The sequence below is a fragment of the Arthrobacter alpinus genome (genome assembly GCF_001445575.1).
In the GTDB taxonomy this organism is placed as follows: domain Bacteria; phylum Actinomycetota; class Actinomycetes; order Actinomycetales; family Micrococcaceae; genus Specibacter; species Specibacter alpinus_C.
In genome coordinates this window covers 4,146,372-4,322,479 of sequence record NZ_CP013200.1, presented here as the reverse complement: position 1 = coordinate 4,322,479, position 176,108 = coordinate 4,146,372, and the positions used below count along the sequence as shown (strand labels likewise).

Here is a 176,108-nt window from a genome sequence, read left to right as displayed (position 1 = left end):
AAACCGCCCGTACCCCAAACCGACACAGGTGATCAGGTAGAGAATACTAAGGCGATCGAGAGAATTATGGTTAAGGAACTCGGCAAAATGCCCCGTAACTTCGGGAGAAGGGGGGCCTGCCATGTGAAGGACACTAGCTGTCCGTGAGCGTGTGTGGGCCGCAGAGACCAGGGGGAAGCGACTGTTTACTAAAAACACAGGTCCATGCGAAGTCGCAACGATGTATATGGACTGACTCCTGCCCGGTGCTGGAAGGTTAAGAGGACCGGTTAGCTCAACTTGTTGAGCGAAGCTGAGAATTTAAGCCCCAGTAAACGGCGGTGGTAACTATAACCATCCTAAGGTAGCGAAATTCCTTGTCGGGTAAGTTCCGACCTGCACGAATGGAGTAACGACTTCCCCGCTGTCTCAACCATAAACTCGGCGAAATTGCAGTACGAGTAAAGATGCTCGTTACGCGCAGCAGGACGGAAAGACCCCGAGACCTTTACTATAGTTTGGTATTGGTGTTCGGAGTGGCTTGTGTAGGATAGGTGGGAGACTGTGAAGCGACAACGCTAGTTGTTGTGGAGTCATCGTTGAAATACCACTCTGGTCACTTTGGACATCTAACTTCGGCCCGTAATCCGGGTCAGGGACAGTGCCTGATGGGTAGTTTAACTGGGGCGGTTGCCTCCTAAAAAGTAACGGAGGCGCCCAAAGGTTCCCTCAGCCTGGTTGGCAATCAGGTTTCGAGTGTAAGTGCACAAGGGAGCTTGACTGTGAGAGGGGACACCTCGAGCAGGGACGAAAGTCGGGACTAGTGATCCGGCGGCACATTGTGGAATGGCCGTCGCTCAACGGATAAAAGGTACCTCGGGGATAACAGGCTGATCTTGCCCAAGAGTCCATATCGACGGCATGGTTTGGCACCTCGATGTCGGCTCGTCGCATCCTGGGGCTGGAGTAGGTCCCAAGGGTTGGGCTGTTCGCCCATTAAAGCGGTACGCGAGCTGGGTTTAGAACGTCGTGAGACAGTTCGGTCCCTATCCGCTGCGCGCGCAGGAAATTTGAGAAGGTCTGTCCTTAGTACGAGAGGACCGGGACGGACGAACCTCTGGTGTGTCAGTTGTACTGCCAAGTGCATCGCTGATTAGCTACGTTCGGATGGGATAACCGCTGAAAGCATCTAAGCGGGAAGCCCGCTTCAAGATGAGATTTCCATACACCTAAACGTGTGAGAGGCCCCCAGCAGACCACTGGGTTGATAGGCCGGATGTGGAAGCGAGGACTAAAGACTCGTGAAGCTGACCGGTACTAATAGGCCGATAACTTACACCACACACACTCTTATATGACATGAGTATGCTCGCGTTCACTATGTGGTTCCCAACAAAACCCATCAAGGATTTGTTAAGTTGAAACCAAAAAAAACAGGTTCCTTTACTGTGACTCTACCCACCAGTTCCTGTGAAAAGAGAAACACGAAGAGCCTGTATAATAAAATACTGTTGCTCCAAGAGCACCCAACAAGCCACCCAACCAGGAAACTGGAACTGGGGAACGAGTTACGGTGGTCATAGCGTGGGGGAAACGCCCGGTCCCATTCCGAACCCGGAAGCTAAGACCCACAGCGCCGATGGTACTGCATTCGTGAGGATGTGGGAGAGTAGGACACCGCCGGACAACACGTAAAAAAAAGGGTCGAGGCCCCACACCAACACTGGTGTGGGGCCTCCCCACATTTAACACCACAACCACAACACCCCCAACACCACTATTCAAGGCCACCCCCACCCAAGGTGGCCACCACTATTTAAAGCCGCTCTGCTCACCCCAGCAGCAGCTACCCCACCACCGGCACCGCCTGTGCCGAAGCAGACCCGGGTGATGGCTCTTTCGAGCAACACCGTTGATGGCCACCCCGCCTAGGTGGCCATTGCTGTTTAAAGTCCGTGGTGGAGGCCGTGCTGTCATGGGTGCTAAGGAGCGTCGTACTTCTTGGTTGTCTGTGGGTTCAAGCTACACAAGCAACAGGGTGGCCGGCCAGGACGCTCGGGGCGGATCTGTGGAGTACAGCGGCGTGGAATCCGTAGTTCTGTTCATACCAGGATGTTCCTCTGCTGGAGGTACTGCGATGAGTGGGCGGCAAGAATCGGCCCAGTGACCAGTGACCAGTGACCAGTGGGTAGAGGGTAGTGGGTAGTTGGCAGGTATCGGGCCTCATGGTGTGTGGAGTGAGGGTGGAATTCCTCTTTAGGGGTGGATGATTTTCTCCGTGTGGCATGCCACCTCATTCTTTAGTGGATGTTTTCTTTAGTGGAAGTCAGCAATGCCGGCCGGCTAGGTGATGGTTATTCAGGTGCTGGGGTTGCTTGTTGCCATGGCTTGATCGTTCTCTGGTTCGTTCCTGGTGCGGGGGAGTGCGGGCGTGTTGGTTCTCGTCGCTAGGTGTGTGGGTCTTGGTGGTGGTGGGTTGAAAGCGGCGGTACTGCGGGGTTTAAAGGGGTGGCTGTGCCGTGGCTATGACGGGGCCGCTGGCGTTGGTGGTGGGGGTGCCCGTCCTGGATTTGCGTGGGGGCGAGTATCTGTGTATTGTTACTATCTGTTGCTTGCGCAAGGTTGAGCCGCTTCGAAAGAAGCAAAGTTTCATAGTCTCCCATCTCGCAGGTATCCAACCTAAATAATTCATTGATTTTGATGACTCTTTTGAGTTCTAAATAATGATGAGAAATAAGGGTTTATGGAATTCATGGAGTGACCAGCCGCACATGGTGCGGAGTGGACAAAATGAATACAAATGAAATAAAGTATGGATATCGCAACGATGAAAACTAATGATGAAATATTGATTAGTAAGTACTCGAATGCAGTTGTTGTTTGAGAACTCAATAGTGTGCCAAGTTTTATTGATACCAATTTATTTATATTGAATTGGTTATTTGGTTGTGTGTTGCCGCCCCTGTGGTGATGCATGATCGTTTAGCTGGTTTCGAATTTAGTGCATGCTTTCATTACCTTTTTCCGGTGTGATTGTGTGTGTCTGTTTAGTTATTAACGGAGAGTTTGATCCTGGCTCAGGATGAACGCTGGCGGCGTGCTTAACACATGCAAGTCGAACGATGAACCCGCTTGCGGGGGATTAGTGGCGAACGGGTGAGTAACACGTGAGTAACCTGCCCTTAACTCTGGGATAAGCCTTGGAAACGGGGTCTAATACTGGATATTGACTTTACCTCGCATGGGGTTTAGTTGAAAGATTTATTGGTTTTGGATGGACTCGCGGCCTATCAGCTTGTTGGTGAGGTAATGGCTCACCAAGGCGACGACGGGTAGCCGGCCTGAGAGGGTGACCGGCCACACTGGGACTGAGACACGGCCCAGACTCCTACGGGAGGCAGCAGTGGGGAATATTGCACAATGGGCGAAAGCCTGATGCAGCGACGCCGCGTGAGGGATGACGGCCTTCGGGTTGTAAACCTCTTTCAGTAGGGAACAAGGCCACACGTTGTGTGGTTGAGGGTACTTGCAGAAGAAGCGCCGGCTAACTACGTGCCAGCAGCCGCGGTAATACGTAGGGCGCAAGCGTTATCCGGAATTATTGGGCGTAAAGAGCTCGTAGGCGGTTTGTCGCGTCTGCCGTGAAAGTCCGGGGCTCAACTCCGGATCTGCGGTGGGTACGGGCAGACTAGAGTGATGTAGGGGAGACTGGAATTCCTGGTGTAGCGGTGAAATGCGCAGATATCAGGAGGAACACCGATGGCGAAGGCAGGTCTCTGGGCATTAACTGACGCTGAGGAGCGAAAGCATGGGGAGCGAACAGGATTAGATACCCTGGTAGTCCATGCCGTAAACGTTGGGCACTAGTGTGGGGGACATTCCACGTTTTCCGCGCCGTAGCTAACGCATTAAGTGCCCCGCTGGGGAGTACGGCCGCAAGGCTAAAACTCAAGGAATTGACGGGGGCCCGCACAAGCGGCGGAGCATGCGGATTAATTCGATGCAACGCGAAGAACCTTACCAAGGCTTGACATGAACTGGAAATACCTGGAAACAGGTGCCCCGCTTGCGGTCGGTTTACAGGTGGTGCATGGTTGTCGTCAGCTCGTGTCGTGAGATGTTGGGTTAAGTCCCGCAACGAGCGCAACCCTCGTTCTATGTTGCCAGCACGTAATGGTGGGGACTCATAGGAGACTGCCGGGGTCAACTCGGAGGAAGGTGAGGACGACGTCAAATCATCATGCCCCTTATGTCTTGGGCTTCACGCATGCTACAATGGCCGGTACAATGGGTTGCGATACTGTGAGGTGGAGCTAATCCCAAAAAGCCGGTCTCAGTTCGGATTGGGGTCTGCAACTCGACCCCATGAAGTCGGAGTCGCTAGTAATCGCAGATCAGCAACGCTGCGGTGAATACGTTCCCGGGCCTTGTACACACCGCCCGTCAAGTCACGAAAGTTGGTAACACCCGAAGCCGGTGGCCTAACCCCCTTGTGGGGAGGAGCTGTCGAAGGTGGGACTGGCGATTGGGACTAAGTCGTAACAAGGTAGCCGTACCGGAAGGTGCGGCTGGATCACCTCCTTTCTAAGGAGCACCAAACGCCGCGATCGGCTCCGCATGGAGACGTATTGGTGGTGTGAGGAGTAAAGACTCATTGCCAGAACGCATGTTTCTGGGTGAGTTGCTCAAGGGTGGAATATCAATAAAATAGGTGCCTGCTGGTACATGGCGATCTGAATCGAGTACACCGTCCCTTTGGGTGGGAGGAAAAGTCATCAAGGGTTGTTGTGTTGTGGTGGGTGGTGTTTGGCACACTGTTGGGTCCTGGAACAACAACGTTCCTTCCTTCGGTTGGAGTTGTGTTGTGCCTGGTTTCCTGCACATGACGGACTTACTGACGAAAGACACTTTGGTGTTTGTTGGTGGGGATGTGTGTGGTGGGGTTGTTGTTTGAGAACTACATAGTGAACGCGAGCATCTTTTATAAGAAAGCAATTTCTTTGAGAAAATGAATGAACCTGGATCTGATGCTGCACCTTTTGGGTGTGGTTGATGTTTTCATGGTTCTTCGATAATCAAGATACATAATCATGATGCAGGGCCTCTTTGTGGGTGTTGTGTTGTGTTTGACCCGCTTGTGTGTGGTCAAGTTTTTAAGGGCACACGGTGAATGCCTTGGCATTAGGAGCCGAAGAAGGACGTAGGAATCTGCGATAAGCCTCGGGGAGTTGATAACCAAACTTTGATCCGAGGGTGTCCGAATGGGGGAACCCCGCTACCCGGTGTAAGTCGAGGTGGTGACCTGCACCTGAATATATAGGGTGTGTGGAGGGAACGTGGGGAAGTGAAACATCTCAGTACCCACAGGAAGAGAAAACAATAGTGATTCCGTTAGTAGTGGCGAGCGAACGCGGATCAGGCTAAACCGTGTCATGTGTGATAGCCGGCGGGCGTTGCATGGTGCGGGGTTGTGGGACTTACCGTTCTGATTCTGCCGGATCAGTGAGGGGAATGGTGCATGTATAGGTGAACGGTTTTGAATGGCCGACCGTAGAGGGTGAGAGTCCCGTAACTGAAATGCAGTGCACTCCCTGGAAAGTATCCAAGTAGCACGGGGCCCGAGAAATCCCGTGTGAATCTGTCAGGACCACCTGATAAGCCTAAATACTACCTAATGACCGATAGCGGACAAGTACCGTGAGGGAAAGGTGAAAAGTACCCGGGAGGGGAGTGAAATAGTACCTGAAACCGTGTGCTTACAATCCGTCAGAGCAAGCGTGCACCTTTGGGTGTAGTTGTTCTTGTGATGGCGTGCCTTTTGAAGAATGAGCCTGCGAGTTAGTGTTACGTCGCGAGGTTAACCCGTGTGGGGAAGCCGTAGCGAAAGCGAGTCTGAATAGGGCGAGTTTAGTGGCGTGATCTAGACCCGAAGCGAAGTGATCTACCCATGGCCAGGTTGAAGCGCGTGTAAGAGCGCGTGGAGGACCGAACCCACTTCAGTTGAAAATGGAGGGGATGAGCTGTGGGTAGGGGTGAAAGGCCAATCAAACTTCGTGATAGCTGGTTCTCCCCGAAATGCATTTAGGTGCAGCGTTGCGTGTTTCTTACTGGAGGTAGAGCTACTGGATGGCTAATGGGCCCTACAAGGTACTGACGTCAGCCAAACTCCGAATGCCGGTAAGTCAGAGCGTAGCAGTGAGACTGTGGGGGATAAGCTTCATAGTCGAGAGGGAAACAGCCCAGACCACCAACTAAGGCCCCTAAGCGTGTGCTAAGTGGGAAAGGATGTGGGATTGCTTAGACAACCAGGAGGTTGGCTTAGAAGCAGCCATCCTTAAAAGAGTGCGTAATAGCTCACTGGTCAAGTGATTCCGCGCCGACAATGTAGCGGGGCTCAAGTACACCGCCGAAGTTGTGGATTTCAAACATTGCCCTAGCCAGTAGGTTCGTCCTTTGGTTCAGGGGTTTGGAGTGGTAGGGGAGCGTCGTGTAGGCATTGAAGTCGCAGTGTGAACTAGCGGTGGAGCCTACACGAGTGAGAATGCAGGCATGAGTAGCGAAAGACGGGTGAGAAACCCGTCCGCCGAATGATCAAGGGTTCCAGGGTCAAGCTAATCTGCCCTGGGTAAGTCGGGACCTAAGGCGAGGCCGACAGGCGTAGTCGATGGACAACGGGTTGATATTCCCGTACCGGTGAAGAACCGCCCCTATTGAACCAATAATACTAACCACCCAAACCACCATTGAGTGTCCTTCGGGACCAGGGTGTGTGGGGAGCGTGGGACCTGAGTTGGGGATGTAAACGTATTAACAGGTGTGACGCAGGAAGGTAGCCGAGCCGGGCGATGGTAGTCCCGGTCTAAGGACGTAGGAAACACGATAGGCAAATCCGTTGTGTTGTCTTCAATGACGATTCTGAGATCTGATGGGACCCCCGCATGGGGAATTCGGTGATCCTATGCTGCCTAGAAAAGCATCGACGTGAGGTTCAAACCGCCCGTACCCCAAACCGACACAGGTGATCAGGTAGAGAATACTAAGGCGATCGAGAGAATTATGGTTAAGGACTCGGCAAAATGCCCCCGTAACTTCGGGAGAAGGGGGGCCTGCCATGTGAAGGACACTAGCTGTCCGTGAGCGTGTGTGGGCCGCAGAGACCAGGGGAAGCGACTGTTTACTAAAACACAGGTCCATGCGAAGTCGCAAGACGATGTATATGGACTGACTCCTGCCCGGTGCTGGAAGGTTAAGAGGACCGGTTAGCTCAACTTGTTGAGCGAAGCTGAGAATTTAAGCCCCAGTAAACGGCGGTGGTAACTATAACCATCCTAAGGTAGCGAAATTCCTTGTCGGGTAAGTTCCGACCTGCACGAATGGAGTAACGACTTCCCCGCTGTCTCAACCATAAACTCGGCGAAATTGCAGTACGAGTAAAGATGCTCGTTACGCGCAGCAGGACGGAAAGACCCCGAGACCTTTACTATAGTTTGGTATTGGTGTTCGGAGTGGCTTGTGTAGGATAGGTGGGAGACTGTGAAGCGACAACGCTAGTTGTTGTGGAGTCATCGTTGAAATACCACTCTGGTCACTTTGGACATCTAACTTCGGCCCGTAATCCGGGTCAGGGACAGTGCCTGATGGGTAGTTTAACTGGGGCGGTTGCCTCCTAAAAAGTAACGGAGGCGCCCAAAGGTTCCCTCAGCCTGGTTGGCAATCAGGTTTCGAGTGTAAGTGCACAAGGGAGCTTGACTGTGAGAGGGACACCTCGAGCAGGGACGAAAGTCGGGACTAGTGATCCGGCGGCACATTGTGGAATGGCCGTCGCTCAACGGATAAAAGGTACCTCGGGATAACAGGCTGATCTTGCCCAAGAGTCCATATCGACGGCATGGTTTGGCACCTCGATGTCGGCTCGTCGCATCCTGGGGCTGGAGTAGGTCCCAAGGGTTGGGCTGTTCGCCCATTAAAGCGGTACGCGAGCTGGGTTTAGAACGTCGTGAGACAGTTCGGTCCCTATCCGCTGCGCGCGCAGGAAATTTGAGAAGGTCTGTCCTTAGTACGAGAGGACCGGGACGGACGAACCTCTGGTGTGTCAGTTGTACTGCCAAGTGCATCGCTGATTAGCTACGTTCGGATGGGATAACCGCTGAAAGCATCTAAGCGGGAAGCCCGCTTCAAGATGAGATTTCCATACACCTAAACGTGTGAGAGGCCCCCAGCAGACCACTGGGTTGATAGGCCGGATGTGGAAGCGAGGACTAAAGACTCGTGAAGCTGACCGGTACTAATAGGCCGATAACTTACACCACACACACTCTTATATGACATGAGTATGCTCGCGTTCACTATGTGGTTCCCAACCAACAAACCCATCAAGGATTTGTTAAGTTGAAACCAAAAAAAACAGGTTCCTTTACTGTGACTCTACCCACCAGTTCCTGGTGAAAAGAGAAACACGAAGAGCCTGTATAATAAAATACTGTTGCTCCAAGAGCACCCAACAAGCCACCCAACCAGGAAACTGGAACTGGGGAACGAGTTACGGTGGTCATAGCGTGGGGGAAACGCCCGGTCCCATTCCGAACCCGGAAGCTAAGACCCACAGCGCCGATGGTACTGCATTCGTGAGGATGTGGGAGAGTAGGACACCGCCGGACAACACGTAAAAAAGGGTCGAGGCCCCACACCAACACTGGTGTGGGGCCTCCCCACATTTAACACCACAACCACAACACCCCCAACACCACTATTCAAGGCCACCCCCACCCAAGGTGGCCACCACTATTTAAAGGGCTCTCCGCGGTTCGTGGTGAATTCCATTGTTGTCATGGATGATTCACCGCTGTTCGGGCGGCGCTCCTGAGCATAATACGAGTTGTGTAGTTGGTGCTATTGACGAAGCCACGCCCGGTCCTCTTGATGTGTTTGATGCTGGTGTTGTTGGCTTCGACTTTTCCTGTAGTGGCACCGGTGACGATGAGGACCTCGATCTCTTTCCACCAGCGGCAGATGGTCCGCCACAGCCTGGTCGTCTCGGGCTGCTTTGATTCCTTCACCAGCCGCTCGAGGTCTTCCTTGGCTAGTTCGGCGTCTTCCAAGGAGCCGGTACGCAGCAGTGTCCGCACTTGTTCCTTCACATCCCACGCTGCCTTGAGTTTCCCGGTCGGATCGTCGGTGGCGAAGACTTTCTCCAACCGGGCCCGGGCCTGATCGGAAAGTGAATCGCCGGCGCGTAGGAGCAGCATCCGGTGCGCCCACGCCGGATCCACAGCCCGGCCACGACGACCCCGCACCTGATGGGAGAGTTGCTGGCGGACCTCGGTCAGGGCCTGATTCGCCAGCTGGATCAAGTGGAAATGGTCAACAGAAACGGCGGTTCGGGGTAGCCACATCCTCAAGGCTTTGCGGAATGCTGCTGAGGGATCAATGGCGACGACTTGAACTCCGAGCCGCCACTCCAGGGGGCGTTTGATCAGCCATGCTCCGACTCCTGTGTGGTCACGGCCGTCAACAACGCCAAGGATCTGGCTCGTATCTAGGTCAACAATCGTGGTCATCCACGGTTCAATCCGCTGCCATAGCTTAGTTTCCGGGTCCTTGAAGAAACGGACGGACCGGAAACGGTGTTCATCGATCCCCAGCATCCGCGGGCGCAGCAGATCCACGCTGGGAAGCTTCGTTGCAGCCAAGTTCAGCGCCTTTTGCACCAACCACCAGGAGACGCCGTGAGCGGTGGCGGTTTCCGTTGCGGCGCGGCCAGAGTCAATGACTGCTCGCACGAGAGCGCTACGGAGCCGGCTCGTAGTACGTGACCTGGCCGGGACCTCTATCGTGGCTTCAAAGAACGTTTTGCGCGGGCACAATGACTCGTCGCAAAACAGCCGGCGCTTGGCCCAGACAACTTCCACCGGACCAGCCACAGGGATATCGCGGACGCGTTGTTGCCGGCCGGAATGGCGACGGGTGCTGATGACGCCGCATCCTGGGCACCCGGATTCAACGGTGCTTTCAATATGGATCCTGCGTTGGCCAAAACTCAGCGTCTGGGTTTCTAGGACACGGTAGTCGTCCAGATTGAATATCGTGGTGGCAGCATCAGGGTGCACCAAAGTAAGCTCATTCAAGGCTCGTAGTCCTGTCATCGATGAATGCGTCAGAACATCCATCACAACAGGGCTACGAGCCACCTTTGTTCAAGGACACGAAACCAGAATTCACCACGAACCACGGAGAGCCATTTAAAGCCGCTCTGCTCACCCCAGCAGCAGCTACCCCACCACCGGCACCGCAGTACTCCTACGCACTACCAACTCGGTAGGAAACTCTTCTGCCACCGGCTGGTACGCCACAGCGGCGTCCTGAGAGGACTGATCCAGCCGGGCCAAGATGCGGCGCGCAGCGAGGGCCCCCTGTTCACGAGGTTTCTGATCAAAGGTAGTAAGCCCAAAGACTTCGCCTAGCTCGTGCCCGTCAATGCCAATCACCGACAATTCTTCCGGAACCCGCAGGCCAAAGTCTCTGGCGGCGAGGATGGTGCCGATGGCCATTTCGTCGGAAGCAGCGAAGACTGCAGTGGGCCGCAACAGACCATCAGCCAGCAGGGCGCGGGCGGTGACGTAAGCGCCCTGGACGGTAAAGTCGGACCTCCGCTGCCAGGCCTCCGAAGTAGGCAGCTGAGCCTGCTCCATGGCCATCTGATATCCGCTTCGCCTTGTCCCGGGCAATTTGAAGTCAGAGTCATACTCATGATCGCCGCCAATATGCGCGATCCGGGTGTGGCCGAGCCCGATCAGGTGATCGGTAGCCCGTTTGGCCAATTCAAAGTCATTGACGCGAAGGCTGTCGGCACCAGGCAGCGGCCCACCGATCCCCAACACGGGGCGGTGAATCGCCAACAGCTGGCTTACCTCAGACTCGGTGAGCTCCAGCGAAACGGCGATAACGGCGTCGAGCCTCTTTCGCAGGAGGAAATCGGTCAAGATGGTGGCGCGGTGACTCTCATTTTGGCTGGTGGTGTAGAGCGTGAGATCGTAACCGGCCTCGAGCAGGACCGCGGCGGCGCCGTCGATCACCGAAGAATAGAACCAGCGGTTGACGCCGGGAACTACGATCCCAATGTTGTGATTACGGCCAGAGGCCAGACTGGAGGCGGCGTACGACAACACGAAGCCTAGCTCCGCGGCCGCGTCCTGGGCCAGTTTGCGGCTCTTTGCAGAGACGCTCCCTTTGCCGCCCAAAGCGCGCGACACCGTGGCGATCGACAGCCCGGAAAGTTCCGCAACCTCTTTGATGCCCGCCACTTTTTTGCCCCTCAGTCCTTGCGTCACAGTTCTAGCCAAATAGCCTCGGACGATTCTAGTTCAGCGTTGTCGCCGAGGTTAGGTAGGGACCGCGCGATGACGGTTCCAGCGGGCAATCGCAGGGGTTCATTGCCGGTGTTGATGAGCACCAAGGTGGATCCGTTCAGGAACGCCAGGGAGTCCTCCGAGCAGTATTCTTCAGCCCATTGCAGCGATCCTGTGCCCAGCTGGAGTTCACGCCGCAGCGCTAGCGCCTTGCGGTACAAGGACAAGTGCGACGCCGGATCGTTGGCTTGAGAATCACGGGCGTAACTTGACCAGTCCAAGGGTTGGGGGAGCCACGGTGCAGCCGGGGTAGCGCCGTCTATTTTGGTGCCAGCAGCGCCTGTGCCAGCGCCGTCACTGAAGCCGGCAGCGGGGCTGCCAGCCACCCAGGGGAGCGGCACTCGACAGCCGTCGCGACCAATCCGTTCGCCGCCGGTGCGGGCAAAGGTGGGATCTTGGCGCGCGTCATTCGGCAGCGTGGTGTGGTCCGGGAGGCCCAGTTCTTCGCCTTGGTAGAGGTAGCATGCGCCGGGCAGCGCCAGCATGAACAACGACGCCGCAGCCGCACGTTGGCGGCCCAGAGCGGCGTTGGGCTGTTCGTCATTGGCGCCAACGCCATCGCCGTCGCGAGGGCTACCGCCGTCGTACCCGAAGCGGGTGGCGTGCCGGACCACATCGTGATTAGAGAGCACCCACGTGCTGGGGGCACCGACGGCATCAAAAGCCCGCAGGGATTCTTCGACCACGTTGCGCAAGGCGGGAGCGGAGAACCCGGTGGCCAGGTAGGGGAAGTTGAAGGCTTGGTGCATTTGGTCCGGGCGTACCCAATCGGCCATGCGTTCCAGCGGATCCACGTTCGCCTCGGCGCACAGGATTCGCTCCGGGCCGTACTCGGCGAGGACTTCGCGCCAGCGGCGGTAGATGTCGTGCAGGGCAGGCTGGCCGAACATGGGAGCCAGATGTCCGGGGAAACCCTCGGAGCTGCCGCCCCAGGCAGTGCCGCCCCAATCGGGCAGGCCGGCGGCTTTGACAAGGGCGTGGGCTACGTCCACGCGGAAGCCGTGCACGCCGCGATCGAGCCAGAATCGCAAGGTTTGCTCGAATTCTGCGTGGACAGCGGGGTTGTCCCAGTTGAAGTCGGGCTGCGTGGAATCGAACAGGTGCAAGAACCACTGACCGGCGTCACCATTGGCCTCAGTGATGCGTGTCCAGGCGGGGCCACCAAAGTGCGACTGCCAGTTGTTCGGCGGCAAGGCGCCGTCAGGTCCCTTGCCATCGCGGAAGATGAACACGTCCCGCTCGTTGCTGCCGGGGGCACCCGCGAGTGCCGTTTGGAAGAGCTGATGCTGATCGGAGCAGTGGTTGGGGACCAGATCGATAATGACGCGCAAGTTCAGCCCCGTGGCTGTTTCCACCATGTGGTCGAAGTCCGCCAGCGTGCCAAAGAGCGGATCCACCTGGCGGTAGTCAGAAACGTCGTAGCCGGCGTCGCGCTGCGGGGAGCGGAAGAACGGTGAGAGCCACACGGCGTCCACGCCCAACTGTGCGAGCTGACCCAACTCGAGCGTGATGCCTGCCAAGTCTCCAACGCCGTCGCCGTTGCTGTCGCGGAAGGACCGCGGGTAGATCTGGTAAATCACGGAGTCGGCAGACCAATGCTGTGCACCCTGGGGCGCTGCCGCATGGATCGGCGTCAGGGCGCCAGCAAGCGAGGCAGTGGCGGGCGTGGAGACCGTAGAAGGCGCTGAGGCAGAGGCAGAGGCAGCGGGCACAAGGGCGGCCGGCGCAAGGGTGGCCGAGGAGGCGCGGAGTTCCGATGAGGTGACAGACATGGGTACAACCTTAGAGAGTCGGAGGCAAAATGTAAACGTTCTCAAAACTGTTGCCAAATGCTGTGAAGTGGTTCGAGTTGAGCCAAAAAGACTGGAAAGACGTGAGCTGGCGGGTTGTCTCCAGTATCTCAAGGTCCCCTGGAATGGAGGGAATTTTCGGATCAGCTGAAAAATTGGCGGAACAGGACTTTCATTTTGGAACCGCTTTCATGTATGTTTGAGATTGCTTACGCTTTGTGAGGTAGGCCACTTATGTGATTTTTGCCCGGATGCTCCTCCACTGAGGCGCTGGGCTCAAGAAAGGGACACCAATGAAGTTGCCAAATACCAGTGCCACCCCCGTCAGTCGTCGCGTCTTTGCCGTTGGCGCGTTGTCGGCAGTGGGCGCACTCGCGCTCAGTGCCTGCGGCGGCGATACCAAGCCCACCACCTCCGCATCGCCCACCACCTCGGATTTGGCGGCTGGCGGAGCCACCACCATCACCATGTGGGTTGACGCTGAGCGCTCACCGGCGCTGAAGGACATTGCAGCGAAGTTCAAGGCCGATACCGGCATTGAAGTAAAGCTCGTCATCAAGGACTTCGCCGCAGTGCGCGATGACTTCATCACCCAGGTTCCCACCGGCAAGGGCCCGGATTTGATTGTTGGCCCGCATGACTGGGTAGGCAAGTTCGTCCAGAACGGTGTGATCGCACCGGTTGAGCTCGGTGATAAGACCTCCGCGTTCTCCAAGACCTCCATCAAGGCCATGACCTTCAACGGCTCCACTTACGGTGTCCCGTACTCAGTAGAAAACATTGCTTTGCTGCGCAACACGGACTTGCTGCCGGCCGCAGTCACCACCTTCGACGAGGTCATCGCCGCAGGTAAGGGTGTTGTCGATTCCGGCAAGGCCCAGTACGCGTTCCTGGTGGGTCTGGATCCCAAGCAGGGCGATCCCTATCACCTCTACCCGCTACAGACCTCCATGGGTTCGGCCGTCTTCGGCCTGGACGCAGACGGCGGCTACGATCCCAAGCAGCTCATCCTAGGTGAGCCGGCCGGCGTCGAATTTGCCAAGAAGCTCGTGGAATGGGGAGATACCGGTTCCAAGGTACTCAACTCCAACATCACCGGCGACATTGCCAAGGAAGAGTTCAAGAACGGCAAGAGCCCGTACTTCCTCACCGGCCCGTGGAATGTCCCGGATCTGCAGAAGGCTGGCATCAAGGTCGCCGTTGACCCGCTGCCCACCGCAGGAGACAAACCCGCGCAGCCGTTCGTCGGCGTCAACGGCTTCTTCATCAGCGCCAAGAGCGCCAATGCCCTGGCCACCACCGAGTTCGTCACCAACTACCTGACCACAGAGGCCGCCCAGGACTCCATGTTCACGGCTGGCGGGCGTCCTCCGGCGTTGACCGCGTCCTTCGAAAAGGCTTCCTCGGATCCCATCGTTGCGGCCTTCGGCAAGATTGGCGACAACGGCGTGCCCATGCCCGCAATCCCCGAAATGGATGCCGTCTGGAACGACTGGGGCGCTACCGAGTTGGACATGATCAAGGGCAAGGGCGATCCGGCAACTGACTGGCCCAAGATGGCTGAGACCATCAAGTCCAAGATCGGCGCGTAAGCGCACGTTCGAGCAAGATCTGCACCGCCAGTAGTACCTGTAAGACCAGTAAGTAGAGGTGCGTGGTGCCCGGCCACACGGCTGGGCGCCACGCACCGTATCGTCGCCTGTGAAGCACTGCAAGAGGATAGCCACGTGATGCGAGTTCCAGAATCAACCAACGACGCCGGACCCGTACCACGGGTGAAAAGCGGCACCAATTCTCCCGATGGCCCTGCAACGAAGAATGGCTCAGGGAAGCCGGGCCTACCCAAGCGCAGCCACGGCGTGGAATCGCTGAAGTCCACCATGGTCAAGGTGGTGCTGTTGGGTCTGGTCGATGCCTTTGCGGTGTTCGTGATGATCACGCTGTTCCTGAGTGAGTCCTGGACCATTTTGGTCATCGCCGCCGTAGTCACGCTGCTGATCAACTGGATTTACCTGCGCAAGGGCGGACTGCCCGCCAAGTACTTGGCGCCGGGCGTGTTCTTCTTGGTGGTTTTCCAAGTGTTTGTGGTGCTGTATTCCGGCTACATCGCTTTCACCAACTACGGCGACGGGCATAACAGCACCAAAGCCGATGCCATCTCAGCCATCCAAATCACGGCGCAAAAGCGCGTGCCGGATTCCCCCTCATTTAAGACATCTGTGCTGAAACAAAACGATGAGCTGTTCCTGCTCTTCACCAACCCTGACGGCACCGTCACCATGGGCTCCTCCACCCGGCCACTCTCAACTGTCACCGACGCAACGCTCGATGGCACCGGCAAGGCCGTGTCCGTTCCCGGCTATGACACCTTGAACTTCGCCCAAATCGTGGCCAACCAGAATGACATCCTGAGCATCTCCGTCCCCGTGTCCGAGGATGCCGCCCAAGGCAGCCTGCGCACCGCCGACGGCAGCACGGCTTACGCGTTCAAACCCAGCATGGTCTTCGACAAAGCCACCGACACCTTCACCGACGTCGAAACCGGCACCACCTTTACTGACAACGGCGAAGGCGCCTTCGCCTCCGCGGACGGCGAACGGCTGGCCACCGGTTGGAAGATCAACGTTGGCTTCGACAACTTTGTCCGGGCCTTCACCGATCCCAATCTGCGGGCACCGCTGCTGAACGTGATCGCCTGGACGTTCATGTTCGCCATCGCCTCCGTGATCCTGACCTTCGGCTTGGGCTTGTTCCTGGCCATCACCTTCAACAGGGATGATCTGCGCGGCAAGAAGATCTACCGGGTGCTGATGATCTTGCCGTACGCGTTCCCGGCATTCCTCTCCGGCCTGGTGTGGTCCGGTATCCTCAACCCGCAATTCGGCTGGCTAAACCAAACGTTGCTAGGCGGGGCAGAGATCGGCTGGCTCACGGACCCCATCCTGGCCAAGATCAGCGTCCTGGTGGTGAACCTCTGGCTAGGCTTCCCGTATATGTTCCTGGTCTGCACCGGCGCCTTGCAATCGTTGCCCGCCGAGCTGGATGAGGCTGCACGCATGGACGGTGCCGGCGCGTGGCGAGTGTTCCGCTCCATCAAATTGCCGCTGCTGCTGGTCTCGATTGCACCGTTGTTGATTGCCTCCTTCGCGTTCAACTTCAACAACTTCAACGTCATCTACATGCTGACAGGTGGCGGACCCCGCTTCGAGGACACCACCCGCGACATCGGCTCCACAGACATCCTGATCACGCTCGTGTACAAGGTGGCGTTCGGGCAGGGAACGGGCCGTGATTACGGCTTGGCCAGCGCCTTGGCCATTGTCATCTTCATCATTGTGGCCACTGTTTCCGCCGTGAGCTTCAAGCAGACCAAAGCACTTGAGGAAGTGAACCGATGAGCACCACCACCGTTCCCGTTCGGCCCACACCAGAGACCCCCACCGAGCTCTTTGCCGTCAAGCGCCGACCCTTCGGCGTCTGGTTCAAGGACAAGGGCTGGCGCCATCTGGTGGGCGTAGTGGTTACCCTCTTCGCCATCTTCCCGCTGCTCTACGTCCTCTCGGCAGCTTTGAACTCCAACGGTACGCTGGCCGGCACCAAGGGTCTGTTCACCAAGATCGACTTCGTCAACTTCATCAATCTGTTCAATGATCCGGCCCGTCCCTTTGGCCGCTGGTTCATCAACACCCTGGTCATTGGCGTGGTGACCTCGGCAGCCACCGTATTCCTGGGCGCCATGGCCGCTTACGCGTTCTCACGTATGCGCTTCAAAGGCCGCCGCATGGGCCTACTTTCGCTGCTCCTGCTGCAGATGTTCCCCCAACTATTGGCCGTCGTCGCAATTTTCTTGTTGCTCAGCGGCATCTCCGACGTCATCCCGGCGTTGGGTCTGGGCAGCCAGCTGGGCCTGATCATGGTCTACCTGGGCGGTGCGCTGGGCGTGAACACCTACCTCATGTACGGCTTCTTCAACACGATTCCGCAGGAGCTCGATGAGGCTGCCAAGATCGACGGCGCCTCCCATGTGCAGATCTTCTTCGGCATCATTTTGCGGCTGGTCACCCCCATCCTGGCCGTGGTGGCGCTACTGTCCTTCATCAGCATCTCTAGCGAGTTCGTGATCGCCTCCGTGGTGCTGACCGATCCGGACTCCCAGACGCTCGCCGTCGGCCTCTATTCCTTCGTGGCTGACACCCGTTCGAAGAACTGGGGCATCTTCTCCGCGGGCGCAGTCTTGGCCGCCGTGCCTGTCATGGCGCTGTTCTTGTTCCTGCAGCGGTACATTGTGAGTGGTTTGGTTCAAGGTGGAGTAAAGGGGTAAACATGGCAGGCAATCAACCGCACCACGATGGTTCGGCTCTCTATCTGGGAAGTTCGACGCCGGAACTTGGCGAACGTGTGACCCTGCGGCTGCGCGTCCCTCAGGACTGGGGGACGGCCTCGCGTGTGTGGGTCCGTAGTGTGCAGGACGCCGAGCCGCGCTATGACGAAGCCACCGTGGTGGGGGAGTCAGCCGGTTGGGTGTGGTGGGAAGCCACCATGTTGCATGTGAATCCCGTGGCCCTGTACCGCTTTGTCATTGAGACGGCGGCCAGCGAGGACGACGGTCCCAGCTATTCGTTCCTGAACAATGCGGGCCTGCACAACCGGGACACCTCCGATTACAACGATTTCCGGGTGACCACCGCCAAGGCTGCTCCGGCGTGGTCGCACGATGCCGTCATGTACCAGGTGTTCCCGGACCGCTTTGCCCGCTCCGCCGCGGCGGATGGGCGGGCCACTCCGGAGTGGGGCGTGGCCTGCGATTGGGACACCCCCGTGCAGGGCAGTGGTCCCGATGTGGCCCGGCAGTTCTATGGGGGCGATCTGGATGGCGTTACCGAAAAACTTGATGAGCTGGCGGCTCTGGGTGCGGACATCGTCTACCTGACACCGTTCTTCCCCGCACGTTCCAATCACCGCTATGACGCCTCAACGTTCATGGAAGTGGATCCGCTGCTCGGCGGGGATGCGGCGCTCATCCGGCTGGTCGAGGCAGCGCACGCCCGCGGCATGAAGGTCATGGGGGATCTGACTTCCAACCACACCGGCGATGCCCACGAATGGTTCCAGCGCGCTGCGGCCGACCCGAACAGTGTGGAAGCCGGCTTCTACTACTTCAACGAGGACCGCACCGAGTACGAGTCTTGGTGGGGCGTGCCGTCGCTGCCCAAGCTGAACTGGGCCTCTGAGGCTTTGCGCGAAGCCTTCGTCACCGGTGAAGATTCCGTGGTGGCGCACTGGCTCAAACCCCCGTTTAATCTGGATGGCTGGCGCATTGACGTGGGTAATATGACTGGCCGCTTGGGCGCCCAGAACATCAACAAGGAAGTAGCCGCGCTCATCCAGGATCGCATCCTGGAGATCAACCCCAACGCGCTGCTCCTGGGCGAGGAAACCTCCGATGCCGGCGCCGATGTGGACGGTTTCGGCTGGCAGGGCGCCATGACGTACTCCAACTTCACCCGCCCCTTGTGGCAGTGGCTGGGCAACCCGGCCGCGCGCGTGGACTTTTTCGGCACCCCGCTGGCTGGCCCGCCCAAGGTGACGGCCGACGTCGTGCTTGAGACCTATAAGGACCTTTCCAGCGCGTTTTCCTGGCCCGTGCGCAAGGCGACCATGAACGCACTGAACACCCATGACACGGCACGGGCTGCGAGCGTCATGATTGAGGGCGGGCCGCTGGTTGCCGCCGCGCTGTCCATGCTGGTGCCGGGGATCGCGGTGGTTTTTGCCGGCGATGAGTTTGGTATGGAGGGGTGGAATGGCGAGGATTCGCGCACGCCCATGCCGTGGGAATCGCCGTCGCGTGTGGTCACGGATCTGCGTTCTGCCTACGCCGCGCTGACGGAGTTGCGGCACACCAGCCCGGCGGTGGCTGACGGCGGGATGCGGTGGTTGATGGCCGACGGCGATGTGCTGGCTTTTGTGCGCGAGTCGCCGGAGGAGTCGTTGCTGGTTTTGGCCACGCGCGCGCCAGCGTTGTTCCCGGTGGCTGAGTTGGGGCTCTCCGCTGTGGACGCGCAGGCCTTGACTTTGGCGCCGGCGTTCGCCACGGCCGAGTTCGGTGCCACCGAAGAGAAGTTGCAGCTCGATGGCCCGGGGCTTTTGTGTGGCGACTGGCCGGAGTCACGGCTCCTGCCTGAGAGGCTGCGGATATGAGTAGGGAAAAGGAGCCGATGGCGGCTGGCTTCATGTCTGAGCTGCTGAAGTTCTTGCGGGAGGACCAGGTCAGTGTTGCCGACGCGGATCTGACGACCTTTGCCATTGACCAAGGGCCTGTCACCGACTACCAGCTACCGTTGGCGGTGGTGTGGGCGGAATCGGTCGCTGACGTGCAGTCAGTTGTGCGTGCGGCCGCTGCATTCGGCGTTCCATTGGTGACCAGGGGAGCCGGTACCGGGGTGTCGGGCGGGGCACACGCCACTGCCGGGTGCGTGGTGCTGAACCTGACGCGCATGAACCAGATCCTGGAGATCAACCCAGCCGATGAGATTGCCCGCGTTGAACCCGGCGTCATCAACGGTGACCTCAACACAGCCGTGGCAGTTCATGGGCTGATGTTTGCCCCGGATCCGGCCAGTTTCAAGATTTCCACGATTGGCGGGAACATCGCCACGAACGCTGGTGGGCTGCGCTGCGCCAAGTACGGAGTCACACGCGATGCTGTGTTGGCCCTTGATGTGGTTTTGGCCGACGGTTCCTTGATTCATACCGGTCACCGGACGTTCAAGGGAGTTGCCGGTTACGACCTCACCAGTCTTTTTGTTGGATCGGAGGGCACTCTGGGCATTGTCGTGGGCGCCACCGTGCGACTGAAGTACCTGCCCACTATTGTGCGTACCCTCGCCGTATTCTTCCCCTCCGTGCAGCAGGCCGCAGCCGGCGTGCTGGCTCTCGGCGCGGCCCGTGTGCAGCCCTGCATCCTGGAACTACTGGACGGGCCCTCGCTTACGGAACTGGACCGCCGTAATGGCAGCAATCTCGCGTTAAGAGGACGGCGCTGCTGCTGATCCAATTCGACGGATTGGCGGCCGAGGCGGAAGAGGCGGTGGCCGCCGTCGAACTTGAAAAGATTGGCGGCACTGTCAGCAGGGAAGACCCGCAGGAGGCGCAATGGCTGGTGGAGCTGCGCCGCAACAACCGGGGGTTGGACGTGGACGCCGAGAATCGGGTGGGTGAGGATGTGGCCGTGCCGCGCTCGCAGCTGGTGCATTACATTACGGCGCTGGAGGAGATGGCGGTGCGGCACGGTGTGGACCTGGCGGTCATCGCGCATGCCGGCGACGGCAATCTGCACCCCACATTCTCTGTGCCTACCTTTGAGCCGACCGGCATTGCCGCACTGAATGCGGCGCTGGATGAGTCCATCGACAAGGCGCTTGAGCTGGGCGGCACCATCACTGGCGAACACGGGATTGGGCAGTACAAGCTGCGCTGGCTGGGGCTGGAACAGTCCGAGCAGGTGCTGGATCTGCAGCGCTCCATCAAGGCGCTATTTGACCCGCAGGGCATCCTCAACCCGGGGAAGGCCATCCCCGCCCGTCCGTAGGACGCTCCCTCATCTTTTGGGGTGTTTTGGGCAACCCTCCATCAGCGATTGGGGATTTTCCGGACGCTCTGTCGGCGGGCGCGCATGCCGCGCAAACGATCTTTGCGGCAGGCATGCCGGTTCATTCAGATGCGCTGTACTTGCTGCCCAGACGTTCAATGATGCTCTGGCCGAGGACCACGTCATGGGGAATTGCCGGCAGCACGGCGGGGCTGATTTCCACACCATTTTGGGCCAGGATGTTCTGAATGTAGTTCCAATAAGCTGTGACTGCGCCGGTGGCGGTCTGATCTCCGTACGGTTCATCGGGGCCCACCACAACTCGTGCCGTCGACTCAATCTCTTCCTGACTAGCCTCTGCCCATGGCTGGCTGGAGTTCCAGCCGCGATCGTCCAACAGCAAGACCGACTGCCCGTCGTGGAGCTCAGCCTGAAACAGCACCGAGACTGAAACCTGTTCAGACTGGGCGCCCTCGTGGACATCGGCGATGCTCACAAACCTGGAAATAGCTGCCATGCGGCGACTCCTAACGTTGCATGCGAACGGGCGTTTCGGGAAAGTGCCCAATCGATGAGGGAGGGTTTCGGGAAAACGCCCAAAAGGTGAGGGAGGGTTGGCCAAAACACCCCAATCGGTGAGGGAGGGTCGGTGGGGCTAGTCTTCGAAAGCGGTTTCGGGGAGCACGCCGCTTTCTAGCATTTTGATGGTTGCGGTGTCGGTGCTGAGCATGATGGCGTCTTCGTCGCGGCGGAAGCGCAGAATGTCGTCCACGTAGGACTGCACTGCCTCGGCCAGCGGAACGTTGCGTTCCTCATCCTGGGAGCGGAACCAGCGATGCTCCAGGACCTCGTGCACCACCTCGGCCGGTTCCAGCTTCCCGCCGAGCTCGCGCGGGATGGAGCGGACGATGGGTTCGAAGATGGAGCTGACCCATTCGTGCGCGCTGATCTCCTCATCCTTGGCAGGGGTGACGTCGTTGCGGAAGGAGTCCATGTCGTTGAGCAGGCGCCGGGCCTGGTTCTCCTGAGCGTCAATGCCTGTCAGTCGCAGCAGCCTGCGCTGGTGGTGTCCGGCGTCGACCACCTTGGGCTGGAGCTGGATGGTGGCGCCGTCGGGGGTGGTCTTGATGGCGTATTCCTCAACATCGAAGCCGAGCTCGTTCAGGCGACGGATGCGGGCACCGACTCGCCAGCGGTCCTCCAGCTCGAACGATTCCTTCTCGGTCAGCTCGGCCCACAGGCGGCGGTAGCTTTCCATGATGAGTTCGCTGGTGGCCACGGGGTCCACTTTTTCCTCAATGAGTCCGCCTTCAAGCAGATCCATGAGTTCCCCGGCAATGTTGACGCGGGCGATCTCAAGATCGTATTCGCGTTGGCCCGTGGACAGGTCCGGGTAGAGTTCACCGGTTTCGGCGTCCACCAAGTAGGCGGCGAAGGCGCCCGCGTCACGGCGGAACAAGGTGTTGGAGAGGGAAACATCTCCCCAGTAAAAGCCCACCAGGTGCAGCCGCACCAGCAGCAGTGCCTGGGCGTCAATGAGACGCGTCAGGGTGTCGCGGCGCAGCTTCTGGGAGAACAGGGCCCGGTACGGGAGGGAGAACTTCAGGTGCCGGGTGACCAGTACCGGGTCCAGCGGTTCGCCGTTGGGTGTGGTGCGGCCGCTGATAACGGCGACCGGCTCTACGCAGGGCACATCGAGCCGGGCCAGCTTGCGCAGCATGTGGTATTCGTGGCGGGCCACGTGTTCGGAGGTTTCCTTGATGGCAATGACCGAACCGTCCAGGTGCGCAAAGCGGACCACGTGACGGGATATACCGCGGGGGAGCGCGGCCAGGTTCTCGGACGGCCATTCCTCCAGGCGGATGTGCCAGGGCAGGTCCAGCAGTCCGGGATCGGCGGCCGCCGCGGTGATGTTCAGCGACCCCATGACCGGTGCCGGAGGTGCGCTCATGCGCGGCAGCTTGCCGCGCTGGTCAAAGTCGGTGGGCTCGTGGTTCCACTTGGCGCCTGGATGTTCAGTCATGGTTCAAATTCTCTCTTAAAAGGTGAAGCGCGGCTGCCTGCTGGAAAGTCCAACAGGCAGCCGCGCTCTAAATACCAAAACGCGATCCCGCGCAGCCGGGCATCAAGCCCGGAAGTTTGGGCCCGCTCGCGCAGGCAACGAACCCAAGCGTCTGGTCCCACATGCGCAAAACTATCCGGAAGTGTTGGGCCCACGCGTCTGAGAAGTGAACCCAAGTGTTGGGCCCACGCGCCCGAGCAATGAACCCAAGCGTCTGGGCCCACAGCTCCGAGGGACCCAACTTTTAGATCGCTAGCGATCCAAAAGTTGGGAGGAGCTGGGGACTAGTCGCGCGAGATGGCCTTGTCGCCCAGGCGCGAGCCGGAGGTTGCGTCGAAGAGGTGCACGTGGCCAACCTGCGGGCGGACGTGGATGGTGTCGCCCTTCATCGGTGGGCGGCGTCCGTCGACACGGACAACCATGTCGCGCTCTGCGCCGTCGATGATGGCGTGGCCGTAAACGTAAGCGTCGGCACCCAATTCTTCGACGACGTCGGCCTCTACTGCCAGGCCTTCGCCGGCGCCAACAACCTCGAGGTCTTCGGGACGGACACCGACGGTGACGGTGTTGCCTGCGGCTTCACCGAGGACGGCGGAAGGTACGGGGTAAATTGATCCACCGAACTTCACACCGCCATCGACAACGGGCAGTTCCAGCAGGTTCATGGCGGGGGAGCCAATGAAGCCTGCAACGAACACGTTCTGCGGGGCATCGTAGAGGTTGCGCGGGGTGTCAACCTGCATGAGGAGGCCGTCCTTGAGGACTGCAACGCGGTCACCCATGGTCATGGCCTCAACCTGGTCGTGTGTCACGTAAACCGTGGTGACGCCCAGGCGGCGGGTCAGGGATGCAATCTGCGTACGAGTCTGTACACGCAGCTTGGCATCCAAGTTGGAGAGGGGCTCATCCATGAGGAACACCTGCGGGTTACGCACGATGGCGCGGCCCATGGCAACACGCTGACGCTGACCACCGGAGAGTGCCTTCGGCTTGCGGTCCAGGTATGCCTCGAGGTCGAGGAGCTTGGCGGCTTCCAGGACACGCTTGGCGCGCTCTTCCTTGGAGATGCCGGCGATCTTCAGGGCGAAGCCCATGTTGTCGGCAACCGACATGTGCGGGTACAGCGCGTAGTTCTGGAAGACCATGGCGATGTCGCGGTCCTTCGGCGGAACGTCAGTGACGTCGCGGTCGCCGATCAGGATGCGGCCGGCGTTGACATCTTCCAGGCCGGCGAGCATGCGCAAGGAGGTGGACTTACCGCAACCGGAAGGTCCAACTAGAACGAGGAATTCGCCATCGGCGATGTCAATGTTGAGCTTGTCAACAGCGGGCTTCGTGGTGCCCGGGTAGATGCGTGTCGCGTTGTCAAAAGTTACTGTAGCCACAGTAATAAGTCCCTTCATCGGCAGGTACGTGCCGAACGATCCTCAAGTGAATGGTTGGTGTATCAGCGGTCCACGCATTGCCTAGGCAGCGAACGGACCGACATATGAAGTATGACACATTCCGAGCATGGTCAAGGTCACATTACGGGGACAGGTTCGTGGTACGGGCCGCCAGCAGCAGCTCCAGTACCTGCGGCAGCTCATCGGGGCCGCCAATGCGGAATTCGGCGGCCGTAACGCCCGGCCCCACCTTGATGCCGAGATCGCCCGGGCGCAGCGCGGCAAAGGCGTGTTCGTCCGTGACGTCATCCCCGGCAAAGAGCGTGGCCGTGGCGCCGGTGAGCTCGCGCAGCAGGGTCAGGCTCTGGCCCTTGTTGGCCTTGACGGCCGAAATTTCCAGCACCATTTTTCCCGTGCTCACGTGCAGCGCGGGATTCTCGTTGAGCTCGTCCATGACGAGTTCGACGGCGGCCCGTGCGTCTTGCTCTTCGGCCAGCCGGTAGTGAAGTACGACGCCGGCTGGCTTGTTCTCCACAACCGTCCCCTTTATAAGGGAGGTGACTCGGGTGACGGCGGCGCGGGCCAGTTCCAGCGCGGCCGCCTGTTCCGCTGTCAGTTCCAAGGGCGGGGAGTCTGGTCCGAGCCAGGTTTCGGCACCGTGGCTGCCCACTAAGAGTGTCGGTTCCGGAGGGGCGGCGACCAGCCGCAAACTGGCCAGGGCCCGCCCTGAGACGAGGGCCGTCGTCGTACGTGGCAGGGATGCCAAGGCAGCCAAGGATGCTGCCGAGCGGGGGAGCGGGCGGGCATCTTGGGCATGATCCACCAAAGGTGACATGGTGCCGTCGAAGTCCAGTGCTACGAGCAGGTGAGGTGTGGCGGCAGCGTGCAGGATCGCCGCGTGAAGAGCTGCTGGTAGCTCAGCTGTCATCGCGGACGGCCTTTTGCGCCAGGGTGGACAGGAAGTCCTCGCTCCAGCGCTGGACGTCGTGATCGAGGATTTGCCGGCGCATGGCACGCATGCGGCGGGCGGATTCGGCCTTGGGCAAGTTGATGGCGCGCAGGATGACAGCCTTGAGGCCGTCAATGTCGTGCGGATTGATGAGGAGCGCTTGCTTGAGCTGATCGGCGGCGCCGGTGAACTCGCTCAGGACCAAGGCGCCGGTGTTATCGCCCCGGGCCGCAACATATTCCTTGGCGACCAGGTTCATGCCGTCGCGCAGAGCGGTGACCAGCATGACGTCCGCTGCGAGGTAGAGGGCAACCATCTCTTCCACGGGGTAGCTGTGGTGAAGGTAGCGCACGGCGGTGTTTTGAATGGTGTCGTGCTGGCCGTTGATGCGCCCAACCATGCCCTCCACATCCTCGCGGAGCTGCTTGTAGGTTTCCACGCGCTCGCGGCTGGGGCTGGCCACCTGAATGAGGGCGGCGTCTTCAACCGTGACCACGCCGTCTTCGAGCAGTTCGCCGTAGGCCTTTAGGCGGTGCGTGATGCCCTTGGTGTAATCGAGCCGGTCTACACCCAGCAGCAAGGTGGTGGGGTTGCCGAGTTCTTCGCGAATCTGCTGGGAGCGGGCAATGACGTCGGGGCGCCGCGCCAGGGTTTGGATTTGGTTGACGTCGATGGAGATGGGGAACGGTTCGGCGCGGGCAATGTGGGTGATCTTCCCGGAGGCGTCCTTGACGTGGACCTGCTTGGCCTTGACTCCGGCGCCGAGGAAGCGGCGGGCGGAGCGCAGGAAGTTGGCGGAATCATTGGGGCGCTGGAAACCAATGAGGTCAGCGCCCAGCAGGCCCTCCAGGATGGGTTTGCGCCAGGGCATTTGGGCGAAGATTTCCGGGGAGGGGAAGGGGATGTGGTTGAAGAAGCCGATGCGGAGGTCCGGGCGCAATTCGCGCAGGTATTGAGGGACCAGCTGCAGCTGGTAGTCCTGAACCCACACGGTGGCGTTGTGGGCGGCGGCGTCAGCTGCGGCGTGGGCGAACCGCTTGTTGATCAGCTGATAGGAATCCCACCAGGTTCGGTGGAACTCGGGGGTGGCAATGACATCGTGGTAGAGCGGCCACAGGGTGGAGTTGGAGAAACCCTCGTAGTACAGCTCGACTTCCTCGGCCGTGAGGGCAACGGGGAACAGGTCCATGTTGTCGTGGTGGAAAGGCTCTAGGGTTTCATCGGCGGCACCATGCCAGCCCACCCAGGCTCCCTCGCGGGCGGCCATGACGGGAGCCAATGCGGTGACGAGCCCGCCAGGAGAACGCCGCCAGCCGTCGTCGGACCCTTCGTTAATGACGCGGTCAACCGGCAGACGGTTGGAGACGACAATGAAGTCTGAATTGCCAGTAGGTGTGGTGGCCTTGGCAGAGGATTTGTGAGGCACGTGCAGCTCCCTTTGCTAGAACTCGGGTTGATGCCAGCTTATCTGGTGGGCGTGCGCGTCGTCATAGTGAGTCTCTTTGGGGGAGGAGAGTCATCATTCGGACTTCTCCAAGGTTCGTCTCCTAAGATTAGCCATAACCGGCCGTACCACGGCTTTTTTCATGCCCAAAGAACTTGAGGAATTATGAGCTCTAAAAACGAACCGCGGTTAAGTAAGGCAGAGCGCACGTCACAGGCGCGCGAGCAGGCGAAGGTTATTCGCGATGCTCAGCTGAAGAAGGAAAAGCGCAATGGCTGGCTGATCCGTGGCGGTGTTTTGCTTGCAGCTGTGGCGGTCATCGTCATTATTGCTCTGATTGTTATTAACACGCAGAAGTCCAATGAGCCTGTGGCGGAGACCGGTCCGGTGCCGACGAACATGAACGCCTACGGTGGCATCACTTTGGGCAAGGACGGTGCGGTGGTGAAGCCGACCACCACCGAGACCACTGTTGACATCAACACGGTTCCGGCGCTTCCCACGGAGAAGATTGAGAAGGCTACCGATCTGGACAAGATCGGCATCAAGGCAAGCGCTGCCGGCCAGCCCGTGCAGACCGTGATCTACTTCGATTTCCTGTGCCCGTTCTGCAACCAGTTCGAGACCAAATACGGTGCGAAGCTGAAGGCTCTTGCCAGCGAAAAAAAGGTTACCGTTGAGTACCGCTCACTGGGCTTCCTGGACCGCCTCTCCGGTGGAACCAACTACTCCTCACGTGCGGGCGCAGCGGCAGCGTGTGTTGCCGAGGTTTCCCCGGATAAGTACCAGGCCTACCTGGACAAGCTCTTCGCGGAGCAGCCTGCAGAGAACAGCAAGGGGCTGAACAACGCCACACTGGTGAAGTACGCGACTGAAGTTGGCGTGGGCGACATCGCCAGCTGCGTTGACAACAAGACGTACCGCCCGTACCAGGCGCACACCACGTTGCTGGCCTCGGCCCACAGCGTGGCCTCGACGCCCACGGTATTCATGGATGGCGAGCAGTGGGTTTCCACTGAATCGTTCGACGACTTCTCAGCACGCATCTTGGCGGCTAAGAAGTAAGTCTCTGTCTGCTCGCTCGCGGGCCGCGCTCGCAGTTGCTGGCGTTTGTACGACGGCGTGAAACCGGCTTTCCCGGGTGGCTTTGCTACCTGGGGGAGCCGGTTTTTTGTTTTCTGTGCTCCTGCGGTAACCTTGTGAAGCGCTTGATTGCGTTTGCCTCCTTAGCTCAGCTGGCCAGAGCACCGCTCTTGTAAAGCGGGGGTCATCAGTTCGAATCTGATAGGGGGCCCAAAAAGCCCGGATTTACAGGGATTTTGGAAGTGAGAATGGCCCCGAAAGGGGCCATTTTCAACTTAACTCATTAAAAACTCATTAAATTGACGCTTCTTTTTGCTGTTGAGGGTCCGCTGATTACCGCTGTTTGCCGACAGTCGTCGAAGATTTTGAGCCTCAGCGCGGCAAAACGAATCATCCCATGGCGTCCGAGTCGGAGGCTTCGGACTGCCCCGCTTGAAGCGGCTTCTTCGCTTCGATGGCCAGGGGGGAGCCGAAGCCGTCGAGAACAGCGCGCGTATCCAAAGCGTCTTTATATTCCTCGATGTAGTGCTCTTGGGTCATAGCGATCTTTGAATGCCCAAGCTGATACGCAGCAGCTTCCGCGCCCATCGTTCTGGCAATGACGGTTGCGTTTGACTTCCTCAGTGTCCTGAATGTCACCCAGTCGTAGCTGATGGAATTTGCGGCCTTGCGCCAGACTTTGCCGACGTTGTTTGCATCGCAGAGCGTTCCTGTGGATGACGGGAAGACAAGATTCAGTGGATTTGGTGAACTGGTGCTTTCCTGATGCTTGATCCTCTCGCGAAGTTCGAGGACGAGATAAGCCGGGAGAGTCAGACGGCGGACGCCGTGTCTGGATTTCGGATGGTCTTGGATCCGAACACCGCCGCTGGAGGTTCTAATAACTGTGGCATTGATCGACACTGTGGGCGGCTCCGAGTCGAGGTCGATGTCCTCCCAGTGAAGCGCGAGGAGTTCGCCTGGGCGCAGCCCTGTGCCAACGAGGAAATCCGCGATTTCATGGAGATCTTGCATGCGAGGTCGGCCGAGGGCAGGTGCCCGCTCCCACGCAATTAGCTTTCTGCGTAGGTCACCATATTGCGTCATATCGAGCGCCTTGGGTTTTGCTGTTGAGTTCTTGGGGATTGAAACGCCGACCACCGGATTGACCTGCACTGCGTCGTGGCGGAGTGCCACCTTGAACATCCACGACAGCACGGCACCACACGATCTGGCGGTGGAGGAGCCTACATCTGTGACCAGTGTCCGGATGAAATGGTCGACTACGCCAGAGGTAACTTCGCTGATACGAACCGAGCCGAGGGCAGGCTTAATGTATTTTTTGACGCAATACGAGTATTTGTCTTTCGTCCGATCCGCTTTGTCGGAGGCTTCCATTTCAACCAGAAAAACCTCAATGAGTTTGTTGATCCGGTCAGTTGCTGTGACTAATCCATAGCGAGGAGTCTGACGTTCCTTCAACTTGATTTGGATGTTGCGCCGGGCATCCGCGGAAGAAGTACCACGTGCTTCAACCAGCCGCAGCACACCATCCATATCGCGATAATAGGCGCGGGCGCGCCAAGAATGGGGTGTCATCCGCTTTGTCTGAATAACACCCCAATTTCCCAAAGGGATGGGCAATCTGGCCATGATGATGCCGTCGATCCCGCAGAGCTTACGGATCCGACCGGAGCGAGAGCCAAGCTTCAAAGTCTTCCTTGCTGACGCGCAGGTGACGACCGATCCGGTAGGCATGCGGACCGATGCCCTTCGCGCGCCACTGGTAGAAGGTCTGCAGTGGGATTTGCAATTCGCTGCAGATCTCCGTGGGGGAGAGCCACTGAGTGGTGTCGGAATCGATGTGACGGCTGTTCTGGGTGGAGATGCTCATGTCGGTACCTTGCCTTCAATCTTGCCGGCGGCTGAGTGCCGGAAGGATGGATTCGATACCTAACCATGGCTGGAAATGACTTTTACTACGTGACCGCAATCTTTGCGAGGTCTCCCCGGCTCACAGCCAGGGTGAAAAGAATTGGCGCGCCTGTGCCATTTCGGCTGCAATTGCGGGTGGGTCCACGGCAAATATTTGCCGGGAATCGACGGTAGGTGATCTAGTAACGCGGATGATGCCGGCGTCTGACAGGATGCTGAGTTCCCTGATTAACGTGGCTTGATTTGTGGACAGCGCGATAGCGAGGTCTTCGGCGGTTGCAGGCCCGAGGCTCGCCAACATATGGACGATTCGGCCACGCCTCAGATTCATCAAAATTGAAGGTTCCATGGAAACGCTCCCCGGCAGCGCACACGTCGCGCGCAGATTGGATCTGTCTAACGAAAAATCTACTCTCACTTAACCATGGTGTAAATGTGACTAAACGACATGACCGAGATAAATGGATGCGTGGTCAAAGGGCATCCTGGCTGCAGTGGCAAGAAGGTGGAACCCGCGAATGAGCATCCTCAATTCGAGGCCTTTGTGAAGGCTGCATCCATCATGCGCGTGAATCGGCACTGGACAAGAAGCCCAAGTGAGTAAGCGTCGTTTCTTGGCGCGCTCTGTGATGCGATGACTGAAGTTTGCTTCCATCCTGATCTTGAATGTGTCCTGGACCCCGCGGCGCTGGCCGCTTTTGCTACGGCGGCTGAAATTCAGGGATGTGTGCCGGGGGCCGGTGCCAGTGCTGAATTGGTGCTCGTGTCAGAGGTAGGCAAGAGGATTTAACGATCCCTTGCAGGGCTGGACGCTGCAGACAATACTGGAGGTGACAAAACGGTGCGGCCGATTTCTATTGGCCAGCCGGTCCCGCCATCGTGAGGAGTCCGTCTTGAACGCTGGGCGCGACGGCAATGTATCCGAGCTACCAACACCTCAGGTGGTCATGGGTAAGCGCATCAACCTGCTCTTGGACGCCGCCGCAGAGAAGCGCGGTTCTGCAGTGCTTTTTCCTGAGATCAAGGCCGAACTAGCGGCACGCGGCGTGGGCATGTCGCGTGCCCGATGGTTTTACATGAAGGATGGCACCGGGCCCCTGGTTAAGGATGCGACGGTCTTGACGGCCATTTGTGGCATGTTCGATGTTGATCCGTCATATCTGCTCGATTTGGATTCCAACGAACTTCCCGAGAATATCCAGGCCCGGCTTGAATTCGTCAAAGCGCTGCGGGTTGCCCGGATCCAGGCCTTCGCCGCACGTACGTTGGATGACGTTACACCGGAAACCTTGAACGCGATCGCAGAGTTTTTGAATCATGGCATCCCCGCACCTGATGACCGAACTACGGCTTTGGAGTCGTCAAATACTGAAGATGGGCCTCGAAAAGAACCTTAATGCGATCGGGGTTGACGAAGTATCTTGGTGCGCGGCCGTGCCGGCGCCCTGGTTCGACATCGGCACCTACGATTCCGGCGTCTTCCAGGAGTACTAAGTGCTTGGCGATGCTGGCATCACTGGCGTCCACATTGGCGACAATTTCCCCACGGGGCTCCGGGCCGTGCTCAAGCAAATAGAGAATGATCTCATTGCGCGTTCGGTTGCCGAATGTGGTCATGGCAATCTCAGCCTCGGGTGACCAATCCCTGACTTTTGGATGAGTGTTTCTTGCCATGTCTTCATTCTGCCCCATAGTTGTCAACAGTGTAAGACTGACCCCTTGACAATATTATTTTGATACTTGCACAATAGAAATATTACATTTTAAAGAGGGTTGTCCGCGATTGTTGACCACGCCCAACCCGCTGGGTCCGGCTCCCGCCGGCACGATCTTGTCGCCGCCAAAGGCGCCCGCAAGGTTCTCCAAGCAGCGCCCAACGGCGTCGCACTTGATAGTCCAGCAATCCACAAAGCGGTGATCATCATGGGTCTCAGGACCAGCGAAACTTTTGAAACATTTGGCACCATCACGGCGGATCCGGCCTTCACCCGTCCCCCTGATTACAACATTCCCGTCGATCAGCTGATGAGGGCCGTCGAAGGCGTTCGGCCCTACGTGAAGATTCACTTGGGCAGGTTTGGTCTCAGTAGCGATGTTGACGATGTGCTGCAGGATATTAGGTTCGCCGCCTGGCGAGGGACAATTCGCGGGAGCTACCAGGCAGTTCCGGGGGTGAAGTTTGATGCGTGGGTGCAGGGGATCGCTTGCAACCTGTGTGCTCATCACTCACGGCGGAGTATTGCTAAGTCCGCGCTGTCGCTGGATGGGCAGTTTGGGTCCACCATCAACAGGGTCATGGACATGCAGGTGTCGAGCGTTGAGGAGCAGTCCATCAACCGCCTCTGGGCTTTGGAGATTCTCCAACTCGTCAAGACACATGTGCCCGAACACGTTTGGGACCTGGCCGTGAGCAGCCTGTCTGAATGGAAGGACCAGCCCGCTGCGGAGGTGACCATGGACGCGTCGTCTCGGACGCGCTGGCACGCCATATTCGTGGTGCGCCAGATGGCACTTACCGTAAGCCACGCACTGGACGTTGAACCGCATCAGATTGACGATCTGGCGGCTCTGCGATGTGCCACCGTTGCTGTCCTGCCGACGCCGCTGTTCCGGCTCATCGCCAGCGACGTAGTCATGCCGGCGGTGCTCAAGCAGGCCCGTGCTGCCGCAGTTTCACAGGTCGCGGAAAAGTCTGGTGTGAGCGTGCGATACGTCAAGGTTCAAGTCGGATTGGTACGCGACCTTATCCTGGCGGCGGAGGAAGTACTTCGGGCTGGCACCTCGGTGGAAGGCTCGGTCATTGAAAAGCGGCTGAGTCTTATGCCTTCCGCAGTTTCCGCCGCCTGAGCAGTAGTGCAGCGATGAGGTGGACGCATGAACACGAGATGGCTGACATCCAGGGGCAGGCCAAGCCGACGACGAGCTTGGCTGCTCTTGCTAGCCACAGTTCTGGCTGTGGCCGGAATCGCAGTGGTGTTATCTCTCAGAACCCCAGCAGTGGCGCCTGAAGGAAATAGTCAGGCTCCGCCGAGTCCGCCCGCGATCTCACCGTCATCTGCTGCGCCGACTGCCGCGGTGTCACCGGCTACAAGTTCGCCGCCAAACCCGCAGCTCGTTTCTGTCGATGAACCTGTCACGCTGGACTTCCGTCATCTGGCCACCACAGCGGCTGCCACCATTTACACGTGGGATACGCGCAAGGACACCTATTCGGAAACCTACGGAAGGATACGAGCCTGGTGGCATGTGCTTCCCGACGGCTCGAATCCCTTGACCGTTTTTGCCGACCAGTTCGAGGCCACAGGGACCAACGCGGCAGCATATGCGTCTCTCACCGGTGCGCATGGTTATCGTACGGCCAAGGTAGAGACGAACACGTGCGACGAGCAACTGGCACAATTTGTCCAATTTCCCGCGCCATGGGAAGGACTGCATGTCTGTACGGTGACCTTGGCTGTGACGGAGCATGCAACCTCGGGTACGAACAGCTACACGGCGCCCATTAGCGTTGTCGTGAACTGTCCGCCTGCTGTGACTGCCCCAGCCAATCGCTGTGAAATGGTGGCGTTCTACGCGTCCCCCGACAGAATCGTCTACTGATGCCAGCCCCGGCGCTCCTCTTGGGGCTGGTCAAGAAACGTGCAGCGCTGCGACTAATCGGCGCGGCAGGTAGCGCGTTGGTGTTGTGCTGTGTCATGGGATTTTGCGGCTCAATCGCATTGGTGGCCTTCGCATCCCAAAGATCGACGGCGGCGTGCACTGTTGCTGCCGTTGGTCCGGGTGTGGCTGTATCCATTCCGGTGCCGGATCAAGCGCCGACCAAACTGAGCGAATCCCAAACGAAGGTAGCAAAGACCTACATTGCTGTCGGCCGAGCGAGGGGCGTGCCAAACGGCGGCATTGTGATTGCGTTGATGATGGGGTTCCAAGAATCGGGGATGCAGATGTTGGCCAACGCTTCAGTGCCCGAGTCCCTGAATTTTCCCCACGACGGCGTCGGCAGCGACCATGATTCCGTTGGCAGTGCTCAGCAGCGCCCGTCCGCGGGGTGGGGGAGTGTGGAGGAGCTCATGCAACCGGCCTACAACGCCGAAGCCTTCTATGGTGGGCCTCAGGGGCCCAACCGTGGATCACCGCGGGGTCTCTTGGATATACCGGGATGGCAGGGGCTGGATAAAGGCGCAGCTGCCCAAGCGGTCCAGGGATCTGCGTTTCCGGAGCGGTATGCCAAGTGGCAGCCTGAAGCTGAAGCAATCTTGGAGGGGCTTGGGGCATCAACTGCGCCGGTTGCTTGCAATCCCGACACAACTGACGTCTCCCAGCCCGCGATACCCTCTGATTTGAGTCTGCTCAGGCGTGAAATCCTCGCCTACGCCCAGGAAGGAGTCGGTGGCGCGTATGTCTGGGGCGGAACAGCATTTAAAGCATGGGACTGCTCCGGGTACGTCCAATGGGTGTACGGGAAAGCCGGAATTCAGCTGCCCCGGACGGAACAGTGGACAGCGGGAACGCCCACCACCGACCCTCAGCCGGGTGACTTGGTTGTGCAGAATCCAGATGGCCCGAATCACTGGGGCCACGTAGGCATCTATGCTGGCAACGGGATGATGTACAGCGCACTTAACCCGGCTGCGGGCACACTTCTGCATCCCGTGTCGTGGAACAGTACGTCGACGTACTTTCGGGTCATCCCATGATTAACCGGTCAGACCTAGGGGGTACAGAGCGTGGAATTATGGCGGTCTATGGGATTGGCGCTAGTCAGTCAGGCCATCTGTTAAGGCTGCGCCAAGAGTCGAAACGGGGCCAGCGCAACTGGCAAAGGGATCGGCAACAACTGTACGAGGATCTCCCGTACGAAGACCAGCGATAGCAGTGGAGAGATGTTCCGATGTGAGCTTTCCGGCTTCCTTGAGGAAACGCGCAAAGAGGAACGTCCGCCTTGTGGCAGCGGCAAGTTCCTGCCCCGGAACCAGGGCCGGGTCGTTGAAGAGTGGCGAAGATTCGATCGACGGTAGACCATTGAGAGCGGAGATGAGGGACTCTACTGCTTCCGCATCGGTTGCAAGCCGCCGCAGCAGCGGCGTAGTGAATTTCCACATCGGCTCACGGGAGACTTCAAGCCTACGTAGATGAAAGACGCGTTCGATTAGCAGTGGGAGGTGTTCAGCCGGCGTGCTCATGAAAGTCAAAACAATGGCTTCCAGCCATGTGAACGGCTCAGAGTCGGGTTGTGCGGAACTGGACTGGCCAAACCACTGGATCAGCAGGTGAAGGCGACGTTGAGCTACGTTACTGTGCGGATAAAGGACATCATGAGCGGCTCGGGCCACTGAGCCATCCCCGAATTCGCCTAGTCCATCGGAATGCATGTGATCGCTCGAACCGTCGTTCGTTGTTTCAGCCTGGCGAAGGATTGCTTGTTTATCCGCGTCTGTTATGTCCCAATGATCGATCAGATGAGTAAAAGCCCAACGTTCGCGATTGCTGAAGTGGTTGCCGTTTGATCCTTCGCACGAAGCCTTGAAGACCCGACGGTAGTTAGCGGTAGTCTGACCCTGCGTAGCGATGAGGTGACCCACATATCCTGGCGTTGTCGAAACCAGTTGGCGTGTGCTGCTGATCGTATCTTTGGATTCCTCTGCAGCGATTCTCTGCTCAATAAATTCGGCGAAGGCCGGGGAAACTGAAACTGCGGCCATGAGGTTGAGGAGTACCTTGCTCTCATCGGTTTCGGTCGTTGCGCGTGCACTTGAGAGCCGCTGAAGAGGAGGCTCTCCGAGGTGACGTGAAAGTAGGTCCCATTCTTGGAGGATCAGATCGACCAACAACTCATCCGGATTTCCGAATACATCGGTCAGGCGTACTGCAGGCGGCGTTGCTTCACCAACGGTCTCGAATTGTCCGTCAAGGAGTTCAGGTGCCCTAAGAAGGAGCATGCAAATCCAAGCGATCTGGCGGTCTTCTTCGTAATTTGGCCCGTACGCACACAGCTGAGCTCGAACCAAATTTTTCCAGCTGGCGAATTCAGGAGATGGGTAGTCACCCTGTTGATATTCGCTAAGGAATGCTTGAGTGGTACCCACTGCAATTGTTCGACGCACCCCCTGATCAGGATCGTTCATCCATGTGTGGGCAGCTTGGATGAGTTGGGCAGGAGTTATGGATGCGCGACAAAGATCGTGGGCCAAAACTTCGCGTAATTCAGGGGGCAATGGGGTGAGCAGGTCGATAGCAAGCTCAAGCACTTCAGCAGACCTTGGGCTTGGCTGGTTTGCGTGGGCGCGCAAGGCCATGGAATGAATGGGGTCAGCGAGCCCGTTGGTGATGTGGTCGCTTCGGTGGAGTACCTCAAGGGTGTAGTCAATGCAATGGCTTGGCCAAGTGCGTATGATTTCAGAGATGTGCCACCCCAAGCCCTTCCTCGTGGGTACAGCCATGCAGGCGGCAGCCACGTCCTTCTCGTTGTATTCCTTGAGTATGCTCGCGGCCAGCCCAGGTTCAATGAGCGGGTTGTTTTCTGTCTGATTGGCTATTTGCCTTAGCTCGTACCAGCCCTGAGCCACCGCCACGGCAACGACTACATGTGGTTCGTCCGCAGTTTCCGGGTTCCGCACGTTGAAACTTCTCAGGAGTTCGTAGACGCGCGCAAAACCAGACTTGGGGCCGAGGCACTTGATCGCAATCGGTGCAAGCGCGGATGCGCTTTCATCTGCCTCGAAGCGATTTTCGATTTCTTGGACGACTTTTGGGTCTTGCCCGAACCGTTCAACTAGTTCTCGCGCAGCCCTAATCGGACGGAATCCATTCAATGCTCCCATTAGGGCGTCACGCACGGGTACGGCGGGCAGCCTACGGGAGAGCTCGAAATAGCCTCGCCAGGACCGCTGCAGTAGTGTATCCGCTTGGTCGGTGAGGGCCCTGACCATTGGTTCATGTTCGAGCCACGCGTCGGGAATCAGATTTAGGTTGTAGAGCACCAAGGGGGTGCGACCGTCCTCAGGATTTAGCTCCCCGATAACCCAATCTCGAAGTTCATTGTGGCTGTTGAGAGGACCGCAGGCCAGCTGCCAGCACATTTGCCGGTTTCCCTCACCGAGGGGTCGTTGGCGAAGGGTCGTGAGGGCAAATTCGGCGAATTCGCCTTTCTGCTCATCTGACGACTCGGTGACAGCTCGCGTGACAAGAGTTGAGTTCATCGCGGTCCAATCATGGTCGTCGACAAGTTCCCTTTCATGGCGCAAATAGTTCATCACGAAGCCGAAATCTCTTGCATCAAAGAGCTCTCGCAAGGGAGTCACCTGATCACGATTGGCGATTGCGAACAAGGCTCCTGTACGTAGATTCGATTTCGATGTGGTGCGAGCCCATTCGACGTGCTCCCATGTAACCTCATCCTCGGGCCAGCCATCGACGAGCGCCATTAGGGCCGCTGTTTGTGTTCGGGCATCAGGGCCGGACCTAATAACCTCGACCAAGTCGGCGTCCACCGGCCGATTGTTGGCTGAGCAGACCTCCGTGCCTGTCGAGCGAACAGTCCCGTATCTCACTGCAAACGTCTTTACTGCCGCGGAACGAACTGAACTATCCTCATGTCGCATGCTTTGAATAGTGATCTTGCGGACTCTATCGTTGAGTTCCTCCGGCAGCTCAGCCATGGCCCACACGGCCTCACTGGGGTTGGGTCGTGTCACATCCAGCCAGCGACGGAATATGGGGAGCAGATCTCCCCAGTTGGAGGGGATCACTGCGGCATCGACAAGAATCGAGATGAGCGACGCGCGATAGGAAAGGAACGGCGAGGATTCGATTTCGTCCACGACAAAGCCGAGTAACTCCCGGGTCTTCCTCGGTGCTAAGTTCACGTCCGAAGCGAGCGTGGCGCCGATGAACTCCCAAACTGCATGCGACGCCTCGATGCCTCGTGGCCAAGGTTCCGCTCGTGAAGTTGTCGCTCTATTGACAATGGAATCGACGAATTGAGCGACAATATGCTTGTTCGGTTGCGAGTTGAGGGCAGCAAGCAGCACATCGGACCAAGCGGGATCGCCGTGCATCTCAACGAAAGCGTCGAGTTGGATTTCTGTGGATAGTTCTGCCAAATGGCGGCCGGCAAGATGGTCCCCCACTATTCGGTGGACAAATCCGACGTGCTTCGCACCTTGAGGGACTAGAAGACCAAATTCATCCTCCGCCATTTCCATGGCACATGCTGCAATCAGGTACGCGTCGCGTTTGTCGTAGCCGAGTATTTCCTCATCGGCGAGAGCATCCACCATAAACTTCTGCATCGTCTTTGCAGGGATAGGATGCGGAACTTCGTCAACTTTTAGTCTGTACGCCACCGCCTGGATGAGGACAAGGAAATCTTTAGAATGGAGTGGCCGGGTGGCGGCGGTAGATGCACGAGCGCGCATCTTGGGGTGTGTATCGACCAACATCCTGATGATGAGGTCGTAAAGATCGAATCGGCGGCCAGGCAACGGCTCCCCCCGCCATATCCGTGCTAACAGAGCGAGCAGGAGGGGGGTCCTCGCGAAGGCTTCCAGTTCAGGAACGGCCGAAATCTGGGCGATGAACGGCTGGACGTTTGATTTCGACCACGAATGAACGCTTGGTGATTCTGATTCTCTCGTGTAATTGCCGGGTACTAAATGTTGTTGCGCGATGAGGAACTGCTGGCCTGAGTCAAGAGGAGCTAGGTCAGCTTTGCGCCAGATCAGATTAAAAGGAAGGCGTGCCACCGCGTAAGGGCGCGAAGTGAGAATAACCGCGGCTTCTGTATGTCCGAGGAATGTCTCCAATTTCGCAAGCGCATTGCCTGCAGTCGATTCTGTGGTCCACTCATCGATACCGTCAATGAGAAGAAGTAGGCGATCATCTTCGAGGGCCCTTGCTACGAGGGGATAGAGGTCCGGCCGCGCGTGGCTTGTAAGCCAGGCTTCGACAGCCGTTGCCAAGGAATTCGAATCGTTGGCATCGAGGTGATGACAAAGGAACCCGAAGGGAAGCCATACGGGGAGTCGATCACCGTGGCTTCGCTGCATGGCAACTGAGGTTGGCTCATCGGCCAATAGGTCTGTTGCAATGTATCGCAATAGGCTGGATTTTCCGGCGCCCGGGGCTCCGATAAGCAAGTTGCGATTTCCCCCTGCGAACCAGTCATCTGCCGGCATGGCACCGTTGATTTCAGGGAGGCCACGTCGGTCACTCAGGAGGAGACGGATTGACCGCAGGGAGCGTCTCGAGCGGTATGTAGCGGATAACACGTTAGGCGGCGATTCACTTGAGTTAGCTGCATCTTCGCTCGAGGAATCCTGAACCACCGCGTCTATAGAGCTACCAACTTCGGCCCAGTAGTCAGCAGTATCTTCTGGCCTTGGGACTGCATCCAGCATGACTAGCTGAGCGCCGTCGTTCGGTCGTAGGGAAGCAACTGCGACAAAGGCGGCCTGGTACAACGAATGCAACTCGGTGCGCAGGAACCGAAATTCGATTTGGCTCAACTGGGAATCGGGCACACTAGAAGCGTGGGCTTGACCACAGAAAGGTGCGACCCATTGTTCGCCGAAGAACCTAGCCACCAAGCGAGGTTGATCGCGTAGTAGTTCATTGATTCGCTCTGCATCCCACGGGATGAATTCGACCCCCATGGATTCGAGGCGGTCCGCTTGCTCACGAATGGCTTCGTCCAAGCCCGTGCCTCGGAAATCGAATGTAGTTGCGTAGTAGAACTGGAGGCTACGCCCAGCCCAACTACCTTCCAAAAACTTCGAAACAGCATCCTTTATGTCGCTTGGGCTCACGCGTTGGACACGTTTTGATTGCAGGGTTACATACTGCTGGTGTTCAGTCGGTGAAGCTAGCGGAGAAGGGTCCCGCTCCAAAGCCGGGAATCTATGACGCGAAGCGACCCTAGCCGCAACTTGGGGCTTCAGGCGACCATAAACGTCGATGCCTTCCTGCGCCTGGCCAGGCACGCCGTAGGACTTTGCAAAACTAACGTCCGCAACCAAGCTTAGTAGGCATAGAAATAGTCGTTCGGCATCACGGTACCCGAGCATGTCTAGCGGAAGGGATTCGAGCTCCGTGGTGGACGGTAGTTCGGCAACGATCGCTTCAGGCGGAGACCATAACCACGCGCTACCTTCTTCGACTGCTGGAATCGATGCGGTTTGATGTGGAATATCAGCCTCCACGGTTGGCGTACCTACTCTCAGTCGACTCAAGCCAATATTCAGACCATGGTGGTTGTTCGGCCCCCATTTAGCTTGGATGTCGGGCACCGATCTGGGCAATTGAATTCTGCCACATTCGCCGGAACATCCTTTATGAGCTCAGCCTACGTGCTGATGGGTTCTTCAGTACCCATCTTGCCCATCAGAGCGTTGTGGTCTCATCTGACCGGTCGGGCAATAGTCAAGAAAATCGGCGGAAATTGACGCATCGACTGCTTGGTCATGTAGTTTTCCCTCCCCGTAGCCATGAAGCATGTGAACAAAACGTCCACGCATGTGGGCAACCAGCGATTGGAGTTCACAATGTTGTATCTGGCAGCGGTGGATCCCGGGATCACCCCGAACACCAACTTCCCATTCCTCGAGTCCCTCAAAGAAATTGGCGGCGGAATCCTCGTCGGCGCGTTCATCGTGATCGCCATCGTGGCGATCATCGGTGCCGCCATGCTGTTGGCTGGCAAGCTCAGCCAGTCCTCACGTCTGGCGTCTGGCGGCGGAATGATCTTGCTCTGGACTGGACCCGTGGCCGCCATTCTGGGCGGCATCAACGGTTACATCCTGTGGTCGCAGAACGCGTTCAACCTCGGATTCTAGGTCTCGGCCATGTTACCGACGGTCAAATGTAACTTGAGTGGCTGGTGGCCGCCCGGCTGTGGGATCGTCTCCCAAGCCAACGACGACTTCGCTGCCTCAGTCACCTCTTACATCGCCAGCATCCTCGAGAGCATGGCGTCGTGGATGTGGTCGTTCATCTCTGGCGCATTCGGGGTCTCAGACATTGATGCGTCGGAATGGAGCATTGTCAGTGGCCTAACCAATTGGTGGGTTGTCGTTATGATGACGCCGCTCGTGGTTGTCATGATCGTCCAGCTCATCGCTGGCCTAGTCAGTCAACAGCCGCGCCGCATCGGCCGGGCACTGCTCGGTGGTGCGCTTGCAGTCCCGATGGTCTACCTGGCGACAGGCCTCATGAGCAAACTATCCAGCTTTACGGATTCGGCCTCCACGGCCCTGTTGAGCACGCTCGGCAAAGATCCCTATGTCGTGTTCATGAGACTGTTCGGCTTCCAAAAGGCGGAAGCTGGTTCAGGGCGGGACTGGGATGTCGTTTCGCTCAGCAGCGGAACAACTGGTGGACCGACCGGGGCCGTTGTTGTCACAGCCATCGCCGTCCTCGTTGTGTGGATACTGTCGTTCATCCTCATGTGCTCAATGATCTTCCGGTCGTTTGCCTTGATTGTCTTGGCAGCGGTCGCGCCGGTGGCCATCATGCTTCTGCCATGGGAAAGAACAAAATCGTGGACCAGGATTTGGTGCGAAACCGTCATTGCGCTTTTGATTGCGAAACCGCTCGCCGCAACCGTTCTGGCAGTTGCCGTGAAACTTTTTGCGGATTCGACGTCGTTCAGCGGACTTGCGTCTGGCGCCGTCGGAATGGTCTTGGCCTGCGCAGCACCATTAATGGCTCTCAAGCTCGTTAGCTTTGCGGGCGGCGAGATTGCGGGGGCCGCGCAAATGGCGGGCGGTGGCCATGTTGCCAGCCGAGCTGGAAGCTTCACGAGCAGACAGCTCGGCCGCCAGTTCGGCGGGAAGCTGCACATGCCAGGTGTCGGCGGTAAAGGGCCGACGCCGGTTGCGTCCAGCCACTCTGCAGCGCACTTGGGCCCCACCGCCATGCATGCTGGTGCAAGTAAGGCGTGGATTGGAAACCCGGCACAGGCTGGGGACCATCGGCATCAAGCCCTAAGGCCCAGAGTTCGGCTTCCGGAGGAGAACAGAGGCCCGGGTCGGCATCATCAACGGCCTGGCCTATGCCGCCGGGACCGTCGGCCAAAGGCGGACACGCAGGCACCGCCAAAAATGAACACCAGCCGGGTACTCAATCAGGCAGCCCAGCCTCAACACCGCCGTCATCGGGTAGGGAGCCAAGCACGTCCCGCTACTCGGGCAAGATCCCCGGCTCCCCAACCGGCCCGTCCAGGCAAACTCCATCCAGTCCGGCCGTGCCACCAGTTAGCCGTCCAAAGCCAACACCGCCGGCGGGCCCCACCAACCAACCACCCCGCTCGGCACCAGTCAACCCCACGCGACCTGTTACCCCGTCCAAGTACTTACCGAAGAATCCTCCCAGCAATGGAGATGGTCACCATGACTGAAGACACCCGCATTCTGCAGCCCGTCCGCTTCCCTCGGCACGAACGGCATGGTCTGTTCATGGGACTGCAGTGGTACCAGCTTTCACTGGTTGCTCTGGGAATGCTGATCGCTGCGCTCTCGTCAGCGACCGGAGGGCCCCTTGCCTTCGTGCTGACGGCACCCGTTTGGGCGGGGCTGATGCTGTTCGGCGTCCTGCAGTATGCGAGGATCCCGTACCCGGTGTGGGCATTGACCGCCTCAATATTCTTCCTGCGCTCGGTGTTGAACGAGACCCTGTACCTGGCGCGACCGGAGCAACCGCAAAAAGCTGGAACCATGGCGTTGCCGGGAGGGCTGGGCAGCCTAGAACTCTTCAAAACAACAAAAGGTGAAGGATTCGTCCTGGACCGGGGCGGGAACGAGGCGATGGTCTCGCTTCGTTGCACCACGACGTCGTTTGCCCTGATGGACAGTGACGACAAAGCGTACGCCGGCCAATCTTGGTCCAGGGTTCAAGCGTCCATGGCCAGTCGGCCTGCCGTCGCGCGCATTGCGATTCAGGACTACACCGTGCCCTACCCGTCGAGCGCCCTGCGAGCCTACTATGAGCGTTCCGTGCCACCGGAGCGCATCGCAGATGCACAGTGGGGCGACCTGTCATATCTAGACCTGATTGAAGCTGCCGGATCGGCCATGAGCCACGAGATCATCATGACGATCGTCCTGGATACGGCCAAGGCGCGACACCGGATCAAGGATGCCGGGGGAGCAATGGCTGGTCTGGAGCATGTCCTGCGTTCCGAGGTGGAGGCCTTCAGTACCGGGCTGAAAACACACGGCGTGATTGTCACCGAATGGCTGTCAGACACCGCCATAACGGCAGTGGTTCGTGGCGCTTTTGATCCGGAGGCCGTGGCGAAGTGGGCGGCATCAACAGGAGACAGCAAGGGCAACACGCCTGTTTCTCCGGGGCCGATGGCCACTGACGAGCATTGGACGTACCTGCGCACTGATTCCGGCTTCCACCAAACGTTTTGGGTCGCGGAGTGGCCTCGCCAGCAGGTCTATCCAGGGTTCCTGCAACCGCTGATCTATGTCGGGGAGTTCCGGCACACCATCTCCCAAGTCATCCGGACGGTACCCACTGACCAGGCGCTCCGGGACATCCGTTCGGCGCAGGAAGCACATGACACCCGCCGTCGAATCAATGGCCGCTTGGACCGGCCCCTGACCCGCGAACAGCGAGCCGAAGAGGACGAAGTCGCCCAGCGTGAGGAGGAGATCGTCGCCGGTCATGGGGATGTCCGCCCCGCAGCCTATGTAACCATCACAGCCGACACCCTCGATGAGTTGTCCCGCTGCCGGCAAGAACTTGAATCGGCCGCAGCAGGAGCGTTTGTCGAGTTGCGGCTCATGGCCGGGCAGCAGTGGCCAGCGTTTATCGCCGGGGCTCTGCCCTTGGGAAGGGGACTGAAATGAGCAAGCACCTTGCCTCAGTCAGTATTGCTCCCGCCGGGGAGACTCATAGCGAGCGGCAAGCACGACGGCGGCGCGAACGTTCCTTGGACACCTCGCCCAAGCTTTCCTTGCGTGAGTTGCGGGCGCAGCGAGCAGCGGAAACCGGAGGCAGCGGTCTGGCCGGGGATTGGGGCAAACGGGAAGGATCCACACTCTGGGGCCCGCACAGGGTTCACCCGTCCCCGCACCGGGCCTCGACCCTGACCATGGCGGCCGCATACCCGTTCCTCACCGAGTCCGGGCTCGGCCCGGAGGGAACCTACATCGGCACCGACCTGTTTGGCTCCGGAGCATTCTGCTATGACCCGTGGGTCATGTATGACAAAGGGTTCATCAGTGGCCCGTCCATCGTTGTCATCGGTACCGTGGGCACTGGCAAGTCCATGTGCGGGAAGTCCCTGGTCACCCGCTCCATCACCCTTGGACGCAAAGCAGCTGTGGCGTCGGATCCCAAAGGAGAATGGGTTCCCGTTGCCAACGCCATCCCGGGTGGCAAGGTCATTTCGGTAGGGCCCGGCCGGGCAACTAGGGTCAACCCGCTCGACGCCGGCCCCCGCTCCAGCGCGCTGTCCGATGCACAGTGGCTGGCCGTGGTGCGGCAGCGACGCCGGCACCTGCTCGTGGCTCTGGTTTCGCTTATGCGTCCGGGTGTTCCGCTGAGCCCGGTGGAACATACGGCGCTGGATATGGCGTTGACGGATGCCGTAGCTGCCAACAGCACGCCGACACTGCCCATGGTGCTGGAGTACTTGCTTAACCCCACCCCGGCGACAGCCGCACTCGTCGGGCCCAACGGTGGGACTGGCGTCGGACATTCACTACGCAGAACAGTCTCAGGTGACCTTGAAGGCATGTTCGATGCGCCTTCAACCGTAGCTTTCGACGCCGATGCCCCCATTATGGTCATGGATACTTCGGCGCTGATTGGTGCCTCGGAACAGGCCCTGTCCTTGGCCGCAGCCTGCGGTGCGACATGGCTGGAAGCTGCTGTGACGAATCCCGACGGGGCAAAGCGGATCGTGGTCTATGACGAAGGCTGGCGAATGCTCGCGGATCCTTACATGCTCGCAAAAATGAGTGAGCAATGGCGCCTGGCCCGTAGTTATGGCATTTCAAATCTGCTCATTATGCACAAGATTGCCGACCTCAACGAGATTGGCGACAGCACCAGCGGTCTTCGGCAGAAAGCTCTCGGCCTCCTCACTGAAGCGGACACCAGAGTCATTTACAGACAAAAGCACGACGCAATGCGCCTGACCAAGGAAGCGCTGGGTCTGACCGAAGCGGAGTGCGAGCATGTCGAGAAGCTGCCCAAGGGTGTTGGTCTGTGGAAGGTTGGCAACAGGTCCTTCATCGTGGCGAACGAAGTCACCACCGACGAGCTCGCCGTCTTCGGCACAGACGAGAGGATGCTCTGATGTCGCGGGGCCTCGACGACGGTAACCCGATAGTCTCCATCGGGCTGATCGCAACGTCCATCTACATCGTCCTGAGCCTTCTCATCCAGGCCGCCGCCCACCTTGCCTACTCATCACAATGCGGTGCACCTGCCCCATGGGACTTCAGCCCCGCCGTCCTGCCCGGGCTCCTCAGCGGACGGATCCAATGGATACTGCCCGCACAGGGAGCCTGCACCATCGGCACCGGCCAAATCTGGCTCATCATCGCACCCGTCTTGATCGTCCTGACAGTAGCTGCGCTCGCAGGCACGCTCGGATTGCGTACATGGCGGCAATCAGGTGCCTGGCTGCGGCAGGACATCCTGGGCCGCGACGGCGTCGCCAGACGGGCAGAGATCGCCCGCGAGTTTGGCGCCAAAGCTGCGCTGAAGCGAGGCCGCTACACCCGCCCGGGAACCAAAGACCCCAAAGTTGAAGAAGTCTCCTGGACCATCGGAAAATCCCGAGGCGTCACGGTCCACGTCTCCACGGAAGAATCCCTCGTCATCCAAGGTGCACCCCGTTCCGGCAAAGGCCTGTACGTCATCATCAACGCAATTCTCGACGCACCCGGTGCTGTCGTCACCACCTCAACCCGCGCCGACAACCTCGTTGTCACCATGAAAGCCCGCGCCACCAATGGTCGCCCCGTCACCGTCTTCGACCCGCAAGGAATGTCCGGGCTGCCCTCAACACTGGGATGGTCACCTGTGCGCGGCTGCCAAGATCCCGACGTCGCCACGCGACGCGCGTTGGTTATCTCAGCCGACGTTGCCCTCAAAGGCGAGAACGCTGCCTGGCAAAAGCGTTCGCAGCTAGTGCTGCAGTGTTTGCTGCACGCTGCGGCACTCTCGGGTGAGGGGGTAACGGCGTTTCGCCGCTGGGCATCAAACCCTGTGCTTGCCAGGGAGGCACTGGCCGTACTTGGGGGACCAGAGGCTGCGCTGGGTTGGCAGGCGGACTTGATGGGCATCATCGATGACGACCCACGCAACACCTCCAACTCATGGATTGGAGTAACGGCCGCAGCTGCGCCCTTGTCCTCACCGAAGGTACTCGCCGCACTGAACCCGAAAGGGAACGGCGAACAGTTCGACCCGAAAGCCTTCATCGAACAACGCGGCACCTTGTACTTGATAGGAACGAAGAGTGGCGCCGCCGCCGCAGGCCCCTACCTGTCCGCGCTCATTGACGACATTGACTATGCAGCCAGGGAGATGGCGTTCGTCTCGGCTGGTGGCCGACTTGATCCACCGCTGTCACTCATTCTCGACGAGATCGCCAACCTCTCTCCCTGGCCAGGCCTGCCAGTGGCACTTTCAGACGGAGGCGGCATCGGCATCTCCACACTGGTGGTTCTGCAATCCCTGTCCCAGGCCCGCTCCGGATGGTCAATGGACGAGGCAGCCACCATCTGGGATGCGGCCATCATCAAGGTCATCTTTGGCGGCGGCTCGGACGAACGTGACCTCCGAGCTCTCGCGGGGCTGATCGGGGAGCGGACATTGACGTTCAACACCCGCTCCTGGTCCGCACAAGGACGCCAAGACGGCGAGCAAATCAGAGAGTCCCCAGTGATCCCGCTCCATGAAATCCGCCGCCTCCCGGCCGGGACTGCCATCATGCTCGGGCGCCGTAGCCGCCCCATCCTGCTGGACCTGCGCGAATGGCACAGACGCAAAGACGCAGCGCAGCTGGGCCGGTCAAAGGAGCAAACAGAGCTCGAGCTACTCACCGGCCACCTCAAACGACAACACGACCAACAAACGGCCACCCCCGCAGAAGAACAGGAGTCTTAGCCATGGACGAGGACGAATCATTTGAATACGACGTTGAAAACGGTGCCGAAGACAACTTCGCGGCACTGCTCTTCGGCTCAACGCGTGGACTGCGCTCCGAGCGCGTACCCATGACGTACCGGTGGCGGGACATGGACCCCCGCACCGCCGAAACTGTGTGGAAGCACCTCGACAGCTGGGTCCGCTGGCTCGTGGAAACCTACCGCCTGCCCACCTCCGTGATTCCGGACTGTTGGTGGCGGCACTCTGACATTGTGGCTGAGCTGTATGCGCTGCAGCGGGCGGAGCAGGCTTCCTACACCGAGGACGACGGCGGTTTCGGCCCCTTGGGTTTTCACGAACGCCTCGAGCACAGCATCGCCCGTTTGAGGGACCTGACCAGGACGGCTGGATGCGTCAGCCTGCAGCAGCACCGCGAGCCGCCAGTGCGCAAATTGCCTGACGACGGCCCTGCGACGACGGGATTGCCGCATTCGACAGTGGACGGGGCAAACCGCCCCAATTCAGGAACGCCCGGTGGTGCGGATTCAGACGCCACCGACTCTGGTCAGTAGCGAAGGAATGAAGCCATGGAAGCTACACCAGAACCAACTCCACGATGGCTGACGGAAGTTCAAGGAATCGAGGGAGTGCCGCCAGCGTCCCACCCGAGTCCCGAGCAGCGCGTTGCTGGACTCACCGAAGGGCTCTACGCGCTGCTGGCGGCGGCTGTCGACCACCCGCAGCAATGGTACCGACTTCTCGACGCTTCGGCGACCATGTGGCGGTATTCGGGAGGTAATGTCGCACTTTTGACCATGCAAATGGCCCAACGAGGTCCAGTGAAGCCGACCTTGGTCGCCGGCTACAAGGAGTGGGAACGGCATGGCCGCTATGTGCTGAAGGGTGAACATGCGCTGTATGTGATTGCACCAAGAACAGCACGAATCACACCTGACGATGAACAAGGCAGGGCTTCAGAAGCACGCGAACCGGTCCTTGCTGAGCCGGGCGACGGCATAAGTAGGTCTCGCATTGTCGGCTGGCGTGGTCAAGCTGTGTTCGACGTGTCGCAGACCGAGGGGGAACCTTTGCTTGTTCCTGTTGCCGGTCAGGTGGAGGTGCCACCCCAGGCGGATTCATGCACGCAGCTGTGGGAGTCTCTCACGGGAGTGGCGCGAAACGCGCGATACAACATCGTCATCTCGGAGAAACAGGCAGGCTTGGCAGACGGCTACACCGACCACGGACGTCGCCTTATCAGCGTTGGGTCCTGGCTGGATGCTGGAGATCGTGTTGCAACGCTTGCGCACGAACTTGCCCACGCCTCCCTCCACGTCCCGGGTGATGCCATCGGAGCCCTATATGGCAGCAGCGCCGAACACCGGGGGCTTGCTGAGATCGAGGCTGAGTCGGTGGCATATGTGGTTCTACGTGCCCACGGTATAGACCGCGGTGAGCAATCAGTTGCTTACTTAGTTGGATGGGCAGACGCTGTTCTCGAGGCCGAAGCCGACTCAATTCTGCGCTGCACCCGTGACAGGAAACCCATGTCCAGGGTCGACATTGCCAAGTCGGCGCTGGGCCGCGTGACCTCTGTGGCTAAAACGATTCTGGAGACTACAAATCCGTCTGGGTTCGGCGGGCGACTGGGCCCAACTCGGCCGGTGATCAGTTGGGAGACCGTGCCCGCACATTACTTGCCGCCAGATTTGAGTGTCCAACCTGCGGAAAACGCACATCGTAACAATAGGTGGGTGCCGCCGGTCATTGGGTGAAGCCGCGATGGCGAATCACGTAATTCACTGTGCCATTAGCTGTTTCGCCACAGTGCGGGTGGACACGATCTTGAAATTTCGTCTCGCGGGGAGAGGCGTTAGTAGTCCTCACGGGCAATGGCTGCTGAGTTTTGAACGAGTTGCGTCGATGTCTCTTAGCTTCTACGTTGTCGAAGTCTGGCCGCCTATACCGGGATACCCCCGAACAAACCCGACTAGATCCGGTAGCATGGGGATAATGGCCGCTGCCTGGCCACAGTGCTAGGGAGGATCGACGTGACCGAGCCATGGCTATCCGCCGACGACATCGCCCTTCACCTCGGCGTCACCAAAGACACCGTTTATACATGGATCGGCGAGAAGGGCATGCCTGCCCACAAGATCGGGCGCCTGTGGAAGTTTCAGGCAAGCGAGATCGATGACTGGGTTCGCCGTGGAAGTGCGGCTGCCTCAGGCGACGCAGCGCCAAGTTGAGCGATCCTGCCGCACTGAGCCTTCGACCCCTATGTCGGTGGCTCCCCATATCCTGATCCACGGTCCAATAATCGGAAGGAGGAGCCTGTTGGTGAATGAATCTGACGCACAGGATCGCTTCGCGCTGTCCTTCACTAGCGGAGGCCTCCTAGCCCGCGAAGCCCTTGTGGTGGCCTCCATCTATCTCGCTTGCCATGATTGGCAAGCGAGCCGACGTCGGGTTGTTGACAACAACGTCCTGCAAGCGCGTACATTGTCGTCGAATAATCGCTTAGCTCGTGAGACTATCCAACGTTTAGCGGTCCTAACGGATAACGAGATTGAATTGCTGACTGAAGCGAGCTTGACCGAGCGGTGTCACTTGATGTGGGCTGCGGCGTGTCGACGCTATGAGCTGATTGGCGACTTCGCGGAAGAAGTAGTTCGAGAGCGGTTCCTACTGATGACGCCAACTCTCGAGTTTGAAGACTATGAACGTTTCATGACTGGCAAATCCCTATGGCACCCCGAGCTTGACGAGTTAAAGCCGTCAACTCGCGCAAAGCTTCGACAGAACATATTCCGGATGCTCCACGAAGCGGGTCTCCGTGGCGACAAGAACAACATCAACCCCGCGGTGCTTTCGGAACGTATATACGAAACCCTTGCAGCGCGAAGCCCGAGCGACCTGCGGTTCTTCCCGACTACGACCCCGATCACGCAGTTTAACAACGAGGTGCAGCAATGAGTTCCACCCAGCGAGACCTCGTCAGCGACGAGAAGCACGTCTATAACGTGCTTCGAAGCGAACGCTTCTTGAAGATGGAGGGCCTGTCCAAGGAAATCCCATTCTTCATCTACCACTTCCCGCCGGCTTGGGCACTTGACGTTGAAGGTTTGTGTGATCGTGTGAAGACGAAGCTCCAGAGCGATGACGGGCTGAGTGTCGTGGAGATCAATCTCTATGACCTGGCCATAGGGCTACTCAAGGACCGTGGCGTGTGGGAACGAGTCCTCGACCTGGAACCCACGATGGATAAGGCGGGATTTCGCGAGGTGCTGCAGGGCATGCTTGACCCCCACGATCACCTCGCACCCGCCATCCGGGCACTGCTGGATAATCAACCCAGCGACATGGTTTTCCTCACCGGTATCGGTGAGGTCTTCCCATTCATCCGCACCCACACGGTGCTGGAGAACCTGCAGAGCGTCGTCACTGGCCGGCCGATGCTCGTATGGTTTCCGGGTATTTACGAGTTCACACAGACATCCGGTCATCAGTTACGCGCGCTGAATCTCAGCGCCAGCGACAGCTACTACCGGGCCAAAGACATTCTGGAGCAGGAGGCATGAGCGTGAACCTAATCAACGAGATTTTCGCCAAGCGGATCGACCGAACGATCGAGGGCGTCATCAAGGCCGATGACACCTCGCAGTTGGCCACCGAGGTCGAGGAGTACGTACTCACAAACGAGGCCGCCAAAGGCGTCGAGCACGTCCTGGAGGCCTACACCAACTACACCAACGCCAATGGCGTGTGGATCTCCGGCTTCTTCGGTTCCGGTAAGTCCCACCTCCTGAAGATGCTCGCGCACCTGCTGGGCGACATCGACGGCCACGTCTACCCACGCGCTCAAGTCTCTGATCAGTTCAGGGCCAAGGCTGACGATGCGTTCCTGCCGGCCCTGATCGAAAAAGCCGACCGGATCGCGGCCAAGAGCCTGCTGTTCAACATCGATCAGAAAGCCACACTGATCTCGAAAGACCAAAACGACGCCTTGCTGAAGGTGTTCGTGAAGATCTTCGACGAGTCCCGTGGCTATTACGGCAACCAAGGCCACATCGCACGCTTCGAACGCGACCTTGACGCCCGCGGCCAGTATGCAGCTTTCAAGGACGCCTTCGAGCGCGTTGCTGGGATTCCGTGGTCGCAGGGGCGTGAACAGTCCGCGCTAGAGGCTGGCAACATTGACAAGGCATTCGCCGTGGTCAATGGCGCCGAGAGCCCCGGCATCATCCGCCAATACTCAATCAGCTACTCGGTCTCGATCGAGGACTTCGCGGATGAGGTCGCCGCCTGGCTGGCTGCGCAGCCGGAGGGCTACCGGCTAAACTTCTTCGTCGACGAAGTCGGCCAGTTCATCGGCACCAACACCAAGCTGATGCTCAACCTTCAGACAATAGCCGAGTCCCTGGCCACCAAGTGCCAGGGGCATGCTTGGATCTTTGTCACCTCGCAGGAGGATATGGAGAAGGTCGGCGGAGACCGTACCAAGCAACAGGCCAACGACTTCTCGAAGATCCAGGCTCGCTTCAAGAACCGCCTCAAGCTCACCAGCCAGGACGTCGAAGAGGTCATCCGCAAGCGCCTGCTCGCTAAGACCGATATTGGCGCCGGTGACGTCGCCGCCATCTACGGAGCCGAGCATACGAACTTCAAGACTCTGTTCGACTTCGTCGAGGGACGCCACTACCCGAACTTCCGGGACGAGGCACACTTCGTAGGAACCTACCCGTTCGTGAGCTACCAGTTCCCGTTGTTCCAATCCGCGATCGAAGGCATCAGCGACCACAACATCTTTGAAGGCCGTAACAGCTCTGTCGGAGAGCGCTCCATGCTCGGCGTCGTCCAGCAGGTCGCCACTGGCCTTGCCGACAAGCCGCTGGGCACGTTGGCTTCTTTCGATCAGATGTTTGAGGGCATCCGGGCCTCGCTGAAGTCCGCCAACCAGCGTGCCATCAATGATGCCGAGCGCAGTCCGTCTTTGCCGCCGCTGGCGGTTCGACTGCTAAAGGCCCTGTTTCTGGTCAAGTATGTCGATACGTTCAAGGCCACCGCCCGCAACCTCACCGTACTGGTTTATGACTGCTTCGGCACCGATGTTGCGCAGCTGGGTAAGGACGTCAACGCGGCCCTGAACGCTCTGGAAGCCCAGACATACATTCAGCGAAACGGTGACCTGTACGACTACCTGACCAACGAAGAACAGAAGATCGAGCAGGCGATCAAGAACGTCGACATCGACAACTCCGAGATCTCCGGCAAGCTCTTCAAGCTGATCTCCGAGTCAGTTGTCAAGACGAACAAGACGGCCTACAAGACCGGACAGAACTTCACCTTCGGGTACAAGCTTGACGGCACCTCGTACGGCAAGCAGCACGAACTGTCACTGCATGTCACCAGCCCTGAGACCGAGTTCAGCCTCGAACAGATCAAGGCACACAGTGCCGGCCTCGACGAACTGCGTGTAGTACTCCCCTCCGGGGCCAACCGCGTCCTCGGAGAGCTGCGGCTGCTGCTGAAAACCGAGAAGTACGTCAGGCGCGCTCAGGGGTCGAGCCGCACCGCGATCGAGCAGACCATCCTGCAGTCCAAGGGAACCCAGAACGCCGAACGCGAGAAGGAGATCGTCGAACGCCTGCGCTCAGCGGTGGGCAACTCGACGCTGATCCACAACGCGGCCGTGCTCGACGCCAACTCCGTCGATGCGCTGACTCGCATCAACGAAGGCTTCCAGAAAGTCATCGCAGCGACGTACACGAATCTCGGCATGCTGGCCGGCAAAGCCTTCACCGAGCAAGGACTAGGCGGGCTCGTGAACCCAAACGGGGACGCCCTGTTCGAGCAGACTGCCAGCATCCTTGATGTTCCGGGTTCCGATGTACTCGGTCATTTGGAGCTGCGCAGCAACCGCCACGAGCAGGTCACCATGCGCCAACTCATCGACCGGTACTCGGCGAAACCCTTTGGCTGGGACCAGTGGTCCATCGCCACAGTCGTGGCGTATCTGGCCGGACAATCGAAGATCGAGATACAACTCAACGGCAAGGTCCTTGCTCGCACAGAGATCACCAGCGCGCTGCGCAACACGCAGAGCTACTCTGCAATGGTCGTCGCACCGCAGCGTGTGTTCGACCCGAAGATCGTCAACGCCTTCCGCAAGTTCGTCGTGGAGTTCACCGACGACGGCGGTATCGCCAAGGACCCGCTGGAACTGGCTCACGCCGGCAAGGAACACCTGGAAGTCAAGCTGGCCGAACTGAAGGCTTTGCGCACCGCTTCAGGGTTCACGTTCATCGACCAGCTCGATGAGCCGATCCAGATGCTCACTGAACTATGCGGTCACAAGGCAGACTGGTTCATCACCGACTTCCGTGATGCCGACGATCTGCTCGATGCCAAAGACAACGTGATCGACCCGATTAAGGCGTTCCTCAACGGCAACCAACGCAGTATCTTCGAGAACGCGTTGACCTTCATGCAGACCAACCAATCCAACATCGCCTACCTACCCGCTGGTGCCGCGGACATGGTTAGCTTCGCTCTGGAAGATGTACAGATCTTCCGCGGCAATAAGACCCAGCAACTCGGCAAGGCGGTGAACGAGCTGGAAGACCAGCTGCAGAGTTTGATCAATGCCGAACGCACTGTTGCCACGGAATCGATCAACGCCTATTGGCAGCAAGTGCCTGGTAGCAATACCTACGAGGCAGCAACCGAGGCAGCACAGCAGTCGGTGACTCAGCGCGCGGAAGCCGTGCTCGACCGTGTGCAGCACGAGACGCAGATCCCGGTCATTTGGAACCAGGCGAACCAGTTCGCTGACACGGTCTATCCGTGGATTCTCGACGAGCTGGCGGCAGCGAAGCCAGCTCCCGCACCCAGCCCGCAGGCTGGCCCCGGTAAGGAGCCGGAACCCAAACCTGCGCCGATCAAGCAGACCGTCTCCATCAAGAAGCTCGTGCTGCCGGGCACTGGCCAGGTCCTCGAAACCGTGGACGACATCGACGCTTATCTCGACAAGCTCCGCGCGACCCTCCTCACCACGATTAACGACAACAAGCGCATCACGCTCTAAGACAGGTAGAGATACACATGGATACCAAGCCCCTGGAGCGATTCGCCACCCAAGCCCGCCGGGAACTCATCGCCTCCGTCGAGGCCCGAGCCGCCGCGGTACTTGCTGTAGGTTCCGTTGAGCGGAGCGAGCGTGGCCAGACAGTGAAGCGGCTCGAAGCCGAGATCGCGCAGCACGGCCAGAAGCACGTGATCGACAAGGTCGCCTACACCTGGTTCAACCGGCTCATCGCCCTGCGCTACATGGATGCCCGCGGCTACACCAGCGCTCGAGTCGTCTCACCTGCACAAGGCCACGCTCATGGCCAGCCCGAAATCCTTGCCGATGCCAAACGTGGTCACCTCGACACCGAGGTGGTTACCACCCCACGCACTCGTGAGGCCGTCATGGGTCTCCTCGAGGGTACCCGTCGCAGCACAGACGCTGAGGGGGAGGCATACGCGTTGCTCCTGACCGAGTACTGCCGGTTCTGGAACAAGGCCATGCCATTCATGTTCGAACGCGAAGGTGACTACACCGAACTTCTCGTCCCTTCCGGGCTTCTTGCTGACGGTGCGTTCCTCTCTCGTGCTCACGAGGTGCTGAACGCGGAGGTGTGTGAAGACGTCGAGGTTATCGGCTGGCTCTACCAGTTCTATGTATCCGAGCGGAAAGACGAGGTCTTCGCCGGATTCAAGAAGAACAAGAAGGCTGGCGCAGACGAGATCCCGGCAGCGACCCAGCTGTTCACCCCGCACTGGATCGTCCGCTACCTCGTCGAGAACTCTCTCGGCCGGTTGTGGATGCTCAACCGCCCGACCTCGCGGCTCGTCGATCAGATGGACTACTACATAGCTCCCGTCGATGAAGAAACTGCCGTCCTAAAGATCACCGAGCCGGAAGAACTGACCGTGATCGACCCGGCCTGCGGCTCAGGCCACATGCTCACTTACGCTTTCGACCTGCTCTATGCCATCTACGAAGAGGAGGGTTACGCGCCGTCGGTGATCCCGAGCCTCATCCTTGCGCATAACTTGCACGGCACCGAAATTGACCCTCGTGCAGGAGCACTCGCTGGGTTTGCGCTCACGATGAAGGCACGCGCAAAGGATCGCCGCTTTTTTGCCCGTGACGTCGATCCGCAGATCTGCGTGATTGAGCCGCTCTCCTTCGCTCCTGACGAATTGGACTTCCTCGTCACCAAGTCAGGCGACCGCCATACGGAGGAGACGTTCTGGAATCAGTTCCGCGATGCTGACACGCTCGGTTCGCTGATCCAGCCGGATGGTGACATGGCAAAGGGTGCAGCAGAGGTTCTATCGATCCTTGATGACGATCTGCTCTACGGCCAGACATTGGAGTATGCGCATCGGGTGGTGCACCAGGCCGAGGTGCTCTCGACGAAGTACACGGTGGTGATTGCCAACCCGCCGTACATGGGCGGGAAGCAGATGGGTGCGCTCCTTTCACAGTTTATGAAGGATCAATACCCCACCGGCAAGGCCGACCTCATGACGGCGTTTATGATCCGCGCCCAGGAACTTACGGTTCATGGTGGAACCTGGGCAATGATCAATCTCCCGTCGTGGATGTCATTGAAGTCGTTCGAAGACCTGCGGCACGACCTTATTGAAAACCAACGAATCGTGTCCATGGTCCACCTTGGGCGTGGCGTCTTTGGCTCGGACTTCGGATCCGTCGCCTTCGTGATCGACAACGTTTCGGCAAAGTCGTCACGTGGCGTATATAGGCGGCTCTTTGAGAAGCACGTGGATGTCCGGTCGGTGTCTACGATCGAGGCTCTGTTCAGCGACTCTTCGTACAACCGTTACGAGGTATTACAGGAGGATTTTGCGGCGATCCCGGGCTCCCCGATTGTCTACTGGCTTAGTGAGAAGATGCGGGGAGCCTTCGCAACTGGTCGTCCTCTCAGCGACGTCGCCAATCTCCGGCAGGGATTGGCGACCGCTGACAACAACCGTTTCCTTCGCCTGTGGTGGGAGGTCTCGGATAACCGCACCGCGCTTACTTGCACGTCACGTGAAGAGGCCGCGTCAAGTGGTGCACGTTGGTTCCCGTACAACAAGGGCGGTGAATTCCGAAAGTGGTACGGCAACCATGAGTACGTGCTCAACTGGGAACACGACGGCGCAGAGATACGAAATTTCGGTACTGAGAAAGGTGGTCGACCACGCTCGCGTGCTCAAAACACTTCAACATACTTTTCACCGTCAGTGTCATGGTCCGATATCTCATCCGGTGAAGCCGCATTCCGGAGATTTCCGAGCGGGTTCATCCACGATGTGAAGGGAATGTCTGCGTTCGGAAGCGAAGGACTACTCGATCAAGTTGCCGTGCTAATGAACTCCAGTGTCGCCCGCGAAGTACTCAAGGCCATCGCGCCGACACTCAACTTCCAGGTTGGCGATGTGGGAAAGCTTCCAGTTGCCTCTGGATTTGATGGACTTCCGGCGAACACGGGCAATCTGGTTGAGACGTCTCGAACGGATTGGGACCTCTCCGAGATGTCGTGGAACTTTGAACGTAACCCCTTGGTTGCACTTGCCTGACCATGTGGGGACTGAGGGCAAGGTGGAATTGTCGGCTATCCACGTTCGAAGAGGGAGACGAGCGGGTTCCGCGCGAATTCCCAGGAGGTCTCGAAGTCGTCCCAATCCTCCTTAGCCTCATCGACCGCTATTGCGGCGCGAACAACTCCGTTGTCCACGGCCGCGTCTGCCACAGGTAGGCCAGCGACTTGCCCCACCTCGTAGTTGAGCGTCGGAGCGACCGCAGCCAACTGCTCAAGTGCCACCTGCGAATTTACGAAGGAGAGCAAACCAGCTCGCTCACGATCCGTCGTCGTGAACATCGAGGTGCCTGCGACGTCGTAGATAAAACCAGCTGGATAGGCCCTGAAAGCTGGGGCGCCGCTACTGATCTTGGACCATGACACTGACGGTGAAAAGTATGTCCCAGGGTTACGAATTACCGAACGTGGCTTGAAATCGACGATCTCTGCGCCGTCGTGTTCCCAGTTGAGCACGTACTCATGGTTGCCGTACCACTTTCGGAATTCACCGCCCTTGTTGTACGGGAACCAACGTGCACCACTTGACGCGGCCTCTTCACGTGACGTGCAAGTAAGCGCGGTGCGGTTATCCGAGACCTCCCACCACAGGCGAAGGAAACGGTTGTTGTCAGCGGTCGCCAATCCCTGCCGGAGATTGGCGACGTCGCTGAGAGGACGACCAGTTGCGAAGGCTCCCCGCATCTTCTCACTAAGCCAGTAGACAATCGGGGAGCCCGGGATCGCCGCAAAATCCTCCTGTAATACCTCGTAACGGTTGTACGAAGAGTCGCTGAACAGAGCCTCGATCGTAGACACCGACCGGACATCCACGTGCTTCTCAAAGAGCCGCCTATATACGCCACGTGACGACTTTGCCGAAACGTTGTCGATCACGAAGGCGACGGATCCGAAGTCCGAGCCAAAGACGCCACGCCCAAGGTGGACCATGGACACGATTCGTTGGTTTTCAATAAGGTCGTGCCGCAGGTCTTCGAACGACTTCAATGACATCCACGACGGGAGATTGATCATTGCCCAGGTTCCACCATGAACCGTAAGTTCCTGGGCGCGGATCATAAACGCCGTCATGAGGTCGGCCTTGCCGGTGGGGTATTGATCCTTCATAAACTGTGTTGTGTTCAGGAGTCGCCGCGCATTGATGTCGGCTTCCGGCTCTCCTAACCACTTCGTCCCGCTTCAGTTGTCATTTCGGATGGCTACCCTGATGACTACCCTGCCAGCCGGCATAGTCTCACTTATCATTGAGCCATGCCTACGGCCAAGCAGCGCAGCAAAGGAACCGGCTCGGTCTACCAGAACTCTCGGGGACAGTGGGTAGCCTCGATTGAGGCCGGGTGGACGGAACGCGGAACGCGTCGCCGCGTCACCTTGAAGGCGCATACGAAGGCCGTGGTTCGGGCCCGACTCGCTGAGGCACAGCAGCGGATTGCGGCCGAGGGGCACACCGACCAGACGTGGGATAGCGTCACAGTCAAGCGGTGGGCCGATCGGTGGCTCGAAGAGCGACAGCACATCATCCGACCCGGCACGTACGTCTCTGATCGCTCTGGAATCAGCAAGTGGATTGTTCCGGCTATAGGGCACCTGCGCCTCGATGCCCTCGTGCCCGCAGACATCCGGAAGGTCAGGACGGCCCAGGAACAAGCCGGTTTAGCACTCGCCACGATGCAGCGCACACACGCGGTGCTCAGCAAGATGCTCTCTGACGCGGTCGCCGAGGGGTACAGAGTCCCACAACGCGCACGGGAGGCGGGTGGCCCTGGTGCCGGGAGCTCCCCACGGCAGTCCCTGAACGCAGGGGCCGCGGCGAAGATTCTCGCTGTGGCTACCACCCGCCCAGACGCCTCGCGATGGGTCGCGGCGCTCGTAGAAGGGCTGCGCCCCGCGGAGGCACTGGGGCTGACCTGGGACATGGTAGACCTTGCAGCTGAGACGATTACGCTTGCCTGGCAACTCAAGGCACTGCCGTACGTCGAGGCCAGAAAACCCGAGAGTGGATTCCGGGTCCCTCGCGGATTCGAGTCCCGCCAGATCCATGGCGCCTACCATCTGGTCCGGCCTAAGACCCGTGCCGGGAGCCGCGTTATCCCGCTGGTGCCTTGGCTCGTCGATGCGCTCTCCTCTTGGGCAGACTGTGCGCCATCGTCCCCGTGCGGACTCGTCTGGCCCCGAGACGACGGCGCCCCACGATCGGCAGAGCTGGACCGCCGGCTGTGGTACGAGATCGTGGCGGAAGCAGAGGTAACGGTCACTCTTCCGGATGGCAGTAGTAGGAGGCCCTTGCTGTACGAGGCACGTCATACAGCAGCCACTCTGCTGCTCGCCAGCGGGATCGACGAGACCACGATTAAGGCCGTTCTTGGGCACTCCTCTATGCTGAGCACGCAGTCCTACCTGCACTCTGATAACACGAGGACCCGAGCGGCACTCGCGGCATCCGCGGAAATGCTCGGACTTGGCCGGTAGACTGAGAAGAATCACTTCGGCTATCCCAATGGCTACCCTGCTGTGCCGGGGAACCGGTCGGCGGTGAAAATCGATACCTCGGCGAACTCTCGTAAGGAACCCCGTTGAAGACGCTTGAACAGACCGTTGCGCAACATCGAGAAGAGTGGGCGGCGCGCTCGCACGCTCAGCAACAGCTGGAGATCGAGAACAACGAAGCCGTCGCGAAGCTCTACGGACTCGAGGACGAGGTTGGCTCGCACGTACCGCTCGAGCGTGTATCGCTCACCAACAACTCCGCGTTTCGGTGGCCAAACAAGACGCCCGAGGAGCGCGATGTCCAGTTCGCGGAGTCCGCCGTCGTCGACCTCATCTCGTATGCGGTCGGCTGCATGTTCGGTCGCTACAGTCTGGACAAGCCGGGCCTGATCCTTGCGGATCAGAGTTCAACGCTTCAGGACTACCTCACGAACGTGCAGTCGCCGACGTTCATGCCTGACGCTGATAACGTCATCCCGTTCGTTGACGATGGCTGGTTCGAGGACGACATAGTTGAGCGTTTCCGTCAGTTCCTGCGCGTCGCGTTCGGCGTTGAGTGCTTCGAAGAGAACCTGCGGTTCGTCGAGGAATCATTGGGTGTGAAGACCATCCGTGACTACTTCATCATGAAGTCGAACCCATCGGGTCGGAGCATCTCACGCTCGAAGTTCTACGACGATCACGTGCAGCGCTACAAAAAGCGCCCTATCTACTGGATGTTCTCCTCACCCAAGGGCTCGTTCAACGCTTTGATCTACTTGCACCGCTACACCCCGGCGACGGTCTCGACGGTGTTGAACGAATACCTGCGCGAGTACCGCGCCAAGCTCGAAGTCGGCCTTCAGCGTGCTGAGGAAGCTGCCGCCGGCGGTGCGTCAGCACAGGATCAGAATGAAGCCGACCGGCTGCGCGCTGTTCTGGCTGAGCTGCGGGACTACGAGCATGACGTGCTCTATCCGCTGGACATCCAGAAGGTCGAGATCAACCTCGATGACGGTGTAAAGGTAAATTACCCGAATTTTTACCCGGCGCTGCGCCCAATCAAAGGTCTGGAGGCATCTGAGTGAGCAAGGCGCCGTCAATCCATGATCATCTTGCAGTCCGCTTTGCAAATCAGCGCATCGTTGTGTGGCAAGACTCCGACGGCGGTTACGCGGCTGAACTGGATAGCCAAGTGCCCGACGGCGTCTCGGTGCTGAGGGTCGCAGATGACGAATTCGCGATAAAGCACCGTGTGCTCCGCGAGGACACTGCATCACAGTTCCTGATCTATCGCTCGGGCGCGGCGACTGAAGGCACCAATAACTGGTTACTCGACGTGGAGCTCGCTTACGGTCCTGTCTTCACAGCAGACCGTGGTGCACTCCTGCGTGCGGGCTTGGGCCTAGCCGAGCCTGGCTCGGACGCGCTGGTCACTGAGCACCCTGCGTTCTTCTCCGACTCCAAGCTAGTCGAGAGTCTGAAGATACTGCTACTGCCCAGCGACGATTTGGTGACGGTGCAGGCGAAAATGTCCGCCGTCGCGATCTGTCAGAAGGAACACAGCTTCTCTGATCTCACGCGCACGCTGCTGTCTCATCACGCACAGGGCGAGACCTCTGGTTGGGACGCCCTGAGCAAACTCGGACTCGCAGAGTTCCACTGGAGTGGCGCTGAGCACATCTACGGTTACCTGTCGGCGGCTCCGACCATTCCGGGATTCGTGCTGTGGATGTTCCAGCAGGCCCGTGATGGTTTCGACGTCACGTCTTCGAAGGGCGCGCGTAATCTCGCAATCGACTTCCGCAGCTTCCGTGACTCGAAGCGAAGTGCCTCCGCGATTAAGATCTTGGCCCGCAAGGCTGAAGGTGACCTCGCATACGAGGAACAGGTAGCCGGGCTCCCGTGGGAGACTCTCAGGGATGCCGACATTTTCGAGGCCGCCGAGAGAGAGATCATCCGTCGTCTGGTCGACGGCATCGTCAACCAGACGATGCCGCAGCGTGAGATCCTCGAGACCATCGGTGTTCGGCGTCATGGCAGCTTCTGGTTCGAGGACTACGCCATGCTCTATGAGGCGCTAACTGCTGCTGCGGAACTCATCCCTGCAATCCGCGCCGCGCGCCTTGAATTCGCAAGTTTCGATGAAGGCTTGACCCGGTACAGGGACGACTTGTTCCGTATCGATCAGCGATACCGCCAGTTCACATACGCATACCTGACTGCGGAGTTCAAGCAGCCGCTCGATGAACTTGCCGAACAGGTCGAAGCCGCGTACGTGACGGACTTCGTGGCGCCCCTGGGCATGTCGTGGCAGGAACAGGTCGATGCGGTGCAGCGGTGGCGCACACCGGAAGCGACCTCGCAGTCTGAATTCTACGAGAAGTACGTCGCGAAGCTCACCAAGGGCGGGAACAAGAAAGCCGTCGTGGTGATCTCCGATGCCATGCGGTTCGAGGTCGCCAAGGAACTTGAAACCCGAATCCTTGGCCTGGACAAGTTCGACGCAAAGACCGATGCCATGCTTGGCGTGCTCCCGAGCTACACCCAGCTGGGGATGGCTGCTCTCCTGCCGCACAAAACGCTTGCCCATTCGATGAACGGTGACCCGGTCCTCGTTGACGGGTTGAGGTCTGATGGCTCTGCCAATCGCAGCAAGATCCTTGAGGCTGTCGGGGGAACGGCCATCCAGGCGAAGGATTTCGTCGAGATGAAGCCAGCTGAACGACGTGATCTGTACTCGTCGAATCAGGTGCTGTACGTCTACCACGACACGATTGATGCTACGGGTGACAGTTCGAAGTCGGAACACCGCACGTTCGCAGCAGTGTCTGAATCGCTGGATCACCTTGTAGATATCGTGAAGAAACTTGCCAACGCCAACGCGACGAACATTTTCGTCACTGCCGACCACGGGTTCCTATACCAGCGTTCCAAACTCGCGACGCAGTTCAACCTCACAGTCAAACCGCAGGGTGACCAGATCGTGGCCGAGAAGCGTCGATACGTGCTTGGCCGGGGGCTGAAGGAAGACGCCGCGTTCCGAACCTTCCAGCCTCACCAGGTTGGGTTGTCCAGTGATCTGGAGGTGCAGATCCCGAACTCGATCCACCGGATCGTCAAGCCGGGTTCCGGGTTTCAGTTCGTGCACGGTGGTGCTTCGCTGCAGGAGATCGTGGTGCCAGTCGTCTCGATCAACAAGGGCCGTTCCACGACGGTAGAGAGGGTCAACGTCGACATTCACCCGGAGTCTGACAAGATCACCACCGGCCAGATCGTGGTGAAGCTCTACCAGTCGATGAAAGTTGAACCCAAGGTCACTGCTAGGCGCCTGCGCGCGGGACTTTACTTCGGAGAGCAACTGATCTCCAATGAACAGGAGATGGTCTTTGATTCAGAGAGCGGTGAGGGACGGGATCGTTTCCAGATCGTCCGGCTTCTGCTGAGTAAGGACGCAGACGCGGCGAACAACCAGAGCGTTGAGTTCCGCCTGTTGGAGCCGATCGAAGGCACCGACCAGTGGAAGAAATATAAGGGTGCGCCGTACGCGGTCAAACGCGCCTTCACGAGCGACGACGGGTGGGACTTCTGATGAGCGACGAGATCGATCTGATCTTCCAGGCGATGGTTGCCGACGACTTGGATGATGTTTTCCCACAGTCGAAGGTGCCGCAGAGCGACTTGGACCGCAAGATCAACGAGCACTTTGCAGGTGCCGTGGTCCGTAAGGACCTCGTCAAGACTGTCAAGGGCAACGCGATAGTACCTTCCTATGTATTGGAGTACCTGCTGGGGCAGTATGCCGCGACCGACGTCGAGGCCGGGATTCAGGAGGGTATCGAGACAGTGAGGCGGATTCTTGCGGAGCATTACGTGCACCGCAATGAGAACGAGCTGATCAAGTCGAAAATCCGCGAGAAGGGGCGTTTCCGCGTCATCGACCGCGTCAGTGTGACACTGAATGAGAAAGACGACACCTACGAGGCATCTTTCTCGAACCTCGGTATAAACGGTGTTCTCGTTGACCCGCACACGGTCAACGCCAACCAGAAGCTGCTCGTCAGCGGCGTATGGTGCATGTGCGACATCGAATACTTCCATAGTGACAACGCGAAGGTGGTGCCGTGGATTCTCGGGAGCCTGAAGCCCATCCAAATGTCGAGCTTCGACTACGATGGCTACCTCGAGGCGAGGGCGAAATTTAGCACTGACGAGTGGATCGATCTGCTGATCCAGTCGATCGGTTTCAATCCCGATCAGTTTGGACGTCGGGCCAAACTGCTCCAACTTGTCCGTCTTATCCCGTTCGTTGAGCGCAACTACAACCTTGTAGAGCTAGGACCCAAGGGTACCGGAAAGTCGCACATCTACTCGGAGTTTTCTCCCCACGGGATGTTAATTTCTGGCGGTGAGATCACTGTGCCTAAGCTCTTCGTCAACAACGCCAACGGCCGCATCGGACTCGTCGGCTACTGGGATGTCGTGGCATTCGACGAATTTGCTGGCAAGAAGAAGCGTACCGACAAAGCGTTAGTGGACATCATGAAGAACTACATGGCGAACAAGTCGTTCTCCCGTGGCGTGGAGCCTCACGGCGCTGAAGCATCCATGGTGTTCGTCGGCAACACCTCCAGGACTGTGCCGTACATGCTCAAGCATTCCGACCTCTTTGACGAGCTGCCCGAGAGCTACCATGACTCGGCTTACCTCGACCGACTGCACTTCTACATCCCGGGATGGGAAATCGACACGATCCGCGGAGAGATGTTCTCCAACGGCTATGGCTTTGTGGTCGACTACATTGCAGAGGTGCTCAAGTCGATGCGAAACCTAGACTACTCCGACCGCTACCAGCCCCACTTCAGTCTCGGTGCGGACATCTCTACACGCGACCGTGACGGCATCCACAAAACCTTCTCGGGTCTGATGAAATTGCTCTACCCTCATGAGCAAGCAACTGGTGCGGAGATCGAAGAGATTCTGCGGTTTTCGATTGAGGGTCGCAAGCGTGTGAAGGATCAGATCCTGCGTATCGACGACACCATGTCGGCGGTCAACTTCGGATATCAGTCTCCGTCAGGAGAGTGGACTGCTGTCACTACCTTGGAAGAGGACGAGTACCCGGCCCACTACTATCGTGGCCGTCCTGGTGCTTCGGGGGACCCGTCAATGCCCACTGAACCGGCCGTGCAACTTCCAGGCACGTCGGCGCCAGAGCCGACCGTTACGCCGGTGCCAGACAAGGAAAATCTCTTTCGGGGGCAGCGGGACTTCGTCGAGAATCAGCGCGGTATCTCTTATGAGGCTCTCTTCATGCCATATCTGCGCGATGCGACAGAGATTGAGCTGCATGATCCGTACATCCGCCAGCCTCACCAAGGCCGCAACCTCGTGGATCTCCTGGCGCTCATCGCAGCTTCGAAGGACCCCGCAGACGAAGCAGTGTTCAAGCTCTACACCACGCTCGAGGAAGATCCCGAGTATCAGAAGAAGCAGTTGCAGATGCTCAGCCAGATTCTCCAGGGGGCTGCTCAGCAGGGCATAAAGCTCGAAATCGCCAAGGACCCAGGCGGTCACGATCGGTGGATCCGCACAGATAACGGCTGGCGAATCAACCTTGGCAGAGGCCTAGATATCTTCCAGAAGCAGGAAGGTGGGTGGTTCGATTTCGGTACCGCCCGCCAAGAGTTCCGTCAGGTCCGCGCCTTCGGCGTGACCTACATCAGGGAAGACGGCTGATGTACGTGTCGCCGCAGTGTTCTACGCCCAGCACATGTTTCGAAAATAGACGGTGTTGTACTGAACGGGGCGCCCTTGCGAGGATTGCTCTGCTGTCTTTTTAGACAGGCTGTTCAGATTAGTTCACGGTAGACGCCATGCGGTGTGACAGCTCTGCCCTGTCGCCACATCTCATCAAGCAACTTAGGGTTCAAGCACTTGCTGGAGCTGGTGCGATAGCCAAGCAAGCATGAGAACGGAGGTAGTAAGTCTGCGGCCAGGGCGCCCCAACCTGAATTTGCGTCGGATCTGGGCGGATGAGTAATACGGAATCGGGCCAGATGGCGAACGTACCATTCTCGATCCACACGGGCTGAACATATCCGAACTTGTTCCAGCGGATGGTTGCCCAAGAGCCAGTCGGTTGAATTTCTTCGAAACTGAGGACGGTGATCTCAGCGGTGGCTTCGTGTTCCCCCTTGATGCGAGTTAGGTATTCCCACTGCCTGTCGGCGAACTGCTGCCACTGTCGCCGGCCCTGAACCCGCCGGGCCCAGCGCCAAGCCACCCAGCCTGCCGCCAAGAGCGTCACGCCGAAAACGATCCAAATACTCTGGAATCCTGGCCAAGCGATGATGATCGCGGCTACCACGTACAGCATGGCCACGCCGGCGATGACGGTCGTCGCAACGAGGAGGCCGCCGCTGAGCTGCGGCCTAATCATCGGGTTGCTCTCCATGACTTCCTCCTCTGTCCTTATTCTAAATTTCCCAGCCGACATTGGTAAGGGGAACAGCGGCAGGAACCTTCACCGCAGTGGTTCTATTGCAGCTGGCAACGGTGGATTGCAGCCGTGACAGCTCTGCCTCGAGCTGTCGTCGATCGTTGGCGCGCTCCCACTCGTAGTCTGCAGTGGGATGGCCCAACGGGTCCGGGTCGTCCCCAATCTGCCAACGGTCCCTGTAGATAGCTATTTGTTCCAGCAGCGCACTTCGGTCCATCGCTTTGATGCCACTCGGGAGCCTGCCGTCCACTCGCTGTGTCCACGTGTCGGCGCTAGTCAGCGCCCTCACTTTCAGCTCCTGGACTCTGGCGGCGGCGAGGCGGCGTACTTGGGCAATCATGTATTTGAGATCCGGCCGGCTACTGGTGAGCTCCGCATGCAGCCAATCGTCGTGGCCAGCTGACGTGGTGCCACCGACCAGGCGGAGCCGTGCATGAAGAACTGCCATGACGTCCTTGGCGTCGCCGGGGCGTCGAAGGGTGTGCTTCAGCGTTGCAACTGCCGCAACGGGTTCACGAGCAGTAGCCCGCCTCCAGGCGGCAACGCCCGCACCCCAAGACGGTGAGCATTCCAGGATGCTCACCGTACCTGGCTGGATGTGTTCTATCGCGGCGCGTAGGTCTTCTGCGGCTGCGATCAGGGCGAGGTAGTCGTACTCAGCGGCGAGACGATGCAGGGAATGTTCGTTTTCCTGTTCCTCGTCGCGGACCTCGTGCGCGGCCCGCTCGGCACCTTGGGTAGCCAGGACCTCACTGATGATTTCCAACCACGTCGAATCGTGGCCCTCATGCAGCTCATCGTCACTGGCGGACCGGATTCACACACATAGGCGGTGTTACTGTCCTGCCCCCGGGTCATGCCGACGTAGAACAGTTCGCGTGTCAGGCAATCTTGGGTCAGCAGGGTGTGGCTGGTGCCGACCGTGATGCCTTGGGAGCGGTGCGCCGTCGTCGCGTATCCGAGCTCAGTGGATTCCGAGAGGTATTCGCTGCTCAACCGAATGAAATTGCCGGTGTCGAGCCGGCGACCCATCACGGATCCATCGTGTCCGGGCTTGGCGGTGATTCTGATGAGGGTGCCATTGCGGATGAAATCGCCGCAGTCATCAGTGAGGCGTCGATCGTTCTTGCGGGCGATGACGGTGTCTCCCCGACCCGCAGTGAGTCCATCGCTGAGCCGCACAGTTTGGACGGCATCAACCGTGCCTCGGGCCACCAAATCGGCGTGAGCTCGTTCGTTGAGGGCTGTGACAGTCTCGTTGTCTGGCGCGATGAGGATGGACGAAACCCCGGCGTGAATGTCCGCGGCCCACCGCTCATACGCTTGGTCGACCATCTCGGCGTAGTCACCGTGGCGAAAACGCCCGTGTGTTGCGTAAGCCTGGATAGCCTCACCATCGCCCACGCGCAGCAGGAGCGATGCCGGCCCCTCCCACTCGTGACTGAATCTCCGCACACTGGTCAGTTGAACTGCCTTGCCCTGCCGGTCCAACCAGCCCAGGATCCCACCGGCATCGATCGCGTCCAACTGCGCAGGATCACCCACCAGCACAATCTTGGCCCCGGCATCCCGTGCTTGATGCACTAGCGCCGCCAGCTGCACGGTCGAAACCATCGACGCCTCATCAACAATCACCAACTGATTGCTCCGGAAAGACCACTGCTCCTGCTTCATGGACAATGCAGCCATCCTCTGCGTCGTTCTGGCACGCTGCCACGGTGATGATGGGTCAGCAGCCTCCAAGTCCTGAAACTGTTCCGCCCTGTGGGCGGCGCCTTGGCCTACCGTTTCATACAGCCACTTGGCAACATTCTCAGCGGCCAAACCCAGCTTCCTGCCGAGCACCTCGGCGCTCGCAGCTGCCGGGGCCAGTCCGACGACGCTGCCGGCACCGTAGGCCCGTTCCCATCCGTCGCGGATGGCAGCCATCGTCGTTGTCTTGCCAGAACCCGCCGGACCGACGACGGCGTCAAGGCTCCTGCCGCTGGACAGTACCTCGTGTGCTGCGGCACGTTGGTCGGGTGCCAGCCCAAGGTGACCAGCAGCGTGGTCGCTCGTGGCGAGGAAAGCGTCGGCGAGGTAGGGCGCGATGGCGGGTCCGCCGTCGTCGTTCATGGTGTCCATGACCAACTGTTCATTGGCGAGGATGCCGGCGTCTGTGTAGAGGCGAGCCCCGGGGAACTCGAAGACGGCGTGGCCTGCGAAGTCGATGTCACTGCCAGCTTTGAGTGGGACGTTGTAGCGGTAGGCGTTGAGCGCGACGCTCTGGGACTCGGCAGCGGTGACGACGACGTCGAGCATGTGCCGGCGGTCGGCGGCGGAGTCGCACCTGATTTCGGCGCAGATGCGTTCCGCCTCGGCCAGGAGGTTCCAGCGGTTCCATGTTGCGCGGCGTTGCGCCACCGCTTGGCGGGTGGCCGTGGCTGCGGCGGTGACCCAGGACTCGGTGAGGTCGGCGGCGTTGACGGGGCACTCGTGGGAGCGGTTGATGGTGTGGCGGATGACGTCTGCGGGTTCAAAACCGAGCCGCTGGGCGCGCGAACGCCAGCCTGCGGCAAGGTCACTGAGCGGTCGTGGCTCTTTGCCCTTCGCCTGCCTAGTGGAGAGCGTGGCTTGCTGGCGCAGCTTGAGGACCGTGGTGGGGGAGGGTTCCAGACCGTGTTCCTGGGTCCAAGCCGTGACGAGGCGGTCTTTCTCCTCATCGATGCGGTGTGAGCGGTTGGAGAACTCGTGGATGAGGGCGTCATCGACACCGACGAGCTCATGGCGGGCGTTGCGCACGCGGTTGGTGGGAGCGCGAAATCCTGGCACCGCACCTAGCCGTTCCTGCAGGCGGTCAAAGAGGAGGCCGTTGTAGTGCTCGCTGGCCGCCACGGTGGCCTTGTAGAGCGTCCTCGAATCCAGAGTGGTCCAGACACCATCTGTTGCTCGCTGCACCCGGTTGGCGATGACGACGTGCGTGTGGAGCTGGGGGTCGCGTGCACGGGATTCCCAATGGTCAAACGCGGCTGCGACTGCACCCTTTGTGGCGACGTGGGCGACTCCGCCACGGCCGGTACGAGTGTGGATGGCGGATTCCTCCAGCCACTCGAGGACCTGGTTGACGGCATGGTGGTGGGCTGCGAGAATCTGTTGCTGGACATCGCGCGGGGCCAGCGCCCACAAGACGGAAATGGATTTGGGGACGCTGAACGTCAGGTCAAATCCTGCGACGGCAACGCGCTGAATTTCCTCGCCGTTGCGGTGTGCGATGGTGGTTGCGCCGTGGTGATGGCCCAACGCATGATGCGTGTCGGGGTGGTCTGCATTGGAAAAGACTGCGGTGGCGTCATCGCTGGTGACTGGGACAAGCCTTTCCCTGCCTATCCCGGCCAAGCCGCTGCCGAGCCAACGACCCGGGGGAGTGCCCGCCTTCATGTAGTAACCAGTGGCGTCGCCCGAGGTGAGGGGGACGTCGTCGTGCATGGTTGTTTTCAGCAGGTACTTGACGCCGCTGTGTGCGGTGAGACGGGCGATGGAGATGGTCATCGGGATTCCGCCGCAATCTTCGTGTTCCAGCCGCGGCGGTGGAAGATCTCCGCGGTGGGCCGGTCAAGAGGGATACCGAGATGGTCGGTGAGTTGGAGCATGCGCACGGCGATCTGCATCAGATCCTGCAGATCCGCCCGCCGGTCTTTCAGGATTCGCGAGACTTCCAGCTTCAGCTCGACGCATTCTGCCTTGGATTCTGCGAGCTGGCTGGACTGGTCAAAATACTTGGTGGCCAGGAGGTGCAGCTGGGTTCGCTGATCGTCGATGATCCTGTCCCGAGCCAGGACTGTTTCCTGGGACTTGGTCAGGATGACGGATGTTCCAGATTTCAGACTGCGCAGGTGTTGTTTCTCCGCGTTGAGCAGGCGAGCATTGCCACTGGCGTGCTCAAGGGCAACGAGGGTTTGGTTGGTTGCTCTTGCTGTGGCTCGCCGGGCGTCCCGGCGGCGTCGTTCACGGGATCGTCCCGAGCACGTGGCTGAGCAGTACAGCTGGGTGGTGCGCCGCTGTTCAAACGGGGCCTGGCATTCTGGGCACTTTTTCGTAGACATACAGAATCATGGCGCTTGAGGCTCCAATCACCATGACTGCCCGTGGGACTTCCCGCCACGGGCAAGGCCTTGGGTGCCAGACGTGTAAGGATCTTGAAGGCGGGAAACTCGTCTAGTGCCTGGGTGGTGATTGACGATTTGGGGACCGTCATGATGAAGCGTCAGCGGCGTTGCAGGGGTAGGCGTTACCAAGGCATTATGTGTCATAAGCGATTCATTTCGGTGGGGCGGGATCGTGGATCGGCCATCGAATCATCGCAAGGAAGGTATGCCATTTACGCTGGCGGCGTGTCCGTTTGGGGACGTCTACCGGGACGCTTGGACCGATTCGTGCCAGACTGACTCGTTGTTCTTCACGAACTGAATCACACTGTGCCAGTGGTCTCTATGGCCGGTCGTGAACATCGTCCCCCACGGTTCGGTTCCCGCATCATGGGAAGTCTTGAGTAGTTCAGACATGGCCTTGTCCGTTGCCACATGGCGACGGGGGAGCGTTGTCCATAGCTATTCGTCGGCACCATGGCCGTCAATGGAGGGTGCCAGCCCTCGTGCCGCTGTGTGTGAATCGGCCGATGCGTAATTTTAGCGTGAATGCTTACGCGGCGTACTCGAGATCCCAGCGGAAGGTGCTTGATGCGGCCGCGTCCCAGTTGATGAACACCCAAGGCTCTCGGATGAGGAGATACCATGGGGCCATGTCGTTGTGGCAGATTAACTCGGTTCCTGGGACTGGAATATGAGTGATTCAGATTGAGCCGGAGTCGGGCTCGTAAGTGGCGCTGGCGTCGTGAATAGCGCGTGCAAGGGAGCCGGCCCGACCCAGCTCGGAGACTGACATGGCGGCCGAGTCCATGGCAAGGCAGCCGTGGACAAACTCTGTTACTGGGCACCTTGGGCGTCCTGCCCATAGACGGCAGGCACATCAACGCTGGCATCATTGACGGCCTTCATGTAAGTGAGCACCCTCGGGGGCGTGGCCGTCCACGGTTTGCGGTCCGTCGATCCAACGGGCACCGCACAATCTGAAGCGTTGCCGCCATTCAGGAGGATCTCGTCCATCTCACAAAGTTATTCCGCACCCCTCGGTGCGGCGCAGGAACCGCTAATTCAGGGACGAGAGCGATGAGCCCACGAAGCGTCGTCGTTTCGCAAGCGGAACGTCTTGCTGGATACTCGTCTCCCTTTGAGATTATTTGGTGTCATGGCAAAAATGTTGCGGGCATCCAAGTTTCCACGGCGAACGATCGACTGGATAGTTGCCCAATTGCCAACGAACTGGCGCAGGAAAAGTTGGCCATGCCAAAATCGAGGTTGTCGATCATTGTCGCCATTGCGATCAGAAGGGGCGCGGGTCGTCGTTCGTTGCTTGCTCAGATTTTTCAAATTCAATCTGTTGGTTCCTTGCGCATCCAATGAGGAGGCCCCGTCCGAGCAGGCACCCGCCGAAGAGGATGCCTAGGATGGCCAAAGTTGGGTTAGATCGGACAAACAGAGCGACTACACCGACAACAATGATGTCCCTGGCTTGAAACTTGGGCGGTGTCCGGTTGGATTCAATGCATCCGAACATCCACCACAAACTTAGGGCCGGATCGCGGCTAAGGCATCAGTTGCAAGTCCAGATACGCCGGCTGCCAGCGCCGGTTGAGGACTTTGGCAGATACTTTCTTCCGGCCTACCCGAAGGCCGAAGTCTGTGCCACGTCGGACCATCCTCGGTCTCAGAGAAGGGAAGATAACGGTGCGTCTAGTTGGGGTCCCTGAGGATCACTGCGGCATATTTTACTTGGGATAGAGGTACAGCGAGAGAATCCGCCGAGTATGGTTTTGCGTTTTTGGAGGGGTCCTTCTTGACAAACAGTGGCGGACCAAGGGCCATTACCTGCTCGTCCGCCGCTCCCTCGGGAGTAATCCCTTCCAGATATCCTTCGAAAACGCGCCCATCCAAAAGCTCCGTGCTGATGTACTTGTGATGCGTGGTGTTGTCCGCCCGCAGAGCGTTCACCCACATGCTGGAGCGATCATTGAGGCGTCGTTTCGGCACCGGCATCCAGTGGGCTGCTAGATGGGCCATGAGAATTGCCGAGAACAGTACCAGTCCGCTCGTCACGACAATGGCCCTCAAGTTTCCTTGTGGATAGGTAGTCCCCTCGTTTGACCAGCGCTGCACATCGACGAGCCAATTGGCCATGCCCCATGGCCAAAGAATCAGGGTGGTTATAGAAACGCCCGTAGTCGCCACGCCGGCAACGAGTACTTGGAGGAGTTCGTCCAAAGCAGACGCACGCTGATCTCCGGTCTTCCGCTCCCTCTGGCGCACGAACCACCACCCCGGAATGAGCGCAACGAGGATGGCGAACGCCCCAGCTTCACTTGGCACTTAGTTACTTCTTGGGAGCGGTGGGCGCAGAAATTATGGGCGGCTGGGTTGGCCTGGAGCCCTGCGAGGGGCCACAATGAAAGACCCTCTGCTGCTTTCGCTCAGTTTTGCTGTTTTGCCGGGCTTGCCGCTGCTGTTGGTTTCGTTGGTTCCCATGGGACTCATCCTAGATTGGGTGGAGTTCATGCGCAAATAAGACAGAATATGCGTGTATTCTGATATTTACGCATATCATAGTAATGAATATTAGGTGCCGTGCCGCGGACCCGTATGTTAGTGAGTGAAAAAATGGAGAACTTCCCTACCGTCTTGGCCATTTGCAGAACAGCGATGCGCTCCCCAAATGCCACCCTGACGCGCAATATCGGCAAGCTTCGGGATGCCCTTGCAAAGCAAGGGAACGATGACCAAGCCGATGCCCTGTCCGTAGTTCTAGACGCAAAGCAGGCGACAGACGCTCTCGCCCCATCCCGGGTGGTTCTGTCTACAGCGACTGTTGAGCGCATGACGCGTTCTATTCATGCACCTGTCGACAAAGAGTCGGGGGCTCCGCTGGCATCGATTGTTTTTCCTGGCGACGCAGAAAAGGGCCTGGAGCCGATACTGGAAGCGGATCTCGGCAGGGCCATCGAATCGCTCGTCGCCGAATGGCAGAGCGCGGCCATGCTTATGGAGGCCGGCATTCGGCCCCCTTTGAATCTCCTACTTTACGGCGCGCCAGGAACTGGCAAGACTGCGCTGGCGAAAGTCATCGCAGCCCAGATGGAGCTTCCCCTCGTTACCGCGCGTCTCGATGGCCTGATCTCGTCGTTTCTCGGGACTACGGCAAGAAATATTGCAAACCTTTTCGAGTTCGCCAACCGCTATGAGTGCATCTTGCTCCTCGACGAATTCGACGCGGTCGCGAAGATTCGGGACGATCCCCATGAGTTAGGGGAGATCAAGCGCGTGGTGAATACCCTTCTTCAGTGCCTCGATGAGAGGCGAGAGCGCGGCTTCACGATTGCTATTACGAACCATGAGCACCTACTTGACGCTGCAATATGGAGGAGGTTCGATTCGCGGGTGGCCATACCGACGCCTGGGACTGAGTCTAGGCAGCGAATGGTGGCTCGCTTTCTCAAAGGCGTTTCGATCGAGGAAGTGGACATCGACTTCCTGGCTTGGCTCACGGACGGCAAGAGCGGGGCGGAAATAGAGACTCTCTGCAGCTCAATCAAGCGGTATCTCGTGATGAACGGTACCGGGAGAAATCCCTCGTCGAAGCGCTCAGAGTCAACTTGTTGCTCAGCGCCGATCACTCTGATTCACCCCGCCAGGCTATGTTCTCCGAGGACTTCGAGGGGTTGGTCCGACAGCTTAGCAACGACGAAGAAATACGTTTCACCCAGGAGTCCTTGGCTCGGTTGTTCAACACGACACAGTCGACTATAAGTCGCTGGATAAGGAAGTAGGCAGGGGCGATGGCCAATAATCCGATTCAGATAGTCCTCAATAGCGGATCGTTCGTGGATGACGTCAAAGTCAATCCGGGTGGTCAAAACACAGATTTCTTTGCAGAAAGAGACGTGGACTTCGCTGCGCACAAGACGGGGCTCATCACCCAATTCAGTGCCGCGAAGGCATCTCTTGCCTCATCGGGGCGCTCAACAGGAATTGCGAGAGTTTCCCTCAGAACGGCTGCATTTGCGAAGTCTCATCGGCCCACGCAATCCGTACTTAAACCCGATGTTGTGCCGATCTGTGGCGTTTCGGACTTCGGTGAACTCCTTATCGAATTTACGCCGTCCGCACTCGACGCCGTCATCGGAAAGATAGGGAGTGCGGAGCCGGACACCAACCTCAAGCTCGACAAGTACGGAAAGGTCAAGGCGAACCCAAGCCGCACTCGAAGCGAAGTGGGTGCAATTTCCAAGGTTACTCCCTACGGCCCCAGAGACAGGAGGCAGTTTTCCGTTGGCGAGGCCATCGAGTGGCTGAGAAATCCTCGCTCCGGGCAGTATTTCCTGATCCAGATGTTTGTTCCAACAAATGAGTCGGGCCAGGGGGAAATTAGGCGGAGGGCTGAGGAGATTGCGGTTTTTAAGAGGAGTCTTCGGGCGATCGACCCTTCATTGGTCCTGTCGGAAGGTCCGCTTTGGTGGAGCGAGCGTGGATTCTTACGGCTCAGTATGGAGAAGATTAACTTCCGGCCAGAACTCTTCAGAAGTGTATTAGACGTGTTGGAAAACGAGCCCTTCGTCCGGAAGATCTGGCTCCCTTCAATTATCAAACCCACTCGCACCACGTCGGCCGACGCGGGCTCAGAGGAATGTGACGCATTTCCGATTCCAACTAACGGAGGAAGCTATCCAGTAGTTGGGATCGTCGACACCGGAATTGCCTCGATCCCTGAGCTGGCTCCGTGGGTCGTGGGTCGCACAGCAATGGGAGACCCAGCGACTCAAGACACCAGCCACGGCACATTCATCGGGGCATTGATCGCGGACTCGCAGACATTGAATACCCATGCAGAAGCTGCAGAATCCCCGTGTAAGGTCTATGACCTCGGCCTGCACGTCACCGACGAGCAGGAGTATCTGCAAACCTATCCGAACAGCTTCATGGATTTCCTGGAGCAACTTGACTTCGAAATTGTGTCCGCAGTGGCCGCGGGCGTCCGCGTTTTCAACATGTCACTGGTGGTTGAAGAGATGGTTCGAGACGATGCATACAGTCCCTTTGCCGCTCGCCTCGATGCCATCGCCGACAAACACGATGTCGTATTCGTCCTACCGACTGGAAATCTTGAGTCGCCACAATTTCGACCCGTATGGCCGACACAAGCGGACGACGCACTGGCGATGCTGGCCAACTACAGACACCCCGGACTCGACAGAATGCATCAGCCGGCCGATAGCCTCAGGGCTGTCGTTGTTGCGGCACTCGACCCAAAAACGACACCAGGGGGTCACCTTGTGCCTAGCGTCTACTCTCGCCGAGGGCCTGGACTTGCGCTTGGTAGCAAACCGGACCTCTGTCATCTTGGAGGATCAGCCGATCCCACCAACAGATTGAAGTCGCTAGACATCACTGGAAGACTTGTAGAAGACTGCGGGACAAGTTACGCAGCCCCTTTGGTTGCAAAAACTTTGGGGCAGATTAACCATAAGATTGCTGGAAAAGTCAAGAGGGAAACACTGACGGCCTTGGCCATCCATGGTGCCGCGGCTCCGGCGCACATGACCCACAGGAAATTGGCCCATGTGGCCAAGGACTTCGTAGGATTCGGGCTGCCGGATCTGTCGGAAAACACACTCCTGTCAGACGATCATTCCATTACCTTGGTTTTCGAGGCCGAACTCATGCACAGGAAAGCGCTGACCTTCGACTTCCAGTGGCCTCAGGCGCTGGTGCGCGCTGGCGGCAAATGTTCAGGCGAGGCCACACTTACCTTGGTTTACAGGCCGCCTCTTGACCTGAAATACGGTAGCGAGACCGTCCGAGTCAATCTGGAGGCCTACCTTCGGCAGGAAAAACTCGACACGCGGACAGGGGAACTTTCCTACGGTGGGTTCTTCACCTCAAAATCCACCTCCGGGCAAGAACATGGACGTGTGAAAGAAGGCCAAAAGTGGGGTGCAGTCAAGCGATGGACCAGGAAAACCTCGAAAGCGGGCGTCGGGGCTTCGTCCCAGTTTCGGCTCGTTGTCGAGCCGTTGGCGAGGAGCGGATTCGCCTTGCCTGCCGAAGGGGTTCCGTTCGCTGCAATCCTCACGATCACGGATCCTTGGGGTGAAGCCCCGGTGTTCAACCAGATGCGCCGGTCACTACAAGCTCGCGATGTTGCCATCGCTGACATTAGGACCGCGGCCCAGATTCGACCTCGGGTAGGGGGCTAGACAAAAGGGCCAGCAGTATAGGTGTTTCCGGACGCTGGCCCTAGCCTCCCTCAGGGGGAACTCCCTGAACATCCGGCCAACCTCAACCGGTCATACCAGAACACGCGGACGCGCCGACCCGGCGTGGCTGATGGGATATCTCGAAAGGCAACTAAATGGCTCAGGGGACCCCCGTTAGTAAGGGCAAACTGGGGGATTATCTAGTCAATAAGCGGAGCCCCAGAACACGTTGGCTTATTCGTTTAGGGTTAGTTCGCTTCTAGCTCGCCCGCCGGCAAATCTAGTTGAACATTAGCGGTTCGGTCCATAGCCCGGTAGCTCCAATAGGAAAGTTGCTGTTCAACGTTCTGGCGATGGTTGCGGAATTTGAAGGAGTGCCCATCCGGGCGCGAAGGCGCGAAAGAATGAAAGTTGCAAAAGCCAAAGACTGCTTGCGAGGGAAGCCGCTAAAACTGTCGCCAGTCTAGGAAAGCCACCTCGTTGAGCTTCATGCAGCTGGCAGCGAACACAGCATGTATGAAATCGCAGAGCACTTTGCACGGCCAACCGTCTTCCGAGCGCTCGAGTGGGCGAACCAGGAAAACTACAATATTCCTGCCCAATGGCCTTTCCTTGATCTACATAGCCTAGCTGGCCTCGCCACGTGGGCCCCGACCACTTGAAGCGTCGGCTTTTATGCCATTCCTATGCCGCCGATTTCCGGTCCGCGGGTGTGCGGCGGCTGGTAGGCGGTATGTCGATCGGTGGCCCAATCGGAAAGGATGCCTTCGCGCACGAGGTGGTCGGTGAGTTGGGCGAGACGGTATTCAGGATCTGCTTCAAGGGCGCGTTGGAAACACTCATGGGCTTTGCTGCCATGGCCTTCCCACCATTGGATGATGCCCAAGCTTGTTAGAACGGGTGCAGCATCCGTGCCGTCCGTTCGCATGTACAGCTGGAACAGAACTTCGGAGGCGCGGTCGACTCGCTGCCAATGGGGGCTCCGTTTCGTTTGTCCTAGGAGCAGATCTTGCATGGCTTCGTCGATGCCAGGAATATCAGCGAGGAGTCGGTCTCGGACTGTGATGAATTTGAGGCTGGCGATGAGCTCAACCGCCTCATCCTTGGTAGGTTCGCCGCCGCCGTCGAGCAACTTGTCCCAAAGTGTCCTGGCGCGACTGATGGCGGCCTCGGGATTCATTGCTTCAATCCTGAAACAGTGCCGAAGGACCTCAGTATTGAGATTTTGCCGGGCCACGACCGGGATGCGGAACCTGGGAGACGACTCGACACTAGATCCGCGGAAGACCAGTTCCGCATTGAGTTGACTATTCAGGACCCGGTCCAACGGGTACGTCACACTGGCAGGGGTACCCATGCGGAGGTAGTTTGTGAACGTAGTATCGCCGATGAGCCAGCCATCCCGGACAATCACGCCCAGTTGACTGAGCCTGCCAGTCAGCTCCTCCAAGGCGTCTTCATGTGGGCGCAATTCATTCGGAGTCCATGTGGCGTGGGTGAAGATGCCGAACACGACGCCGGTGGCGTCACGGTCAGTGCCGACGTATCGCACGATCTGCTCGACCAACTGGGCCGTGTTGGCACCTGGGGCGGGAAGATTGACCCTAAGTGATGCGCCGATGCGTCGGTCGTCCAGGACTACGCAGACTAGGCTTTCCTGGGGCCAGAAGCCCAGAGTATGTCCCATGAGGGCGATGAAGTCGTCAGGTGTCTTAATGCTGAGCTTTTCCATGATGCCTCCGCGTGCGGGTACCTCCGGCTGATGCCAGCTGCCCCTATTCATGGCACGGAGGAGCTCCAACTACCTGACCGGGCGCAGGCGCCGGGTGCAGTCAGTTTCCCTGCAGGAATTGTTCGGCTTGATTGATCAGGACGCGGTCACGGGGGAAAAGCATCATGCCGCGCTGTTGGCAGTCTCTAATCTCGATGACTCTGCGGTGGAGATGTGCAGCGGACTTGCCCGAGATGGGATCGAGGAGGGGCGTCCATCGGTTGCGAAGCAAGTATTTTCGTTCCTGGCTGCTGCGCCTCCAGACCGGTGTCAATAACATCATGAGGCGTCGGGAGCGGACATTGCGCCGAATCGCCTGAGTTGATTCAGGAAACCTGGGCAGTGCTAGTCCGACGCCGACCAGAAGCACGGCAATTGATATGAGGATAGGGAAAGACCATTCCAGAGTTCGCATGAATGCACTTGGCCCGGTGGAGAATGCTTTGAGTATGCCCAATGCTAGATAGCAGCCCAATGCCATTGCCATGAAGCAAGATCCTGCGGCCACGCATCCAAACCCTGACCTAAGTGTTCTACGTCCCATTTTTGGGAGGAACCGAAGGCATACCGTTGCAATATCTGTGCACACCCAAATGATGAATGCTGAGCCCGTCCAGAGGAACAATTGCATGCCCGGTTGGTTGCCGTAGGCCAGCGGCAGGTTCTGGTTGGTCACTTCCAAATGACTACCAAAGAATCCAACGACGACGCATGTGCCGGCCACGGCAACAGCCATTCGTCCAAACCTGAGGAGGCGACGCCGTCGAGCTTCATCGCTGATAGCGGCGAGAACCGTGGCAGTGTGGAATTGCCAGAATCCGGCCAAAACCGCGATGATTATGACCAGACCCACATGGTTCTTTCCGCCGAGGAACGGATCCGCTGCGTTGTAGATGGCGGGGACAAATAGCGTGCAGGCTACGGCAGCGAAGAAGGCCCCACGCAGGACTGGCGCGCGCCCGGGGTCCAATGCCGTGGGAAGGCGGATGATAGTCAGCAGCCAAAGCATGACGGCCGGAACGCATTCCATTACCCAAAGACCTTGTTGAAGCCGGATTCATCATCCGGTTCGTCACTTAGATGCCGACGGATTAGTTCTGCAAGAAGGTCCGCGAGATACTCGGTGGCCGCTTCGTCCGCGTCCTCAAAACTAGCGCGTCCGAGTACCTTCGACGGCTTTTCCGGGAAACCAGGCAGGTTCGTTAGTTCCATGGACGTGGCGGTGTGCTGGTGACCCAAGATCAGGTGGGCGAATTCGTGCAGAATGATTTGCTGGCGGTGCCAGGACGACCGTGGAGGACCATGGCGAATGACATCCCGATCAACGTAGACATACAGCAGGCCGCAGAGGTCGGTCCCCACCAGGGCGGGCTCCTCCAAAATAATGATGGGATGCCCGCGCTCGGTTTCCAGCCAAGACTGTATGCTGCCCAGGTTCGGGCGCCCTCCGAAGTCGAGCTGCAGGTAGGCATCTTTGGCTGTACGGCGGATCTGCCGGTTATTCACGGACGGGCCTTTGTGGGCCACGCAACGAAGGGCCGTCCCGGGTTGGAGCAGGGAATCCTGCGGGGATGACGCTGTCGGACGAACATGTGCGGAACCCATCGACTTTGCTCAGCGATTGAGGAGCATCGCCGTGTAATCCATGCTAGATCCGCCGGTTGCGGCTGAACAGGTGCGGGTGGAAAGTTGTTGGATCTCTTGTGATTATTAGCGGCAGGGTTTGCGCTGTGCGCTTCCGCACAATGCCGACGCGCGGGCTCTTCGGCGGGCGGATGCTGTCGATGGACCGAGAATCTCCAGCCGCGGACGGCCTTGCAGTACGCTTTGGGCTCGGCGGGAGTCACGATGGCTCGCGGTTCGCCTGGCGTCCATGCGTCATGATGTTTTCCGGACCGATTTCATCGAGAAGATAGCCGTTGGGATAGACGCTGGACCCTTCCTCACCCGGGACGAAATGCGGACTTATGCTCATCGGACGACGCCGGTGAATTGCATTCCGGGCATGCATCACGGCGGCCAAAGCGGTCTTTGCCGGGTAGGTTGCGCGAGGGAGACCGAGGGCCTCGGCGAGGTGGACGTCGTCGAACATGGAGGAGAGCATGAATCTAGTGAATGGTCGGGCGGGGGCGGGGAGTCTGGATTTCAGCACTTGAACTGTGCTGGCCATCAGCTCGGCGCCAGCGGCGGAGTAAGCGATGTTCTGGCGCTCGTAGCTGTCGAAGTACTGCTCGGCCTCGGTGAGCGTTGCGGGGATAGCGGTGATGTTCATCCGGGCGCCGAGCTGCTGGTAGAACCGGGTGGCCGCGGCCTCCTCTGCGATGGTTGGGGGTCGCCAGGCGTGTGCGCGGGCCCAGCGGATGGGGACGACGAGCAGGGTGAGTAGGACGTAGAGGAAGTCGTCTTGGCTGCCGGGGACTTGACGGTGGACGTGATTGAGGAGACGGATCATGTGGCGGCCACGGTCGCTGTTCAGGCCGCTAGCGATGAGCTCGTAGGTGACGATGGCGGTGTCATAGGAGCGTTTCATGGGACGGGCAGTGATTTCGCCATTTTGGAGCAGGGAGGAGGCGATGCTGGGGATGGCGAAGTTGCGGTAGTAGGCCAGGAAGAAGCCGAGCTCGATGTCCGCAGCGAGGTCGTAGATGACCATTTGGCGGTAGGTGGCCTCCCAATCTTCTGGGGCCGCGATGGCCTGGCTATGAGTGGATTCGGCAAGGCTAGCGTGAAGATGCAATAGAAAACCCCATCACTGCCCTCCGAAAATTCTGAGATTGCCATTGGCGGCTGAATGGCCGAATCAATCCATAGTAGAACGGATAATGTTGGGCAGCCAGGGGCGTGGCTGGATGATAGTTCTTACTGGTTCGCGCCGCCACAATTTCGCGAGAAAGCATTCAGCCTCGTGATTAAATGAATCCTCGAAATCGTCGCCCGGTGGATCACCGGACCTCGCTGGAATTGGTTGCAAATTGCCAACAAGAACAAGGCGGAATCGACGCTAGGTAGACTCTCGGCGTCTGTCGCAATTCGACAGACGAACGAAACGCAGCGTGCTTGGCATAAGCTATTAGTGGTGCTGTGGAGCGCGCCGTCTGGAAGCTATTCCAGCCGCTTTGGGGGCTTTCCCCTCCGTTTTTAGGAGACTGTCATGGACGACGAGATCGAACTGTTCGACGACGAAAACGGTATAGCGCTCATCGGGGATCCGTCAGCTATTGAGCGCTTTCTGGCCTCTGAAGGCCTGCCATCGAAAGACCTTGGGCTGCAGCGACTTGGATCGACTTTCGGTGCCGGTGCTGGAGCGGCGCAGGCCGGAGCCGAAATGGCTGCGAACGCTGGCCGATGGGTGAAGCTAACCGAGAAATCGGCAAAAGCCCTCAAGGTCAATCAGCTCATGAAAGGTTCAGAGTCGGGCGTTCGCCGTGCCGTCCTCATGAAAAATGGAAAGATCTCCGGACTCCTCGAAATAACTAGAACCCCGGCTCAGTTTCTGACCAACCCTGCGGTACTCACTGGCGTTGCTGGGATCATGTCGCAGGCTGCGATGCAGCAGTCCATGGACGAGATCACTGACTATTTGGCAGTCATCGACGAGAAAGTCGACGATATACTTCGCGCCCAGAAGGACGCCGTCTTGGCCGACATGATCGGAGTGGGGCTCGTAGTCGACGACGCTATTACAACACGAGACACTGTTGGGCGGGTTTCAGAGGTCACCTGGTCAAAAGTACAGGCATCCTCGCTGACGGTCGCAAGCACTCAAATGTACGCGCTGCGACAGATGGATGCACTGGCAGAAAAAATGGAGCGCAAGTCCAAAATGGGGGATCTCGCCAAGGCGGCCCAAGAAACTGAACCAAAGGTTCGTGAGTGGATTGCCGTACTTGCCCGTTGCTTCCAACTTTACGACTCGCTAGCTGTGCTTGAACTAGACCGTGTACTCGATGCTTCTCCCGAGGAGCTAGATAACCATCGTCGTGCTCTTCGTGTGGCCCGGCAGAACCGACTCGATCAAATCACTCGGAGCACCGAGAAGCTGATCGAAAGGATGAATGCTGCCGCAGGGTTGGCAAATACGAAAGTCCTTCTGCACCCAACAACGGCACGTACTGTGGTCCATTCCAGTAACCAGGTCGAGGCTTCAGTCGGCGAGTTCCACAGGTGTCTTGGAATTGAAGATGGCCGGCAAACAGTCGAGGCAAAACGCTGGGTGGAAGCTGTCGTAGATGCTCGGGACAAGGTCATCGAAACGGGGACTGACGGAGTGGATGCGACCAAGCGGTTCAGCGGCGATGCTTTGAGCCTCGCTAGGACGACGACAGACAAGGTGCGTGAAACAGGGGGAGACGGAGTCGAAGCAACGAAGCGATTTGGAAGTGAAGCACTAGGGCGGGCGCGAACGATGAGTGACAAAGTCTCGATCGGGATTGCCGAGCGTTTGCTTCGTAGGGTCGGGGACGCTGAGAAGCCTGAAGAAGAGGGCTGATCGAGGCGTGTATTACGTGGAATTCCTCAGTGGTTTAAAGTACCGGTTAATCCTGCCGCCAATGATCTCGTAGCTACCGGCACGTTCGGTGGATACGACCGCATGTGCGCCTTTTCAAGGCTTGTGGAGTCGTGCCATAGTTGGTTTATTTTCCTCGTCTGGCGATTGCAAATGAATAGTGATATTGACACAAATGGTTAGCGGCTGGTGAGGAAAAGTGATTTGTCGGTGCCCGGTGATACAACCAGTAGATAAGTTTTGGATTACCTCAAGGGAGAATTTTGGCAACTGGCAAGCAGGTCCGTCTGTTCTTGGTCGATGGATCGCCCACGGGCATCTTGACAGCGGAAATTATGAATTGGACGGGCCGGCTCGTTTCCGGATCCCGGTCAGAACTCAACGATCTGCTCGCACGGGGAGAGGCGAATTCGCCCGGCGTGTACTTTTTGCTCGGCGAGAATCCGGAAGACCCCGACCGGAGGCTGCTCTACGTTGGCGAAGCGGATGATGTAGCTATCAGACTGCGGCAGCACAACAGTGCCAGCACTGGTAAAGAATTCTGGACGCGGGTGATATTTCTGACCAGTAAGGATGCCAACCTCACGAAGGCGCACGTCCGATACCTTGAGAGCCGATTCATTGCCTTGGCAGCTGCAACGGATCGATGCGCACTCGAGAACGGGAACCGGCCGCCGACAGTAAACCTTCCCGAGGCAGACGTCTCCGATATGGAATACTTCATCAGCCAAGCACAGATCGTATTGCCTGTCCTTGGATTGGATGCTTTCAGAGGACGGCCAATTCCGACAACGTCTGAGGGAGCTCCCCTCGGGGAGCATGTCTCGCCGTTGTTTGAGATGAAGGTTCCAGCTGAAGAGGGCGTTGCCCTGGGACGAGACATCAACGGCGAATTCGTTGTGGCCGCTGGTTCCAGGGCTCGTTCCTCATGGACTGGCTCGGGTCAAAACTACGGGCGACTCTATGACCGGTTGCGTAAATCAGGGACTCTCAACGTTGTGGAGGGTGTAGTAGTTTTTGCTGACGACCATGCCTTCGCCAGTCCGAGTGCCGCCGCCGCTGTGGTGTCCGGCCGCAATGCGAACGGACGAATAACCTGGCGCGACTCTAAGACCGGGCGAACTTTTGCCCAATGGCAGGAACAGTTGGCTCCGCCGTTACCTGAAACTTTGTGAGGGTGGGTACGAGATCATGGCTTCCTTGATTTCCTGGCTCGACGCCAGCTCCGCGGAGACGAATCGCATGCGCGAACTCGTCCGCCTGTTTGAAATGCCTGAAAGCGTCGATGATCTGGCTCTCGGTCAGTTCCGTGACACGATCAGCAACTCACTTTTCCCCGGAACATCGGTCCTGCATGTCGCGGCCCGCTATCTACTCTTGATTCCTTGGTGCTTCCAGTCCGCCAGTGGAATGAAGGGCGCCGATCAGCTAAAATTATCGGCCGAGCAGGCTGAACGCCGACTCATTCGACGATTTCAAGAGCTCAACGTCGAGCGGTTTATTGGCCGTTCTGCCGGGGACAGAGTCGCCCAGCTGCCCTCGGCAGCTTACTGGTCGGCGTTGCGGTCATGGGGGATTGTCCGCAACGATGTAGAGCGCAATGCTATCGGCGACGCGATGCTCGATGCGGCCGCGGCCATACGTGACGGGCTGCCACAGGAACCTGTCTGGCATCCGGGACTGCCGCCAGCTCCCATTGGTTTCCCGACTACAGCAGACCGAGGCATTGCGCTCAGCCATGGCGAGGCCGAATGGATCCGCGACCGAGTCCTCTCCGCTGTCCCAGGGACGCTGATCGCACAGCTTGTAGCTAAACCTCAACGAATTCTCAAGACAAGTAATGTGCCATGGGCGGATCCGGCTGCCCAAGCCGCGACCGGCGAAGCTGCGGTTTGGCTCAAACACGCGGAGGCCTATTCCGCGCTACAGCACGGGCTCGATGCCGTCTACGCCTACTGTGTTACTGCTGAAGCTCGACGCCGGTTCGGCGAGGAACCCGAAGAGACCGACGCCGAGACTCTTGCGAAATGGCGTGAAGACGAAAACTACCAGCGATTGCTCCGCGACTGGGATGTCCAAGAATTTATCTCTCACGCCAGGGCGGTGAACCCGCGGATACAACCCCGCAGCATCGCGTTCCTGGTCGGATCCATCGACGAATTGCGCTCGGGAGATGACCCTGTGACAAACGAGGCTCTGCACCGAATGGTCCGAGAGCGTGAGAAACGGGCGAAAGGCGCCAACTCACGTTTCGTCAACGAGCGACGACTCCGGGCTTGGACATCGCCCGAACGCATCAGTCCACAAACGTTTCGCTGGATTCAGGTTCGCAACATGATTGTTGATCTAAAGGAAGGTTTGACCCGTGCTTGATCCCGGCGCTCGTGAAGCACTCACCGAACAACTGCGTCCGCCAGCAGGCTACCGACTCAGCCACGCCGTCGGCACCACATTCACCCTAGACATGATCAGTGCGCTCGCCGTCCCACTTAGCTTCGTTCGGGGTTCCGGCGAAGACCCCAGCAACGCCGTCGCACTACTCAATGCAGTGAAGAAGGTGTCGGACCGCATCGACATCTTTTGCCAAGCAGGCCTTATCCGCGTGCCACGTCACGCCAACGACTTACTTGCCGTGCTCGAACCGATCATCCACCAGGTCAAGGCGCCTCTGGCAGGCGGACTATTCCATCCCAAGGTATGGCTTCTTGAATACGAGTGCGACGGCGACTACAGGTATCGATTCCTGTGCAGCAGTCGCAACCTCACACCCGATGCCACCTGGGATTTACTGGTTCGAATCGACGGCCGACCGCCCGAAATGGATGACGCGGAAGATGATTTTTCTGCAGACATCGACAACGCGCCTTTATCGCGTTTCGTGGACGAGCTGCCGCGGCTCAGTACCGTTCCTCTGCCAGCGTCCCGTCTGGAGACGATTCGAGGACTGGCGCGAAGGGCATCGGCAGTGCGTTGGGAGCTGCCGCAAGATATCAAAACCCTTGCGTTCCGGCCGCTCGGCACAGAGCAGCGATACCCGGCCAACTCCTTGGTGGGATTGTTGCAGGACCCGGCATCCGCCGTCGGACTTAATGGTTTGACAGGCGAGCGGAGCAATTTCGGTGGGAATCGGCTGCTGATATCTCCATTCGTCGATGACGCAACGCTCGGCATCCTGGCAAGCTCCGGAGCCAGATCGCTACGCGTCTACGGGCGTGACAATGAGCTTGACCGGCTGACCCCGGAGACCGTGGGGAACCCGGTGATGGCATTCAAAGCTGTCGATGACTTTGGTCTTGCCCCCGACGAAGAGCCGGATAGCGAAATCGCTCCCGCGGCCGAGGACCTCCGCGGCCTGCATGCAAAAGCCGTGTTCACGGATTACGACCACACCACTCACGTTCTGCTCGGCTCGACCAACTCCACAAGGGCTGCATTTGGGCGAAACATCGAATTTTCTCTGGAACTCACGGGCCCCAAGAACCGGATCGGCACGGAGAAGATCGTTGAGTCGCTCAAAGCGCTGCCATTCTCCGAGTTCAATGGCAGCGGTGGGTCCGAGCGAGAACCGTCGGAGGAAGCCGAGTGGCGGCTTCAAAATGCGCTGATCGCGGCAGCAGCTCTGAACTACTCACTGGATGCGGCGCAGTCCGCTCAAGGTGCCGATTACGACGTCGTGCTGGAGCACTCGTATTCGCCGCCTTCAAATATGACGGCTCGGTTGGGTTTACTGACTCTGCCTTCGCGACTTTTCGAAGTGCAGAGAGACTTGAGCAGTCAGCGCCACGTATTTGAGGGTCTGCACTTGGCCATGGTCACACCGTACGTGCTGATCGAATTGCGTGACAGCGCAAGCGGGATGGTGCGCTCGACTGTGGCCCAAGGAGTGCTGAGCACTGACGTGGAAGGACGGATCGATTCCGTCATCGCCAGCCAGCTGGACACCGTGGAGAAGCTGCGCGAATTCCTTTTACTGTTCCTGACCCCGGAGGACCAGACGCCATCGGGAGGCGGAATGTTTGCAGGAGCATTCGGGAGTATCGGCGCGGGCGGGTCGTTCGCTGGACTATTCGAGGCCATCGCGGCGGCAGCATGCAGCCCGGACGCGGCGGAGCTGTTCGCGGGTCTAAACCCCGTGATGGACCGGCTGTACCGGATATCTAAAGGGGATTCCGAGATTGAAGAAGTGCGATTGCTGTGGGACGTCGCCGTCGCTGCCATGGCTGCCGAAGGGGGGAAGCCATGACGATATTCAGTGCCAAGGCGACACTCGCCGGACTCAAGCCTTTCCAGAAGCGCACCGTGAACCACGTATTCAAACGCTTCTATGCAGGGGACGGAACGACGAACCGCTTTCTCGTGGCCGATGAAACCGGGCTTGGAAAATCGGTGGTCGCCGCCGGCGTCGTCGCGCGGGCCATTGAACATCTCGAGAGGGTCGATGGTGTGGACCGGATCGATGTTGTATATATGTGCTCCAATGCGGACCTCGCCAAGCAGAATATCGATCGTGTGAATGTCACCCGGCAGACTGACGTTATCGAGTCTGGGCGGCTAACGCTGCTACCGCTGGAGCTGAAGCGGTTGAATGCCGCTCCCGGGGAAAATACTGGGAAGGGGGTCAACTTCATCTCGCTCACCCCGGGGACTTCTTTCAGTGAAGGGCAACGTCTGGGAAATGTGGAAGAGCGGGCTGTCCTGTTCCTCATGCTTGAGGCATTGCTTGGGGAACGCGAGAACCCGAAAGATCCCAAACGCTTTCCCTCGGAAGTCGAGGAGAAGGTTGTGGAATTACTGCGGGGCAATGCTGGGGTTCCTGGATTCATGTACGAGATCAACAAGTTCCGACAACGCCACCCTGAGGGTTTTGCGACGCACGTTCGCGAGGACTTCCGGAAGCAGACGACGGATCGTGGCTTGATGCGACGTTTCAAGAAGGTGCTCCGCTCGGATGAGCATACGGATCGACTACGGGAAGGCATGCCGGATTTGATCCGCGAATACCGTACCGTTCTGGCCGAGGTTGGCCTGAAATGCCTAGAACCAGACATCATCATCCTCGACGAGTTCCAGCGCTTCCAGGATCTGTTGCATGGTCCCAAGAATGATGCAGAGGCTAGTAATGCCGCCGAGCTGGCCCGGCAATTCCTCAACTTCGACGGCGCCAAGATATTGCTGCTCTCGGCCACACCTTACAAAGCACATACGTCAGGCGCTGACGACGGCGGTGAGGACCATGCAAGCGAGTTTACTGAGCTGTTGGGTTTCCTCTCGCAGGATGATCCCGAATGGATAGGGAAGCTCCAAAGGTTGTTGGACCGCCGTCGGCACCAGCTTGCCGGCATCGAATCCGGGGACAACGCGGTGTCCCTTGAAAGGCATCTGAAGCAGTACATGTGCCGCACCGAACGGCCACAGCTGGGCGACGACGACATGTTGCGCGTGCATCAGATGACACCGAACGACGTCCGGCCGGCCGACCTGCGCAGCCTGGCGGCGCTGACCCGTTTGTCCAAGGCGGCTGGGGCGGGAAACCCGATCGAATACTGGAAATCAGTGCCATACTTCGCAAACTTCCTGGGGGACTATCAATTGGGACGGACGATTGACGGGTGGGCTTCCGAGAACAACGACGTACGGATGCACCTTCCCTCACTCAAGACGATCGACCGGGACCGCTACCGTCGCTACGAACCACTCGAGGGCGACAATGCAAAGTATCGTGCAGTTGAACGCCATGTACTTGGCGGCGGCTTGTGGCGGCTGCTGTGGATGCCGCCGTCGTGCCCCTACACTCAACCTTCCGGGCCATTCGCTGACGTCGGAACCTCCGCCACAAAACAGGTGCTATTTTCAGCCTGGAACGCGACACCGAATGCAGTGAGCACGCTTTTGTCCTATGAGGCAGAGCGGCTCATCATGACTGCGTCAGAAGGGGAAGTTGAGAACTCAGCCGAGGCTCGAGCCCGCTTCGCCCCACGGTTGGTATGGCGCATGCGCGACGGCGAACCCCTGGCTATGTCGGCCATGGCGCTCTTCACCCCGCATGCCGACCTGGCCGGTTTGACTGACCCCTTGCGGCTTTCGGCCCAGGCCGACGACGGCGTATCAGCGAGCTCGGAACAGCTCCGGCAGACTGCGGAATTGGTACTTCAAGAGCACAAATTTGCGCGGGGTTCCTCCGATGAGAGAGGTGTATGGGCTGCCTATTTTGGGCTCGGGAACCCACTTCCTCGTCCATGGATGCACGACCCAGCGGCAGCTAGGGAAGGAATTGCTTCGGTTGCTGAACGAGGCATGTCCGGGGCGACGTTGTCCACGGAAGGGGAAACAGAAGAAACGAACTTCATGTCCCATGTTGCGCGCATGCTTGAGACAGCGGTGTCAGGCAGGGGCATCTGGCGAGAAGGTGTCGGTGAACTGGCTCTGAATTCGCCAGCGAATTGTGTGTACCGTGCACTTGGACGTATCTTGCCGGCCTCGTTTGACGCGGAGGCGCACTGGCAAGCTGCGCTTCATGCCGCGGAGGGACTCCGGACGCTCTTTAATCGCCCAGAAGCAACTGAACTGCTTGTCCAGTTGTACCCTGGTTTGCGCTACTGGCAGGCGATTCTTCGGTACTGTGCTGACGGGAATCTGCAGGCCGTGTTGGATGAGTACGTCTTCCAGCTGCGTAGCCAGCAACCGAGTGGTTCCGTTTCGGGGGACCAGCTCATGGACATTGCGGACGCTATGCGCCGCGCGCTGTCTCTGACCTCAGCCACATTGTGGGCCAAAGATCCCTCTGAAGATGACCGAGGTCTGGCCATGGGCACTAGGTTCGCCGTGCGCTACGGTGGCGGGCGCACGGAGGACGGGGGATCCCTGCGAATGCCGGACGTCCGCGCCGCTTTCAACAGTCCATTTTGGCCGTTTGTGCTGACCTCGACCTCGGTAGGGCAAGAAGGGATCGACTTCCACTGGTGGAGTCACTCGGTGATCCACTGGAACGTCCCGACGAATCCGGTGGACTTCGAGCAGCGCGAGGGGCGCGTGCACCGATATATGGGACATGCCGTGCGCAAAAATGTTGCAGCTGCGCACTGGGACGAGGTGCGTTCTGAGGGTGCGCGAAATCCGTGGGCGGCGTTGTTCAAGCGTGCGGACGCGGCAGCTGCTTCAAGGCCGCAGGCTGTCCGAGATTTTGCCCCTTACTGGGTGCATCCCGGAGAACACAGGATTGAGCGGAGACTGCTTGACCACCCCCTCAGCCGTGATGTCCCGAGGACACAACGGATGTTGTCAGGGCTGGCAGGGTACCGTTTGGCTCTGGGACAGGCACGCCAGGATGACTTGCTGGAAACGCTGCGCAATCCGGACATGAAGCCACTGGATCTCAGTCCCTAGCAAGGGTCCAGGGTATTTGTCAGACGTAAATGGCAGATTGAAAGAATCAGGGTGTTCAGGCACACTGAGCAAAACTTTTCAGGAAGAGATTACATGCCGATTGACGCGATGGAACGTCTCAGCGACGAGGTAGCAGCTGGCCACATCCAAAAATACTTTGAAGTCCAATCCAATGGGCGCCCTTTGTACACGGGTTCCCGTTTCGAGAACTTCGCTGGGGGAGGCGACTTTGTTGAGCCGAACCGGATCACGGCCGCCGATCTGATTGCCGTATCCATGCTCTCAGTCCATGTCCCAGGCCAGGCTGCACTGGGAATCATGGAGGAGCTCGACGGTAAGATCGAGGCGCTCCTGACACCGTTAGCTGTCGAACTGCGGCTCGAGAACCTGACTGCGGAGCAGTTTTCGGAACTCCTTGACTACGGTTCGCCTGCGGATGGTATTTGGCAGCTGCTGCGACAGAAGAAAGCCACCTGGGGCATTGGCCAGACGACGGCCAGCAAAATTCTCGCTCGTAAACGACCGCATCTCGTCCCCATCTACGACTCCGTGGTGAAGGATCAGGTCGGTTTGCGCGACAGCGGCGGACAGTGGGTGAGATGGTGGGAGGCGTTTCAAGGCGACAAGGGTCGGCAGTTCGCTATGCGCCTTGAGTCCATCCGTGAAGCCTCTGGCCAGTCCCACCTGTCGCTGCTTCGCGTCATCGATATCGTCTTGTGGATGGACGGGCACGGTGCTGCGAAGGTTCGCGAAACGGTTGACGACGGGAAATGGAAAACCTCGTAAATGTGGTCCCGGCTGATGACAAAATGATTGGATACATTCCGGCTGCTGACCGCTGTTTTGTGAGTTTGGCAAACATAGATTGATATTCAGTCGATCGCTTTCGAGGGTTTTGGGCAGGCGCGAGCGGATGAATGGTAGGCTGCCACTTTGCGTAGCCACTCCAAAACCTGCACGATAGGACTATGACGGAATTTGGGTTTCCCTTCCAAGCAGCACGCGACATAGATGCCGAGATTGACTTGCCTAAACCTCGCGTTCGCTGGCACTACACTACTGCGGAGAGCCTTCCGCTGATCCTTCGAAACCACACGCTCTGGGCAACCAATATTGAGTTCCTAAACGATACGGACGAGATTAGAGCTGGGATCAAGCAGGTCAAGCGCTATTTCCGGAATCGAGATAGACGTTTCCTCTCCCCCAAGGAGCAGGATTCAGAAATTGATTTCTCCGCTGCGCGAGAGCTTATCGATGAATGGGAAGAGTTTCCGTTCAGGGGCAGCGCGTTCACTGTGAGTTTTTCGCGTGATGGCGACGACAACTCTCAGTGGGATAGATATGCCCAGCGTGATGGCTACGCCATTGGTATTCGGGAAGATTCACATATGCCGATCCTCGGATGCGAGCCACCCAGTGGGACTCTCCGGGGACATATTGAAGACGTTCCGCTTCGCTGGACACGCATGGCGTATCGACGTCGTAAACATCAAACCCTTATCCGGGACGCCGTTGGTGCGATGCAGGAGGGATTGGCACGGAATCCTTATCCAGATGAAGATGTAGACATGTCTGACCTCATGCGAGATCAAGCTGTAAGCGATTATGTAGTTGCCGTCGCGAGCATAAAGAATCGAGGATTCAGAGCCGAAAGAGAAGTCCGATATGTCGTGACACACCCCGACAATGAAGACGTCATTCACCGAAGAACGGGTGCCTACGGCGGAGAGAACGAGACGACTTTTGTTAAATTAACTGGTGCCCCGTTGGAGCACGATGACCTCCTCCATCCAGGCGACCGCCTGCAGTATCAGCCTCGGCCGCTACCGTTGCCCATTGTTAAAGTGAGACTTGGGCCGAGTCGACAAACCGCGGACGATGTCCAATACGTTAAAAATCTGTTGGACGAATGCGGGTACTCGGGAGTTAAAGTCGTGAAATCGAAGAGCACTCAGCGCTGATCGAGAGACCTCGGTCGCGCTCAGGGAGAACTCGGTGCTGAAGTATGGGCACGTTCTGTACGTCTGTGCGAGTGGCTTTGGCGCCCGGTCAAAGCCAGTGAAATTAGGATCCGGCTGAGCCACTTCCCTAGAGCCCACTGAATTTAGCCTTGCAGGCAGATCAAACGAACGGCTTTGTCTATTCAATAGACCTCATTGGCTGATGTGTTCCGGACTTGGCCGGATCAGCGTCTAATCGGTAGGCGTGGTAGGTGCATTGCTGTGTCCGCACTCGGTTGCTATGTGGTCGGTGCTGTTCAATTTGCCTTGCAGCGAGATTGGTATGTGAAATACAACCGACTCGCCATAAACTCTCCAGAATCAACGCAAACTGGAGAGTGTTTAGTATCTGCCATTGTCGCTGGCCTGCCCCTGAAAAACGAGCCAGGACGGGGTAATGGCAAGGAGTGGCAAACCGATACTTGTAAAGCGGGGTCATAAACGTTGACAACTGACGATTGGTTTTAGGTGCTCAGCATGATCTGACCTGCGGTGATGGGTTCCATTGCTAATTCTGCGGGACTTTTTCATTTACCGTTCCATCCAGCTGTTTCGGTTCGAATTCCGCAGTCGCCTGGTGGCTGGATTGGCTAGGGTTCTGGCGTCATTTTTGCCTAGCTATTTAATCCGCGTCAACGTGGCTGGAGTCGGGCCGTGTCCATCTGGGTGTACCCAATTTGGCGTTTCACGACATCTTCATGCTCAACTGGTAGTTCCGGACCTTCGTCTCGCTGGTCGATTGTTGCGTCTTCTAGCTTGTCCACAAGGCCCGTTCCATGCAGAAGCCTTCAAATGTACCGTAGGAGGAGTGGCCCGTGGGCCCGGAAAAGGAGACGAACATGGATGGTTTTCAACACCTGATTGATTCAGTCGGCCGTGCCGTCGATGCCGTTGGCGTCGCAGCCGTCATTATCGGAACGTTGCTTGCGGCTCTTTTCGCCGCGTCCCGGCTTATTCGCCGCGAAAGCGACGTGTATCGGCAATTCCGGCGGTTCCTCGGCCGGTCCATTCTTCTCGGCCTTGAGCTCTTGGTCGCGGCCGATATTATCCGCACGGTAGCAGTCACACCCTCGATGGAAAGCGTCGCTGTCCTAGCAGCAATCGTGCTCATTCGAACCTTCCTCAGCTGGTCCCTCGAATTGGAGATCACAGGACGCTGGCCGTGGCAGAAGCAACAAGAAGGGGCCTCGCAAGAGGAGAATGGCGCCGCATAGTGTTTTGCCTATTGTATCTAGATCCACGGCGGTGTGCAGGCCGCTGGGCTACATCGTTGCCGGTTGCCGTCCCAAGTGCTCTCGCTCCTGATAGCACATTGGGTGGCCAACTGCCGGACCAACTATTGTCCCGGGGCGGTCGCGGGGCTGAGCGGCCGCAGGGTGATTTCCTTAAAGTCCAATCGCACGGTGCGTAGTGTGAGTGAAGAAAGGCCCCAGTAGGCATTTCTGACAGGAGAAGGACCGTGATCTTCGCGTTTGTGGCCATCCGTGTACTCCTAGCCGTCACGGCGCTCTGTTCCGTTACCGCGGCGTGAGCCGTGGCTTTCGGACCTACGGGTGCTGCCTTGCTGGAGAAGGACCGCAGCGAATGGGTAGGGCTGCTTGATCTGCGGGCTCCGCCGCAGTCGGTACCCTCTCCGCGAGATCGATAGCCTCTCGGCACGTTATAGGTCTGGATTTTCCGGTGCCCCATCAATGGTCAACGGCCGCGCAGCCTCAGGCGTTGTCGCAAATTTACTGCTCTGTTGGCCCGGAATACACGCGGGAAGTGATTGGATGGAGGTACATGAGAGGGACACGGCGAACGCCGCATCCACCCGACCATTAAGGCAGTCATGGATTTCATTGAGGCCGAGCACCCCCGACCGCGTCATTTCCTGCTTCACTTGAGCGACACCCACCTGCTGGGTGGACCGGGCCTGCTGTACGGGGCGGTGGACAGCGAGGAGCAACTGCGCCAAACCTTCGCCGAAATAGCGGCGTCGGGAGCCCGCCCGGACGCGGTTGTCTTCACCGGCGACCTCACCGACAAAGGCGAGCCGGAGGCGTACGCAAAACTGCGCCGGATCGTGGAGCCCGCCTGCAAAAGCCTCGGCGCCCAGGTGATCTGGGCCATGGGGAACCACGACCATCGTGGAAACTTCCGCGCGAGCCTGCTGGGGGAACCCGCAAACGGCGCGCCGTTGGACCACAGCTACTATTTGAACGGGCTCCGGGTCATCACCTTGGACACTTCGGTGCCTGGATTCCATCACGGTGAACTTGACGTGGACCAGCTGGAATGGCTGGCCGGTGAACTTTCCACGCCAGCCCCTGACGGCACCATCCTGGCCCTCCATCACCCTCCGGTGCCTAGCGTGCTGGACCTCTCCGTGCTGGTGGAGCTGCGCCGGCAGTCCGAGCTAGCGGCGGTGTTGCACGGCTCGGACGTACGTACCATTCTGGCCGGCCACCTGCACTATTCGACCACCGCCATGTTTGCCGGGATCCCGGTATCCGTCGCCTCGGCCACCTGCTACACCCAGGACCTAAACGTGCCCGTGGGTGGCACCCGCGGCCGAGACGGCGGGCAGTCGTTCAATCTGGTCCACGTGTACGAACACACCATTGTCCACTCAACAGTGCTGTTGGGCTCCGGGCCGACAGTCGGCCAGCATGTCAACGCCGAGGAAACACAAAGCCGCCTTGCCGCGGCCGGGGTGCGAATCCCGGACCACGCGCCGCGCACCACGGGCATCCCCGTCCAAACGCAACAGATTAGGTTGGCGTCGCGCTGAACGTCATGGGATGCTCAAGCAGTGGCTGGCCACTCTTTCTCCCAAGGTGCCGCTATAGGGAAGTACCTCTTTAGGAAGTCCGTGACGAGTTCGGCGCGTTCGGCGGCGGGGACCTCCGGGAAGCTGCCGTCGTTGAGGCAAAAGAAGTCTATGTTGCGTTTGGCCAGCAGTTTGGGCAGGTACTTTAAGCCTGCTCGCGCCGTCGTGTCCACATATTTCACCTTGGCGTCCGTTTGGACGACTGCCTTGCCTGTGAGTAACCCGTAGAAGTGGTACAGCGAATTGGTGACGGAAATATTCTCCGCCGCCCGGAACCTGCTGGCCGCGGTGGCCCTAAATTCCTCCGGGAACTCGTGCTCCATCTCCGTCATAACGCTGCGGCGCAGCGGTGTGGCGGCATGTTCCAAGTGCCGGGTGGTGATGCGCCCGAACCGGTCCCAAAGCAGCTTCCGGTTGACCCGGGCCGCGTTCTCGAAGCCGCTGCGCTGGCTGTCGTTGTCGCCCAGGCCGATCCTGGTCTCGGCTTCGATAAACTTCGTGATCCCGCCGGGTGTGAAGAACATCTCGGGGCTGACGGGACGGCCGAAGAACATGTCGTCATTGGAGTACAGGAAGTGTTCGGACAAGCCCTCGATGTGGTGCAACTGGCACTCCACGGCTTGCGAATTGTGGGTCGGCAGCACCGAAGAGTCGGCAAAGAACTCCTCACTGCGGACTACCGTCACCGAGGGGTGCGCGGCCAGCCAATACGGGGTGGGGGAGTCGGTGGCGATAAAGATGCGGCGAATCCATGGAGCAAAGGTGTAGACGGAGCGCAGCGCATACTTGAGCTCGTCGATCTGCCGGAACCGGGCCTCGTGGTCGTCGCCCTCGCCCACCACCACACCCTTCATTTGGGTGCGCCGAGCGGCTACGTATTCCGGTGAGCTGCCGTCCACCCAGGAGAAAACGAGGTCAATGTCAAAGCCTATGTCGGCGGCGTGATCGGCAAACATGTTCTCAATGGTCGGCCAAATGTGGCCATATCGTTCCACTGTGCCGCGTACTGCGTCCTGGGCCAACAACGTGCGCCGGGTCAGCGAGTTCTCGATGGGCAGCACCAGTTGGTCGCCCTCATAACTCCACAGTTCAATCTGAACTCCTAGGGACGCTCCATAGCTCAGTCCGCCCTCGGGCTCCCATCGTGGTCGGTACAGTCGCAGGATCCGGGACTGGCTGTTCTTGGCCAGCGTCCCGTCGGCCACCAGCAGTGCGGTCTTCTTCCGGGCGTCAACGGCCATCGCATAGAACGGTTCGTGGGCGCATGCCTCAACAAGGGCCTTGCGCAGAGCGGCCCGATTGTGCCAGTCGACGGAGATGACGGGCCGTTCGTCGTTGCCGCGCACCAGCAGATAGTTCAGCCCGGCCGCTTCCAAGGCGACTCGAATGAACAATAGGTCTTCCACCATGGCGTCGTTGGGTGTGCGGTCGCGGTTGATCAGGACGTACCGGCCGCGGTGCTGGACGACGTCGGCCCTATCCTTGAAGCGGCCGACGGCGGACGGCGGGGTTTCCTCGAGGAGGTCCAAGTCGTCGTCGGTTGCAGGGTTGCCGTAATAGACATCATGGGTGGCGGTCACGTCTGTAATGGGAACTCCAATGCTGTTGAGAAAATGCTGTGTCGAAAAGGGGTGTCTCTTTGAATGATAATCCTTGGGTGGCAACAGTGGGGCTCACCGACGTGCGGGCCGGGGTGGCCGCTCAGGCTGCAGCAGCAACGTCTTGCCGTGGTGCTTGGTCCGGCGCGCACTATGCAAATCAGTAATATGTCGTTCCGGACGGTTGTCGTTGATATAGGGGCTGACCGAGGTTTAGCTTGCCAACTGTTAAGCGCTAGGTAGTACGTGTAGCGCTTAACGCCCAAGGCGCGTGCCGCGCGCTAGGCTGCGTTGGGTCATTGACAGGTACTTGAGGAACTGTGCACCGGTCACCACCTCAGGAGCGTGTGCTGGAAAGACGTTTTTCTCGCCCTCTCTTGGCCAGCCCATCAGCACAGCGTAGAAATCGATATTGCCCTCGGTGGTTTTCATTGGCAAGTCGACGCGAAGGGTTGCTGCCAGGCACGTTCCCTGACACGCCGAAAGCAGCACGAGTACAACTGGAGGATCAATGACACCGCACATACCCCCACCATTAACGAGAAATTGCTTGGTTTGTATCTGTCCGACCACCTGACCGGTGCCACAGCTGGCCTTGGAAGGATTGAACGGATGGCCAAGTACTTCACCGATACCCCGGTGCATGCCGAACTCAGCAGCCCAGCCGTGGAGATTGGACGTGAGCGGGAATTGCTCACTGGACTAATCCATGACTTGGGCACTCGTCAGCGCCCCCACCGTCAATCCTTAGCATGGCTAGCGGAGCACTTCGGCCGTCTCAAGCGCAATGGTCGGTTGCTCAGTCGGTCACCGATGACCTTGGTTTTGGAATCGGAACTGATGCGCGCCGCGGTCATGGCAAAGATCGGCGGCTGGCAGACGTTGGAGGAACTGGCCCCGCAACTCGGTCTTGAACAGTCCACGTTCGCCCGCCTCGTTACCCAAGCGGAGGTGCAAATCAAAGCGGTGGACTGCGTTCACGAGCACGCCCGCCGCAACGCCTTCCGCAAGGACAACGACAAGGACATTGCCAGCTAAAGAACTGAATCTTTGGACGCGGACTGCGCGGCATTGGCAAAGTGGCACTGTTTCGATCTACAAGCGCAGAAAAGGAAACTACTGCTCACCCCTCAGCGTGTGAGCTGAAGCCGGAACGCCGAGTCCTAGCTGTAATCGGCCTTTTCATTGCGCAATCCGGAGGCATCCACTCCGAAGCACCAGGTACCTCCGCGTTGCGCACAGGCGTGTACCGCCTGATTCACAAAAGAAGGCCCGACCAGGGCTATAGACTCTGCAAATGAATGAATCGTTGCCGGAACCCGTAGTTGACGTCGCCCGGAAGACAGTAGTCCGTTCACTCTTGGCTTTCGCCGCCGTCCAAGGGGCCGTCATCGGCGGTCTTGTCGTCTTGGACATGGTCAAAAAGAAGGGCCGGAGCAAGCGCAAGGGCTTCCCCCACCCGGGCATTTTTAACAGGACCATCGCCGATACCCACATTACGAGCTACACGTTCGGCGCCGACCTGTACCGAGACATGCTCCAGGCGATCCGCGAGGCAAAAGACAGTATCCTGATCGAGACGTTCATCTGGAAAAATGATGAAACCGGGCAGCAGTTCAAGGATGCCATCAACGAGGCGGCCGGCCGGGGCGTGAAGGTTTTTATCATCTACGACGGGTTCGCGAACCTAGTCGTGCCCTCCTCATTTTTCAGGTTCCATCCGGACGTCCACGTCCACCGCTTCCCCGTGCTGCGCACCTCGATGCTCACTCAAACCCTGCGCAGCACCGGACTGGACCACCGCAAACTCCTGATCGTCGACGACCAGATAGGTTTCGTGGGCGGCTACAACATCGGGTCCCTGTACGCCACGGAATGGCGGGACACCCACCTGCGGCTGATAGGCCCGTCCGTCTGGGACCTTCGCCAGGCTTTCGTGAACGTCTGGAACGAAAACGCGACAGGATCCACCCCGGAAGTTCCCCACACCGCCCCGGAGGTGTGGGAACCACGGATCCGCGCTGTCAACAACATCCCGGCAAATCTTGTTTACCCGATCCGCGGTGTCTACCTGGATGCAATCACCCGGGCCCACGACCATATTTACGTCACAATGGCCTACTTCATCCCGGACCAGCAGATCCTGCGGGCATTGCAGGCTGCCAGCAGGCGCGGTGTGGACGTGCGGATCATCCTGCCCAAGGATTCCAACCATGTCATCTCCGACTGGCTCTCGCGGGGGTTCTACCGCTCCCTGCTCGAGGACGGGGTGACCATCCTGCTATACCGCGATGCGATGATCCACGCCAAAACAGCCACGATCGACGGCCGCTGGTCCACCGTGGGCAGCGCCAATATCGACCGGCTGAGCCTGACGGGGAATTACGAGATCAATCTTGAAATTCACGATGAAGGTTTTGCCTCGGACATGCAGGAAATATTCGAATTCGACAGCCGAAACTCCAATGAATTGACCATGACGGAATGGCGGCACCGTTCGCCGCTGGCCCGATTCAGTGAAACCGTGCTGGTACCGCTGCGCCCCCTTCTCTAAGAGCAATCTGAACACCCCGGCGCAATGGGTCAGGAAATCAAGTAACCACACACTTGATGCTGGAGCCCCTAATTATCAGCTGGATTGCTTTGGACAAGCCCATCACTGGCATACCGAACGCCCCGGCAGGGATGACCCAATCGATCTCAACCCAGCAAGGTTTGCCGCATCAATTGCTAGAAGCTTCCCGAGCAAAAACATAGTGGCAAAAAGAAATCCCACCTTGATATTTCAAGGTGGGATTTCGGTGAAATGCATAGTTTTTGTTTGTCTATACCTTGTTGCGTACTTGTCGCAAGACTGCCATAACGGCACCCACAACCAAGAGGATAATTCCAATCCAGAGGAGGAACGCTGCAGCCTTCACTGCAATCCCCAAGACCAGTAGTACGATTCCGACAACGATAAGTGCTAATACGATTCCCATTGCCCCAACGTACCGCCATGGCTAATCAGACACAAGCGGAGCGGGGGAATAATTTCAGAAAGTATTCTTAGAGTTCGGCGATTTGGTGGTTGATTTTTCTCGGTATCAGAGTGAGGCCAGTCGGGCGCGGGCGAAGCCGGTTTGATGGCGGGCGCCTAGCCTCGGGGTTGAGGGCTCTCCGTGGTTCGTGGTGAATTCTGGTTTCGTGTCCTTGGACGCAGGTGGCTCGTAGCCCTGTTGTGGTGCATGTTCTGACGCATTCATTTTTGACAGGACTACGAGCCTTGAACGAGCTTACTTTGGTGCACCCTGATGCTGCCACCACCATCTTCAATCTGGACGATTATCGTGTCCTGGGAGCCGAGACGTTGAGTTTTGGCCAGCGCAGGATCCATAGTGAAAACACCGTCGAGTCCGGGTGCCCTGGCTGTGGTGCCATCGGCACCCGTCGCCACTCGGGTCGGCAGCAACGCGTTCGCGATATCCCGGTGGCTGGTCCGGTGGAAGTTGTTTGGGCCAAGCGGCGATTATTCTGCGACGAATCATCATGTCCGCGCAGAACCTTCTCTGAAGCCACGATCGAGGTCCCGGCCAGGGCACGCACCACGAGCCGGCTCCGCCGCGCCCTTGTGCGCGCTGTCATTGACTCTGGCCGCGCCGCAACGGAAACCGCCACCGCGCACGGGGTCTCGTGGTGGCTGTTGCAAAAGGCCCTGACCACGGCTGCAACGAAACTGCCCAACATTGATCTCCTGCGCCCGCGGATGCTCGGGATCGATGAACACCGTTTCCGACCCGTCCGCTTCTTCAAAGACCCGGAAACGAGTCTCTGGAAGCGCATTGAGCCGTGGATGACAACCATTGTTGACCTGAATACGGGACAGATCCTGGGTGTTGTTGACGGGCGAGACCACACCGGGGTCGGGGCGTGGCTCATCAAGCGGCCATTGGAGTGGCGGCTCGGCGAACAAGAACGTCGCCATTGATCCCTCGGCAGCATTCCGAAAAGCATTGCGGATGTGGCTGCCCCGCACCGCTGTCTCGGTGGATCATTTCCACCTCATCCAGCTAGCGAATCAGGCACTGACAGAAGTCAGGCAGCAACTTTCTCATCAGGTGCGGGGCCGCCGTGGCCGAGCCATGGATCCGGCCTGGGCCCACAGGATGCTGCTGCTACGGGCCCATGATGGGCTCTCAGATCAAGCGAGGGCGAAGCTAGAGAAAGTCTTCGCGACCGACGACCCGACCAGGAAACTCAAGGCAGCTTGGGACGTGAAAGAACAAGTACGAACACTGCTGCGCACCGGCTCCTTGGAGGATGCCGAGCTGGCCAAGGAAGAAATCGAGCGGCTGGTGAAGGAATCCAATCAGCCAGAAACAACTAGGCTGTGGCGGACCATTTGCCAGTGGTGGAAAGAGATTGAGGTCCTCATCGTCACCGGTGCCACCAAGGGAAAAGTAGAAGCCAACAATACCAGCATCAAACACGTCAAGAGGACCGGGCGTGGCTTCTTCGATAGCACCAACTACACAACTCGTATTATGCTCAGGAGCGCCGCCTGAACAGCGGTGAATCATCCATGACAACAATGGATTTCACCACGAACCGCGGAGAGCCGCTTTGTCGGCTTTCGGGGAGTTGTGGATGGTGCTCAGTCGAAGGAGATGAGCTGTCCAGGCCGTTGGGTGAACAGGTTGAGCGTTATGGTTCAATGTTGTTGCGGCAATTCTGGCTTCGTCCGCCCGGCGATGGGGAGTCCGCGGGCAACGGTGAGGCGGTCGTCGTCGAACGCCGTGGAGGGTACGGGTGTGGTCGATGGCCCAGCAGGTGTGCCTGTCCCGTCGGATAGAAAATACACATGGCGCAGAGAATCTGGCATGGTCACGCACTTCAGCGGAAACTTGTTGTCACATCCTGGCCGCCGAGCCGGGTGGTGATTTGTTGGGCGGTCCGGGCGCAGGCCTCGCCCAGGGTCGCCAGCCGTTCCGGTGAGACTCTGAATCGGGGTGCCGGGATCAGCACGGCAGCCACCAGATTGCCGCGGTGGTCGCGGACGGGTGCGGCAACGCCGACCTCGTCCAACGAGGACTCGCCGTAGTTGGTGGCATAACCCCGGGCGCCGGCATCCTGGAGCCGGAGCAGGTAGGCCTCCATGCTGGCCTCGTCCACGCCGGCATAGGAAATGGTGCCATCGATGATCAACGCCCGCACACGTTCCTCAGGCTCGACGGCGAGGAACACCTGCACGGAGGCGCTCATGGCGTCGTGGTAGCGGGCGCCCAACGGTGTGGTGTGCTTGACCTGCTGGGGGCTGGCGATTTGTTCCACGCACATGGACTCGCGGCCGTTCCATACCATCAGCGCACTGGTTTCCGTGGTCAGTTCGGTCAGGCGGCGCAGCAGGGGATAGGCAACGCGACGCTCTTCCAGCTCGGCCAGCAGTGGACCTGCCACGGCTATCAGCCCCAGGCCCAGCTTGAACCGCCGCGAATCGGGGTCCCTTTCCACCAGCTCTTCCTGCTCCAGCGTGGTCAGGATCCGGGACACGCTGCTCTTGTGCATGCCGACGCGCTGGGCAATTTCGGTCACCCCCAGCAACGGTTCCTCAACCGAGAAGCAGCGTAGCACGGCAACGGCGTTGACAATCACCGAGGTGCCCCGGGACTCGGAGGTGCCGTTTTCGGCGTTGTCCTTGGCTGTGGGAGTCATCATGGTTCCCATCTTTCCCTATTCTTCTGCGACTTAAACGCATCTGCGGCGCCACGTTGGATTCGTGGCGCCGCGGATGTCCAACTAGACGTTGATGATGTTGTGTTCGGGGCCGAATCCGAATTTGGTGATGTTTTCGGCGCCGTTTTCGCCGACGACGAGGATGTCGTGTTCGCGGTAGCCGCCGGCTCCGGGCTGGCCATCCAGGACGGTGATCATCGGTTCCATGGAGACGACCATGCCCGGCTCCAGGACGGTTTCGATGTCCTCGCGCAGTTCAAGTCCTGCTTCGCGGCCGTAGTAGTGGGAGAGGACGCCGAAGGAGTGGCCGTATCCGAAGGTGCGGTTGGCGAGTAGGCCGCGGTCGATGTAGATCTCGTTGAGTTCGGCGGCTATGTCTTTGCAGACGGCACCGGGTTTGATCAGTTCCAGGCCTCGGCGGTGGACTTCGACGTTGACGTTCCACAGTTCCAGGGAGCGGGCGTCGGGCTCGCCCAGGAACAGGGTGCGTTCTAGGGCTGTGTAGTAACCGCTGGTCATGGGGAAGCAGTTCAGCGAGAGGATGTCGTGTTCCTGGAGCTTGCGGGTGGTGGCCCAGTTGTGGGCGCCGTCGGTGTTGATTCCGGACTGGAACCAGACCCAGGTGTCGCGGATTTCCGAGTCGGGGAAGGTGCGGGCGATCTCGTGGACCATCGCCTCGGTGCCGATGAGGGCGACTTCGTATTCGGTGATGCCGGCGGTGATGGCGGCCTTGATGGCTTCGCCGCCGAGGTCCCCGATGCGGGCGCCATGCTTGATGACAACGATTTCCTCGTCGGACTTGATCATGCGCTGGCGCATTGCGTCCTGGGCCACGTCGACCAGGGTGGCGCCGTCGAAGGCTGCCTGGAGCTTGTTGCGGTTGTCCAGTGGTAGGGAGTCGTCCTCGACGCCGAGGCGGCGGACCTTGACGCCGCGGGTGCGCAGGGCTTCCTGGATGGCGAAGATGTAATTGTCACGGCGCCAGTCCGTGTAGACGATATTCTCCCCGTAACCGCGGCGCCACGGCATGCCGGCGTCGATGTTGGCAGTGACCGTGACGGTGTTGTCCTTGGTGACCACCATGGCGTAGGAGCGGCCAAAGTAGGTGAACAGGAAGTCGGAGTAGTACTTGATGCCGTGGAAGCTGGTCAGCACCACGGCGTCGAGATCCTTCGATGCCATGATCTTGCGCAGTCCCGCAATGCGTCGTTCCATTTCGGCGTCCGAAAACGTCAACTGGACCTTCTGGCCGTTGTGCAGCGTCTTCAGGCGCTCCAACTCAGCGACGGAGGTGGCGTTGTCATTGGTGATGATGGTCATGGTGACTCCTTGTTGATATTGCTTTTATTGATTCGAGGGAAAGTATTGGGGGTGGGGCTGTCAGTGCTTCAGGGGCGCCTTGGAGGTCTCCTTGGCGAGGGACACGGCGATTAGGGATACGATTGCGGCCGCCATCAGGTACCAGCCTGGGGCGAGGTGGGAGCCGCTGAGCTTAATGAGCAGCGTCGATGCGAACAGTGCGGTGCCGCCAAAGAGTGCGTTCGTGAGGTTGAAGCTCACGGCAAATCCGCTGTAGCGAACCTTTGTGGGGAACAGTTCGGCCAGGAAGCTGGGCAGCGTTCCGTCGTTGAGGGTCAGCATAGCGCCCAGCAGGATCTGGACCAGGATGATGACCAGGAAGTTTCCCGTGCCCAGGAGCATGAAGGCCGGCACTGTCAGCACCACGAAGAGGATCGAGGCTGTGATCAGGACCTTTTTCCGGCCGAACCGGTCTGAGGCCATGCCGGTCAGGAAGATGAAGCCAATGTAGGTGGCCAGGGCAACAGTGGTGGCCACGAATGAGAGGGAGGCGTCCAGGCCGACAACTTCACTGAGGTAGGTGGGCATGTAGCTGAGCACCACATAGAAGCCGACGGCGTTCAGGACCACGGCACCGACGGCAATCAGCAGCGGACGCCAGTGTTCCTTGAACAATGACATGACGGGCGCCTTGATTGCTTCGTCTTCCTTTTCCAGGGCAAGGAATGCCGGGGTGTCCTCGAGCTTGACACGGATGTAGCGGCCGATCAGGCCCATCGGTGCGGCCAGCAGGAATGGCAGGCGCCAGCCCCAGGAGTTCAGCTGGTCCGAGGACATCGACACGGACAGCAGCAGGGCGATGAGTGAACCGAGCAGCAGGCCGGCGGCGGTGCTGGCGGGGACCACGGCTGCGTAGAGGCCGCGCCGGTTTGGCGGGGCATACTCCACCAAGAACGCCGACGCTCCGGCGTATTCACCGGCGGCCGAGAAGCCCTGGACGACCCGGACCAGCAGCAGCAGGATGGGCGCCCAAATGCCAATGAGTGTGTAGCTGGGGATCAGGGCGATGGCGAAGGTGGCCGCGGACATGATCAGGATCGACAGGGACAGGGCGTTCTTGCGCCCCACCCGGTCGCCGATGTGCCCCCAGACGAAGCCGCCGAGGGGGCGGACAAAGAATGAGATGGCAAACAGGCCAAACGTCAAGAGCAGTGCTGTTTGCTTGTCTGCCTCGGGAAAGAATACGTGGGATATGGTGACGGCCAGGTAGCCATAGACGGCGTAGTCGAACCATTCGACGAAGTTGCCGATAAAACTGGCGCCGACCACCCGGCGCAAGGTGCTTTTGGAAACACCCTTGCCGTCATTGGGGCGGGGCTGGCCACTCAAGCTCAACTGCTCGGGCGTGAGGGGCATCGTTGCCGTCCTGGCGCCGCTGGAGGATTTGTGATTTGTCATTGTTCCACCAAAAATGTTTGGGGTTGCGTTCGACGCAACGCTGTTGCATCAGACTATGTGTGGCGGGCGTCACCGTCAAGACCCTTTTGACTAAAGAATGAAAGAGTTTTTGACGCGGGTGGAAAGTTTGCGAAAGTTTCAGGCGGCGCATTGACGTGAGTCACGTCACCCTTTAGAGTTGCATTCATCGCAACACTGTTGCACTGACCGCGACTTAACGAAGGAATCATGATGACGTCCACTCTTGACGACTCACTGGCAAGCCTCGACACCGAAGTCGACGCGGCCATTACGGCCGAACTTCTCCGCCAGCAATCAACGCTGGAGATGATCGCCTCCGAGAATTTTGCCCCCACCGCAGTCATGGAAGCCCAGGGCTCGGTGTTGACCAACAAATACGCTGAGGGCCTCCCCGGCAAGCGGTACTACGGTGGCTGCGAGCACGTCGATGTGATCGAACAGCTGGCCATCGACCGCGTAAAGGCACTTTTTGGGGCGGAGGCGGCCAACGTCCAGCCGCACTCCGGGGCGCAGGCCAACGCCGCCGCCATGTTCGCCCTTTTGGACCCGGGCGACACCATTATGGGGCTGGACCTGGCCCACGGCGGCCACCTGACTCACGGCATGCGGATCAACTTTTCCGGCAAGCTCTACAATGTGGTCCCGTACCACGTGCGTGAATCGGATATGACTGTCGACATGGTCGAGGTGGAGGCGCTCGCGCTGGAACACCAGCCCAAGCTGATCGTGGCCGGCTGGTCGGCCTACACGCGCCAGCTCGACTTTGCCGAATTCCGCCGCATCGCCGACCTGGTGGGCGCCTACCTCATGGTGGACATGGCCCACTTTGCCGGCCTGGTGGCCGCGGGCCTGCACCCGAACCCCGTGCCGTATGCCGACGTCGTCACTACCACCACCCACAAGACCTTGGGCGGCCCGCGCGGCGGCGTCATCCTCAGCCGCGAGTCGCTGGCACGCAAGATCAACTCCGCCGTTTTTCCCGGCCAGCAGGGCGGACCCCTGGAACACGTGATCGCAGCCAAGGCCGTGTCCTTCAAGATCGCCGCGACCGCCACCTTCAAGGACCGCCAGGTACGTACCCTGGAAGGCGCCAAGATTTTGGCCGAGCGCCTCCTGGCCCCGGATGTTGCCGAGTACGGAATCTCCGTGGTGGGTGGAGGCACCGACGTTCACCTGGTCCTGGTGGACCTGCGCAACTCCGAGCTGGACGGCCAGCAAGGCGAAGACCGGCTGCACCAGATCGGCATCACCGTCAACCGCAACGCCGTCCCCTTCGACCCCCGCCCACCCATGGTGTCTTCAGGGCTGCGCATCGGCACCCCGGCCCTGGCCACCCGTGGCTTCGGCGCGGCCGAGTTCACCGAGGTTGCCGACATCATCGCCGAGGCCATCAAGGGCGAGCTCAGCGAGGAGACGGCCGTGCTGCTGCGCGACCGGGTCACCGTGCTGGCGGAAAAATTCCCGCTGTACCCCAACCTGTCCACCGAGACCGTCTCGAATGGAGTAGCCCAGTGAGCACCGAACACCTCCCGGAACACCCCGAGTTCTTGTGGCGCAACCCGGACCCCAAGAAGTCCTATGACGCCGTGATCGTCGGCGGCGGCGGGCATGGACTGGCCACCGCCTACTTCCTGGCCAAGAACCACGGGATGACCAACATCGCCATCCTGGAAAAGGGTTGGCTGGCCGGCGGCAACATGGCGCGGAACACCACCATCATCCGCTCCAACTACCTCTGGGATGAAAGCGCCGCGATCTATGAGCACTCCCTGAAACTGTGGGAGATCCTCCCCGAGGAACTCGAGTACGACTTCCTGTTCAGCCAGCGCGGCGTGATGAATCTGGCCCACACCTTGGGCGATGTGCGCGAAAGCGTTCGCCGCGTGGGCGCCAACCAGCTCAACGGGGTCGACGCCGAGTGGCTGGACCCGAAGCAGGTCAAGGAACTGTGCCCGATCCTGAACATCAACGACAACATCCGCTACCCGGTCATGGGAGCCACCTACCAGCCCCGGGCCGGCATCGCCAAGCACGACCACGTGGCCTGGGCCTTCGCCCGCAAGTGCGACGAGCTGGGCGTGGACATCATCCAGAACTGCGAGGTCACCGGCTTTATCAAGGACGGCAACCGCGTCACCGGCGTCAAGACCAGTCGGGGCACCATCAACACTGAAAAGGTGGGCTTGTGCGCCGCCGGTCACAGCTCGGTTCTCGCCGAGATGGCAGGCTTCCGCCTGCCCATCCAGTCGCACCCACTGCAGGCACTGGTTTCCGAGCTGCACGAACCGGTGCACCCCACGGTAGTCATGTCCAACCACGTGCACGTGTACGTCTCCCAGGCCCACAAGGGCGAACTGGTGATGGGTGCTGGCGTCGACTCCTACAACGGCTACGGCCAGCGCGGCTCCTTCCACGTCATCGAGGAACAGATGGCGGCCGCCGTCGAACTGTTCCCCATCTTCGCCCGGGCTCACGTGTTGCGCACCTGGGGTGGGATCGTGGACACCACCATGGACGCCTCTCCGATCGTGGGCCTGAGCCCGGTGGAGAACATGTATGTGAACTGCGGCTGGGGCACCGGCGGATTCAAGGGGACGCCCGCCGCCGGGCTGACGTTCGCCCACACAATCGCCACCGGCACCCCGCACACGCTCAACAAGCCGTTTTCCCTGGAACGCTTTGAAACCGGCGCCCTCATCGACGAGCACGGCGCCGCTGCCGTGGCCCACTAACAGTAGAAGGAGCACGCAATGTTGCTGTTTTCCTGCCCCAACTGCGGGCCACGGAACGAGACCGAATTCCACTACGGGGGACAGGCCCATGTGGCGTACCCCGAACAGCCGGAGCAGCTTTCCGACCGCGAATGGGCGGAATACCTGTTCTACCGCGAGAACACCAAGGGCCTGTTTGCCGAGCGATGGGTGCACAGTGCCGGCTGCCGCAAGTGGTTCAACATGGTCCGCGACACCGTCAGCTACGAGATCAAGGCCGTCTACCGGATGGGCGAACAGCCACCGGCAATAGCCGACCGCACCCAGCACAACCCGAGCATCCCAGCACCGGAAGGAGCAAAGTCATGACCTTGCAAGACAAGCAGCCCAACCGGCTCACCAGCGGCGGCCGCATCGACCGCACCACCACCTGGAACTTCACCGTCGACCGCGTCGGCTACTCCGGGCACCCGGGCGACACCATCGCCTCGGCACTGATCGCCAACGGCCGCCTGGCCGCCGGGAACTCAATGTATGAGGACCGGCCCCGTGGCATCATCTCAGCCGGCGTGGAGGAGTCCAACGCCCTCGTCAAGGTCGCAGGCCGATTCCCCGGCCACGCCGCCGAATCCATGCTGCCGGCCACCGCCGTGTCCCTCGTGGACGGGCTCGACGCCGAATTCCTCTCCGGGTTGGGCAAGCTCGACCCGTCCGAGGACGAGGCCACCTATGACAAAAAATACGTCCACACGGACGTCCTGGTGGTCGGAGCAGGGCCCGCCGGGCTCGCCGCGGCACGGGAAGCGGCACGCACCGGCGCCCGAGTCATCCTCATCGACGACCAGCCGGAACTGGGCGGGACCCTGCTCTCCGGCCGCGACGAGCACATCAATGGGACACCGGCCCTCGACTGGGTGGCGGACGTTGAAGCCGAACTGGCAACAGCCACCGAATGCACCGTGCTGCACCGCACCACCGTGTTCGGCTCCTACGACAGCAACTTCCTGATCGCCGTGGAAAACCGCACCGACCACCTCGCAACGGCCCCGGCCGACGGCGTCTCCCGCCAGCGCATCTGGCACATCCGCGCCAAGCAGGTGGTCCTGGCCACCGGCGCCCACGAACGCCCCATCGTGTTTGAAAACAACGACCGCCCCGGCATCATGCTCGCCTCTGCGGCCCGCAGCTACCTAAACCGCTATGGCGTGGCCGCCGGATCCAGGGTGGTCATCGGCACCACGAACGACAGCGCCTACCAGCTCGCAGCGGACCTGCTGGCGGCAGGCATCGAGGTGGCCGCCGTCGTCGACGCCCGCCCGCAGCTGTCCCCGCTGGCCGCCGCGGCGCTCAGCGAGGGCGTGCGCGTCATCTACGCCAGCGCCGTGGTCAACACCTCCGGTGGCGACCACGTGGAAACGGTCATGGTTGCCGGGATCGACGCCGACGGCGCCCCCGTTGGCGGGGTGGAGGAAATTTCTGCCGACCTGCTCGCCGTCTCCGGCGGCTGGAGCCCCGTGGTCCACCTGCACAGCCAGGCCCAGGGGAAGGTTCGCTGGGACGTGGAGTTGGCCGGCTTTGTGCCGTCCACAACGGTCAAAAACCAGCAGAACGCCGGCGCCTGCCGCGGCAGTTACGCACTGGCCGACTGTCTTGCCGAAGGCTCGACGGCCGGCTCCGTGGCCGCCGTCAAGGCGGGTTTTGCCACGGCCGACGCCGTAGCTGCCGCCACCGCCGCGGCGGCGCGCCCGGCCCGTCCGGCGCAGCCCAACGGCCCCACCCGCGCACTGTGGCTGGTCGGCGGGACCCAAGGTTCGGCGTCGGACTGGCACCACCACTTCGTGGACTTCCAGCGCGACCAGAGCGTGGCCGACGTGTGGCGCTCCACGGGTGCCGGGCTGCGCAGTGTGGAGCACATCAAGCGCTACACCTCCATCAGCACGGCCAACGATCAGGGCAAGACCTCGGGCGTGAACGCGATTGGCGTCATTGCCGCCGCTTTCCGCCAGCAGGGGACCGTGGTGGATCCGGACATCGGCGCCATCGGTACCACGACCTACCGTGCACCGTTTACACCCGTCCCGTTCGTGGCATTGGCTGGCCGGCAGCGCGGCGAACTGTTCGACGCCGCCCGCCGCACATCCATCCACTCCTGGCACGAGGACCGCGGTGCCCTGTTCGAGGATGTGGGCCAGTGGAAGCGCCCGTGGTATTATCCACAGCCGGGCGAGGACATGGACGCGGCCGTGCTGCGCGAGTGCGCCGCTGTCCGGGACTCCGTGGGCTACATGGACGCCACCACGCTGGGCAAGATCGAGATCCGCGGCAAGGACGCCGGGGAGTTCCTGAACCGGATCTACACCAACGCGTTCAAGAAGCTCGCCCCGGGTTCGGCCCGCTACGGAGTCATGTGCACCCCGGACGGGATGATCTTCGACGACGGCGTGACCCTGCGCCTGGACGAGGACAGCTACTTCATGACCACCACCACCGGAGGCGCCGCCAAGGTACTGGACTGGCTGGAGGAATGGCAGCAAACCGAGTGGCCCGAACTCGACGCCACCTTCACCTCGGTGACCGAACAGTGGACCACGATCGCCGTCGTCGGCCCCAAGTCCCGCGCCGTGCTGGCCAAGCTGGCACCGGAATTGGACCTCGCCAACGAGGCATTCGGTTTCATGGCGTTCCGGGAGACCGTGCTGGCCTCCGGCGTCGCGGCCAGGGTGTGCCGCATCTCCTTCTCCGGCGAGCTCGCCTACGAAATCAACGTCCCATCCTGGTACGGGCTGGCCACTTGGGAAGACGTGACGGCGGCCGGGGCGGAATTCAACATCACCCCGTACGGCACCGAAACCATGCACGTGCTCCGCGCCGAAAAGGGCTACCCGATCGTCGGCCAGGACACCGACGGCACGGTCACCCCGCAGGATGCGGGCATGGACTGGGTGGTCTCCAAGGCCAAGGACTTCATCGGCAAGCGCTCCTACCAGCGCGCCGACGCCGTCCGGGAAGGCCGAAAGCACCTGGTCAGCGTGCTGCCGGTGGACGGCTCCATCCGCCTGCCGGAGGGCACCCAGCTGGTGGAAGCGGGCGTCTCGACCAACCCCGCCTACGGACCCGTGCCCATGCAGGGATTCGTCACCTCCAGCTACCACAGCGCCGCCCTGGGCAGGTCCTTTGGGCTGGCGTTGATCAAGGACGGACGCGACCGGATCGGCGAACCCCTTGTCGCCGTGGTCGGGTCCGAGCTGGTCGATGTGGTTGTTGGGGAAACAGTACTTTTTGATGCCGAAGGGAAGCGCCGAGATGGATAACACAGCAGCAAACGTAGATGTACAGGCACTGCGACGGAGCCCGGCCCGGCACCTCTGGGCGGACTTTGCCGTGGCCGCCGTGGCCGGGGAGCGCGGGGTTGCCCTGCGGGAGGTCCCGTTCCAGAGGATGGTCGGCATCCGTGTCGATCCCGTCTCCTTGGCCGGGCAACGGATCGGGGCCCTGACGGGCGGACTGCCCGCAAATTGCGGGCAGGTCACCGCCGGTCCTGGCGGGGTGGCCGCCCTATGGCTGGGCCCGGACGAGTTCCTCGCCATCGCCCCTGATGACGGCGGCGCGGACCGTGGCGGACTGGCCGCCAGCCTTGCCGCGGCACTGGGCGACGGCGCCGGGCAGGCCATCGAGCTCTCCAGCAACCGCACCACCTTCGAACTGGCCGGGCCCAGCGCCCGCGCAGTGCTCGAGAAGAGTTGCGCGGCGGACCTGCACCCGCGCTCCTTCGCCACCGGAACCGCCATAACCACCGAAATCGGCAAGATCCCCACCATCTTGTGGAAGGTCGGGGACGATGAGTTCCTGCTCTTCCCTCGGGCATCGTTTGCCGACTACCTGGGCCGCTGGCTCCTGGACGGCATGCGGGAATTCGCCGCCGAGACGGACGCGTCATGGCACTGAGCGTCCTGGACCTGTTCTCCATCGGCATCGGGCCTTCCTCCTCCCACACGGTGGGCCCGATGCGCGCGGCCAAGCGCTTTGCCGACGGCCTGGAGCGCGACGGCGAGCTCACCGGCGTCGTCCGGGTCGAGGCCGAGCTGTTCGGTTCGCTGGGCGCCACGGGCCGCGGTCACGGCTCGGACAAGGCAGTGGTCCTGGGGTTGTCGGGGCAGGACCCCGAAACGGTGGACACCGCCACGGCCGACGACCAGGTCGCCGCGGCGGCGCTGGATGCCGAGCTGATGCTCGCGGGCCTGCACCGGATCGACTTCAACTTCGGGCAGGACGTGGTGCTGCACCGGCGCAAGTCGCTGCCTGCCCACCCCAACGGCATGACGTTCCGGGCGCTGGACCACGCCGGGGCGGTGGTGCGTGAACGCAGCTACTATTCGGTGGGCGGCGGCTTTGTGGTCGATGAGCAGGCCGTCGGTGCGGACCGGGTAGTCATGGACCAAACCGTGCTGCCCCACCCCTTCAGAACGGCCGACGAACTGCTGGCCATCTGCGCCCGTGAGGGACTGAGTATCTCCGAGGTCATGCAGGCTAACGAGCTAGTGTGGCACACGGAGGAGGAATTGAGGGCCAAGCTGCTCAACATCTGGTCCGTCATGCAGGAGTGCGTGGCCAACGGCTGCGCCGCCGAGGGCATCCTGCCGGGCGGACTGAAGGTGACGCGCCGGGCGCCGGGACTCTTCCGCACGCTGCAGGCGCCCGAGGACACTGCGGACCCCCTGCGGGCCATGGAGTGGGTCAATCTCTTTGCCCTGGCCGTCAACGAGGAAAACGCCGCCGGCGGACGCATTGTCACCGCCCCCACCAACGGGGCGGCCGGCATCATTCCGGCCGTGCTGCACTACTACCTGAAGTTCGTGCCCGGCGCCAACGACGACGGCGTCGTGCGCTTCTTGCTGACGGCCGCGGCCATCGGCATGCTCTTCAAGCTCAACGCCTCGATCTCGGGCGCCGAGGTGGGGTGCCAGGGCGAAGTCGGCTCGGCGTGTTCCATGGCGGCCGGTGCCCTGTGCGAGCTGCTGGGCGGCACACCCGTGCAGGCCGAAAACGCCGCCGAAATAGGCATTGAGCACAACCTGGGGCTGACGTGCGACCCCGTGGGCGGGCTGGTGCAGATCCCGTGCATTGAACGCAACGCCATCGCCAGCGTCAAGGCGATCAACGCCGCACGGCTGGCCCTGCACGGGGACGGCAGCCAGAAGGTGTCATTGGACAAGGCCATCAAGACCATGAGGGAAACAGGTGCCGACATGATGAGCAAGTACAAGGAAACCTCCCGCGGGGGCCTCGCCGTGAACGTGGTTGAGTGCTGAGATGGGCACTCTTCTTGAGCAGGCCGAAACGGCCCAATACGTGCTAACACTAGACTGCCCGGACAGCCCCGGGATCGTCCACCAGGTTTCAGGGGCCCTGTTGGAACAAGGCTCCGACATCATCGACCTCCTCCAGTTCAGCGACCGCCAGCACCTGCGGCCCGTGGCCGGGGCGCCCGAACCGGACGGCCACTTCTTCATGCGGCTGCACTTTTCCGCGCCGGCCGGGGAACTGGCCCTGGCCGGGCTGCGGGCGGTCCTGGAGCCGGTGGCGCACCGGCACGGCATGCGCTGGGCGCTGCGCCCGCACGGGGCCAAGCGGCGGGTGCTGATCATGGTGTCCAAGTTTGAGCACTGCCTCAACGACCTGCTGTTTAGGACCCGCACGGGGGAACTGCCGGTCGAGGTGGTCGCCGTGGTCTCCAACCACCAGGACCACCGTCGGCTGGCCGAATGGCACGGCATCCCGTTCTTCCATGTGCCCGTCACCGCCGACACCAAACCGGAGGCGGAGGCGAGGCTGCTTGGGCTCATGGCCGAGTTCGACGTCGAACTGGTGGTGCTGGCTCGCTACATGCAGGTCCTCAGCGACGGTCTCACGCGCCGCCTGGACGGGCGGGCCATCAACATCCACCACTCGTTCCTGCCCAGTTTCAAGGGCGCCAAGCCGTACCACCAGGCCTATGCCCGGGGAGTCAAGACGGTGGGCGCCACGGCCCACTACGTCAACAGCGAACTGGACGAGGGCCCCATCATCTCCCAGCAGGTGGTCGAGGTGGACCACTCCTTCGGACCCGAAGACCTCGTGGCCGCAGGCCGGGACACCGAATGCAAGGCACTGAGCAACGCCGTCCGCTGGCACTGCGAGGGCCGGGTGATCGTCCAAGGCAACCGGACAATCGTGTTGCGCTAGCGTTGAATCTTCAGGCCTAGCCGTCGAAGTCTCGCTTGAAGACCAACATCGTGGCACACAGCCCAGCGCGAAGCCGCCAAGAGCAAAGCGAAGACAATACAAGGCAAAGTTGGAGTTGCGAGGTCAGGAGGGGCTCATCGTTGCCGGTGACGAGCGGGATGGAGCCCATCACGGACGAACCGGTCAGGATGGCCACGATGAGCTGCTGGGCGATGCGCTGTTCCAGTGCGTCCCTGAGACTGAAAAACGTGAATTTCCTAAACATGAGCCATGTTCCTTTTACCCAGGCCGTGGCCGCGAACTCCGTGGTCCGGTCGATGATTTGCAGTGTCCTGCGACGGGAGCCTGCGCCCGGATGGGTGCCGCAATCTGGGCGGGGACGGCGAACTAATGGGCAGTGTTCAGGAGACCGCCCGGGCTTTGCTTGCTTACTTCAGGTGCGCCAATTAGCTAATATGCGCGTCGGGACAAATAAGGTAGGGTCCCGGAACCGAGCTGCTGACGGTCTGACACTGATGAATCAAGAGTAAAATTGGAAGCGCCACATTGGTGCCTGACTGGCTTGCTCGAGGCCGCGCACCATCCGGGCGGGAGTTCCCACCACGTCATACAAAACTCATCCTTATCAGTGCAAAGTGGAGAGTATTTAGTATCATTCGTTGTTGCAACTGCACTATGTAAAATCAGGCCAAAACCCACTATGAGCAGCTCTAAGTGGACCCTTGGCAGGACAGCGGGGTTCGTAGCTATTGATAACTAATGAGGGGTTTTGAGTGCTCAACAGGCTCTGACCTGCGGTGATAGTTTTCGTTAGTATTTACATACGGTTGAAATTCCGGCCCTCCAACGCGGGCTGTTTCGGTTCGAATTCCAGAATGGGCATCATGTCGCGCAGGTGACTTCCCGGTCGGTCCGGTTCACTGGTTGAATGGGACTCCCCATGTTTCTTTGACTCTCAAGCAACGCTGGGGCGGTCCCAGCGGTCCCAGACCGTTGACACACCTCCGTTGACCGCGCATTGGCGAAGCAAAACACAATGGACGTCACCGTAGACGTGTGTACGTCAGATAGATGTGTACGTCAGATAGACTCGGAGAAATTCGCGGTCTCATCAGAGGTTTCACGCCGCACCAAGTCTTGGGGGACATAAGTGACCATTCTCAGCACGCGCCGGAAAATGACCATGTGGGCGGGTGCTGTGATGACGGCAGCACTGGTGCTCACTGGATGTAGCCAAGCGGGTAACTCAGCGCCAGCTGAAACTGCAGCACCGACATCGGCAACGCCGTCACCAGTGACCGGAGCGTCGAGCGGCCCGTCGACTGCAGCAGCGACAGCGGGTGCCGCGGCCAGCCCCACCGAGGCGACGCTGAAAACCCGCCAGATTGCCAACGGGCATTTCCAGATCACGATGCCGTCAGCCTGGAGACTGGAGGAGCTCACCGATATTGCCGCGCAGGTCCACCAGGGCAGCACCGCGAGCTTCAGGATCATGGCAGCCGATGGCCGCCAGCTTGCAGAGATCCGCACCGGCGGCGCCGCAGTCTTCGACACTAATCCTATGAATAACATGGCCGAGAACTCGGTTCTTGATGTACAAGGGGAAGGCAAGTTCGGAGGCATCAACTTTGCATTCCTCTCCTACGAAGGACAGTCGGACAATGCTGAAATGATGCTCACCGCCTTGCAACCAGCCAATATCAAGAACTGGGGAGGCCGGCTTCCGGGTCTTATTTACACAGGCGGTTCAGGCGAGTTCAGCACCGTACTGACGAGCGAGACTAAGCTTCCCGGGGTAGCCGATTCGTTGAAGGGTATTGAGCGGTTCGAGACGTATGCCAAAACCGACGAGTACTCTCAACTTAAGAACGCCATGCTCTCGTTCGAGCAGCTCAAGGACATAGCGCCGGCGGAGGAAGCGGGTGTACTTGGTGGCCAGTGCATCGGGGCTCGGTTCTCTTACGAGCTCGGCGACTCTGGGCTCTCCTGCCAGGAGGTCAAGACCTTTCTAACGGTAATGCTTGAGGAGCCTATTCACGCCGGTGTCGTAGGCCGCAAGGGGGTCGGCACGTGCACGGTGGCGTGGGAGAGTGAGCCGGGGTACTGCGACGTCGCTAGCACCGGCGGTAGGTTCAACTTCTCGGCTAAATAGCCCCTTCAAGACTCTGCGCAGAAGCACTCGTTGACCTGGCGTCACGGGTGCTTCTGCACCGGCTCTCGACGTTTCCGCGGACGTCGTTATCTCCGGGTTGGAGGCCAGGCTCACGAGGTAGGTTCTCGCGGTCATTCCCACAGGCTGACCCGTATACAGAGCCTTCTCAACACCGTGCTCGTCTAGAGCTGCATGTGGATGCCAGACGCATCGAGGCGCGGGATCGTGGGGGGCTCCTGCGCCAGTCACCACGGTGAAGCCAATACTTAGTCGGGCGCGGTCGGGGTCGCGGTCTGAAGGAAGCGGCGGACGGCATCCCGGTTCCGGGTCAGGGCATCGATGCGGGCACCCATCTGCTCCACCTCGCGGGCAACATTGTCCGCAAGCTCCTTGTCCACCTGAGGCCGCAACTCCGGCCCAGAACCGTCAAAGCAAGGCACCACCACACGGATGACCCGTGTGGACAGGCCTGCCGCAAGAAGATCGCGCACCTGCTCCACCTGTACGACTGCAGACTCAGGATAGGTGCGGTACCCGTTGCCCTCCCTCTCTGGGTGCAACAACTCCTGCTCCTCGTAGTACCGCAAGGCCCGGGGCGTCACACCGGTGCGGAACGCCAATTCACCAATTTTCATGCGCAGATCCACCACCCGTTAGAGGCCAACATTGACGTTCTTGTCAAAGTTTACCGAATGCCGGCCGCTTGCGGCCAAGGTGTGGGGGCGTTCATGGCCGTCAGGCAGGAAGTCTCGCATTTGACATTAACGTCAACGTCAACGTTTATCCTTTGAAGACCCGGCCGGACATCCGCTGGGCCCGGGCAACAACCCGCACACCAAATATGCGGGTGAATAAACAAGGAGACCTTCGATGAATGCACCAATTGGCCCTCAGGGAGCAGCTCTGGTCGTTGGCGGGACAGGAATTTCCGGCAGTGCGCTCACCCGCGAACTCGTCGCTCAGGGGTGGCGGACCATCAGTCTGTCCCGGCGTGAGGTCTCTCCTCAGGATGGTATCGAGTCGGTGCGGGCGGACTTGACCGACCCGCAGTCTGTGCAGGCTGCGCTGGCCGGGCTGAATCCTACGCACGTCTACTTCACGGCTTGGAGCCGGATGCCCACCGAGGCCGAAAACATCTCGGTCAATGCCGGCATGGTCCGCAATGTCCTTGATGCCGTCGGTCCGTCCGGGACACTGGAACACGTGGCTCTGGTGACCGGACTCAAGCACTATCTTGGACCATTCGAGGCGTACGGCACGGGCGCGACACGTGACACCCCTTTCCACGAGGATGAGCCCCGCCTGGATGCGCCGAATTTCTACTATGCCCAGGAAGATGAGCTGTGGCGAGCCGCTGATCTCTACGATTTCGGTTGGAGCGTCCACCGTTCGCACACCATGATCGGACATGCCATCGGCAACGCCATGAATCTTGGCCAGACGTTGGCTGCCCAGGCAGCGCTGTCCCGCGCGGAGGGCACGCCTTTTATCTTCCCCGGCAACGAGGTGCAGTGGAATGGCGTCACGGACGTGACAGACAGTGGGCTGCTTGCCCGTCAGATGGTCTGGGCCGCAACCACCCCAGGCTTGCCGAGCCAGGCTTACAACACAGCGAACGGCGATGTATTCCGCTGGCGCTGGATGTGGCCACGGATTGCGGAGCTTCTCGGCGTGGAAGCCGAGGGCTTCAGCGAACGGCCTCGTCCCTTGGAAGAGCAGATGGCCGGCAAGGCCGATGCATGGCGTCAGCTGGTGGAACGCGAGGGTCTGGCCGAACCTGACCTCTCCCGAGTGGCATCCTGGTGGCACACAGACAGCGACCTTAACCGTCCCGTTGAATGCTTCACCGACATGAGCCGCAGCCGCAATGCCGGGTTCACCGGCCATGCCGACACGCTCGCCTCGTTCGCAGCCCTATTCGACACACTTCGCGCGGAACGGGTCATTCCTGCCTGACTGGCCTCCTGTATGCCGGCCTGGGTCGCAACCAGTTCGTGGAACGCCACCCAATCTGAAATAGCTGTCGCCAGCTGGACTGGGCTGCAGGCAACCGCCGGTCGCCGGGGTGGTGGCCACGACGGCGGAAATTTCCGTCAGCACAGTGTTCGAGAGAAGCCTGTTTTTCTCCAGCACCAGCTCGCTGATGGTGTGCACCAGGCCCCTCTCGGATCCAAAAATAGGCAGCCCCGGCTGTGAAGCAAACGCGTAGCTCGGGTTGTATCGAGAGAAGAATGAGAAGTGAAGCAATGTTGGCTGATTGCTTGCATTCGAGGTCGTCCAGCCGTCTGCCGAGAGTTCCCGCCACGTCATACAAAACTCATACTTTTGAAGGTGGAACAGTAGTTATTTAGTATCTTGCATTGCTGTAAGCAGGCTATGCAGAAACTGGTCAAAAGGGCCTATTGGCAGCTTGAAATGGACCCATGGCAGGACAGTGGGGTTCATGAACGTTGATAAGTGACGATGGAATTTCACTGCTCAGCATGCTCTGACCTGCGGCGATAGTATTCGCTGGTATTCACTTGCTGTTGCAATGTCGACCGTTCGGCACCGGCTGTTTCGGTTCGAATGTCCAGGGTTCCCTACCCGCAGAATGCTGCTCTCGCAGGAGGCGTTGCTCCGCTTTCGCTCAATGGATCCAACTTGGCCTAGATCATTCAGTCGGGCGGTGAATCTGGTTAGGGTCCGCGTGAAATGATCGCGGGGGCTAAGCGATCGGGCTGACTCTACCAGCGGTGGCCCTAAATCCGTTCTCGAGGCGGCTTTGAATAATTGGTCTTGGGATGGTGACCATTTCCTCCAAATGAAAGGAACTGCTGGGTATAGGTCAGGCGTCGTTCATGACCTTGCCAGGATATCCAATTCTCGGCTGATGGAGTCAACTGAAGCCGGGGCAGGCCCATGCTCTTTCGCGAGGCAAGGGATCGTTTTCAGTGACCTAGCGAACCGCCGTATGCGAGGCCCGCACATTGGTCGGTGCGAGAGGAGGGGCGGGAAACCCCCACCTCCTCTCGATTATGCCTAGTGAGGCCTACTTGTAGACGGCAACGAAGCGACCAACAACGCCCCCGGCTCGCAGCTTGTCGATGGCGTCAGGGATCTCGGCTTGGGTGATGATATTCATGGGCGGGTTGAGTTGCCCTGATTTCATCAGGATGTACAGCGCTTCCAGGTCTTCCTTGGTTCCGGATTTTGAGCCCTTAATGGTGAGCTGGTTGACGATTACTGGATAGGTATTGATGTTGGCCTCGAGCCGGCCCATACCCACTTGCACGAGCGTGCCAAATTCGGCCAGTGTCTCGATGGCGGCTGAAGTCGTTGTTCCAAATCCGGCGTAGTCAACAATCAGGTCAAGGTTCTTGTCCTTGAAGGCATCGATGGAATCAGCCACGCCAGCAAGACCGATTTCGTCCGCCAGCTCGCGCGTCTGGGGGTTCACTTCAGCACCGTAAACTTCAGCACCGGAAAGAGCTGCGACGCGTGCGCCGATGTAGCCGAGACCTCCGAGGCCAATCACCCCGACCTTCATGCCCGCTTTGGCCCCGCCGACTGCCATGATGGCGTGGTATGCAGTTAGGCCTGCGTCGGTTGCCATCGCGCCGAGTTCAAACGAGACCTCGTCTGGCAGCTTCACGAGGTTGTCGTTGGTGGCCAGGAGCTGGGGGCCAAAGCCGCCGTCCCACTTTCCGTAGCCGATGGCGTCACCGTCGCTCATGACGGGTGCCAGACCAACGCGGTCGCCTACTTTCCACTCTTCCATGCCCGGGCCAACTTCGGTGATGACACCGGCATTTTCGTGCCCCATGGTGCGAGGCAGGTGCGGGAAAAGTGGCATCCAGCCTGCGTCGTCGATTGCCGTGACATCAGAGTGGCATACGCCTGCCGCGCGGACTTCGACCACAACTTGGCCGGGGCCCGCGTGGGGCTCCGCAACATCGTTGAATTCCAAGGGCTTGTTGGTTCCGGTGAACTGCCATGCCTTCATGAGACTGCTCCTTATTTGATGTGTTTGTATGTACTTCATTAGGGGCAGCGCGATCTGGCGTCGATTCATTCCGCTGTGCATCAGACTGAGCGACGTGGCTACAGACCCTAATGTCGATTTTGCGTGGTGATTGGTGGTTAGCGTGGCAGGAGAATGGTCCTGTGTTGAGAGGGTTCCTTTAGTTGAAGATGCTTATTCGGCCTGTTATCCATCCCTCCTTGCAAGACCAGCACCTGCGCCGACTTCCCTGACTTGGACACCAACTGGTTGATCTTCACAGTCTGACCGCGAAGGATCTAGGTGAATAGTCGCTAGGGCATGTCTCCTAACACCTTGAGCCAGATTGTGATGGCCCGAAGGACGACCCCTCCGCGGTAGGTGACAGCGAGCTTCTCGCAGCGTGTTGCGTGGCTCGCCACTGCTTGAAAGCCTCGAAACAGCGCTCGATGACGTTGCGGCGTTTGTAAGCTTCATTGTCGAAGCTGGGCGGGCGTCCGCCTTTCGCGCCGAAGCTCGTTACTGCTCGGGCACTCTTTCACGCCAGCATCAACTTGGGCCTGGATGACCCAGCGGCGTAACGACTCAGTGCCAACGCCGAGCTTCGGAGCCACCACTTTGCAAGCAGCATTCACTGAGGGGTATTCCGGCAATCGATCCAACACTATGCGCACTGCACGGGCTCGGGCTTCAGAAGGAAAATTCTTAGGCATACTCACCATCCTTCTCAAAAAGGACAGCGGCATCAAACCCGGAACGGTTCAGTTGATGGTGACGTCTATTTTCCGCCGTTGATGATCTCGTTATTGCAACTAGTGTCGGCATGGATGTGCGGATTGCCGGTATGGAGCCGGCCTTTCTACTACCCAGTGAGCAGGTGGGGTGCAAGGGAATAGATGCCTTGCCGTGTACTTTGAGGGCGTGCCGAGCACCGAGGCTCGTCTCCGGGATCAACGCCCTATCAAGGAGATTGAGCACTCGACAGGATGCGCCTTGTCTTGGCGGGGAAGCCATTGTGGTGCCGATGAATGTGGTGAATAATCGCTCTGACTGGATGGTTCTACCTGCTGGGAGGCGTCATGGTCGTAAATATAACGGGTCAAGGGTGGCTGGTTGAGGTCTACAAAGACTTGCACCGACACCCGGAGTTAGGGTTCCAAGAGCATCGCACAGCGTCTATCGTCGCGCAGCGACTGACCGATCTTGGCTACGACGTCATCACAGGGGTGGGACAGACTGGAGTCGTTGGTATCTTGAAGAACGGAACCGGTCCGACCGCGCTGTTGCGGGCGGACATGGACGGGTTGCCTGTTCGTGAGGACACGGGGCTGGATTACGCCAGTGTGGCTCAATCGTCCGACGCACACGGCAACGTCGTTCCGGTGAGTCATGCTTGCGGCCACGACCTGCATACGGCGTGCCTCCTCGGCGCGGCGGCTGACCTGGCAGCTGACAGAGTTCGGTGGCAAGGGACCTTGGTGGTTGTCTTCCAGCCAGCCGAGGAACTCGGAGCTGGGGCCCAGGCCATGGTGGATGACGGGCTCTTCGATCAGGTACCCACGCCGCATGTGGTGCTCGGTCAGCACGTTGCCCCTCTGCCGGCGGGGAAGATAGCCGCTCACGCCGGCGCTGCCTACGCAGCCTCGGATTCCCTGCGCTTGACCCTTGTGGGCCAAGGAGCCCACGGCTCGATGCCGCAAAACGCGGTTGATCCCGTCGTGATGGCCGCTCAGACCGTGTTGCGCCTGCAGACGATCATCTCTCGCGAGATTCCCAGCACAGACGTCGCAGTCCTCACGGTTGGGTCCATCCGTGCTGGCGAAGCTGCGAATGTTATCCCAAATCAGGCGGAGTTGTTGCTCAATGTCCGCAGTTACACACCCACTGTTCGCGAGCACATTCTGGCTAGCATTGCACGCATCGCCCGTGCAGAGGCTCTGGCTGCCGGTGCTTCCCAGATGCCGACTCTGACCGAGATCGAGCGTTTCCCGGTCGTCGTAAACGACGAGGACGCGCTGGGCCGTACATTGGCGAGCTTCAGAACATGGCTTGGCCCCGAAGCTGTCCTGGATCCTGGCGCCGGCGCCGGCAGTGAGGACGTCGGTGTGCTCGCGAGTGCCGCTGGGGCACCGTTGTCCTTCTGGCTGCTCGGCGGCGCGGATCCGGCGCTATTCACAACCGGCGATGCAGCAGACCCGGCCCTGCGCACGATCCCTTCCAACCACTCGCCGATGTATGCCCCAGTCATCGAACCGACTTTGGCTCTCGGCGTGACGGCTCTTACCACCGCAACCCGCACCTGGTTGCCTGCGCCTTGATATAACTACGACGGGCTACGGAGTCGCTTTTGAGAGCGATCCCCAGCGTCCAGCTCGCTGGGGGCTGAAGCTCACCACCGACACATCCGCTAGCCACCCTTGCCCAGAAATGTTCACTGGATGCTCACCCCGCGCTTGTGGCGGCACTGGCCGCGGCCAGTCATAGCCGACCAAGTGCAGTTTCCCTGATACCCAAGCCGAAGAACACGAGAGGATCAAAAACTGACAATCACATATTGTCTAATTTCGCCTTTCTCAAATTCGCTGAACCCAATGGCAATCATGCCCGTCGGACCTTCCCCTTGCGGGCACGTATCGTCGTGAACGCGACTGTAGGAATTCATCTTGTCGGGTTCTGCTCAATGATAGTTAGGCCCATTAATTAGTTATGGCCCGAGACTGAGCAGAAACTGCCGTCGACTGTCTCATAACCTATGCGTCTCGAATCCCATAGCTTTAGAGGCGCCTAGGTTATGAGACACCACGCCCCTGAAGAGTGCGAGCAAACCTACTATGCTCGTGAAGTCAGTTCGTTATCCTACGACGCGCCCCACAAAACGCCGGCATGATTCTTGGGATGGTTCACTGAGCACGCAAGTTCCCCGGGAGATTATGAGACCCGGCGGCGGCGCCGCCGGCCAAGAAAAGCAAGCTTCCGAAAGGTACCTATCATGAACACTCTCTACACTGCCGAAGCGCTTTCCGCCGGTCACGGGCGGGAAGGAAGGGTTTCCACCTCGGAGGAAACCTTCAACGTCACCCTAGCTCCTCCGCGTGAATTGGGTGGTTTGGGCGAGGGTACCAACCCCGAACAGCTCTTTGCTGCAGGATTCGCGGCCTATTTCCATTCAGCCCTGCATGCGGTGGCCCGCGGCAAGAAAATCAATATCGAGAACTCGACCGTCGGCGGCCGGATGCAGATCGGGAATAACGACGTGGGCGGTTTCAAACTGGCCGTCGAACTGGAGGTCACCAGCCCGGACCTGCCCTATGAGCAGGCCCAAGAGCTCGCCGACGCCGCTCATCTCGTGTGTCCATACTCCAAGGCCACTCGAGGCAACATCGACGTCATCGTGCTGGTGTCCAATGACTGATCACGGTAAGACATTCCTGGCACGACTCGTCGCACCGTCGGGACGCACATCCACGGGACGCACGATCGTTCGTCTAGTGCTGGGGGCAATGCTTGCGTTCGCCGGCGTCAGCCATCTGACCGTCGCCCGCGAGGAATTCCAAGCGCAGGTCCCGAAGTTCGTGCCCCTTGATGCCGACCTGGTCGTCGTAGCCTCCGGCATTGTCGAGATCACCCTTGGTGCCGCGCTGATGTTGCTCGCGCGGCGGCGCGTCCCTGTGGGTTGGGTGGTGGCACTGTTCTTTATCGCCGTCTTCCCCGGGAACATCGCCCAGTGGCTGCATGCGCGCGACGGCTTTGGGCTCGACACCGACTCCAAGCGTCTGGTGCGACTCTTCTTCCAGCCAGCGCTCATCGCGGTGACCTTATGGTCCACCGGCGCTTGGAAAGACCGGCCCCGGGTTTCCTCAACGCACTCCATCACCCCTCAGGACGACCGAAAGTAGCCGCGGAGGCATTCTTTTCCTTCGAAAGACAGGCTAGCCATCCACTTTCAAAAACTGCAGCATAGCCGGACTATCAAGCTCAGAAGCACTACCCTGTCACGACGAAAAGGCAACACAGACCATCTTGAGGGGTGTTGTAACGCATGGGATATGAGACCAGACGGGCAACTCGGGACGAATCGAGAGTAGAATGGTAGCCGCAGCATTTATAGCTGTCTGGATGTATTCGAGGCCGCGCAGCCGTCACGTGGGACTTCCCCGTTATCTTTTTGATAGTCCCTAGAAAGAGGATCATAGGGATTGTCGGCCGACCAATCTCGGCATGGTGTCTTGCCCCTGTCTATCCAATGATCCGGGGGGTGTTGCCACCGAGATTGGGATGGCAGCGAGGTGATTGCTGATTAGGGGCGCGGCGCCAAAATATGGACGCCTGTCATAACGTGGATGTAAGACTTTGCTACCGGCGGTTGGTCGGCCTTGAACAAGAACTAGTTCAAAGGAGCACTAGCCATGATCACTAATGACGTGCAGATCTTTCTAGGCCTCGATGTCGGCAAAACCGACCACTGGGCCTGCGCTGTTACCAAAGATGGCACGAAAATCTGGAACAGAACGCTTCCTAACGACGAAGCCAAACTCACCGCCGTCTATCAAGACCTCAGCGCCAAGGGCACGGTTCTCGTTGTCGTGGACCAGCCAGCGACCATCGGCGCGTTAGCCGTCGCACTCGCTCAACACCTGGGTATCCCGGTGGCCTACCTGCCCGGGTTATCGATGCGTCGAATCGCGGACATGTACCCGGGATCGGCGAAAACCGATGAGAAGGATGCGTTCATCATCGCGGACGCGGCCCGCACCATGCCTCACACCCTGCGCAGCATCGAGGTCGCTGACGAGGACGAAGCCACGTTAGCCATGCTCACCGGTTTCGATCTGGACTTGGCACGCCAGATCACGCAAACGAGCAATCGAATCCGCGGGCTCTTTACCCAGATTCACCCACCCCTGGAACGCGTCATTGGCCCTTGGTTGGATCACGACGCCGTTCTTGAAGTCCTCGCGACCTGGCCCACACCGACCCAACTCAGGCAGGCCGGCAAAGCGCGGATCGCTGCGAAACTCAAGAAGCACGGAGCCCGACGCCACACCGCGTGGGCAACGACAATCCTTGCCGCACTGGAGAAACAGAGCGTTATCGTGGTCGGCACCGACGCTGCCGCACTAGTGATCCCACACCTCGCCAATCAGTTGATCTCCCTGCATGCCCAACGCAGCGATGTGGCCACTCACCTGGAGAAAATGGTCGAGGCCCACCCTCTTTACCCGGTCCTGACATCCATGCCAGGGGTCGCCGTCAGGACCGCAGCGATCATCATTGCCGAGATCTCCGGCAAAACCTTCGCTAACGCCGCCGCCATGGCCTCATACGCAGGCTTAGCGCCAACAACACGCCAGTCAGGTACCTCGATCAAATCCGAACGCGTCAGCCATTCAGGGAACAAACGCCTGAAAAGAGCACTATTCCTCTCGGCCTTCGCCTCGATCAGATTCGACCCCACCAGCCGCGCCTACTACGACCGGAAACGCGCCCAAGGGAAACGCCACAACCAAGCCTTGATCGCACTAGCCCACCGCCGACTCACAGTCCTCTTCGCCCTGCTTCGAGACAAAACCCTTTACGATCTTCCGGAGCTAAAAGCTGCTTGACAAAATACATAGGGGCACCCCCCCGTCATACAAAACTCACACTTTTGAAGGCGCACTGACGGCTATTTAGTACCTTGCATTGTTGCAATAAATCGATGCAGGAACAGGTGAAAATAGCCTATTGGCAGATTTTTATTGACCCCTGATCAGCAAGCGGGGTTCATAAACGTTGATAAGTAACGATGGGTTTTCAGTTCTCAGCATGCGCTGATCTGCGGCGATAGTATTCGTTGGTATTTACTTGCGGTTGTAGTGTCGACGGTTCAGTATCGGCTACTTCGGTTCGAATTTCCCATGTTCCGGGTTGCGGACCAGATTCGTTCGCTGCGGCGGAGTGGGTCACTCTGCCGCAGGCCGTGGATGACCTTCGGTAGAGCCTTTGATTCGTACTTGAAAGTGCTATCCATTGAGAGGTTCCGAATTCCGCAAATGCGCGCGGGATAGGAAGGACTGAGGGGTCCGAGACATGATCGGTACCGCCTCCCTATACTGGTTCCGCCGCGACCGGGTCGTTGACTTCCCCTCGGGGTACATCGAGAGTTTGACCGGCGCCAGCAGCCGGTCGATCGCCGCCGCGCTCATCGCCAGCAACTGGGTATGCACCTCCGGGCCATAACGGACCCACGCCCTGCCGAAAGAACCGGCACGTGCATGTGCTTTCATGCTGGCCAACGTGGATTCCATGACCGCGGCCAGGTACTTCCCGCACGGCTGCCCCGCCACAACCCACACCTGCTGGAGCACCTTCACCGTGTCATAGTCATACGTCGGCGGTCGTGGCCTGCGTCCCGCCATATGGGCCGACCATCGCCGCTTGAATGCCCTGCCGAGTTGGCGGCGGGCATTCGCCCCGGACCGGCCCACCTCGGCCACTAGCCGGTCCAGGATCTCGCCCTTGGCCTTCTTCGACGCCGCCCAATTCGCGCCGGCTTCCTTCTTCGTGATTTCCCTACGCGCAGACTTTCGTCTTCCCATGCATCCCTCCAGCACAACAAAGCACCCAACCATGCGCCAGAGATTTCGCGAGCACTCCTCAAATGAGGTACACACCCCATTACGCGAGCACTTTAGCTAAGTCTCGTCGTCCTCTTGACAGCGCGGAAGTAACGCGCGTAATCTAAATCACATCATCTAGTTGCGCGCGTTACTAGATGATTATTACTGGAACACACCTATCGCTGGAAGCTGGCACAACATCCAGCATCAACGAAGATCAACGGAGCTTTCAATGGCGAATACCACCAACCTGAGCAAGGCCGCGGCCGTGCGTCAGCGGGCGGTCACCATGAAGGATGTCGCCAAGCATGCAGGCGTCTCCAGGACGGCGGTCTCCTTCGTTCTGAACAATCGTCAAGACGCCAGCATCTCCGAGGACACCCGGGCCCGGATCAAAGCTGCCGTGCAGGCTTTGGGGTACCGCCCCAACGCCGGCGCCCGCGCCCTTGCCTCCCAACGCAGCGACTGGTACGGAATTGTCACCGAGATTGTGACAGCCCCCTTCGCCGTTGACACCATCAAAGGCGCCCAAGACCAAGCCTGGTTGGACCGCCGCTTCCTCCTGATTGCACCTTCTGACCAAGCCGATGCCGTAGGTCCAAACAAAGGCATGGAAGATGCAGCAATCGAAAAGCTGCTGGAACAGCGCGTCGAAGGTCTGCTCTACGCTGCAACGTTCCACCGTGGTGTCCATGTTCCCCAAAGCGCACATGAAGTTCCCACCGTGCTGATCAACTGCTTTGATATTGACGGCAAACTCCCCTCGATCGTCCCGGACGAACACGGAGGCGGCCGAGTTGCTATTGAACGCTTGCTCAAAGCGGGTCACCAGCGCATTGGTGTAATCAACTTGGATCCCATCATTCCCGCCTCAGTTGGGCGCTTGGCAGGTGCCCGCGAAGCCCTTGCCGAAGCCGGCCTGGAACTGGACCCCGAACTTATCGTGACCGGACATGCCACTGCCGACGGCGGCTATGATGCTGCGTGCCAGATTCTTGATCGCTACCCGGAAAAAGACCGCCCAACAGCGCTGTTCTGCCTCAATGACCGTATGGCCATGGGCGCTTACGACGCGATCAAGGAGCGGGGACTACGAATCCCCGAGGACATTGCCGTGATCGGCTTCGACAACCAAGAGCTCATTGCGGCCTATCTAAGGCCCAAGCTCACAACGGTTGCGTTGCCCTTCCAAAAAATGGGCGCCCTCGGCGTCCAAACGCTCGCCATCCTTACAGCAGGACAGTCGATTGTTGCTAATCAGCAACTAGTCGACTGTCCGCTGCTAGAACGCTCTTCGGTCTGACCGCGAAATCAATTTCGAAGAGCTAAACCCCACCCACCCCTTCACCTTGCTGATGAAGAATAGGAAAGAGATAACTCCATCATGGCACAACTGAGATTTTTGACGTCCACCCGCATCGCCGCGGCCGGACTGGCAGTCGGCGCAATGTTGCTGACAGGCTGCGTGGCCACCGTCGACAAACCCACCGGCGCGGACGCCGCAGCGAACGCGAGTGCATTCCTCACCATTCCTCGCGAGGACATGAGCACCTTTGACAAGAACTTCAACCCCTTTGCCCCGGCCGTGAACCCCATGGTCAACCAGGCAATCTATGAACCCATGATGGTCTTCAACCCGGCCAAGGGAGACACCACTCCGTGGCTCGCCACCGAATGGAAGCCCGCCGCCGATGGCAAATCCATTACCTTCACCCTGCGTGACGGCGTGAAGTGGTCTGACGGCAAGCCGCTCGTTGCTGACGACGTTGCTTACACCTTCGAGCTTCAGAAGAAGCTCAAGGGTGGCTTCGAATACCTCGTCGGCGCCAAGGCAGAAGGCACCAACAAGGTTGTGTTCACCTTCAACAAGGCATGGTCTCCCGCTCTCTACGAAGTAGGCCAGTTGCCCATCCTGCCCAAGCACATTTGGTCTGCAATCGCCGACCCAGGTAAGGACCCCAACGCCAAGCCCGTTGGCACTGGCCCGTACACAGAGGTTGACTCTTTCCAGGCTCAGTCATACGTGCTGAAGAAGAACCCCAACTACTGGCAGCCGGAGAAGCAGAAGATTGCAGGCATCAAGATGCTCGCCATGTCAGGCAACGATGCAGCCAACTTGGCAAGCGTAAGCGGAGACGTGGACTGGTCCAACCAGTACATCCCGAACATCGAAAAGACCTTTATCTCCAAGGATAAGGATCACCGCCGCTACTGGTTCCCTCCCACAGGTTCCATGATCAACTGGCAGCTGAACACCACCAAGGCCCCGTTCAACGACCCCGAGGTCCGCAAGGCTTTGAGTATGGCCGTTGACCGCGACCAGGTGACCAAGATTGGTATGAGCGGTTACGCCCAGCCGGCTGACTGCACCGGCCTTTCCGGCAACTATGACAAGTGGAAGAACCCGGCAGTTAAGGACAACTGCACGTGGACCAAGCTGAACGTAGACGAGGCCAACAAGGCCCTCGACGCCGCCGGCTACCCCAAAGGGTCTGACGGCTTGCGCACCTTGAAGGACGGAAAACCGTTCGAGTTCAAGATCTCCGTTGGTTCTTCCTCCTCGGACTGGCTCTCAGTAGCCAACGTGATCGCCCAGAACCTCCAGACCGTTGGCGTCACGGCCAAGGTTGATTCCCCTGACTGGGCCTCGGTTGTTGCCAGCTACGAACAGGGCACCTTTGACACCGGTATTGTCTGGAGTGCCAACGATCCAAGTCCGTTCAAATACTTCAACAACGCCATGGGCAGCGCCACCGTCAAGGCTGTTGGCACTAAAACCTTCGACAACTATCACCGTTTCGGGGACAAGCAGGCAGATGTGCTCTTGAACGAATTCGTTGCCGCCGGTGACGAAGCCAAACAAAAGGAAATTGCCAACAAGCTCCAGGAAGAATACAACGCCGTAGCCCCGCTGGTGCCGTTGTTCTCCGGTCCTGAATGGGGTAACTACACGGACATCCACTTCAGCGGATGGCCCACAGAAGAGAACCCTTACGCGACACTGAGTGACCGTTCTCCCACCACGGTGCTGGTTCTCACCACCTTGGAACCCAGCAAGTAGCACTACCGCCGCACGGTGGCGCGCCGCTCACTGCAGGTGAGCCGCGCCGCCACCGGGCGCGCACCATTACCGTCTCAAACACCAAACTTCTTGAGCCGCAGCGTAATGGTCTGCCATCTTTCCCGGCCGTGAACACCCGCGGTTCCGGCCACCCGCACTTACCGAACGGAGGGAATCCGTGCGCTTTATCCTGCGCCGTCTGGGTTTCTACCTGATCGCCTTCTGGGCCTCAATTACCCTAAATTTTTTGCTTCCCCGCTTTATGCCGGGCGACCCCGTCTCACGCATGTTCGCCCGCACGCAGGGCAAGATGCAGCCGGAACAGCTCGACGCACTCCGCAAGTTGCTCGGTGTGGACGACCGCCCCATTTGGGAACAGTACGTCGACTACCTGCACAACATCGTCACCGGCAACATGGGCATTTCTATTTCCCGCTTTCCCACCCCGGTCACGGAAGTCATCGCCGGACAGATTGGCTGGACTCTCCTTCTGGGTGGAACCGCACTGGTGATTGCCGCCGTTCTGGGTAACCTTCTCGGTATCTTGGCCGCATGGCGACGCGGCGGGACTATTGACTCCGCCTTGCCGCCCATCTTGATCTTCATCGGATCCTTCCCTTACTTCTGGCTCGCCATGGGCGCCCTGTACCTTTTTGGTGTGATTCTGGGCTGGGCCCCGCTGCGGCACGCCTTCAGTGACGGCCTGGAACCTGGCTTCTCGTGGGAATTCATTTCCGACGTCGGAGCCCACCTTGTGCTCCCAGCCTTGACGATAGTTTTGGTCTCCGTCGGTGGGTGGATGCTCGGTATGCGCAACACCATGATTGCCACCAACTCCGAGGACTACATCACCATGGCCGAGGCCAAGGGCCTGCGCCCGGGACGCATCATGTTCCGTTACGCAGCTCGCAACGCCATGCTCCCCTCCGTCACAAGCTTTGGCATGAGCCTTGGCTTCGTAGTCGGTGGCGCCATGCTCACCGAGGTGGTCTTCGCTTACCCCGGTGTTGGCTACCAACTCCTCACCGCAGTACAAGGCCTGGACTACCCGCTGATGCAAGGACTCTTCCTGACCATCACCGCCGCTGTACTAATAGCCAACTTCCTGGTGGACATCCTCTATGTCCGACTCGACCCGCGTGTACGCAGCAACTAGGGATCATCATGACCACACTTATTGAGCCCACTCCGGAGCTCCGCAAAACAAAACCAAAACAGGGCCTGGTTCACGGCTTGTTTACCAACACCAAAGCCATGGTCGGCGCCACCATCCTGCTGATCTTTATTGCTCTGGCATTGTTGGCACCGCTCCTGTTTCCAGGTGACCCGTCCCGGATCACGGACATGGCAAGTCTTGAACCCTCGCCCGAACACTGGCTGGGCACCACCGCCAAAGGCCAGGACGTCTTGGCTCTGACCGTGCACGGCTCCCGCAGCTCGCTGCTGGTGGGTCTGACGGTAGGTTTCGCCTCAACCTTCGTGGGCATCCTCGTGGGACTGGCAGCGGCATACTTCGGCAAGTTCATTGACGAGTCCCTCTCCCTGATCACCAACGTATTCCTGCTCCTGCCCGGACTGCCCCTGCTGGTGATCCTCGCAGCATTCTTGCCGCCGGGACTGGGCACAGTCATTGTTGTCCTGATCATCACCGGTTGGGCCGGATCAGCACGTGTGCTCCGCGCCCAAGCACTTTCCATCCGTTCCAAAGATTTCGTGGCAGCAGCAGTGGTCTCCGGTGAACGCGCCGGGCGGATTATGTTCCGTGAAATCTTGCCCAACATGGCCTCAATTGTCATGGGCACCCTGCTGGGCTGTGTCATCTACGGCATCGGCGCACAGGCCGGCCTGGAGTTCCTTGGCCTGGGTGACACCAGCACCGTCTCATGGGGAAACAACCTCTTCTGGGCCGGCAACGAAGGCGCACTCCTGACCGGCAGCTGGTGGGTATTTGTTCCCTCAGGTTTGTGCATCGCACTTGTGGCCTTCGCCTTGTCCCTGATCAACTACGCGGTCGACGAAGTCACCAACCCGCGCCTTCGCAAGATCAAGGCACCCAAGCCCGCTGCCGTCGTCGTACCTGCAACCGCGGCATCCACCCCCGAAAGGAGCGTCACAAAATGACCGTCTCCCAGACATCCCTCGGCTCGCATGAGCCAGTTCTTGAAGTCAAAGATCTCACCGTGAAGTACATCGGCGACACCCGCTCCACCACCGCCGTGGACCGCGTCTCCTTCAGCATCGGCACCGGCGAAGTTTTTGGGCTGGCCGGCGAATCCGGTTGTGGAAAGTCGACCATTGCCAACTCGATCATGCGGCTACTCAAGGACCCGGCGAAGATTGCCGCCGGCAGTATCCGCTTCGGCGGCAAAGACGTCCTGGCCATGAACACCGAAGAGCTCCGGCGCTTCCGCTGGCAAGACGTGGCCATGGTTTTCCAGTCCGCCATGAACTCGCTCAACCCGGTACTGACCATTGGTGAGCAGATCACAGACATCTACTCCACCCACGCCGGCTACTCCCGCAAAGAATCCCTGCACCGTGCGGGCCAGCTGCTCGAACTCGTGAGGATCAACCCCTCGCGTCTTAAATCCTATCCGCACCAACTTTCAGGCGGCATGCGCCAGCGTGCAGTCATCGCCATGGCCGTTGCTCTCAAGCCGTCACTGCTGATTTTGGATGAACCCACCACGGCACTTGACGTGGTGGTGCAGCAGGAAATCATGGCCCAGATCAAAGAACTTCAGAGTGAACTGGGTTTCTCGGTCCTGTTCATCACACACGATATGTCCTTGATGGTGGAGTTATCCCACCGCATGGGTGTGATGTACGGGGGGCGGATCGTGGAAACGGCCAAGGCATCGGAAATCCACACCAACCCGCAGCATCCCTACACTCAAGCGCTCATGGGCGCTTTCCCTCCCCTGACCGGTCCGAGAGTTCCCCTGACCGGTCTGGCCGAGGGCGTGAAGTTCCGCAACATCCCAGATCTTGCTGAAGTATTCCCAGGTCATTTTGTGGCCCCCTCCGGAGACTCTCCGGCGATCACCCCAGCCGTCCTCGAAGGAGTTGCACAATGAGCCACTCAACAATGCATTCCTCAACTCGGCCCACAGATGACACCCCGGCACTTGAAATCCGTGGCTTGGGCAAGCAGTTCCCCCTGGGTGGACTGTTCTCCAGGGAATCGGTCCGTGCTCTGCACGGTGTTGATTTGTCCTTGGGCCGTGGCGAGATTGTGGCCCTCGTAGGCGAGTCAGGTTCCGGCAAAAGCACCCTGGCGCGCTGTGTTGCCCGCTTGGAGCGACCCACCACCGGAGAGATCCTGTTGGACGGTGTTGACGTTCTCAAGCGCGATCGATTCCAGGCGTCCCGGGCATTCCGCGCCCAGGTTCAAATGGTGTTCCAGGACCCCTTTGGCTCTTTGAACCCAGCGCATCGCATTGAGCACTTCTTGCGCCGCTCCTTGACGATCCACGGCAAAACCGGCGGTTCCGAGAAAGAAACCCAGCGACGCCTCGAAGAACTCATCACCACGGTTGGCCTGCAGCCGGACATGCTCAACTCCTACCCGCACGAGCTCTCCGGCGGGCAGCGTCAACGCGTTGCTATTGCTCGGGCGCTTGCGGTGGAGCCGGAAGTTATTCTGGCTGACGAGCCCACCTCCATGCTGGATGTTTCGGTGCGGATCGGTGTGCTGAACCTGATGCGTAAACTGCGCGATGACAAGGGCATCTCGATGCTCTACATCACCCACGACCTCGCCTCCGCCCGTTATTTGGCTGACCGAATTGCAGTGATGTTTGCCGGGGAAATTGTTGAACAGGGCGAGTCCCTGGACCTTTTGGCCAACCCGGCCCACCCATACACCCAACTTTTGGTCTCGGCGGTGCCGGATCCGGCCCGTGCCGGCTCCTATGATCCTGTGCGCCGTGCAGAACTGCGCCAAGCAGTGATGGCGTCTACCTCGTGTGCTCTCGAAGGCGATCCGAACCAGGCCTGTTCTTCCGAAGAGCCCGTCCGCCATCAAGTGGGGGATCCGGAGAACCGGCACTGGGTGCGCTGTCACCTGTACCGTCCGTGGGCTGGAGCCGGGGGACACGCATTGGCAGGCGAACCTGCACTGCCCGCCGACGACACTGAAATGAAGGTTTCCGCATGACCGTAATTGCCCACCCGCTCGCTACCGTTCCGCAGGGTGAACTGATCGCACGGGCGGAGGCTGACCCGCTTCGACCGCGCTTTCACTTTGTTTCCCCCGCGGGCTGGCTCAACGATCCCAACGGCGTCAGCCAGTGGAATGGTACGTACCACCTCTTTTACCAGTACAACCCTGAGGGTGCTTTCCACCACCAGATCCAGTGGGGACACGCCATCAGCACAGACCTGGTGACGTGGAAGGACGTCCCGGTAGCTTTGGAACCGTCCGCGGGTCCGGATGCCGAGGGCTGCTGGTCAGGTGTTCTAGTGAACGACGGCGGGACACCCACCTTGGTGTACTCGGGACGCCTCGGCGAACACGAACTGCCCTGTGTCGCTGTGGGTACCCCGGACTTATTGAACTGGACCAAAATATCCGAAAATCCGGTTATTTCCGGGCCTCCCGCCGGCGTTGAGGTCACTGCCTACCGCGATCACTGCGTGTGGCGTGAAGGCACCAAATGGCGCCAGCTGATTGGGTCCGGTATTCGCGAACGGGGCGGAACTGCGTTCCTTTACGAGTCTGATGACTTGCGTTCTTGGGACTACATTGGACCCTTGTTCATTGGCGATGCCTCACACGGTGACCCCGCTGACACAGACTGGACCGGGACCATGTGGGAGTGTGTGGACTTGTTCCGCGCCGGTGGCGGATCATTGGGTACTGCTGCCGAGGAGGGCTCACCGGACGTGTTGGTTTTCTCAGCATGGGACAACGGCGACACTCGCCACTCGCTCTACTGGACAGGCCGCTACGCCGGAGACAGTTTCGAGCCAGCAGCGCTGCACCGTTTGGACTACGGCGGACGCTTCTTCTACGCGCCCCAATCGTTCCAGGACGAGTCCGGGCGCCGGGTGATGTTTGGCTGGATGCAAGAAGGCCGCAGCGATGAGGCGATGGTGGAAGCTGGCTGGTCCGGCGTGATGAGCTTGCCCCGGACAGCGACTGTAGCGAAGGACGGTTCGCTGTTCTTCGCTCCGGTTCCGGAAATCGAGCAATTGCGCCGGGATCACCGCAGTGTGGTCGCGCAGGTTTTCACTGACGCTTCGTTTCCTCTGAACAGCGAGTTCTCCGGCAACCAACTCGATCTGGAATTGGATCTTAAACTCCAGACCGGTGCCGTGTTCAAGCTCGGAATTCTCGCCTCTGCCGAGCTGAATGATTCTGGGCGCGCTCGAGAAGAAACCATTATCGAGCTCGCCTGCAGCACCGACGGATCGCCTGCAGGAACCCTGCGTCTGGACCGCACCCGCAGCAGCCTCGATTCCGAGGTTGATGTAGAGGACAAGTCCGGACCGGTTTCCATGCCGGAGGGACGAGTTCACTTGCGTGTCATTGTGGACAGGTCTGCTGTGGAAATTTTCGCCAACGGCGTTGCCCTGACCGGCCGCATCTATCCCACCCTGGGCGGCAAATCCGTCACCCTCACCGCCGAAGGTACAGCCGAATTGGTGCGCTTTGACGCATGGGACATGGCTGATTCACAGCAAGAATCCCGAACGCTCTTTCCCTAGACCGGGGCGTTACCTCTGGTGAGGGCGCGGTTTCGCAGAAGCCGCGCCCTCACCGGACCATCGCACTGTCCATTGCCTTCACCGCTCCCTCCTGAACAACCTGACACGCAAGAAATTCGGTGTCCTGCATTAGATCCAACCATTGCGGCGGAACCATATGCAGGGGCTCCGCCGCAGGTATCCCTCACGACCAACGGCGGGCGATGAATTCAACTTCCGCCTGCTGACCACAACTTGAAAGTACTTACGATGAATCCTTCTGCCGCTGCTTCCGACGCTTTCGACGTAATTGTGGTCGGTGAAGCGCTAGTCGACGTAGTTCATGCCAATGGTGTTGTCTCCGAACATCCTGGAGGTTCGCCCGCAAACGTAGCCTTTGGCCTGGCACGGCTCGGAATGTCCACTGGATTCCTCACCGCCATCGGCAACGACGCTCGCGGTACCGCTATCCACGCCCACCTGACGGGCGCCAGCGTCACGCTTCTGCCGGGATCCCGGTCCAAAGACACCACGTCAACAGCCACGGCAACACTGGCCGACGACGGATCCGCCACCTACGCCTTTGACCTCACCTGGGACTTGGGCTCGGCCGCACTCGCATACCAGTCCAGGCTTCTTCATACTGGATCCATTGCGAGTTTTCTCGCCCCCGGAGCCGCGGCTGTAACGGCCATTCTGCAAACTTGCGCTGGAACCACTACCGTCACCTACGATCCGAACATCCGGGCAGATCTGCTCGGTAGCCACCACGAAGCACTCTCCATTTTCGAAGAACTCGTACCCCTCACAAACGTTGTCAAACTCAGCGATGAGGACGCGGCATGGCTTTACCCTCGTAAGACACCGGAAGAAGCGGGACAGCACATACTCGCGCTCGGTGCCGATCTGGCAGCAGTTACGCTCGGAGCCAAGGGCTCGCTGTTGATGACTCCGGACTCTGGCGTCATCGTCCCAGCGGTACGGTCGGTTGTTGCCGATACCATCGGTGCCGGTGATTCCTACATGGCCGCACTGATCTTCGGACTACTCACCAATAGCGCCGATGACTGGACACCGAGCGTTCTGGAATCACTCGGTCGAACAGCGACCAAGGCAGCTTCCATCACCGTTGGACGGCCGGGAGCTAACCCTCCCTCTCTAACAGAACTACAAGTTGGCCTTACCGAGTTGTAACAGCCACCGGTCGTCTCGAGATCCATGTCAGCACCCTTCGGGGCCCATTTCATTCCACCCCGTCGAAATCAGGACGGTTGCGTCCCGTGGAGTGGTGTAGTTCCCGGCGTCTGAGCTTCGGATTTCCGACGTGAAGAGCCATCGTGCGATGGTCAGTGAGTACCGATCAAAGAACTCACAAAGGACACAAACACACGATGGCTCTAGACCAGTCTGCCTTGCTCGACCTGCTTGGCCAACTTAAACTCACTGATGTCTCCGACCGGATCCGTACCGCGACCGAAACCTTATATCAACAACTCATCGAAGCGGAGGCCACCGCGTTCATCGGCGCCGGCCCCTTCGAACGCTCCGAGGCGCGCACTACCCAGCGCAACGGCTCCCGAAGCAGGACGTTGACGACCACAGCCGGGGACCTGAACCTGAAGATCCCCAAGCTGCGCCATGGATCATTCTTCCCCGCCATGCTCGAGCGGCGCCGTCGCGTTGACCAGGCCCTCTACGCAGTCGTGATGGAGGCCTATCTGCACGGAGTTTCTACCCGCAAGGTCGACGACCTAGTCAAGGCACTCGGGGCCGATACCGGGATTTGGCAAGTCCGAGGTCTCCCGGATCTGTGAGGACCTCGATCATGAAGTCGGTGCTTTCCGTAACCGTGACCTCTCGGCCCTGGACTACCCGTATGTTTTCCTTGATGCGACCTACTGCAAGGCAAGGGTCGGGCACCGGGTCGTCTCTCAAGCGGTCGTGGTCGCTTTCGGGGTGGCGGCGGACGGGCGACGAGAAGTCCTGGGCTTCGACGTTGGCGACAGCGAGAACGAAGGGTTCTGGACCGCGTTCCTGCGTTCCATGAAAACCGTGGACTAGACGGGGTGAAGCTGACGATCTCCGATGCCCACATCGGCTTGAAGAAGGCCATCGCCACGGTCTTCCAGGGAGCTTCCTGGCAGCGCTGCCGGGTGCATTTCATGCGAAACGTGCTCTCGATCGTGCCCAAAGGATCCCAAGACATGGTTGGCTCAATCATCCGGACCGCCTTCGCCCAGCCCGACGCCGAACACGTGAATACCCAGTTCGATGAAGTCGCCAGAATGCTAGAAAAGTCCCATCCCAAAGTCGCCGCAATGCTCGGCGACGCCCGAGAAGACGTGCTCGCGTTCACCGGCTTCCCAACCAGGCACTGGCGCCAGATCTGGTCTACCAATCCCATGGAACGGGTCAACAAAGAAATCAAACGACGCACCGATGTTGTCGGGGTCTTCCCCAACCCGGCAGCCCTGCTCCGACTCGCCGGCGCCGTCCTCGTCGAGCAACACGACGAGTGGGAAGCCGGAGACCGCCGCTACCTCTCCGAAGCCTCCATGACCGAACTCAAAACCATGAACACCACAACACCCACCCCAGTAGAAGAAGAAGGAATTTTGCTCCCAGAACTCACTGCAGCATAATCAAAGCACTGCCCCGCACGGTGTCGAGGAAAACTCCACCACTCCACGGGACGCAACCGAAACTAGGGACTGCCCAATCGCTATCAAGAAACGCTGACCCGATGGCTGTTTGTGGACAACCGGACGGCCCTGCGTGACGCTTGGTGCAACCATAGTGAATCTACAAGCCTAAAAATATGGCCTGCCACATTATTTGTTTCTTCACTGTGCGTCGAAATATTCTGCAGGGAACGGCATCGGCTGGCGCCCGGCATTGGCGGAGTACGGTGGTGGCATGACTGAACAACAGCCTTACCAAATGGTTCGAAAATACGATCAATTTGAGGTGCGCCGCTATCCCGAGCACCTACTTGCCGAGATCAATAGCGGGGGAGCTTTGAAGACGCCGGCAATCGCGGGTTCCGCGACCTCTTCGCCTATATCAGCGGAGAGAACCAAGTCACCCAAAAAATCTCGATGACGGCGCCCGTGGTGCAGGACCTCTCCTCAGAAATGCTGGAGATGACCGCTCCGGTTCTGCAGCAGGAGTTTGCGACTCAAGACGATAATCAGAGGACACCAAAGTTCCGGATTGCTTTCGTTTTGCCGGAAGGTTTCACGCTGCAGAACGCGCCTTCACCCACCAATCCGAACGTTCACCTAAGACCGGTCCCCGCCGGCCTTGTTGCAGTTATCCGCTTCAGTGGAGGCTGGAGCGTTCGGAACTATCAGCAACACCTACAGATGCTGAGAATTGCACTGCAGGAAACCGGACTGACCTCACTGGGAACACCTCGATTCGCCAGGTTTGATCCGCCTTTCAAGCCATGGTTCATGCGTCATAACGAGATCCTCCTCGATCTTGAAGAACCCAGCCCAAGTGGCAAGGACTAGCACCACAGAGACACCAGGGTATTTGGAAAGTGCTATGTCTGTTTGAACCAGCAACCACCGGTTGAAATGCCGTGCATTGCCTCGGCTCACCCACAGGGGCTACTCCCAGCGTCGGAGGCGAGGGACACGAAGACTGGGGACTAACGTCCGTGCCGGACAAAAAATACGGCAGCGCGCCTTCGTCTGCTCCCTCCTGGTGCACTTCAGCGGCGACTCCTCAGACCTAGCCGGAGGGCGGCTATGAAGTACCAGCTGACCGGGGGAGGCCGATGCATGTGAGGCTCTCCTGGAGATCCTTGCCGTCACCTCAGCTATGAACCGGCTCCTCATAGATGACCTGCACTAAATGCTAGTTGGCGGCAAGAACTACTGCGATCGAGAACCTCGATCTGGCGCTACGTTGGCGAGAGGAATTGCCGGTAACTGATTCGTAAGCTTCAACTTTCGATTCTGAAGGGGTAGTGGCTGCACCGGTTTCCCAGCTTTCTATTGCTCGGCGTCAGTCCGCCGCGGAACTGAAGGTGTTACTTGCTGAGTGATTCCACAAATGCGAGGCTGGCACGTGAAATTTCGGTGCGGGCGTCATCGTTGGAAATAGTTGGTTTGCCATCGCTAGCTTGTGGCCCGTAGTCTCCGAAGTTTGCGTGGACACCACCTTCTATCACTGTGAAGTTGGTGTCCTTGGGAAGCGTGTCCCTTGAAGCATTGATCTTTTCTGGGGTAGCCAATCCGTCGTTGGATGCGGAGATTGAGAGCACGGGTACAGGCAAAGTGCTCATGTCTGAGGCTGGGTAGGATGCGAAAAATATTACGCCGGCCACAGGGTCACCGGGTTCTTTGGAGAAAGCTTGGGCATCATTGGCGGTGACGACGCCACCGAGTGAATGGCCACCGAGTACCCAACGCTCTACGGGTGGGTGCTGGGTTCGTGCTGAGGTGAATGCGCCGGTGGACAGAAAAGCGATACCGAAAGGCTGTTTCGGAATGACAACAATGTGGCCACTTTTGGCCAGCGGTCGCAAGACCGCGGCGTAGGCCCGGGCATCAACGAGGGCTCCAGGCTGGAAGAACACCCCCACCTCGCTTGCGGTACCTGTTGGTGTCATCACTATTTGACTCGGGGTCTCGGTGACGGTGACGGTGTCATCAGATGTCATGGCCGCGAGGGCAGGAGGTGCGGCACTGTAGGGAACCAGCCACCAGATAAGGGCCAAGACCACACACGAGACCACTAGGCCGATCCCCCGCATGACTTTAAACCTGCGGCGGGTGGTTGCGCGAGCAAGCCAGGAGCGCGCGGCAACCACCGCACAGCTGATGAAAACAATTCCCAAGAGAATTGCATATGCGGGGTGGCCATGCACGAGCATTCCACCGGTGGAGATGGCCGCCCAGACGGTAACAGCAACGCCCAGGGTGGATACGCTGCGGACTGCCCAGAAAAGGAACGTATCGATGCGGGTAATGGCCCGATTGCCCCCAGCAGCGAATTCTGCGGGTGTATTCGGTTCCTCAATGGTCATTTTTTCGCTCCAAACTGACGACTAATACTGGACTTCATTCTCCCTCTAAGAGAGCTGCTAAGAGACACCTTGCATCCGGCTTGGATGAGAAAATTTTCGGCACGGGCAGTTAGGAGTTCACAAGAACAGCGCGCTAAGAGTCACCCGATGGTGTTGCGCGCGTGGAAGCAAAGAATGGCAGCAGATACGTAAAACTACGTTTGTGTTGACTTGGGGCCATCAGCTTGCCGGTGGCATTAATCATCATGGGCAGCACCATTGTTGCTGTTGCGGTGCCCGCGATCATCAAGGATCTAGGACTGAGCACCACAGAGGTGCAGTGGATCCAGGAAATCTACACCTTGGTGTTCGCGGCCTTGTGGTTGATCTCGGCACGGGCAGTACAGGGGATCGGTGGCTCGATGTTTCTGCCCACCACGCTCTCGTTGCTCAACGCCAACTTCCGTGGGAAAGAACGGACCATCGCCTTCGCCGTTTGGGGTTCTACCATCGGCGGCATGGCTGCCCTTGGCCCCATCGTTGGAGGCTGGCTCACCTCCTCTTTCTCGTGGAACTGGGCCTTCTTAATCAATGTTCCACTGGGGTTGGTTGCCGTCGGCGGTGTAGTGTACTTCGTGCTGAGTCCAGTGATGCAGCCATCGGGAAGCTTAACGATTATTCTGGTCCGCTCCTGTCCGTGGTGGGCTTTGGCTCGCTGGTCTTTGATCTGATCGAGGGCCGGCACTATGGATGGTGCAACTGGGTGTTGGTTTGGAAATCATTTCCGTTGCAGCCTTGGCCCTATTATTGAAGCCGGATTCTTCCACGTGGATGACCTCGGGAATTCTGTTTTTTCTACGGCATTGGGGTGGGTTTTGCCACTGCCCGTCAAGTGGTTCTGCATTGGGCCTCGCCATTCTGGGCACAGCATTGTTTAGCACTTTCAAAAATTCCACCGAAACCCAGGTTGCTGAGCTCATATCCCAGTTTCCGCAATTGCAGGGCGCGGTGGACTCAGTCACCAGTAGTTCCGGGGAACGATCGCGGCACTGGCGGGTAATCCACAGACCGTGGCTATATCGGAGGCAGCCCGAAATGCGCTGACCCAAGGGGTATCAGTGGCGGCATGGATCGCTGCGGCAGTCTTGACCTTGGGATTCTTGACAAGGCTAAGACTCAAACCCATCCACACAGCGGGCGTGAGCTCAACGCAGACTGCTGAACCCAGCGAAGAGACCGTTTAGTGACTCCACCTCCTAAGACCCCCAAGTAGCGACAGTGCTTCACTTAGCAAGAAGCCCCTCATTCTGCAATTGATCCTCGTTACAGCACGGGTTGCTGCTTGCGGCTTTTCCGAAGCGCCGTAGACACCATGAGTGTTAGCCACACCACCACGGCGGAGGCGCCAGTGCCCCAGAGGATATCGGTGATGGCAACACTGAGCGGAAAGTCCTTCAGGATTGAAAATGCCGTCAGGGCCCAGGTTGCGTAGCTGAAGAAGCCAAAGAGCGCCCCCGCGGCCAAGCGTTGGCGCAGCGGTGCTTTCAGCTCGAGTGGGCGGACGCCGTAGTGCACTATTCCTGCCACAAAGATCAAGTAAAAGAATCCAGCTCCGGCCAGTTGGGGCTCAGCGGCCATTAGGTCCGGGATGTTCCTCTGGTATTGCGGCAGCGCGACCGTAAGAATCCACACCACATCGATGACGGCGAAAATCACCGCCGCGAGAACATAATGCAGGAGCCATGATTTACTGCGTGAAGTCATACTTGGTGCCCTGTCTCTGCGTAAATTTTGTCAATGAAGTTCAGCGAACGGTCGGTAAAGATGTTCCGCTTGAGCTTCATGGTGGGGGTCACTAGCCCGTTGGCTTCACTGAGGTCGGCCACCAGCAACACGATCTTCCGCACCTGTTCCGAGCGGGCAATCTTGGAGTTAGCCGCGCCCACCACCTTGCTGATGGCTTTGCGCAGGCGAGCGTCGTCGATTTCCACGCAACCGCCGTCGTCGGGGGTTCTCAAGCTTTGGAGATCAGTGAAACCTTTACTTTGCGCCCATTCTGAGACGGAGCCGGAATCCAAGAGGACTAGTCCTCCTAAAAAGGGTTTGCCCTCGCCTACCATGACCGCGTGGGCTATCAGGGGGTCACTTTCCACATAGCCTTCCCAGATAGTGGGGGACACAGTCTTTCCTCCGGCGGTAACAATGACGTCCTTGATGCGGCCGGTGAGCGTTAGCCGTCCCTGATCATCGAGGACGCCGGTGTCGCCGGTGCGGAAGAAACCGTCCTGGAACGCGTGAGTGTTATCCGCAGGCCTGTTATATCCGGCAAAAACTCCAACTCCACGGGCTAGCACCTCGCCGTTCTCCGAGATGCGTATGGTGGTTCCAGGCATAGGCACGCCAACGGATCCTGACTTGATGGAGCCCGGCAGATTTCCCGTCAACGGCGCCGTGGTCTCTGTCAGTCCGTAACCCTCAATGACCGGTAAGCCCAGCCCCCGGAAGAACAGCGAAAGTTCGGCGTCCAGCGCGGCTGCTCCGGAGAGAAGGTATTCTAGGCGCCCGCCCACGAGTTTGCGGATGCGGGAGTAGAACAAACGGTCAAAGAGTGCATGCCGAACCCGGAGTGAGAGCCCAGCTTTACGGCTGGGATCGCTCTCGCGCTCCTGCGCCAGAAGCCCCCAGTCCACGGCGGTTGCCTGCGCCACTGACCACAGGCCCCCAAGGTTCTTCTTCGCGGCGGCACCAGCAGCGGACGCCTGAATCTTCTGCAGTACGCGTGGCACCACAACCAAAAATGTTGGCTTCAGAAGCCCCAACGCCGGCACTACTTCTTTGGTCTCGCTGAGATGGGCAATGCGCATGCCGTTGGCCAGGCAAATGAGTTGCAGGCCGCGGGCCAGCACATGGGCCATGGGGAGAAAAATGATGGTGTTCCCGGATTCCTTGACCACCTCTGTGTAGGCGCCAGCAACGCTGCGCACCTGGCCCACAAAATTTCCGTGTGTGATGAGTGCGCCCTTGGGGGCGGCGGTGGTTCCGGAGGTGTACACAATGGTGGCCACCGAATCTAGGGTGGCCAGCAGGCGCCGAGCCTCTAGGGCTTCTGGGGTGATATCCACGCCGCCATGGACCAGATCTGTCAGTGTGGGCCCCGCACCTGCGTCCATGGACCAGAGCTGCCAGCCGGACACGCCGGCCTGCGCAAATCCTTGCTCCAGTAGCTGAGCGTGTTCGGCAGTGCCAGCCACGGCGAAGCGCACCGAGGCGTCTTGAAGGATAGCCGATACCTGGTTTAGTGCTGATGTCTCATAGATAGGTACCACCACGGCAGAAGCAAACCAGGCGGCCATATCCATGAGGGCCCACTCATACCGGGTGGGTGACATGATGGCCAGGGTTTCACCGGGCTCCAACCCAGCGGCTATCAATCCCTTGGCCAAGGCTCGGACTTCAGTGACAAACTCGCGGGTGCTAACGCCCCGCCACGGATCGATGATGGAACTAAGGCTGGAACGAACCTCAAAGGCGATGTGATTTGGCGCGATGCGGAACCGCTGCATGAGCAGTTCAGTCGCATTGGGGTAATCGGCGTCTCCGGACAAAGCTGGTGTAGTGATCTCTTTCATGTGGCGTCCTTGCTAGAAAGTGTCTGCAGATGGGTGCGCATGAGGTCTTGTGTTACATCAAGAAAAGCAACGACCGTGCTGATTTGATCAGCCGGGAGGGCTTGGAGCTGTTCGGAGAGGACCGATACCAAAGGGAACGTCAGGTTCAAGATGCGCTGGGACGCTTCCGGGCTTGCTGACAAGGTCACCAAGCGCCTATCTGTTTCGCTGCGCTCACGAATCACATAACCGTGTAGTTCCAAGCGGTTCGTGATGGCTGTGGTGGTGGCGGCGGTACAGCCCAGTTCCTCGGCCAGCCGCCCGGAGGTGAGTGGTCCTGACTCCGCTAGCGCACACAAGGCCCTGTAATCCGTGAGATTTAGACCTAGTCTCAGTGCCATCGCCCGCTCACTTTCACGGACCAGAGCAACCAGGGCCCGGAGGGTTCCAGCAACGGACTCGCATGACGATTCGCTCACAGCTTTCCTCACATTCTTAGGCTTCAATCATACTCAATGGTCTTTGATCATCAAACCAATTTGAACAAGTTAGAGTGTATGGGGGAGATTCGTCACCAATGGAGTCTCCACTTACAGCCCGCAGTCAAGAGAGGTCACATCCCATGAAACAGTCCGATCGTAAGGCGCTCGCTATCTTTCCCGTGGTTTTGTTGATCGGAGCGCTACTTGCACTGGCTGGCAGCAGTGGCGGTAGCTTCATCGGAGCTATCCCCACCTTCACGCTCGCGGTAGCAGCTGCCATCGTGATCCAGTGGATCGTCTTCATACCCTCTTTCATGAAGCAAACCGAGAAGTTTTATGACATCACCGGAACATTGACCTATGTTTCCATAACCGTGATGATCCTCCTGGTGACGCCCGAGCTCGACGCGCGATCCCTGGTCTTGGGTGCCCTAGTTTTGGTGTGGACCTTGCGGCTAGGCATCTTCTTGTTCCGGCGTATCAGCAAGGCCGGTAAGGATGATCGCTTTGATGCACTCAAGCCCTCTTTTATCCGGTTCTTGAATGTCTGGACTATTCAAGGACTGTGGGTCACGTTCACGGCAGCGGCGGCGTGGGTTGCCATGACTTCCGGAAAATCGGTACCGCTTGATGGCTTTGCACTCGTTGGATTTGTCCTGTGGGTGCTGGGATTCGGCATGGAAATCATCGCTGACCAGCAAAAATCACGTTTCAACGCCGACCCCGCAAATAGGGGCAAATTCATTTCCACAGGTCTGTGGTCCGTCTCTCGCCACCCCAACTATTTTGGTGAAATCCTCTTGTGGATCGGCGTAGCCATCATTGCCTTCCCCGCACTGGAAGGCTGGCAGAACATTGCGCTCATCTCACCGATCTTTGTCATCTTGTTGCTGACCAAGGTCAGTGGCGTGCCGTTGCTGGAAAAGAAGGCAGAATCTAAGTGGGGCGGACAGGCTGACTACGAGGCCTACAAGGCGAAGACGCCAGTGCTGCTCCCCAAGTTCTTCTAGACCCACCGGCGAACGGTGCTCTTTGTCGGTACCGTGGTTTCCAGGCATCAAGACAGCACCGCAGCAGGGACAGCCACGCCAGCGAACATTTCATCGACGATGCGACGGCTGATTCCCCGCCTTCGGTACTGGGTAGGCTGCTCGCAGAAATTTCTTGGGTACGGTCGTTCGGGCCGCTCACAGGGCTGAAAGTACACGGCCGTTGCTCGCATCCAAAATTGAAGTGGCCGTCCTAGATTTCCTGCCGGTGGATCTGGCGTCCTCACCTAGGCCCAGTACTCCTGAACTTATTGAAGAGTGGACGTTGGCCGGAAGAGATTTTGACCTTTTTTGGAGATGAGCCGGGACAGACCCGATCAGGGGTGCCTTGTACCGATTCCGGATAGCAGGGACCTGTAGCCCTCGATGTAGCTAGGGAACGCGAACTGGAATCCGCTGGCTTTCAGGCGAGTGTTAGAACAGTATTTGTCGCCGCCGCGGGCGATGGGCACCGACCCTGTTGGTGGTTCGTCATAGCTCATTTCGTGAGCAAGAAAGCGAAAGACTTCTCCCAGATCTACGGGGTGTTCGTCTACGCCGAGATAGAGGTCGCTGGGGTTGGGAACCGTTAGCAGGTGGACTGCTGCGGCTGCGGCATCGTCGCGATGAATGCGATTTGTCAGGCGAGGGCTGTCGGGGATGACGGCTGTCTGGTTTGTGATGAGGTCGATGAGTCGAGTCCGCCCCGGACCGTAGATGCCGGCCAGGCGCAAGACAATACTGTTCGTGGAAGTGTCCGAGTAGCGGGCGTGAAGAATTGCCTCTGATTCCAGAGTAATCTTGCTGCTGAAAGAGTTGGGTGTGGCAATCGTGGTTTCATCAACATGGCCAGTTGTGTTTCCGTAGACAGTCGTAGACGAGACTAGAAGCACCTTTTCTGGCTTAATCTGATCCCGTTCAAGGGCATCCAGAACATTTGTCAGCCCTGTTATATAGGCCAAATGATAGGCCTCTTCGGTGTAACTATCTGCGGCGACGGCCACGATAACGATGCTGACGCTCTGAGGGATCGTTGGGAGCTTGTTAGCCAGATCTACGGATACACGTTCAAATTCTTGGGGGAGCACATCGGCCCTACGGCGCCAGGCAACAACGTCTTGTCCCGAGGCGACGAGTCGAAGTCCGATTTCCGTTCCAAGGTCTCCGCATCCCACAATCAAGATAGTCATAGGACTATCGTGCCAGAACACCTCCCCGCCGCAGTCATCGAAGTCAACCTGACTTCCGGCCGTCTACCGAAAGGTGAGGCCCGCAGAAAGGCACTAATGCTTCGAACTGCGATTGCTGCGATGGATGCTGCAGGTCAGAACTACACCCCTAGACCAGGCATCGTCTTCGCTGCGCTGGGTATATTGCTCGCGCTTGCCTGGGGCGTGACGACGATTGTCCGGCGAACCGTATTGTCCCATTGGGCCGCCGTGTCACTATGGGCTGGAATCATTACGTTGGGTGCGCCAGCATACTTTTTCATGTCGTTCGCCAACGTGAATTCCGTAGGCGATACCTACTCGGATGGGAACTCCGAGGAGGCATTCGCTGTGGAGGCACCCTTGTACATGGTCAGCGTAGCGGCGTTCCTTGTCGTCGTTGCAATGGTGGTGTTTGCGATGAGCAAGTCAACAGCATGGAAGAAGCCGTCGCCGGCTACATAGCTGTCAACGAAACATGCTTGTCTCCTTCTTGGCTGGCCGCAAGAGCGGAGGACCGAATCCCGGCTGGCAGCGAGGTGTGCGGCTGCCCTCGATGACACGGCCTGGTGGTAGTTTTTCCGCGACCGCAAGCGATGAGTGAGCGTGCCAGACAACACTGATTTTCCCTTATCGTAAATGCCCAAAAATGGAAGGCCATGTGGGTACATCGATCGTGTCGGCGCGGAACTGGAACCATTTATGGGTCAACCAGATACAGTTCCCAAGGCCCGATCTTGACGGAGGGTCGGGGCACTGCGCTCACCAGCCGGCGGTGCCCGGTCCACCCTTGAAGGGTCCAACGATCTGCGCGGTGATCCAACCGCCGTAGAAGTCGCCTTCTTGGAAGCTGACCTGCTGGCCGTTGACCTCGCAGGATTCCATTCGGCCTGGGTAGAGCGCCACGCGGGTACTGAGCATCTCGAAACCCAAGACTGGTTCAGGGTAGGTCCACCCGGCACGGGAAGCGATGATTCCGCCGGCCATGACGTCAAAGTAGTGTGCTTCACCCTTGTATTCGCAGATACTGGTGCCCGGAGCTGGGATGAGTACACCGGAGGGGAACGCGTCCAATGGCAAGTAGTAGACGGGAGGATGGCTCGTTTCTAGGACCCGCACGGCATCGGTGGTGTCGGCAATTACCTGTCCGCCGAGGCGAACAATGATCCGTTCCGATCTTGGCTCGACTTTTGGTGGTCGAGGGTAGTCCCATACCGATTCTTGACCGGCCTTGGGCTTGATGGGCTGGGGACGGCGAGAGAAGCCTGAATAACCTTTGGCAGCAGTCATATCCTCATCTTGCCATCTTTCGATGGGATGTCACCGTGAATGCCGGGGATGGTCTCGGCTGGTATATGGCTGAGGCTTCAATGCTCAATGTCGCATCCTTTCCCATTGGTTCCCCACCATGCGTGAATTTGAGTGTGAGGACTTGAGCACCCTTGGGGGACTCGGCAGACACGCCAAGGATCCGTCCAACTCCGTGCCAGTTCCGGCGACCTGCCCGGCAACGCACCTGTATTCGGTTTCCACATCATCCGGGATTTCCGACTTAACTGGGCTGCGCGCCAGCGCCCTCAGACCCATGCGTTTCCGGAGCATGATCCAGCGATCGAGGTCCTCTAGATAGATTAGGTCGAGACGCTGGTCTAGGCGCTGCGAACCCCCTCGAGGTAAACCCTCAGACCCCGTACTTCTGCCAATTCACCCGAACCTGCTGGCACCTCGACTGACAACTCGATGCCCGCGAAACATACGTCCGTGCTAGCGCTGGTAGCAACAATGAGATCACCAAAGGCCGAAATAATCGTCGTCATGGGATCACCCTACTAATGCTCCACAATTGGCGTACACAGCAAGGCGTGCCGGCTTGAAAAGACCTGACTCCCGGTCAAGACTCCGCACTAACCCTGGTATTCCTACTTCTCCGTAGACCACATGTGGAACCTTGGGTTCCGATCTAGGCCGCAACACGTCCAGTGTCAGCGAAAGGTGTGCCCGTTAGTCATTACCCGGGGCGGCGGCATCGGTTCTAGTCCAGCAATGGCCCAAGTGCCCCGGAAATACGGAGATCGCATGAATCTCCTGTAGCTCCCGGGACCCTTGTTGGTACGGCGCTAATAGTGCGGGACGTGGCGGATTACATGCCGGGGATCCAGACGCGCATAGCCGCCTGACTACGGTTTCCCCATCGGAAATAGGGAATCAAAGTCAGTGGACCCAGTTCCCGATCCTCTTCCTGTGTGGTTTGGCTCTGATTCGAGTACAAGGGACCACCGGCACAGCGGCGGACTATTCCGCCCTTGGCGATGATGGCCGGGACATCCAAACCGTCAGGCGCCCCAACGACCTCGAGCTGGGTCTTGAAGGGAAGATAGACGTCTTGAACGTCGACGCCATCGGGCAAATCAGCCTGCTCGAAGGCGTAGACGATCGGGCCGTTCCTCACCGCCATAGTCCCGCGTGATGCGTCTAGATATGGATGCGGCAGATCGATCACCGGAGTGGCATGGAAGTCGAGCTCGATGGAATGATTCACCGAGTTTGGCTCAAACACAAGGTATCCGTCAGCCTTCGCAGGGCCTGCTGCGGCCCCGTCGATCGTCACTGAATAGTCTTCCACCCAGGCCGGGACTCGAAGACGCAGTTCGACACCGAGTGGACGGTCGAGCGTGACGCTAACACGCCCATCCCACGGATAATCCGTTCTGATGGCAGCTATCGGGCTGTCCGGTTCGCACCCCAGAGCCACGTTTCCGTCGCTGTATAGGTGCACCTGCACGCCCCGATCGTTGCTCGTGGCCGCATAAGAGTCCAGGGAAGCTATGAGGCGGGCCAAGTTCGGCGGGCAGCATGCACAGCCAAACCACGATCGCCGGATCGACGATGCGTTCTCATCGGAGATATGCCCTTCGCGCACTTGCAGCCTATTGACGTAGAAGAACTCAGTGCCAGACATTGAAGTCGACGCGGCAATCACGTTATAGAGACCACGCTCCATTTCATCGGCGAATCGTGCCTCACCCGTGAGCAGTAACATCCGCCAGTTCCACATGAAATTTGCGATCCCCGCGCACGTCTCGGAATAAGCCCTGTCCGGTGGCAATTCATAGGCGTCCCCGAAGGATTCGCCACGATGACGGGAACCTAAGCCGCCCGTAATATACATTTTCTGTTGGTGAACGCTCAGCCAGATTCTCTCGAGCGCCGCCCCCAGCTCAAAGTCGCCCTCCTCAATCATGAGATCGGTGGCTCCAGCGGTCAGATACAGCTGGCGAACTGCGTGACCAACGGCCTCCGTGGCTTCTCGGATCGGCTCATGATCCAGAAAGTAGTCAGCTCCGAATTGGTCTGGACCCATGGTTTGGTACCCGCGCCTGTCGATGAAATGCCTCGCCAACTCTAGGAACCGGCGTTCCCCGGTAAGTCTCCACATTTCGACGAGAGCCGTCTCTATTTCCGGGTGACCATCCAGTTCGGCACGTGCTCCGGGTCCTAGCTCGCGTTCGACCAAGTCCACATAGCCGATGGCGATCTCGAGGAGCTCACACCGGCCCGTCGTCCGCGCGAACGCGATCGCTGCTTGGATCAAATGTCCCAGACAGTACAGTTCATGCGACCAACGCATGGCGGAAAGCTTCTGATCCGAGGTGCCACCTTGCACCCAGGTGTTGAGGTAGCCGTCTTCTGCCTGCGCCCGGCCAAGCAATGAAACGACCTCATCGACAAACACGTCGTAGTCCGAGGTGCCGGTTCGACCAATCTCCCAAGCGATCGCTTCGAGCGTCTTGTAGACGTCGGAATCAGCGAAGGGTGGGCCCCTGAACGAGGAGAGTGATTCCCCGATCAATCTGCGGAAGTTGTCCACGGCACCGGACGCTTCAATCTGCTGAATGCAATGGGGGATCGTCGCAGCCCTGTTGAGCTCCTGCCATGACCCGAGGAATCCGGAGTCGCTGAAGTGCACGTTTCCTCGTGGCAGCGGCAGCACGGCTGCATTACTCGATCGGGTCAGACCGGTAGGACCATGGTGCTCGGCGTGGATTGTCTGCATTGACGGAACTCCTTGCGATTAAGTGATGGGCGTGACCATGAACCTCTTGACTTCGGCCCGCGATGTGAACAGTATGAGAAAGAAAGGGAAAGTTCAACGGAATATTTTTTCCCAAGAAGGTGGCCATGCGAGCAATCACGATTAACCACGTTGCCGAGGCCGCTGGCGTGTCCATCGGAACGGTGTCAAAAGCATTGAACGGAACTGGCCGGGTGTCATCCAATACCCGGGAGCGAGTTCTTCAAGAGGCAGCGCGGCTGGGATTCGTGCCCCGTACACGAGCAAACTCGGGGGCAACTGTTGATCTCGCTTATTCCGTTGGTGTGCTCACCTCCGATAGTTTCGGACGTTTCACCAATCCGATCATGTTGGGCGCCGAAGACACTCTGGGGCCGGGCAGGGTAGCGGTGCTGATGTGTGACGGCCGCGGGGACGCCCTTCGTGAGCAGTTCTACATCGACAGCCTGATGCGACGGCGAGTGGACGGAATTATTGTCACTGGCCGCGGCAATGACCCGAGGCCGCCAGTTCGGGGAACCGGATCCGTTCCCGTCGTCTATGCGTTTGCGCCCTCCACTGAACCCGATGACTGCTCAGTAGTCCCGAATAATCACGCAGTGGGCTCACTCGCAATCGACCACCTCGTAGGGAGTGGTCGACGTCGGCTGGTTCAGATATCGGGAAACGGGGACCAAGCCGCCACGGCAGAACGACACCGCGGCGCATCCCTTGCGCTCTCCGGTCACGGGCTCACATGGGTGTCAGTACCTCAGTTCGGTGAATGGTCCGAACGATGGGGACGCGAGGCGGCACTCCGTCTTGTTCGCGACGGGGGTGAATTCGATGGCGCGTTTTGCGGAAGCGACCAGATAGCCCGTGGCTTCGAAACAGGACTTCGCGAGTCCGGCGTTGACGTCCCTCGCAAGTCGGCGTCGTCGGCGTCGATAATTGGGACGTCATGGCCCAGGCAGCGCGCCCGCCGCTGACGACTATCGATCTCCATCTCGCGGAAATCGGCCGCCGCGCCGCCACAATCATCATCAATGCGATTGGCGGCGAACCAGTCCCCAAAGGGTGCGAGAAAGTAGAACCGTCGCTCATCATGCGAGAATCCAGCGCCTCACAAACGCTTGGTTAGCGAACAATAAACGGCGAACCTGGGCAAGTTCGGCGCTGGAGAGGTTTCACTCGAGCGAGGCCCCATGCCGATCCCTGGAGTGCCGCCTGATCAGGCGGCGGCGCGGAAACGTATTTGTCATCGATACGAAGCGCGGCCTGGACTTGGCCGAGATCGATCTTGAAACGCTCTCGCCGGGCCGGAAATTCTTCACGGCGAAAACGTGAGACTCAATAAAGGCGGATGCGATCGGCACGGACGCCTCTTCGTCGGCTCCATCGCGTATGACCGCGGTGAGGGTCCCGTCCGCCCCTGACGGTTCTGTGCCTCAGACTGGCGCTTTGTGACTTCCAAGGCTGGAATCGTGACGGATCCCGCCAGAACTGTCCAAAAGGACCAATATAGCCACCGCTTACCGATGACGATTGCGGCTTTGAGGCTATTTCCCGCCCTTGCGCGGTTCAATAGCGGCGCCCGAAACGACCGGCGGGTCACTTATTACAGCTGTGGAGCCCTAATCATGCTGGTCTCATCCACCTGAGTCAGCGGAGCCATTGACTTCATTTGTGAGCTAGATTACTCTTCAAAAGTATCGGAAGTCTTCCGAAACTATCGGAACTGGCGCAGGTTTAGCTCACACTCAAGGAAGAGAAAATGGCAGCTTTCACGTTTAAAAACCCACCCATTAGTCGGCGCGCGTTTGTCACGGGCATCGCCGCAGCCGGACTTGTGGCCCTCGTTGGTTGCAGTAAGAAATCAGATGCCCCCGTGGACATCTCAACCCAGAACGTCGGCGCCATGGAGGGCTTCGAGGCAGACATGCAGTTCAAGGCCACGGAGCCGTTGGATCTCTCCATTCTTTGGACGGATTGGCCGGAACTTCCGGTGAAGGACTCTTGGGAAGTATTCAAGGAAATCAAGGCTCGAACCAACGTCAACCTTGAATTGACCCACATTCCCTTCAGCGACGCAGTGGAGAAGCGTAGCCTGCTCATCAGCGCCGGCGATGCTCCCTCGATCATTCCGCTCATCTACACAGGTGATGAGAAGCCGTTTGTGTCCTCCGGCGCTGTCCTGCCCATGAGTGACTACGTAGAGCACATGCCCAACTTCAAGAAGTACGTGAAGGAATGGGATCTTGGAGCCATGATGGAGAATCTGCGCCAGGCTGACGGGAAGTACTACATGTTGCCGGGCCTTCAAGAGGTTTCCGTACCCGTCTTTTCACTCATGATCCGCAAGGATGTGTTCGAGGAGGTTGGCGCCGGAATTCCCAATACGTGGGATGAGGTGCGGGAAGGATTGGTCAAGATCAAGGCCAAATATCCGGATTCCTATCCGCTAGCTGACGGCTTCGAAGGGCAATCACTGCTCAATTACGCTGCTCGCGCCTTCGGTACGCAGGCTGGCTGGGGTTTCGGAACGGGCACAATTCTCGACCAGGAAACAAAGAAGCTCAAGTCCGTCGCCACATCGAAAGAGTACAAGGACCTTCTCACGTTCTTCCACGGCTTGGTCAAGGACGGTCTGCTGGATCCGGAATCTTTGACGGCGGCCGATGCTGGTGGCGGAAACGCCACTGTTTCGGAGAAATTCGCCAACAATAAGGTCTTTGCCGCTTCTGGGAACACCGGCACTGTCATTGAATATTCGACGGCGCTCGACAAGACCTTGGGGAAGGGTAAGCACGAGGTCATTCTCATTGCCCCGCCCGGCGGCCCCGCTGGCAATGTCATTGGACCCCGCAACTTCTGGCACGGTTTCATGCTCAGTTCAAAGGCCAAGGACGAACCCAACTTCCAGGCCCTGTTGCAGTTTGTTGACTGGTACTTCTACAACCCTGATGCACGGGACCTGCTGCGGTGGGGCGTAGAAGGCAAACAGTACACAAAGGATGCTGCAGGTGTCATCAAGCTCAAGGACGGATTCTCGCTTGACGCATGGAACCTCATGAGCAAGGGTGCCGTGGATATTCAAAAGGACCTTGGATACTCCACATTCGCCGCTGAAGGAACCGAAAGCCGGAAGTTGAAAGAGTCTTACAGCCCCAAAGATGCCGTGGCGTACATTGATTCGGTCCTGAAGACCAGGACTTTCCGCGAACCAGACGAGCCGGCACCGTTGGAAGAGGCGGAACTGGAGCAGTCCTCCTTGCTTGCCACTCCTTTGAAAGACAATGTCGATACCAATACCTTGAAGTTCGTGCTTGGAGAGCGCAACCTCAGCGAATGGGATAAGTACGTTGCCGAGCTTGAAGGACAAGGTCTCACGAGTTACGTTGACCTGCTTAACACCGCCCACGACCGCTTCGCGAAAAAGGCGTAGGTCCTTGGAATCCGCGACGGTCCAGGCCGCGAGAGGGTGTTTGAATCGCCATGCCACTGAGCTGATGGGGCGATGACATGACAACCACAAACACGGTGCAGGTGAATCAGCCAGCGACTAAGACTGACGGCCTGCCTCCGAGCCAATCCTCGACTCACGGCGGACACGATGGGCCAGCCCGGTCCCGCCGCACATCCAAAAATGCCGGGCGTAGGCCGTTGCGAAAATCGTTGCAACGCGATTGGCAGCTGTACGCTCTGGCGATCGTGCCGCTGATCTTTCTTGCGATCTTCCGGTACGCGCCCATGCTCGGAAACGTGATTGCGTTCCGCCGATTCAGGCCAGGGGGAAATATCTTTGGCGATGAATGGGTGGGTCTGAGGTACGTTTCCATGTTCATCAATGACCCAACGTTCTGGCACGTCTTTTCAAACACGGTCATCCTTGGTGCCCTGACACTCATCGTTTGCTTTCCGCTGCCAATCCTTCTTGCCCTCCTACTTAACGAGGTGCGCAAGAAAGCCTTCAAGCGATTGGTGCAGTCGATCTCGTATCTACCGCATTTTCTCTCCATTGTGATCATCGTCGGAATGGTCATGCAGTTGTTGTCGGTGCAAGGGACCGCGAATCAAATCATCACCGCTTTTGGCGGTGATGCGATTCCGTTCCTGCAGCGGGCTGAGTGGTTCCGCGCCATCTACGTTGGATCTGAAGTGTGGCAAACAGTTGGCTGGGGGACCATCCTCTACCTCGCGGCACTGACCACGGTTGATTCGTCGCTGTACGAGGCGGCCGAGATCGATGGGGCCAACAGGTGGAGCCAGATCTGGCATGTCACCCTCCCCGGAATCCGGCCGACCATGATGACGCTTTTGATCCTCAACATCGGCACGTTCCTCAACGTTGGCTTTGAAAAGGTCCTCCTGCTGTACAACCCCTTGACCTACTCCACCGCAGATGTGATCTCGACATACCTGTACCGAGTGGGCCTAGTGTCGAACAACCTCAGTTATGCCGCGGCAATCGGGCTGTTCCAAGCGCTGATTGGGTTGGTCATGGTTTTGTCCGCGAACTTCATTTCACGGCGAGTAGTAGGAGCAAGTTTATGGTGATTCAAACAGACCTAGCCAAGGGAGCCAAGGGAATCAAGGTACGCCGCACAGGCAGGCCGCGAGGGTCCCGGGACTCCACCGGATACAGGATTTTCACATGGTTGAACGCAATGGCGTTGATCACCTTGTGTTTGATCATGCTCTATCCGTTCGTGACTGTCCTTGCCCAATCCTTCAGCTCTCCTGGGGCCATCAAGGCCGGGCAAGTGAACGTGCTGCCGGTTGATTTCAACATTAATTCCTACGTGGCAGTGATGAATAACGGGATGTTTTGGCGTAATTACGGCAACACGGTCCTGTACACCGTGGTGGCGACCATCATCGCCATGACGCTCACCACCGCCTTCGCCTATGTCCTCTCCAAGGAGCACCTTCGCGGACGGAAGATCTTGATTGGCATTGCCGTCTTCACGATGTTCTTCAACGGTGGAATTGTCCCGAACTACGTCTTGATTTCCTCATTGGGCATGAAGAACACCATGTGGGCGCTCGTTATCCCTGGTGCCATCTCCGTGTTCAACCTCTTGGTGATGAAGTCCTTCTTTGAGAATCTGCCCAAGGATTTGGAAGAGGCAGCACAGATCGATGGTCTGAGCTGGTTCGGGATATTCGGACGCATAGTCCTCCCGCTCTCTAAAGCAGTCATTGCCACAATGGTCTTGTTTTATTCAGTGGCATTCTGGAACGACTGGTTTGCCGCGTTCCTTTACCTGGACAAAAGTGAGCTCTTCCCCGTCACCTTGTTCCTGCGGAACTTGATTGCCGGTGCGTCCAGTGCAGCGTCAGAGGGCGCAGCCGCCTCCGGCAGTTCGGCAGCAGCACTCTCCGCAAACATTCAATCGGTGACGATGATCCTTACAGTCATCCCCATACTGTGCATCTATCCGTTTGTTCAAAGGTTCTTTGTCTCAGGCATCATGCTTGGTTCCGTCAAGGGCTAGCCGCCATCGAGTCCCTTCTCCAACAGTTGTTTCCCGGCTAACTGTCCGGGCCCATTTCCATCAGAAGGTTTGCAACGCATGACAATTGACAGTTCAGTGGTCCAGTCCAATTTCCTGAAAGCAAGGCCATGGCATGACACCTCACTTTCGGCAACAGATCGGGCCGATGTGCTGATTGCTGAAATGACGCTAGAGGAGAAAACGAGCCAACTCGTGGGCCTGTGGGTTGGCGCCGACGATGGGGGAGGGGACGTGGCGCCGTACCAAAGCGACATGAGCCAGGACACTCCCGTCTTTGCCGAGGTGATTGTCGACGGGCTAGGGCAACTCACTCGGCCCTTCGGCACCGTTCCGGTTGATCCTTCGGCCGGGGCGCAATCCTTGGCCAGGGCTCAGCGGCAGATCATGGCCGCCAACCGTTTCGGAATCCCTGCCCAGGTCCACGAGGAATGCCTAGCCGGCTTCTCCGCGTGGGGCGCAACGGCATATCCGGTTCCACTGTCTTGGGGAGCCAGCTTCAACCCGGAGCTGGTTGGCCGCATTGCCGGGCAGATTGGCAGGTCGTTGCGTTCCGTGGGCGTACACCAAGGGCTCGCGCCGGTTTTGGACGTGGTGCGGGATTACCGATGGGGAAGAGTGGAAGAAACCATCGGCGAGGACCCGTATCTAGTTGGTACCGTTGGCGCCGCGTATGTTCAAGGGCTTGAAAGTGCTGGCATTGTTGCCACACTCAAGCATTTTGCCGGATACTCCGGTTCGCGGGCGGCACGCAACCACGCGCCGGTCGCGGCGGGCCCACGGGAGATGGCAGATGTCTACTACCCGCCGTTCGAGATGGCGCTGCGCCATGGCGGCGCCCGGTCGGTGATGAATTCCTACGCCGAGGTTGATGGCGTACCCGCCGCTGCCGATCCGCAGCTGCTCACCGAATTGCTGCGGGGCACGTGGGGGTTCGACGGCGTTGTGGTGGCGGACTACTTTGCCATCGCGTTCCTGCGCACACTTCAGCGTGTTGCCGGAACCGAGTCCGAAGCCGCCGCCCGCGCGCTCGCAGCAGGGATTGATGTTGAGTTGCCGTCGGTGGCTGCTTACGGCAAACCCCTGAATGACGCCGTTCGCTCTGGCGCCGTCTCCGAGGAGCTCGTCAACAGGGCACTGCGACGGGTCCTTGTGCAGAAGATTGACTTGGGACTGCTAGATGCGGACTACCAACCGGAAGTGCCGGATCAGGTGGAGCTCGACACCACAGATTCCCAAGCCCTAGCGCTGGAACTCGCCCGGGAAGCCGTCGTTCTGGTAGCGAACGACGGCGTGCTGCCGCTGCGTCCGGAGGCTCGTCTCGCCGTCGTCGGCCCGCTGGCAGATGATGCTTACGGCATGCTTGGCTGCTATTCATTTCCGGCACATGTTGGCGTCAAGCATCCGGAGCGGGGCCTTGGGCTGGAGATCGGAACCGTGCTCGAGGGGTTGCGTGGACAGCATCGAGGCGAGATCGCTTTTGCCAAGGGTTGCGATGTCAAGGCTGCAGGCAGGAGCGGTTTTGCTGCCGCGACGGATGCGGCGGCCGGCGCAGATGTGGCACTGGTGGTGTTGGGAGATCAGGCCGGGCTGTTTGGGCGTGGAACATCCGGGGAGGGCTGCGATGCTGCGGATCTGCGCCTGCCCGGTGAGCAGCAAGCTCTGCTGGAAGCTATCTTGGCGACCGGGACACCCGTTGTCCTACTCCTACTCTCCGGCCGCCCTTATGCACTTGGTTCGGTGGCGCAGAAGTGTGCCGCGGTAGTGCAAACGTTCTTTCCGGGACAACGTGGAGGACAAGCCATCGCGGAAGTGCTCACGGGTGCCATCAATCCCAGTGGACACCTGCCGGTGAGCATTCCCAACAGTCCCCATGTTCAGCCGGGGACCTATTTGGCGCCCCCGCTGGGCATGCGCAACGGGGTTTCAAATCTCGACCCCACAGCTCTGTTCCCCTTCGGCCACGGCCTCTCCTATGGCGAGCTGAGTTGGGGCCACGTGACCACGGGGAATCAGCAATGGCAGATTGGTGAAAGCACCGCGCTGACCATGGAGCTCAGCAACAACAGCGCAAGGAGGGTGGCCGACGTCGTACAGGTCTATTTGCATGATCCCGTGGCCCAAGTCACCCGCCCGGACATTCGGCTGATCGCATACCAGCGGGTGGACCTTGAACCGGGAGAGAGCGCAACGGTGAATTTCACGCTGCACTCGGATCTGACCTCCTTCGCGGGGCTCAAGCTGCATCAGCTCGTGGAGCCGGGAGAGCTGGAACTGCGCATCTCGCGCTCCAGCACCGACGTGCATGCCGTGGTTCGGCGGACACTTGTGGGACGCGAACAAATTGTTGGAGCAGATCGTAAACTCATGGCTACCAGCCATGTCCACGTTCGATCCGCCTCCCTGGCCGGGGAACAGCGATGAGTTCCAGCGCTCTCGCCAATGAGATTGGCAGCGGCGTATTGTCTCGGATGGCGGCAGGTGTGTATCGGCTACTGGTGCTGGCGGTTTTTCTCATTCTGATGTGCGGGCCAACACTGGTTGCATGGACAGTATTGGGCGATGCGGCTGCCAATGCTGCGTTCTTCGTCATTGCGCTGCTGCCCGTGGGGCCTGCGCTCTCGGCAGCCGTGTATGCCATGCGTACTTGGGCCGCATCGCCAGATCTGTCACCGGCCCGTGCCCTGTGGCGTGGATACCGGCTGAACTTTCTCGACACCATGAAGTGGTGGGCTGTGGTTGTTGCCGTGGCGCTGGTGTTGATCGTCAACATTGTCTTTGCCGAGTCAGTTCCCTTCGGGGTAACTTTTCGACCGGTAGGGATCATCGTCTTGGGTCTACTCGGTGTCTGGGCGGGGCACCTGCTGGTGGTCTCGTCCTTGTTTTCCTTCCGCACCCGAGATTCGATGCGGATCGCCGCCGTCGAACTTTTCGCGCAGTGGAAGGTGAGCCTTGGCTTTTTGTCCCTCATGATCGTTGCCCTAGCCACGGTGCACCTTGGTACGGAACTGGCCCTGCTGGTCTTCGCGTGGGCCTTTAGTGGCATTCTCTGGCTTATTGCGCAGCCGCTCATCGCAGACGTTTCCCGGAGGTTTATCAAGAATGACTGAGAACCAAACCACTGCTATGTGGGGCGAGACCAATCCCGTCTTGCCCGGATTTTATCCTGATCCGTCCGTGTGCCGCGTCGATGGGGATGACGGGACCTGGTTCTACCTGGTGAATTCCACCTTCGAGTATTTGCCCGGTCTGCCCGTGCACCGCTCGCGTGACTTGCTCAGTTGGGAACTCATCGGCCATGTGATCGACCGTCCGGGCCAGATTAATCTCTCAACCGTGAGAGATTCCGGCGGCTTGTTTGCACCGACGATCAGACACGATGGAACCCGTTTCCTGGTGGTCTGCACGCTGGTTGGCGGGGCCGAAGGAGCCTCGGGGAACTTCGTTGTCACGGCGGAGAACGCGGCCGGTCCGTGGTCGGATCCCATCTGGTGGGACATGGACGGAATTGACCCCTCCATCATGATTGAGCCTGACGGCAGCATGTGGGCTCATGGCACCAGACTGGCACCGCTCCCTGAATGGGCGCAGCAAACCGAAGTGTGGGTACGCAGGCTCGACAACGAAACATTGGTGCCGGACACGGAGGAGACCATTGTCTGGTCCGGAGCCTTGCGCGGAGCCATCTGGTCGGAGGGACCGCACCTGCTCCGTCGCAACGGGTTTGTGTATCTCCTTGCGGCAGAAGGCGGCACGAGCTTCCACCATGCGATCGTCGTCGCTAGAGCCGAATCACCACTTGGACCGTTCGTCGGCAATCCTGCCAACCCTGTCTTGACGCACCGCAATCTTGGCCGCGCAACGCCGGTGACAAATGTTGGCCATGCAGACCTCGTTGAGGCGCAAGATGGCAGCTGGTGGGCTGTCTGTTTGGCGACCCGAGCCTGGGACAGCTGTGATTTGCTGGGGAGGGAAACGTTCTTGGTTCCGGTGACATGGGAAAACGACTGGCCAGTCTTTGCCCCGGGCGAAGGGCAGCTGCCCCAAAATCCCAAGGGCCTTCAGGGTTTGACTGGCCAGGAACACTTGCCCTTTGACTCACCAGATAACCCCGCTGCAACCGGAGGTGAGGACGTCATTGCCGTCCGGCGTCATCCGTCAGAGATCGTCACAGAAACTGGGGTCTCAGGTACATTCCGGCTGCAGGCCGGGAATGATCTCACCGATTCTAGACCCGCATTTGTGGCCCGACGGTTGGCAAGCCTGAGTACGCGCGTGCAGATTCGACTGGTGGATGCCAGTTACGGAGTTCGCGCCGGACTGGCACTGCGCTACTCATCCACGGCTTTTGTGGCGGTCACAGTGGGAGGCGGGACGCTGAGTATTGACACAGTCTCGGGCGACGCCTCAGTTGTCTCCACTCACGCACCAAGGCTGACGCTGCCCCAGGGAACAGGCAAAGGTGTTCTTGCCTTTGAGGTGCATGGCACTAGTGCTGTTGCTATCTGGGAACCGGACGATGGGGGATCAGTTCGCTCTGATGTGCTGGATATCTCCCACCTGTGCGCCGAGAAGAACGGCGGATTCGTGGGCGTCACCTACGGAGCATTGGCTGTGGGGGATAGCGGTTCCGCTGACTTCGCGGATCTCCAGGGGGGACTGTGAGCGAAGCGTTCGGCTATCTGCTGGTGCATTTCGTTGAGGACCCGCTGGAACACAAAGAGAAGATTTATCTATCGCTGAGTGAGGGCGATGACCCGCTTTCGTGGCGGCGCCTAAACGGCGGCGCAGCCGTTCTTGAGTCCTTGGAGGGGACCGGTGGTGTTAGGGATCCCAACATTGTCCGGGGACCCGATGGGACGTTCCACATTCTGGCCACCGATCTGCGCGTGTGGCGCCCGGAGGGACCCGACTGGTGGGAATTCAGGCACCGAGGCAGCCTGGATGTAGTGATGTGGGATTCCACTGATTTGATCACCTGGTCGGAACCGCGGTACGTGAGGATTGCCCCGGACGGAGCAGGCATGGCATGGGCGCCCAAATCGGTTTACGATCCGGTTTCCGGCGATTTCCTGGTCTTCTGGTCCTCCGGACTGCAGGAGGCAGTGTCCCCGGAGCCGGTGTCTCTGGAGTCAGCATCTCTGGCATCAGCCGAGACGGGTCCCAGCAAGATTCTCGTGTCACGTACCAAGGACTTCGTCGGCTTCACCGCTCCAGAGGTGTACTTGGATCTTCCCGGTGGAGTCATCGACATGACCTTGCTCGTCACTGACACCGCCGTACATCGTTTGGCCAAGCACGACGACGACGCACCCCTGTCACTTCAGCTGTTCCACCAAAGAGGCTCCTCGGTTTTTGCCGACGATTTCATCACCGTGGCCAAGAACGTGGGGCACGAAATTTCACCCCATGTTGAAGGTCCGCTGGTTTTCCGCCATAACCACGAGAATCGCTGGTATCTCTGGGTCGATCGGTACGCCGACATGCCGCAGGGATATCACGCTTACAGCACCACCAATTTGGAATCGGGCGACTGGAAGCACGTACCGGGCTTCACCTTGCCAGAAAACACCAAACATGGCGCCGTCCTCCCACTCCAAGGCGATGAGTACCGCAATTTGGACGCTTTTTATCCACGGTGAGCCATCAACGACTGCCCATGAGGAAGAAAACTAATGACAGCTGATCGCTACGCCCATCGCAAAAGCAATGCCACCATCACCGTCACCGATGCCCAAGGCAACCCGTTGCGTGGGCAGCCGGTCCTGGTAAAACAGCTGCAGCATGCTTTCGGTTTCGGGTGCACGCCCCCGACTATGGACGACGGAGAAGATCAAAGTCGGGAACGTTGGCAGGGGCTGTTTGATACGGCAACACTCGCTTTCTACTGGGGCCGCTACGAACCCACGCGTGGCGTCACCGAACGCAAAAAACTACTCCAATCAGCCCATTGGCTTTCCAATCGCGGGGTTCGGCTCAAGGGCCACCCGCTGGTGTGGCACACGGTCAAAGCGCCGTGGGTGGATGCGTTGCCGCTACCCGTTGCCGAAGAACTGCTGCGGGGGAGAATCCGCCGAGAGGTCAAGGATTTCGCCGGGCTCATCGATTCGTGGGACGCGATCAACGAAGTTGTCATCATGCCCGAGTTTGTCAATGAGCCCGACGGTGTCCAGAATGCCATTACCCGGATCTGCGCTGACAAGGGACGTGTGCCGATGGTGAGGCTCGCGATTGAAGAGGCGCGGGGCCAGAACTCTGGGGCGCAGCTGATCCTCAACGACTTTGATCTGGGGCCGCGGTATGAACAACTCGTGGAGGAAGTCCTCGATGCCGGGATCCAGATCGATGCCATTGGCCTGCAATCCCATATGCACAAAGGGTTCCGTGGGGAAGACCAACTCAATGACGTGTGCCAGCGATTCGCCAGGTTTGGCCTTCCCCTGCATTGGACAGAGACCACTCTCCTCTCCGGGGACTTGATGCCCTCAAATGTTGGGGATCCGAAAATTGTCAAGCTGTGTGGAGTCACTAGGCTATTTTTTGGTGTTCTTCGGGTTTGGGGAGGTTGATCCCTACGTGTTGGGCTGGGGCTGGTGTGGTGGGTCGTTGGCGGAACCTTCCTGGGTTTTGTTCGTAGTATTCCTGGTGGGTTTTTTCGCGTTTATCCCAGAGCTCTTTCCAGGACCCGTCGTGGACTTGTGCTGGTGAGAACAAGGCGATGCCGGAGTGTTTGTGATCGTTGCTGTACCAGCGCACGTAGTCGGTGAGGTAGTCCCTGGCGGCCTCGAGGCTTTCGAAGATTCGAGGGTAACCGGGCCGATATTTCATCGTGCGAAAACCTGACTCACTGAAGGGATTGTCGTTGGAGACGTAGGGACGGTTAAAAGTGAGTTCCACGCCGTGGGAATTGAGAGAGTCACGGAGCAGGTGTGACCTCATGGATGGGCCCGAGTCCGCGTGAACCACGCGCGGGGCGCCGTAGCGGGCGATGGCGGCCTCGAACATCTCGACGGCGAGGTAGTCAGCCTCGCGTTCCTCGATCCGCCAGCCGACGATCTCCCGGGAGTAGATATCCATGATGGAATACACCTTGTAAACCCTTCCCTGCCACTTGGAATAGACGTCACTGATGTCCCAAGACCAGACCTGGCAGGGACCGGTGGCCTTGAGAACCGGCTTCTGCGCGGTGCCGCGTTTACCGCCGCGTTTGGTCGGGACTGTGGGGCGCGCATTCTGGTCCTCGTACTCTGCCGCGACCCGCCACCACGTGCGGCGGGAGGCGATCATCACGCCGTTGTCCCAGGCCGTGGCGAAAGAATGATCCACGGAGTTGTTCTTCTCCCAGCCGGCCAGAATGAACTCAAGAATCCACTCCTGATGGATGGTACTGATCCGGCTTTCATAGGCCCGGTCGGCTTGATGGGTGGGGTTCTCCACGCCTGGGCGGGGATTGAACCTGTAGTGCCAGGTCCCACGCGAAACCCCGGTCAGCTTCAGAGCCGTCCGCTGGGATCTGGTGAGCTCTTTCAGCTCCAGGACGAGGGTGGTCTCAGCTGCTATGAACGCTTCTGATCGCTCGTCGGGGTTGTATCGGACTCTGGCACGTTCAACTCGTGCAAGAGCCCTATAGCTTTTCCCAGAGCCGAATTTACTCCTTCAAGCTCAGCAATGCGCTTCTGGAATTTTTCGACTTCAACACGATGGGCGGCTATCTCTTTCGCGCGTGCTTTTTCAAACGCGGAGAGCTCACTATTTGTCGGGACCATACCTCCATGTTCTCGCGGAATCAGGCCCCGGTCGATATCGCCTTCGACCACCATCGTGCGCCACCTGCGGAAGATCCAATCGGAGATGGACTTCGAGGCAAGCCACTCCTTCCGCGACCCCCGCGGCTGCAAATAGTACTCATGCACGAACTCACGGATCTCTTCACGGGTAAATCCCTTGTTATCAACGGCCACGGCCGGCTCCTTCAATCAACGGTTAATGAGTGACTCACAACCAGCCTGACGCAGAGGGATCTCAACGACTATGTGGTCGATAACTGGCCCACAACGCCCGCCGGTGAGGAACGTCAGGCAGCGGAAATTATCCGCCACTACTCAACGCTTGTGGCGCACCCAGCGGTTCAATCGATTACCTATTGGGGTTTTGACGACGCCACGGCATGGCTCGGTGCGCCAAGCGGCCTGATCCGAAAGGACGGATCGCCGAAGCCGGCCTACACGGCACTTCAGAACCTTATCCGCGGGGAATGGTGGCTTGTTCCGGTCGAGATGATTGCAGACGGAGAAGGGCGCATCAGCCTCTCAGTATTTGCGGGGCTCTTTGAGGTTGCGGCAGGCCGGTCCAAGGGAACCGTCCAGTTGCCTGTTGGAGAAGTGCAACTGGAGGTACCGCTGGCAGCCTAGCACCGGCGTCGAACTCCAAGGCACAACGAGAGAATACTCCTTAGCCGGCCGGAGGTGCCGTTGATTCCCGGATGACCAGATCCGTGCCTAGCTCAACCCTCGGCGACGCAATCGACTTCCCGCGGGCCATGGAGATCAACGTTTGGGTGGCCAGCATCGCCATCTCGGCGAGCGGCTGATTCACCGTGGTCAGCGGCGGCGTGAGCCAGTCCGAAACGGGCAGGTTGTCATACCCGACGATGGAGAGATCACGGGGAATCAGTAACCCAAGTTCACGGGCCGCGCGCATCACTCCCAGTGCTTGGTAATCAGAGCCGGCGAAGATTGCTGTCGGGCGGTTCGGACCCCGGAGGAGTTCAAGCCCATGGTGATATCCGGCCTCCTTTTCAAAGTTCCCCCAACGAATCAACGCTGGGTCATAGCGCAGTCCCACCTCGTCATGGGCGCTCTTGAATCCGTCAACGCGGGCCCTGCTGCAGAGAACATCGCTGGGCCCGGAAATCATGGCGATTCTCTTGTGGCCCAGCTCAATGAGGTGCCGGGTTGCTACGAGGCCACCGTTCCAGTTGTTGGAGCCCACTGTGGGAACGTTTGAGGCGGGTTCGCCGTGCGCATCGATGACTACGTAGGGTATGGAGCGGGCATCAAGTTGCTGGCGTTGGGCTTCATCGAGTCCAGAGAGCACCAAAACCACGCCGATGGAACGGCGGGCCATGATGCTATCGAGCCATTCCTTGGAGGGCCGGCGCGATCCTCCCAATTGCGAGAGCACAACGCCGATGTGTTCTGGTCCCGCGGCTTGTTCAACGCCCCGAATGACTTCAAGGGCCCAGCCGCTGCCTGCTTCGTGAAAAACGAGATCCAGCAGGTCTGCTGAGCGGAAGGGGGAATTCGGGGCAACGGGTTTGCGGTAGTTGTGCCGCGTAAGTGCTTCCTCAACCCGGATCCGCGTTTGTGCGGCAACGTCCTCCCTGCCATTGAGGACTCGGGAAATTGTGGGAACGGAAACGCCAAGCTCTTCGGCAATCTCTGCAATCGTGATGCGTCCTTTGACCATCTCAGCTTCCCTCCTGTCCCTTCGAAACTATCGCCTTATCCAATGATACTTACGGCGGACAGTAATACGGGCAGAGTTACGGCTGACTCTTTCGCGCCGTTCCAAGACCAATCGGTCTAGGCGTCCGGCCCCCACCGCGGAGGCTCGATGAGAATAATGTGACGCTAACAACAAAATATTGGGTTAGTGACCGAGTGGGCCCGTGACATGCCAAGTCCTAGCAACTATCTTGAGGACAAGGGCAGCCTTAACGGCCCAACGCTGAGGGCTCGCGAGTGCTCAACACCCAACGGTTCACCAAGCAGAGTGCTGCAAATCAGAAACGAGTCAACGAATGTCTTCGACAAACCGCGCTTTCTCCCTGTTGGTACCAACTCCGCCTATGGGATGGAATAGCTGGGACTGCTATGGCACCACGGTGACCGAGGACGAAGTCCTAGAAAATGCCCGGTTTGTCCGAGACCATTTACTCCCCTCGGGGTGGGACACAGTCGTCGTCGATATCGCCTGGTATGACCCGACGGCGAGAGCTCACGGATACAACGAAGATGCCCCTGTTGTGCTCGATGCGTACGGCCGCCAGCTGCCAGCACAGAACCGGTTCCCCTCGGCGGAGGGCAATACCGGATTCACCGCCATGGCTAACGCAATTCACGCCATGGGACTGCGCTTGGGAATCCATGTCATGCGTGGCATTCCGCGCAAGGCCGTCGAACAGAATCTCCCGGTCGAGGGGACTGCATGGACGGCGTCGCAGATCGCCAACCAAGGTGACACCTGCAGCTGGAATCCTGACAACTTCGGGCTCGACCATGGACATCCAGGTGCCCAAGCGTACTACGACGGCCAAGTGGCTCAGTTCGCCCGCTGGGGAGTCGATTTCCTCAAAGTGGATGACATGCAGGCGCCCTACCATGATGACGAAATCACGGCCTATGCAACCGCCATTGCCCGCAGCGGGAGGACGATGGCGCTGTCGCTTTCCCCTGGCACGAATCTACCCACGACGCACCTTGAGCATCTTCGCGCGAATGCAAACATGTGGCGCATCTCCGATGACCTCTGGGACCGGTGGGATGACGTGCACGCCCAGTTTGCCCGGCTGGCGCGTTGGGCACCACTTCAACGCGCCGGCGGCTGGGCTGATGCCGACATGCTTCCGCTTGGCCGGATCGGTCTCCGTGCTGAACGTGGTGAGCCACGTGATTCTCGCCTGACACCTGCGGAACAGCAGACCTTGCTGACGTTGTGGGTCATGGGGCGCTCGCCGCTGATGATGGGTGGCGACCTGCCCTCGACCGATAAGGCAACCATAGAGCGCCTGGCAAATCCCGCCCTGTCGAGGGCCCCTCGCCACGGCAACGGACAACCGCGAGATCATTCGGGAGCCCAAAAGTCAGGGGAGTGGTGAAGTTATTGTTTGGGCCGCCACCGCCGAGACTGGTCATTTTGTCGCAGTGTTTTGGGGCTCTTCAGAATTGAGAGTGTAGTTTCGGTCTGAAGCCGCCGGATTCCAGCAGTGATCTGGCGACGTAGTTGGTGAGGTTGCGGAAGCCAAGGGCGGATCCTCGGAGGTGTTCCAATCTTCCATTAATTGCTTCAGTTGGGCCGTTAGAAGTTCCCGGACGGTCGAAGTACGCGAGGACGTCAGTTGCCCTGCGTTTGAGTGTTCGGCCCATCTTTTTCAGTTCTTTCAGAGCTGCAGGGACCCTGCTGCTGAGGGAATCAATGAGGGCTTGCATGAGCTTCTTACCTTGGGCCGGGTCTTCTGCCCGGTAGGCGGCGATCATGCGTTGATAGGCGCCCCACGTAGCTTCGACTTCGACATGTTTCTCCTCGGCGAAGAGATCAGCGATTCGCTTTTGTTGTTTCTCGGTCAGCAACCCATCACCGGTATGCAGCGTCAGCCGGGCTTTGTAGAGCGGATCCCCGGCCCGTCCCCGATGCCCACACGTGGCCTGCTGCACCCGGCGACGGCAGTCATCGAGCGCGTCGCCGGCAAGACGGACGACATGGAATGGATCCATCACCGCAACAGCGGCAGGCAACTCTTCGGCGGCAGCGCTTTTGAACCCGGAGAACCCGTCCATGGCCACGACTTCCACCCCGTCACGCCAAGCTTGAGGGCGTTCCTTCAACCAGGTAGCGAAGACCTGTTTGGAACGGCCCTCAACCATATCCAGCAGCCTAGAGGGGCCCTTTTTGTCGCGGACCGGGGTGAGGTCGATGATGACGGTGACGTATTTGTCTCCATGTCTGGTGTGGCGCCACACATGCTCATCAACACCGATGATCTTCACTCCGTCGAAGCGTGTGGCGTCATTGATCAGCACCCGCCGTCCTTCGGCCAACACGGCCTTGTTCGCGGTATTCCAGGACACGCCCAGCCCCTCGGCGACGCGAGCGACGGTGAGGTGCTGGCACACGATGCCTTCCAACGCCCACACCAGGCCGCGACGGGAAAGCTTTGACCGTGGTTCGGCTGCCTGGGTGGTGTCTTGCCGCCAGACATGACCGCACCCGGTACACCGATAGCGGCGGATCCGGACCAGCAACGTCGTCGGCCGCCAGCCGAAGGGTTCATGGCCGAGTTCCCGGGTCACTGTGTCCCGCGGGATACCTTCGCCGCCACACTTACGGCACCATTCATCCGTGGCCACCACCCGACAGGCAATCACAGCACGATCAGGAGCAAGGAACTGCCCGGTCGCTTCCAGACCAAGCCCGTCAAGGCGGCAGAAAGTAGTCAGGTCAGGGCATTGAAGGGTAGCGTTGAACACGAGGGCCTTGCTGTAGAAAAATCTGGATCTAGACAATCTGATTCTCTACCAAGGCCCTCACCTATACCGAAACGAGTTCCTCGCCCGGATTCATCACTGACCAACCCCACCTACACCCTGCATTCGGAAGAGCCTGTTTTGGACCGGCGAGTCCGAATGCGAACTGTCCGTGGCGCTGAGCTCGGTGGTGGGGTTCACCGCCGCGCGGGAAGGATGGGCCGCCCGTGACCTCTGGGAGCAGGGCCCGGCGCAGGATCTCAAGCTCGACGACGAGGGTCGTTTCGCCGTTGCTGTCCCGCCCCACGGGGTGCGCTGGTACGAACTTATGCGTGTTGAGTCTGAGGCGGCCTCAGATTGAGCGCATCTTGAAGGGTGCTGTGTATTTGTTTCTGGGCCCGTCGCCCTAAAAGCCCTGACCGTGGAGCGTCATAGCTCGGCCATGATGATTTTCTTCATCTCCAGCATCCGTGAAAACGCGCCCGGGTGCTGCATCAACTCGCCCATATTTTCCGGCACGATCTGCCAGCTCACGCCAAAGCGGTCCACCACCCAGCCGCATTGTTCGGCCTCTGGCACGCTGGAGAGCACCTCCCATAACCGATCGATTTCCTCCTGATCGGCGCAGGAGACTTCCAGCGACAGCCCCGGCGAGAACGTGAAATGGTGATCGGTGCCGGCGTCCATGCCAGAGAACCACTGACCGGCAAGATTGAATTCGGCAAACATGATGCCGGCCGCTTCGTCTTGATGGGGCATGAGCATGCCGATGCTTGAATCCGCCAGAAGCCCGGTGTAGAGCTCGATTGCCTGCTGGGCCTGGGCAACGGGTCCGGTAAAGAGGAACTGTGGAATCACGAATGGGCGACGGTCTCCGGCCGGATCGCTCAACATCAGCTGCCAGTTCACCCCAAAGCGGTCTTCGACCCAGCCGTAGAGTTTACTGAACGGATATTCGTCTAACTCCATGCGCACCTGGCCGCCTTCCGCGAAGGCCTCCCAGATGCTGTGGATGCTGGTTCGGGCCTCATCCTCGCCGCCGTCGAACAGGAGCGGATCCGTGTTGAGGATGAACGAGATAGCGGGCGTTGGCCGGAACTCGTTTCCTGCATTGATGAGACGGATCTGGTAACCCCTCACGGACACATCCACGACGAGGGCTTGCCCCGCAAAATCGCGTTGGAAGTCCAACAAGCCTTCGGTTGGATAATTCATGGTTGTCGTAGCTGACGACTGTGGAAGCACCGCAGCGTAGAATTCTCCGACCTCCACGGCGTTGCCTTGACACCAGACATTGGGCACGATCCGTTGCATGATTCCTCCTCGAAGTGACTCATTTCAGCATGTCACTGCCGTCCTTGGCCTTCAAGAGATTTGAAGTGAGCAATGCGGAAGTAACCGGCAACCGCGGTCTAATGGACCAGTCTGTAACCCACACCCCGGACGGTCTTGATCCAGCGCGGTTCTCGCGGATTATCGCCCAATTTCCGGCGTAAATTCGCTACGTGAACCTCAATGGTTCGTTCGTCGGCATCGCTAATGTAGGAGCCGACGTCGTACTCCTCACCACGGAGTCGACGCACCAAGTCAGACTTGGTGCGCACCTGCTTACCGCTGTCCACGAGGGCGTGGAGAAGATCGAACTCGGTGCGAGTCAGCTCCAATTCGGTGCCGTCCACTTCCGCGGTACGGTCCCCGCTGTTCAACACCAGGCCATTCACCGCTTTCGGGATGCTTGTAGTTACACCGTTGCTCGTTGAGTTCATCCCCTGGCTGGCAGGTGTAACTTCCGAATTGCCTGACGCAGGCCCGGAGGCACTGTCGACGGCGGCTGCTGCCACAGCGGGCTGGCTTTCGCCGGCAAACCTCGGCCGGCGCATCATTGCGCTGATCCTTGCCCTCAGCTCTCGTGGCCGGAAGGGCTTGGTGAGGTAATCATCGGCGCCGGTTTCCAACCCCAGCAGGGTGTCCATTTCATCGGCCCGGCCCGTGAGCATGATGATGTAGGCATCGCTGAACAAGCGGATTTGCCGCGCGACTTCGAAGCCGTCAATATCCGGCAACCCCAGATCCAGGGTCACAATGGCAGGATTGTTGACCCGTACAGCTTCAACACCAGTGGCACCAGTGCTGGCAGCGTGAACCTCAAATCCTGATTGGTTGAGAATGACGCTGATAAGTTCCCGAATATCTTGGTCGTCTTCAACGATGACCGCCACTCGAGGATTGTTCATTTTTCCCCCACTAAATCACTAAAAACTAGAAATTGTTGCTGCAATGCAAGACCGTTGGGCCCCAAGCCCGTTCGTATCTCCAGTATGGCATTATCTAAAGTGGCGCCCCTCTTGGTTCGTCCCCCTCCGATCATCAATTTTGTGTATCAGTCGCGCGACAGGCCCATAGCTGCCAGCACTTCAACATGGGGAAGAATGTTTATCAACGGAAGAAATCTTGACTGAAACACCTGCAAATCAGCTCATCGGCCGGCTCTTCTACCAGCGATCCCAGCGGGTACGGGTGATGTTGGCCCAGCTTCCATTCTTCGTGACTGTGTCATTGGCGGCACTGATGATCGGCATCCTCTATCCGGAGCTCCTGTCCAATTCACAACTGGTGGTCAGCTTATGGTTGAACGGCTTCTTGATGCTGGCCTGCCTGGTGGTCCCTTGGGACAAACTGCACCCGGCATCATTTCTCGTCATCCCCTACATGGATTTTTTTGTCGTTGCATTATTCCGTGAGGGCATCCAAACCCTTCTTTCTTCGGCCGGAATGCTGGCACTATTCCCCATATTTTGGATCTGCGCCTCTGGTGTGGCGCCCAAAACTGCCGTGGTCACCAGCACATTGGCGAGTTTGCTGATTATTTGGAATCCGGTATTCCAGTCGGGCCAGGTGAGCGCTGACGCCATGATCAGGCCGATCCTCTTTCCGTTCATGATGCTCGCCTTCGCGATTACCGTGGTGGTGCTAACCACCAGCATGGAAGGCCAACGCAATTCCTTGCTGGACAAGGATAAACTCCTCCGCGCAGCGCTTGCGGAAAGCCAACACCGGGAGTTGCTCCTTGAAACGGTCGTAGACACCGTAGGGATAGGCGTGGTGGTGGTGGACGCCGATGGCAATGACCGGCTGATGAATTCCGCCCAAGTAGCCATCCATACTTTGGGCCGCCCCCTTGACATCGCCGACCCCGAGGAGAAGGAACTCCTGCTCTTTACTCCGGATAGGGTGTCCTTGGCACCCGAAGCGCGCCCCGTGAGACGTGCCATCAATGGAGAATCATTCACCAACTACCAAATCTGGATTGGCACCGGCGAGCAAGCCCGGGCCCTATCCACGACCGCTCGCATCATGCGACACGACGATGGAAAAAGCGAAGGGGCCGTCATCGCCTTCCACGATGTCACCGACATGGTTAATGCCTTGTCCGCGAAGGACGACTTTGTGGCCAATGTTTCACATGAATTCCGAACACCCTTGACGGCAATCCAGTCGTACCTTGAATTGGCGCTTGAGACCCCGGATTTACATCCCCCGGAGGTGGGACAGTATCTGAAAATTGCAGACCGAAATGCCGAACGTCTCGGCGGGCTCGTGGGAGACCTTCTGGCCACGTCCTCAATTACAGTCGAGCGCACGCCCACCAATATGAACCGCATCGTGGCAGACAGCATCGCCTCCGCAACTCCGGGCGCGGCCGCCAACTCCGTGGCCGTCGATTGGCAGTGCGAGGAACCGCTACTGGCCATGGTCGACGGCGTCCGCATCAGCCAGGTGCTGGATAACCTGATCTCCAACGCCGTGAAGTACTCTCCTGATGGCGGAACACTCACTGTCCGTGCGTGGGCAGACGGGACCGATCTGCGCTGCCGCGTCAGTGACACCGGCCTTGGCATGAGCAGTTCCGAGCAAGCGGGCGTTTTCCAAAAGTTCTTCCGGGCGGGCACTGCCGTGGAACGCGGTATTCCAGGTATTGGCCTGGGCCTGATGATATCCAAGACCATTATTGATACGCACGGCGGATCCCTCATAATGGAGAGCCAGTTGGGTGTGGGAACCACCATGAGCTTCGTGATCCCCGCGTGCGTCATGGATTCCTCCTCGGCACCACAAGAGTTCTCACCCACGGGGGCGTGAAACTCGTGTGGCATTATCAATATCGAGGCTTCGTAGCACCGAAAGTGCGATGGTCACATGTCGCCTGACGCCGTGCAAGACATCGGGTTCTCGTAGGGTCGCGGCAACTTCCGTGGCAGCGACTTTGAAGGATGGAAACTATCATGACGGACATCGGTGCGCGGGAGCAGACAGGCAATAATCTCTTCCGGCTGCGAGGTGAACGGAAACGGGTCTTCCTGACACAACTGCCGCTTTCCCTGATCATGGCGGTCGCCGTCCTGATTGCTGCCGCGATTTATCCGCAGTCCTTTCAGCAACCGTTGTTTGTGGCCGCCTTGGTGATGCACGTCTTGTTGCTGCTCGCATCCTTTGCCGTCCCTTGGGAACGGCTTCCGCCGGCTGCCGTCCTGGTCATCCCGTATCTGGATTTCATAGCCGTGGGGCTATTCCGCGGAGGCAATCAGCAATTCCTTACAGCTGTAGGGCTGTTAATCTTCTTTCCCGTTTTTTGGCTGGCTTCATCAGGAATGGCAAAACGAACGTCCGTCGCTGTCAGCGTGGTGGCTGCTTTGCTCATCGTGTGGCTGCCCCTGGTGATGTCCCCGGATGCTCTCACGATTGAGCAACTGGTGCGGCCGCTACTCTTTCCAATAGTGGTTCTGGCCTACGCCACCACGGTTGTCGCTGTCACCAACACCATGAACATCCAACGCAAGACGCTGGAAGCCAAGGACGTTCAGCTGCGGGCAGCGCTTGAGAGTAGCCAGCAGCGGGAAAGGCTCTTGGAAACAGTAGTTGATACTGTCGCCGTCGGATTGGTGGTGGTGGATGCAGAGGGTCATGACATGCTGATGAACGCTACACAGCGAGCCCTGCACACGTACGCCCTCCCCGAGGATGTTTCCGATCCCCAGGAAAAGGAGTTGTTGGTTTTCGCTGTAGATGCCATTAGCCCTGTGGCAGCCGAGGAACGCCCGGTGCGGCGCGCCATCAGGGGTGAGGAATTCACCAATTACCAAGTGTGGCTGGGAGCTGGGGACAAGGCCCGTGCAGTGTCCACCGCGGCACGCCCCATGAAGGATGAACAAGGGAGGTTCGACGGCGCCGTCATCGCTTTCCACGATGTGACGGACATGATGGCTGCCCTCGAGGCGAAAAACGACTTCGTCGCCAATGTCTCTCATGAATTCCGGACTCCCTTGACCTCAATCCGCGGCTACTTGGACCTGGTTCTGGAGGAGTCGGCGGAGCTGCCGCAGGATATCCACGGTTACCTCGACATTGCGTCACGTAATGTTGATCGCTTGAGTTCGCTTGTCGCGGACCTGCTGACTACCGATTCGGTGACACTTGAATTGACGCGGACCGACGTTGTGCAGCTCGTCGCGGACTCCCTGGCCTCGGCTACTCCTATGGCGGAACGCAACAAGGTCACCTTGAGCTCGCAGGTACAGGCACCTTTGGCGGCCTTCATCGATTCCCGACGGATAGGACAGGTGCTGGATAATCTGGTGTCCAATGCCGTTAAATACTCGCCCGACGGCGGAACCGTATCGGTGAGCGTAACGGCAAAAGGCGCGGATTTATGGTGCCAGGTTCAGGACTCAGGCATGGGAATGAATAGCGATGAACAAGCTCAGGCGTTCAGTAAATTCTTTCGAGCAAGGTCTGCCGTGCAGCGCTCAATTCCGGGAATCGGGTTGGGTCTGATGATCTCCAAGACAATCGTGGCCAAGCACGGCGGCACCATTAGCCTGCTCAGCAAAAAAGGGGCCGGCACCACGGTGAGTTTTGTCCTGCCGGGATGCCTGAGCCCTGCCGCCAGAACCCCCGGACGTGGCCCTGCGGGCGAAGCGGCACGTCAAGACGCACCGTGAACCATGCGGTTCCGGAATCGTGGCAATACTCAAGAAAAGATCAAGATGCTCAAGGAAACGGCCTAGAAGCTAGCCGAAAGGTTAGGAGAATGAGGCCTTCCTTGAGGGTTTACTTAAGCTTCACGCAAGTAGTTGGGTAGGAGCCAAAATACTCGTTACTTCCACCCCTCGGGGCGTTAGTGTTGATACTCAAGGCACGTCTACTAAGGCATAACCAAGCGGTCGGGAGGCGTACGAACAGAATGACAGCTGCTAAATTGCCACTCGTCTGCGCGGCAACTCTTCACTCCCTGGAAGAATCCCTCGATGGAGAGCGGGAGCTCTGCCGTAATTTTGTGTGCAGGTACGTAGAGATGTGGCCTGGGCGTTTTGAACGGATTTACGATGCTGTCAGCTCGGGCCATAACGAGGAGGCCTTGGACTCAGCCTTGAGCCTGCGCAGTTCCTCCCTGATGGTGGGCGCAGCCCAGCTGGGAAAGCTGACCAATGATCTTATCCACCTCTTGGGATCAGGGCGTCCCTCCGCAACAGCCAAGAAATTGGCTGCACTGCAAGCCTGCGGGAATCAGACGGCCTGGCAATTGACCACGTCTTATGTTGATCCGGCGCAAGGCACACATATTTGAGCCATTAAGTGGCGAAGGGCCCCCGTGTGAGGGGCCATTCGTCGTTTAAGGCCACGAGCTGGACGCGATTTCATGCAGCATCCCCGCACTGGTGTGCTGTCTTGAGCATTCCCTGCGACAGTCCTGCGGTAGTTCTGTTTCAATCCTGACGGTTTCTTGTCTGTTGGTTAAGTTGCCGCTGTCAAAGTAATAAATGACAGCGAAACAAGCCCACGGGGAGGAATCTGATGCAACACCAGAAGATGATTGATGCAGGGAAACTCCCCAGCGCTTTGCAGAAGATGACTGCGGACATCCGCCAGGGTGCCCATCGTGCCGGTGGCGGCGGTGTGACAGTTCTGGTCCCCGCCCACAATGAAGCCGACGCGATCATCGAAACCCTCGAATCGCTGGAACTGCAGACGCGCCGTCCGGACCGTGTGATTGTCATTGCGGATAACTGCACGGATGCCACAGAGCAGCTCGCTGCAGATTTCGGTGCCGAGGTCATCAGCACCGTAGGAAACACTGACAAGAAAGCCGGTGCGCTGAACTTCGCGCTGAACGGGATCCTTGCGGATGCCGATCCGGATGATCTGATTCTGGTGCAGGATGCCGATTCCCAGTTGTCGCCGGACTTTATCGAGAACGCCGTGCGGCACCTGAGCGCCAATGACAACCTCGGCGCTGTCGGCGGTGTTTTTCGCGGCGGTCCCGGTGGCGGGTTCGTTGGTCACCTGCAACGCAATGAGTACGCCCGGTACGCCAGGGATGTGAAGCGGCTCCACGGGAAATGCCTTGTTGTCACAGGCACGGCTGCACTGTTTCGAGTACGCACCCTGCAGGGGGTCTCCACCGCCAGGATCATGGGGCTGCTGCCGGCTGGAAACGGCCACGGCGGCATCTATGACACCTCGGTTCTCACCGAAGACAACGAGCTGTCCTTCGCGCTACTCACCTTGGGCTACAGCATTGCCTCACCCGCCGATTGCACTTTGGTCACCGAGGTCATGCCCACTTGGCGCGAGCTGTGGGCGCAGCGGCTCCGCTGGAAGAGGGGAGCGGTAGAGAACTGCGTGCAGTACGGCTGGACCAAGATTACCCGTCCCTACTGGGGCCGCCAAGTGCTCTCAATGATTGGCGTTCTGGTGACCATGGCGTATTTCTCCTCGATCGCCGTCGCCCTTGGATCGGGTCAGGGCCTGCATGTGCACGCCTTCTGGATGGCTGTGACAGGCGTCTTCGTGATCGAACGGATCGTGACAGTGCGGCTGAGAGGCTGGAAATACATGCTGCTGGCGGCCACCATGTACGAAACAATCATTGATCTCTTCCTGCAGGTGGTTCACGCCAAGGCCTACATGGATGCAATTTTCAACAAGAAGAAAGTCTGGTAATCATCATGTACAACAACCCCACAGCACCCATGGCAGCAGGAGCAGGATCGGCCGCTCTCGCCATGACCGGCGCAGGCCAACTGTTTTGGTTCGCGCTTGCAGCCTTCGCGATGCTGGCACTCGGCATGGCAATAAAGCGCATCGTTCCGGTGCGCGCCCAAAAGTCATAGCCATAATCCCTTGGCTTCGATGCTGCCGGGAACCGTTGACGCTCCGCCACGGTTCCCGGCAGCATCAACCGGCTAGCCTATGGGTGCCGTGGCGGCTGAGTACTTGGCGACCGTGGTGTAACC

The 176,108-nt window shown here is 59.0% G+C and carries 135 protein-coding genes, 1 tRNA gene, 4 rRNA genes, 5 pseudogenes and 1 other annotated feature (1 of these 146 only partly in view); of the genes and pseudogenes, 92 read left to right on the top strand and 53 right to left on the bottom strand.

Annotated elements, in window-relative coordinates; genetic code table 11:
* Positions 1-1,321 (top strand) — a sequence feature (23S ribosomal RNA rRNA prediction is too short).
* A 227-nt stretch (positions 1,322-1,548) separates the two neighbouring features.
* From rrf (AS189_RS19100) to rrf (AS189_RS19085), 4 genes are all read left to right on the top strand, one after another.
* Positions 1,549-1,665 (top strand): 5S ribosomal RNA (rrf, locus tag AS189_RS19100).
* 1,368 nt (positions 1,666-3,033) lie between these two features.
* Positions 3,034-4,563, top strand: a 16S ribosomal RNA gene (locus AS189_RS19095).
* Positions 4,564-5,122: 559 nt separating this feature from the next.
* Positions 5,123-8,288: ribosomal RNA gene (locus tag AS189_RS19090) — 23S ribosomal RNA — on the top strand.
* Between the two features lie 231 nt (positions 8,289-8,519).
* Positions 8,520-8,636, top strand: a 5S ribosomal RNA gene (gene rrf / locus AS189_RS19085).
* The 16S, 23S and 5S rRNA genes sit together here, the layout of an rRNA operon.
* A gap of 168 nt (positions 8,637-8,804) precedes the next feature.
* On the opposite strand, the gene AS189_RS19080 is transcribed toward rrf (AS189_RS19085), so the two are convergent.
* The 3 genes from AS189_RS19080 to AS189_RS19070 form a co-directional block, all read right to left on the bottom strand.
* Complete coding sequence (locus AS189_RS19080) at positions 8,805-10,103, bottom strand: ISL3 family transposase (RefSeq protein WP_062293345.1); 1,299 nt, start codon at positions 10,101-10,103, stop codon at positions 8,805-8,807.
* A gap of 144 nt (positions 10,104-10,247) precedes the next feature.
* Complete coding sequence (locus AS189_RS19075; protein WP_062292633.1) at positions 10,248-11,279, bottom strand: LacI family DNA-binding transcriptional regulator; 1,032 nt, start codon at positions 11,277-11,279, stop codon at positions 10,248-10,250.
* A 23-nt stretch (positions 11,280-11,302) separates the two neighbouring features.
* On the bottom strand, positions 11,303-13,156 hold the full coding sequence (locus tag AS189_RS19070) for a glycoside hydrolase family 13 protein (protein WP_082634451.1): 1,854 nt from the start codon (positions 13,154-13,156) through the stop codon (positions 11,303-11,305).
* A 311-nt stretch (positions 13,157-13,467) separates the two neighbouring features.
* On the opposite strand from AS189_RS19070, the gene AS189_RS19065 reads away from it, so the two are divergent.
* From AS189_RS19065 to AS189_RS19045, 5 genes and pseudogenes are all read left to right on the top strand, one after another.
* Entirely contained in the window at positions 13,468-14,766 is a 1,299-nt protein-coding gene (locus tag AS189_RS19065) for a sugar ABC transporter substrate-binding protein (RefSeq protein WP_062292630.1), read from the top strand.
* 138 nt (positions 14,767-14,904) lie between these two features.
* A complete protein-coding gene (locus AS189_RS19060; protein WP_082634450.1) occupies positions 14,905-16,572 on the top strand; it encodes an ABC transporter permease subunit in 1,668 nt (555 codons plus the stop codon).
* Complete coding sequence (locus AS189_RS19055; protein ID WP_062292627.1) at positions 16,569-17,495, top strand: sugar ABC transporter permease; 927 nt, start codon at positions 16,569-16,571, stop codon at positions 17,493-17,495. The genes AS189_RS19060 and AS189_RS19055 overlap by 4 nt, the downstream gene beginning before the upstream one ends.
* A 2-nt stretch (positions 17,496-17,497) precedes the next feature.
* Positions 17,498-19,375, top strand: coding sequence for a glycoside hydrolase family 13 protein (locus AS189_RS19050; RefSeq protein ID WP_062292624.1), 1,878 nt, complete (start codon positions 17,498-17,500; stop codon positions 19,373-19,375).
* Between the two features lie 17 nt (positions 19,376-19,392).
* Positions 19,393-20,765: pseudogene (locus AS189_RS19045) on the top strand (FAD-binding oxidoreductase).
* A 121-nt stretch (positions 20,766-20,886) separates the two neighbouring features.
* Here AS189_RS19045 and AS189_RS19040 read toward each other — a convergent pair.
* The 5 genes from AS189_RS19040 to AS189_RS19020 all read right to left on the bottom strand — a co-directional run bounded on the left by AS189_RS19040 (position 20,887) and on the right by AS189_RS19020 (position 26,587).
* The gene (locus AS189_RS19040; RefSeq protein ID WP_062292620.1) at positions 20,887-21,282 is read right to left on the bottom strand and encodes a hypothetical protein; all 396 of its coding nucleotides are present in this window, start codon (positions 21,280-21,282) and stop codon (positions 20,887-20,889) included.
* A gap of 138 nt (positions 21,283-21,420) precedes the next feature.
* Complete coding sequence (locus tag AS189_RS19035) at positions 21,421-22,788, bottom strand: DUF4032 domain-containing protein (protein WP_062292617.1); 1,368 nt, start codon at positions 22,786-22,788, stop codon at positions 21,421-21,423.
* Positions 22,789-23,111: 323 nt separating this feature from the next.
* The gene (locus tag AS189_RS19030) at positions 23,112-24,212 is read right to left on the bottom strand and encodes an ABC transporter ATP-binding protein (RefSeq protein ID WP_062294080.1); all 1,101 of its coding nucleotides are present in this window, start codon (positions 24,210-24,212) and stop codon (positions 23,112-23,114) included.
* Positions 24,213-24,354: 142 nt separating this feature from the next.
* A complete protein-coding gene (gene otsB, locus AS189_RS19025) occupies positions 24,355-25,140 on the bottom strand; it encodes a trehalose-phosphatase (protein WP_062292614.1) in 786 nt (261 codons plus the stop codon).
* Complete coding sequence (locus AS189_RS19020; protein ID WP_082634449.1) at positions 25,130-26,587, bottom strand: alpha,alpha-trehalose-phosphate synthase (UDP-forming); 1,458 nt, start codon at positions 26,585-26,587, stop codon at positions 25,130-25,132. Before AS189_RS19020 ends, otsB begins: the two co-directional genes overlap by 11 nt.
* A 183-nt stretch (positions 26,588-26,770) precedes the next feature.
* On the opposite strand from AS189_RS19020, the gene AS189_RS19015 reads away from it, so the two are divergent.
* Both AS189_RS19015 and AS189_RS19010 read left to right on the top strand, forming a co-directional pair.
* Positions 26,771-27,670 (top strand): DsbA family protein, encoded by a 900-nt coding sequence (locus AS189_RS19015; RefSeq protein WP_062292606.1) that lies wholly within the window; start codon positions 26,771-26,773, stop codon positions 27,668-27,670.
* Positions 27,671-27,825: 155 nt separating this feature from the next.
* Positions 27,826-27,899: transfer RNA gene (locus AS189_RS19010), tRNA-Thr, on the top strand.
* Between the two features lie 179 nt (positions 27,900-28,078).
* Here the strand turns inward: AS189_RS19010 and AS189_RS19005 are convergent.
* The 3 genes from AS189_RS19005 to AS189_RS18995 form a co-directional block, all read right to left on the bottom strand.
* Positions 28,079-29,320, bottom strand: a complete 1,242-nt coding sequence (locus AS189_RS19005; protein ID WP_160320882.1) for a site-specific integrase — start codon at positions 29,318-29,320, stop codon at positions 28,079-28,081.
* 25 nt (positions 29,321-29,345) lie between these two features.
* Positions 29,346-29,561: a helix-turn-helix domain-containing protein gene (locus AS189_RS19000; RefSeq protein ID WP_062292601.1), complete on the bottom strand. Its 216-nt coding sequence runs from the start codon at positions 29,559-29,561 to the stop codon at positions 29,346-29,348.
* Positions 29,562-29,681: 120 nt separating this feature from the next.
* Positions 29,682-29,951, bottom strand: coding sequence for a helix-turn-helix domain-containing protein (locus tag AS189_RS18995; protein ID WP_082634447.1), 270 nt, complete (start codon positions 29,949-29,951; stop codon positions 29,682-29,684).
* 544 nt (positions 29,952-30,495) lie between these two features.
* Between AS189_RS18995 and AS189_RS18990 the strand changes: the two genes are divergently transcribed.
* Positions 30,496-30,999: a hypothetical protein gene (locus AS189_RS18990; RefSeq protein ID WP_062292595.1), complete on the top strand. Its 504-nt coding sequence runs from the start codon at positions 30,496-30,498 to the stop codon at positions 30,997-30,999.
* On the opposite strand, the gene AS189_RS19700 is transcribed toward AS189_RS18990, so the two are convergent.
* Entirely contained in the window at positions 30,947-31,276 is a 330-nt protein-coding gene (locus AS189_RS19700) for an ArsR/SmtB family transcription factor (RefSeq protein WP_160320881.1), read from the bottom strand. The two genes, AS189_RS18990 and AS189_RS19700, sit on opposite strands and share 53 nt — an antisense overlap.
* 99 nt (positions 31,277-31,375) lie before the next feature.
* On the opposite strand from AS189_RS19700, the gene AS189_RS18985 reads away from it, so the two are divergent.
* The 3 genes from AS189_RS18985 (at position 31,376) to AS189_RS20950 (ending at position 34,299) form a co-directional block, all read left to right on the top strand.
* The gene (locus tag AS189_RS18985) at positions 31,376-32,449 is read left to right on the top strand and encodes a hypothetical protein (protein WP_062292592.1); all 1,074 of its coding nucleotides are present in this window, start codon (positions 31,376-31,378) and stop codon (positions 32,447-32,449) included.
* A 228-nt stretch (positions 32,450-32,677) separates the two neighbouring features.
* The gene (locus AS189_RS18980) at positions 32,678-33,202 is read left to right on the top strand and encodes a hypothetical protein (protein WP_062292589.1); all 525 of its coding nucleotides are present in this window, start codon (positions 32,678-32,680) and stop codon (positions 33,200-33,202) included.
* A complete protein-coding gene (locus tag AS189_RS20950; protein ID WP_062292586.1) occupies positions 33,202-34,299 on the top strand; it encodes a C40 family peptidase in 1,098 nt (365 codons plus the stop codon). The genes AS189_RS18980 and AS189_RS20950 overlap by 1 nt, the downstream gene beginning before the upstream one ends.
* 60 nt (positions 34,300-34,359) lie before the next feature.
* Here the strand turns inward: AS189_RS20950 and AS189_RS18970 are convergent, their stop codons facing one another.
* Positions 34,360-39,297, bottom strand: coding sequence for an NACHT domain-containing protein (locus AS189_RS18970; RefSeq protein ID WP_160320880.1), 4,938 nt, complete (start codon positions 39,295-39,297; stop codon positions 34,360-34,362).
* Between the two features lie 846 nt (positions 39,298-40,143).
* Between AS189_RS18970 and AS189_RS18965 the strand changes: the two genes are divergently transcribed.
* Both AS189_RS18965 and AS189_RS21380 read left to right on the top strand, forming a co-directional pair.
* On the top strand, positions 40,144-40,434 hold the full coding sequence (locus tag AS189_RS18965) for a hypothetical protein (protein WP_104111952.1): 291 nt from the start codon (positions 40,144-40,146) through the stop codon (positions 40,432-40,434).
* Between the two features lie 9 nt (positions 40,435-40,443).
* Positions 40,444-41,235 (top strand): annotated as a pseudogene (locus tag AS189_RS21380) (type IV secretion system protein); the annotation flags it as partial.
* A 63-nt stretch (positions 41,236-41,298) separates the two neighbouring features.
* Here AS189_RS21380 and AS189_RS20940 read toward each other — a convergent pair.
* Entirely contained in the window at positions 41,299-41,487 is a 189-nt protein-coding gene (locus AS189_RS20940) for a hypothetical protein (protein ID WP_062292573.1), read from the bottom strand.
* A gap of 501 nt (positions 41,488-41,988) precedes the next feature.
* Here AS189_RS20940 and AS189_RS20935 point away from each other — a divergent pair.
* The 10 genes from AS189_RS20935 (at position 41,989) to pglX (ending at position 56,350) form a co-directional block, all read left to right on the top strand.
* The gene (locus tag AS189_RS20935; protein ID WP_237759928.1) at positions 41,989-43,455 is read left to right on the top strand and encodes an SCO6880 family protein; all 1,467 of its coding nucleotides are present in this window, start codon (positions 41,989-41,991) and stop codon (positions 43,453-43,455) included.
* Positions 43,452-44,912: a hypothetical protein gene (locus tag AS189_RS18945; RefSeq protein WP_062292568.1), complete on the top strand. Its 1,461-nt coding sequence runs from the start codon at positions 43,452-43,454 to the stop codon at positions 44,910-44,912. The genes AS189_RS20935 and AS189_RS18945 overlap by 4 nt, the downstream gene beginning before the upstream one ends.
* A complete protein-coding gene (locus AS189_RS18940; RefSeq protein WP_062292564.1) occupies positions 44,912-46,732 on the top strand; it encodes a type IV secretory system conjugative DNA transfer family protein in 1,821 nt (606 codons plus the stop codon). The genes AS189_RS18945 and AS189_RS18940 overlap by 1 nt, the downstream gene beginning before the upstream one ends.
* 2 nt (positions 46,733-46,734) lie before the next feature.
* Positions 46,735-47,286 carry a hypothetical protein gene (locus AS189_RS18935; RefSeq protein ID WP_062292561.1) on the top strand — a complete coding sequence of 184 codons (552 nt, stop codon included), beginning with the start codon at positions 46,735-46,737 and terminating at the stop codon, positions 47,284-47,286.
* Positions 47,287-47,301: 15 nt separating this feature from the next.
* Positions 47,302-48,489, top strand: a complete 1,188-nt coding sequence (locus tag AS189_RS18930) for an ArdC-like ssDNA-binding domain-containing protein (RefSeq protein WP_129587353.1) — start codon at positions 47,302-47,304, stop codon at positions 48,487-48,489.
* Positions 48,490-48,765: 276 nt separating this feature from the next.
* On the top strand, positions 48,766-48,963 hold the full coding sequence (locus tag AS189_RS18925; protein ID WP_062292555.1) for a helix-turn-helix domain-containing protein: 198 nt from the start codon (positions 48,766-48,768) through the stop codon (positions 48,961-48,963).
* Positions 48,964-49,054: 91 nt separating this feature from the next.
* Entirely contained in the window at positions 49,055-49,690 is a 636-nt protein-coding gene (locus AS189_RS18920) for a DUF1819 family protein (RefSeq protein WP_337589187.1), read from the top strand.
* Positions 49,687-50,295, top strand: coding sequence for a DUF1788 domain-containing protein (locus tag AS189_RS18915; protein ID WP_062292552.1), 609 nt, complete (start codon positions 49,687-49,689; stop codon positions 50,293-50,295). The genes AS189_RS18920 and AS189_RS18915 overlap by 4 nt, the downstream gene beginning before the upstream one ends.
* Complete coding sequence (brxC, locus tag AS189_RS18910) at positions 50,292-53,801, top strand: BREX system P-loop protein BrxC (RefSeq protein ID WP_062292549.1); 3,510 nt, start codon at positions 50,292-50,294, stop codon at positions 53,799-53,801. Before AS189_RS18915 ends, brxC begins: the two co-directional genes overlap by 4 nt.
* Positions 53,802-53,818: 17 nt before the next feature.
* The gene (gene pglX / locus AS189_RS18905) at positions 53,819-56,350 is read left to right on the top strand and encodes a BREX-1 system adenine-specific DNA-methyltransferase PglX (protein WP_062292546.1); all 2,532 of its coding nucleotides are present in this window, start codon (positions 53,819-53,821) and stop codon (positions 56,348-56,350) included.
* A 35-nt stretch (positions 56,351-56,385) separates the two neighbouring features.
* Here the strand turns inward: pglX and AS189_RS18900 are convergent, their stop codons facing one another.
* Entirely contained in the window at positions 56,386-57,477 is a 1,092-nt protein-coding gene (locus AS189_RS18900; RefSeq protein WP_062292544.1) for an Eco57I restriction-modification methylase domain-containing protein, read from the bottom strand.
* Between the two features lie 144 nt (positions 57,478-57,621).
* On the opposite strand from AS189_RS18900, the gene AS189_RS18895 reads away from it, so the two are divergent.
* From AS189_RS18895 to brxL, 4 genes are all read left to right on the top strand, one after another.
* Positions 57,622-58,839 carry a tyrosine-type recombinase/integrase gene (locus tag AS189_RS18895; protein ID WP_062292541.1) on the top strand — a complete coding sequence of 406 codons (1,218 nt, stop codon included), beginning with the start codon at positions 57,622-57,624 and terminating at the stop codon, positions 58,837-58,839.
* 104 nt (positions 58,840-58,943) lie between these two features.
* A complete protein-coding gene (locus tag AS189_RS18890; protein WP_062292538.1) occupies positions 58,944-59,924 on the top strand; it encodes a class I SAM-dependent DNA methyltransferase in 981 nt (326 codons plus the stop codon).
* Positions 59,921-62,428 carry a BREX-1 system phosphatase PglZ type A gene (gene pglZ, locus AS189_RS18885; protein ID WP_062292535.1) on the top strand — a complete coding sequence of 836 codons (2,508 nt, stop codon included), beginning with the start codon at positions 59,921-59,923 and terminating at the stop codon, positions 62,426-62,428. Before AS189_RS18890 ends, pglZ begins: the two co-directional genes overlap by 4 nt.
* 32 nt (positions 62,429-62,460) lie before the next feature.
* Positions 62,461-64,575, top strand: coding sequence for a BREX system Lon protease-like protein BrxL (gene brxL, locus AS189_RS18880; protein WP_062294074.1), 2,115 nt, complete (start codon positions 62,461-62,463; stop codon positions 64,573-64,575).
* Between the two features lie 190 nt (positions 64,576-64,765).
* Here brxL and AS189_RS18875 read toward each other — a convergent pair whose 3' ends face one another.
* The 4 genes from AS189_RS18875 to AS189_RS18855 all read right to left on the bottom strand — a co-directional run bounded on the left by AS189_RS18875 (position 64,766) and on the right by AS189_RS18855 (position 70,479).
* Complete coding sequence (locus tag AS189_RS18875; protein ID WP_062292532.1) at positions 64,766-65,293, bottom strand: phage holin family protein; 528 nt, start codon at positions 65,291-65,293, stop codon at positions 64,766-64,768.
* Positions 65,294-65,974: 681 nt separating this feature from the next.
* A complete protein-coding gene (gene mobF / locus AS189_RS18865; RefSeq protein ID WP_062292526.1) occupies positions 65,975-68,866 on the bottom strand; it encodes a MobF family relaxase in 2,892 nt (963 codons plus the stop codon).
* On the bottom strand, positions 68,863-69,420 hold the full coding sequence (locus AS189_RS18860; RefSeq protein ID WP_062292523.1) for a hypothetical protein: 558 nt from the start codon (positions 69,418-69,420) through the stop codon (positions 68,863-68,865). Before AS189_RS18860 ends, mobF begins: the two co-directional genes overlap by 4 nt.
* A gap of 879 nt (positions 69,421-70,299) precedes the next feature.
* Entirely contained in the window at positions 70,300-70,479 is a 180-nt protein-coding gene (locus AS189_RS18855; RefSeq protein ID WP_062292520.1) for a hypothetical protein, read from the bottom strand.
* Between the two features lie 63 nt (positions 70,480-70,542).
* Between AS189_RS18855 and AS189_RS20125 the strand changes: the two genes are divergently transcribed.
* A complete protein-coding gene (locus tag AS189_RS20125) occupies positions 70,543-70,836 on the top strand; it encodes a hypothetical protein (protein ID WP_129587352.1) in 294 nt (97 codons plus the stop codon).
* Positions 70,837-71,166: 330 nt separating this feature from the next.
* On the opposite strand, the gene AS189_RS18845 is transcribed toward AS189_RS20125, so the two are convergent.
* A complete protein-coding gene (locus AS189_RS18845; RefSeq protein ID WP_062292513.1) occupies positions 71,167-71,799 on the bottom strand; it encodes a DUF6338 family protein in 633 nt (210 codons plus the stop codon).
* Positions 71,800-72,087: 288 nt separating this feature from the next.
* Between AS189_RS18845 and AS189_RS18840 the strand changes: the two genes are divergently transcribed.
* The 3 genes and pseudogenes from AS189_RS18840 to AS189_RS21375 form a co-directional block, all read left to right on the top strand.
* Positions 72,088-73,233, top strand: coding sequence for an AAA family ATPase (locus AS189_RS18840; RefSeq protein WP_160320878.1), 1,146 nt, complete (start codon positions 72,088-72,090; stop codon positions 73,231-73,233).
* 29 nt (positions 73,234-73,262) lie between these two features.
* Entirely contained in the window at positions 73,263-75,680 is a 2,418-nt protein-coding gene (locus AS189_RS18835) for a S8 family peptidase (RefSeq protein WP_062292511.1), read from the top strand.
* 284 nt (positions 75,681-75,964) lie between these two features.
* Positions 75,965-76,342 (top strand): annotated as a pseudogene (locus AS189_RS21375) (hypothetical protein); the annotation flags it as partial.
* Between the two features lie 11 nt (positions 76,343-76,353).
* Here the strand turns inward: AS189_RS21375 and AS189_RS18830 are convergent.
* Both AS189_RS18830 and AS189_RS20120 read right to left on the bottom strand, forming a co-directional pair.
* Positions 76,354-77,412 carry a DUF4192 domain-containing protein gene (locus tag AS189_RS18830; RefSeq protein ID WP_160320877.1) on the bottom strand — a complete coding sequence of 353 codons (1,059 nt, stop codon included), beginning with the start codon at positions 77,410-77,412 and terminating at the stop codon, positions 76,354-76,356.
* A gap of 100 nt (positions 77,413-77,512) precedes the next feature.
* Positions 77,513-78,127, bottom strand: a complete 615-nt coding sequence (locus AS189_RS20120) for a hypothetical protein (RefSeq protein WP_129587350.1) — start codon at positions 78,125-78,127, stop codon at positions 77,513-77,515.
* Between the two features lie 6 nt (positions 78,128-78,133).
* Between AS189_RS20120 and AS189_RS20115 the strand changes: the two genes are divergently transcribed.
* On the top strand, positions 78,134-78,361 hold the full coding sequence (locus AS189_RS20115; RefSeq protein ID WP_129587349.1) for a hypothetical protein: 228 nt from the start codon (positions 78,134-78,136) through the stop codon (positions 78,359-78,361).
* A 119-nt stretch (positions 78,362-78,480) separates the two neighbouring features.
* Here the strand turns inward: AS189_RS20115 and AS189_RS18820 are convergent, their stop codons facing one another.
* Positions 78,481-78,957: a hypothetical protein gene (locus AS189_RS18820; RefSeq protein WP_129587348.1), complete on the bottom strand. Its 477-nt coding sequence runs from the start codon at positions 78,955-78,957 to the stop codon at positions 78,481-78,483.
* Between the two features lie 337 nt (positions 78,958-79,294).
* Entirely contained in the window at positions 79,295-80,188 is an 894-nt protein-coding gene (locus AS189_RS18815; RefSeq protein ID WP_237759927.1) for an oxygenase MpaB family protein, read from the bottom strand.
* Positions 80,189-80,602: 414 nt separating this feature from the next.
* Between AS189_RS18815 and AS189_RS18810 the strand changes: the two genes are divergently transcribed.
* The 9 genes from AS189_RS18810 (at position 80,603) to AS189_RS18770 (ending at position 94,114) form a co-directional block, all read left to right on the top strand.
* Positions 80,603-81,940: a hypothetical protein gene (locus AS189_RS18810; protein ID WP_062292499.1), complete on the top strand. Its 1,338-nt coding sequence runs from the start codon at positions 80,603-80,605 to the stop codon at positions 81,938-81,940.
* Positions 81,941-82,221: 281 nt separating this feature from the next.
* Complete coding sequence (locus tag AS189_RS18805) at positions 82,222-83,133, top strand: GIY-YIG nuclease family protein (protein ID WP_062292496.1); 912 nt, start codon at positions 82,222-82,224, stop codon at positions 83,131-83,133.
* A gap of 16 nt (positions 83,134-83,149) precedes the next feature.
* Entirely contained in the window at positions 83,150-84,331 is a 1,182-nt protein-coding gene (locus AS189_RS18800) for a DUF6361 family protein (protein ID WP_062292493.1), read from the top strand.
* Positions 84,324-86,201, top strand: a complete 1,878-nt coding sequence (locus AS189_RS18795; protein ID WP_062292482.1) for a phospholipase D family protein — start codon at positions 84,324-84,326, stop codon at positions 86,199-86,201. Before AS189_RS18800 ends, AS189_RS18795 begins: the two co-directional genes overlap by 8 nt.
* Positions 86,198-89,341 carry a C-terminal helicase domain-containing protein gene (locus AS189_RS18790; protein WP_062292480.1) on the top strand — a complete coding sequence of 1,048 codons (3,144 nt, stop codon included), beginning with the start codon at positions 86,198-86,200 and terminating at the stop codon, positions 89,339-89,341. Before AS189_RS18795 ends, AS189_RS18790 begins: the two co-directional genes overlap by 4 nt.
* Positions 89,342-89,434: 93 nt before the next feature.
* Positions 89,435-90,127: a DUF6308 family protein gene (locus tag AS189_RS18785; protein ID WP_062292477.1), complete on the top strand. Its 693-nt coding sequence runs from the start codon at positions 89,435-89,437 to the stop codon at positions 90,125-90,127.
* A gap of 182 nt (positions 90,128-90,309) precedes the next feature.
* Positions 90,310-91,302, top strand: a complete 993-nt coding sequence (locus AS189_RS18780) for a hypothetical protein (protein WP_062292474.1) — start codon at positions 90,310-90,312, stop codon at positions 91,300-91,302.
* 878 nt (positions 91,303-92,180) lie between these two features.
* Positions 92,181-92,555 (top strand): DUF1622 domain-containing protein, encoded by a 375-nt coding sequence (locus AS189_RS18775; RefSeq protein WP_062292471.1) that lies wholly within the window; start codon positions 92,181-92,183, stop codon positions 92,553-92,555.
* Between the two features lie 617 nt (positions 92,556-93,172).
* Entirely contained in the window at positions 93,173-94,114 is a 942-nt protein-coding gene (locus AS189_RS18770) for a phosphodiesterase (protein ID WP_062292468.1), read from the top strand.
* A gap of 14 nt (positions 94,115-94,128) precedes the next feature.
* Here AS189_RS18770 and AS189_RS18765 read toward each other — a convergent pair whose 3' ends face one another.
* Both AS189_RS18765 and AS189_RS20335 read right to left on the bottom strand, forming a co-directional pair.
* Positions 94,129-95,682 carry a stealth family protein gene (locus AS189_RS18765; RefSeq protein WP_424581619.1) on the bottom strand — a complete coding sequence of 518 codons (1,554 nt, stop codon included), beginning with the start codon at positions 95,680-95,682 and terminating at the stop codon, positions 94,129-94,131.
* Between the two features lie 324 nt (positions 95,683-96,006).
* A complete protein-coding gene (locus tag AS189_RS20335; RefSeq protein WP_160320876.1) occupies positions 96,007-96,183 on the bottom strand; it encodes a hypothetical protein in 177 nt (58 codons plus the stop codon).
* Between the two features lie 180 nt (positions 96,184-96,363).
* Here AS189_RS20335 and AS189_RS18755 point away from each other — a divergent pair, with 180 nt between their 5' ends.
* Positions 96,364-96,789: a hypothetical protein gene (locus tag AS189_RS18755; RefSeq protein ID WP_129587347.1), complete on the top strand. Its 426-nt coding sequence runs from the start codon at positions 96,364-96,366 to the stop codon at positions 96,787-96,789.
* A gap of 259 nt (positions 96,790-97,048) precedes the next feature.
* Complete coding sequence (locus AS189_RS18750) at positions 97,049-98,305, top strand: phospholipase D-like domain-containing protein (protein WP_062292458.1); 1,257 nt, start codon at positions 97,049-97,051, stop codon at positions 98,303-98,305.
* Between the two features lie 271 nt (positions 98,306-98,576).
* Here AS189_RS18750 and AS189_RS20430 read toward each other — a convergent pair whose 3' ends face one another.
* The gene (locus tag AS189_RS20430) at positions 98,577-98,732 is read right to left on the bottom strand and encodes a hypothetical protein (RefSeq protein WP_193393499.1); all 156 of its coding nucleotides are present in this window, start codon (positions 98,730-98,732) and stop codon (positions 98,577-98,579) included.
* Positions 98,733-99,016: 284 nt separating this feature from the next.
* On the opposite strand from AS189_RS20430, the gene AS189_RS20925 reads away from it, so the two are divergent.
* The gene (locus AS189_RS20925) at positions 99,017-99,718 is read left to right on the top strand and encodes a transposase family protein (protein WP_237759926.1); all 702 of its coding nucleotides are present in this window, start codon (positions 99,017-99,019) and stop codon (positions 99,716-99,718) included.
* Positions 99,719-99,749: 31 nt separating this feature from the next.
* On the top strand, positions 99,750-100,295 hold the full coding sequence (locus tag AS189_RS20920; RefSeq protein ID WP_237759925.1) for a transposase: 546 nt from the start codon (positions 99,750-99,752) through the stop codon (positions 100,293-100,295).
* 146 nt (positions 100,296-100,441) lie between these two features.
* Here AS189_RS20920 and AS189_RS20330 read toward each other — a convergent pair whose 3' ends face one another.
* The 4 genes from AS189_RS20330 to AS189_RS18730 form a co-directional block, all read right to left on the bottom strand.
* Positions 100,442-100,612, bottom strand: coding sequence for a hypothetical protein (locus AS189_RS20330; RefSeq protein WP_160320875.1), 171 nt, complete (start codon positions 100,610-100,612; stop codon positions 100,442-100,444).
* Positions 100,613-100,623: 11 nt separating this feature from the next.
* Positions 100,624-101,442: an IclR family transcriptional regulator gene (locus tag AS189_RS18740; RefSeq protein ID WP_424581617.1), complete on the bottom strand. Its 819-nt coding sequence runs from the start codon at positions 101,440-101,442 to the stop codon at positions 100,624-100,626.
* Positions 101,443-101,526: 84 nt separating this feature from the next.
* Positions 101,527-102,783, bottom strand: a complete 1,257-nt coding sequence (locus AS189_RS18735) for an aminopeptidase P family protein (RefSeq protein WP_062292452.1) — start codon at positions 102,781-102,783, stop codon at positions 101,527-101,529.
* Positions 102,784-102,843: 60 nt separating this feature from the next.
* Positions 102,844-104,178 (bottom strand): MFS transporter, encoded by a 1,335-nt coding sequence (locus AS189_RS18730; protein ID WP_129587441.1) that lies wholly within the window; start codon positions 104,176-104,178, stop codon positions 102,844-102,846.
* A 273-nt stretch (positions 104,179-104,451) separates the two neighbouring features.
* Between AS189_RS18730 and glyA the strand changes: the two genes are divergently transcribed.
* Genes glyA through purU form a run of 7 tightly spaced genes read left to right on the top strand, consistent with a single transcriptional unit; the run spans position 104,452 to position 113,174 of the window.
* The gene (gene glyA / locus AS189_RS18725) at positions 104,452-105,756 is read left to right on the top strand and encodes a serine hydroxymethyltransferase (protein WP_062292450.1); all 1,305 of its coding nucleotides are present in this window, start codon (positions 104,452-104,454) and stop codon (positions 105,754-105,756) included.
* The gene (locus AS189_RS18720; protein ID WP_062292447.1) at positions 105,753-106,973 is read left to right on the top strand and encodes a sarcosine oxidase subunit beta family protein; all 1,221 of its coding nucleotides are present in this window, start codon (positions 105,753-105,755) and stop codon (positions 106,971-106,973) included. Before glyA ends, AS189_RS18720 begins: the two co-directional genes overlap by 4 nt.
* 18 nt (positions 106,974-106,991) lie before the next feature.
* Positions 106,992-107,321 carry a sarcosine oxidase subunit delta gene (locus tag AS189_RS18715; protein WP_062292443.1) on the top strand — a complete coding sequence of 110 codons (330 nt, stop codon included), beginning with the start codon at positions 106,992-106,994 and terminating at the stop codon, positions 107,319-107,321.
* Positions 107,318-110,263 (top strand): sarcosine oxidase subunit alpha family protein, encoded by a 2,946-nt coding sequence (locus tag AS189_RS18710; protein WP_062292440.1) that lies wholly within the window; start codon positions 107,318-107,320, stop codon positions 110,261-110,263. Before AS189_RS18715 ends, AS189_RS18710 begins: the two co-directional genes overlap by 4 nt.
* The gene (locus tag AS189_RS18705) at positions 110,256-110,897 is read left to right on the top strand and encodes a sarcosine oxidase subunit gamma (protein WP_062292437.1); all 642 of its coding nucleotides are present in this window, start codon (positions 110,256-110,258) and stop codon (positions 110,895-110,897) included. Before AS189_RS18710 ends, AS189_RS18705 begins: the two co-directional genes overlap by 8 nt.
* A complete protein-coding gene (locus tag AS189_RS18700; protein WP_062292435.1) occupies positions 110,888-112,261 on the top strand; it encodes an L-serine ammonia-lyase in 1,374 nt (457 codons plus the stop codon). The genes AS189_RS18705 and AS189_RS18700 overlap by 10 nt, the downstream gene beginning before the upstream one ends.
* A gap of 1 nt (position 112,262) precedes the next feature.
* Entirely contained in the window at positions 112,263-113,174 is a 912-nt protein-coding gene (gene purU / locus AS189_RS18695) for a formyltetrahydrofolate deformylase (RefSeq protein ID WP_062292432.1), read from the top strand.
* A 16-nt stretch (positions 113,175-113,190) separates the two neighbouring features.
* Here purU and AS189_RS18690 read toward each other — a convergent pair whose 3' ends face one another.
* On the bottom strand, positions 113,191-113,439 hold the full coding sequence (locus AS189_RS18690) for a hypothetical protein (protein ID WP_062292428.1): 249 nt from the start codon (positions 113,437-113,439) through the stop codon (positions 113,191-113,193).
* Positions 113,440-114,254: 815 nt separating this feature from the next.
* Positions 114,255-114,728 (bottom strand): hypothetical protein, encoded by a 474-nt coding sequence (locus tag AS189_RS18685; protein ID WP_129587346.1) that lies wholly within the window; start codon positions 114,726-114,728, stop codon positions 114,255-114,257.
* A 7-nt stretch (positions 114,729-114,735) separates the two neighbouring features.
* Here AS189_RS18685 and AS189_RS18680 point away from each other — a divergent pair, with 7 nt between their 5' ends.
* Complete coding sequence (locus AS189_RS18680; RefSeq protein ID WP_129587345.1) at positions 114,736-115,326, top strand: hypothetical protein; 591 nt, start codon at positions 114,736-114,738, stop codon at positions 115,324-115,326.
* 266 nt (positions 115,327-115,592) lie between these two features.
* On the opposite strand, the gene AS189_RS18675 is transcribed toward AS189_RS18680, so the two are convergent.
* On the bottom strand, positions 115,593-115,961 hold the full coding sequence (locus AS189_RS18675) for a MerR family transcriptional regulator (protein WP_062294061.1): 369 nt from the start codon (positions 115,959-115,961) through the stop codon (positions 115,593-115,595).
* 235 nt (positions 115,962-116,196) lie between these two features.
* On the opposite strand from AS189_RS18675, the gene AS189_RS18670 reads away from it, so the two are divergent.
* Positions 116,197-117,282 carry an SDR family oxidoreductase gene (locus tag AS189_RS18670; protein ID WP_062292419.1) on the top strand — a complete coding sequence of 362 codons (1,086 nt, stop codon included), beginning with the start codon at positions 116,197-116,199 and terminating at the stop codon, positions 117,280-117,282.
* A gap of 1,075 nt (positions 117,283-118,357) precedes the next feature.
* Here AS189_RS18670 and AS189_RS18665 read toward each other — a convergent pair.
* Positions 118,358-119,311: a zinc-binding dehydrogenase gene (locus AS189_RS18665; protein ID WP_062292416.1), complete on the bottom strand. Its 954-nt coding sequence runs from the start codon at positions 119,309-119,311 to the stop codon at positions 118,358-118,360.
* Positions 119,312-119,781: 470 nt separating this feature from the next.
* Positions 119,782-120,021: a transposase gene (locus AS189_RS21370; protein ID WP_160320874.1), complete on the bottom strand. Its 240-nt coding sequence runs from the start codon at positions 120,019-120,021 to the stop codon at positions 119,782-119,784.
* 366 nt (positions 120,022-120,387) lie between these two features.
* Here AS189_RS21370 and AS189_RS18660 point away from each other — a divergent pair, with 366 nt between their 5' ends.
* From AS189_RS18660 to AS189_RS18645, 4 genes are all read left to right on the top strand, one after another.
* The gene (locus AS189_RS18660) at positions 120,388-121,626 is read left to right on the top strand and encodes an amidohydrolase (protein ID WP_062292413.1); all 1,239 of its coding nucleotides are present in this window, start codon (positions 120,388-120,390) and stop codon (positions 121,624-121,626) included.
* 671 nt (positions 121,627-122,297) lie between these two features.
* Entirely contained in the window at positions 122,298-122,720 is a 423-nt protein-coding gene (locus AS189_RS18655) for an organic hydroperoxide resistance protein (RefSeq protein ID WP_062292410.1), read from the top strand.
* Positions 122,713-123,204 (top strand): DoxX family protein, encoded by a 492-nt coding sequence (locus tag AS189_RS18650; RefSeq protein ID WP_062292407.1) that lies wholly within the window; start codon positions 122,713-122,715, stop codon positions 123,202-123,204. Before AS189_RS18655 ends, AS189_RS18650 begins: the two co-directional genes overlap by 8 nt.
* Positions 123,205-123,714: 510 nt before the next feature.
* Positions 123,715-124,911 (top strand): IS110 family transposase, encoded by a 1,197-nt coding sequence (locus AS189_RS18645; protein ID WP_062287975.1) that lies wholly within the window; start codon positions 123,715-123,717, stop codon positions 124,909-124,911.
* Between the two features lie 399 nt (positions 124,912-125,310).
* On the opposite strand, the gene AS189_RS18640 is transcribed toward AS189_RS18645, so the two are convergent.
* Complete coding sequence (locus tag AS189_RS18640; protein ID WP_062292405.1) at positions 125,311-125,886, bottom strand: hypothetical protein; 576 nt, start codon at positions 125,884-125,886, stop codon at positions 125,311-125,313.
* Between the two features lie 253 nt (positions 125,887-126,139).
* Between AS189_RS18640 and AS189_RS18635 the strand changes: the two genes are divergently transcribed.
* From AS189_RS18635 to AS189_RS18590, 10 genes and pseudogenes are all read left to right on the top strand, one after another.
* A complete protein-coding gene (locus AS189_RS18635; protein WP_062292400.1) occupies positions 126,140-127,210 on the top strand; it encodes a LacI family DNA-binding transcriptional regulator in 1,071 nt (356 codons plus the stop codon).
* Between the two features lie 81 nt (positions 127,211-127,291).
* Entirely contained in the window at positions 127,292-128,968 is a 1,677-nt protein-coding gene (locus AS189_RS18630; protein ID WP_062292397.1) for an ABC transporter substrate-binding protein, read from the top strand.
* A gap of 178 nt (positions 128,969-129,146) precedes the next feature.
* Entirely contained in the window at positions 129,147-130,124 is a 978-nt protein-coding gene (locus AS189_RS18625) for an ABC transporter permease (protein ID WP_062292393.1), read from the top strand.
* Between the two features lie 8 nt (positions 130,125-130,132).
* Positions 130,133-131,089, top strand: a complete 957-nt coding sequence (locus tag AS189_RS18620) for an ABC transporter permease (protein WP_062292390.1) — start codon at positions 130,133-130,135, stop codon at positions 131,087-131,089.
* Positions 131,086-132,045, top strand: a complete 960-nt coding sequence (locus AS189_RS18615) for an ABC transporter ATP-binding protein (protein ID WP_062292387.1) — start codon at positions 131,086-131,088, stop codon at positions 132,043-132,045. The genes AS189_RS18620 and AS189_RS18615 overlap by 4 nt, the downstream gene beginning before the upstream one ends.
* Positions 132,042-133,127, top strand: a complete 1,086-nt coding sequence (locus AS189_RS18610; protein WP_062292383.1) for an ATP-binding cassette domain-containing protein — start codon at positions 132,042-132,044, stop codon at positions 133,125-133,127. The genes AS189_RS18615 and AS189_RS18610 overlap by 4 nt, the downstream gene beginning before the upstream one ends.
* Entirely contained in the window at positions 133,124-134,680 is a 1,557-nt protein-coding gene (locus AS189_RS18605) for a glycoside hydrolase family 32 protein (RefSeq protein WP_062292380.1), read from the top strand. Before AS189_RS18610 ends, AS189_RS18605 begins: the two co-directional genes overlap by 4 nt.
* Before the next feature lie 249 nt (positions 134,681-134,929).
* The gene (locus tag AS189_RS18600) at positions 134,930-135,853 is read left to right on the top strand and encodes a carbohydrate kinase family protein (RefSeq protein ID WP_062292376.1); all 924 of its coding nucleotides are present in this window, start codon (positions 134,930-134,932) and stop codon (positions 135,851-135,853) included.
* Between the two features lie 197 nt (positions 135,854-136,050).
* Positions 136,051-137,301 (top strand): annotated as a pseudogene (locus tag AS189_RS18595) (IS256 family transposase).
* A 420-nt stretch (positions 137,302-137,721) separates the two neighbouring features.
* Positions 137,722-138,174, top strand: a complete 453-nt coding sequence (locus AS189_RS18590; RefSeq protein ID WP_337589232.1) for a heme-binding protein — start codon at positions 137,722-137,724, stop codon at positions 138,172-138,174.
* 524 nt (positions 138,175-138,698) lie between these two features.
* Here AS189_RS18590 and AS189_RS18585 read toward each other — a convergent pair.
* Positions 138,699-139,697 carry an alpha/beta hydrolase gene (locus AS189_RS18585; protein ID WP_062292371.1) on the bottom strand — a complete coding sequence of 333 codons (999 nt, stop codon included), beginning with the start codon at positions 139,695-139,697 and terminating at the stop codon, positions 138,699-138,701.
* 245 nt (positions 139,698-139,942) lie between these two features.
* Between AS189_RS18585 and AS189_RS20915 the strand changes: the two genes are divergently transcribed.
* Complete coding sequence (locus AS189_RS20915) at positions 139,943-140,407, top strand: MFS transporter (RefSeq protein ID WP_062292367.1); 465 nt, start codon at positions 139,943-139,945, stop codon at positions 140,405-140,407.
* A gap of 287 nt (positions 140,408-140,694) precedes the next feature.
* On the opposite strand, the gene AS189_RS20910 is transcribed toward AS189_RS20915, so the two are convergent.
* The 4 genes from AS189_RS20910 to AS189_RS18565 form a co-directional block, all read right to left on the bottom strand.
* Positions 140,695-140,856: a hypothetical protein gene (locus tag AS189_RS20910; protein ID WP_160320873.1), complete on the bottom strand. Its 162-nt coding sequence runs from the start codon at positions 140,854-140,856 to the stop codon at positions 140,695-140,697.
* 143 nt (positions 140,857-140,999) lie between these two features.
* A complete protein-coding gene (locus AS189_RS18575; protein ID WP_062292364.1) occupies positions 141,000-141,440 on the bottom strand; it encodes a DUF2177 family protein in 441 nt (146 codons plus the stop codon).
* Positions 141,437-143,305: an AMP-dependent synthetase/ligase gene (locus tag AS189_RS18570; RefSeq protein ID WP_062292361.1), complete on the bottom strand. Its 1,869-nt coding sequence runs from the start codon at positions 143,303-143,305 to the stop codon at positions 141,437-141,439. Before AS189_RS18570 ends, AS189_RS18575 begins: the two co-directional genes overlap by 4 nt.
* Positions 143,302-143,763, bottom strand: a complete 462-nt coding sequence (locus AS189_RS18565) for a MarR family winged helix-turn-helix transcriptional regulator (RefSeq protein WP_062292358.1) — start codon at positions 143,761-143,763, stop codon at positions 143,302-143,304. The genes AS189_RS18570 and AS189_RS18565 overlap by 4 nt, the downstream gene beginning before the upstream one ends.
* 143 nt (positions 143,764-143,906) lie before the next feature.
* On the opposite strand from AS189_RS18565, the gene AS189_RS18560 reads away from it, so the two are divergent.
* A complete protein-coding gene (locus AS189_RS18560; protein ID WP_062292354.1) occupies positions 143,907-144,776 on the top strand; it encodes a DUF1295 domain-containing protein in 870 nt (289 codons plus the stop codon).
* Between the two features lie 356 nt (positions 144,777-145,132).
* Here the strand turns inward: AS189_RS18560 and AS189_RS18555 are convergent, their stop codons facing one another.
* On the bottom strand, positions 145,133-145,984 hold the full coding sequence (locus AS189_RS18555) for an NAD-dependent epimerase/dehydratase family protein (RefSeq protein WP_062292350.1): 852 nt from the start codon (positions 145,982-145,984) through the stop codon (positions 145,133-145,135).
* Between the two features lie 96 nt (positions 145,985-146,080).
* On the opposite strand from AS189_RS18555, the gene AS189_RS18550 reads away from it, so the two are divergent.
* On the top strand, positions 146,081-146,467 hold the full coding sequence (locus AS189_RS18550) for a hypothetical protein (RefSeq protein WP_193393498.1): 387 nt from the start codon (positions 146,081-146,083) through the stop codon (positions 146,465-146,467).
* A gap of 297 nt (positions 146,468-146,764) precedes the next feature.
* Here AS189_RS18550 and AS189_RS18545 read toward each other — a convergent pair whose 3' ends face one another.
* From AS189_RS18545 to AS189_RS18540, 3 genes are all read right to left on the bottom strand, one after another.
* The gene (locus AS189_RS18545; RefSeq protein ID WP_062292346.1) at positions 146,765-147,292 is read right to left on the bottom strand and encodes a DUF427 domain-containing protein; all 528 of its coding nucleotides are present in this window, start codon (positions 147,290-147,292) and stop codon (positions 146,765-146,767) included.
* 359 nt (positions 147,293-147,651) lie between these two features.
* On the bottom strand, positions 147,652-147,819 hold the full coding sequence (locus tag AS189_RS20320; RefSeq protein WP_160320872.1) for a hypothetical protein: 168 nt from the start codon (positions 147,817-147,819) through the stop codon (positions 147,652-147,654).
* A 323-nt stretch (positions 147,820-148,142) separates the two neighbouring features.
* Complete coding sequence (locus AS189_RS18540; protein WP_062292342.1) at positions 148,143-150,056, bottom strand: glycoside hydrolase family 127 protein; 1,914 nt, start codon at positions 150,054-150,056, stop codon at positions 148,143-148,145.
* Positions 150,057-150,181: 125 nt separating this feature from the next.
* Between AS189_RS18540 and AS189_RS18535 the strand changes: the two are divergent.
* The 9 genes and pseudogenes from AS189_RS18535 (at position 150,182) to AS189_RS19685 (ending at position 162,138) form a co-directional block, all read left to right on the top strand.
* Positions 150,182-151,194: pseudogene (locus AS189_RS18535) on the top strand (LacI family DNA-binding transcriptional regulator).
* 633 nt (positions 151,195-151,827) lie between these two features.
* Complete coding sequence (locus AS189_RS18530) at positions 151,828-153,498, top strand: extracellular solute-binding protein (protein ID WP_062292337.1); 1,671 nt, start codon at positions 151,828-151,830, stop codon at positions 153,496-153,498.
* A gap of 77 nt (positions 153,499-153,575) precedes the next feature.
* Entirely contained in the window at positions 153,576-154,610 is a 1,035-nt protein-coding gene (locus AS189_RS18525; RefSeq protein WP_082634440.1) for an ABC transporter permease, read from the top strand.
* On the top strand, positions 154,604-155,551 hold the full coding sequence (locus AS189_RS18520) for a carbohydrate ABC transporter permease (RefSeq protein ID WP_082634439.1): 948 nt from the start codon (positions 154,604-154,606) through the stop codon (positions 155,549-155,551). Before AS189_RS18525 ends, AS189_RS18520 begins: the two co-directional genes overlap by 7 nt.
* 78 nt (positions 155,552-155,629) lie before the next feature.
* On the top strand, positions 155,630-157,993 hold the full coding sequence (locus tag AS189_RS18515) for a beta-glucosidase family protein (protein ID WP_062292334.1): 2,364 nt from the start codon (positions 155,630-155,632) through the stop codon (positions 157,991-157,993).
* The gene (locus AS189_RS18510) at positions 157,990-158,679 is read left to right on the top strand and encodes a DUF624 domain-containing protein (protein WP_062292331.1); all 690 of its coding nucleotides are present in this window, start codon (positions 157,990-157,992) and stop codon (positions 158,677-158,679) included. The genes AS189_RS18515 and AS189_RS18510 overlap by 4 nt, the downstream gene beginning before the upstream one ends.
* Positions 158,672-160,234 (top strand): glycoside hydrolase family 43 protein, encoded by a 1,563-nt coding sequence (locus AS189_RS18505; protein WP_062292328.1) that lies wholly within the window; start codon positions 158,672-158,674, stop codon positions 160,232-160,234. Before AS189_RS18510 ends, AS189_RS18505 begins: the two co-directional genes overlap by 8 nt.
* A complete protein-coding gene (locus AS189_RS18500) occupies positions 160,231-161,211 on the top strand; it encodes a glycoside hydrolase family 43 protein (protein WP_062292324.1) in 981 nt (326 codons plus the stop codon). The genes AS189_RS18505 and AS189_RS18500 overlap by 4 nt, the downstream gene beginning before the upstream one ends.
* Positions 161,212-161,244: 33 nt before the next feature.
* A complete protein-coding gene (locus AS189_RS19685; protein ID WP_082634438.1) occupies positions 161,245-162,138 on the top strand; it encodes an endo-1,4-beta-xylanase in 894 nt (297 codons plus the stop codon).
* Here the strand turns inward: AS189_RS19685 and AS189_RS18490 are convergent.
* Both AS189_RS18490 and AS189_RS18485 read right to left on the bottom strand, forming a co-directional pair.
* Positions 162,098-163,006 (bottom strand): DDE-type integrase/transposase/recombinase, encoded by a 909-nt coding sequence (locus AS189_RS18490; protein ID WP_129587104.1) that lies wholly within the window; start codon positions 163,004-163,006, stop codon positions 162,098-162,100. The genes AS189_RS19685 and AS189_RS18490 overlap by 41 nt on opposite strands.
* A gap of 119 nt (positions 163,007-163,125) precedes the next feature.
* Positions 163,126-163,530 carry a hypothetical protein gene (locus AS189_RS18485; protein WP_062285378.1) on the bottom strand — a complete coding sequence of 135 codons (405 nt, stop codon included), beginning with the start codon at positions 163,528-163,530 and terminating at the stop codon, positions 163,126-163,128.
* A gap of 72 nt (positions 163,531-163,602) precedes the next feature.
* On the opposite strand from AS189_RS18485, the gene AS189_RS18480 reads away from it, so the two are divergent.
* Positions 163,603-163,980, top strand: a complete 378-nt coding sequence (locus tag AS189_RS18480) for an endo-1,4-beta-xylanase (protein WP_062292318.1) — start codon at positions 163,603-163,605, stop codon at positions 163,978-163,980.
* A 40-nt stretch (positions 163,981-164,020) separates the two neighbouring features.
* Here the strand turns inward: AS189_RS18480 and AS189_RS18475 are convergent, their stop codons facing one another.
* Complete coding sequence (locus AS189_RS18475) at positions 164,021-165,037, bottom strand: LacI family DNA-binding transcriptional regulator (protein WP_062292316.1); 1,017 nt, start codon at positions 165,035-165,037, stop codon at positions 164,021-164,023.
* 382 nt (positions 165,038-165,419) lie between these two features.
* Between AS189_RS18475 and AS189_RS18470 the strand changes: the two genes are divergently transcribed.
* The gene (locus AS189_RS18470) at positions 165,420-166,448 is read left to right on the top strand and encodes a glycoside hydrolase family 27 protein (protein ID WP_337589186.1); all 1,029 of its coding nucleotides are present in this window, start codon (positions 165,420-165,422) and stop codon (positions 166,446-166,448) included.
* A gap of 61 nt (positions 166,449-166,509) precedes the next feature.
* Here AS189_RS18470 and AS189_RS18465 read toward each other — a convergent pair whose 3' ends face one another.
* On the bottom strand, positions 166,510-167,817 hold the full coding sequence (locus AS189_RS18465) for an ISL3 family transposase (RefSeq protein ID WP_062291294.1): 1,308 nt from the start codon (positions 167,815-167,817) through the stop codon (positions 166,510-166,512).
* Positions 167,818-167,986: 169 nt separating this feature from the next.
* On the opposite strand from AS189_RS18465, the gene AS189_RS18460 reads away from it, so the two are divergent.
* Complete coding sequence (locus tag AS189_RS18460) at positions 167,987-168,175, top strand: hypothetical protein (RefSeq protein WP_062292311.1); 189 nt, start codon at positions 167,987-167,989, stop codon at positions 168,173-168,175.
* Between the two features lie 68 nt (positions 168,176-168,243).
* Here the strand turns inward: AS189_RS18460 and AS189_RS18455 are convergent, their stop codons facing one another.
* Both AS189_RS18455 and AS189_RS18450 read right to left on the bottom strand, forming a co-directional pair.
* Positions 168,244-169,128: a VOC family protein gene (locus tag AS189_RS18455; RefSeq protein ID WP_062292308.1), complete on the bottom strand. Its 885-nt coding sequence runs from the start codon at positions 169,126-169,128 to the stop codon at positions 168,244-168,246.
* A 98-nt stretch (positions 169,129-169,226) separates the two neighbouring features.
* Positions 169,227-170,048, bottom strand: coding sequence for a response regulator transcription factor (locus AS189_RS18450; protein WP_082634437.1), 822 nt, complete (start codon positions 170,046-170,048; stop codon positions 169,227-169,229).
* A 217-nt stretch (positions 170,049-170,265) separates the two neighbouring features.
* Here AS189_RS18450 and AS189_RS18445 point away from each other — a divergent pair, with 217 nt between their 5' ends.
* The 5 genes from AS189_RS18445 to AS189_RS20425 all read left to right on the top strand — a co-directional run bounded on the left by AS189_RS18445 (position 170,266) and on the right by AS189_RS20425 (position 175,985).
* The gene (locus tag AS189_RS18445; protein WP_062292301.1) at positions 170,266-171,954 is read left to right on the top strand and encodes a sensor histidine kinase; all 1,689 of its coding nucleotides are present in this window, start codon (positions 170,266-170,268) and stop codon (positions 171,952-171,954) included.
* A gap of 143 nt (positions 171,955-172,097) precedes the next feature.
* On the top strand, positions 172,098-173,813 hold the full coding sequence (locus AS189_RS18440; protein WP_062292299.1) for a sensor histidine kinase: 1,716 nt from the start codon (positions 172,098-172,100) through the stop codon (positions 173,811-173,813).
* Between the two features lie 242 nt (positions 173,814-174,055).
* Positions 174,056-174,439 carry a hypothetical protein gene (locus AS189_RS18435; RefSeq protein WP_129587343.1) on the top strand — a complete coding sequence of 128 codons (384 nt, stop codon included), beginning with the start codon at positions 174,056-174,058 and terminating at the stop codon, positions 174,437-174,439.
* A gap of 227 nt (positions 174,440-174,666) precedes the next feature.
* Positions 174,667-175,815 (top strand): glycosyltransferase, encoded by a 1,149-nt coding sequence (locus tag AS189_RS18430; RefSeq protein WP_237759923.1) that lies wholly within the window; start codon positions 174,667-174,669, stop codon positions 175,813-175,815.
* 5 nt (positions 175,816-175,820) lie between these two features.
* Positions 175,821-175,985, top strand: coding sequence for a hypothetical protein (locus AS189_RS20425; RefSeq protein ID WP_181035993.1), 165 nt, complete (start codon positions 175,821-175,823; stop codon positions 175,983-175,985).
* A gap of 72 nt (positions 175,986-176,057) precedes the next feature.
* Here AS189_RS20425 and AS189_RS18425 read toward each other — a convergent pair whose 3' ends face one another.
* A protein-coding gene (locus AS189_RS18425) for a hypothetical protein (RefSeq protein WP_237759922.1) crosses the window boundary here: on the bottom strand, positions 176,058-176,108 show its 3' end. 990 nt of this gene lie beyond the right edge of the window; the window shows 51 of its 1,041 coding nt (coding positions 991-1,041); its start codon lies beyond the right edge, outside the window — the gene reads right to left on this strand; its stop codon occupies positions 176,058-176,060.

Coding starts and splice junctions, on each gene's coding strand:
- pglX (WP_062292546.1), top strand. CDS start 53,819: ATGGATACCAAGCCCCTGGAGCGATTCGCCACCCAAGCCCGCCGGGAA.
- AS189_RS18690 (WP_062292428.1), bottom strand. CDS start 113,439: ATGTTTAGGAAATTCACGTTTTTCAGTCTCAGGGACGCACTGGAACAG.
- AS189_RS19055 (WP_062292627.1), top strand. CDS start 16,569: ATGAGCACCACCACCGTTCCCGTTCGGCCCACACCAGAGACCCCCACC.
- AS189_RS18530 (WP_062292337.1), top strand. CDS start 151,828: ATGGCAGCTTTCACGTTTAAAAACCCACCCATTAGTCGGCGCGCGTTT.
- AS189_RS18585 (WP_062292371.1), bottom strand. CDS start 139,697: ATGACCATTGAGGAACCGAATACACCCGCAGAATTCGCTGCTGGGGGC.
- AS189_RS20335 (WP_160320876.1), bottom strand. CDS start 96,183: ATGAAAACCACCGAGGGCAATATCGATTTCTACGCTGTGCTGATGGGC.
- AS189_RS18840 (WP_160320878.1), top strand. CDS start 72,088: ATGGAGAACTTCCCTACCGTCTTGGCCATTTGCAGAACAGCGATGCGC.
- AS189_RS18780 (WP_062292474.1), top strand. CDS start 90,310: ATGACGGAATTTGGGTTTCCCTTCCAAGCAGCACGCGACATAGATGCC.
- AS189_RS18775 (WP_062292471.1), top strand. CDS start 92,181: ATGGATGGTTTTCAACACCTGATTGATTCAGTCGGCCGTGCCGTCGAT.
- AS189_RS18560 (WP_062292354.1), top strand. CDS start 143,907: ATGAAACAGTCCGATCGTAAGGCGCTCGCTATCTTTCCCGTGGTTTTG.
- AS189_RS18755 (WP_129587347.1), top strand. CDS start 96,364: ATGGCCAAGTACTTCACCGATACCCCGGTGCATGCCGAACTCAGCAGC.
- AS189_RS19070 (WP_082634451.1), bottom strand. CDS start 13,156: ATGTCTGTCACCTCATCGGAACTCCGCGCCTCCTCGGCCACCCTTGCG.
- AS189_RS18965 (WP_104111952.1), top strand. CDS start 40,144: ATGTTGTATCTGGCAGCGGTGGATCCCGGGATCACCCCGAACACCAAC.
- AS189_RS18520 (WP_082634439.1), top strand. CDS start 154,604: ATGGTGATTCAAACAGACCTAGCCAAGGGAGCCAAGGGAATCAAGGTA.
- AS189_RS18635 (WP_062292400.1), top strand. CDS start 126,140: ATGGCGAATACCACCAACCTGAGCAAGGCCGCGGCCGTGCGTCAGCGG.
- AS189_RS18790 (WP_062292480.1), top strand. CDS start 86,198: ATGACGATATTCAGTGCCAAGGCGACACTCGCCGGACTCAAGCCTTTC.
- AS189_RS19700 (WP_160320881.1), bottom strand. CDS start 31,276: ATGGCAAGAAACACTCATCCAAAAGTCAGGGATTGGTCACCCGAGGCT.
- AS189_RS18875 (WP_062292532.1), bottom strand. CDS start 65,293: ATGGAGAGCAACCCGATGATTAGGCCGCAGCTCAGCGGCGGCCTCCTC.
- AS189_RS18515 (WP_062292334.1), top strand. CDS start 155,630: ATGACAATTGACAGTTCAGTGGTCCAGTCCAATTTCCTGAAAGCAAGG.
- AS189_RS18430 (WP_237759923.1), top strand. CDS start 174,667: ATGCAACACCAGAAGATGATTGATGCAGGGAAACTCCCCAGCGCTTTG.
- AS189_RS18510 (WP_062292331.1), top strand. CDS start 157,990: ATGAGTTCCAGCGCTCTCGCCAATGAGATTGGCAGCGGCGTATTGTCT.
- AS189_RS18670 (WP_062292419.1), top strand. CDS start 116,197: ATGAATGCACCAATTGGCCCTCAGGGAGCAGCTCTGGTCGTTGGCGGG.
- AS189_RS18785 (WP_062292477.1), top strand. CDS start 89,435: ATGCCGATTGACGCGATGGAACGTCTCAGCGACGAGGTAGCAGCTGGC.
- AS189_RS18615 (WP_062292387.1), top strand. CDS start 131,086: ATGACCGTCTCCCAGACATCCCTCGGCTCGCATGAGCCAGTTCTTGAA.
- AS189_RS18505 (WP_062292328.1), top strand. CDS start 158,672: ATGACTGAGAACCAAACCACTGCTATGTGGGGCGAGACCAATCCCGTC.
- AS189_RS18900 (WP_062292544.1), bottom strand. CDS start 57,477: ATGAAGGATCAATACCCCACCGGCAAGGCCGACCTCATGACGGCGTTT.
- AS189_RS19015 (WP_062292606.1), top strand. CDS start 26,771: ATGAGCTCTAAAAACGAACCGCGGTTAAGTAAGGCAGAGCGCACGTCA.
- AS189_RS18770 (WP_062292468.1), top strand. CDS start 93,173: ATGGATTTCATTGAGGCCGAGCACCCCCGACCGCGTCATTTCCTGCTT.
- AS189_RS18570 (WP_062292361.1), bottom strand. CDS start 143,305: ATGAAAGAGATCACTACACCAGCTTTGTCCGGAGACGCCGATTACCCC.
- AS189_RS18715 (WP_062292443.1), top strand. CDS start 106,992: ATGTTGCTGTTTTCCTGCCCCAACTGCGGGCCACGGAACGAGACCGAA.
- AS189_RS18995 (WP_082634447.1), bottom strand. CDS start 29,951: ATGGAACCTTCAATTTTGATGAATCTGAGGCGTGGCCGAATCGTCCAT.
- AS189_RS18525 (WP_082634440.1), top strand. CDS start 153,576: ATGACAACCACAAACACGGTGCAGGTGAATCAGCCAGCGACTAAGACT.
- mobF (WP_062292526.1), bottom strand. CDS start 68,866: ATGACCATCTCCATCGCCCGTCTCACCGCACACAGCGGCGTCAAGTAC.
- AS189_RS18945 (WP_062292568.1), top strand. CDS start 43,452: ATGAGCAAGCACCTTGCCTCAGTCAGTATTGCTCCCGCCGGGGAGACT.
- AS189_RS18735 (WP_062292452.1), bottom strand. CDS start 102,783: ATGACCATCATCACCAATGACAACGCCACCTCCGTCGCTGAGTTGGAG.
- AS189_RS18810 (WP_062292499.1), top strand. CDS start 80,603: ATGGACGACGAGATCGAACTGTTCGACGACGAAAACGGTATAGCGCTC.
- otsB (WP_062292614.1), bottom strand. CDS start 25,140: ATGACAGCTGAGCTACCAGCAGCTCTTCACGCGGCGATCCTGCACGCT.
- AS189_RS18895 (WP_062292541.1), top strand. CDS start 57,622: ATGCCTACGGCCAAGCAGCGCAGCAAAGGAACCGGCTCGGTCTACCAG.
- AS189_RS19050 (WP_062292624.1), top strand. CDS start 17,498: ATGGCAGGCAATCAACCGCACCACGATGGTTCGGCTCTCTATCTGGGA.
- AS189_RS18610 (WP_062292383.1), top strand. CDS start 132,042: ATGAGCCACTCAACAATGCATTCCTCAACTCGGCCCACAGATGACACC.
- AS189_RS18740 (WP_424581617.1), bottom strand. CDS start 101,442: ATGACTCCCACAGCCAAGGACAACGCCGAAAACGGCACCTCCGAGTCC.
- AS189_RS18750 (WP_062292458.1), top strand. CDS start 97,049: ATGAATGAATCGTTGCCGGAACCCGTAGTTGACGTCGCCCGGAAGACA.
- AS189_RS20330 (WP_160320875.1), bottom strand. CDS start 100,612: ATGCCAGATTCTCTGCGCCATGTGTATTTTCTATCCGACGGGACAGGC.
- AS189_RS18855 (WP_062292520.1), bottom strand. CDS start 70,479: ATGGACGAGATCCTCCTGAATGGCGGCAACGCTTCAGATTGTGCGGTG.
- AS189_RS19060 (WP_082634450.1), top strand. CDS start 14,905: ATGCGAGTTCCAGAATCAACCAACGACGCCGGACCCGTACCACGGGTG.
- AS189_RS18600 (WP_062292376.1), top strand. CDS start 134,930: ATGAATCCTTCTGCCGCTGCTTCCGACGCTTTCGACGTAATTGTGGTC.
- AS189_RS18435 (WP_129587343.1), top strand. CDS start 174,056: ATGACAGCTGCTAAATTGCCACTCGTCTGCGCGGCAACTCTTCACTCC.
- AS189_RS18555 (WP_062292350.1), bottom strand. CDS start 145,984: ATGACTATCTTGATTGTGGGATGCGGAGACCTTGGAACGGAAATCGGA.
- AS189_RS18930 (WP_129587353.1), top strand. CDS start 47,302: ATGGAAGCTACACCAGAACCAACTCCACGATGGCTGACGGAAGTTCAA.
- AS189_RS20425 (WP_181035993.1), top strand. CDS start 175,821: ATGTACAACAACCCCACAGCACCCATGGCAGCAGGAGCAGGATCGGCC.
- AS189_RS18710 (WP_062292440.1), top strand. CDS start 107,318: ATGACCTTGCAAGACAAGCAGCCCAACCGGCTCACCAGCGGCGGCCGC.
- AS189_RS18730 (WP_129587441.1), bottom strand. CDS start 104,178: ATGCCCCTCACGCCCGAGCAGTTGAGCTTGAGTGGCCAGCCCCGCCCC.
- AS189_RS18650 (WP_062292407.1), top strand. CDS start 122,713: ATGACTGATCACGGTAAGACATTCCTGGCACGACTCGTCGCACCGTCG.
- AS189_RS18645 (WP_062287975.1), top strand. CDS start 123,715: ATGATCACTAATGACGTGCAGATCTTTCTAGGCCTCGATGTCGGCAAA.
- AS189_RS18455 (WP_062292308.1), bottom strand. CDS start 169,128: ATGCAACGGATCGTGCCCAATGTCTGGTGTCAAGGCAACGCCGTGGAG.
- AS189_RS18640 (WP_062292405.1), bottom strand. CDS start 125,886: ATGGGAAGACGAAAGTCTGCGCGTAGGGAAATCACGAAGAAGGAAGCC.
- AS189_RS18665 (WP_062292416.1), bottom strand. CDS start 119,311: ATGAAGGCATGGCAGTTCACCGGAACCAACAAGCCCTTGGAATTCAAC.
- AS189_RS19005 (WP_160320882.1), bottom strand. CDS start 29,320: ATGGCCAGATTGCCCATCCCTTTGGGAAATTGGGGTGTTATTCAGACA.
- AS189_RS20935 (WP_237759928.1), top strand. CDS start 41,989: ATGACTGAAGACACCCGCATTCTGCAGCCCGTCCGCTTCCCTCGGCAC.
- AS189_RS18545 (WP_062292346.1), bottom strand. CDS start 147,292: ATGACTGCTGCCAAAGGTTATTCAGGCTTCTCTCGCCGTCCCCAGCCC.
- AS189_RS18705 (WP_062292437.1), top strand. CDS start 110,256: ATGGATAACACAGCAGCAAACGTAGATGTACAGGCACTGCGACGGAGC.
- AS189_RS19685 (WP_082634438.1), top strand. CDS start 161,245: ATGACAGCTGATCGCTACGCCCATCGCAAAAGCAATGCCACCATCACC.
- brxC (WP_062292549.1), top strand. CDS start 50,292: ATGAGCGTGAACCTAATCAACGAGATTTTCGCCAAGCGGATCGACCGA.
- AS189_RS18550 (WP_193393498.1), top strand. CDS start 146,081: ATGCTTCGAACTGCGATTGCTGCGATGGATGCTGCAGGTCAGAACTAC.
- AS189_RS19000 (WP_062292601.1), bottom strand. CDS start 29,561: ATGAGCATCTCCACCCAGAACAGCCGTCACATCGATTCCGACACCACT.
- AS189_RS18630 (WP_062292397.1), top strand. CDS start 127,292: ATGGCACAACTGAGATTTTTGACGTCCACCCGCATCGCCGCGGCCGGA.
- AS189_RS18860 (WP_062292523.1), bottom strand. CDS start 69,420: ATGTCTACGAAAAAGTGCCCAGAATGCCAGGCCCCGTTTGAACAGCGG.
- purU (WP_062292432.1), top strand. CDS start 112,263: ATGGGCACTCTTCTTGAGCAGGCCGAAACGGCCCAATACGTGCTAACA.
- AS189_RS18940 (WP_062292564.1), top strand. CDS start 44,912: ATGTCGCGGGGCCTCGACGACGGTAACCCGATAGTCTCCATCGGGCTG.
- AS189_RS18450 (WP_082634437.1), bottom strand. CDS start 170,048: ATGAACAATCCTCGAGTGGCGGTCATCGTTGAAGACGACCAAGATATT.
- AS189_RS18660 (WP_062292413.1), top strand. CDS start 120,388: ATGGTCGTAAATATAACGGGTCAAGGGTGGCTGGTTGAGGTCTACAAA.
- AS189_RS20950 (WP_062292586.1), top strand. CDS start 33,202: ATGCCAGCCCCGGCGCTCCTCTTGGGGCTGGTCAAGAAACGTGCAGCG.
- AS189_RS18680 (WP_129587345.1), top strand. CDS start 114,736: ATGAATAACATGGCCGAGAACTCGGTTCTTGATGTACAAGGGGAAGGC.
- AS189_RS18830 (WP_160320877.1), bottom strand. CDS start 77,412: ATGGAAAAGCTCAGCATTAAGACACCTGACGACTTCATCGCCCTCATG.
- AS189_RS19035 (WP_062292617.1), bottom strand. CDS start 22,788: ATGACTGAACATCCAGGCGCCAAGTGGAACCACGAGCCCACCGACTTT.
- AS189_RS19065 (WP_062292630.1), top strand. CDS start 13,468: ATGAAGTTGCCAAATACCAGTGCCACCCCCGTCAGTCGTCGCGTCTTT.
- AS189_RS20920 (WP_237759925.1), top strand. CDS start 99,750: ATGTGGCTGCCCCGCACCGCTGTCTCGGTGGATCATTTCCACCTCATC.
- AS189_RS18655 (WP_062292410.1), top strand. CDS start 122,298: ATGAACACTCTCTACACTGCCGAAGCGCTTTCCGCCGGTCACGGGCGG.
- AS189_RS18620 (WP_062292390.1), top strand. CDS start 130,133: ATGACCACACTTATTGAGCCCACTCCGGAGCTCCGCAAAACAAAACCA.
- AS189_RS18475 (WP_062292316.1), bottom strand. CDS start 165,037: ATGGTCAAAGGACGCATCACGATTGCAGAGATTGCCGAAGAGCTTGGC.
- AS189_RS18915 (WP_062292552.1), top strand. CDS start 49,687: ATGAGTTCCACCCAGCGAGACCTCGTCAGCGACGAGAAGCACGTCTAT.
- AS189_RS18835 (WP_062292511.1), top strand. CDS start 73,263: ATGGCCAATAATCCGATTCAGATAGTCCTCAATAGCGGATCGTTCGTG.
- AS189_RS20320 (WP_160320872.1), bottom strand. CDS start 147,819: ATGACGACGATTATTTCGGCCTTTGGTGATCTCATTGTTGCTACCAGC.
- AS189_RS18935 (WP_062292561.1), top strand. CDS start 46,735: ATGGACGAGGACGAATCATTTGAATACGACGTTGAAAACGGTGCCGAA.
- AS189_RS18605 (WP_062292380.1), top strand. CDS start 133,124: ATGACCGTAATTGCCCACCCGCTCGCTACCGTTCCGCAGGGTGAACTG.
- AS189_RS18800 (WP_062292493.1), top strand. CDS start 83,150: ATGGCTTCCTTGATTTCCTGGCTCGACGCCAGCTCCGCGGAGACGAAT.
- glyA (WP_062292450.1), top strand. CDS start 104,452: ATGACGTCCACTCTTGACGACTCACTGGCAAGCCTCGACACCGAAGTC.
- AS189_RS20915 (WP_062292367.1), top strand. CDS start 139,943: ATGGGCAGCACCATTGTTGCTGTTGCGGTGCCCGCGATCATCAAGGAT.
- AS189_RS20125 (WP_129587352.1), top strand. CDS start 70,543: ATGAGCCCACGAAGCGTCGTCGTTTCGCAAGCGGAACGTCTTGCTGGA.
- AS189_RS20430 (WP_193393499.1), bottom strand. CDS start 98,732: ATGGGAATCGTATTAGCACTTATCGTTGTCGGAATCGTACTACTGGTC.
- AS189_RS18540 (WP_062292342.1), bottom strand. CDS start 150,056: ATGCAGACAATCCACGCCGAGCACCATGGTCCTACCGGTCTGACCCGA.
- AS189_RS18440 (WP_062292299.1), top strand. CDS start 172,098: ATGACGGACATCGGTGCGCGGGAGCAGACAGGCAATAATCTCTTCCGG.
- AS189_RS19040 (WP_062292620.1), bottom strand. CDS start 21,282: ATGGCAGCTATTTCCAGGTTTGTGAGCATCGCCGATGTCCACGAGGGC.
- AS189_RS21370 (WP_160320874.1), bottom strand. CDS start 120,021: ATGCCTAAGAATTTTCCTTCTGAAGCCCGAGCCCGTGCAGTGCGCATA.
- brxL (WP_062294074.1), top strand. CDS start 62,461: ATGGTTGCCGACGACTTGGATGATGTTTTCCCACAGTCGAAGGTGCCG.
- AS189_RS18700 (WP_062292435.1), top strand. CDS start 110,888: ATGGCACTGAGCGTCCTGGACCTGTTCTCCATCGGCATCGGGCCTTCC.
- AS189_RS20115 (WP_129587349.1), top strand. CDS start 78,134: ATGACTACCAAAGAATCCAACGACGACGCATGTGCCGGCCACGGCAAC.
- AS189_RS18675 (WP_062294061.1), bottom strand. CDS start 115,961: ATGAAAATTGGTGAATTGGCGTTCCGCACCGGTGTGACGCCCCGGGCC.
- AS189_RS18470 (WP_337589186.1), top strand. CDS start 165,420: ATGGGATGGAATAGCTGGGACTGCTATGGCACCACGGTGACCGAGGAC.
- AS189_RS18575 (WP_062292364.1), bottom strand. CDS start 141,440: ATGACTTCACGCAGTAAATCATGGCTCCTGCATTATGTTCTCGCGGCG.